The following is a 230,686-nucleotide window of genomic DNA, read 5'->3' as shown; positions in this document are numbered from 1 at the left end:
CCATGGCTGACCTCCGCGTCGGCCTGGCGAGGCAGTGCCGCCAGGGTGTGCCGGGCAGCGGTTACCAGGATCGCCCCCGGGTCGGGCAGCAGCGGGTCATCCTTGCTGATGACCGCGCGGTCCGCCGCTTGCCCCACAGGGGTCAGCCACAGTTGCAGCGACGACACGGCCAGGACATTCGCGTAAGCGCCGATGACGCGGGCCAGTTCGGAGCGGCTCAAGCCCTTGGCGATATCCATTTGCGGCAGGTCGCTGGCAATCCACGGCGAGAGGTACAGACGCAGTCGTTGATTGAGCTCCTTGGTCAAGGCCGTGGCGTTGACCCCGGGCGAGAGCACCAGTGTGGCGTCGATCCTGACCGTCTGGTGCGCCAGGTTCTGGATACGGATGCGGGCCATGGCGCTGCTGCGCCGTTCGAGGTGTTGCAGCAGCGCGAGTTGATCGGTCGCGCTGACCCGTGGGGTAAACGCATCGGGATGCAGCGCGTTGGCGTAACCCTTGACCAGGCCGAGGCTGACGCTTCCCGGCTGTCCAGCGGCCTCCAACTGGGTCGCGTAGTACAGCTCGGGACAGACTTCATGGGCCATGTCGACATAATTGCCGCGACTGCTGGCGCGGTCCTTGTGATTCAGGCGTGTGCTGACACGCCGGTAAAAACTGTTGCTCTGCTCGAAGCCGGCCTTGTCCTCGACGGCACGGCCACCGGAGGAAGCGAAAGGCTGGACGACACTGGCCAGCTGGCTGATCTTGTGTTGCGTCGAGGTGATGACGTTGGCGGCGATCCTCGGAATCTCGCCGGCGGCGAGCGCCGCCACGGAACTGCGGCGCAGCTTCAGCGCTTGGGTATTGACGTAGGTGAGGCGGATAGTGCGGCGTTCCGCGGGCGCCGCAATGGCCAGCCAGAAGTCCTCGGACGGCATGCCCGGCGCAGCCGCCCCGGCCTCGGCGGGAATCTCCAGCTTGATGATCCCCGAGCGGCTCAGGTTGCCGGTGCTGTCCTGCAACACCTCGAGCCGGCTCCAGCCGTTTGCCGTCCAGTAGTAACAGGTCACCGTTGCGTCGGCCGCTATCGCCCGTTGCTCATCGGTGAGGATGCCCAGCAACAGCGTCAGGCTGCCGGGCGCCGTGACATTGCCCAGCGCCAGGTACAACCCCCCTGCCCCCGCGACGCCCGGGTACAACGGCAAGCGGTCTGCGCTGCCCGGCGGCGCTTGCGGTGTCAGTTGGGCAAAACCAGCGGCCTGCTGTGGATACTGTGCATCGTAGGCCAGGCAGGGCATGAACGAACCATAGTGATAGAACCGTAACGGATAGCTGGCGCCTACCGCGCTCCGGGAAATATCGACGCTCGTACTCGCCGCGTAGCTGGCGAGGATGCCCCGTTGGGCGGGACTCAAAGGCAGGTTCGGCATCTCCAGGGGCGCGTCGGCAGCGGCCGGCGTTGCCGCCACCACGGGTTTGCCGAACAGCCGCTTGCCCAGATTGCCCACCGCGCTGGCTGCCAGCTTGAGTGTCTTGCCCACGCGAGTGGGCAATGAATCAGGCTTGACCTGGGCCTGGCGGATCAGTGCCTGGGCATTGAGCAGGCTGACGCTGGCAACCACCTTGGCATACAGGCTGTGGCCGAAGGCAAAGGCCGGCTCGGCAAGCTGCAGGCGGATATAGCCATCACGGGCCTGCCTGACCGCTGGCAGTGGCGCCAGCGTCAGTTCTGGGGCCGGCGTGAATGCACCGCCTGCCAGGCCAAAGCTGAACGAGCTGCTGGTGGCGTTGATCTGCGACGCGGGCGAAGCCGGCTGTCCGGCTGCCGGTCCGGGTTGCTGGAACAGCGCCGTACGCGGGCTGCCGTCGGCGGTGCCGGCGGGCGAACGGGCCGACAGCGGTGCCCAGCTGCCAGCGCAGAGCAGATCCCAGTCGACCTTGAACGAAACATTGCTGAACAGCGCGACCGCGTCGGCTGTGGTGCTGGCCAGGTAGTCGTTGAAGGCCGCGTAATAGTCGGCGAGATCAGCCGGCAGGTTGTCCCATTGCAGGGTCAGGGTCAATTCGCTCAGCGGCTTGGAAAACCACTCGTTGCTGCCCACATAGAGGCTCTGCCCCAGCGCCGGGACCGGTCCGAAGGGCTGTATCGTCCCCGTCGTCGGCAATAGCGCCGTGTCGCTCGCCATGACCAACTGGCTGGAGCCGTCCACCCGCACGCTGATCGAGACCCGCTCGAGCGCCGGGGGTTGGTTCAATGCCTGCGTGGCCCCCAGGACCACCTTGAGCATGGGCCAGGGGCTGGAGAGTCCATCCATGGCCGAGGTGAACGCGAGAATGGCCGGGTCGCCGGGTTTCAGCTCGAACTGCAAGGTCATCAGTCCGCCCAGCGCGGCGCTGACCGGCTGGCTCGGCAGGACCTCCATCCAGGCTTTCGCGGTACTGAGAAAGTAACGGGCCCCCGTCGCCAGTAAGACGGGAGTCGACGAGCCCGTCTGGTCGAAGCCCAGTTCGACCCGGATCGAGCGCGTACCGCCCTGCAACAGCAGCATCGGCGAAGCAAGGGCGAACCCCTGCTGTACCGCAATCCCTTCGGCATTGCCGAATGCATCCCAGCCGCACAAACCTTGTCCATCAGCGAGGAGCAGGTTGCCGACATCGGCAGGCGTACTCAGGTACAAGCCGGCTGCTGGCCCCTTGTCCGCATAGAAGAGCGCGTTGAGCTGAACCAGCGTGGCGTGGTTGAACTGTTCTGCCTGGTCGTTGACGAAGACGATATCGCTGCCATCGGCATAGCTACCGGCCTTGAACGGCGTGCCCGCCGGCAATTGGTAGAGCTCGGCCTTGGGCGACAGGCCCAGGCAGACATACACCTGGTCGACCTGGGCCGGTCGCAGGGTCTGCTGCAACACCTGTTCGTAATAGAAATCCAGATGCTTGCGACCCAGCCCGTTGATCTCGCTCTGCTGGACCTCCATCAAGCGACTGAACGCCATCAGCAGCGCGGTGTCCGGATAGCGCGTAGGCTTGCTCTCGCAGTCCAGGAAGGCCTGTTGGGCGTACTCCACCACCTGGGTAAAAACGCTGTAGACCTGCCCGTAGATCTGTTTCAATTTTTCGTATTTTTCCACCGGGCTCATGACGCCGAGCGCATAGCGGGCGGCGGAATCACCCTTGCTGGCCTGCCAGACCGGTTCGAAGCCGTTGAACTGGCGGATGTCGGGCGGCGCTATTTGGCCCTGATACTGGCTGCTCAAGGCTTGCTGCAGGGCCACCATGTTCCCTAGTTGCTCGGCCAGCGCGCCCTCGATCCGGGCTTTCAGGAACGCCCGCAGGACATGGGCTCCCGCCGCCTGGGTGATGAAATAAAACCATTGGTTCAGCAGCACGAACATGTTGCCGATCAGCATGCATAACTGGCTGGCCTGGGCGATCTCCCCGGGGTCAAGCTCGCCGGCATCCTTTGCCACCGTGCCAATCAATCCGGCCACGGGCACGAACATCGTCGGGGAAAACGTGGAGTAGTAGCTGCCAGGGTCAGCCTTGCTGATGGCCGCCATCAGGATCGCCGGATCCTTCAGGAAAAACTGGCGCCAGTCGCCGGCCACCTGGTTGTTCTTGTCGTAGTACACGACCAGGGCGGCAAAATCGGCGGCAAAGGCCAGCCGGTCGCGATGGCTGCGCTCATCCACCTTGCAACTGTCTGGATCGAGCGCCCCGGCAAGGGCCATCCTGGCATTGTGCCGATCGACTTCCATTTAGCCTGCAATCTCCAGGTTGGTGCCTTCGAGCTGGGAAAAAGGAAAGACATGGTTATGCCGGGCGTTGGTTTGCCTGACGACATAGGTAATCGCCACATTCACCACCGCCCCGCCGTCCTGGATCGACAGGTCGACACGCTCGACGTCGATGCGCGGTTCGCCATTGAGCAGGGTCAGGCTCACCGACTGGATGATTTCCTCCTGCAGCGAGGCGTCGATGCGCCGAAAGACATAGCTGGACAAGTTGCAACCGTAGTCGGGCATCAGCGTCCGACTGCCCACCGGGGTTTTCAACAACAGATCGATCGACTGATTGATATTGGCCACGCCGGAACTCAGTTGCAGTTCGAAGTTGGCATTGTCGAACACCGGCGGATACGACCAGCCGGTGCCAAGAAAGCTGCTGTCGGACATAGGGCTCAGCCTCCGATTATCACCGTGAAATCGCCCAGCATGATGCAACCGCCATGGGCCGTACTGTCGCCTACGCGGGCCGCCGGCATGCCGCCGATCAGCACCGTGGCCGAGCCCTTGATGATGCTGTCGGGCGGGCCGACACAGACGCAGGCATTACCCACCACGGCCGCGGGCAAGCCGCCGATCAGGACCGTCACGACGCCAGGCGGCATGATCGGCCCTCCGACATGAGGTATAGGCGGCAAGCCCGGTGTGAGCATCGGGCAGGCATGGAAATCGCTGATACGAGCAGCTGGTGGCATGGATCCTCCCTGATCAATTGATCATCACGATGGCGCCCTTGAGCGTCAGTTGCATGGCCCCTTCGAGTTGCGCCGTAGCGCCGCCGTTGGCGCTGAATTGCATGTCCGCGCTGTGCTTGATATTGAGTGCCTGGACCTGTACGTCACCGCCCGGGCTTTTTATCTCGACCCCGGTATTGCCCGTCAGGCTGAGTTTTCCGTCGGCTTGCAGTGAGATATCCCCCGGGCTCTTGATCACAATGCCCGAGGCGGACAGGACGACCGAGTTGCCGTTCTGGTCCTTGATTTCGATCTGCTGGTGCTGGTCGTCCAACAGGAGGCTGTTGTTGCCCGGGGTGATCAGCGACAGGACCTTGTTCTCGTCGTCGAACATCACGCGCAATTCACTTTTACTGACGATACCCTTCAGGCTATTTTTTTCATTCGGTGAAAACTGATTGAAAGGCTTGTTCTTCTGGCTGTACAGACTGCCGAGAATGACCGGGAAGCGCGGGTCCTGGTTGAGAAAACCGAGGATCACCTCGTCACCTACCTCCGGAAGAAAGAACGTGCCCTGCCCGCCAGTCGAATAGAAGTTGGCCATCCGCGCCCACAGGCCGGTGGCGTTGTCATTGAACAGCGCCACTTCCACCAGGATCCGGAACTCCCCGTCCGGATCGTCGAACAGCTTCAGCACCGTGCCATTGAACACCCCCTGGGTGCCGGGCAGCAGCCCGGCGGCGGATGGCGCCTGGATGTCGTGATGTTTCTGCGTGAACCAGTCCGCCGACATCCCGATGCTCACTTCGGTAAACCAACTGCCATCGCTGATCTCATGCGCTACGCCGGAGACGAAATGATCGCCATCGAAACGCGCGCCCAACCCCTCCAGCGTGAGGTACTTGCCCGGCAGCAGCTGGGCATTGCCCAGGCACCGAACCTGCCCGGTAATCTTTGACAGTTCGCTCTTGAGCATTTGCGCCTTGGCCCAGCACAACAGCTCTTCGTTGTTTTCGGTGGCCGAGGTCTGCAACTCGTAGCTGCTCAATCCGACGACCCCGGCCAGTGTCTTGCTGCTCAGATTGCCCGGCCCGCTCAAGGTGTTGTTGGTTGAAACCGTGACCAACTGCTGGTCCTGGAAACTCCAGGCCGAGGCCTTGACCTGCGCCACCTGGTTGATGGCATTGAGTTGTGCGTTGAACGCCAGGATGTCGAGGCCATAGGTGAGGGTCAACGCCACGGAAGTGTCGGCCAACGGATCGAAAACGCTGACCTGGTTATTGATCGTGCAAACCATCAGGCCATTGGCCTCGGCCCGTGACACGATGAAATCCCAATCGTTGGCGTAATACTGGATCAAGGTCGGCAAGGTGACGCTGGTCGCCGTCACGGCGGCGCTCAAGCCGGCATTCGCAATCAGCTGTCCGATGGCATCGCTGTCGGTGCTCGCGCTGAAATTGCTGCTCTTGCGGCCCACCGTCATCTTCACCGCCTTGTCCTTGCACTCGACCTCCAGCAGCGGCCCGCTGACATTGTCCACGCGCAGCGCCTGCTGGGTGACGATCCCCTGGAACAGCAGCGTGTTGATGCCGTCGTAGCCGGCTTCGATGCTCACCTCATTACCGGGCACGAAACTGGACGATGCGCTGATGGTAAAGCTCTCGGTGGCCGGATTACCGTCGAGAATCGACAGCGTCGCCGTGGCGATTCGATTGATGTCCTGCTCGATGCGCAAGGTATGAACCGGGTAGGCGCCCGGTATCTCGGTTCCATTGATCTTGACGGCGTAGCTGACCAGGCCGCCGGTGTGCGGGCTAGACATTGCCAGCCTCCTGCGCCACCAGCGGCGGTACGCTGAGCAGCGTACCGGGACTCAACCGGCGAAACTTGTCGAGTTTGTTGAAGCGGGCAATCTGCACGTAATAGGCCGGATCGCGATAAATGTCGTCAGCGATCTGCGGCAAGGTATCGCCTTCGACGATTTGCACCAGATGGCTCATGTCAGGGGATGATTTTTTCTCCTTTCTCGCCAGCGTCGCCAGGTCGATATAGGAAACGAACTCCAGGGACAGCTTGGCGCGCAATGGCGTGCCGTCGGGTTTGAACAAGGTGTAGGAGGTGCTGAAACCGGTCAATACACCACGGAACTCCAGGCCGCCGCCCCAGCGGATGACCACGTAGTTGGGCCGGTGGATCGCGCCGTTGTAGTCATAAATGATCTTCGACAAGCGGGCCATTTCGTCAGGCAAGTTGACGCGTGTGCTATCCACCACACCGGTGCAGTCAATCACCAGGTCGAAACTCAGTTTCTCACTGTTGGTCTTGCTGTAGGTCGGTGACGACGAACTGCTCCCCGACGCCGATTCCTGGTTGTATTGGACCTGGCGCCCACGTTGTACTTTGTCGGGGTTGAGCATGACTTCGTAAGTGCCATCCGCCACCGCCGCGGTGAAGGTCTCGTCACTGTACGCGACTATTTTCATATTGCTCATCTAGCCGGCACCCTGCTTAACGGTCAAAACGGCTTCGACTGGTTTTTTCTTTCAGGGCCCGAAGGCATTCCTGAACAATGCTTTTCTTGAGTAGGGTGATTTTTTCGCTATTGAGTAATTCACTCTCGCGCTCATCCCGCGAAACGATCGCTGTGCGAATCACCAGTTCACGTATTTCCACAGGCATGCTCAATCTCCAAAAAGCGCGGCAATACCGGCGTATTGATTGGTCCGGTTATCGTCGGTATCGAAGTACTGGTAGGCCAGTTCGATGGTCTCGATCAGAATGCTGTTTTCCTGGGATTTCAGCTCACTCATCGACCACTTCACCGGATAGGCCCTGGCAAAGCTCCAGCTCAGGCACGTCATGCCCTGCGCATCGAACAGATTCACCGTGATGTTCTTCGTCTGGATCGGTTTTGCCAGCCCCCCGCCGAGTGTCTCCTGGCACCATTCGATCAACGGCGAGTCCGCCGGTACGATCCCGCGTTTCAATATCAGGTTGGTATAACGGGTCTGCCCGGGCAAGCGATAGCTGAAACGGTTTTCACCGCCACTGGTGACTTCTTCAATGGCGGTTTCCTGGCTCAACCCGGAAACTTCCTGGAAGGCGGCGTCCGTCGAGCCGCCCGCGCCAGGAATCTTCACGCTGAAATAGAAACTGGTCAGCAGGTCGATGTTAGCTGCCATTGGTGATGATCAGTTGCTCATGGGCGATTTCAATGGTGTCCACCGCGACCTCATTGCCATCGGACTTCAAGTCGGTACCGGTGATCTTGGTCGGCCAGGCATTGTTCAACTGCCATTGCATGGTCACCGCTCCCGCCTCATCCAGCAACTTGATCAATACCGTGCGACGGGTCACGACATTCATCTTGATTTCGTCCATCCACTTCCAGAACGTATTGTCATTGACGAAGATGCCACGCTTCATGGTGACATTGCCGTACTTGGCAATGCCCGGCATCTTGATCGTTGAAAACAACGCACTGTTACTGTGCCGGTATTCGATCAACTGCACTTCCTTGTCCATGCCGGAAACTTCCTGAAAGGCAATCCCTTTCAGCTGGGTTCCGAAATCCACTTCGAATCGAAACTTGGGCAGTGGCCATGTCGAGCCTTGTTTGCTTCCGTCATCCGCCATAAAAGATCCCTTTCACGAGCACTAAAATCGATAATTGACCGAGACGATCAGGACGATCGTCATTTCCCATGACCCGCTGGCAATACATCAACCGGACTTGGCCTGTTCCTGCTGGAAGGTAATGACCAGGAATTCAGCCGGCTTGACCGTCGCCACCAGCACCGACACGCGCATGTAACCGTTGAGCAGGTCATCCGCCGTCATGGTTGTACCCAGGCCGACATTGACCTGAAAGGCATCGGCGGGCGTAGCGCCCTGCAAGCCGCCCTGGCTCCAGATGCTCATCAGGAAACTGCTGATCATGCTTTTGACGGCAGACCAGGTATTGGCGTTATTCGGTTCGAACACATATTGGCGCGCGGCCAATTTGACCGATTGTTCGAGGAAGGTCATGGTCCTGCGCACCGATACATAGCGCCAGTCCTGGCTGTTGCCGTCCAGCGTGCGGGCGCCCCAGATCAGGATGCCCTGGCCGTTGAAGAAGCGGATCGCATTCACCGACTTGCCGGAAACCGCGTCGATGTTGAGTTTTTCCTGTTGCGTATCCGAAAGGCGAATCGGCAGGCTGGCGGCCCCGACGATTCCGACGTTCGCCGGGGCGCCCCAGACGCCATTGGCGTTGTCGTTTACCGTGTAGACACCGGCGATGGCGCCACTGGGTGGCAGCACATTGGCGCTGGACAACACATGCGTGACGATCTGGCTGTAAAGCGGACTGGCAATCAGCAATGCCGCCTGCAACTGGGCGTTGCTCATCGGGTTGGCCGGAGGCGACTGGATCATGTTCAAGAGGGTCGCCGCATCCGGGTTCGGCGCCGCTGGAGGGTTCAGCAAGGGGGCCAGTTGAGTGGTATCGCCGCCAAACAGGTTGGTGAAATCAATATCCCCCGACTGCATGATGGTGGTGCCAATGAACGGGTAGTAGCTGGCGCCATACTCCAGGCCGGTGTTGCCGGTGTGGTCGCGAAAGGCCTGGATGTCCTGGGTATAGAGGAGCGGGTCCGGGTTGGCACCACCGATCACATCGAACACGCACAAGGTCGTGCCCATTTCCTTGGCCTGCAACAACATGCTCTGCATCAAGGTGCCATTGTCGGCGACCGACAGCAACGTCGCTTCCGGGCAGATATACAGGGTCGGCTCCTGCTCGTTCTTCAGCAGCGCCAGGCCATTTTGCAGCGCAGACAGCTGCACATTGGGGTTGATCAGCGGCGCCGCGGGGTCGGTCGCCGGCTTCTTGCTGGCCGGCCCATAGGGGCCGACAGCGACGATATAGGCATCACCGCCGCCATTCTGATAGAACAGGCGAATACTGTTATAGAGGTAATAGATAGTGTTCGGATCTGGCAGGATGGAGTAATACTTCGAATCGATGGTGAGATAATCACCCGAGGTCGGCAGGTCCTTTTGCGGGACCAGGTAATACTCGGGGCTGTACTGGCGGGCCGGATCGGCTGGCGGCGGCGGATTATCAAGCATGAAGAATGCCTGAAACTCCATGAACGAAGAAATTTTCTGCGGTTTGTTGTAGTAGGACTTGCCTTGGTAGTCGGCCCTGGGGGTATAACCAATAAAGGCAGGCACCGCAGTCGCTATCGGCACTACCGAATTGGAGAATCCGTTGACCTCATTGATGTACACACCTGGTGTTGAATAGGTAGAAGCCATCGTTCTTCCTTGAAGGGATTAGGGGTTGATTGATTTCATGACCGGGACCGCTACAAGTAAACGTACAAGGTACAAACAGCACCTGATGATCGCTCTGAAAGCCCCCACTGGGCCTGTCCAGGCGTCGGCAAGCCTTTTATGTAGCAATGCTCGACAAGCTGTTCTTCAGATGACAACGCCAGCCTGTCCACCAGGTCGAACACTATCTTCGGCACCTGCCGCAAGGGAAACCGCTGATCTGCGCAACTGAAACTCAACGCCTGCTCACCGCTGGGCAACTGAAAAGACTCAGGCCCCTCGAACCGTTGCCCATTCTCCGCGACAATGACCGGATTCTGCAGGATCACTTCACTGCGATTAACCAGGTAATACTGCCAAGCCAGTTCCCTGGCCTTGAAGTCAACCAGGTAATAGGCATCAACCCCCCTCGCCAGAAGATCGTCGAGGTCAAGCCTGATCACCGCGACTACGTCCCCCCGCCCGGCCCAGCGCTCACCGGGTGTCGGCGAAATCTCGATTTGCCCTGAAGGGTTTTTCTCACCCTCGCTTGAACTCAGCCATAACGCCCCGAGCCAATCCAGCGGCAGGTCCGTGATAAAGAAGAAGCGCCGCGGGTCGCAGCACAACAGGAAAGTGAGCTGGCCCGCCGGGGCCTGATCGCGCAAATAGGCGATGAAATCAGCGTTGACCCTGTCGCCCAGCAAACCGAACAGACCATTCTGTAAACGCGCGACAAGCTGGTATCGGTCGAGCAGTTGCGCGGTCGGGCCATCCGCGACCAGCTGAAACTCCGCCAGCTTCCCATCGGCAAAGTAATCATGCCGAAACTCGATCTGGAACAACGGCGCCCTCATGGATGTACCGTACCCGCAATCTCTCGCACCGTCGTCGACGAGCCCTTTATCTGCCCGGACTGCACGGCAACATGTCGCACCTTGTAAAGCATCGATGGGAGATAGCCGACCCCCAGGGCCGTCCATAAGTCATGAGCTTTGTGCGAGGGAGAGTTTTCGATCTCGAACTTCAATGCCGACAATCCTTCCGGCAAGGCCGGGCTATTGGTTCGATCCAGGGAAAGATGTTCCTGGAAAAACGCAACAACCAGAGTGAGTTGCTTCAAGGCTTCAATGTAGTTGTCGAAGCTGGCGGAGAGCAGTATGTCGAGATTGAAAAACAGCGCCGGATTGACCTGATTGACTTGATCAACCGCGCGAACCTGTCCGCCGTAAAACTGCTTATTACTCTCGTATTCGAGATTGACCAGGGTAACAACGACTTTATTGCGATTTTGTTCGAGAATCGCAGGATCCGAGGCGGACAGGTTATTCAGGATAACACAACCTTTATCCACGCCAAGTTGTACAGAAAGATACTCATCGAGCACCTGCCGAATATAAATCAACGCAACGTCAATCATAAACGTCTCCCAGCCTAGTTATCCTGACTTCGCTGAAGGCTTGCCCTGCCTAATATGAGACTTAAAAGATTTAAAAAACCTGCTTAAACCACTTAGTTCAAAAAAAGTACCATAGAAAATGGTTATTGCATAGGCCCGTCAAAAAAATTCATCCACAGATAAAACGATAGTTTGAAAGTCCCGCGACGAAAAAAATTTTCTCTTTTAATATCAATATGTAAGTCGCTCCAACCCGCCCAAGGAACGTTGCTCGCTTGCACTGATGCATCGGCCGTGCATGAAATATCGTCAGCCGATCACCCTCCTGCATGCCGACAGACTCCTCGGCGTCCGCTGATCAGCACCAGTGAACACACGTGACCTTTTTGCGTTCCTCGCAACAGTGATTTGTCACTTCGAGAATAGATAGCCCCCTAACGAAAGGCGCATGCTAGAGGGCTGGGGTCGGTTTGATATCATTCCGAATGATAGTTACCTTCGCTTCATTCGATTCGTGTGAGACCGGTCCCCACAGCATGATCCGCCCATCTCAATAGATTGGCGGACTCCCCCCATGGAACAGTCACTTAAACTTTTGCGCTTCCCTTTGGCTGCCTTGGCGGTCGTGGTGATGAGCGCCTGTGGTAAAGCGCCCGTGGCGGCGGGTGGTACGATGCCGGCGGCCAAGGTCAGTGTCGCCAAGGTCATCGAACAACCGGTCAATGAATGGGACGAGTTCACCGGTCGCCTCGAAGCCCCGGAAACCGTCGAGATCCGGCCACGCGTCTCCGGCCAGATCGATTCAGTCGCCTTCACCGAAGGCGCACTGGTGAAGAAAGGCGACCTGCTGTTCCAGATCGACCCGCGCCCTTACCAGGCTGAAGTCCATCGCCTCGAAGCCCAGCTGCAACAAGCCCGCGCCACCGCCAGCCGCAGTGCCAACGAAGCCGAACGCGGCAAGCGCCTGTTGAGCAGCAATGCGATTTCCGCCGAACTGGCCGACACCCGCAGCAGCTCCGCCCAGGAATCCAAGGCCGCGGTCGACGCCACCCAGGCGCAGTTGGACCTGGCCAAGCTGAACCTGAGCTTCACCCGCGTCACCGCGCCGATCAGCGGCCGGGTCAGCCGTGCCGAAATCACCGCCGGCAACATCGTCACCGCCGATGTCACGGCACTGACCAGCGTGGTGTCCACCGACAAGGTCTATGCCTACTTCGACGCCGACGAGCGGGTCTACCTCAAGTACAGCCAACTCGCGCGCCAGGGTAAACGCGGCCAGACCACCCCGGTCTACCTCGGCCTGTCCAACGAAACCGGCAACCCGCACCAGGGCGTGATGAACTTCGTCGACAACCAGGTCAACCCCAAGACCGGCACCATTCGCGGTCGCGCGATGTTCGACAACGCCGACGGCGCCTTCACCCCGGGCCTGTATGCACGCCTGAAGCTGGTCGGTAGCGGCACCTACGCCGCCGTGCTGATCAATGACGAAGCCGTGGGCACCGACCTCGGCAAGAAGTTCGTGCTGGTCATGGACGCCGACAAGAAGACCGTCTACCGCTCGGTCGAGCTGGGTCCGAAAATCGAAGGGTTGCGCATCGTGCGTAATGGCTTGAACAAGGACGACACCATCGTCGTCAAGGGCCTGCAACGCGTTCGCCCTGGTTCGCCAGTGGATCCGGAAGTGATCCCGATGGCCTCCAAGGAAACCCTCGCGGCCCTGGCCCTACAAAAACAAGCCCTGGAAGCCAGCAACCTGCCCCAGGTCACGCCCGCCAAGAGCGCGCCTGCACCGGCTGCCAAGCTGGCCGTAGCGACTCCACGCGGTTAAGGGATACACACGATGAATTTTTCCAAGTTCTTCATATCACGACCGATCTTCGCGGCGGTGCTTTCGCTGCTGATCCTGATCGCCGGCGCCATCTCGCTGTTCCAGTTGCCCATCAGCGAATACCCGGAAGTGGTACCGCCGACCGTGGTCGTGCGCGCCAACTTCCCCGGCGCCAACCCCAAGGTCATCGGTGAAACCGTGGCCGCACCGCTGGAGCAGGCGATCACCGGCGTCGAGAACATGCTCTACATGTCCTCGCAATCCACCGCCGACGGCAAGCTGACCCTGACTATCACCTTCGCCCTGGGTACCGACCTGGATAACGCGCAGGTCCAGGTACAGAACCGGGTGACCCGTACCCAGCCAAAACTGCCGGTGGAGGTAACCCGTATCGGCATCACCGTCGACAAGGCCTCGCCCGACCTGACCATGGTCGTGCACTTGACCTCGCCGGACAAACGCTACGACATGCTCTACCTGTCCAACTACGCCTTGCTCAATATCAAGGACGAGTTGGCGCGCCTCGGCGGCGTGGGTGACGTGCAGTTGTTCGGCATGGGCGACTACTCCCTGCGGGTCTGGCTCGACCCGAACAAGACCGCTTCGCGCAACCTGACCGCCACCGACGTGGTCAACGCCATTCGCGAGCAGAACCGCCAGGTCGCGGCCGGCCAATTGGGTGCCCCCCCCGCCCCCAACGCCACCAGCTTCCAGCTGTCGGTCAATGCCCAGGGGCGCCTGGTCTCCGAGGAAGAATTCGAGAACATCGTGATTCGTGCCGGCGACGACGGCGAGATCACCCGCCTGAAAGATATCGCCCGGGTCGAACTCGGCTCCAGCCAGTACGCCCTGCGCTCGTTGCTGGACAACCAGCCGGCGGTGGCGATCCCGATCTTCCAGCGTCCGGGCTCCAACGCCATCGAAATCTCCAACGAAGTCCGCGCCAAGATGACCGAGTTGAAGAAAGACTTCCCCGAGGGCATGGACTTCAGCATCGTCTATGACCCGACGATCTTCGTACGCGGCTCCATCGAAGCGGTGGTCCATACCCTGTTCGAAGCCCTGATCCTCGTGGTCCTGGTGGTGATCCTGTTCCTGCAGACCTGGCGTGCCTCGATCATCCCGCTGGTCGCCGTACCGGTGTCGCTGATCGGTACCTTCGCGGTCATGCACCTGTTCGGCTTCTCGCTCAACGCGCTGTCGCTGTTCGGCCTGGTACTGGCCATCGGTATCGTGGTGGACGATGCCATCGTGGTGGTGGAGAACGTCGAACGAAACATCGGCCTAGGCCTCAATCCGGTGGAAGCCACCAAGCGCGCCATGCGTGAAGTGACCGGTCCGATCATCGCCACGGCGCTGGTGCTCTGTGCAGTGTTTATCCCGGCGGCGTTCATCTCCGGGCTGACCGGGCAGTTCTACAAGCAGTTCGCCTTGACCATCGCCATCTCCACCGTGATCTCGGCATTCAACTCGCTGACCTTGTCGCCGGCACTGGCTGCCGTGCTGCTCAAAGGCCATGATGCACCGAAGGATGGTTTCTCCAAGCTCCTCGACAAACTGCTCGGTGGCTGGCTGTTCCGTCCGTTCAACCGCTTCTTCGACCGCGCCAGCCATGGTTATGTCGGCACCGTGACCCGCGTCATCCGGGCCAGCGGCATTGCCCTGGTGCTGTACGCCGGCCTGATGGTCCTGACCTGGTTCGGTTTCGCCAGCACCCCGACGGGTTTCGTTCCGGCCCAGGACAAGCAATACCTGGTGGCCTTCGCCCAATTGCCGGACGCGGCGAGCCTGGACCGTACCGAAGACGTGATCAAGCGTATGTCCGACCTGGCCCTGAAACAGCCTGGCGTGGAAAGCGCGGTGGCCTTCCCCGGCCTGTCGATCAACGGTTTCACCAACAGCCCGAACGCCGGTATCGTCTTCGTGACCCTGAAGCCTTTCGACCAGCGCAAGGATCCGAGCCAGTCCGCCGGTGCCATTGCCGGCGCCCTGAACGGCAAGTTCGCCGGGATCCAGGAAGCCTACATGGCGATCTTCCCGCCACCACCGGTACAGGGCCTGGGCACCATCGGCGGTTTCCGCCTGCAGATCGAAGACCGCGGCAACCTCGGTTACGACGAGCTGTACAAGGAAACCATGAACATCATCGGCAAGAGCCGTAGCGTGCCGGAACTGGCCGGGTTGTTCACCAGCTACACGGTCAACGTGCCGCAGGTCGATGCTGCCATCGACCGGGAAAAGGCCAAGACCCACGGCGTCGCCGTCAGCGACATCTTCGACACCCTGCAGATCTACCTGGGTTCGCTGTATGCCAACGACTTCAACCGCTTCGGTCGCACCTATCAGGTCAACGTCCAGGCCGAACAACAGTTCCGCCTCGAATCCGACCAGATCGGCCAGCTGAAAGTACGTAACAACAAAGGCGAGATGATCCCGCTGGCGACCTTCATCAAGGTCAGCGATACCTCGGGTCCGGACCGTGTCATGCACTACAACGGTTTTATCACCGCGGAAATCAACGGTGCCGCCGCACCGGGCTACAGCTCCGGCCAGGCCCAGGCGGCGATCGAGAAACTGCTCAAGGACGAACTGCCCAACGGCATGACCTACGAGTGGACCGACCTGACCTACCAGCAGATCCTCTCGGGCAATACCGCGCTGTTCGTCTTCCCGCTCTGCGTACTGCTGGCGTTCCTGGTACTGGCCGCCCAATACGAAAGCTGGAGCCTGCCGCTGGCGGTGATCCTGATCGTGCCGATGACCCTGCTGTCGGCGATTACCGGGGTGATTGCTTCCGGTAGCGACAACAACATCTTCACCCAGATCGGCCTGATCGTACTGGTGGGCCTGGCGTGTAAGAACGCGATCCTGATCGTCGAGTTCGCCAAGGATAAACAGGAAGAAGGCCTCGATCCGCTGAGCGCGGTACTGGAAGCCTGCCGCCTGCGTCTGCGGCCGATCCTGATGACCTCCTTCGCCTTCATCATGGGCGTGGTGCCCCTGGTGTTCTCCAGCGGTGCCGGTGCCGAGATGCGCCATGCCATGGGTGTGGCGGTGTTCTCCGGGATGCTCGGGGTGACCTTCTTCGGCCTGCTGCTGACGCCAGTGTTCTATGTATTGATTCGCCGCTTTGTCGAGCGCAGCGACGCGCGCAAAGCTGCCCGGGCCCTGAAGCTGGAGGCGCAACAATGAGCAACCTGAAGGCCTTTCTGCCGAGCTTGCTGGTACTGGCGCTGAGCGCCTGTGCCGTCGGTCCGGACTACAAGACCCCGGCCACCGAGAAGGCCAATATCACCGCCGCCACCGATGGCAGCGCCGGCCAGAAGAACTATGACCGCGCGCACTTCCAGGGGATCTGGTGGCAGCAGTTCGACGATCCGACCCTGAACCAGCTGGTGACCCGGTCACTGGCCGGCAACCGCGAATTGCGCGTGGCCTTCGCCCGCCTGAAAGCGTCGCGGGCGATCCGCGACGATGTCAGCGACGATGCCATGCCGACCATTACCAGTCGCGCCAGTGCCAACGTTGGCAAGGGCCAGGTACCGGGCACCACCGAGCAGCGGGTCAACAGCGAACGCTATGACCTGGGCCTGGACATGGCCTGGGAGGTCGACTTGTTCGGCCGTATCCGCCGCAACCTGGAAGCCGCCGATGCCGACCAGCAGGTCGCCGAAGCCGACCTTTACCAACTGCAAGTCACCATGATTGCCGAACTGGTGGATGCCTACGGCCAACTGCGCGGCGCGCAACTGCGGGAAAAAATCGCCCTGGCCAACCTGAAGAACCAGCAGGAGTCCAAGGGCATCACCGAAAGCCTGCGGGATGCCGGGGTCGGCGATCAGCTCGACGTGGTTCGCGCCGATGCCCGTCTCGCGGCGGTGGAAGCCACGGTGCCGCAATTGCAGGCCGAGCAGGCCCGCGAGCGTAACCGTATCGCCACCTTGCTCGGTGAGCGCCCGGACACCTTGTCGGTGGACCTCGGTCCGAAGGACCTGCCGGCGATCTCCAAGGCCCTGGCCATTGGCAACCCGGGCGACCTGCTGCAACGCCGGCCGGATATCGTCAGTGCCGAACGCAAGCTGGCCGCCGCTACCGCGCGGATCGGCGTGGCCAAGGCCGACCTGTTCCCTCGGATCAGCCTCAGCGGCTTCCTCGGCTTTACCGCCGGGCGCGGCTCGCAGATCGGCTCGTCCGCCGCCAATGCCTGGGCCCTGGGCCCGAGCATCACCTGGCCGGCGTTCAACCTCGGTAGCGTCAGGGCCCGCTTGCGCGGGGCCAACGCCGAGGCCGAAGGCGCCCTGGCCAGCTACGAACAGCAAGTGTTGCTGGCGCTGGAAGAATCGCAGAACGCCTTCAGCGATTACGGCAAGCGCCAGCAACGCTTGATCTCGCTGATTCGCCAGAGCGAATCGAGCCGCGCCGCCGCCGACCTGGCTGCGATTCGCTACCGCGAAGGCACCGCCGATTTTCTCGTCCTGCTCGACGCCCAGCGCGAACGCCTGGCCGCCGAAGACAGCCAGGCCCAGGCCGAGACCGACCTGTATCGCGGTATCGTGGCGATCTACAAGTCCTTGGGTGGCGGCTACGAGCCGCAGACGCTGGCCAGCAGCAACTGACTCAAGACCTCCCGGGGGTTGGATGCCCTCCGACCCTTTTTCAGCCCCGCACCGCCTTGGTCGCGGGGCTTTTTTTTCGTCCGTGAATCCCCCTGGAGATAGTGTTACGGGGTATTTCATCAGTTTCGAAATGCTCTAACGAACTGTCATTTCTGACAGTTACCGACGCGCCGGGCCCTGGGTACGGTAAGTGGGCGCCCAGATCGTGCGCGCTCCCCCATCGCAAGGAGAAGCGTTATGAAAATCCCCTCTCGTCTCGTTAGCTCACTCGGTGTTGTTATCGCCGGTCTCAACCTGGCCACGACGGCCCAGGCGGTCAGCCTCTGGGTCGATAACGTCAGCAATCCTGCTTTTCTCGAAAGCCGCATAAACGGGATCAATAACAATCATTTGTCGGTTGGCAGCGGCACTCTGACGAACTTTGTTGGCGCGGGCTTCTGGGATACATCATCTGGCGGGGCTACCGCCCTGCCCCCGCTGTTCACCTCTGCATCAGGAGTCCCGGGGGCCTGCGTCGGCGGTGCGGTCAGTAATGGTACGGCAACCACGGCCGTGATCGTCGGTTCCTGTGAGGACGCCAACAGTATTCCCCAGGGCGTCAAATGGCTCGCCAGCAGCCTTTCCTCGCCACCCCAGCAGCAGCAACCGCTACCGATTCTCGCCGGGCTGCGCCTGGTACCCGACGTACAAACCGAGGTGGCCGCGGTCAACCTCGCGGGTGTCCTGGTAGGCGTCAGCATCAGCCCTACCGGTGAGACCACACCGGTAGTCTGGACCGCCGCCGGGGCAGCAAACAGCCTGCTCCCGCCACTGCTCGGTTCGGTGACCAACTGCAGTCCGGCGGACATCAGTGACGCTGCCACCCCCTCGATCATCGGCAACTGCCCGGCGGGTGCTGGCGGCGCGGGGAAAAACCAGGCGGTGCTCTGGACCAATACCAGCTCCGGCTATAGCGTGTTACCGGTGCCCAGTGGCGCCAGTTACTGCGTTGCCAGTGAAATCAATGTGGGCGGGAAGATCCTCGGCACCTGCTATTACCTCGGCAGCGGGACTCCCGATAGCTATAAAACCGTGCAATGGGCGCCTGGCGGCGGCAGCGCGCCGACAGTGATGCTGACCATCAACGGCAGCACCTCACTACGTAACTCCGGGGTTGCGATGAACGCCTCGGGGCAGATCGCTGGTAATCGGTTGCAGGCCGGGGGCTTCACCACCCCATTCTTCTGGGACCCCGCAACCGGCACCAACGGGATCCCGATCGCCCCGTTGCCAGGCGGCTCAAGAGCCACCGCCAAGGCTATCTCCGACAACGCTGTCGTCGTCGGCTGCAGTGAAACCAATGGTGCCAGCGAAGCCTTCGCTTACCACAGCGTCGGCGCCACCCTTGCCGCAATATCCCCCCTGGCCGCCGGCGGCAACGATTGTGCCGATGCCATTTCTCCAAACGGTGCTTATACCGCCGGCACCAGTGAAGACGCCAGCGTAAGCGAACGGGACGATGGGGTGATCACCAACACCCCCTGAGGATGAACAGGTGCAGGGCTCAGGGCTCAGGGCTTCTATCGAAGCATATTGGCTTGATCCAGAGGGATACTAAAATGACTCCTATCGTTCTTTCCCCATCAGTCTGTTCCAGGCAGGCAATGGCGCCGCACAGCACGCGCCCCAAAAGGGCAATGGCGTTGGCGATGCTGATCGCGGCGGGGGCTATCTGCCCTCTGATCGCGACATCCAGCCATGCGGCCCCCCTCTGCGGGTTGCAGGCGCGCCGCGTTTGCAACACCAACGTCCCCAGCAGAACCCCCGGTTACAGTCCCGGCTTCAGTGCCGGTTACAACAATGGCTACGCCAATGGCTATGCCGCTGGTTACGTAGCCGGTCGCGATACCTATGTCGCGGACTACAACGCGGGCTACAACTATGGCTTCGTTGATGGTTATAGCAACGGTTACCTGGCCAATACTCCGCCTTATGGTCGGGTCCGCTACTAAAACCGAGGGAGCGGCAGCGGCATTTTTCTTCTGTCCCCCAGCCTGTCGGTCCCGAGCGCCTTTGGCCTCGGGGCTTTTTCAAGCGGCGACTTGGCCTTTTCAGGCAGTCTCGGGATATGCTCGCTTCCAGGGGCCGAACTGCTAGCCATTTGCCCCGACAGGACTGAAGGTCTCAAAGGGGTTGGGCAATGTCGCAGTCAGTCTTCCAGTTGTTCCTGACCCAGCGTCTCGCCGCGCTGGCCGGTGCCGACTCGCTGCGGGCGATCCGCGAGGGGTTGTTGTGGTTGCTGCCGTGCCTGATGGTGTCGACGGCGTTCCTGATCCTCTCTGCGTGTGCGCGCCTGGCCGGGTTGCCCGACGACTGGGTGAACTTCCTTGCCGGGCTGCACGAGAAGATCAGCGGTATCCTACCCCTGCTGGTGGCCGCGTCCATCGGCTATATGCTTGCCATCCGCTATCGCCTGCCCCAGGTCCCGGTGGCCTTCCTGTGCCTGGCCCATGTGGAAATCGCCATCTACCTGCTCAGCGACTTCCCCCGGGCCGCGGCGACTCTGGTGCTGTTTATCGCCATCGCCTCGCCGCTGATCAATGTGCCGATCATGGCCTGGCTGTACCGCCAGCCCTGGACCCGACTGGTGCGGGAAAACGTGGTGGGGTTGAATGTCCGCGACAGCATCAACGTGGTGCTTCCGGGCCTGCTCGCCAGCGCCCTGCTGGTCATCGTCCTGTCGCTGCTGCTGCAGATTCCCCTGGTAGCACAGATGCAGGTGCCCTTCGACCGCGGGGCGCTGGACCATCCCTACCGCTACGGCGCCCTGATCAGCGCCAGCAACTCAGTCCTGTGGTTCTTCGGCATCCATGGCCTGCACGCCATGCAGCCGGTGTTCAGCGTCCTCGACGAGGCGGTGAATATCAATCAGATCAACCTTGCCGCCGGGGAGCCGCACCGGTATACCCTCAACAGTGGCCTGCTGGGCTGCTTCGCCTTTATTGGCGGCTCCGGCGGCTCATTGTCGCTGATCGTCGCCGTGCTGCTGTTTACCCGTGATAGTTCCCTGCGCCTGCTGGCCCTGGCCGCGGTGCCGCTGTCGCTGTTCAACGTCAACGAGATCCTGCTGTTCGGCTTGCCGATCATTCTCAATCCACGCCTGTTCATCCCTTTTCTGCTCACCCCGATACTCAACACGTTGATCGCCGTGGCGGTGGTCCAGGCCGGTTGGGTGGAGCCGATGGTCACCGGCATGCCGCTGAACTCGCCGGTGTTGCTCAACGCCTACCTGAGCACCAATGGCGACTGGGCCGCGGTGCTCCTGCAACTGCTACTCCTCGGTATCGGCAGCCTGGTCTACGCCCCCTATGTGATTGGCCTGCATCGCCAGCAGGAAGGCGCCGACGGCATCTATATCAAGTCCTTCGACACCACCTTCCGCAGCCTCGAGGAAAAGGGCCGGCTGTTCGAACTCGACCCGGTGGCGACCGCGTACAAGAACGACGCCCGGCGCGCCCGGGAACTGGAGCGGATCCGCCAGATCAGCGAATATGAGTTTTACTTGGAGTTCCAGCCACAGATCTCCAAGAGCAGCGGCCTGTGCACCGGTTGCGAGGCGCTGATGCGCGCCCGTGACAAGGATGGCAACACCCAGTTGCCCTGGGAGTTCCTCAAGTGGCTGGGCCAGGCCAACCTGATGGCGGATGTCGACCTGTGGGTGGCCTCCCAGGCGCTGGAGCAACATCGGCGCTGGCGCACAGCCGGCTTCGAACTGCCGATGACCATCAACGTCACCGGCGCTACCCTGGGTGTACCGGAGTGTGGCGAGCGCTTGCTGGAGATCCTTGCCCAGGCCCGGGGAATGATTTCCGTCGAGCTGACCGAAGACGCCCTGGTCGGCGATGTCCAGGTGATCAACCGCCTGATCGAGCGCCTGCACGGTTTCGGCGCCAAGCTGTATATCGATGACTTCGGCACTGGTTATTCGGCGCTGAGCTACCTGCACCAGTTCAAGATCGACTGCATCAAGATCGATCGCAGCTTTGTTGTTGCCCACTGCCACCCCGAAGGCGCGCGGGTACTCAATGGCATGCTGCGGCTGTGCGAAACCCTGAACCTGGGGATCATTGTCGAGGGCGTGGAAACCCAGGAACAGTACGACGCCCTGCACTCGTCCACGGAACTGGTGATCCAGGGCTGGTACTTCAGCAAGGCGATCCCCGGCGAACGGATGCCGGCATTCGTCCGTCAACGCCAGGCATTGGCGCAGGACAGCGGTGGCTTGATGCTGCCAGGGTAACGCGCGGCCATAGAGCCCTTCGATGAGCTTGTCGGCCAGGGTGATTGGACAGCAGCGGGCAGCGGCGCTTAAGGTGAACGCCCGTCCTTTGTCCCAGCCCCAAGACCCTCGCCATGATCGTCCGCTCCAAGCCGAACCTGATCGCTATCCTGTTTTCCCTCAAAGGCTCGATTGCCAAGCGCATTGCCCTGCGCTGCCTGTTGGTGACCGTGCTGGCCTCGGTCATCGTACTGGTGGAAACCTGGCATCCGGAGTATTTCTCCAAGGTCAATGCCACGCCCTTCACCCTGCTCGGCTTGTCCCTGTCGATCTTCATGAGCTTTCGCAACAACGCCTGCTACGACCGCTGGTGGGAAGGCCGCAAGCAGCTGGGGCAGTTGATCATCGACGTGCGTTCGCTGATTCGCGAAAGCCAGGTCCTGGGCGATGGGCCACAGCGCGGGGCGCTGCTGCACGAGCTTTGCGGCTTTGCCCACGGCCTGGTCGCCCGCCTGCGCCTGGAAGATGAACGCCAGGCCATCAAGCCGTGGCAACAAGACACGCCCAGCGCCGGCCACCCGAATGTCACCGATCAGTTGCTGCAACGGATCGGCGCGCGTTGCATGGGTTTCGCGACACAAGGGCTGATCAGCGAGTACCGCTACAGCGTCTTCTCGGCACTGCTGCTCAGCCTCAGCCAGGTGCAAGCCAGTTGCGAGCGCATCAAGCACACGCCACTGCCCTTCCCCTACAATCTGCTGCTGCACCGGACCATCTACCTGTTCTGCATTCTCCTGCCCTTCGCCATGGCCGAACCGCTGGGGTGGCTGACGCCGGTGTTCACCGCCATCGTCAGCTACACCTTCCTCGGCCTGGACGAGATCGGCGACGATCTCGAGGATCCGTTCGGTTTCGATGAAAACGACCTGCCGTGCAATGCGCTCCTGCGTACCGTGGAACGGGAAGTCCTCGCCAGCCTCGGGCACGTCGACCTGCCGCCGGCCCCGGAACCGCTGGACTATGTGCTGACCTGATCCGCAGGTTTGACTCCTGAGCGCGGCTGACCGAAGCTGGTACATTCAGCAAACGCTCGCCAGCTCACGGACCCTGCATGACGAAGCTTCGCCGCTACCTGCTTATCAGCCTGCCGCTCCTGCTTGCCCTCGGCCTTATCTGGCACTGGCTGCCCGGCAAGCTCGCCACCCCCCAGGCCCCGCATATCAATTACGGCCAGGCGCTGAAGCAGGCGCATAACGGCCTGCCCGGCGCGGCGCGGGTGCTCTATCAGCAACTGGCGCGCAGCGACCTGACCGATGCCCGCCGGACCGCCTTGCACGCCGAGCTACCCAATTACCCCAGCCCGCAGGCCCTGAAGCTGGCCGACAAGGACTTGCAGAACCCCTCGCCGCTGGTCCGCGAAGCGGCGGTCCAGAGCATTGTCGGCCTGGTTCCCGGAGCCCAGCGCAGCCTGTTGCTCGGCCCGGTACTCGAAGACCGCGAGCAATCCGTGCGCTTCGCCGCCGCCAACGCCATGCTCGGTTTGTCACCGGACGACCAGGGCTTGTACTACGGCCCGCTGCAACAGGTGGTGGACGAATACGAACGGACCCTGGCCGCCCAGCCGGAAAGCGCCGAGGCACAATTCCAGCTGGCGCGGCTGTACCTGCATGAGGGCCAGTTGGATAAGGCGCAGGCGGCGCTGGAACATGTTTCGCGGCTGGAACCGGACAACCTCAAGGCGCTGGTGGCCCAGGTCGAATTGCTCGACAAGCGCAACCAGCCGGACCAGGCCCGGCAACTGCTGGCCAGGCAACTGCAGGTGCAGCCGCAATCGGCCTACCTGCAACATGCCCTGGGGATCTGGCTGTTACGCCACGGCCAGACCGAGCTCGCCGTGCTGGGGTTGGCCAAGGCGGTGGAGCTGCAACCGGAAAACGCCGAATACCGCTACAAGCTCGCCACTACCTTGCATGACTTGCAGCAGGTCGAGGCAGCCCAGCGGCAACTTGAGGAAATCGTCCAGCGCCAACCGTCGAATCGCAAGGCGCGGGTGCTGCTGATCAACTACTGGAAGGAAACCGGGCAGTTGCAGAACGTGCAGATCCTGCTCGCCCAGTTGGAACAACAGAACCCGGATGATCCGGCGTTGCAGCAAGGGCTGTAGGCGCCAGCTTGCTGGCGATACGGTCCTTGGGTATTGCCGTGATCTTGCCGATGCCAGCGCCGGCAAGCCGAGGCCCGCAGGGTTAGCAAGCGCGATCCGCCGAGCGCGTTCAGGCCAGCAGCTTGCGGATCTGGTCCTGCAGCACATCCAGGTCGAACGGCTTGGCCAGGATCGGCGCGCTGTGGGCGATGGGGCTGTGGGACTCGCGGATTTCCGCCGGGTAACCACTGATGAAGATCACCTTGAGGTCCGGACGCAACTTGACCGCGGGCTCCGCGATGTCGACCCCGGAAATGCCCCCGGGCAAACGGAAATCGGTGATCATCAGGTCCAGGTTGGGCTTGGTCGCCAGTATCCGGAACGCCTCTTCGCCGTTTTCCGCCTGCAACACCCGATACCCCTCGTGGGAGAGGTAGGTGGAAAGGACCATCAGGATCGAGGCATCGTCCTCGACCACCAATACGACGTCTTGTGCATCTTCACTCATGGGAAGCCTTCATTCTTAAAATTGCTGCCAATACGACCATCGGGTCAGCCAGAGGTTGCGTCTGATGTCGGCTTTTCCTACAGAGGCAGGCAAACGCAGAACAAAGCCCCTTCGCCCAGGGTACTCTCGACGGTGATGCGACCACCATGGGCCGCGACAATCTGCTCGGAAATAAACAAGCCCAGGCCCAGCCCGGCGGCGGCATGACTGCCGGAAACCCGCTCGAACTGCTGGAAGATCCGTGCCTGGTCATCTTCGCCGATACCGATGCCACGGTCACGCACTTCGATTCGCGCCTCGTCCGCGTGGCGGTAGACGCGCACCTCGATCGGACTCTTGGCGCCGTAGCGCAAGGCATTGGTCAGCAGGTTGGAGATGACTTGCTCGATGCGGAACTCATCCCACTCGCCTTCCAGCGAGGCCTCGCCCGAATAGCTGATCGTCGACTCGGCCGCGGCCACCTGCGGCGCGAAGCCCTCCAGCAGATTGGCTACCAGGCGCACCAGATCCAGGCGCGTGGTGCGGATCGACAGCTTGCCGGTACGGATGCGCGAGACATCGAGCATGTCTTCGATCAGGCGAATCAGGCTCTGGATCTGCCGCTCGTCGCGCGCGACCATGCTGCGCATCTTGTCCAGGCTGAAGGCAGCGGCATTCTCCCGCGCCAGGTGCATCTTGCGCAGCTGGGTTTCCAGGATCAGCCCGTTGAGCGGCGTGCGCACCTCATGGGAAACGATCGACATGAAGTCGTCGCGCATGCGCACCGCATGCTGCAGTTCTTCCTGGGTCGCCTGCAGTTTGTGCAGCAACAACTCCTGCTCGCGACGACTCTGTTCGAGCGCCTCGACTTGCAGCTTCATCGCCTTGCTCTGGCGATAGAGGTCGACGAAGACGCTGACCTTGCTCTTCACCGCGTGGGTGTCGAGGGGTTTGTGCAGAAAGTCCACCGCGCCGCTCTCATAGCCCTTGAAGGCGTAGTTGCGCTCACGGCCGGCGGCGCTGACAAAGACAATCGGAATATTCTTGGTCTTCTCGGTGCCACGCATCAACTCGGCCAGTTCGAAACCGTTCATGCCCGGCATCTGGACATCGAGAATGGCCATGGCGAATTCATGCTGAAGCAACAGCGACAGTGCTTCATCGGCCGACAGCGCCTTGTAGACAATGCGATCCTCGCGCTTGATCAGCGCTTCCAGCGCCAGCAGATTCTCCGGCAGATCGTCGACGATCAGCAGTTTGGCCTGGATAGTACTCAGCATGTCATTCGTTCCAGCTCGACCAGCAGGCGACCGATGCCCTGCAAAGAAAGAAGGTAGTCCGGCTGGTGCAACGCCAACGCGGCTTCGGGCATGGTCGCCACCCGGGCGTCGTTCGGATCTTGCACCACGGTCAGGCCGCCCTGGCGCTGGATCTGTAGCAGACCCGCGGCGCCGTCCTGATTGGCGCCGGTCAAGAGTATGCCCATCAGGCGTGAACCGTAAGCGTCCGCCGCCGACTCGAAGAGATAATCAATCGAAGGCCGGGAATAATGCACCCGCTCTTCGCGACTCAAGGAAAAGCTGCGGTCCTGTTCGATGGACAGGTGATACCCCGGGGCGGCGAAGTACAGGGTGCCCGGCACGAGGCTTTCCTTGTCGTCCGCCTCTTTCACCGGTAACGCCAGGCGCCGCCCGAACACCTCGGCCAACTGGCTGCGATGCCTTTCCGGCATGTGCAGGACGATCACGATCGGCAGGTTGAACCGCGCCGTCAGCGCGCCGAACACCGTCATCAGCGCTTCGACCCCACCTGCCGAGGCGCCCACGACTATCGCCTCGACCCGTTTGCCCTCGGTGACTTGCAGTAGCGGGTCGTTCATGATTTGCGATAGATCCGTTCTTGTTTGACCAACGCCTCGAACCGCTTGCCATAGGCGGAAAAATCCAGCGTCTCCTTACTGCCCAGGACCAGGAAGCCCCGATGGCACAACGACTCATGGAACAGGCTGAAGGCTCGATCCTGAAGATTTTTATTGAAATAAATCAATACGTTGCGACATGAAATTAATTGAGTTTCGGAGAATACACTATCCGTCGCCAAGCTGTGGTCGGCAAAGGTCACGTTATCTCGTAGGGTCTTGTCGAAAATCGCGTAGCCATAGGCCGAGTTGTAGTACTCGGTAAAGTCGCGCTTGCCACCGGACGCCCGGTAGTTGTCGGCATAGGTGCGCACGCTGTCCAGGGTAAAGATGCCCTGCTTGGCTTTATCCAGCGAATGCGGGTTGATATCGGTGGCGTAGATGATCGTGCGCTCGAGCAGACCTTCTTCGCGCAGCAGGATCGCCATGGAGTACACCTCCTCGCCCGTGCTGCACCCGGCGATCCAGATCTTGATCGACGGATAGGTCTTGAGCAGCGGCACCACCTCCTGGCGAATTGCCAGGAAATGACCGGGATCACGAAACATTTCGCTGACCGGAATGGTCAGGAACTGCAACAACTGCATGAATGCCGCCGGATCGTGCAGCACCCGCTCCTGCAGCGCCGAGATGGTCGCGCAATCGAGCTGGCGCAAGGCATGCTGGACCCGGCGCTTGACGGAAGCGCCGGAGTAATCGCGAAAATCGTAGCTGTACTTGAGGTAGATCGCCTCGATCAACAACCGCAACTCGATGTCGGTACTTCGATCCACTAGATCCGTTCCATCTTCGGTAGCCAGACACGGATCAACGAGAACAGTCGATCCAGGTCAATCGGTTTGGCCAGGTAGTCGTTGGAGCCGGCCTGCAGGCAGCGCTCCTGATCATCCTTCATCGCCTTGGCCGTGACCGCGATGATCGGCAGCTTGCGCCAGCGCGGGTCCTTGCGGATTTCGATAGTGGCTTCGTAGCCATCCATCTCCGGCATCATCACATCCATCAGCACCAGGTCGACGTCCTCCACCTGGTTGAGTCGCTCAATCGCCTCGCGGCCATTACGACCGATTTCGACAATCGCACCTTTCTGCTCCAGCGCACTGGTCAAGGCAAAGATATTGCGTACATCGTCGTCCACCAGCAGGATCTTGCGCCCTTCGAAGACCTTGTCGCGGCTGCGGGCGGTCTTGAGCATGCGCTGTCTTTCATGGGACAGCTGGGATTCGACTTTGTGCAGAAAAAGTGTCACTTCATCGAGCAGGCGTTCCGGCGAGCGCGCGCCCTTGATGATGATCGAGCGCGAATACCTGTGCAGCTCGGCCTCTTCGTCACGGGTCAGGTTGCGCCCGGTATAGACGATCACCGGCGGGAAGGCGCGGATATCCTCGCTGGCCATGCGCTTGAGCAGCTCGTTGCCAAGCATGTCCGGCAGCTTGAGGTCGATGATCATGCAGTCGAAGACATTCTCGCGCAGCAGGTCCAGGGCCTCCTGGGCCAGGCCGACGGCGGTGATCTCGATATCGTCGTCGCCGATAAGGCGGGCGATGCTGTCACGTTGCAGGTCGTCGTCCTCGACCAGCAGCACACGCTTGAGCTTCTGGGTCAGCTTGGCCTCCAGGCGCGTGAAGATCTCCTTGAGTTCGTCACGGCTGGTCGGCTTGAGCGCATAGCCCATCGCGCCCATGTGCATGGCGGCCTCGACGCGGTCCTCCACGGAAATCACATGCACCGGGATATGTCGGGTCGGCGCCTGTTCCTTGAGGCGCTGCAATACCGTCAGGCCGGAGTGATCCGGCAGGCGCATGTCCAGCAGGATCGCGTCGGGAATGAACTGGGCGGCGAGCTCGAAGCCCTCGTCCGCGCCATGGGCCACCAGGCACTGGTAACCCAGCTCATGGGCCAGGTCGTAGAGAATCTGGGCAAATTTCTGTTCATCTTCGATCACCAGGATACAACGGCTGGCGAACGGGCCTTTTTCACGGTCATCGGCAAACCGCAGGATCGGCGTCTCCACCACCGCCGGCGGCAGCTTGCGCGGCGGGTCCAGGGACTCCAGCGGCGCCGGAGGTGCCACCACCAGCGCCGGGCCCGTGCCATCGCGCCGTTCCACGTACTGCTCCGGCAACACCAGGGTGAACACACTGCCTTGACCGGGCTGGCTGGCCACGCTGATGGAGCCGCCGAGCAACGCCGCCAGGTCACGAGAAATCGACAGGCCCAGACCGGTACCGCCATAACGACGGTTGGTGGTGCCATCGGCCTGGCGGAATGCCTCGAAAATGCTCTCGTGCTGTTCGGCGGCGATACCGATGCCGGAGTCGCGGACGGCAAAGGCGATACCGACACCGGCTTGGCGCGACACGCTCAGGCTGACCCGCCCCGTCTCGGTGAACTTGATGGCATTGGACAGCAGGTTCTTCAGTACCTGTTCCAAGCGCTGGCGATCGGTGAACAGCGTCGTAGGCAGGTCGCCACGCAGCTCGACCTCAAACCCCAGCTGCTTGTCGCCGGCCAGGGGCTGGAACATATTGCGCAGCCCCTCCACCAGGCGCTCGATGCTGGTGTTTTCCGGGCGCACCTCCAACTTGCCGGCCTCGACCTTGGAAATATCGAGGATGTCGTTGATCAGGTTGAGCAGATCGTTGCCGGCGCTGTAGATCGATTCGGCGAACTTGACCTGTTCCGCGGTGAGATTGTCCTGGGGGTTCTCCGCCAGCAGCTTGGACAGGATCAGCGAACTGTTGAGCGGCGTGCGCAGCTCGTGGGACATGTTGGCGAGGAATTCGGACTTGTACTTGCTCGAGCGTTGCAACTCCTCGGCGCGCTCCTCAAGCTGGACCTGGGCCAGGTTCAACTGATTGTTCTTGAGGTCCAGCGCATCGCGCTGCTCGGCCAGGGCCTGGGCCTGCTCGGCCAACTGCTCGTTGGTCTGTTCGAGTTCGCTCTGCTGGCTTTCCAGGTGAACCTGCGACTCCTTGAGCACCTGGGACTGTTCTTCCAGCTCTTCGTTGGCGGTCTTGAGTTCTTCCTGCTGGACCTGCAGCTCTTCGTTGAGCTGCTGGGTCTCGGCCAGGACCTCCTGCAAGCGCTGGCGGTAACGCGCAGCCTCGATGGAAGTGCCGATATTGTCGGCGATCAGTTCCAGCAGTTCGATATCGCGGTCGTTCAAGGGGCGCAGGAAACCCAGTTCGATCACCCCATTGACCCGTTCATCGTTGGTGGTCGGTACCACCAGCACGCTGCGTGGTGAACCGTCGCCCAGGCCCGAACTGACCCTGAAGTAATCCACCGGCACCTCGTCTAGGCGGATCAGGCGGCCCTGGCCGGCGGCTTGGCCGACCAGACCTTCATCGTTGAAGATCGCTTGTTCCCGTTGCTCCTGCTCGCGGGAAAACCCATAGCTGGCGACACGGCTCAGGCCGCCATGCTCCTCGCGGACATACAGCGCCGCCACCGCACTGCCCATGTACTGGGCGCAGAACTGCAGGATATTGCGCCCGAGCAGGTTCAGGCTCAGTTGCCCCAACACCTGCTCGGCCAGTTCGGTCTGGCCGCTGCGCAGCCAGGCTTGCTGCTCCAAACGCTCCGCACTCTTCACCTGTGACGCGATGTTTTTTGCATAACTTCTTGAAAGTGATAACAAATCACGCCGACCAATAACGGCCAGCAAGACGCTCAGACCCAGCACGAAGATGAGATAGAGGACGATGCTCCAGATCGTCGTGCGGCTGACGATTTCATTGCGCGTGAGCCGCAGTTGCTGCTCCATGTCGATGGCGTTTTCAAACTCGCTACGGATCTCGTCAACCAGACGCTTGCCGCGCCCCGCCTGGATCGACTCCTGATAGTCGCCGCCGGAACGTCGCAGTTCGATCATCCCCCGGGCGTATTCACTCCAGGCGCCCTGCAAGGCCTCGATGCGCTTGAAGCGGTCGACCTGCTGCGGATTATCCGCGACCAGTTCCTGCAAGCTACGCAGTTCGGCAATGATCTTCGGCTTGGCGACTTCGTAGGGGTCGAGGAAATGCTCGTCACCGGTTATCAGGAAACCGCGCATGCCGGTTTCCAGATCCACCGAGAGCTTCATCGCCTCGTTGCTGTTATTGATCACTCGGTCGGTATGCTCGACCCACTGGATCACCGACAACAGGTAGCTAATCAGCGAGACGAAAAATACCGCACTGAGGACTCCGACCCCCAAGGGTAAGCTGATGTTGCGGCTCAATAACTTGCGAAAGCTTTGTTCATCCACCGAAGACGACGAATTCATTTCAGGGCCCGGATTAAAGTCATTGATTATCAAGGAGTCTGCCGTAAGCACGACTAAAAGACCGCTTTTTTCTCACAGCTTAGAATGCAATGCCCCAGACCGCACTCTCGTGACGAGATCAAAGACCTTAGCCTATCATCTTGTACAGTCGGATTTTTTTGTACAGGCGGGGGGAACTTGCCTGGCCCGATGGTTTACTGATGCAAGAGGCCGAGCATTTCAGCGGCTTTGATCCATTCCTCACTTTTCCGGGATACCCCCTTATGTCAGCAGCCCCCTCCACCATCCTTGTCGTTGAAGACGATGCCGTCGTGCGCATGCTGATCGTCGATGTCCTGGAGGAACTGGAATTCAATGTCCTCGAGGCCGACGGCAGCGAAAAGGCCCTGGATATCCTCAGGCAGGCCGACACCCGCATTGACCTGCTGATGACCGATGTCGGTCTGCCTGAAATGGATGGCCGCGAACTGGCCAAGGCGGCCTGCCTGATGCGCCCGGGACTGCCGGTACTGTTTGCCAGCGGCTACGCCGAAAGCATCGAACTGGCGCCTGGCATGCAGGTGATCGGCAAGCCTTTTTCCATCGACCAGCTTAGACTAAAGATTAAAAACATAATCTAACTATATGTTTAATATAGATAATTTATTCTAGAATTCACTTTAACTCGAAACTATCACAACGCACTCGCGGTGACCGGGCGCTCTCGCAGCGCATTGACGCACCCGCGCTCGCCGTGTTCTCCTAGCTGCCTTGTTTTGGGTGCCCTTCACAGGGTGAAACGGGAAACCGGTGCGTCAGCCTGCATGTCTTCATGCCTGATCAGTCCGGTGCTGCCCCCGCAACGGTAAGCGAGAGAAGCGTCAGAGCCACTGTGCCGACACCGGCATGGGAAGGCGACGCTTGAAGAGTCGGGCCCTGCCCGTCTCCCTCGCCAGCCCGGAGACCGGCCCAGAAATAATCGATGACAAACCTGCGGTGGGCAGGCGCTGTTGCAACCTCCGGGTGTCCGCCCGCCGAGGTTCTTCGCGCCTTTCCGTCTGCCGACATTTCAAAGGGAAGCGCCATGTCTACCACTACCGTCCGCCACTCGAGCGCCATCAGCACCCAGAGCCAGCGCCTCGTCGCCGCCATCAGTGCCGCCATACTCGGCGCGGCACTGGTCTATTTCGCCGGATTCTCGCCTATCGCCGCGGTGCACAACGCCGCGCACGATACCCGTCACAGCGCGGCCTTCCCGTGCCATTGAGAGACCAGCCATGATCAAGCGTATTGCGCGAACGGCGGGATTCACCGGCTTGCTGGCCGCCCTGTTGCTGACCTTGCTGCAAAGCTTCTGGGTCGCCCCGCTGATTCTCCAGGCGGAAACCTATGAAAAAGCCCCGGCAGCCGCGACTCAGGAACACACCCACGACGCCGGTGCCGGGCACCAGCACGACGAACAGGCCTGGGAGCCGGAAGACGGCTGGCAGCGCGTGCTGTCCACCACCGGCGGCAACCTGGTGGTGGCCGTCGGCTTCGCCCTGATGCTGGCCGGCCTGTATACCTTGCGCGCACCGAACCGTACCTCCCAGGGCCTGCTCTGGGGGCTGGCCGGTTACGCGACCTTCTGCCTGGCGCCAACCCTGGGCCTGCCGCCGGAACTGCCGGGGACCGCCGCCGCGGACTTGCTGCAACGGCAGATCTGGTGGGCCGGCACCGCGGCGTCCACGGCGGTTGCCATTGCCCTGGTGGTATTCGGCAAACATTGGGCGCTCAAGCTACTGGGCGTGGCCATTGTCGTGGTGCCCCATTTGATCGGCGCCCCGCAGCCGGAAATACACTCCAGCCTGGCGCCGCAGGCGCTGGAAGCGCAGTTCAAGATCGCTTCGCAACTGACCAATATGGCGTTCTGGCTGGCCCTGGGCCTGATCAGCGCCTGGCTGTTCCGGCGCAAGACCGACGATCGCTACCCGGCATGAGCACGGCGCCCACGCTCGCGATTGGGCTCGGTTGCCGGCACGGCTGCAGCGCCTCGACCTTGCAGGCGCTACTGGAGCAATCGTTGCTGGTTCATCGGATCGAGCTCAAGACAATCAATGGGTTGGCGAGCATTGATGGGAAAAAGGCTGAGCCGGGCCTGCTCGAACTGGCGCGGCGCCTGGGCCTGCCACTGACGTTCTTCAGCGCGGCCGAGCTGGCGCCTTACGAGACGCGACTCAGTCATCGCTCGAGCCGGGCCTTCGAACAGACCGGCTGCCATGGCGTCGCCGAAAGTGCCGCCCTGGCCCTGGCCGAACAGCTGGGGCAAGCCCCAGCGAGCCTGCTGATTTCACGCCAGACACACCCCCAGGCGACCTTTGCACTGGCCTGGGCCGGGGAAAACCCTCGATAATCGCCTTCTCCTGCATGAACGTTGTTCATGTGAAGCCTTGTGCAGCCCCTGTTCAGAGAGTGTCATGACCGTCTACTTCATCGGCGCCGGCCCCGGCGATCCGGAACTCATTACCGTCAAGGGCCAACGCCTGATCCGCGACTGCCCGGTGATCATCTATGCCGGCTCGCTGGTGCCCGAGGCCGTGCTTGCAGGCCACCGTGCGACACAGGTGGTCAACAGCGCCGAGCTGCACCTGGAACAGATCATCGACCTGATCCAGGCAGCTGACGCCCGGGGCCAGGACGTGGCGCGGGTGCATTCCGGTGATCCGTCGCTCTATGGCGCCATCGGCGAACAGATCCGCCACCTGCGCGAACTGGGCATCGCTTATGAAATCATCCCCGGCGTGACCGCGACCGCCGCCTGCGCGGCCCTGCTCGGTGCCGAGCTGACGCTGCCGGATATTTCCCAAAGCGTGATCCTCACCCGTTATGCCGACAAAACCGCGATGCCGCCCGGGGAAGAATTGGCCAGCCTGGCCCGGCACAAGGCGACCATGGCGATTCATCTGGGGGTCAATCACCTGGCCAGGATCATCACGGAACTGCTACCGCATTACGGCGCGGACTGCCCGATCGCGGTGATCCACCGCGCCACCTGGCCCGACCAGGACTGGGTACGGGGTACACTTGAAGATATTCTGCCCAAGGTCGAGGCCAAGGGCTTTCGCCGCACGGCCCTGATCCTGGTGGGACGCGTCCTGGCCGGCGAGCACTTCAGCGAGTCTTCGTTGTACCGCGCCGGCCACGCCCATCTGTATCGACCTTGACTCGCCTGGGGGGGGGATAACCCGATGTCCGAACCGTTGTTTTCCGGCGCCAAGCTGGCCCTGCTCTGCGGCGACGAACTGCTGACCTATCTGCGCGACATGAAGGACAGCATTCCCTATCCCGGGCATTGGGACTTTGCCGGTGGCGGCCGTGAAGGCGAGGAAACCCCGAGCGAATGCGCGCTCAGGGAGCTGGATGAGGAGTTTTCCCTGCGTATCGGCGCAGAACGGATCGAATGGGCCCGGCGCTACCCGAGCGTGACCCAGCCCAATACCCATTCATGGTTCCTGGTGGGACAACTGAGCCGCGCGGAAATCACGGCGATTCGGTTTGGCGACGAAGGCCAATACTGGCGGATGATGTCGATTGTCGAGTACCTGGAGCACCCGCTGGGCGTGCCTTATTTGCAGGAGCGCTTGCGTGACTATCTGGGGAGCCGGGCGCCTGGTTTGTGACTTTGCGGCGGTCTTAAGGGCCTCTTCGCGGGCAAGCCCTGCTCCTACCGCTTGGTACCGCTCACTGATTTCGTGTATGCCACGATACTGTAGGAGCAGGCCTTGCCCGCGAAGAGGCCGGAACAACCAGTATCAATTCCCCATAAAAAAACGGTGCTCACGGGCACCGTTTTTTATCGAACCGCACGCAACGAACGCCCTGCTACCGAACTCAGTAGTAGGCGTTTTCTTTCTGCGTATGGTCGGTCACATCACGTACCCCCTTGAGCTCGGGAATCCGCTCGAGCAAGGTGCGCTCGATGCCTTCCTTCAAGGTCACGTCGGCCTGGCCGCAGCCCTGGCAACCACCACCGAACTGGAGCACGGCGATACCGTCCTCGACCACTTCGATCAGGCTGACCTGGCCGCCGTGGCTGGCCAGCCCCGGATTGATCTCGGTTTGCAGGTAATAGTTGATACGCTCGTTGACCGGGCTGTCGGCGTTGACCATCGGCACCTTGGCGTTTGGTGCCTTGATGGTCAGCTGGCCGCCCATGCGGTCGGTGGCATAATCGACAACCGCATCATCGAGGAAGGCTTCGCTGAAGGAATCGATCCACGCGGTGAAGCTTTTCAGCCCCAGTGCGGTGTCTTCAGGTTTTTCCTCGCCTGGCTTGCAGTAGGCGATACAGGTTTCGGCGTACTGGGTACCCGGCTGGGTAATGAAAACGCGGATGCCGATCCCCGGGGTGTTCTGCTTCGACAGCAGATCAGCCAGATAATCGTGGGCGGCATCGGTAATGGTTATGGCGCTCATGGAATCTCCTCACAGACTTGCCGCCAGTTTACGCCAATCGGGCCGCCGGAACAAAGTCCTAGTGTTTTTGTCGGGAAAGCGGCGGCCGCCACGGGACCGAACCCGCCGGCAACGCCGAGAAAATCAGCGCGCCGGCCAGGCCGGGCGCCTTTGCCACGGCAGGCCGGGCGGGACCCGGTCGCCATTCCAGCAACGCCCTATCTCAAAGGTTCTCGTAGCGGTTCATATCCAGCACGCCAGCGTTGACCGGGTCGGTTTCCCGCAGGTACGTCGTCAGGTCATGGAAGTACTGCCAGAACTGCGGATGACTGCGCCGAATCCCCCAATGCTCGACGATTCGTTCGAACCCCGCGGCGTCCTTGGCCTGCTCCATGGCGTCGACAAACGCCGGCACCTGATCGGCCGGAATATTGAACATGAAGTTCGGATAGCTGCTGAGGATCCCCGGGTAAATGGTCAGGGTGTCCAACCCCGGCTGATAACGAGAAGCCTCGCCGAGCATGAACGCCACGTTGCTGTGGGCACGGTTGCGCAACAGGCTGTAGATCTCACGCTTGCCGCTACGGCTTTGAATGCGCAGCATCGTCGCTTCCGGCAACTGCTCGATGACCCTGAGTCCGGCCGCCGGACGCGAGACCAGCCGGCTCAGGGTCTGCTCGGCCTCCTGCAGCCCCGGGTCGACGTTCGGGCGTGAACAGTATGCGCCGTCACACCGGTTGATCGGGTCCGGATGCGCATTCAGTTCACCGTAGCGCAGCAGCAACTGCCTGGCGAAGTCGCGCTTGGGCTGCTTTTCATCGAGTTTCAGGGCGCTCGGCGTGCTGTCGTCGATGCGCTCGTAGTCCAGCCACATCTTAAACTTGCCGCCATCCTGGTACCAATCATCGAGATAGGCGTCGCGGGAGTCCGCCGGCATCAGGCGCAGGAAATTCTGCTCGGCGCCATTGCGGATCAGGTCGAAATACAGCCGCGTCTGCGCCTGGTGCGACACATTGCCGAACACGTCGAAGTTCACCACCAGTTGGTAATAGGTCCGCTCCAGCAGCGGGTAGTCGAACAGCCACATCGTCTGCGGCACCTCGCCGATCAGCCCCTTGCTGACCGTGGCGCTGTCGAAATGACGGAAAATGCTCAGCAACGCGTTGTCGTTGCCGGCCCACAAGCTCGACCAACTCGGCGCCGGGACCTTCGCATAGGCATCGGAGCGCAAGGCTTCGTATTCGTTGCGCCTGTCGCGATAATCCAGCCACAGGCTCAGCACGCTGCCCACATCGTCGTTCTGCCCCGGCATCGCCAGCAACGGCGTCGCCGCCCCACGATAACTCGGGTCGGTGATATACAGGTCATGCTCCGGCGCTTGGAAAAATGCCCAGAAATTGTCGCGAATCACGTCGGTGGCAATCTGCCCGCGGCAGACCGGCCCACGGATAAAGGTGTCGACGAAGTATTCGGCATTGTCGAGCATGAACTGATAACGCGCCGCCGCCGGAATCGCCTCGAAGGTCTCGAAGGGATTGGCCCGGCGCCGCGGGCCATAGCCCGGCGAGGCCGTGACCTGCCAGTTGCCGCTGTAGAACAGGGTCTTGATCCGCGCCATTTTCGCCGCGCTCAAGCCGTAGGTGATATGGGTCTTGTAGACGATGACGCCCTGTACCGGCATCAACCGGTAGTACATCCGGGTACCCGGGTCATCGTTCGGACGCCGGGTATTGATCAGGTCGATGGGCTGGCCGCTGGGCGTACGCGAACGAACCCACTGGAAAAAATGCCCCGACTCGCCGCCATCAAAGTAGATATGGGCCAGGAACCAGTGTTCGAACAACCAGCGCCCGACCAGGCTTTCACGCGCTCCAGGAGCATTGAGCAGTGCTTCCCAGGCGGCGATTTGCTCGGTTTCCCGGGCACTCGGCGGCACGCCCTGGTCATCGACCGGCGCGCCGGCCGCAAGCCAGCGTTGCAGGGTCTGGTACTGTGGGTCACTCAGGCCGGTCACCGCCAGCGGCATGCCCTCTTTCGGATGGGCGCCGGCATAGGCGGCGAACTCGCCCGGCAGCGGGCACATGTTCTCGCGCTGCAAGCCCAACACAATCTCTTCAGGCAATTTGGCATTGGCTTGCAGCGGCGTCCGATGCCCCAGCTCCAGCATGCGCGCCATCAGCGCGGCCTGACTGCCCTGGGCATCGAGCACCGAATAGAAGCCCTTGCCGCGCCAGGCCGCCGGCCCCTGGGCGTCGTAGAACAATCGGGTCGGCCTCACCACGTCGCTGCGCGCGCCATCGTAGACCAGGGCCTTCGAAGCCCCCCGGGCAGCGCCTTCGGCACTGCCCAGGTTGAGCTGGCACGCTGCGTCATAGCAGGCGTGGCAAGCGACGCACTTCTCGGTAAAGATGGGTTGAATATCGCGGGTATAGGAAATCGCCGGCGCCGGATCTTGCGCCTGGGTGACACTGCTGAGTAGTAACAATAGGAAAACGCTGATAAAGCGGTAAGGCATGAGCCTGATCCTGAAAATAAAAAAAACGCCGTGATTCTACAACGTCAGCGCCCCTTGAACGTGAGCGATATTCATGCAAAACCCGAAAGGCTATAAAAGCGCGCAGGTTTGCTATTATCGCTGCTCTTCTGTGTCCGTCTTTCCAGGTAGTCCCATGTCTGATCGCAGTGCTCGCCTATACGCTCTCCAACAAGCGCTCAAAGAACGCATCCTGATTCTTGACGGCGGCATGGGCACCATGATCCAGAGCTACAAGCTCGAGGAACAGGACTATCGCGGCAAACGTTTCGCCGACTGGCCCAGCGACGTCAAGGGTAACAACGACCTGCTGGTCATCACCCGTCCGGATGTGATCGGGGCGATCGAGAAGGCCTACCTGGACGCCGGCGCGGATATCCTCGAAACCAATACCTTCAACGCCACCCAGGTGTCCCAGGCCGACTACGGCATGGAAGCGCTGGTCTACGAACTGAACGTGGAAGGCGCCCGCCTGGCGCGCAAGGTGGCCGACGCGAAAACCCTGGAGACGCCGGACAAACCGCGTTTCGTCGCCGGCGTGCTGGGTCCGACCAGCCGCACCTGCTCGCTCTCGCCGGATGTGAACAACCCCGGCTACCGCAACGTGACCTTCGATGAACTGGTGGAGAACTACACCGAGGCCACCAAGGGCCTGATCGAAGGCGGCGCCGACCTGATCCTGATCGAAACCATCTTCGATACCCTGAACGCCAAGGCCGCGATCTTCGCCGTGCAAGGCGTTTATGAAGAACTCGGCTTCGAGCTGCCGATCATGATCTCCGGGACCATTACCGATGCCTCCGGCCGGACCCTGTCCGGCCAGACCACCGAGGCTTTCTGGAACTCCGTGGCCCACGCCAAGCCGATCTCGGTGGGGCTGAACTGCGCCCTGGGCGCCAGCGAGTTGCGACCGTACCTGGAAGAACTGTCGGACAAGGCCGGCACCCACGTTTCCGCGCACCCCAACGCCGGCTTGCCGAACGAATTCGGCGAGTACGACGAACTGCCGGAAGAAATGGCCAAGGTTGTCGAAGAGTTCGCCCAGAGCGGCTTCCTGAATATCGTCGGCGGTTGCTGCGGGACCACCCCTAGCCATATCGGCGCCATCGCCAAGGCGGTTGCCGGTTACGCGCCACGCCCCATTCCGGACATTCCGAAAGCCTGTCGCCTGTCGGGCCTGGAGCCCTTCACCATCGACCGGCAGTCGCTGTTTGTCAACGTCGGCGAGCGGACCAACATCACCGGCTCCGCCAAATTCGCCCGGTTGATCCGTGAAGACAACTACACCGAAGCCCTTGAAGTCGCCCTGCAGCAGGTGGAAGCCGGCGCCCAGGTGATCGACATCAACATGGACGAGGGCATGCTCGACTCGAAGAAGGCCATGGTCACCTTCCTCAACCTGATCGCCGGCGAGCCGGATATCTCCCGGGTACCGATCATGATCGACTCCTCCAAGTGGGAAGTGATCGAAGCCGGCCTCAAGTGCATCCAGGGCAAGGGCATCGTCAACTCCATCAGCATGAAGGAAGGTGTCGAGCAGTTCATTCATCACGCCAAGCTGTGCAAGCGCTACGGCGCCGCCGTGGTGGTGATGGCCTTCGACGAGGCCGGCCAGGCCGACACCGAAGCGCGCAAGAAGGAAATCTGCAAACGCTCCTATGACATCCTGGTCAACGAAGTCGGCTTCCCGCCGGAAGACATCATTTTCGACCCGAACATCTTCGCCGTTGCCACCGGTATCGAGGAGCACAACAACTACGCCGTCGACTTCATCAACGCCTGTGCCTATATCCGTGACGAATTGCCCTATGCGCTGACCAGCGGCGGCGTGTCCAACGTATCCTTCTCGTTCCGCGGCAACAACCCGGTGCGCGAGGCGATCCACTCGGTGTTCCTGCTGTATGCGATCCGCAACGGCCTGACCATGGGTATCGTCAACGCCGGACAACTGGAGATCTACGACCAGATCCCGGCGGAGCTGCGCGACGCGGTCGAGGACGTGATCCTCAACCGCACCCCGGAAGGCACCGACGCCCTCCTCGCCATCGCCGACAAGTACAAGGGCGACGGCAGCGTCAAGGAAGCCGAGACCGAGGAATGGCGCGGCTGGCCGGTCAACAAGCGCCTGGAACATGCCCTGGTCAAGGGCATCACTACCCACATCGTTGAAGACACCGAAGAATCGCGCCAGTCGTTCGCCCGCCCGATCGAAGTGATCGAAGGCCCGCTGATGTCCGGCATGAACATCGTCGGCGACCTGTTCGGCGCCGGGAAAATGTTCCTGCCCCAGGTGGTGAAATCCGCCAGGGTGATGAAACAGGCCGTGGCCCACCTGATCCCGTTCATAGAACTGGAAAAAGGCGACAAGCCGGAAGCCAAGGGCAAGATCCTCATGGCCACGGTCAAGGGCGACGTCCACGACATCGGCAAGAACATCGTCGGCGTGGTCCTGGGCTGCAACGGCTACGATATCGTCGATCTCGGCGTGATGGTTCCGGCGGAAAAGATCCTGCAGGTGGCCAAGGAGCAGAAGTGCGACATCATCGGCCTGTCCGGGCTGATCACCCCCTCGCTGGATGAAATGGTCCATGTCGCCCGGGAAATGCAGCGCCAGGACTTCCACCTGCCGCTGATGATCGGTGGCGCGACCACCTCCAAGGCGCACACCGCGGTGAAGATCGAACCGCGCTACAGCAACGATGCGGTAATTTATGTCACCGACGCCTCCCGCGCCGTCGGCGTGGCGACCCAGTTGCTGTCCAAGGAGCTCAAGGCCGGCTTTGTCGAGCGAACCCGTGCCGAGTATGTCGAAGTCCGCGAGCGCACGGCCAACCGCAGCGCCCGTACCGAACGCCTGAGCTACCCGGCGGCTGTCGCCAAGAAGCCGCAGTTCGACTGGAGCAGCTACCAGCCGGTCAAACCGACCTTCACCGGCAGCAAAGTGCTGGACAATATCGACCTGCGGGTCCTGGCCGAATACATCGACTGGACCCCGTTCTTTATCTCCTGGGACCTGGCCGGCAAGTTCCCGCGCATCCTCGAAGATGAAGTGGTCGGCGAAGCCGCGACCGCCCTCTATGCCGATGCCCGGGAAATGCTCGACAAGCTGATCGACGAGAAACTGATCAGCGCCCGCGCGGTGTTCGGCTTCTGGCCGGCCAACCAGGTGCGGGACGATGACCTCGAGGTCTACGGCGCCGACGGCCAGACGCTGGCCAGGCTGCATCACCTGCGCCAGCAGATCATCAAGACCGACGGCAAGCCGAACTTCTCCCTGGCTGACTTCGTCGCGCCGAAAGACAGCGGCGTCACCGATTATGTGGGGGGCTTTATCACCACCGCCGGGATCGGCGCCGAAGAAGTCGCCAAGGCCTACCAGGACAAGGGCGACGATTACAACTCGATCATGGTCAAGGCCCTCGCCGACCGCCTGGCCGAGGCTTGCGCCGAGTGGCTGCACCAACAGGTACGGAAAAACTACTGGGGCTACGCCAAGGACGAACAACTGGACAATGACGCGCTGATCAAGGAGCAGTACAGCGGTATTCGTCCGGCCCCCGGCTACCCGGCCTGTCCCGACCATACCGAGAAAGGCACCCTGTTCGCCCTGCTCGATCCGGCGGCCAGCGAAGGCAAGGCCGGGAAAAGCGGGGTGTTCCTCACCGAGCACTACGCGATGTTCCCGGCGGCGGCGGTCAGCGGCTGGTATTTCGCCCATCCGCAAGCGCAGTACTTCGCCGTCGGCAAGGTCGACAAGGACCAGGTCGAAAGCTACACCGCGCGCAAAGGCCAGGACCTGAGCGTCAGCGAGCGCTGGCTGGCACCGAACCTGGGCTACGACAACTAAGTCCGCGGGAATTGTCTATGCTCTCCACACACAACCTTGTGTGTGGAGGCCCCATGGACGATCCGACCGACAACAAGCCGCCGACCTTCTGGCAGATGCTGCACAGTGTGATGGCGGCCGCCTTTGGCGTGCAAAGCGGGAAAAACCGCGCCCGCGACTTCACCCACGGCAAACCGAGCCATTTCGTGATGATCGGCATCCTGTTCACCGCGATCTTCGGCCTGGCGCTTTACGGGGTCGTCAAGCTGGTGCTGCACTTCGCCGGAGTCTGAGCCCGTCTCAGGGCAGTACGGTCTTCAGGGAAAACGGATAGCGATAGCTGTCCGGCTTGCCCTTGGCGCTCAGGGCCTTGAAGTCGACGCGGTAATCCTCGCTGGCACTGTACTTCAGCAGTTTCGCGGCCTGGCTCTTGTCGATCAGCTCCAGCGCCTGGATCTGCCGCTCGCGACCACCGTAGCGAGTGAAGTCGATGCCGCCGGCATGATCATGCAGCAACACCATCGCCCAGCCGCCCAGGGCGAAATGCCCGGCCACCAGCACGCTCAAGCGCCCGTCGATACGCGCCCGGAGAATCTCCGGGGAGCTGTTGACGGCACTGAACAGGACGTCCTGTCCGGGGCGGCGCCCAGCCTTTTCGAAGGCGGCCATGGCCCCCAGGGCCATTTCATCGTTGGCGGCCCAGACCAGTGACGCCTGCGGATAACGCCGAATCATTTGCTCGGCCTGGTCAAAGGCACGCTCGCGGCTCCACTCGCCGTAGACCAGCTGTCGCAGGTGAACCTGCGGGGATTCCGCCAGGGCCCGACGCAGGCCTTGCTCGCGCAACTGCGAGGCCGGGGTCAGTTTCATCCCGGAAAAGGCCAACAGGTCGATGGGCTGGCCCGGCGCCTGCAACGAGCGTTGCCGGATCAGTTCCTTGAGCATCAGGTAACCGCCCTGTTCGTCGTTCTGTACCATGCTACCCAGCAGCTGCGGCATGTCACCGAGCCGCTCGCTCTGCTCAGCCGTCAGCCGGTTGTTGACAATAAACAGCTTCACCCCACGCCCCTCGGCCATCCGCAGGATTTGCGGGGCCACGGATTGTTCATTGACCAATAGCAGGTAATCGGGAGGATGCGCGGCTTGCAGGGTTTCGTAGGCCTGGGCGAGACTGGTTTGCGGGTTGCGCTCGCCATAGCGCACCTCCAGCTCCATACCAAGGTTGCGTGCGGCCGCCTGCATGAAGTGCGCATAACTGACCCAGAATGGCTCCGTGGAATAACCCGGATTGAGAAACACCACTGTCGTGGCCTGGGCCGTCGCCCAGAACGGCAGGCTCAGGATCAGCAGCACCTTGCAGAGAGTCTTCAGCATGTCAGCGCGCCCCGGAAAATAGCGGCGTATGATACAGACAAAATGCCTGCCCCCCCCTCTCGGCAAGTTGTCAAAACTGCTCGACAACTTTTTTCGCAATCAAGAACGACTTCGGACTCGAGCGAGCGCCCTCCCCTGGAATACAGGGGCGAGCAAGCTCGCCCCTGCCGTTACGGCAGATTGTGCATCAAAATTGCCTGCCTTACTTGTGGCTGACCCAGAATACAGCGGTGGCCACCACCAGGATGATCAGGAACAGGATCGCCCAGGCATCGACCGTACTGTCGCTTTTCCTTGCTTTGACTGGATTGCTCATCGCATCGCCTCTTGTCGGTTTTATCGGTGATTGCTGCAAACTCGCTGATAGTTAAGTAGAGATTTGCCCATACCACAAATAGGGTTATGGCTCGTCGACGCACGTTAGTCGTTTTGGTTCTGTGCATATACTCAAACATCACTTTTACGCATAACTGCAAACTGCTATCGTGCGCCGGCTCCGTCTGGAGTGCGCGGCCGTGCGCGCAGAATTGTTGAGATACGCCGGGGGCCTGGAGCACCCGGGGTATTTATGAAGCCTGAGAACAGGATCTATATGTACGTATACGACGAGTACGATCAGCGGATCATCGAGGACCGCGTCAAGCAGTTCCGTGATCAGACCCGACGCTATCTGGCCGGTGAGCTGAGCGAAGAAGAGTTCCGCCCGCTGCGCCTGCAAAATGGCCTGTATGTCCAGCGTTTCGCCCCGATGCTGCGGGTTGCCGTACCTTACGGCCAGCTGACTTCGCGCCAGGCGCGAATGCTGGCGCGGATCGCCCGCGACTATGACAAGGGCTACGCCCACGTCAGCACCCGGCAGAACATCCAGTTCAACTGGCCGGCGCTGGAAGACGTGCCGGAGATTCTCGCCGAGCTGGCCACCGTGCAGATGCACGCGATCCAGACCAGCGGCAACTGCCTGCGCAACGTCACCACCGACCAGTTCGCCGGCGTGGCCGCCGACGAGTTGGTCGATCCGCGCCCATGGTGCGAGATCGTCCGTCAGTGGACCACCTTCCACCCGGAATTCGCCTATCTGCCGCGTAAGTTCAAGATCGCGATCAATGGCTCGACCTCCGACCGCGCGGCCATCGAAGTCCACGACATCGGCCTGGAGCCGGTGCATAACGCCGCCGGCGAACTGGGCTTCCGGGTCCTGGTCGGTGGTGGCCTGGGCCGGACCCCGGTGGTCGGCGCCTTTATCAACGAGTTCCTGCCGTGGCAGGACCTGTTGAGCTACCTCGATGCCATCCTGCGGGTCTACAACCGCTATGGCCGTCGCGACAACAAGTACAAGGCGCGGATCAAGATTCTGGTCAAGGCCTTGACCCCGGAAGTCTTCGCCGACAAAGTCGACGCGGAAATGGTTCACCTGCGCGGTGGCCAGACCACCCTCACCGAGGCTGAAGTCCATCGCGTCGCCAAGCACTTCGTCGATCCGGACTACAAGACGCTGAGCAACCAGGTCGCCGAACTGGCCGAGCTGGACCAACAGCACCCAGGCTTCGCCCGCTGGCGCAGCCGTAACACCCTGGCCCACAAAAAGCCTGGCTACGTGGCCGTGACCTTGTCCCTCAAGCCCACCGGCGTAGCCCCGGGCGACGTGACCGACAAGCAGTTCGATGCCATCGCCGACCTGGCTGATCGCTACAGCTTCGGCCAGCTGCGCACATCCCACGAGCAGAACATCATTCTCGCCGACGTGGAACAGAGCCAGCTGTTCAGCCTTTGGGGCGAACTGCGCGAGAACGGCTTCGCCACGCCGAACATCGGCCTGCTGACCGATATCATCTGCTGCCCGGGTGGCGACTTCTGCTCCCTGGCCAACGCCAAGTCGATCCCGATCGCCGAATCGATCCAGCGCCGCTTCGACGATCTCGACTACCTGTTCGATATCGGCGAGCTGGACCTGAACATTTCCGGTTGCATGAACGCCTGCGGTCACCACCACGTCGGCCATATCGGCATTCTCGGGGTGGACAAGAAAGGCGAAGAGTTCTATCAGGTATCCCTCGGTGGCAGCGCCAGCCGTGACGCCAGCCTGGGCAAGATCCTCGGCCCGTCCTTCGCCCAGGACGCCATGCCCGATGTGATCGAGAAACTGATCGACGTCTACGTGGAAAAACGTACCGAAGACGAACGCTTCATCGACACTTACCAGCGTATCGGTATCGACCCCTTCAAGGAGCGCGTCTATGCAGCGAATCATTAAGAACAACGCCGTCATCGACGAAACCTGGCACTTGCTGCCCAAGGACGCGTCCTTCGACGGCATCTCCAACTGCGACGACCTGATCGTGCCGCTGGCCCTGTGGCGCGAGCACGCCCACGCCCTCAAGGCCCGCGATGGCGGCCTGGGCGTGTGGCTGGACGCCGATGAAGAAGCCGAGGAAATCGGCGATGACGTGCAGCACTTCCAAGTCATCGCCCTGAATTTCCCGGCCTTCACCGACGGTCGCAACTACTCCAATGCCCGCCTGCTGCGTGACCGTTACGGCTACAAGGGCGAATTGCGGGCAATCGGCGACGTGCTGCGCGACCAGTTGTTCTACTTGCACCGCTGCGGTTTCGACGCCTACGCCCTGCGTGCGGACAAAGACCCCTACGAAGCGCTGGAAAGCCTCAAGGACTTCTCGGTGACCTATCAGGCCGCCACCGACGAACCGCTGCCGCTGTTCCGTCGCCGCTGAATCCCGCCGGTCCGGGCGCATCGCGCGCCCGGGTCTCGGTTCAAAGCCCCAGCTCCGCCTCTGGAATTCTCTCCAGTATCTCTCGGGTCAAGGCCTCAAGCTCGTGCGCCTGCGCTTCCCGCCAATCCTTGAGCTGCTCCCCCATCTGCGCTTCCAGTTCGATATCGATGAATTCATGCCAATGCGGATCACGGTTGCTGGTACGCCGGGCGTCCAATGCCGATACGACAGCTTGATACTGCGCGTCGATGGACTTGAAGCGCGCAGGATAATTGTCCTTCAGATAACTGGCCCAGAACTCGCGGCTGGCCAGGGCCCGCGGGTACGCCGAGGCCTTCTCCCGGGCAATCACCCCGGCATAAGCCGTATCCAGGTGCGCCTGCGTCACCCGGGCCAACTCACTGAACGTCATGTGCCGGGGCTGTCCCGGTAACTGCAGGCGTTCGGTCAGGCCGATGCGATAGGCCAGCCTGACCTCCACCGGGTCGACTCGCGGCGCATTGAGCAGCTTCAGCCGCGCGCCGATCTCTTTCTGCGCCAGGGCCTCGACCTCATCGAGACGCCACAGCCCACGGGTCAGCTTCAGCAGGTTGAGCTCAGTGGTGGCCGCCGTGCCGGCCGCCATTGACTTGGCCTGGTTGACCAGAACCTTGACCTCCATGTCACTGAAGATCAGTTCCGCGCCATCGGAGCAGGTCTGCGGATGGGACGCCGAGACAAACAGCTCTTCGCGCAGGTCCTGGTATTGGCTGACGGCATCCAGTACTTCCCAGACCCGTGAGCTCAAATCCGAGCGAGCCTCGCGATACTCGGCGGTGACACTCAAGTCCCCCAGCAGCTTGAAAAAATCCTCGGAGCCTTGCTGGTGATACAACAGTTTCCATTGCTGCTCTTTCTGCGCTCGCTGTTCGCTGGGGATGGCCTCGATCCAGTGATCGCACTCCTGCAGCGACTCCGTTCGACGCGGCGCATGAAGCCGTCGCCGATTCAGTGTATCGATGCCGAAGTTGATCCCGGTTTCCCGCTCGTAGCGCTGCAGTCGCTGCATACCCTCGGCGGACAGCCCCGGGTTGTCGTGCAGGTGGGTGACTCGGTTGATGCTGGGCGGCCCGCTGTAGACCGACTCGGGAATCGTCGAGATCCGGTTGTTGCGCAGGTCCACCCGTTGCAGGTTACGCAACCCCGACACCCCCTCGGGCCAGCGGTCAATGTTGGTACGGCGCAGCAGCAGATGCTCAAGATCGTTCATCCGGCTGACATCCGGAGGCAGGAACAGCGGGTTATCCGATAAATTCAGGAACTTGAGCCGGGTCAGTCGGGCCAGCACCCCGGTGGCCTGGGTATTCATCACAATCTGGTTGCCCGGCAGGTGCAGATGCATCAGTTCGGACATCTGCTCAAGCTCTGCTGGCAGGCTGCTCAAATGGTTGAAACCCAGGGACAACCAGCGTAGCTGCTTGAAGTGGGCCAGGAACGAAACCTCGGTGCTGGCCACCGCCATGTCGTTCATGAACAGAAAGCCGACATGGCTGAAATCGGCGCGGATCGGCGGCAGGTCGCCGATCCGCATACCGAGCAGGTCCAGCTCGTAGAAGTACTTGCCACCCAACAGGTTGCGACTGGATTGTTTTCTCCAGCAGGCGAGGATCGCATCCACCACCCGCTGTTTGTTGTCGGGCGCGACCGGTGCCACCTGCAAGGTGCCGCGCAGCCTTCGCCAGGTCTGGCGTTGCGCCCAATGGTCCAGCGTCGCGGACAAGCTTTCATATTCTTCCCGCAGGCGTTCGAGTTCCACCAGGCAAGCCGGTTCGGATAGATTCAGCGAAGCGAGAAAACCACTCACCTCCCCGGGGGAAAAACCCGGATACAGTTGGCGCACTCGCCGGGTCAGTCGCTCGGTGTAGCCAATGTCCCGGGCGCCATCGCTCAGCGGGTAGCCCATCCGCCCCGAAGCCAGGCGCATGGGCGGTTTGAACCGGCGGTTTAGCGGTGCCAGGCCAAGGATCTCCTGGGCGACGTAGGGATCCTGGACAATCCGCTCGACGATCCGCTCCTTCAGCCAGGTACCGGGCGCCTTGGAGCGTGCCCCCAGGTCACGGTTGCCGAGCGACGGCAACACGTCAACCAGCGCATCAAAAATGTTATCCGCGCCGCCCAAGCGCGCCCCTGCGTGATTGAACGCGTTGTAGCGTCGCCCCTCCTTGAGCAGCACCCGCAGCGTGGTGGCGTCCGGAGCCCCCAGCGCCTCGATCGCCGGGCTGAGAAAGCGCTGCTTGCGCAGCTCGATGCGCAGCCCCGTGGATGGCCAGTCTGGCAACTGCCCAAGGGTATGCAGCGCCAGGCGATCGCCTTGCCCGCTGTCTTGCGCGGATAAATACCAGCTCTCACAAACGCGGTTGAGTTTCACCTGCTTGAGGTACCAGCGGATTTCTTCCGAGAAGCGTAGCGGTACCTGTTCACCCAAGAGTTCCAGTTCGGCGCTGCTGCCATGGGCGATCAACTCCTCGGCGACACTTCTCGGCAGGCCGGGGTACATCTTGAGAATACGCTTTACCCGGTCGTCATCAGTCTTCTCGCTGGCCGCATACAACGTGTCGAACAACCATTGTTTCCGCTCTTCAGCCGATTGCCGGAGTTGCCGCGTCAACCGCTGCACGCGCTCGCCATCATCGACCAGGCTCACGCCCAACAATGCGTTACGTTCGGACTCGCTCAACATGTTCAGCGACAACTTGAGCAGATCGGCGCTTCTGAGCTGTGACTCAATGAGCTGCAGCGATGAAAACTGCTCGGAGGTACGCTGGCCGTACTCCTCCATCACCTCCCCCAAGGCATTGAGCACCTGGATAACACGATTTTCCGGCCAGCCGGGCAGCGTCGTCAGCAGCCGCAAGCGTAGATCCCCCTGCTCCAGGGTGCGGGACGCGGGACCAGGCACCTCGTCGATGAAATGGCTGATGGCCTGGTCGATCCTGAACCGCTTGAGGGTATCGAGCAACAACGCGGGCGGTGGCTGATTGTCCACCAGGGCCTGGCGCAAGGCACTCTCCTGGGCGCCACCGAGCTGATGGATATGCTGGCGCATCCGCTCGCCGAACTCCGCCATGGGCTGACCCAGATGTCGGAACAATTGCTCCGCGGGCCACTGCGCCACCTGCTCGTAGACCGTTTTCCAACTGCCCAGGCCGTTGTGCCTGAGGGGCGGTGCGTGAAACACCGCGGGCGCCGGAGGATCAATCTGCCATCGCAGGCGGCGACTGTCGTAGCTCACGGCATAACGCTTTCCATCCAGCCGCAGATAGGTGTTGCCCTCGAACGGGTAGAGCCCGATTTCGTTGGCCTCCAGCTCATCCGGCAGGCGGATGTCACGCTCATAGGGGGTCAGATCGACCTTCCACAAGCGGCGCTGCCCCCGGGGACCTTCGACGGGGATCAGGGCATCGACCGAGGCCGGGGCTTTCAGGGCGCGGAACAGCACCTTGCCGCTGGCCATCGCCGCGGCCCCGGCCGCGAGCTCGGCGACGCTTTCAGCCACATCCATCAGATAGTCGAGGGCCTCGTGCTTGTCGCCGAGTTGCCAGGCCTGCAAACCGTCATAGACCTCACCGACCAATTGCACCACCGCCGCCGCCAGGATGACTTCGCCGACCACCGGCACGAACGACAAGGCCAGCGCCAGCAGCGTCAGCCCGGCTTCGCGGTAAGCGTCCAGACGCGCCTGGCGCACCCGCGCATCGACATCGGCAGTGGGCACCGCCAGTTGCCGTGCGTGCGCCTTGATCTGGAGATAGCGCTGCTGATGAAAACTCTCGAACAGGTTGCCGCTGATGGGCACTTCACTTAACGGAATATATTGGAAGAACGGCGGCACGGGCGGCCACTTTCGCTCCAGGGACAACAACCTGGCTTTCAAGGTGCGAAAAAACCGCGGTCGGTCTTCCTCGGGGACGAAACGACTGAAAAACTGCTGGTAGGACAGGTCCCGCAGTTTCAGGGTCAAGTCGTGCTCGAAGAAGGTATAGCTACTGTATCGAGCCAATGGCCGGCGTGGATCCGCGGGGATATAAGCAATGCAGGGCGAATCCGAGCCTTCCGCCAGATTTGCCCCGATGACCACCCAGCCGTACAACTCGATATCGAACATGCTCATCCGGCTGCAATGAACCACTTCTCCCGAGAGTTTCGGCCGGACCTTGCCCTTGACCAGCTCCACCAGCAAATCATAGGTCGGCAGGGTGATCTCCCCCTTCATATAGGCGATATCCGCGGCCACCGCCAGCGCGTGTTTGTCATAGTCGAAAAAGTGCTGCTTGACCGATGATTGATGACCGGGCAATTGACTGGAGGGATTGAAGACGCTGTCGATATGCGCCTGATACAAGGCGCCCAGATCCAGTGCTCGACAGAGCCCGGCAAAGGTTTCTGGAGCGAGTATCATGTTGAGGTCGGGGCTTCGGCCGGGGAACTGGACCATCGCCTTGCCCTTCAGCCCTCCCGTCTCGGCCTCGCTGACCTCGAAATTCTGCAGGGCGGCTTCCAGCAAGCTTTGTGCATGAACAAAGGTGTAGAGCTTGTCCTCGAAAATACTCGACAGGTACGTCGCATTGACTCTGACAAACCGGGCATGCCGCAGATCCAGCTCCTCATTGAGGTGTTTTTCCAGTGCCCGATCCAGCCGCGGCTTGCAGAACCCCTGAATGTCCTGCAACTGCGCCAGAATTCGCCGAACTGCATGTTTCGCCGTCTCCAGCGCCAATAGACGCTCACGCAGTAACAGACGCATCGGCGCAGGGGCCTTGTACAGCCAATCCGGAATTTTCTCCCTGACCGTACCAAAATGAATCCCTGCCTCGGCGGGCGCTGGACTTTCAATAATGCTTTTCAGTGCTTCCATGGCAATCAACCTGGACATCCATTAGAGGATCCAGCCTATTGATCACCGGGTAAGGGAGGGGCGTATTTATAGCTGGTGTGATGGCGTCCACCGGTGAACACCGACAGCCGCCATCGGACGGGAGATTTACCAGAAACGTTGCTGGGTCAAGCGGCTCCACCAATTGAGCAGCACACGATCCAGCGAGGCGCCGGCAGCCAGCCCGACACGCTCCTGCAGGCTTTTGCGCTCGGCATAATGCAAGTGGAACAGCTCGGCATGCTTGGCGCGTTCAGCCAGGTATTCATCACTGGTTTTCAGTTCGTCGACCAGCTGCTTGTCCAGCGCCGCGACCCCCAACCAGACTTCGCCGGTGGCCACTTCATCGATGGCCAGTTGCGGGCGATATTGCGAGACAAAGTTCTTGAACAGGTGATGGGTGATATCCAGATCCTGCTGAAACTTCTCACGACCTTTTTCGGTGTTCTCGCCAAACACGGTCAACGTACGCTTGTACTCGCCGGCGGTCAGTACTTCGAAATCGATATCGTGCTTCTTCAGCAACTTGTTGACGTTGGGCAACTGCGCCACCACGCCGATGGAACCGAGAAAGGCGAAAGGCGCGCTGATGATCTTGTCGCCGATGCAGGCCATCATGTAGCCGCCGCTGGCCGCCACCTTGTCGATGCAGATGGTCAGCGGTACACCGGCCTGACGGAGACGCGCCAGTTGCGAGGAGGCCAGGCCATAGCTGTGGACCATGCCGCCGCCACTTTCCAGGCGCAACACCACTTCATCCTTGGGCGTGGCCAGGCTGAGTAGCGCGGTAATCTCATGACGCAGGCTTTCAGTGGCCGAAGCCTTGATGTCGCCGTCGAAATCCAGCACGAATACCCGTGGTTTGCTCTCCGGCTGCTTCTTGTGTTTTTTCTCGCCCTTGGCCTGCTGCTTGCGCAGGGACTTGAGCTGGTCCTTGTCGAACACGCCCTGCTCCAGGCGCTCACGCAGGCCCTTGTAGAAATCGTTGAGCTTGCTGACCTGCAACTGCCCCGCCGACCGGCGCCGGCCTTTGCTGCGCAGCGCCGCCGCGGTCACCAGGACCACGACGATCGCAACGACCAGGGTTACGGTTTTAGCCAGAAAACTTGCGTACTCGGCGACAAACTCCACGGTGACTCCTTACAAAACCAGGCGGCCCCCGGCTGTGGGGACTCACTACCGATCAAGCATACCGTCGGGGCGACCTTGCGACCAGTTGTGGCACCGCCTGAATTGTTTCTCCAACAAACATTTCAAACGAGCGTATGTTTATTTATTGACAGGCTTCCGGCATCCCCATAACCTCGCCAGACCTTCAACGTACCGGGAGGACGCGGACGTGGGCAGCATCTATCTGATTCGACATGGCCAGGCCTCCTTCGGTGCGGACGACTACGACGTGCTCTCGCCGATCGGCATCCGCCAGGCCGAGGTCCTCGGCCAGCACCTGGCCGACCTGGGCCTGAGCTTCGACCGCTGCCTGGCCGGCGACCTGCGCCGCCAGCAGGATACCGCGCTCACCGCCCTTGGGCAGTGCGACGCCGCCGGCCTGTTGGTGCCGCGGCTGGAAACCGATGCGGCCTTCAACGAGTTCGATGCCGACGCGGTGATTCGCGCACTGCTGCCCGGCTTGCTGCCGGAGGAGCCCGAAGCCCTGCACATCCTGCGCAACGCCGCGCAAAACCGTGGCGAGTTCCAGCGCCTGTTCGCCCTGATCATCGAACGCTGGCTCAGTGGCCGCCATGACACCCCGGAGCTGGAAAGCTGGCTGGGTTTTGTCGCCCGGGTCGAAGGCGGGTTGCGGCGGATTCTCGAGCAGGCCGACAACCGCCAGAAAATCGCGGTATTCACTTCCGGAGGGACCATCACCGCCCTGCTCCACCTGATCACCCGAATTCCAGCCAGGGAAGCCTTCGAGCTGAACTGGCAAATCGTCAACACCTCGCTCAACCACCTGAAGTTTCGTGGACGCGAGGTCGCCCTGGCTTCCTTCAACAGTCAAACGCACCTGCAACTGCTGAAGGCCCCGGAGCTGATCACCTTCCGATAAGTTCCGGCCAACCCTGACCCTTGTGGGGTCGTCGCCGTATTTACCCATAAAAGGATCGAAGCATGACCTCTGTAGCCAACGTCGTAGAAGCAATGAAAGCCAAGTTCAACCCAGCCGCCGCTACCGGCCTGGACGTGATCTTCGGTTTCCGTATCGATGAAACCCAGCACTTCTCGCTGATCGTCAAGGATGGCGCCTGCGAACTGAAGGAAGGCGAGAACCCGGAAGCCAACGTGACCTTGGTGACCGACGGCGAGACCATGAAAGGCATCGTCAGCGGCGAAACCGACGGCATGCAGGCATTCATGGGCGGCAAGCTGCGCGTCGAAGGCGACATGATGCTGTCGATGAAGCTGAGCGAGCTGTTCCCGGGCTGATCCAGGCCCGCAAGATACAGCAGCAACAGCCACGCCTGATGTGGGTGCGGAGCTTGTCGGATCGCCGCACCGCCGCGAAGAGGCCCTTGAGGCCGCCAAGAGCTTCGCGGGCAAGCTCCGCTCCCACAAGGTTATCCGGCGCTTTTCAGCCTGAATGTTCTTGAGTGAACAGCGCCGCACACTTCCATTCCCCCACTCTTGCCAAGCAACGCTTTCCCTCTGCGCTGGCCTATCAGGCACGCTGATCATCCTGCAACACCCCGACCTATAACAGCGAGCCGCGCTTGTAGGCAGACAGGGCGAGCATTAGATTAGTCAATAATCTCTGGCCTCCAGAATAAGCAGAAGGGATAAGCATGACGCTTACTGACCAGTCCACCCGTATCCGCGCCGGCGAAGAGCTGGATGTCGGCTTGATCGATCCGTACCTCAAGGCACATATTCCGGGCTTGCACGGCCTGCCGGATATCAGCCAGTTCCCCGGTGGCGCCTCGAACCTGACCTATCTGATCCGCTACCCGGAGCAGGAATTTGTCCTGCGTCGCCCGCCGTTCGGGCACAAGGCCAAGTCCGCCCACGACATGGGTCGCGAGTTCCGCATCCTCAACCAGCTCAAGGACGGTTTCCCGTACTGCCCCAAGGCCTACGTGCACTGCACCGACGAGTCGGTGATCGGCGCCGAGTTCTATGTGATGCAGCGGGTCGAGGGCATTATCCTGCGTTCCGACCTGCCACCGGAGCTGGGCCTGGATGCCGCGCAGACCGAAACCCTGTGCAAGAGCTTCATCGACCGCCTGGTGGAACTGCATCAGGTCGACTACACCGCCTGCGGCCTGGCCGACCTCGGCAAGCCCGAAGGTTACGTCGAACGGCAAATCCGTGGCTGGAGCGAGCGTTACGAAAAAGCCCTGACCCCTGACGCGCCGAGCTGGGAAGCGGTCAGGACCTGGCTCAACGAGAAGATGCCCGCCGACCATCCGACCTCGAGCATCGTGCACAACGACTACCGCTTCGACAATGTGATCCTCGACCCCAAGAATCCGATGCAGATCATTGGCGTGCTCGACTGGGAACTGACCACCATCGGCAACCCGCTGATGGACCTGGGCAATACCCTGGCCTACTGGATCGAAGCCACTGATCCGGCCCCGGTGCAATTGATGCGCCGCCAGCCGAGCCACGCCCCCGGCATGCTGACCCGTCGCCAGTTCGTCGACTACTACGCCGAGCGCTCCGGCATCGCCATCGACAACTTTGACTTCTACTACACCTACGGCCTGTTCCGCCTGGCCGGCATCGTGCAGCAGATCTACTACCGCTTCTTCCACGGCCAGACCCAGGACAAACGCTTCGCGCAGTTCATTCAGATGAACAAGCTGCTGGAGCAGATGAGCCTGAAGGTCATCCAGTCGTCCAGCCTCTGACCGCGCCTACAACAAGGAAAATCACCATGTCCAAGACCCAGTTGTTCGACCTCGACGGCAAGATCGCCTTTGTTTCCGGCGCCAGCCGCGGTATCGGCGAAGCCATTGCCAAGCTGCTGGCCCAACAAGGCGCCCATGTGATCGTCTCGAGCCGCAAGCTCGAAGGCTGCCAGCATGTCGCCGATGCCATCATCGCCGAAGGCGGCAAAGCCACCGCCATCGCCTGCCATATCGGTGAAATGGAGCAGATCAGCCAGGTCTTCGCCGGTATCCGCGAGCAGTTCGGACGCCTGGACATCCTGGTCAACAACGCGGCCACCAACCCGCAGTTCTGCAACGTGCTGGATACCGACCTCGGCGCGTTCCAGAAAACCGTCGACGTGAACATCCGCGGCTACTTCTTCATGTCGGTGGAAGCCGGCAAGCTGATGCGTGAACACGGCGGCGGCAGCATCATCAACGTGGCCTCGATCAACGGTATCTCCCCGGGTATCTTCCAGGGCATCTACTCGGTGACCAAGGCCGCCGTGATCAACATGACCAAGGTCTTCGCCAAGGAGTGCGCGCAATTCGGTATCCGTTGCAACGCCCTGCTCCCGGGCCTGACCGACACCAAGTTCGCCTCGGCGCTGGTCGGCAACGAAGCGATCCTCAAGACCGCCCTGCAGCAAATCCCCCTCAAACGCGTCGCCACGCCGAGCGAAATGGCCGGGGCCGTGCTGTACCTGGCCAGCGACGCCTCCAGCTACACCACCGGCGTGGCGCTGAACGTGGACGGTGGTTTCCTTTCCTGACGCCGAAATAAATATTCCATCTGTTGAATTTAGTGAATTTAAATTCTATAAATAGCCCTTCCTGAAAATAACAATCAAAGGATGCGGTGATGGACGAGTTGGGAATAGGCTTGATCGGCACGGGCTTCATGGGCCGTGCCCACGCGCTGGCATTTCACAATGCCAGCGCGGTATTCGAACTGCCGCTGAAGCTGCGCCTGGTCGCGCTGGCGGATGCCGACACGCAGCGCGCCGAATCCTGTGCCAAGGCCTGGGGCTTCGAACGGGCCTACGGCGACTGGCAACAACTGATCGACGATCCCCGGGTCGGGGTGGTGGCCATCACCACGCCCAATCACCTGCATTTCCCCATGGCCATGGCCGCCCTTGCGGCGGGCAAGGCGGTCTACTGCGAAAAACCCCTGGCGGTCGACCTGGATCAGGCAACGCGGATGCGTGACGCGGCCCGCCAGGCCGGCGTGGTCACCCGCGTGGGTTACAACTACCAGCACAACCCGATGATCGACCTGGCCCGTGAGTTGATCCAGAGCGGCGAACTGGGGGAGATCATCGGTTTCCAAGGTGAGTTCAGCGAAGATTTCATGGCCGATCCGGCCTCGCCCTGGTCCTGGCGCTGCGAAGCACAGCATGCCGGCGGCGCCCTGGCCGACCTGGGCAGCCATCTACTGGCCATGGCCCGCTATCTGCTGGGCGATATCACCGCCGTGTGTGCCGACACCCGCACCGTCCATGCGCAGCGCCCGGCCACTGTCGGCAGCCTGGAGACCCGCGGGATTGCCGTCGACGACCAGGTCCACGCCCTGCTGCGCTTCGCCAGCGGCGCCCGGGGCACTTTCAGCAGCAGTTGGCTCAAGCACGGCTACAAAAACCATCTGAGCTTCGAGATCAGCGGCACCCGGGGCACCCTGGCCTTCGACCAGGAGCGCCTGAACGAACTGCAACTCTGCCGCGCCGGCCAGAACGGTTTCCAGCGCTTGCTGGCCGGGCCGCATCTACCGCGTTACGCGGCCTTCAGCCCCGCCGCCGGCCATCAGTTGGGTTACAACGAACTCAAGACCCTGGAAGTCCAGGCGCTGATCGAGGCACTGGCCGGTCGCAGCCAGACGGGTACCGACTTCGAAGAGGCCTGGCAGGTGGAACGCCTGGCGACGACGATTCGCCGAGCGGCCAAGGAACAGCGCTGGGTTGACGTCGGCGAGCTGTAAACCTGTGGGATGCTGAACCTGTGGGAGCGGAGCTTGCCCGCGAAGCTTTTAGCGGCCTCAAGGCTGCCTTCGCGGGCAAGCTCCGCTCCCACAAAAGCCCCACCTCACTAGCCCCACAAAAGCTCCACCTCACTAAAACCCCACCCAAAACTCCACGCCTGCAAAAACTCCAGCGCCACAAAAGCACCGCACCCGCAGACAATCTGCACTTTTCAAATTGAATGTTATTTGAGGCTGGCAGCGACCTTGTTGGCCACATCCACGGGCAGCCAGGCCTTCCAGACCTCAGGATGCTCCTTGAGGAAAGCCTCAGTCACCTTGCGTGGAGGCAGACGCTCCTCGCTCATTTTCGCCAGTGCCTGGTTCAATACATCAATCGGCAGGTCAACCTTGGAAAAAAATGCCAGCACCTGCGGGTATTGCGTCTTGAACGGCGTCGAGACGCCAATGCTCAGTTTCGAGGCCAGGGAACGGCTCGGCTTGGGGTCCGGATTTTCCGGGTCGGTCAGGGTCTTCCACGCTTCGGCGTCAAAGGCCGGCTCCTGCAACTGGACCAGCTTGAACTTGCCCAGCAGCGGCGTCGGCGACCAGTAATAGAACAGGATCGGTTTGCCCCGCCGGATCGACGAGGTGATCTCCGCATCCAGCGCCGCTCCGGAGCCGCTGCGAAAATTCACGTAACTGTCGCTCAGGCCGTAGGCCTTGAGCTTCTGCTGGTTGACGATTTCCGAGGTCCAGCCGATCGGACTGTTGAGAAAACGTCCTTTATCCGGGGACTCCGGGTCGCGGAAGACATCCTTGTAACGCGCCAGGTCCGCGACCCCATGCAGATCCGGCGCCAGGGGCTGGATGCCGCGCTCCGGATCGCCCTTGATCACGTACTCGGGCACCCACCAGCCCTCGGTGGCCCCCTTGACCGTATCGCCAATGGCCGCGACCTCACCCGCCGCTTCCGCCTTGACCCACACAGGGCTGCGGCCGGCCCACTCCTCGCCGATCACCTGGATATCATTCTTGGCCAGGGCCGTTTCCAGGGTCACGGTGGTACCGGGCAGCATATCGGTCGGCAGACCGTAACCTTTTTCGACGATATAGCGCAGGATGTCGGTGATCAGGCTACCGCTTTCCCAGTTCAGGTCGGCAAAGTGGATCGGCTGGGGAGCTGCCCGAACCGGAAGTGGCAAGACGTAGACACAGAGTAGCGCCAGGGCGCTGGCGAGCAGCGCGCGAAAATCTTTCATGGAATTACCTCAATCGCAGGTCGTCTATCGGCGAAAAATCCGAAAGCCCGGAAATATTCAGTCAGCTGAACTGTAGTAGAGGTTCCCGGATTGATGCACCCACGATTATTGAGTGCCTGGCGACTGAAGCTGCTGCAATTCGCGTCGGACCATGCTGACATACTCGGCAGGCCCCAGGGCATACAATTGCGCCGCGACCCAGTTGAGCCAGGCGCCCCGCAGTTCGGCCTTGCGCTCGAACAGCCGGAGGGCTTCGGCACTGGCCTGCAGCCTGTGCTGGCGATGGAACTCGGCCCGGCTCGAGTCCATTATTCGCTGGCCTTGAACGTCAGTTCGCCCTTGCGCCAGCGGGCAGCCTTCTTGGTCACGTCCTTGAGGGTCTTGCTCAAGGTGCCCTGCAATTGTTCGTGGGCGGCAAACACCATCACCACGGTATGCCCTTCCTTGAACACAATGCCATGGCCTTCCGGTACGGTGATATAGGCATAGTCACCCAGGCCATAGACCGTCAGTTTGATCTCGCGAAACTTGATGTCCAACTTGCCACCTTCGCGGCTGGGCAATACCGCGGCGCGGAAATGATCGCCGACTTTCAGCTCCAGGCGCTGCTTGTCATCGACCACCAGGGAGGTTTCGGTATCGATCTCGGCAATGTAGATGCCTTCGGCGGTTTGTTCGGTGATATAGACAAAACGCGATTGAAACTGCTTGACCAGCTTGGCCCGAAGATCACCCAGTACAAACAGTGCATGCATATCCAGATTACTGACTGCCAACGAAAAGTCCTCAAACTCGAAAAATGAAGCCGCCCGGCGAATGTCAGGCAACATAAAACGATCGGTCACTGCCGTCGGTTACCGGATAGAAAGCCCTGATGTTTGCCCGCGCGGCCTGGCGACGCTTACCGGTGCGCAGAAAGCCTAATGGATGCAAGGTCCCATGACTTCTGCGAAGTGTCATCAGCGCTTGAAGGAAAACACCGCATTGCACCGATCATGGGAAACCGGCAACTGAGTTTGCGAGGGAAGGCCTTCTTGAAAAAAAGTAATTTCCGACATGCAGATTGCAAAAAATGCCCTGGATGAAATCAGCCCCCGGGCACTGGAAGTGATTCTAGAACACGTCGGGGCATTCGGGCCAATCAAACTGCCCGTGGGCAGCATCTTACAAGACAAAAAGTACTCGAATGTGTCCAGTCTGTCGCAAATACCCTGCAGGAGCACCCGGGCGCAGCTACAGAACATGCCTCGGCGGTCGATAAACTGGCAAGCGTCATTCCCGGAGTATCGCCGATGATCAACTTGAATACTTCCTTGATCCCGTCCGCCTTCCTGCTGCCCTCAAGCGAAGACAGTGGCAGTTCCAACAGTCGTCTTGCATCTGACCCCTTGCTGGGCGCAGACAGTGGCTCGAATCTGCTGGGCGTCAGTTTGACGGGTAATGGCAAAGCGGCGAAAGAGCGGGTCAAGAAACTCCAGGCGCAGATCGAGCAACTACAGCAGAAACTGCGCAGGGCCAACGCCCAGCTCGCCGCAACCAAAAGTGCCCATCACCTCAATGCCTCGGCGCGCGAAGCCGCGGTCCAACCGGCCAAGGCCCAGGTCGCCGCCCTCGGCGCCGCGTTGAACGGCACCAGCACCGCGCTGTTCATGGCGGAAAAGCTGATGGCCGGGATGGTCGATACCTCGGCCTGAGTCAACCCACGGTCCGCGGTGTTTCAACGGACGCCTTCGCGGCAGTGCGGCGAAGGCGTCCTTGAGGACAGCATCAAGCCTTTTTGGGTGCGCCTTCCGGCTTATAACCCAGGCGCAACCCGCCCCAATGCCGGCCCTTGACCATGATCGGCACTGACAGATCATGCATCAGCTCACCCGTGTCGCGGGTGTAGGTCTGCAACAGCACTGCCTGCTGGTGACTGCCGCAGCGGATCCCCGTACGGTCATCGAACTTGCGCTTGGTCCGATTGTGCAGCGTGTCCTGCTGCGGATCGCCCGTCAGGGGCTGGCAGAACGCCTGGTTATGGGTCGGCACATAGCCCTGGGGCGTACAGGCAATAGCGAACACCAGGCCTTCGTGGCGGGCCAGCAAGGGCTCCTGGATCGCCGGCAGGACCTGATCGGTGTAACGGTCGAAACGCGTCTGGTATTTCGCCGGCGAGGTATTGGCGATCGGCAGGTAAGTACGATCGAACAGGTCGTCCAGACTGATGCGGCTCTGCTCGATATCCGCCTCGAACCGCGCGGCAATCTGTCCGGCACCTTCGCGGGCAAGGTCGTAGACCCGCTGGTGGTAATCATCCAGGCCGACCTCGGCCAAGCGCTGGCTGATGGTCTCGGCCTGCCCTTCCATCTGGATCGCCGCCTGGGTCAGGTGGCGGGTCTGCTGGTCGCTGACGGCCAGGTCGCCACGCATCTGTTCCACCGCCGTGAACAGACTCTCGAGTTGCTCGCGGTTGCTCTGCGCGCCACGGGCGATCTCGCCCACCTGCGCCTCGACACTGGCGGCCAGGCCGGCGATATTTTCCAGATGCCGGCCGGTATCCTCGACCTGCTCCACGCCGCCGTCCAGATCCTGGGCCAATTGGCGAATCTGTCCGACGACCTGGGTGGTGCGTTGCTGGATATCGGCCACCATGACCCCGACCTCATCGGTGGCCGTGGCGGTACGCCCGGCCAGCCCGCGTACTTCGTCGGCCACCACGGCAAAGCCGCGACCGTGCTCGCCGGCGCGCGCCGCCTCGATCGCGGCGTTGAGGGCCAGCAGGTTGGTCTGGCTGGCGATCGCCTGGATGACCAGGGTCACCCGCTGGATCTCCTCGCTGCGCAGGCTCAGGGCCTCGATCAGCTCGCGACTGGCATTGGCCTGCTGGCTGAGCCGGTGCATGCGACCGATGGACTCGGCCAACACCGCATGCCCTTCGGCGCTGCTGCTGCGTGCCTCACTGGCCGAGCCGAGGGCCTGCTGGCTCAATAGCGAGGTCGACTGCTCGGTGTGGATCACCCGTTCGGCACTGGCGACAATCTGCGCGGCGGCACTGAGCTGCGACTGCACCTTGCCGGCCAGTTGCTTGACTGAAAAGGCCACTCCGGCGGCGGACAGGGCGTTATGACTGGTGGTATGGGAGAGGTCGCGGGTCAATTGGCCCAGCGCATCGCCGCTGCTCAGCGCCGATAATGCCGGGGCCTGGCGCATGCGCAGACGTGGCAGCCAGACCAGCAACAGGGCCAGGGGCAGGCAAACGCCCAGGGGCCAGCCGGCAAAGGCCATGGCGGACAATAACAGCGCCAATCCGACGCTCTGTATCAACGGTGTAAGCCAGCGTCGCGCCGGTTTCGATTGCGCGTCCCCATGGGACACCGCCCCAGGCAGAATTCCTTCTCCAGACATGTACTTACCCACCGTGAGCTTCTAGTTGTTTTTTTGCATTAAACGCCACTATGGGGCCATTAGCCATGGTCCGTTAGTTGTAGGGCGTTCGCATCAACGATAGTCGCTGTGGGGCGGGTGTGGAGACGGTTTTACCGACAACGAGCGATGACGCGGCTTGACAGGGCCACCGCGTCATCCGGATCGCCGGCAGGCCGGCGCCCGCGAGGGACTGTGATCAGGCTTGGCGCTGATGCTTGTCGATCTGCTCGTGACGTTCCTGGGCTTCGATGCAGTACTTGGTGGTCGGGCTGATCAGCAGGCGCTTGAGGCCGATCGCCTCGCCGCTGTCGTCGCACCAGCCAAAGGAGTCGTCGTTGATGCGCAGCAGCGCCTGTTCCAGCTGCGGCAGCATGCGCTGGTCGCGATCGATGGCGTTCACCAGCCAGGTGCGTTCTTCTTCAACGGAAGCGGCGTCAGCCGGGTCAGCCGGAGTATCGAGACTCTCGATGGCAATACGGTTCTGCTCGATACGCTCGTGGGTTTCGACTTTCATCGCTTGCAACAGCTCGGTAAAGAAAGCCAGTTGCTCGGCGTTCATGTAGTCGTCCGCCGGCATGGCCAGCAACTTTTCCTTTGTCATTGATTTCTCTATAGAAAATACGTGCATTAAGGCGAATTAGGGAGCGTTCTGAACATCTGAGGGGATGCACAGAAAGGCGCCGTCCATTCCAAGCGCCACCCGGCACTCAATTTACGAGGGGCGGCAGTCTAAGGCCGAGTTATCGAGTCAGCAACTGAAATGACAGCAAAAACGTCCGATACGCCCACACAGGCGCTCTGGCGCCCGTCCCGTGGAGACGTATCGGAGTGTGTTTATAACAAGAAATTCGCCGCAAAGCGCCTGTTAAGGAGACAAATGGTCACGCAACGCGCGGCGGAGTACTTTACCCACGGTGGTCTTGGGCAGTTCCTCGGTACGAAACTCGACAATCCGCGGCACCTTGTAGCCTGTCAGGTACTCGCGGCAATGCGCCAGCAACTGCTCCTCGGTCAAGGCCGGATCCTTGCGCACGACGACGATCTTCACCCGCTCCCCGGTCACCTGATCGGCCACGCCGATGGCCGCCACTTCCGCGACAGCGGGGTGCAGGGCGACCACATCCTCGATTTCGTTGGGGTACACGTTGAAGCCCGAGACCAGGATCATGTCCTTCTTGCGATCCACCAGGCGAATGAAGCCCTGTTCATTCATCACCCCGATATCGCCGGTCGATAGCCACCCTGCCCGATCCAGCACCTGGGCGGTCTCCTCCGGCCGCTGCCAGTAGCCTTTCATCACCTGCGGGCCGCGGACCTGCAACTCGCCCTCCTCGCCAAGCTCGGCCAACTCGCCGTCTTCGCGCACGAAGCGCACCCAGGTCGAGGGCAAAGGTACGCCGATGGTCCCGCTGAAGTCGCCCTCACGCATCCGCGCGATGTCGATGGGGCTGATGCTGACTACCGGCGAACACTCGGTCAGCCCGTAGCCTTCGATGATCGGCACCCCGGTCACCTCTTTCCAGCGCCGGGCCACGGCGGTATGGGTGGCCATGCCACCGGCAATCGCCAGTTTCAGATCGGAAAAGTCCCGGGCGCGAAATGCCTGGTTTTCCAGCAGTCCGTTGAACAGGGTATTGACCCCGACAATACCGCTGAACTTCTCCTTGCGCAGGATCATCTGCACCCGCTTCACATCACGCGGGTTGGCGATCAGGATATTGCGCCCCCCCAGGCACATGAACATCAGGCAGTTCACCGTCAGCGACAACACGTGATACAGCGGCAACAGGGTGACATTGGTTTCCTGCTGGCCCTCATCCAGTTGATTGCCGACCCAGGCCTTGGCCTGCATCAGGTTGGCGAGGATATTGCGATGGCTGAGCATTGCGCCCTTGGCATCGCCCGTGGTGCCGCCGGTGTATTGCAGGAAGGCAATGTCATCGTGGGCCAGCTTGACCTTCCTGGCCTGCATCGTCGCGGCCTGTTTCATCAGCCGTGGAAAGCGGATCGCCCCCGGCAGATGGAAGCGCGGCACCTGTTTCTGCACATGCCGCAGCACGAAGTTCAAGGCCGCGCCCTTGAACGTCCCCACCAGGTCACCGATTGCCGCCACCACCACGTTTTTCAGCGCGCTGCCGGGCAACGCCTGCTCCAGGGTGTGGGCGAAGTTCTCGAAGATCACCACGGTCTCGGCACCGCTGTCCTTGAGCAGGTGGCGGAGTTCATGGGCGGTATACAGCGGGTTGACGTTGACTACCACCGCGCCGACCAGCAAGGTGCCGAACAGGCAGATCGGATATTGCAGGCAGTTGGGCATCATCAGCGCGACACGATCGCCCTTCTTCACCCCGCGGGACTGCAACCAGGCCGCGAAGGCAAAGGCGCGCCGCTCCCACTCGAGGTAGCCCATCTCAGTCCCGATGCTGACATAGGCCACGCGCTCGCGGTACTTCTCCATATGCTCGAGAAATACCTCGCGCAGCGACGGATAACGGTCGATCTCGCTTTCGATATCGGCGGGAACCCCCGGCAGGTAGGCACTCAACCAGATACGCTGGTCAACGCTGTGCAGGCTTGCGACGCTCATGGCTCTCTCCTTGTTGTAGTTTTATTTTTCGACAATGGCGGTCACACCCTGCCCGCCGGCGGCACATATGGAGATCAGTCCACGCCCCTGGCCGCGCTCGTCAATGGCCTTGGCCAAGGCAGCCAACAGCCGCCCGCCGGTGGCGGCAAATGGATGCCCGCAAGCCAGGGAGCCGCCATTGACATTGAGCTTGCCAGGGTCGATCGCGCCCAGGGCCGCGTCCAGGCCGAGGCGTTCACGACAATAATCGGGGTCCTCCCAGGCCTTCAGGGTGCAGAGCACCTGGGCGGCAAAGGCCTCGTGGATCTCATAGAAGTCGAAGTCCTGCAGTGTCAGGCCTTCGCGGGCGAGCATCCGCGGCACGGCATAGGCCGGCGCCATCAGCAGGCCCTCGGTGCCATCGACAAAATTCACCGCTGCGGTTTCGCCGGTACGCAGATACGCCAGCACCCGCTGATTGTTCGCCTGCGCCCACTCCTCGCTGGCCAGCAGGACCACCGAGGCGCCATCGGTCAGCGGCGTCGAATTACCGGCGGTCAGGGTGCCGTTACGTTTATCGTAAGCCGGCCCCAGGCCGGCGAGTTTCTCCAGACTGCTATCGGCGCGCAGGTTGTTATCGCGCGTCAGCCCGCGATAAGGGCTGATCAGGTCATCGAAGAAACCGCGTTGGTAAGCGGCCGCGAGATGTTGGTGACTGGCCAGCGCCAGTTGGTCCTGGGCCAGGCGACGGATCTGCCAGCGCTTGGCCATGTCCTCGCAATGCTCGCCCATCGACAGCCCGGTGCGCGGTTCGCCGTTGCGCGGCAGCAACGGTTTGAAGAACATCCCCGGACGGACCCCGAGCAGGCTGCGCAACTTGTCGCCCAGGCCCTTGGCCCGGTTGCTCCGCAGCAGGATCTGGCGCAAGGCTTCGTTGATCGCGATGGGCGCATCCGAGGTGGTGTCGGCGCCGCCGGCGATCCCGACCTCGATCTGCCCCAGGGCAATCTTGTTGGCCACCAGCAACGCCGCTTCCAGTCCCGTGCCGCAGGCTTGCTGCACATCGTAGGCCGGGGTCTGTGGCGACAGGGTGGTGGACAGCAGGGCCTCGCGGGCCAGGTTGAAATCCCGCGAGTGCTTGATCACTGCCCCGGCGGCGAATTCCCCCAGGCGCTTGCCTTCCAGGCCGTGGCGATCGATCAGCCCCTGCAGGGCGGCTACCAGCAGGTCCTGGTTGCTGTCCTCGGCGTAGACCGTGTTGGAGCGGGCAAACGGAATCCGATTGCCACCGAGGATGGCGACCCGGCGCACCGGTGCCGGGTTGAAACTGTAGGTACTCATGACCGATCTCCCCGGATAAAGAGTCCGCGCATATGCGGCTTGTCCCCTGCCCTGTCGCGCACTTCGAATTCATGCCGCATGCCGGTCGGCGGCAGATTCCACAGCGTGGCACCGCCGGGCAGGAAGATCGGCAGCTTGAACTCGCAGGTCAGCTCCGCGGCCGCCAGCGGGTACGGCGGTTGTTGCGCCGCCAGTGCCCGGCCCAGGGTCCACATGCCGTGGGCAATGGCCCGCGGAAAACCGAACAGGCGCGCGCCGAGCCACGAGCCATGGATCGGATTGTGATCGCCGGATATCCGGGCAAAACGCCGCCCCAGATCCGCCGGCAACTCCCAGCGCTGGGTGCGCACCAGGGCCGTTTCGTCGAACGCCAATACACCCTGCCAGGGTTCGCCGAGGGGCGCGGCCACCCCACGGCGCAGGTACAGGCTTTCGCTTTCCCAGACCTGGCCGCCGCCGCTCGTAGCCCGGCTGACAATCAACACCGCCTGGCCCTTGGGGTGCGCCACCCAGCGCTCGCAATGCACCTCCAGGCGCAAGGCCTGCCCGGCTTCCAGACGCTGGTACTGGCGAATGCGATTGGCCAGATGGACCATGCCGCTGGCCGGCCAGGGAAAGGCCGGACTGGTCAGCAGCAGCAAGTGCAATGGAAAGGCCAGGGTGTGGGGAAACGACAGCGGCACCCCGTGCTCCGGACGAAAACCGCAGGCCCGGGCGTAACGGACAATGTCCGCCTCCCGCAGCTCCACCGCCGGCCGCACCAGGCGCTCGTCGGGCAAGCGCGGCGGCCCCGCGAGCCTGGGCTTGCCCAAGCTGCGCAGACCGAGCCAGAGCAGGCGAGCGCCGGAAGGCGGCGGGTCGATCAGACGAATGCGCGGATCGGCTTTGATCATTCAGGCCCCCAGCAGGCTTTGCCCGCAGACGCGGACCACCTGTCCATTGATCCCGCCGGAAGCCGGATGCGCCAGCCAGGCAATGGTCTGTGCGACATCCTCGGGTTGCCCGCCCTGGCCGAGCGAACTCATCCGCCGCCCGGCTTCACGGATCAGCAACGGAATCTTCGCGGTCATCTGCGTTTCGATAAACCCCGGCGCCACGGCGTTGACCGTCACCTGCTGGCGTGCCGCCAACGCCGCCAGGCCCTGCACCAGGCCGATCACACCGGCCTTGGAAGTGGCATAGTTGCTTTGCCCCGGGTTGCCGGCGATCCCGGAAATCGACGAGACCCCGATAATCCGCCCGCCGGGGTTGATCGCCTGCCCCTCCAACAAGGCCGTGCTCAGGCGCAACGGCGCCTCCAGATTCACCGCCATGACCTTGTGCCAGGCGGCTTCGGTCATTTTCGCCAGGGTCTTGTCCTGGGTGATGCCGGCGTTGTGCACGACAATATCGAAGGCCCCCTGCTCGCCGGCAAATGCCAGCAGCTGCTCGGCCGCCTCCGGCGCGCTGATATCCAGGGCCAGCGCGGTGCCGCCGAGGGACGTCGCCACGCCCTGCAACTCGGCCTCCACTGCCGGAATATCCAGGCAGACCACCCGGGCCCCCTCGCCTGCCAGTGCCTGGGCGATGGCCAGGCCGATACCGCGACAAGCCCCGGTGACCAGGGCTCGCCGCCCGCTGAGCGGCTTGTCCCAGAGGATCTCCCTGGGCACGTCCACCGGTTCGGCGATCCGTACCACCTGGCCACAGACAAACGCCGAACGCCGGGACAGGAAGAACCGCAGGCTGCTGTCCATTTCCGCCTCGGCACCGGGTTCGACGTACAACAGTTGCGCGGTGATCGCCCGCCGCAGCTCCTTGCCGAGGGAGCGCACGAAGCCCTCCAGCGCCCGTTGCGCCACGGTCTGGGCCAGCGTCGTGCAGTGTTCTGGCGGCGTGCCGAGGACCAGCACCCGGCCATGGGCACTCAGGCGCCGGACATTGGCGTGGAAGAAGCGATACAACTCATCCAACTGCTGCACGTCAGCCAGGCCACTGGCATCGAACAGCAACCCGCGAACCTTGACCGTGGATGGCGCATCGATGCTCGCCGGGGCCGCCACCACGGTCTCGGTGGCGGCGAGGATCCGTTGCAGCTCGCCGGACAAGCGCCCCAGGGGCCCAGCCGCGAGCACCACCGGATTGAGCAGGTTGCCCGCCTGGCCCGGTCGATAGCGTTGCAGCGGCAGCGGTTGCGGCAGGCCCAGAGTACGGGCCAGCCAGTGGCCCCAGGAGGTATTGACGAATGAAAGGTAACCATCAGCCATGAATAGATTCCGATAAAAACCCGAGAAAAATCATCAGACAGGATTGCCCGCGGCGAGCCGACGCTTGTCCTGGCTCCTGTCGGCCTGGTCGATATGCGCCTGGCGCCGCTGCAACGCCTCCAGCAGACCAAAGTCCTGGGGAAAATCATCCACCTGGATCGCATGGTCGGCATATTCAACATAGCGCCCGAGCAGTTCGCCCTCCTCACCGCTGATCAGTTGCAAGTCCAGCGCCAAGGCCCGCCAAGGTCCGAATGCCTCGCGGGAGATCGGCAAGGGCTCGATCAGCCCCTGGCGCACGGCCGGTTTCAGGCGCGCTTCAATCCGCTCCACCTGGGGCAATAGCCGGAACGCCAGTTCACCATAGGCCAGCTTGTCGATATCCGGCTGCGGGATATAGGCGTCGGCCAACAGCCGGTCGCGGCTCTCGCCGGGGCTTTGCACCAGCTCGGCGACTTCGGCCAGCAGCCGGTCGGAGGGTTTGCGCAGAGTTATACCGAACGGAAACGCCAGGCCACGAATCACCCGGCTGGCCGCTTTCGAAGGATAATTGTCGAGGGTTTCGATCAGGGCTTCATGGGCCCGCCACAGGGCATCCTGAGCCGCCCAGTGCACCAGCGGCAGGTCCGCCCGCGGGCGACCGTCGTCATCGAAACGCTTGAGGACGCAAGACAGGATGTACAGCTGCGAGAGGATATCGCCGAGCCGTCCAGTGATGCTCTCCTTGCGCTTGAGGGCCGCGCCCAGCACCCCCATGGAAATATCCGAAGCCAGCGCCAGTACCACCGACAGGCGTTCGATCTGCCGATAATACGGGGCCAGGGCCGGGTCGCTGTGCGCCGGGGCCTTGAGCAGGCGACCCGCCGTCAAGCCGTGCACCGCGGCCCGCACGCTGTTGGCCAGGACAAAGCCGATATGGCCGAACATCGCCTGGTCGAAGGCGGCCAGCCCTTGAGGCCCCTGGGTGCGGGCCGCAACCATTTCACGCAAGACATAGGGATGACAGCGAATCAGCCCCTGGCCGTAGATGATCAGGCAGCGGGTCATGATGTTCGCGCCCTCCACCGTGATGGCTATCGGGCTTTGCTGGTAGGCCCGGGCCAGGAAATTGTTCGGCCCCATGCAGATGCCCTTGCCGGCGGCGATGTCCATGCCGTCGTTAACAATGGCCCGGGCCCGCTCGGTAACGTGGTACTTGGCGATGGCCGAGATCACCGAAGGTTTCTCGCCGGCATCCAGGGCGGCCACCGAGACCTTGCGCACCGCATCACAGGCATACAGATGACCGGCCATGCGCGCCAGCGGCGCCTGCACGCCTTCGAACTTGCCGATGGGCAGGCCGAACTGCTTGCGTATCGCGGCATAGGCCGTGGTGCCGCGCACGGCGACCTTGCCCAGGCCGACATTGGCCGAGGGCAGCGAAATCGCCCGGCCGGCGGCCAGGCATTCCATCAGCATGCGCCAGCCATTGCCGATCTGCTCACGACCACCGATCACCCACTCCAGGGGAATAAAGACCTGCTTGCCCTGGGTCGGGCCGTTCTGGAACACCGCATTGAGCGGCCAGTGCCGACGGCCGTGCTGTACCCCCGGATGGCATGTGGGGATCAGCGCGCAGGTGATCCCCAGGCTGCCCGGACGGCCCAGCAGGCCGTCGGGGTCTTCGGCGCGGAAGGCCAGGCCGAGCACCGTGGCGATCGGCCCCAGGGTGATATAGCGCTTGTCCCAGGTGACGCTGAAACCCAGCACTTCCTCGCCTTCGAAGGTGCCCTTGCAGACCACCCCGAGATCGGGAATCGCCCCGGCGTCGGAACCGGCATAGGGGCTGGTGAGGGCGAAACAGGGAATATCCTCGCCCCGCGCCAGGCGCGGCAGATAGTGCTGGCGCTGGGCCTCGGTACCGTAATGCAGGAGCAGCTCGGCCGGGCCCAGGGAGTTGGGCACCATGACCGAGATCGCCGCCGCCGAACAGCGGGTCGAGAGCTTCATCACCACCTGGGAATGGGCATAGTGGGAGAAACCCTTGCCGCCATATTGTCGGGGAATGATCATGCCGAGAAAGCCGGCATCCTTGGTGTATTGCCAGGCCTGGGGCGACAGGTCCTGCCAGACCTGGGTGGTTTCCCAATCGTTGGCCATGTCGCAGAGGGTTTCCACCTCATTGTCGAGAAAGGCCTGCTCTTCCGCGCTCAAGCCTGCCGGCGCGGCTGTCAGCAGGCGCTCCCAGCGCGGCTTGCCGCTGAACAGCTCGGCGTCCCACCAGACGGTCCCGGACTCGATTGCCGCGCGTTCGGTGTCGGACATGGCCGGCATGATCTGGCGGAACAGGACCAGGGCCTGGCGTGAGAGCAAGGCCCGGCGCAAGGGTTTGAGTGCCAGTACCACGCTAGGGACCAGCACCAGCACCGCGCTGATGGCAGTCCCCAGAGGCCCGACCGCGGCGCACAGATAACCGCCCGCCAACCAGGCCAGCACGCCCGCCAACCACAGGCCGGCGGACGCCTGCCGATATCCCAGGGCCAAGAACCCTGCCACTGCCAGCAACAACCAGAAAGTCATGCGCACACCTCTTTGAACATTCAGGAGACACCACGGCCCCAGCTACCGGATGACACTTCGCGCCAGCCATCGCCACGACGCCCGCTGCGTCTACCTTACAAAGAATTAAGTCGTTTTAAAATTATTTTTTAAATTAATATTTATCTGTCGACACAAACAAAAAAACCGATCGGATCGGTTCTTTTGGCGGATGCCTGGCAATCAAGGCGAAACACGCCCCTGTGGGCGCCGACTTGCTGGCGATGCGGCCGGCAAGCCTTGCATCGCCGGCAGGCCGGAGCCTACAGGGTCTGCGGCGCCCTGAAATATCTGGTGGCCACGAGGCCACCCGCCGCAACGACAGAGGTCTTTATCAGAACTTGTAGGTCGTCGACAGGCTGACCACGTCACCGGAGGCTTCCACCTTGCCGTTCAGTGTCGAGCCGCCCAGGCGATCCTGGTTATGGGTATTGATCGGGGAGTCTTTGACAAACTGGTGCGAATACGCACCGTCGAAGCTCAACCCCGGTATTTCCTTGACGGCATAACCAAAACCCAGGGAAGTGAACCAGCGATCGTTGTCCGGAATGCGCGGATCACGGGTCGAATCGCGGGTCGGGGTCTGGTCGAAAGCCACGCCGGCGCGCAGCGTCAGGCGATCCGTGAGTCGATAGTCACCGCCCACCGAGTACATCATCGAGTCCTTGTAGTTGTACGGAATGGCGATGAGGACATTGCCATCGGACTTCAGCGTCAGATCCGTGAACGACGACCACTGGGTCCAGGTCGCGCTGACCCCCAGGGTGAAACGGTCGTTGAACACATGCACCCAGTCGAGGCCGGCGGTGGCGGGAATATCGAGTTGGGTGGAAGCATCGGCCCCGTCCGGATTGAGTTTCAAACCCGGGTAGGCGAACTCGGTCAGGCTCTGACCATTGGGACCAAACGGCTGGGTGGTATACACCCTGCCGAGCGCATCGGCGTAGATATTGTATTTACCCTCCATCTTGTTCTTGATCTTGGCGTGATAATTCAAGCCCAGGGTATCTTGCTCGGTGGGCTTCCAGACGATCCCGGTAAACCAGCCGACGGAGGTGTTATCCACCTTGACCCGCATCAGGTTCGAGCCGATTCCCGATGGGATCGGCGAGCCAATGGCCGGGGACATCCCGGCGGCCCCCGTGAGGTTGAGGTTCTGACTGACAAAGCCGGTACTGTGTTGAACAATAATCCCGCCGCCTACCGAAAAGGCGTCGTTGACCTTGAACGACAGCGAGCCGGTCAGCCCGACGGTCTCGATCTTGGTATCCACGGCAAAGTCGCGGCCTTTCCAGTCGTCATCCCAGGTACTGCGCATACCCTGCGGGACAACCTGACTGAGACCGAAGGCGAGTCGATCATTGATCGGTATCACCAGGAAACCGGTCGGCAGCCAGGCCGTGAATCCGCCCTCGCCGCCATTTCCAGTGAGTGGCGTGGTGTCGCCGATAGTGCCATCGGGAAACACCGGTGTTTGTGAGGCCGGGTTACCCTGATAATCGGTCGCGGTGCCGCTGTACTTCAACTTGATACGCGCATAGTCAATCGTCATCTGGGCAACGTTCTGGTCAATGAAGGCCATGGCTGCCGGGTTGTTGTAAGCCGCACTAGGGTCATTCTTGAACAGCGAACCACCACCGAATGCCCGGCCCCAGCCCGGTGCACCGTAAGTCGGAGTAGAGAACCCCCCTGCTTGCGCAGGCGTCCCCGTGATCAAACCACCCAGCAATGCCAAGCCCAAGAGTGCCTGAACCTGCTGTTTTTTATTATTCATGCCCTACTCCTTATTATTATCTGGCGCGACCGACCTCATCGGTCTGATGGCCGCGGCAGGCACCTCTTGCGAGGCGCCCGCCTTTTAACGGGTGATCAGCCCTTCACGGAAAAAGCCGGTGTTACGGAACAATCGTCAGCGCAACTGGAGTGGTTGCCACGTTGAGCGTCAGCGAGCTCACGGTGCAACCACCGCTCAGTGCGCCACTGCCGGTCAGGGTGTGTGCGGTTGGGTCCCAGACCAGGCCGGTCAGGGTCGAAGGGCCGCAATTGGTCGAAGGAATCGAGGCAATGGTGTAGCCAACCCCACTGGCATCGGCGGTGGTCAGCGAGGTTGCGGTCAATACCCAGCCCGGCGACGGGATGTTCTTCAGCACTGGGACGCCACACAGGCCACCGCCGGTCAATGACGCACCGGTCACAGTGGCGACACCCGAAGTGACATTACCGCTGAAGGTAATACCGCAAGTCACAGGTGCACCAAACGAAGAGGGAGACTTCACCACGATAGTGCCAGAGGCAAGAGAGGCGTAAGTTCCGTCCGGGCTGAACTTGGCAGCGTTAGCCATGGATGCCGCGCCTAAGCAGACAGCAATGGCAGTGAACGATACAAGCGTTTTGATGCCTTTCATTGTTGTTATTCCTCACATGTTATGGCGATTCGTTTCGCCGGGGATAATGGCCGTTAACGGACAACACGGAGTATCACGACAGCAACAGCGACCGAGCTTCCCTTTCCAGCCAAACTTTGAAAATCCACTGGGTAACTTTTTAACGCCAGTTCAACAACGCGTTATTCAATTCAGGGCAGCACCCGAAAGTTCGCCGGCATCTGGATCGACACCGTCTTGATGGTGCAACCGCCGTCCAGCGCCACATCGGCCGCCTGGAGTTTTCCACTGCTGTTGTTCCAAGTGCCGTGCGCCGTGCTCGGCCCACAGTCGCCCCCGACGAACGGGGCATGCACCGTGACCTGGATACCGGACATCGAACCGCTCCCGTCATCCTTGGCCACCAGCTTCCAGGGCAGGTGCGTGGCCTCGACCTGGCCGCACTTCAAACCACCGTCGAAACCGACTTTCTCCACACTGGCGTAGCTGCCGTCGGCGCTGATCCGGCCGCTGACTTCAATGGTGCAGTCAGCGTTGATGATGCTCTTGGCAAAACTGATCGGGCCCTTGGCGCTGAACTCGCTATTGGCCGGTTCCATCCGCGCGGCGGCAAACGCCGGGGCCACGGCCGAAAATCCCAGCAGTACCGCAAGTACCCGAACAGTTAATAGAACTTTGTCCATGGTTGACGTCCCTTCTGCTACTTATTGTTGTTTTATCGGTCAACTTCATCTTTCATTCGGGGCACTTCCGCCAAACGCGGCGTGAGTTTTCCCGTCATGCCCACCATCAAGTGTCGGCATGTTCCTTGAACGTTCTATTCAATCGCTGTGGCGCGTACCGTAGCGTCTCAATAAGTCCACGCGCCTGGAAGGTTGCAAGTTGGCCAGGCGTACATTGCCCTCATAGTGCGCCACGACCCGGTGATCCATCAGTCGCCGCCAGAAAAACGGTATATAAGCCCAGACAATCATGCTCGCGTATCCATAAGGCAGTTGCGGCGACTCATCAAAGTGACGCAAGGCTTGATAACTGCGCGTCGGATAGGCGTGGTGATCGGAATGCCGCTGAAGTTGAAAGAGGAAGATATTGGTGACAATCCGGTTGCTGTTCCAGGAGTGCCGCGGCGAACAGCGTTCATAACGGCCATTGGGTAATTTCTGGCGCAACAGGCCGTAGTGCTCGACATAGTTCACCACTTCCAGCAACGAGAAACCGTAGATGCCCTGGATCAGCAGGAAGGGAACCACCGCGCTGCCCAGCCACAGGATCAAACCGCCCCACATCACCACGCTGAACATCCAGGCTCCAAGCACGGCATTTTTCCAGTGCAGGCTTGGCAGCCCCAGTTTGCCCAGCCGATCGCGCTCCAACTGCCAGGCCGAACGCAGGCTGTGGTATACCGAGCGCGGCAGGAAGCACCAGAAACTTTCACCCAGGCGCGAGCTGGCCGGGTCTTCCGCAGTGGCGACCCGCACATGGTGACCACGATTGTGCTCGACGAAGAAGTGCCCATAGAAGGTCGGCGCCAGGGACAACTTGGCCAGGAACTGCTCCAGCGGCCGGGTCTTGTGTCCCAGTTCATGGGCAATGTTGATGGCGATCCCGGTGGCAGCCCCGGTGGACATCGCCATGCCCAGGTAGGTGAAAGCACTGACACTGCCATGCACCTGGGCACGCTCGGTGACGTAGGCCAGCAGTGTCGCCAGTCCGCCGTGCAAGGACAGGGCTTCGCTGAGCCGTGACAGGCCACCGCCGCTCAGCCAGTCGATGCCGCCGGCCGCGAACCAGGCAGTGCTGATCATCGACAGCGTGACCAGGGCCACGCAACTGTAGATGATCCAGCGGTAGTAGGCTTGTTTCTCAAGATCCGGAACCACGGTTTCCGGCGGGTTGCTGCGGTCTTCGCCGAGCAGGCCGTCGATCATCGGGATCAACCCGAAGATCACCAGCACCCCGCTCCACCACAGGGACTGGATGCCGGTGGTCAGGGCAAACACGCCGGACAGCAGTGGCGTGGCCATCGGCAACGCACCGAGCCACCACAGATGCCGCTTGCCATCGGTCCAGACCCCAGGTGCCGCCAGGGAAACACTCATGGCAGACTCCGCGGCATCGAAACGACAGTTGGGCAGCGTGCCGCATGCTGGGCAGGCAGGGACAAAACAAATGCGTCAGAAAGCGTTATTTTCATTATTTTAATCGCTCAATTGCACTTTTAAAAAAAACATTCAAAACATTTTTTTAAATATTTAGCCTGATTCCGTTAGCTCGTCAACTATTTTCTTGCGGATTTTTCAACGTCGCTCACAGGACCGTCGGCCAGCCTGGGCACCGCCCGATCAGGAGGTCCCCTGCACCGCGGTTGCCGGGTTCGAGGCGAGAGATTGGCGGGGTTGGGTGCGCAAGGCGATATCCCGAACCAGCTCGACCACCGGCTCCACGGCGGTGACCGGCAACATGTGCCCGCCCCCCTCGACGATCTCCAGGCGCAGGCCTGGTAGCTTGCCGAGCATCGATTCACCATGCTTGCGCACACTCAGTACGCGATCCTGGCTGCCATAGATCAGGCCCACCGGCAGCGTCAATTGCGGGTAACGCCGGACCATGTCCGGCAAGTGCTGGTTGACCGTGGCAATCTCGCTGGAGGCGCAATAGAAGTTGTTGCTGCGCAGGCCCAGCAGCCCACCACCGCGCACGGCAAAATCATCGGGCGGCAATTCGGGAGCGAACACCGCCCTGATCAGGGCCTTGCGTCCGAGCAACCCGACGGGCGCGGCCAGGACCTGCGCGAACCAACGCCGCAACCACGCTGGCCTCACCCCCAGCGACAGAAACACCGGGGGCAGGAGGAGCTGGGGATGGGTCAATGGCGCCACCAGCACCAGGCCGCAAACCGATTGCGGATGATCCAGCGCCAGGGACAAGGCCAGGGCGCCACCGAGGGAATGCCCGAGTATCAAGGGCCGGCCGAGGCCCAACTTGCTGATGAACTCGGCGATCAGACAGGCCTGGGCAGGGATATCGACCCCCGCGCCCGGATGACGGGAGGAGTAGCCGGAGCCGGGACGGTCCAGGGTGATCACCCGGAACTGTTCACGCAACCGCGGCGACAAGGCATAGGTCAGGTTGCGCCCACAGCCGGACAGCCCGTGGATCATCAGCAGGGCCGGGCCGCTACCCTCGTCCACGTAATGAATCCACTCCCCGCCCACCTCGATAAATCGCCCCTCGGGTGGCACCGCGGCTTCGATATTGCGGTTGATCCGCGAACTGATGGCCCACAGCGCCGCATTCGCCGCCGCAAAAATGCCAATCCCGACGCCCCATCCCATTGCCCGCTCCTCGCGTCCCTGCCTCGACGCGCGGAGCCGGGATTGGCTGCCACCTCGAGAATCGCCTACACCTCATAAACCGGCCCATCGGTCGGATGAGGCGCCAGGGTTCGGCAGAACACTAGCGTAGGCGATATTTTCAGGTAAGTTATTTAAATTAATTTTTAAAACATTTAGTTTAATCATGCAATGCTGAGTATTGATCCAGCGCTACCGTTCGACCGCAGGCGCCGCCACCCTTGAGGTACAGAGCATGAATGCGTACTCGTCACCGCCGCCAGACAGTGAAGCCGTCGATATCGCGATCATCGGCGCGGGCTTTGCCGGACTGTGCATGGCGATCCGCCTGAAGCAGGCCGGCATCAGCGACTTTTTCGTCGCCGAACGGGCCGGGAGCCTGGGCGGCACCTGGCGCGACAACCACTATCCGGGCTGCGCCTGCGATGTGCAGTCACATGTCTATTCCTTCTCTTTCGCGCCCAATCCGCACTGGAGCCGACAATTTGCGCCGCAGGCGGAAATCCGCGCCTATCTGGAGCGTTGCGCGGCGGATTTCGGCATCGCCGCACATCTGCGTTTCGGCATGGCCCTGAGCCATGCGGCATTCGACGAAAGCCGCCAGCGCTGGGCGTTGAGCTTTGCCGACGGGCGCCAGGTGTCGGCCCGGGTGCTGATTTCCGGCATGGGCGGGCTCTCGCGCCCCGCCCTGCCGGATATTCCGGGGTTGGCCGACTTCCAGGGTAAAAGCTTCCACTCCCAGCACTGGGACCACGACTATGGGCTGGAAGGCAAACGGGTCGCGGTGATCGGCACCGGGGCCAGCGCGATCCAGTTCGTGCCGCAGATCGCCCCACGGGTCGCGCACCTGAGCCTGTTCCAACGCACACCGCCATGGATCCTGCCCAAGCCGGATCGCCAGCTGTCGCCAGCCGAACGCTGGCTGTTCAGGCACCTGCCCTTTACCCAGCGCCTGGCTCGCTCGGCCATTTACTGGGCCCTGGAAAGCCGAGTGATTGCCTTTGCCCGCTATCCGAAGTTGATGAAGCTGGTGCAGAAAATCGCCGTGCGTCATCTGCACCGACAAGTCGCCGCGCCGACGCTGCGCCAGACCCTGACGCCCGACTACACCATCGGCTGCAAACGCATCCTGATCTCCAACGATTACTATCCGGCACTGGCGCGCAGCCATGTGAAAGTGGTCAGCCAGGCGGTGACACGGATCGAGGCCGACGCCGTGGTCACCGCCGACGGTGTCCGCCACCCCGTCGACTGCCTGATCTTCGGCACCGGCTTCCAGGCCACCGAACCCTTGCCCCGAGGACTGATCAGCGGGCGCAACGGCCTCGACGTCCTCGATGCCTGGGCCGAAGGCGCCCACGCCTACCTGGGCAGTTGCCTGCCGGGCTATCCGAACTTCTTCATGATCATCGGCCCGAACACCGGGCTGGGACACAACTCGATGATCCTGATGATCGAGGCCCAGGTCGCCTACATCCTTCAGGCCCTGGAGCAGATGCGCAACCAACGGATCGAAACCCTGGAGGTCAAGCCCGAAGTGGAGCGCCGCTACAACGAGCGACTCCAATTGCAGTTGCAGCGCGCGATCTGGTCAACCGGTGGCTGCCGCAGCTGGTACCTGGACCCACGTACCGGCAAGAACACCACCCTCTGGCCCGGCTCGACCTGGCGTTTCCGCCAGGTTACCGGCCATTTCCAGCTCAGCGACTATCGGGTCTCGGCCCGGATATCCCCGCATCCGGAATCGGCCCCCGCTCAAACACAATCCCCACGAGGCCGCCCATGAACACATTCGCCGGCAAGGTAGCGGCCATTACCGGGGCCGGAGCCGGCATGGGCCGCGCCCTGGCCGTTGCCCTGGCCCGCGAAGGCTGCCATCTGGCCCTGGCGGACAAAAATCCCCAGGGCCTGGCGCAAACCCTGGAGCTGGCCAGGGCCGCCGCGCGGCTGCCACTGCGCATGACCACCCGGGTACTCGATGTCGCCGAACGCCAGGCCCTGTTCGACTGGGCGGCCACCACGGCCGCCGAACATGGCGCTGTCAACCTGGTGTTCAACAATGCCGGGGTGGCGCTGTCAAGCACCATCGAAGGCATGAGCCAGGAAGACCTTGACTGGATCGTCGGGATCAACTTCTGGGGTGTGGTTCATGGTACCCAGGCCTTCCTGCCGTATCTCAAACAGACTGGCAACGGCCACATCATCAACACTTCCAGTGTCTTCGGCCTGTTCGCCCAACCGGGGATGAGTGCCTACAACGCCACCAAGTTCGCCGTGCGCGGCTTTACCGAATCGTTGCGCCAGGAGCTGGACCTGCTGGACTTCGGCGTCTCGGCCACCTGTGTGCTCCCTGGCGGCATCAAGACCGATATCGCCCGCTCCAGCCGCATCCGCGACAACCTCGAGGGCTTGCTGATCGACAATGAGGAACAGGCCCGGGCGGATTTCGAAAAGTTCTTCATCACCGATGCCGACCAGGCGGCCCGGACGATCCTCCACGGCGTGCGGAAAAACCGCCGGCGGGTGCTGATCGGCCGCGACGCCCAGGCCCTGGACTGGTTGGTTCGCCTGCTGCCCAGCGCCTATCAGGCGCTGGTGGTGTTCGTCACCCGGCGGGTCTCGCCCCTGGGTAAACGCAAGACCCGGCCCGGCGCCCACGACGCCAAGGACCCGGGCGGTGTCAATTGAAAGGAGTAGCTGCCATGTTGCCCGTGCGCCGAGATGTCCGTGTCGACCTGCCCGCCGAACGTGCCAAGGACTGGCATGCCCAGGGGCCGTGGGTCACGCATTTCTTCAATGCCCTATCCTTGCTGTTTCCCTCGGGCGAGCTGTTTTTCATGGACAGCGTGCGCCATTACCGCAATCGGGTGCATGACCCCGAACTCAAGCGCCAGATCCAGGGTTTCCTCGGCCAGGAAGCCATGCACAGCCGCGAGCACCTGCGCTACAACGACATGCTGCAAGCCGCCGGCCTGCCGGCGCACAAGCTCGATCGACGCTTGCGGATGATTCTCGATTTCCAGAAGAAGTACTTCCCGCCGGCCTTCAACCTGGGCATCACCATTGCCCTGGAGCATTACACGGCGATGCTCGCCGACCTGATGCTGCGCGACCCGAGCCGCTTCGGCGACTCGGTCGAGGGTTATCGACAGATGTGGATGTGGCATGCACTGGAGGAGACCGAGCACAAGTCGGTGGCCTTCGATGTCTGGAATGCTGCGCTCAAGCCGGGACTGGGGCGTTACCTGATCCGTGTCGGCAGCATGCTGAGCACCACGCTGATGTTCTGGCTGGTGGTGTTCGACTTTCATCTGCGCCTGTTGATCGCCGACCGCAAGGCCGGTCATCAGTTACAAGGGTGCTGGAGCATGCTGAAGTACCTGTTCGGCCGCCATGGCGTGTTTCCGCGCATCGCCCTGCCCTGGCTGGACTACTTCAAACCGGGTTTCCATCCCTGGGACCATGACAACCGCGCGCACCTGCAACGCATTGATGCCCTGGTCGCAGCGATGGATAACCACCGTCCCTGACGGGAGAGCCCTGCCTGATCAGTCCGACGCCACCGGCTGGACCTGACTGGCGGTATCGATGCTCACCACCACCGACAGCCCCGGGCGCAGCCGATCGAGCTCCTCCTGCCCCGGGTCGACAATGATCCGTACCGGCACCCGCTGGGCGATCTTGACGAAGTTGCCGGTGGCGTTATCGGCCTGCAACAGACTGAACTCCGAACCGGTCGCTGGAGCAATGCGCTGCACCCGACCAGTGAAGCGGCGATGATTGAGGGCATCGACGGTAAAACTTGCCGCCTGGCCCACGCGCACTGCCGCCATCTGGGTTTCCTTCATATTGGCAATCACCCAGTGCCGCTCCGGCACCAGGGCCATCAACTGCGCGCCGGAGTTCACGTAGGCTCCCAGGCGGACCCCGATCTGACCCAACTGACCGTCCCTGGGCGCGGTGATCCGGGTATTCGACAGGTCGATCCGGGCCAACTCCACCGCCGCCTCGGCGTTACTCACCGCGGCCTCCAGCGAACCACGGTTGACCAGCACGGTTTGCAGGTCCTGACGGGAGATATCCAGCGCCGCCCGCGCCTGGGTCACCGCCGCGTCCGTCTGCGCATGGTCGGCACGGGTCACGTCGAGCTCACGCCGGGACACCGAGCCATCGGCGATCAGCGCTTCATTGCGCTTGAGGTCGGCACTGCTCTTGAGCACCTGGGCGCGACTGTTGTCGAGCGCCGCCTGACGTTGGGCAATGGTCGCCTCGGCACTGCGCCGCTGCTGCAGGTTGTTGGCCAGGGCGGCTTTCTGCACGTCCAATTGGGCCAGTGCCTGGTCCAGCCGCTGCTTATAAATGCGGTCATCGAGGCGCACCAGCAGGTCGCCGGCCTTGACGAACTGGAAGTCCTGCACCGGCACCTCGAATACATAGCCGCTGAGCTGCGGGCCGATCAGCGTCACCTGGCCACGAACCAGGGCATTCTCGGTACTTTCGATGGCACTGCCGAACGGCGGCAGTTGCCAGGCATACAGCACGATCAACACGCCGCTGATGGCGATCGCGGCAAAGCCCAGGGACGAGACGATCCGCACCCCCAGCGACCTCGGTTCGGTGGACGAGGCGCCGACTGGAGTGACCCCTTCGGGGGTAGCGGCAATGGCATTGGTCGTGGTCGCAGGTTCGCTCATCGTGACGGGGTACCGCTGGTAAGAGTGGAAGACGGGGTGTTGCGGGTAATCTTCTGGTTCATGCTGAGCAACCACAGGCTGCGGGTAAAGATCCACAGCATGGTCAATACCGCGATCACCGCGATCAACATGAACACATCGTTATAGGCCAGGATATTCGCCTCGCGGGTCGCCGACGCGGCCAGGGCCTGCATGCCCTGGGTGGTGCGCGCCGACGGATCGAAAATCACCCCGGCGTAGGCCGCGCTGCTGCCTTGTAGACGCGCGGCCACTTGCGGATCGATCAGCGTCAGGTGTTCGACGATGCTACTGGAGTGGAATTTCTCCCGCACCACCTGGAAGGTGCCCAGCAAGGCGGAGCCGATCAGCCCGCCGAGATTGTTGCAGATCCCGAACAATACCGAAAAACTCACCAGGTTACGCGGGTTGGTCATCACGTTACGGGTACCCAGGGCCATGGTCGGACCGAGGAAAAAGGTTCCGCCGAAGGCCAGCAGGAACTGGCTGGCATACATGTTGGCCGGGCGCGTCAGGTTGCTGGAGAAGCTATCCATGGACGAGCCGAGCGCCATCAGCGCCAGGGAAATGACCAGCGGCTTGAACAAGTGATCGGGATGGATCGTCAAGGCACTGGCCGCCAGCCCGGCGATGCTGCCCAGCAACATCACCGCGTAGAGACTGCGCATCTGCTCGCTGCCCATGTTCAAGGCCTGGAGAAAGCCCACCGCGCCGGTGGACTGCTCGGACAACACCATGCGAATCAGGATCACCGCCAATCCCAGGCGGATCATCGCCCCGCTGCCCAGCCAGCGGGTCATCAGCATCGGGTTGCTGCGGTTGTGCTCAATCGCCAGCCCGGCGAGGATCAACACGATCGAGGCCGCCGAGGCCAGGCCAATCCAGGGCGCCTCCAGCCACCAGTCGATCCGCCCCAGCGAGAGCACCGCACAGAGCAGTGCCACGCCGCTGGCGAGGATGGCGAAGGTCAGGAAGTCGAGTTTCTCAAAGGTCTTGAAACGGTCGCCCGGCGGCAGCTTGAGCAGGAACACACAACCCAGGGCCGCCAGCGCCAGCCCCAGTTCGAACAGATACAGGCCGCGCCACTCGGCGATCTGCAACAGGTCTTCGGAAAACAGCCGGGCCAGAGGCAACGCCAACTGCGAGGTGCCCAGGCCCAGCACCAGGGCCTTGAGCCGCCATTTCGCCGGGAAAGCCTGGATCATGTAATACAGCCCCAGGGAGCTCAGGGCCGCGCCGACCATGCCGTGGGCCGCGCGCACGGCAATTGCCGAACTCAGGTCATTGACGAACAGATGGCCGAAGGTCACCAGCGCATAGAGCACCAGGAACACCTCGGTGAAGGCTCGCAGGCCGAATTGCTGGCGAAATTTCACCAGCAACAGGTTCATCGAGACGTTGGTCATCACGTACGCCGCCGGCAGCCAGGCGATTTCCGCGGTGGTCGAGCCGAGGGCGCCTTGCAGGTACGGCAAATTGGCGATAACCAGCGAGTTGCCCAGGCCACCGGTCAGGGCCACCAGCAGCCCGACCATGGCATAGGCCCAGCGCCTGGGCGTGGAATGTAACGGCGTCGATGGCGATCCGGGCAGGCTGGGACGCTCATGGGGCTGCCAGTCGTGCGACGCGTAGTGGTTCATCGGGGCCCTGCTCCAAACAGCGGAAGGCGAGTCGCTATAAGCGCACGCACAGATTACCTGAATCGCCGCTGTCTATTGAGCAAAAACAACGGGATGTTCATCTGTTATTCATAGGCTTTTCACATTTGGACGTTTACCGTAGAATCCTGCCCGCGCTCCGGGCCAGGGAACTGATAAAAATCATGAAGATAACGCTGTTATGCAGCTTTGACATTTCATTTTTTTAGGCTTTAATCGCCGCATGTCTTTTATTACCCCTGTATCATCCCACGGTCATGCCTTTATGCTTGCCCGCATAAAAGGCATCGTTCATTGTGCCTGAGCGTTGAGTCCGGCATGCTATCGGCTGGCTTGAAGCATCGCCGCACCATTGAAACCATTCTGGAAAGAAGCCTTTGAAACCTTATCCAATTCAGCGCGTGTCGATCGTTATCCCGGTCTATAACGAAGAACAGAGCTTGCCTGAACTGTTGCGCCGTACCGAAGCGGCCTGTGCGCAGTTGACCCAGGATGTCGAAATCATCCTGGTCGACGACGGCAGCCGTGATCGCTCCGCCGACATTCTCCAGGAAGCCGCCGAGCGTGAAGGCAGCCCGGTCATCGCCGTGATCCTGAACCGCAACTACGGTCAGCACGCCGCGATCATGGCCGGCTTCGAGCAATCCACCGGCGATGTGGTCATCACCCTGGACGCCGACCTGCAGAACCCGCCGGAAGAGATTCCGCGCCTGGTCGAACAGGCCGCCCTGGGCTTCGACGTGGTCGGTACCGTGCGCAACAATCGCCAGGACTCGGCCCTACGCCGCTGGCCGTCGCGCCTGATCAACCTGGCCGTGCAACGTTCCACCGGCGTCGCCATGAGCGACTACGGCTGCATGTTGCGCGCCTATCGCCGGACCATCGTCGACGCGATGCTGGCCTGCCGCGAGCGCAGCACCTTCATCCCGATCCTGGCCAACAGCTTTGCCCGGCACACCACCGAAGTGCTGGTGCAGCACGCCGAGCGCGAACACGGCGACTCTAAATACAGCCCGATGCGCCTGATCAACCTGATGTTCGACCTGGTCACCTGCATGACCACCACGCCCCTGCGGCTGTTGAGCATCATCGGCTTCACCATGGCCGGGCTCGGCGCGCTGTTCGCCATCCTGCTGGTGGTGCTGCGCCTGATCTTCGGCGCGGCCTGGGCCGGTGACGGTTCGTTCGTACTGTTTGCTATCCTGTTCGTCTTCACCGGCGGCCAGTTCATCGGCATGGGGCTCCTGGGCGAATACCTGGGTCGCATGTACAGTGACGTGCGCGCACGTCCGCGCTTCTTCATCGAGAAAGTGCTGCGTAGCCAGCCGTCTCCTGCCAGCGCTGCTGGTGATACCCCTTCTACTACTACCGCCAATCAGGTCGCACCATGAATCCGAAAGTTGTCGTCTTCGCCTATCACGATATTGGTTGCACCGGCATCGAGTCCCTGCTCGCCGCAGGTTACGACATCGCCGCAGTGTTCACCCATGCCGACGACCCGAAGGAGAACGCCTTCTACGGTTCCGTAGCGCAACTCTGTGCTCGCAAGGGCATCACCGTGCACGCCCCTGAGGATGCCAACCATCCCCTGTGGATCGAGCGCATCGCCAAGCTGAGCCCGGACTACATCTTCTCGTTCTACTACCGCAACCTGTTGAGCGAAGAGCTGCTGGCCACCGCCAAGAACGGCGCGTTCAACCTGCACGGCTCCCTGCTGCCACGCTACCGCGGTCGCGCACCGGCCAACTGGGTGCTGGTCAACGGCGAAAGCGAAACCGGCGTGACCCTGCACCGCATGGTCAAGCGTGCCGATGCCGGTGGCATCCTGGCGCAGAACCGCGTCGCCATCGACCGCGCCGACACCGCCCTGACCCTGCACACCAAGCTGCGTGAAAGCGCCGCCAGCCTGCTGAGCGAAGCCCTGCCACAACTGGCTGCCGGCAAGCTGAGCGAAACCGCCCAGGACGAGTCCAAGGCCACTTACTTCGGTCGCCGTACCCCGGCTGACGGCAAGCTGGTCTGGAAAAAGCCTGCCGAAGAGCTGTTCAACCTGGTTCGCGCCGTGACCCAACCTTACCCGGGTGCTTTCTGCGCCGTGGGCGAGCACAAGCTGATCGTCTGGAGCGCCGACGTCGTCAAGGGCAACGAAGGTCAGGCGCCTGGCCGCGTGATCAGCGTCGACCCGCTGCGCATCGCTTGCGGTGAAGACTCCCTGGTGATCAACGCCGGCCAGCGCAACGACAACGGCCTGTTTCTCAGCGGCCCGCAACTGGCCAACGAACTGGGCCTGGTGGACGGTTCCTTCCTGCGCGGCGCCGAGTCGGGCCGCAAGCCACGTTGCACCCGCGTACTGATCCTGGGCGTCAACGGCTTCATCGGCAACCACCTGTCCGAGCGCCTGCTGCGTGACGACAAGTACGAAGTCTACGGCCTGGACATCGGCTCCGACGCCATCGAGCGCCTGCGCAGCCACCCGAACTTCCACTTCGTCGAAGGCGATATCAGCATCCACTCCGAGTGGATCGAATATCACATCAAGAAGTGCGACGTGGTCCTGCCGCTGGTGGCCATCGCCACCCCGATCGAATACACCCGCAACCCATTGCGCGTATTCGAACTGGACTTCGAAGAGAACCTGAAACTGGTTCGCTACTGCGTCAAGTACAACAAGCGCGTGATCTTCCCGTCGACTTCCGAAGTCTACGGCATGTGCCAGGACGAGAACTTCGACGAAGACACCTCGAACCTGATCGTTGGTCCGATCAACAAGCAGCGTTGGATCTACTCGGTCTCCAAGCAATTGCTCGACCGCGTGATCTGGGCCTACGGCGCCAAGGGCCTGAACTTCACCCTGTTCCGTCCGTTCAACTGGATGGGTCCACGCCTGGACCGCCTGGATTCGGCGCGTATCGGCAGCTCCCGCGCCATCACCCAGCTGATCCTGAACCTGGTGGAAGGTACTCCGATCCGTCTGTTCGACGGTGGCGAGCAGAAGCGTTGCTTCACCGACATCGCCGACGGCATCGAGGCCCTGGCCCGTATCGTCGACAACGAGAACGACTGCTGCAACGGCCAGGTCATCAACATCGGTAGCCCGGACAACGAAGCCAGCATCCGTCAGCTGGGCGAAGAACTGCTGCGTCAGTTCGAAGCTCACCCGCTGCGCAGCAACTTCCCTCCGTTCGCCGGTTTCCGCGACGTGGAAAGCAAGGCGTTCTACGGTACTGGCTACCAGGACGTGTCGCACCGCAAACCAAGCGTCGAAAACGCCAAGCGCCTGCTGAACTGGGAGCCGACCGTCGAGATGAGCGAAACCATCGGTAACACCCTGGACTTCTTCCTCAAGGAAGCCATGCTCGAAATCGCGGACAAGCGCTGATGCAGGCTGGACTTCGCATCGATGTGGACACCTATCGCGGCACCCGTGAAGGGGTACCGCGGTTGCTGGAACTGCTCGACGAGGCCCAGGTCAAGGCAACGTTCTTCTTCAGCGTTGGACCGGACAACATGGGGCGCCACTTGTGGCGCCTCATCAAACCCCAGTTCCTCCTGAAGATGTTGCGTTCCAAGGCTGCCAGCCTTTATGGCTGGGACATCTTGCTGGCCGGCACTGCCTGGCCAGGCAAGCCGATCGGTCGGGATCTGGGGCATCTGATGCGCCAGACCCTGGCTGCCGGCCATGAGGTCGGCCTGCACGCCTGGGATCACCACGGCTGGCAGGCCAACGCCGGGCGCTGGAGCGAAGCCGAACTGATCGAACAGATCCGTCGCGGCGTCGACTGCCTGAGCGATATCACCGGGCAAGCCGTCGAATGTTCGGCCACCGCCGGTTGGCGGGCGGACGAGCGCGTCGTGCAAGCCAAGGAACACTTCGGTTTTCGCTATAACAGCGATTGCCGCGGGCACGGTCTGTTTCTGCCACGGTTGGCGGATGGCAGCCTGGGCACCCCGCAAATTCCCGTGGACCTGCCTACCTTCGACGAAGTCGTGGGTGCGGATCTGGCCGCGAAAGATTTCAATGCGTTCATTCTCGACCGGTTCAGCCCGGCGCGCCTGAATGTCTACACCATTCATGCAGAAGTAGAAGGGATTCTGATGGCAAACGAGTTTCGCCAGCTCTTGGCCCAGGCCAAGGCGCGCGACATCGAGTTCCAACCGCTGGTCAATCTGCTGCCGGCCCAACTGGATCGCTTGCCCGCCGGGCGATTGGTCCGTGGCACCCTCGGCGGCCGTGAAGGCTGGCTCGGGGTACAGCAGGGATGACCAGGCGCTGGGCTTTGCCGTTGCTGTTTCTCGCTTTTCTGCTGTTCTACCTGCTGCCACTGGTCACCCATGGCATGTGGATTCCGGACGAAACCCGCTACGCCCAGATCGGCCAGGAAATGCTCCGGCACGGCCACTGGGCGTCGCCGCATTTCATGGAGCTGCGCTACTTCGAGAAACCCATCGCCGGGTACTGGATGATCGCCATCGGTCAGGCCATCTTCGGTGAGAATTTTTTCGGCGTGCGCTTCGCCTCGGCCCTGAGCACCGGGCTGAGCGTGCTGCTGGTCTATCTGATTGCCGGGCGCCTGTGGAACAACGAACGCAAGCAGTTTGCCTGCGCCGCGCTGTACATGAGTTTCGGCCTGATCGCCGGGCAAGCCGGGTATGCCAACCTCGATCCGCAGTTCACCTTCTGGGTCAACCTGAGCTTTGTCGCCCTGTGGTTCGCCATCGACGGCAGCACCCCGCGGGCGCGCCTGTGGGCGTGGGTGGCCCTGGGCCTGGCCTGCGGCATGGGTTTCATGACCAAGGGTTTCCTCGCCCTGATGCTGCCGGTACTGATCGCCCTGCCCTACATGATCTGGCAGAAGCGTTTTCGCGAACTGCTGGGTTATGGCCTGGTGGCCGTGGCCGTGGCGGCGCTGATCAGCCTGCCCTGGGTCCTGGCGGTTCACCTCCAGGAGCCGGACTACTGGCGTTTCTTCTTCTGGCACGAGCATATCCGTCGTTTTGCCGCCGAAGACGCGCAGCACACCCGGCCGTGGTGGTTCTACCTGCCGATGATCGTGGTTTCCAGCCTGCCGTGGGCGCTGCTGTTGCCGATAACGCTGAAGGACGCCTGGCGTACCAAGAGTCAGCGCATCACTGTGTTCCTGCTGCTCTGGCTGCTGCTGCCGCTGGCGTTCTTCAGCCTCAGTCGCGGCAAGCTGCCGACCTATATCATGCCGTGCCTGATGCCCCTGGCGTTGCTGATGGGCCATTCGCTGATGGAGCGCATCAAGCTTGCCCAAGGCCAGGTTCCTCGCCTCAACGGCTTGCTCAACCTGGTACTGGGCCTGGCGGGACTGGCGGCGCTGGTGTATTTCCAGATCAAGCAGCCGTTCTACGATAACGAGCCGTTGCACCTGACCCTACTCTGCGTGTTCATCGGCAGCTGGATCCTGGTCAATCTCCTGCCCCTGCTCAAGCCGCTGACCTTCTGGGCCACACCGGCGTTGGGCATGGGCATGCTGGTGCTGTTGCTGCCGGCGGCGATGCCGAATGTCATCGTCCACAACAAGATGCCCGACCAGTTCATCGCCCACCATGCCGAGGAACTGAGCCAGAGCCGTCACTTCCTGAGCAACGACCTGGGTGCCGCTTCCGCGCTGGCCTGGCGCATGAAGCGCAGCGACATCACCCTCTACAACACCCAGGGTGAATTGCAGTACGGCCTGGGCTATCCGGAAACCGCCGGTCGCGCCCAGGACCTGAGCCAGATCCAGGCCTGGATGGACAACGCCCGCCGCGAAGGCCAGGTCGGCGTGGTGATGCGGGTCAAGGATCAGGACGAACTGCACGAGATCGACCTGCTGCCCAAGGATCATGTCCGCTATGAAGAAGGCAACATGGTCATCCTGATTTTTTCGAAGACCGCGCCATGACCCTGATCTTGCTGCTCAGCGCCTGCCTGCTGACGTGCCTGGGCCAAGTCGCCCAGAAATTCGCTGTCGAAAGCTGGCGCGGCCCGTCCCTGGGCCTCCTGCATAAACTGCGCTCGCCCTGGCTGTGGCTGGCGCTGGCCAGCCTCGGTTTCGGCCTGCTGGTCTGGCTGCTGGTCCTGCAACGGCTGGAAGTCGGGATTGCCTATCCGATGCTCAGCCTGAACTTTGTCCTGATCACCCTGGTGGCGCACTACCTGTTCAAGGAGTCGATCGACACCCGCCACTGGTTGGGCGTGGCGTTGATCATCGCCGGTGTGGTCCTGTTGGGGCGTCACGTATGAGCCAGGCGCGCGGCTTTACCCTGGCCAGCGGCAGCGTCCTGCTGGTCAGCGGCGCCCAGTTGGGCATGCGCTGGAGCATGACCCGCCTGCCGGAACCGGCGCAATGGCTGGACGCCCTGATGACTCAGGACGTATCGTTACTCGCCTTGGGCGTCGTCGCCGGGTCGATCCTCGCCTACGCCCTGTCCATGCTTTGCTGGCTGGCCGCCTTGCGCGACCTGCCATTGGGCCGTGCCTACTCGTTGCTCAGCGTCAGTTACGCGCTGGTCTACCTGCTGGCCGCCGGCCTGCCGTTTTTCAATGAAAGCTTCAGTCTTTCGAAATCGCTGGGAGTGGCCCTGGTCATTCTCGGCGTGTTAACGATCAACTCTCCACGTATACCCCGTCCTAGGGACTCCGTATGAAAATCAGCGTAATTGGTAGCGGTTATGTCGGTCTGGTACAGGCGACTGTGCTGGCCGAAGTCGGTCATGATGTCGTCTGCATGGACGTCGACCAGAACAAGATCGACTTGCTGCGCAAAGGCCACATCCCCATCTTCGAACCAGGGCTGGAGACCATGGTCAAGAGCAACCTGGAAAGCGGCCGCCTGCACTTCACCAGCGACGAGAAGCTGGCGATCGAGCATGGCCAGGTGCTGTTTATCGCCGTCGGCACGCCATCGGACGAAGACGGTTCGGCTGACCTCAAGTACGTCCTTTCGGTGGGCGATGCCGTGGTTCGCCACCGCGTCGAGCCGCTGATCCTGGTGGAAAAATCCACCGTTCCGGTCGGTACCGGCGACACCCTGCGCGCACATATCCAGGCGGCCCTGGACAAAGTCGGCCGGACCCTGGAATTCGATATCGTCTCCAACCCGGAATTCCTCAAGGAAGGTTCGGCGGTGGAAGACTGCCGTCGTCCGGACCGCATCGTCATCGGTTGCGAGCGCGAGGAAGTGCGCGAAGTGATGCGCGACCTCTACGCCCCGTTCAACCGCAACCATGACCGCATCATGTTCATGGACCTGCGCAGCGCCGAGCTGACCAAGTACGCCGCCAACTGCATGCTGGCGACCAAGATCAGCTTTATCAACCAGATCGCCGAACTGGCCGAACACCTGGGCGCGGACATCGAAGCCGTGCGCATGGGCATCGGCGCCGACCAGCGTATCGGTTACCACTTCATCTACCCGGGCTGCGGCTACGGCGGCTCGTGCTTCCCCAAAGACATGCGCGCCCTGATCCACAGCGCCCAGGCCGCCAATTGCTCGAGCGACCTGCTGCAAGCGGTCGAAGCGATCAACGAGCGCCAGAAGCACAAGCTGTTCGACCGTCTGAACGCGTTCTACAAGGGCGATCTGAAAGGCAAGACCTTCGCTCTCTGGGGCCTGGCGTTCAAGCCGAACACCGACGATATGCGCGACGCGCCAAGCCGCGTGCTGATGGAAGCCCTGTGGGCGGCCGGCGCCCAGGTTCGCGCGTTCGACCCGGAAGCCATGCAGGAAACCCAGCGCATCTATCCGGATGAGCCGGGCCTGTCGCTGATGGGCACGCCGGAATCGGCACTGGTCGGCGCCGATGCGCTGATCATCTGCACCGAATGGCAACAGTTCAAGGCCCCGGACTTCGAACTGATCAAGCAGCGCCTGAAAGCGCCGGTGGTCTTTGACGGCCGGAACCTGTTCGACGCCAACCGCATGCAGCGCAAAGGTTTCACCTACTTTGCCATCGGTCGCGGCGCCTCGCTGGACCTGCCGGTGACCCGTCACGGCATGGCGTGACATCCTGATTGAGAATACCTGGGTCGGTCCAGTGCATCGGGCTTATCCCAGATAGACAAACGACGCGGTCATTTCCAAAAAATGACCGCGTTTTCGTTCCTAACGGGCTCGCCCGTTTTTTCAGGTTCACGGCCGTGACATTGACGTCCTCATCCCGCAATACCCTGAATCGCCAATCCCTCGGCCTCGGCCTGCTGGCCCTGCTGCTGTTTGTTGCCGGCGTCTACCAGCAAGCCGCCATCGGCTTTGACTCGCGCTTCGTGCTGTTTGCCGAGGAAATGCTGCGCCACGGTCCGAGTTTCTTCCCGACCACCTATGGCGAGCCGTACCCGGACTATTCGGCGTTTTCCACACTGCTGATCTGGCTGCTGTCGCTGCCGTTCGGCACGGTCAATGCCCTCGCCGCCTGGCTGCCAAGCGCCCTGGCCTCGGCCTGGATCGTAGTGCTGATGTACCGGCTGGTGGCCCCGCATTCGCCACGTTGGGCGCTGCTGAGCATCGCCTTGCTGTTGCTGACCAATAATTTCCTGATCGAAACCCGCGCGGTTTCCCTCGACCAGATGCTCGCTGCCGTGTCACTGGCGGTGTTCTACCTGGGTTATGCCGCCAGATACTATGGCGCGCCGAAACGCAGCGTGCTGCTCCTGGCGCTGCTGGTGCTCGGTTTTGCCATTCGCGGCCCCATGGGCCTGGTGATCCCCACCGGCATGCTGTGCAGCTTCTACCTGCTCAGCGGTCAATGGCGTCGGCTGTTCGTGTTCGGCTTCCAGGCCCTGTTCCTGCTGGCGGCCTGCATCGGCCTGCTGTTGTGGCTGGCTTCGCTGGATGGTGGCCCGGCCTTTCTCCAGGAAGTGATCCGCATGCAGTTCACCGGCCGCATGGACGGCTCGGCGGGTTCCAGCGGCACGCTGTATTACTTCAGCAGCGCTTTTGGCAACTACGCCCTGGCGTATCCGTTGGCGGTACTGGTGCTGGTCGCCATTCTGGCAACCGGTCGCCAGCATCGCGGACCGGCCTTGCAACTGACCCTCTATGCGGTCGCGGCAGGGCTGATCGTGATGCTTGGTTTGTCGGTGCCCCAGGCGAAAAAAGCCCGTTATATCCTGCCGATGGTGCCGATGGCGGCGATCGTCGCGGCCTATCCGTTCCAGGTTGAAAAAGGCCGTCTGTTTGCCTGGCTGCGTGGGTTGATGCAAGGTCTCTGGCTGATCCTGCCCGGCCTGCTGATTGCCGGAATGTTCATGTTGCATCGGCGCTTTCCTGAGGAACTGCCGGACCTGGGTGTCGCCCCCTATCTGGTCGGGGTCTTGCAGGTCCTCGCCGTGGTGCTGCTGTTCAACGGCCGCTGGCGCGCCCTCGGGCTGGCCGGTTGCGCGGTGCTGGCACTGTGGAGCAGTTATATCCTGATCGTCGAGCCGACCGAACGCGTGGCCTACGATACCCGCGCCTTTACCCAGGCCACCCAACAGTTGATGCGCAAGGACCCGGCGCCGCTGGTCATGCACGCGGTGGGCAAGGATGGGCGGGCGATCAAGTTCATGGTCAATGCCGAAGGCGATCTGCAGCCGATCTTCACCGAAACGCCCGAGCAGCTTCAGGGCGTGGCGCGACCGGCCTGGGTGATGATGGACAAAGGCACTTTCGATGCGCTGAAAGGCACCGCCGTCGGCGATCTGGTGCCCGTGCTCAGCCAGCGGTTCGACAAGAACGATTATGTGTTGCTGAAGCTGCCGTAGCGCAGCCTTGCGGCGAATAGAGAACTTGTGGCGAGCGGCTTGCCCGCTCGCCACATAGACTTCAGCCAGGCTTGAGATCAGTGTTCAAGCCCCGCCCATGACGCGGTCAGGCGATCACCACACTCGCCCCCTTCAGCACATCCAACCCTACCCCCACCAACGTCACCGAATCCGCCCCGAAGGTCAGCACCGTATCGTGCCCCACCACCCTGGCATGCTCCTGGATAGTGTGCCCCTGGGAATCGGCATAACCCATGAACACCAGTTTGTCGGACGCCTGGAAGCCGGTGATCTTGTCCTGGCCGAACGACCCGTTGAAGCCGTTGAACAGGAAGGTATTACCCCCGCCCTTCGCGTCCATCAGGTCATTGCCGGCCCCACCGATAAACAGGTTGCCGCCCTTGGCCGCACCGATCAGGTGATCGTCGCCGCCATTGCCCAGCAACCACTCTCCCGAAGACTTCGCGGTCAGGGTATCGGCACCATCACTACCCACCTGCGAGTTGACATAACTCCCCTCTGACAGACTCTGGTTCCCCACCACATGGGCCACGTCCTTGTTGAAGAACACCAGGCTCGACTCCTTGCTGACCAGCGTACCGATATTCTGGGCGATGCTGATCCCGCCGCTGGCATCGCGGATATACAAGGTGCCGTGGCCGTCATTGGCGATATCGAAGCTACTCAGGGATTTCTGCAGGTCGAAGGTGTTGTTGCCCTTGCCGCCCAGGATGATGTTGTAGCCACCGTCATCCCTGAAGGTGTCGTTACCACCGCGCCCTTCGATGTAGTCATTGCCCCGCCCGCCCTTGAGCAGGTCATTGGCGTCGCTGCCAATGATAAAGGTGCTGCCACTATGGGTCTCGGCGTTACGATTGAGATCCTGCACCCAGGTCTTGTCCCGCGCCGGGTCCGACAGGTTGGCGACGACAATGGTCGAATCCTTGCTGGTCAGGTCATAGAACTGCGACCCCAGCACCCGATTCAGGCCATCGCCATAGGCCGTCGGCAGGTGGGAAATCCAGGTGGCGACATTGCCGATGGAAAACGGCAGCACGTTCCAGGCATCGGACGCGTAATGATCGTTGAAACTGACGATATTGTTGGTCGCCGAAGCCTTGTTCGCATCATGTACACCCAAGGTCGCCAGGCTCAGGCTGGAGCCGTCGAGGGCGCGGAATACCGGGTCGTTTTCATAACCGATATTCAGCACCTGGGTGCCCGCACCGCTCTGGGTCGGCGAGGCGAAGGCGATGTAGTTGGCATTCTTGTAGAAGCCGCCCCAATGGTCCTTGCTCAGGTCGGCCACGCTGTTGACCGCCAGCCCGCCCAGGCTGTGGCCGCTGACCAGCACGTCCTTGCCGGACAGGCCGTTGGCGGCGGCAAAGCTCGCCACGCTGTTGAGCAGGCCCTCGAAGGCATTGGCGCTGTAGTTCTTCGCGTAGTCCTTGGGCCCGATGGCCGCCAGCAAGTCGTTGATCGCATCGCCGATGGAATCGCTGATCAGCGTTTCCCGTGGGCCGCTGGTGCCACGGAAGGACACACCGATCTCGGTCAGGTGCCCGCTGGCGTCGTACTTGCCAAGGATTTCCGCCTGCGCCGTGGTGTAACCGGCCTGTTCGCCATAGAAGGTGCCGCGGGCGTCGGTCTTGCCGCCGTAACCCAGTTGCGCGGCGCTGATGGGCGTCCAGCCGGCGGCCTTGACCGCCGCCAGCGCGGCTTTCTCCGAGTCCGGGTTCCACGGCACCCCGGGAATGACCCCCTGGGCATCCGTGCCGCCGATCAGGGCCTTGACCAGGGTCGCCGGCAGGCCCAGGCCGAAACCGTTCTGCTGGTAGCCCACGGCAAAGCCGTTGTCGAGGTTGTGGTAGGAGTACAAGGTGATCGCCAACGCATCGGAATACAGCGCTTTCGAAGCCTCGGTTCCTACGCTTTTATAGTCAAATACACCCATGGTATTGCCTCCTTGCTGGTTGGAATTATTGCCCTATGAAGGCCTCGTCGACCCTGGCCAAATCGGTTTCGCGCAAGGTGCCCGCGTAGTAATGCAACTTGGTCCAGGCCATCAAGTAGTCATAGCGCGCCTGGGCCAGGTCGCGGCGGGTGCTGTAGAGCTGCTGCTCGGCGTTCAGCGCATCGAGGTTGACCCGCTCGCCGCCGAGGATGCTCTGCTTGGTCGAGACCACCAGGGCTTCGGCCGAACTCAAGGCCTTCTGATAGGCGCGCAGCTTGCTCACCCCCGACAGGCAGGCGCTGAACTGACGGCGCAGCTCGATCAGGGTTTCGCGGGTCTTGCCGTCCAGCTCGTATTCGGCCTGCTCCAGATTGGCACTGGCCTGGCGTACCGACGCCGAGACCCCGCCACCGGCAAACAGCGGCACGTTCACCTCGAAACCGATGGTGTTGGTGTCGTAACGCTGGTTGTAGGTGTTGCCACTGTCGGATTCGCTCTTGCGCACGCTGGCATAGGCATTGAGCTTGGGCAGGTGCCCGGCGCGATTGCGTTCCACTTCATAACGGGCGACTTCGAGGGCCTGGCGCTGGGACGCCAGGATCGGGTTGTTCTCCAGGGCCATGGCGTGCCAGGTGTCGAAATTCGCCGGTTCCAGGGGAAACGACTGGAAAGCCTGGGCCAGCGGTGCCAGTTCGGTAACATCCACCGACGCCACGCCGATCAGCGCCCCCAGCTCGCGCAGGGCGGCATCCTGCTCGTTGCGGGCTTCGATTTCCTCGGCGGTGGCCAGCTCGAAACGCGACTCGGCTTCAAGAATATCGGTACGCGTACCCTCGCCCTGGCGGAACAGATGCTCGTTCTGCTGGAACTGCTCCTCATAGGCTTTCTTGCGCGCCTGGGCGATCTCGATCTGGTCCTGGGCAAACAATGCCTTGGTGTAGTAGGTCAGGACCCGCACCAGCAGTTCCTGGCTCTTGCCGCGAAAGGTTTCATCGGCGAACAACGCCTGCGCCACGCCCTTGCGGTAATTGGCGTAGGCCTCGTAGTCGATCAGCGGTTGTTGCAGCATCAGCGTGGAGCCGGAGCTGGTGTAGCGGCGGTCCTCGTGGGCATTGCCGCGCTCACTGAGGTAGGTGGCCCGCGAATCGTTGCGGCCCTGGTTGTAGTTGTAGGAAATTTTCGGCAACAGGCCGGCGCGGCCAATGGCGCGGTTTTCCTGGCCGGCATCGCGCTCCTTGAGCGCGCCGAGGAATACCGGGTCATTACGCAGCGCCTGCTCGTAGACCTGGAACGGCCCCATGGCCTGGCTGCCGGTGCTGACCAACAGCGACAGCGTTGCCACGATCATCGACAGTGTCTTCATTCGGTGCAGCATCCTATTGCTCGGTCAGCGCGGAACCCGCGCGGTCCAGCAGCGGTTTGAACAGATAGTTGAGCAGCGAGCGCTCGCCGGTACGCACGAACATCTCGGCGGGCATGCCCGGCTTGATCACCAGCCCGTGGAGCTTTTCCAGGGCCATGTCGCTCACCGAAGTACGCAGCACGTAATACGGCGCACCGGTCTTTTCATCGAGCAACTGGTCGGCGGAGATCAGGCTGACTTCGCCGGGCACCCGTGGGGTACGACTCTGATTGAAGGCGGTGAACAGGATGTCCACGGGCAGATGGCTGCCGACCTTGTCCACCAGATTGACCGGCAGATGCCCCTCGACTTCCAGGCGCTCGCCCTGGGGCACGATCTCCAGCAGGGTTTCCCCGGCGCGGATCACCGCGCCTTCGGTGTGCACGCCGAGGTTGACCGCGATGCCCTCGGCCGGCGCGATGATCTCGCTGTGCTGCAAATCGAAACCCGCCGAGCGCAACTGCTGCTCCAGGGTCAGGCTCTTGAGCTGGGCCTCGGCCAACTGGCCGCGGACTTCCTTCTGGTACTCCTCGGCGTGTTGCGAAAGTTTGAGCCGCGACTCGACAATGCCCTGCTCGACCCGCCCGCTTTCGCCGCTGTTCTGTGCCAGGTCCTGTTGCACCTGGGACAGCTGGCGCTGGTAGTCCAACAGGCGATTGCGTGGGATATAGCCGTTGTCCGCCAGCGGTTTGAGGTTGTCCAACTGGCTGCGCAGGGAGTCGGCGCGGGCCAGCATGTCGTTGCGTGCCCGGCGCATGCCGGCCAGTTGCGAGCCGGCGCCATCGATACTGGCGCGAATGCCAGCCTGCTCACGGAAAAAGGCTTCGCGACGGCTGCTGAACAGTTGTCGCTGGCCTTCGAGGACCAGCGCCAGGCGCGGGTCGGCATCCGTGCTCAACTCGGGCGGAAACACCACCCGGGGCAGATTGTCGCGCTCGCTCTGCCAGCGCGCCTGGCTGGCCCAGGCCATGCGGTACTGGGCCTGCAGCGATTGCACATCGGCCGACAGCTGGGTCTGGTCGAGGCGAAACAGCGGCTGGCCCTGATGCACCACTTGCCCTTCGCGCACCAGGATCCGGCTGACCACGCCGCCGCCGAGGGATTGCACAGCCTTGCGCTTGCCGGACACCACCACCGTGCCCTGCACGGCAATACCCTGGTCCAGCGGCGCCAGCGCCGCCCAGAGAAAGAAGCCGCCGGCGCCCACCAGCGCCAACAGCCAGCCCATGCGGGCAAAGAACCGGGCGTCGTGCTCGCGGTATTCAACAGGGGGACTGATCTGCATCGTGCTGTCCTTGCTCATGCGCCGCTGCTGCGCGTCGGCGCCGGATACTGTCGGTTCAGGCTGACGCCGGTCGGGGCGGCAGTCTCGCGGACCGGTTGTGCTAGGGGCTGGGCGCCGGCCGATAGCGCCTTGAGCACATCGGCACTGCTGCCGAAGGCTTGCAGGCGGCCTTCGTTGAGCACCAGCAACTTGTCCGCCTGGGTCAAGGAGCTGGAACGATGGGTCACCAGGACCACCGTGCTGCCCCCGGCCTTGAGCAGGGCAATCGCCTGGGTCAAGGCGGTTTCCCCGACCACATCGAGGTTGGAATTGGGTTCATCCAGCACCACCAGGCGCGGACTGCCATAGAGCGCACGGGCCAGCGCCACGCGCTGTTTCTGTCCGCCGGACAGGCCGCTGCCGTCTTCTCCCAGCAGCGTATCGTAGCCCTGGGGCAGGCGCAGGATCAGTTCATGTACCCCGGCCTGGCGCGCCGCCTCGACCACTTTCACTGAATCGACCTCGGCAAACCGCGCGATATTCTCGGCAATGGTGCCGCTGAACAACTCGATGTCCTGGGGCAAGTAACCGATATGCGGACCGAGGTCGTCGCGGTCCCAGCGATGCAGGTCGGCACCGTCCAGGCGCACGGTGCCGCCGAGGGTCGGCCAGACGCCCACCAGCACCCGGGCCAGGGTCGACTTGCCCGAACCCGAGGCGCCGAGCACCCCCAGCACTTCGCCGGGGGCCAGGCTGAAGCTCACCAAGTGCAAGGTCGCGCCACGCTTGCCCGGCGGTCCGGCGCTGACCTGTTCAAACGCCACCTGGCCCTGGGGCGCGGGCAGGCTCATCTGCCCTTCCTCCTCCGGAAACTCGCGCAACAGGCCGTCCAGGCGCTGATAGGCGAGCTTGGCCGTGCTCCACTGTTTCCACACCGCAATCAACTGGTCGATGGGACTGAGCACCCGTCCCATCAGGATGGAGCCGGCGATCATCATCCCGGCGGTCATCTCGCCCTTGATCACCAACAGCGCCCCCAGGCCCAACACCAGCGATTGCAGGCACAGGCGCGACATCTTGCTCAGGGAGGTAATCACCGCCCCGGTATCGCTGGCGCGGTTCTGCCGTGCCAGGAATCGCGAGTGCACCTGGAACCAGCGCTTGCGCAGCACGCCGAGCATGCCCATGGCCTGGATGGTCTCGGCGTTGTGCAGATGACTGGTGGCCAGTTGAGTCGAGCGTTGCGAATAACCGCTGGCTTCGCTCAAGGGCTTTTTGGTCATCGATTCGTTGAGGCAGGCCAGGGCAATCAGCAGCAAGGCCCCGACACTGGCGAAGCCCCCCAGCCAGGGGTTGAACAGGAAGATCACCAGCAGGTAGATGGGAAACCACGGCGCGTCGAAAAAGGCGAACAGCGCCGGCCCGGTGAGAAACTGGCGAATCTGCGTCAGGTCGCCGAGGGCCTGGCCGGCGTGACCTTCGCCGCGCAACAGGTTGCGCTCGAAGGCCGCCTGGTAGACCCGCAGGTTCAAGCGCCGCTCCAGCGCGCTGCCGATGCGGATCACGATGAAACTGCGGACCACTTCCAGCAGCCCGATAAAGGCAAAGAAACCCACGACCATGATGCTCAGCATCACCAGGGTGGTTTCGTTCTGCGAGGTCAGTACCCGGTCATAGACCTGGAGCATGTAAATCGACGGCACCAGCATCAGCAGGTTGATCAACGCAGTGAAGCAGCCGACGCTGAACAGAATATTTTTATAATCGCCGAGCACACGGATCAAAGGTGTCCCGGACATCATTTTCGGCGGGGTCATCTATCTTCCTTGAAATTTACGGACAGCCGAGTACATACCTTTATCCGATGGCGACGAGCCGCTCGGAAACATAGGTACTTTCAACATGAATCGTTCTTTCGCGATTCATAAAGACTGAACGACAAAGCAACTAATAAACACGGGGTAACAAGTTGCCGTTTAATCGATTTACCTCTGAATACTCATGATTTGTCGCGCACCAGTAGCAGAACGACGCCATTCCTCAGGCGCACTTCATAACGATCGGCCTTCTGCCGATTGAAGTGCACGATGCCGGTCCCTTCGACGCCATACAGCCACAGGCCATCGGGGGTCGGCTCCCAGTTGGCCGGGCGCTCGCCCAACCAGCCGGCGATGCACTCCAGGTCGCCACCCAGGCGCGGTGACTGCAATGCCAGGTCCAGCTCGCAGGCCTTGGGGTCTTCTCCTTCGGGGTACATCCACCACTGGCCGACAAGGGCCTCGGGGCTGGTCATGAGCAGGCTGCTCGCCATGGTGAGTTCTCCAAAAAACGCCAGAAACGCAGCCATCAGCCACGTCGAATAGGTACTGCGGACAAAAGTCTTGATCATGGGCATGGACTACCGGGCCAGAAGGCAGCGCTGCAGCGCTGCCCTTACCGCATCAACTCAAGCCACGATATCCGTGACCGCTGCCTGGCCCACGGTGGTCACCAGGAAATCGGCGACGCCGTGCCCGGAGAAGTCCACCGCCAGGGTACCCAGGTTGGTGCCCGAGGCATACGTCAGCACCGCATCGCCGGCATGCCCGGTGAATGCATTGACGAAGGTCAGGCCCGAACCATGGGTGATCCCGGACAAATCGATCTTGTCCTGGCCACTGGTGAAATCCATGATCCGGTCGGCCGCTTTCGGCGCCGAGTCGGAAACGGCGGCGAACACGAAGGTATCACTGCCCGAACCACCCCAGAGTTTATCGGCACCGCCAGCCCCGTAGAGGATGTCGTTGCCGGCGCCGCCACGCAGTTCGTTGGCCACGTCGTTGCCGATCAGCAGGTCATTGCCCGATCCGCCGATGGCGTTCTCGAGCGTGACGCCCTGGGCGATGGAGATATTGCCCACCATGCCGCCGACGTCGGAGAACGAAGCGTCATGCAGGTTGATCTTCTGGTTCTGGGTGAACCCGGAGAAATCCAGGGTGTCATTGCCGCCACCATCCCAGACCGAGAACACCAGCTTGTCCGAAGACGAAGTGGCGCTCAAATAGTCGCGACCAGCATTGGAGTTGAACCCATAGGTGGTATCACCGGAGCGGGTGCTGTAGTTGGCGCCATAGAGCTTCTGGATTGCCGCGATATCATCCATCAGCGGGCCCGAGGAATAAGCCTCGACCCCGCCTTTGCTGAAGTTCTGGCTGGTGTTGCTTTCGCTCCAGTAGCTCATGACGCTGTAGCCGCGGGTGTCCTGCCCATACGACGCGTCATTGTAGGTCGGGTTGCCTTCGCCGGCGTTGTAGTCGCCGGGATGAGCCAGGCCGAGGGTATGGCCGATCTCATGCGTCAGGGTCTGGCGACCGTAGTTGTTCAGGCCCGGCGTCTTGTTGACGTTGTAGCCGCTACCGGTCAGGTACCAGGACTGGCCGTCGAAGCCCGGCTCGGTACCCGGCAGGAAAGCGAATGCCGCCGCACCTTCCTGTCCGCCGCTATAGTTACCGAAGGTCATATGACCATCGCCTCCCTTCGCCGCCTCCGTGAAGGTCACATTGGCCACGTCCGCCCAGGATTGCATGGACAGCACGGCCTGCGACTTCTGCAACGCGCTGAACTGACTGAACCCGGTGACGCCCAGACCGCTGAAATTCGAGGTCTGGGAGGTCAGGAAGGTATAGGTCAGCTCGATCTTGCCGCTGCCGTTCAGATCGTGCCAGGCGGCACCGTCACGCAGCAATTGCGTGGCGGCCTGATCGACGGAGTAGGAGGGTTTGCCATTGACCGTGAGATCACCGCCACGGTCGTATTGATGGCTGAAGCTATCGATCTGGTTAAAGGCGGAACTTGTACCGCTGGCCGCCAGTGCCGCATCCGCAGAAACAATAGCCTTGGTTTTGACTTTTGACATAAACACACTTCCTTGTTTGCAAGTGAAACAGTTTTTGTCAGATAGCGACAATCCCTTGGCGAGATCATCCTATCACTCGCCCTTTTTGAAGGCAGCGAGAAACTGACACAATTTGAAATCAAACGTCCAGCGCTTTTTTTGATATCAAATCGCCTAAGTACGGAAAACACCTACAAACATTGGTCAAGGTCGTGAAAGTTTTTTCCGACAGTAACAGCTGACTCCTGCAAGCAGACTTCTGGAAAACTTCAAGTCACAAGAATGCATATGGGAAGTGCATCAATAAATGACCAGCCAGTCACTTTTATACTTATAAATTTCCCGTCCGACCGCAGGTTCTCAATGCATTCAGGACAACTTCGCCTTTTAACGCCGGCACCGCAGTTCCATCGGCCGCGCGCATATCCTCGCCGGCCAGCAAGGCATTGATGATCGCCTCCTCCACCGCTTCGGCCGCCGCCAGGAACAACGGCGAAATATGGTCGTTGTTGACCATCGCCAGCGGGCTGCTGAACGGCAGGTCCTTGCGCCCGTAGTCGGCAGGCGGCAGTTGTTCGTTGCCGGTGGCGAAAGCCAGGAAGATATCGCCGCTGGAGTCCTCGGTGCCGCCGCCGGTACGGGCGATACCGATGGCCGCCCGTTGCGCCAGGCGCTGGCATTGATGGGGCAACAGCGGAGCATCGGTGGCGAGGATCACCACGATCGAGCCCATGCCCGGGCTGCCACGGCGGGCAAAAGGCGAAGGGATGTCCAGCAACTGGCGACCGACCGGATAACCGTCCACCCGCAGCTCCTGGCGCTTGCCATGATTGGCCTGGACCAGCGCGCCGACGGTCCAACCGCCCTGCGCCGCCGCCAGGCGCCGCGACGAAGTGCCGATACCGCCCTTGAATTCGTGACAGATCATCCCGGTACCGCCGCCCACCGAGCCTTCGCTGACCGGCCCGGGCTTGGCGTCGGCCAGTGCTTCACGGACCTGTTCGGCAGCGACATGCTGGCCCCAGATATCGTTGAGCACTCCGTCGTAGGTTTCCATGACGACCGGCATGCACCAGTACACCGCCGGGTCCGCCAGGCTGTCGCGCTCGTCGGCGATCAGGGCGTCGCGTACCACACCCACGCTATGGGTATTGGTGATCGCCACCGGCGTGGTCAGCAGCCCGGCTTCGCGAATCCACTCCAGTCCCGTGGCATCGCCATTGCCGTTGAGCACATGGCAACCGGCGAAACAGGGTTGTTCGCGAGCCGCGCCGGCCCGTGGCTGGATCAGCGTCACCCCGGTGCGTACCTGCTTGCCGTCGACCTCGCTCTTCAGCGTACTGTGTCCGACCCGCACACCAGGCACATCGGTGATGGCATTAAGTGGCCCCGGTGTTCCCAGGCCCAGGGTGATTCCCCATTCACGTGCGCGCATAATCCCTCTCTGTCTGGGTGTTTGAAATGTGCCGCCACTCTAGGCCCTCGCTTCCCGCCCGCCAATTCCCCTATCGGGGTACTGTCGAGCCCGTGCACGGATCTTCTAGACTGGGACATGGCTGCCAGCATTCACTTAAGCACTGCATGATTGACCATGACTCCGGGAATCCCATGTCCAGCACCACCAACCACTGGATCGACCTGGCCCAGGACCGGGACACCGGCATCGAAACCCTGCGCGCGCGTTTCCAGGGTCATACCCATGCCTACGATGCCCACTGGCACGACAGCTACCTGGTGGGGGTTACCGAACAAGGCGTGCAGCAGTTCAATTGCCGGCGCACCCGCTACCAGAGCCTGGCGGGCAACGTGTTCCTGCTCGAACCCGGTGAGATCCATGACGGCGACGCGCCCACCGACGGCGGCTTCACCTACCGCACGATCTATCTCGACCCGCACTGGCTGGAACGCGAGCTGAGCGCACTGTTCGAGGAGGCCCCGGCGGGTAGCCAGTTGAGTTTTGCCACCACCCTGGCCACCGACCCGCGCCTGGCCCAGGCCACCAGCGCCGCGTTCCAGGCCATTCACACCCGGGAATTGCGGATTGTCCGGCAAAGCGCCCTCGACCGTCTGTTCGACAGCCTCACCGACCATCTGCACTGGCGTGCCCGCTACCGCGAGGACCCGCGCCTGCCGCGGGTCGCGCAGGTTGCCCGCGAGTACCTGCACGCCCATCTGCAACACGACCTGAGCCTGGATGAGGTCGCCGCCGTCTGCGGTGTCGACCGCTTCCGCCTGACCCGCGCCTTCAAGGCCGCCTATGGCCTGCCGCCGCATGCCTATCTGGTGCAGCTACGGGTGGCCAAGGCCCGGCAACTGCTGTCCCGGGGCGAAACCCCGGCGAACGTCGCCATGACCCTGGGTTTTGCCGACCAGAGCCACCTGGGCCGCTGGTTCGTGCGCGCCTACGGGCTGACGCCCGCCGCCTACCGCAAGCGTTGCTCAAATCTTCCAGACGCCTGAGGCGGCACACGGGAAGATCGCCGCATCGATCTTTCAGTGGAGCCCGCCAGCATGTTGTCCAGTCTTTCCAGCCTCCTGCCCTTTGTGCTCTTTGCCATCGTCGCCTCCGTCACCCCCGGGCCGAACAACATTCTGGTGCTGAGCAACAGTGCCCGCCACGGCCTCGCGGCGGCGCTGCCGATCATCCTCGGCGCCGGTGCCGGCGCGGCACTGATCGTCCTGCTGGTGGGCAGTGGTGTCGGTGAGTCGTTGACGCAGTTGCCCGAGGTCCGCACCGGCATGCAATGGCTCGGCATCGCCTGGCTGAGCTATCTGGCCTGGCGGATTTTCAGTGCCCCGGTCAACGCCATCGACCCCGAGGCGGCACCGGTAAAACGCCTCGGCCTGTTGGCGGCGGCCAGCCTGCAACTGATCAACCCCAAGGTCTGGATGATGGCCCTGGCGGTGGTCGGCGTATTCGCCGGCAACGGCACCGAGCGTCAGGCCCAGGTGCTGTCGCTGTCCCTGGTGTTCTTCCTCGTGTCGTTGCCGTGCATGAGCCTGTGGGCCGTGCTCGGGGTCGGCTCCGCGCGGCTGTTGCGCTCGCCCCTGGCGATGCAGCGGTTCAATCGCTGCATGGCGCTGTTATTGCTGGTTTCGACCTGGTTGAGCGTGCTGGTATAACGTGGGGGGTCGCCGCAGTGCAAAAGCCGGTCGCATTGGTGCGCTTTTGCCAGCACTCGGCTGCGTAACGTGGCCGGACGGTGCATGAAGACACCGACCTCCACAATAAACGACCTGCCGCGAGACCTGCGTATCATGAAAAGACTGTTCAACAGCTGTCTGTTCCTCTGCGGTACCGCCCTCCTGAGCACCAGCGTGCTCGCCTCCGAAGACGCTTCCTGCAAGACCGTGCGCATGGGCGTGGTCAACTGGACCGATGTGATCGCCACCAGTGGCATGGCTGACGTACTGCTCAACGGACTGGGCTATGAAAGCAAGCAGACCAGCGCCGTGCAGCAGATCATCTTTGCCGGGATCCGTGACAAGCGCCTGGATATCTTCCTCGGCTACTGGAAGCCGGCCATGGACAAGAACATCGCGCCGTTTGTCGCCGCCAACCAGGTCAAGGTCCTGGCCCAGCCCAGCCTGTCCGACGCCCAGGCCACCCTGGCCGTACCGCAATATGTGGCTGACGCGGGGCTGAAGACCTTCGCCGATATCGCCAAGTTCAAGGACAAGCTCGGCGGCAAGATCTATGGCATCGAGCCCGGCAGCGGCGCCAACACCACCATCAAGACCATGATCGACACCGACCACTTCGGCCTCAAGGGCTTCAACCTGGTGGAATCCGGGGAAGCCGGGATGCTCGCGGCGGTGCAACGGGCGGTCAACCGCAAGGAGTTCGTGGTCTTCGTCGGCTGGACCCCGCATCCGATGAACATCAACATGAAAATCACCTACCTGACCGGCAGCGAAGACGTCTACGGGCCTAACGAGGGCGCGGCCACCGTGTCCACCGTCACTGCCCCGGACTACGCCCAGCGCTGCCCGAACGTCAACAAGCTGCTGGAGAACCTGACCTTCAGCGCCGCCCAGGAAAGCCAGTTGATGGTACCGATCATGGAGCGCCAGACGCCCCAGGACGTGGCGAAGAAATGGCTGCGCGATCACCCGGAAGATCTGCAGAAGTGGCTGAGCGGCGTGACCAGTTTTGATGGCAAGGATGGCGTGGCGAGCGTGCAGGCCAGTTTGAAATAACGCCGATTGCAGGAGCGGAGCTGCGGTGTTTGTGTGGGAGCGGTGCTTGTTGGATCGCCACGCCGCCGCGAAGCTTTTGGCGCCCTAGGGGCCTCTTCGCGGGCAAGCCCTGCTCCTACAGTTCGGTGTCGGATACAGATCTTGTGCACGCCACGGACCGGTAGGAGCAGGGCTTGTCGGATCGCCGCAACGCCGCGAAGGGGCCCTCAAGATCGCCGCCACAGGTTCTCCTGACACCTCGTACAGAACTGAGACTGCGCATGACCGATTACCCGCTTTCCCCCCAACTCAGCGCCTTTGTCGCCAAGACCCTCGGTTTCAACTCCCCGGACAGCACGATCAATGGCCTGCGCATCGGCTACAGCGAGATGTGCCAGGCGTTCACTCCAGTGCGTCCGGCGAACGTCAGCATCCGCGAACAACTGATCGACCAGGTGCCCATTCGCCAATACCGTCCGACTTCAGCAGCCCCCGCCAACGGCTGGCCCAGCGTGCTCTACCTGCACGGTGGCGGCTGGGTTGTCGGCGACCTCGATTCCCACGACTTCATCACCGCTGAGCTGGCGTCCCGGCTCAACGTCGTGATCATCGCCGTCGACTATCGGCTCGCTCCGGAGCAACCCTTTCCAGCGGCCTTCGATGATTGCCTGACGGTATGGCGCGGCTTGCAAGCGGACGCCGCGACCTGGCAACTGGACCCGCGACGCATGGCGATTGCCGGCGACAGCGCCGGGGGCAATCTCGCCGCCGCCGTATGCCTGGCCCTACGCGATGCCGGCCAGGCGCAGCCACGGCTGCAAGCACTGATCTATCCGGGACTGGGTGGCGACGAACGACTGCCCTCGCGCACCGAATGCGCCGACGCCCCGCTGCTCAGCACCAGCGATGTACACTGCTATCACGCCTTGTACCTGCCGGGCACGGTCAAGCCTTCGGCCTATGCGATGCCGCTGTTGGCCACCGATCTGCGGGGCCTGGCCCCGGCGTTTATCGCCGTGGCGCAATTCGACCCCCTGCGCGATGACGGCGTGCAGTACTCCGAGCGCCTTGAGGCGGCCGGCGTCGCCGTGGACTTCCATCCCGGCCACGGCCTGGTGCATGGCTGCCTGCGGGCCCGCGGCCTGGCGCCGGAAGTCGACCTGCTCTACACAAAACTCCTGGCCGCATTACATCGCTCGCTGGACCTGTAATCGACCTGGCCGGCAAAAGTTACTTGACGGCCACCCTTGCCTTGAGTTCTTCTGAAACCGGTTTCAGTGTCAACGCACGAACCGCCTGCTGATAACTCCAAGAAAAGGTTTCAGGCCGTGAACAGTTTTTCCGCTGCCCAGCGCAGCCGCGTGACCATGCTCGATGTCGCCGAACGTGCCGGGGTTTCCAAGGCCAGTGTGTCGCGCTTTATAGGCGATGACCGGGCCCTGCTCTCCGAAGCCATCGCCTTGCGTATCGAGCAGGCGATCAGCGAACTGGGCTACCGCCCCAACCAGATGGCCCGCGGCCTGAAACGCGGCCGTACACGCCTGATCGGCATGCTGGTGGCGGATATCCGCAACCCTTATTCGATTGCCGTGATGCATGGCGTGGAAACCGCCTGTCGCGCCCACGGCTACAGCCTGGTGGTGTGCAACACCGACCGCGACGACCAGCAGGAACGCCTGCACCTGGCGGCGCTGCGCTCGTATAACATCGAAGGCCTGATCCTCAACACCCTCGGTCATCATCTCGAAGAACTGCAGGAACTGCAGCGGGAGATGCCGATGGTACTGGTCGATCGCAAGGTCGAGCAGTTGGACAGTGACCTGGTCGGCCTCGACAACGCCGCCGCCGTGCACAGCGCCATCGACCACCTGGAGCAACAGGGTTACCGCGACCTGATGCTGGTCAGTGAACCGCTGGACGGCACCAGCTCACGGCTGGAGCGGATCGAGCACTTCAACCGCGAGATCGCCAGGCGTGCCTCCCTGAGCGGTCGCATCGGCCATACCGGCTCCTCATTGCAGGGGCAGTTGGAAGATTTCCTCGCCGCCCCGGGCGCCGGTCCCAAAGCACTCTTCTGCGCCAACGGCATCGCCGCCCTGGCTGGCGTCCAGGCCCTTCGCGAACTGGGCTGCAAGCTGTTCGACGATATCGGCCTGATCGCCCTGGACGACCTGGAATGGTTCCCGCTGGTGGGCAGCGGCATCAGTGCCCTGGCCCAACCTACACAGCAGATCGGCGCCAGCGCCTTCGACTGCCTGTTCAAACGCCTGCGCGGCGACAAGGGCGCCGCGCGAGCCATCGACTTCCCCGCGCGACTGATGGTCCGCGGCTCAACCCGACGAGCGAAAACGGAACACCCCTCGTAGGGCGGCGAACCGGGACAACAGGCTCTGCCTGAGCCCTCCCACGACACGCACGCCCCTTGATACAGACTCGGTAAAAAATGAAACCGGTTTCAGAGGTAGCACAACAATGAAAGAACAGCTGTTTCCCGTCTCTATCAGCCTCTCCAGTTATGGCGCGACGCTGGTCCGTGAACGCGGCCAGGAAAGTTTTATCGAACTGCTGGCCGAGGCCGGTGCCCGCCGGATCGAGGTACGCGAAGAGCTGCTGACCCAGGAAGACCCACAACGCTTTGCCAGCCGCGCGGCGGCCGTGGGCCTGGAATGCGCCTACTCGTCGCCCCTGGAATTGTGGCCCGCCGGTCAGTCGCGTCCTGATTCGCAACTGGCGGCGACCCTGCGGCGCGCCGAAGCCTTTGCGGCCCGCTGGCTGAAGGTCTCCCTGGGCTATTTCAGCGAAAACAGCGACCTGTCGGCCCTGGCGGGGTTGTTATCGACATCACCTGTGCGCTTGCTGGTGGAGAACGACCAGACCACCCAGGGCGGCCGCATCGAACCCCTGCTGCGCTTTTTCGATCAGGTCGAGCAACAGCGCCTGCCGGTGAAAATGACCTTCGATATCGGCAACTGGCACTGGCAGGACCAATCCGCCAGCAGTGCCGCACGCTTGCTCGGCCGGCATGTCGACTACCTGCACTGCAAGGCCGTGGCCCGGCGCGCGGATGGCAAGCTTGTCGCCCGGCCACCAGGCGCCATCGACCTGGAGCGCTGGGAACGTTTGATGGAGCAGATGAGTCAAGGTTTGACCCGGGCCGTGGAGTACCCGCTGCTGGGCGACGACCTGTTGGCCGTCACCCGCGAACAGGTACAAACCCTGGCCCGCCTGGGCCGCTCCATGGAGGAAACGACCCATGTCTGAGATCGAGATCCTCTCATTCGGCGAAACCATGGCGATGTTCGTCGCCGAACAATGCGGCGACCTGGCCCGGGTCGGGCACTTCCACAAGCGCATTGCCGGGGCCGACAGCAACGTCGCCATCGGCTTGGCGCGCCTGGGATTCAAGGTCAACTGGCTGAGCCGGGTCGGCGCCGACTCCCTCGGCCGCTTCGTGGTCGACACCCTGCAGGGCGAAGGTCTGCACTGCGATTACGTCGACATCGACCCCAGCTATCCCACCGGCTTTCAACTCAAGTCCAGGGAAGACCTCGGCCAGGACCCGCGAGTGGAATATTTCCGCCGTGGCTCGGCCGCCAGTCGCCTGTCAGTCGCCGATATCCGCCCGCAGTTGCTCGAGGCCCGCCATCTGCACGCCACCGGCATTCCTCCGGCCCTGTCGGCCAGCGCCCGCGAGCTGTCATTCGAGCTGATGACCCGCATGGCGGCTGCCGGGCGTAGCGTGTCCTTCGATCCCAATCTGCGGCCGGGCCTGTGGACCAGCGAAAAGCAGATGATCAAGGACATCAATGCCCTCGCCGCCCTCGCCCATTGGATCCTGCCGGGGCTCGGCGAAGGCCGCTTGCTGAGCGGCTACCAGGAACCGCGCGACATCGCCGCCTTCTATCTCGACCAGGGCGCCGCCGTCGTGGCCATCAAGCTCGGGGCCGACGGTGCCTACTATCGGACCCAGCGCGACGAGGGTTTCGTCGCCGCGGTGCCGGTGCAAACCGTGGTCGACACGGTGGGCGCCGGTGACGCCTTTGCCGTCGGGGTGATCAGTGCGCTGCTGGAAAACCACAGCGTGGCCCAGGCCGTGACACGTGGCAACTGGATCGGCGCCCAGGCGGTGCAGAGCCGCGGCGACATGGAAGGCCTGCCGACCCGGGAACAGCTGACAGCGGCCGGCCGGCCCGTATCCGCCGGCTAAGCAAGACCGTGTTTTTTGAATGCCACCTGCTGCGACAAAAACAACAAGCTCAGGAGCCACACCATGCATACGTTGAAACTCGCCACCCGCCGCTGGTGGTACATCATGCCCATCGTCTTTATCACCTACAGCCTGGCATACCTCGATCGCGCCAACTACGGCTTCGCCGCCGCCTCGGGCATGGCCGCCGACCTCAACATCACTCCGGGCCTGTCGTCACTGCTCGGTGCGCTGTTCTTTCTCGGTTACTTCTTCTTCCAGGTGCCCGGTGCCCTTTACGCGCAAAAGCACAGTGTGAAGAAGCTGATCTTCGTCAGCCTGATTCTCTGGGGCGGCCTGGCCACTCTCACCGGCATTGTCTCCAATGCCTATATGCTGGTCGGCATCCGCTTCATGCTCGGCGTGGTCGAAGCCGCCGTGATGCCGGCGATGCTGGTGTACCTGTGCCATTGGTTCACCCGCGCCGAGCGCTCACGGGCCAATACCTTCCTGATCCTCGGCAACCCGGTGACGATGCTCTGGATGTCGGTGGTCTCGGGCTATCTTGTGCAGCACTTCAGCTGGCGCTGGATGTTTATCGTCGAGGGCCTGCCGGCAGTGATCTGGGCCTTTATCTGGTGGCGCCTGGCCGACGAGCGTCCGGCCCGGGCGAGCTGGCTCAGCGCGCGGGAAAAACACGATCTGGACAGCGCCCTGGCGGCCGAGCAGGTCGGCATCAAGGCGGTGAAAAACTATGCCCAGGCCTTCCGCGAACCCAAGGTGATCATCCTCGCCCTGCAGTTTTTCTGCTGGAGCATCGGCGTCTACGGTTTTGTGCTGTGGCTGCCGTCGATCCTGAAAAGCGGGTTGAAGATGGACATGGTCGAAGCCGGCTGGCTGTCGGCCTTGCCCTACCTGGCGGCGGTGATCGCGATGCTCGCGGTGTCCTGGGGCTCGGACAAGCTGCAACGACGCAAACGCTTTGTCTGGCCGCCGCTGCTGGTGGCGTCGGTGGCCTTCTATGCCTCCTACGCCCTGGGCGCGGAGCATTTCTGGTGGTCCTACAGCCTGCTGGTGATCGCCGGCGCCTGCATGTACGCGCCCTACGGGCCGTTCTTCGCCATCGTCCCGGAAATCCTCCCGGCCAACGTCGCCGGCGGCGCCATGGCACTGATCAACAGCATGGGTGCCCTGGGCTCCTTCGGCGGCTCGTACCTGGTGGGTTACCTGAACAGCGAAACCGGCTCGCCGGGAGCTTCCTACCTGTTGATGAGCGGCGCCTTGCTGCTGTCAGTGATCCTGACCGTGTTCCTCAATCCCGGCGCCAGCGATCGCGCAGCCCCCAAGGGCTTGCCAAGGCCGCGCGCGCTCTCCCATCCCTGAACCCTGTCGAGCGAATCCAATGAAAAAACCGGTTGTGTTGTACAAGAAGCTCTCGCCCCCGCTGATGGCCCGCCTGCATGAGCACACCCAGGTCACCCTGATCGACGACCTCGGTGACAACGGCCTGGCGCAACTGCGCGCCGCCCTGCCCGCGGCCCACGGCCTGCTCGGTGCCAGCCTGAAGCTGGACGCCGCGCTGCTCGACCTGGCGCCACGGCTGGAAGCCATCGCCAGCGTTTCGGTGGGGGTCGACAACTACGACATCGATTACCTGACCCGCCGGCGGATCCTGCTCAGCAACACCCCCGATGTGCTCACCGAAACCACCGCCGACACCGGCTTCGCCCTGATCCTGGCCAGTGCCCGACGGGTGGTGGAACTGGCGAACCTGGTGCGCAACGGACAGTGGATGCGGAATATCGGTCCACTGCATTTCGGCACGGATGTGCATGGCAAGAAGCTCGGCATCATCGGCATGGGCCGGATCGGTGAAGCCCTGGCCCAGCGCGGGCATTTCGGCTTCGGCATGCCGGTGCTCTATCACAGCCACTCACCCAAGCCCGAGGTGGAGCGGCGCTTCAATGCGCGCTACCTGGGACTGCACGAACTGTTGCGGGAAGCCGACTTTATCTGCCTGACCCTGCCCCTGACCCCTCAAACCGAGGGGCTGATCGGTGCCGGGGAATTGGCCCTGATGCGCCCGGAAAGCATCCTCATCAATATTTCCCGGGGCAAGGTGGTGGACGAGCAGGCGCTGATCCAGGCCTTGCAGAGTCGGCAGATCCGTGGCGCCGGCCTGGACGTATTCGAGCGCGAACCGCTGGCGGCGGACTCGCCCTTGCTGAGCTTGAACAATGTGGTGGCCACGCCGCATATCGGTTCGGCCACCCACGAGACCCGCGAAGCCATGGCCCGCTGCGCGGTGGACAACCTGCTGGCGGCGCTGGCCGGAGAACGACCGGCGAACCTGGTCAATCCGCAGGCCTACCAGCACTGACAGCGGTGCCGGTGCGAGCGGTGCCAGGACGCGGCAACGCTCGCGGCTCAGATCACGAAGCGCGCAACCATGGTATTGAGGTCCACCGCCAGGCGCGACAGTTCGTGGCTGGCGGCACTGGTCTGGTTGGCTCCGGCGGCAGACTGGGATGCCAGGTCGCGGATGTTCACCAGGTTGCGATCCACTTCACGGGAGACCTGCGCCTGCTCTTCCGAGGCGCTGGCGATCACCAGGTTGCGCTCGTTGATCAGGTTGATCGAGTGGGTGATCTGCTCCAGCGCCACACCGGCGGCACGCGCCGTTTCCAGGGTGCTCTGGGTCCGCTGGTTGCTCTGCTGCATCGATTGCACGGCCTGACCGGTGCCATTCTGGATACCGGCGACCATCTGCTCGATTTCCTTGGTCGACTGCTGGGTGCGATGGGCCAGCGCCCGCACTTCATCGGCCACCACCGCGAAACCGCGCCCGGCCTCGCCCGCCCGCGCGGCTTCGATGGCGGCGTTGAGGGCCAGCAGGTTGGTCTGTTCGGCAATCGCGCGGATCACGTCGAGCACCTGGCCGATGTCGCGCCCCTGGGTCGCCAAGCCTTCAATCAGTACCGAGGTGCTTTGCACGTCCTGGGTCATGGCCTGGATCGCCTCCACCGTCTGCACCACACGGTCGCGTCCTTCCCGTGCCGCCTGGTTCGACTGCTGCGAAGCTTCCGAGGTCGACACCGCATTGCGCGCCACTTCTTCGACCGCGCTGGTCATTTCGTTGACCGCCGTGGCCGCCTGCTCGATCTCGTTGTTCTGCTGCTGCAGCCCGCGGGACGACTCCTCGGTCACCGCGCTGAGCTCTTCAGCCGCCGACGCCAACTGCGTGGCCGAACCGGAGATCTGTTCGATGGTCTTGCGCAGGTTGCCTTGCATCTTCGATAACGCACCGAGCAAACGGGCCGGCTCATCCTTGCCCTCGCTGGCAATGGCCTTGGTCAGGTTGCCGCCAGCAATGGTTTCAGCCGCCTGGACCGCCAGGTTCAGCGGCATCACGATGCTGCGGGTCAACAACCAGGCCAGCAGCACGGTCGCCAACGCCGCGATCACCGAGACCAGGATAATGCCGAAACTGGCACTGCGGTATTCCTCGCCAGCCAGGGCCGACGTGGCTTTGGCCCCGGCCTTGTTGATATTCACCAACTGGTTGAGCTGCACTCCCATCAGGTCCGTGCCGGCCTTGATCTGGTTGTTGATCAGCCTACGCATCTCGTCGACCTTGTTCTGGCGCGACAACTCCAGCATCTGGTTCTGGTCCCGCATATAGGTATCCAGCGTCGCCTCGAACTCCTTGTACTTGGCCAGTTCTTCGCCGTCAGCCGGCAAGTCGGCATAACTCTTCTGATCCTTGCGAACCTTTTCCACCAACGCCGAGATCCGCGTTTCAGCTTCCTGCAAATCCGCCGGTTCGCGGTTGACCAACACGCGAAACGACAGAAGGCGCAAGCGCAGCACATCTTCGATCACATTGCCGAGGTATCCCACACTGGGCAGTTGATTCGTTTCCATGTCGATGGAAGCCTGACGAATCACCGTCATGCGGGTCTGGGCAAAGACTCCCAGCGCGATCACCAGTAATGCAATGAATGCAAAACCGAGAAAGGCGCGAGGAGCAATATTCATATTTCGTAGGGACATGGGCTGCTCTCTATGGACGTGAGGACTACTAGCTTCCATGCCGGAGACGTGCCGGATAGCAAAAGGCCGTACCGACAGTGCTGGCACCACTCTTCTTGTCGACGGTGGGCTTGCATCTGATTATCGGCAGGCGTTGTGATTTTATTCAGGGGGCCATGAAAAAATATTTCACTTTATGAGCGACCTGTGAACAGGTGCCTCAAGACTGACACATTGGATCCCTTACACAATTGAAGTTATGGCTATACGCCATCATTGCATCCATGTCCGCTCAATCAATAACAGGAGTAACTTGTGGGCGTACCAGCGGACTCCCACAAGTGGATCACACAGTTGTAGCGAATCATTCTCCGGTCTTGATCTTGCTCCACAGGCGCGTACGAATCCGGTCGATATTCAACGGCATCGCTTCCAGGGCAAACAGCTTGCCCATCATTTCCGGACTCGGGTAAACCTTGGTATCGGCCTTGAGCGCCGGGTCCACCAGGGCATCGGCCGCCGCGTTGCCGTTGGCGTACTTCACATAGTTGCTGATGCTGGCCATCACCTCCGGGCGCAGCAGATAGTTCATAAAGGCGTAACCGGCTTTCTCATCCGGGGCATCGGCCGGCATGGCCACCATATCGAACCAGATGGCGGCGCCTTCCTTGGGAATCGAGTAGCCGATGTTAATACCGTTGTTCGCTTCCTTGGCCCGACTCTCGGCTTGCAGGATATCGCCGGAGAAGCCGACTGCGACACAGATATCGCCGTTGGCCAGGTCACTGACGTACTTGGAGGAATGGAAATAAGCCACATAGGGACGCACTTTCATCAGCAAGGTTTCGGCTTTCTTATAGTCCGCCGGGCTCTTGCTGTGGTGTGGCAGGTGCAAGTAATTCAAGGCCGCCGGAAGCAACTCGGGGCCATTATCGAGTATCGCCACCCCGCACTTCTGCAGTTTCTGCATGTTCTCGGGCTTGAAGATCAAATCCCAGGAGTCCAGCGGCGCACTGTCGCCGAGGACCGCCTTGACCTTGTCGATGTTGTAGCCGATGCCGGTACTGCCCCATAGGTACGGGAAACCATGTTGATTGCCGGGGTCGTTGACCTCAAGCGCCTTGAGCAACGCCGGGTTGAGGTTCTTCCAGTTCGGCAACTGGCTCTTGTCGAGTTTTTTCAGCGCCCCACCCTCGATCTGCCGGGCCATGAAGTGGTTGGACGGAAACACCACATCGTAGCCGGACTTGCCGGTCATCAACTTGCCATCCAGGGTTTCGTTGCTGTCATAGACGTCATAGCTGAAACCGATCCCGGTATCCGCCTGGAAGCTCTTGGTGGTATCCGGGGCGATATACTCCGACCAGTTAAAGATCTTGACTGTCTCGGCCGCCTGGCCGAGGGACGCGACCAGCATCAAGGGAACAAGGGACATACGGATCATGAGTCGATTCCTGTGTGAGTTTTTGTTGGCAGGTTCGGGCGATCAGAGGATCAGAAAATCAGCACATAGGTCTTGCGCACGGTTTCCTCGATATCCCAGATCCCGGTGCTGTTGGCCGGCAACATCAGTGCATCGCCGGCTTCTATTTGTAAGGGCTCGCCGTGGTCCGGGGTAAAGGTGCAGCGCCCCTGGATGAAGTGACAGAACTCCTGGGCGACGATCTGCCGCCGCCAGCGACCGGGAGTGCATTCCCAGATCCCGGTTTCGACGCCGTCGTCGCGCTCGACGCAGGTGACCGAAGCCAGCGAAACCTGCTCGCCGAGGGGCACCGCCACCGGATTGGAAACCTCAAGGACGGCAGTGCCGGTGTGTTTGAATTGCGTAATGCTCATAGGCTTGATCCCGCGGATGGATGAGCCGGCGCCCAGGCGCCGGTTACTGCATGAAACCTTCCATGAAGCCGGCCACGCCACTGGCCAGCTTGCGCCGCCACGGCGCTGTGTTGGGGTTGGCCAGGGTCTGGTCCTCATGGACGAAACTGCGGATGATCGCGTTGTAGCCCAGCCAGCGGCAGGGCTCGGGCTCCCAGGCCTTCAGCACCTGGAGACCGCCCTCGCGGATCACCCAGGGTTGCCGGACCCGCTCGCTGTCCCGTTCAAGGATCAGGTCGGCCAGGGTTTGCCCGCCCAGGTGGCTGGCGCCCACGCCCTCGCCGCCGTAACCGCCGGCCAGGGCGATGCCGTTGGCCCGGTCGCAGAGCATGTGCGGATGGAAGCTTCGCGACATCCCCAGGTTGCCGCCCCAGGAATGGGTGATGCGGACCTTCTTCAGTTGCGGGAACAGTTCGCCGAACAGGTAGCGCCGCAATCCGATTTCGCTGGCGGTGAGATCGAAGTCATGCCGTAGCCGACCGGCAAAGCGATAGCCGCCGCGGGCGCCGAAGATCAAGCGGTTGTCCGCCGAACGCTGGCCATAGGTGACCTGGCGGCTGCTCTCGCTGAAGGCCTGGCCCTGGCTTAGACCAATCTGCTCCCAGGTTGCCTCGGACAAAGGTTCGGTGGCCACCAACAGGCTTTGCACCGGCAGTTGATAACGGCCCAGGGGCGGCAACGTCACCGAGTAGCCTTCCACGGCCGGGACCACCCAGCGACTGCGGATCTGTGCCCGGGCCGTGCGCAAGTGGCCAGGACGCCAATCGGTCACCGGACTGTTTTCGAAGATCGGCACGCCCAGGCGCTCGACGGCCCGGGCCAGGCCACGCACCAGCTTGGCCGGCTGGACGGTAGCGACATGGGCGGCTTGAATGCCGCCGTAGGGCCGGGCAACACGAATCTGCCGGGCCAGTTGCTCGGGGCTCAGCCAGCAGTAGTCGCTCTCGTTGAGGCCTTGTTTGTAGAGTTTGTCCAGATAGGCGCGCAGGCTGTGCTCCTGCTCGGGGTAACGCGCGGCGCAGTACAGCGCGCCACCTTTGCGGTAGTCGCAGTCGATGCCCTCGCGATCGGTAACCTGTTTCACCGCGTCGGGAATCGCATGCAACAAGTCAAACGAAGCTCGCCGCTGTTCGGGCGACAGCGCGGCCAATAGACGGTCTTCGCCCAGCAGATTGCCCATCACCCAACCGCCATTGCGCCCCGAGGCGCCGAAACCGGCGGTCTGCGCCTCGACAATCACCACATTCAATTGCGGGGCCTGGCGCTTGAGGTAATACGCGGTCCAGAGCCCGGTATAACCGGCGCCGACAATCGCCACATCAACATCCAGGTCCTGCTCCAGGGAGGCCCGGGACGTCAGCGACTCATCGAGCTGATCCATCCATAAACTGATATTGCGCCATGCCGGCATTCCAGACTCCACAACCTGTAACAGATGGTTGCGATCCTAGTACCAGCGCTCAGAGGCTGTCTTGCGCGCGTGCACGCAGAGAAATTTGCTTGGCATAAGCCTTGGGCGACAGGCCGGTGTGCTCGCGAAAGCACTTGTAGAAGGCCGACAGGGAATTGAACCCGGCGGCGAACGCCAGCTCATCGATACGTAGCGGTGGCACGGCCTTGTCCAGCGCGGCCAGCAGATGCTGCAAGCGCGCCTGGTTGACGTAGCGGTAGAAACTCTGGCCGAGCACCTGGTTGAGCAGATAGGAAATCTGATTGCGGCTGTAACCGCACTCCCTGGCCACCCGCTGCAAGTCCAGGTCGGGGTCCAGGTAGGCTTGCCGGCGCTGGAAATACTGTTGCAGGTCGGCCGCCATGAAGCTCAGTTGCCGCGGCGACAAGCCCAGGCGACTGGCCGCCGCGCGCAGGCCACCGGGCGTTTCGCGGGTGACCTGTTCACGGACCAGGGAAGCATACTCGTTGACGCGCCAGATCAGGCCGTCACGCACGGTGATCGCCTCGCTGGAACGAAACGACACCAGGCCCTGGCCACCCCGCAGGGTGGTCTGGTATTGGATAAACGCGGTGTTGCCATCCAGGCGGATGCGGTCGCTGTGCTCCAGGGCTTCGTCCGATTCACGCGGCATGCTCGAGCGCACGTATTCACGCAATTCCGCGAGCCCCAGGACGCGGTTCTGAAAGAAGTCGTGGTACTGGACCTCGGGGTGGTAAAGCGCCATCACCCCGTCGAGGTCGCGATGTTTCCAGCACAGGTGGTAACGCAGCACGGCTTCGCCGGTCGCCCGGGTCTGCTGCGGGCCGTCATCGTCGTCAGACATGGCGCACTCGAATCAAGGTATATAGACGCAGATCAAATTACACGAAAACAGTTGCCGAACGGCTTGAAAAACTCTCCTGCATCCATTGAACGGATGCTATTTTTAAGCCTTGCGCGGGTGGGACCATGAGGTCCCGCCGTTCCTACCGACGAGCAAAAGGAAGTGCTCAATGAAACAGGTGGGCAAGATGAGTGAAGTCTTCAGCAAGGTAACCTTTCCCAACGCTTGCCAACTGATGCGCTGGCATTTTCATCCCATGGGCTTCGAAGCCAGCATGGATGCGCCGGGCAGCATGGTCGCCCGGTTGTTCGACCGGGCCAGTGGCGAAACGCTGATCGTCATCGCCGGCATTCCTTGCGCCACGGTGATGAATGCCGCCGATGTCGAGCGGATCATCGAGGCGGTTGAAGATGAGCTCGAGGCCTTTGTGCCGCCCGTGAGCCTGCGGGCTGTCAACTGACTCGAAGGCTTGCCAGGCAGTCCTTGTGAGAGCGGAGCTTGCCCACGAAGCTTTTAGCGTGCTCACGGACGTCTTCGCGGGCAAGCTCCGCTCCCACAGGTTCAATATTCCATCTACCGCCGCACAACCTTCAGGGCTTGACCCGCAAATCAGCGAAAAACGCCTTGTCCGGCGCAATCCGATCCGAGGCCTTGGGCCCGTTCGCGGCCTGGCCATCCTGCCCGTCCAGATACCAGTAGCAGTGTTTCACCGCCCGGGTGATGCCAACGTACGCCAACCGCAGGATCTCGTCCTTTTGCGCATTGTCGTAGGCCTCGGCATCGCCATCGTCGCCCAGCCCGGCCAGGCGATAGACCTGGTTCTTGTAGGGCGAACGGGTCAGGTGCAGGCAATCACCGAGCAGGAACACCACATCGGCCTGCAGCCCCTTGGCACTGTGATAAGTCAGTTGCCTGAGCCGGCGCTGTCCGGCAGGCAAGCTAGAATCAACATTAACTACAGACGAAATATGCTCATTAATCAGTAACTTATCACTACTTTTTCGAAACAACATCAATACAGTTTCACCGTGCCGGTAATGTTCCTCCAGGCGCTTGGCCAAACCGGCATCGTCACGATCCAGCACCTTGACCGGCCACAGCTCCTTCGGCGCCCCGCTGGCCTTGGCCTTTTTCCCGGCAATCGCCGGTGCCGCGCGGACGATATGCTCGGCTGCATCGATAATGTGCTGGTGACTGCGGTAATTGTCGCTGAGCATGACCCGGGTCGTCGTCGGCGACGGGAACTGCTTGCTGAACTCCATGAAGTACTTGGGTGAGCTGCCGCGCCAACCATAAATCGATTGCCAGTCATCGCCCACGCATAACAGCGACGAATGCCGAGCCGCCCGGCCCACCTGCAGCGCCGGGCCGCGACGACGGATTTCCCGCAGGCTGGCCCGCAGCCAGGAGACGATCTGCGGTGAAACATCCTGGAACTCGTCGATCATCAGGTGCGACAACGGACGCAATAGCTCGTCGCTGAGCAGCGCCTGGTTTTCCGGGGTGTTTTCGCCAAACAGCGAGAACATGCGGTTATAGGTCATGATCGGTGGCGACTGGGCCAGCAGATGGCTCTCCAGGGCCTTCCAGAACAGGCTCAGGGCCTCGAAGAAGAAGCGGTCCGGATCGTCCTGGGCGAAACTCATCCGCGCCACGGCGGCGGGTACATCCAGGCCGAGGTTCTCGATAAAGCCGGCGGCCATCACAAAACAGTCGAGCAGCGGCGCCGATGCCAGCTCCCCCTTGACCTTGTAATCGAACCCGGGACCGGCCGTGACATCCCCGGCCAGGGATGCGAGAACACATTTTGCTGACTCGTAACTATCCAACCATATCAATGGTTTACGACAGAAAGCTTGAAATAGTGTGCGCTTTACCGCCCATTCCGCGCGCACTGTCAGCTTGGCCCCGGGACGACTGATCTGCGAACTCTCCCGGGGATCGAAGCCGAGCACCACCCAGGCCTCCAGCTCGGCGATGTAACCGTGGCAATGGAACGGCGAACCGTTGATCTCGATGACCTCGCGGTCCGGTTCAATTCCGCGGATCGGCCAGGCACCGGCACGAAACCATAGATCCTCCAGGGTATCGCACAGCTCCTCGTCGCGCTTGGACGCCAGCTCGGTGACCGCCATGCGCTTGCGCACATCCGGATGCTCCTGATCCAGCTCGCGCAGCTGCAAGGCCTGCTTGTAGAGCGGCACCAGCACTTCGCGAAAACGCGGATTATCCGTATGCAAACGCTGGTAGCAGGCATTCAACTGCTGGCGCTGGGCATCGTTGATCCGCAGGTCGAACGGGTTGCTGTCGGCACCGTCTTCAGCAAACAGGCTACGCTCGCTGAGGTTCTCGAACGCCTGCAACTGGCCGAAGCCCGGCAGGCTGCGGACCATGGGCAGTATCCGTGAGTGAAAGGTGCGTACCACGTCACGGGCATCCCGGGGGCTGAGCACGTGCCCCCAGAGGCCCATCACCTCTACCAGCTTGGCCATGAAGTCCTTGCGCGACTCTCGGGTGAAGGTCACCACGGTCATCGCGTCCAGCTCGAAGCCCAGGTAGTGGGTCAGCAGCAGGATACGCAGGACCAGCGAAGTCGACTTGCCGGCACCGGCACCGGCGATCACCGCCGTCGAGGGTGTGTCGCTGAAGATCATCTTCCATTGCGCCGCACTGGGTTGCGCGTGCGCGGGCAGGAGCCGGGCGACATCGGCCTTGATCCGCTTCTTCAGTTCCGCCGTCAGCGGCAGGCGCCAATCGTCGAACAGGTTATCGTCGACCCCGGGCGCACGATGCTCCTGCGGCCGCGAATCGCGGATCAGCAGGACCTGGCGTCCCTCCTCCAGGCCGTCGCGCCGTCCTTCCTCATAGCCGTACTCGACGCCCGCGCCGTGACCACTACGAAAACCGTCGGCCTGGCCCTGCAACCAGGACGCCACATGCTGGGCGCGCAGGCGACTCAGCCCGCCGCCCAGCAACTTGGCCAGCAAGCGCTTGAACAGGGGCAATTGAGCCAGGGAGGAAAGTTCGGCAGGCGGTTCGGGTGTCGGTAATGGCACGCTGACTCCAGGTAGGCGACGATCTGGGCGAAGGGCCTATGGTCGCTCCATTACGCCCCAAGTTCTAGTCAATTGCTTGTCGATCAGCCATTTAGGCGACGAATTGAAAGTCCGGAGAGAACTATACACATCGATAAAAACGATTAATTTAAGGCATTTTTTACGCTTTTTATCGATATCACTTTGATGGATGATCGCTGCCATCAACCACCGGTTACCGTCCTTCCCCGGCTTCTGCCGGCCCACGACGAACCTGAACAGGAGAAGACTCATGCTGCAACTTCGACCCTTCAAGACCCTGGGCGGCGCTCATCATGGCTGGCTGGATGCGCACCACCACTTTTCGTTCGCCGAATACCATGACCCACAACGCATGAACTGGGGCAACCTGCGGGTCTGGAACGACGATGTGATCGCTCCCGGCAGCGGTTTTCCAAAGCACCCGCACCGGGACATGGAAATCATCACCTATGTCCGTGAAGGCGCCATCAGCCACGAGGACAACCTCGGCAACAAGGGGCGCACCGAGGCCGGTGATGTCCAGGTCATGAGTGCCGGGACCGGGATCGCCCATAGCGAGTACAACCTGGAGTCGACACCGACCAAAATCTTCCAGATCTGGGTCATTCCCAACGAGGCCGGCTCCGCCCCGTCCTGGGGTGCCAAGCCGTTTCCCAAGGGCGAGCGTGGCGAAGGTTTCGTCACCCTGGCCAGCGGCAAGGCCGGCGACGACCAGAGCCTGCGGATTCGCGCCGATGCACGCCTGGTGGCGGCCAACCTGAAGGCCGGGGAAAGTGCCGAGTATCGCCTGGACAGTGGTCGACGCGCCTACCTGGTGCCGGCCACGGGGGTGATCGAGGTCAATGGCCTGCGTGCCGAGGCGCGTGACGGGATTGCGGTGGCTGATGAGCAGGTGCTGCGGGTGACCGCCGTGCAGGACAGCGAAATCATTCTGGTGGACCTGGCTTGACTCACTGATCGCCCCACTAAAAAGGGTGAACAACCATTGTGGCGAGCGGGCTTGCCCGCGCTGGGGTGCGAAGCACCCCTGAAACCAGCGAACTCGGTCTATCAGATAGACCGATATCTCCGGTTTCACGACTGCTTCGCAGTCGGGCGCGGGCAAGCCCGCTCGCCACGGCGTCGTGCTCCACGGGATCAGTTCGGGGAGATTGCCCCATCCACCAGCACCTGCGCTTCTTCCACCAGGCGCTTGAGGTGATCGTCACCGATAAAGCTCTCGGCATAGATCTTGTAAATGTCCTCGGTGCCCGAAGGCCGGGCGGCGAACCAGCCGTTCTCGGTCATCACCTTCAACCCGCCGATGGCCTGGTCGTTACCCGGCGCATGACTGAGGATGCGCTGGATCGATTCGCCAGCCAGTTGCGTGGAGGTCACCTGCTCCGGTGCCAGCTTGCTCAGCAGGGCCTTCTGCGCCGGCGTGGCCTTGGCATCGACGCGCACGGAGAACGGCTCACCCAGTTCATCGGTAAGGCCACGATAGATCTGGCTCGGATCGCGACCGCTGCGCGAGGTCATTTCCGCCGCCAGCAGGGCCGGGATCAAACCGTCCTTGTCGGTGGTCCAGACACTGCCGTCCTTGCGCAAGAACGAAGCTCCGGCGCTCTCCTCGCCACCAAAGCCAAGGGAACCGTCGAACAGGCCGTCGGCAAACCACTTGAAGCCCACCGGCACTTCGTACAGGCGCCGGCCCAGGCGAGCCGCGACCCGATCGATCAGGCCGCTGCTGACCACGGTCTTGCCGACCGCTGCGTCGGCGCGCCACTGCGGACGGTTCTGGAACAGGTAGTCGATGGACACCGCCAGGTAGCTGTTCGGCGCCAACAGGCCGCCGGAGGGGGTGACGATGCCGTGACGGTCATGGTCCGGGTCACAGGCAAAGGCCACGTCGAAGCGCTCCTTCAAGCCGATCAGGCCCTGCATCGCATGACTGGAGGACGGATCCATGCGGATCTTGCCGTCCCAGTCCACGCACATGAAGCGGAAGGTCGGGTCGACTTCGGTGTTGACCACTTCCAGGTTCAGTCGATAGTGCTCGGCAATTGCCGTCCAGTAACGCACCCCGGCCCCGCCCAACGGATCCACGCCCAGGCGCAGGTCGGCGGAACGGATGGCATCCAGGTCGATGACATTGATCAGGTCGGCCACATAGCTGTTGAGATAATCGTGACGATGGGTGGTGCTGGCCTTTAGCGCCTGCTCATAGCTGACGCGCTTCACGCCGGCCAGGCGATTGCCCAGCAGTTCGTTGGCCTTGGCCTCGATCCACTTGGTGACATGGGTATCGGCCGGGCCGCCGTTGGGCGGATTGTATTTGAAGCCGCCACTTTCCGGCGGATTGTGGGACGGGGTGATGACCACGCCGTCCGCCAGGCCCGAGGTGCGACCGCGGTTATAACAGATGATCGCATGGGACACGGCGGGCGTCGGCGTGTACTCGTCGCCGGCGGCGATCATGGTCTCTACGCCATTGGCGGCGAATACTTCCAGCGCACTGGCGCCGGCCGGCGTGGACAGGGCGTGGGTGTCGATGCCGACAAACAGCGGACCGTCGATCCCCTGCGCCTGGCGATACAGGCAGATGGCCTGGCTGATGGCCAGGACATGCCACTCGTTGAAACTCAGCTCGAACGAATTGCCACGATGTCCGGAAGTGCCGAAGGCCACACGCTGGGTGGAGATCGCCGCATCGGGCTGGCCGGTGTAATAGGCCGATACCAGTCGCGGGATATCAACCAGCAACTGTGCCGGTGCCGGCTTGCCCGCAAAAGGACTGAGTGTCATGCAAAACCTCTGGAGATGGATGGTACGGAGGAAGACGCGCAGTTTACTGGCAGTTCGACACTGACGTTAAGGGTTCTATCCGTTGGCGCGAAGATTTTCCACGGGACACGCGCTCCCCCGGCCGGGAAAGCGCATGTCTCAGTCGGCGTAGATGAAGCGGCGCGTCAGCGCGCCCGGACTTTCATTTCGCCAAGCGCGGCGACCTGATGAGTCTTCAGGTCATAACGCAACTCTGCAATAAGGTCGGAAATGGCCCGACTGCTATCAAGCGTCGACGCCTGGATGCCGGTGACCACCAGGTCGACCCGTTCGGACTTCCGATCGAAGACTCTCACCGTCAACGACTCGTCGGCGCCCAGGCTGCACTGGCAGCGCGTGGGCAGGAAGCTGCTCTCGATGATATTGCGCAATTCCAACGTGGATAATACTTGCATGGCGACTCTCTCCTTTATGTGAGACGGCCAGGTCTTGGGCAGAACAGCCAGGGTTAGCCATTCACATCTGCGTTTCAGGCGGGCGCCCGGTCCAGCCATGGAGGACGACACCGACTTTTAGATTAGGCCCTTTCACACGGCTCGTTAAGGTTATTCGTCCGACAATCCGACACAACCACCTAGCACGGCACGGGCGGAAACAAGATGAATTATTGTTTGTTGGAAAAATCAACGCGTTAGCGCGCTAATAGGCCCGCGCGTCAATGCAAAATGCATTAAATGCCTTCTAGGACCATGCCGTTTGCCGGTATCGTGGCAGACGCCCCTGGCCTGGACAGGTATCCAACGCCAGTGTCATTCGGCGCCGTGCCGCCACCGCATCCATCAAACGAGGGAGTCCCCCTCATGACAGGGCAACGAGAGCTCATGAATTCGACGACTATCGCCGCAACCTTCCTGCTGGCGCTAACCACCACCACTGGCGCGATCGCCGCCGACAAAGCCGATCTGGCGCCGTTCCCCAAGGCCGAGGACGGTTTCACCCGCTCGGTCATTCGGGTACCGAAGATGACCAAGGACTCCGATCACCGGGTCGAGATCATCGCCGGCAAGGTCATGCCCGTCGATTGCAATCAGAAACGCCTGAGCGGCAACCTCGACGAGAAAAACCTCGAGGGTTGGAGCTACTCCTATTACCGCCTGGAGAAAACCATCGGGCCGGTGTCGACGCTGATGGCCTGCCCGCCCGGCAGCAAGACGAAAAAAGATTTCGTCCCGGTGGTCGGCGACGGCTACATGTTGCGCTACAACAGCAAGCTGCCGCTGGTGATCTACGCCCCCGATGACCTCGAGATCCGCTACCGGATCTGGACGCCATCCAAGCTGGTCAAGCCAGCCAGCCGCGAGTAAGCGCTCGCGGCTCACGCGGCCCCGCCCAGGGCCGCGCGCTCGGCGACATGACGCAGGCTGTCGAAGTTGATGTTGGCCCCCGAGTTGATCGCTACCAGGGTCTGGCCGCGCAGCCCATGGGCCGCTACATATTGCTTGATGCCCGCCACCGCCAGTGCGCCGGAAGGTTCGGTGATGGAGCGGGTATCGTCATAGATGTCCTTGATCGCGCTGCAGAGCTGGTCATTGCTGACGGTGATGACCTCATCGACATGCGCCCGGCAGACCGCAAAGCCGTACGCACCGATCTGCGCCACGGCCACACCATCGGCAAAGGTCCCGACCTTGGGCAACACCACCCGCTCGCCGGCCCTTAGCGCCGCCTGCAGGCAACTGGAATGTTCCGACTCCACGCCGATGATGCGCACCTCCGGTCGCAGGTATTTGACGTAGGCGGCGATACCGGCGATCAGCCCGCCACCACCGACCGGCACAAAGATCGCATCCAGCGGCCCGGGATGCTGGTTGAGCAACTCCATGGCCACGGTCCCCTGCCCCGCGATCACATCCGGATCATCGAAGGGCGAGACAAAGGGACAAGCGCGCTCTTCGGCCAGTTGCAGGGCATGGGCCAGGGCAAACGGAAAACTCTCCCCATGCAGCACCGCCGTGGCCTCACGACTGCGCACGCCGCGCACTTTCAGTTCCGGTGTACTGGTGGGCATGACAATGGTTGCCTGGATCCCCAGGGTCCGGGCCGCCAGGGCCACGCCCTGGGCGTGATTACCCGCCGACGCGGTCACCACGCCGCGGCGGCGCTGCGCCTCACTGAGCCGGACCAGTTTGTTGTAGGCCCCGCGGATCTTGAACGAGAACGTCGGTTGCAGGTCTTCGCGCTTGAGCAGGATCTGATTGCCCAGGGCCAGGGACAGCGCCGGAGCCCCTTGCAGCGGCGTACAGATCGCCAGGTCGTAGACCGGCGCGGCAAGGATCTTTCGCACATAGTCCGCGAGCAGGTGGCTATCGGTGGCAGGTTCCGGGCGGGGTCTGGCGGTGCGGATCATGGCGGTCTCCGGGTATTCGGTTGGCCTCGGAGACAGAAACAAAAAACCCGCCTCGGAGGCGGGTTTGGGTAACAGATACAGGTCAGCCCGCCGGATAAGGAATGGCGGTAATAATGCTTGGCTGAGAAAAGCGCTGGACGGAAGTCATGTATTGACGTTATCCGGGCTCCGCGACCAAGTCAATGCCTGGAAGCAGCGACTACCAGGCCTGGCCACGGCGCTTGAGCTCCAGGCGCCGGACGAACTCCTCGAGCACCAGGGCGTAGAGGTCATCCTGCAGATAGGCGTCCTCGATACCGGCGTCCATGTTCGGGTTGTCGTTGACCTCGATCACCACCACCTTGTCACCGGACTGCTTGAGGTCGACACCGTAGAGCCCATCACCGATCAGGTTGGCGGTCTTGACCGCCAGCTCCACCACCGCCCGCGGTGCCTCGTGAACCGCCAGGGTGCGGCATTCGCCGTTGATGTCCTGGCCCTTGGCCTTGTGGTTGTAGATCTGCCAGTGCCCCTTGGACATGAAGTACTGGCAGGCGAAGATCGGCTTGCGATTGAGCACGCCGATGCGCCAATCGTATTCGGTGTAGAAAAACTCCTGGGCCAGCAGCAGGACCGAGTGTTCGAACAACTCGGCAGTGGCCTCCAGCAGTGCCTGCTGGCTTTCAACCTTGATCACGCCACGGGAGAAACAACCGTCGGGGATTTTCAGCACCAGGGGGAAACCCAGTCGGTCGCCGACCCGTTCGAAGTCCTCCGGTCGTTCCTTGTAGAGAATCTCCGTGGCGGGCATGCCCAGTTGATGACTCTTGAGCAGGTCGGTCAGGTAGACCTTGTTGGTGCAGCGCAGGATCGAGGCCGGATCATCCATCACCACCAGGCCTTCGCTTTCGGCTTTCTTGGCGAAACGGTAGGTGTGATTGTCGACGCTGGTGGTCTCGCGGATCAGCAAGGCGTCATATTCGGCGATGCGCGAATAGTCCTTTTTCTCGATCAGCTCGACATCGATGCCCAGGCCCTTGCCGACCCGGATAAAGTTCTCCAGGGCCAGGGCATTGGAAGGCGGCAGCGCCTCCTGCGGATCGTGCAGGACTGCCAGGTCATAACGGGCCAGGCGCCGTGAGCGGGGCACGCGCCAGATCTTGCGACTGAAACTGTCGAGGGCCTGGGCGAAGTGATCTTCCTGATCTTCGCGCAACTTGTGCAGGGTTCCCGACTTGACCCCGTCGATATGCCAGGCATTGGTCTTTTTAAACTCGACCAACAATATCGGACAGGGAAAAACTTCAAATAACTGGCGCGCCAGATCTTGTAACGGCTCGATCACCGTACTGCCAAAATACAAGGTCAGGGTAAAGCCTTCGGTGCCTTGGTAAAGTTGATGTCCCAGGGCTTTATCGAGGGTTTTGTCGAGATCGTCCAGGGCCAGGCCGTAAAGTGCCTTGCGGGTCAATTCGCTGATCGTGCGCACCGACGGAATGACCTTGTGCCCACGCGCCTCGGCCAGCAGCGAGCAGTAGTAGCCGTGGCCCAGGTACTTGTAGCTGCGACACAGGTTGATCACCTGCACTCGCTTGCCAGGCTCATTGCCCCGGGTTTGTTCAAGGTACTCCTGGGCCGTGACGATGTCTTCGCTGGGGAAATAAGAGGCCCAGTCTTCCTTGCGTTCGACGATAATAACCAGCTGACTGCCAAGACTAGCTGAACTGGACAAAATGTTTGTCGTGGTTATTGCTGTCAGTGCAGTTTGCTCGGATACTTCGCGCCAATGACCTTGTACCGCTGACATAGAAACCGACCCCATGAAAAACAAGACACTTCCTATTAAGCACGAAGTTTTTTGAAAGTCCCGTTTCGTTACACAACTTTTACGGTGGTTATATGGATCTTGTCTTTCGCGTTGCCACGACCGATGATTTGCCCGCCTTGCTGGAACTGGAAGAACACTGTTTCACCACCGACCGGCTGACCGCGCGCAGCTTCCAGTGGATGGTCAGCCGGGCCCACGCGCAACTGATGGTCGCCCAGCAAGCCGACGGCCGACTGGCCGGTTATGCCCTGGTACTGTTTCATCGCGGCACGTCCCTGGCACGCCTGTATTCGATCGCCATCGCCCCCCAGTCGCGCGGCACGGGCCTGGGCAAGGCATTGCTGCAACGTAGCGAGACCTGTGCCCTGGAGCATGACTGCGCCTACCTGCGCCTGGAAGTGCGCAGCGATAACGCCGTCGCCATCGCCCTCTACGAGCGTAACGGTTATCGCCACTTCGGGCGGATCAGCGATTACTACGAAGACCACGCCGACGCCCTGCGCCTGGAAAAACGCATTCTCGAGCACCGCGACAGCCGCGACCTGCACGTACCCTACTACGCCCAGACCACCGACTTCACCTGTGGACCCGCCTGCCTGCTGATGGCCATGGGCGCGCTGCAACCCGGACGCCGCTCCTCGCGCCAGGAGGAGGTGCAGATCTGGCGCGAGGCGACCACGGTGTTCATGACCTCCGGGCATGGCGGTTGCAGCCCCCAGGGCCTCGCACTGGCCGCCTGGCGCCGGGGCTTCGCGGTGCGCCTGCAAGTGAGCATGAGCGGTCCCTTGCTGCTCAACGGCGTGCGCAACGAGCATAAAAAAGACGTCATGCGCCTGGTCCATGAAGGTTTCGAAAGCGAGTTGGCCGCCACCGATGTCGAGCAGGTGCTGGGGGGCCCGCTGGACCTGCCACGCCTGCTGGCCGCGGCCGGCCAGCCATTGGTGCTGATCAGCAGCTATCGCCTGACCCGCTCCAAGGCGCCGCATTGGGTGATCGTCACCGACTGCGATGAAGAATTCGTCTACCTGCACGACCCGGATGTGGACCACAGCCAGCATCGCCAGCCCCTGGACTGCCAGCACCTGCCGGTCAGTCATGCCGAGTTCGACAAGATGAGTGCTTTCGGCAGCAGCAAGCTGCGCGCGGCGGTGATTGTCTATCGGCGTGAGCGGCAATAATGTGGGAGCGGTGCTTGCCCGCGAAGCTTTTAGCGATCTCATGGGCCTCTTCGCAGGCAAGCTCCGCTCCCACAGAGACCGTGCTCGCCTTACTTGAACGGCATGGCTCAGCGTTGCGTATTTGGATCGCTGCGGGTGCCCGGCTTGATCGGCACCGCCATCGGTGCTGATTGATCACGCGGGTAACCATTCTGGATCGCGCCGTTTTCGATGGTCGAGGGCCGTGGCTTGGGTAGCGTATTCGGACCGCGCACAGGCGGCGCACTGGACTCGGAGCCCTGGCGGCTGTTGGGATTGGCCCGGCGAATCGGGCTGTTATAGGGGTTGTCGCTGTTGGGCAGGTTTTGCGCCAGCAACTGCGTTGCCAGCAGCGTGTTGCCCTGGGGGGCACCTTCGGCAGGAAGGGCAACGATCAGAAGCCCGACAACCAGCAAGGCGGCAGGAGCGCAGACAATTCTGTTCATGACGCCTCTCTTCACGGATGAGTTGGATATGGGATTTGGACAACGCTTCATCCCATAATATACCCGCAACCTCCTCGAACTCTGCGACGCAGCAGCCCGGCGTGCCGCCTTGCCAATGGCTCAGCCCCACCAGTACGCCAAGCAACGCCCGGCGCGGCAGTTGCAATTTGGTCACGCGCTGCGCCGGGCCGTCGCGCACAGACACACGCCAACAGCCATGTAACTGTCGTCATCCATATGCGACAATAGGCCCAATGTCTGGAATGAATCCCGCCTTTATTGCACAGCAGCTCGGACACACCGTCGGATGCTGCTCTTTACGTACGCGCGCTGGCTGAACTCTAGCGGTGACCGGAGCGAGATGGATAAGCTCCTAAATGCCCAGGGAATGGCCCAAGCACCCAATCAGCAGCGCGTAACCCCTTGATAGGTAAAGTAATTGATCTCCACCGCAAATATCACCATGCAGTTCGGCGCCAAGCCGCTCTTCGAGAACGTCTCGGTCAAATTCGGCGCTGGTAACCGCTACGGCCTGATCGGCGCCAACGGCTGCGGCAAGTCGACCTTCATGAAAATCCTCGGCGGCGACCTCGACCCGTCCGGCGGCCAGGTCATGCTGGAACCGAACGTGCGCCTGGGTAAACTGCGCCAGGACCAGTTCGCCTACGAAGAATTCAGCGTGCTCGACACCGTGATCATGGGTCACGAAGAGCTGTGGAAAGTCAAGGCCGAGCGCGATCGCATCTACTCGCTGCCGGAAATGACCGAAGAAGACGGCATGGCCGTGGCCGAGCTGGAAACCGATTTCGCCGAGATGGACGGCTACACCGCCGAATCCCGCGCCGGCGAATTGCTGCTGGGCCTGGGTATCGGCATCGAGCAGCACAATGGCCCGATGAGCGAAGTCTCCCCGGGCTGGAAACTGCGGGTGTTGCTGGCCCAGGCATTGTTTTCCGACCCGGAAGTGTTGCTGCTCGACGAGCCAACCAACCACCTGGACATCAACACCATCCGCTGGCTGGAAAACATCCTGACCCAGCGCTCCAGCCTGATGATCATCATCTCCCACGACCGTCACTTCCTGAACAGCGTCTGCACCCACATGGCGGACCTGGACTACGGCGAGCTGCGCCTGTTCCCGGGCAACTACGACGAGTACATGACCGTGGCGACCCAGTCCCGCGAGCAGTTGCTGTCGGACAACGCCAAGAAGAAAGCGCAGATCTCCGAACTGCAATCCTTCGTCAGCCGCTTCTCGGCCAACGCCTCGAAAGCCAAGCAGGCCACCTCCCGCGCCAAGCAGATCGACAAGATCCAGCTGGCCGAAGTCAAGCCGTCGAGCCGCGTCAGCCCGTTCATCCGCTTCGACCAGACCAAGAAGCTGCATCGCCAGGCGGTGATCGTCGAGCGGATGGCCAAGGGCTTTGACGGCAAGACCCTGTTCAAGGACTTCAGCTTCACCGTTGAAGCCGGCGAACGCGTGGCGATCATCGGCCCGAACGGGATCGGCAAGACCACCCTGCTGCGCACCCTGGTCAATGAACTGACGCCGGACGCCGGTACCGTCAAGTGGACCGAAGCGGCCGAACTGGGCTACTACGCCCAGGACCACGCCTCGGACTTCGAAGACGAATCCAACCTGTTCGACTGGATGGGCCGCTGGACCAAGGAAGGTGAACAAGTGGTTCGCGGCACCCTGGGCCGCATGCTGTTCTCCAACGACGAGATCCTCAAGTCGGTCAAGGTGATTTCCGGTGGTGAGCAAGGCCGCATGCTGTTCGGCAAGCTGATCCTGCAAAAGCCCAACGTGCTGATCATGGACGAACCGACCAACCACCTGGACATGGAATCCATCGAAGCACTGAACCTGGCGCTGGAGAACTACCCGGGCACGCTGATCTTCGTCAGCCACGACCGTGAGTTCGTATCGTCCCTGGCCACCCGCATCATCGAGCTGAGCCCAAGTGGCGTGATCGACTTCAGCGGCACCTATGACGACTACCTGCGCAGCCAGGGCGTGGTGTTCTAAATACCGTGGCCGGATTGCCGGCGATGCTGGCGGTACAGTCGATATAAGACTGACCGACCTCATCGCTGGCAAGCCAGCGCCTACAAGGGCTGGGCACACCGCTCTTTTTGCGCTGGAACACAGACCTGTTGGAGTCGGCTTGCCGGCGATGACGTCGGTGAATTCCACATCGCCATCGCTGACCAACAGATCCCTGTGCCACCCACAAGAAACTAGTTAGCCTGCTTCCTTTTATCCGCCACTCCCGCCATCATGCAGGTCTCTAACCGCCCGCCCGCGAACGAGCCTTCATGTCCGCCCAACAACCGCCCAGACCGCCCAGCAACCTGACGATCACCCTGCAGATCGTTTCCATCGTCTTCTATAGCTTTATCGCCTTCCTCTGCATCGGCCTGCCGATTGCGGTGTTGCCCGGTTACGTGCACGGACAACTGGGGTTCAGTGCGGTAATCGCCGGCCTGACCATCGGCTCGCAATACCTGGCGACCCTGCTCAGCCGGCCCATGGCCGGGCGCATGGCCGACGGTATCGGCACCAAACGCTCGATCATCTATGGCCTGTCCGGGATCGTCTTAAGCGGCGCCCTGACTTGGTTATCGACACAGCTGCAACAGCTGCCGTTGCTGAGCCTGGGAATCCTGATCGGCGCGCGCCTGCTGCTGGGGATAGCCCAGGGCCTGATCGGCGTGGGCACCATCAGTTGGGGCATCGGCCAGGTCGGTGCCGACCAGACCGCCCGGGTCATCTCCTGGAACGGCATCGCCTCCTACGGCGCCATCGCCATTGGCGCGCCGCTGGGGGTGTTGATGGTCGAGGATTACGGCTTCTCCAGCCTCGGCATCGCCTTGTCGACCCTGGCCCTGGGTGCCCTGCTGCTGATCCGCAACAAACCCTCGGTCCCGGTGATTCGCGGTGAGCGCCTACCCTTTTGGGCCGTGTTCGGGCGCATCGCACCCTATGGTGCCAGCCTGACGCTGGCGTCCATCGGCTACGGCACCCTGACCACCTTTGTCACGCTCTTCTATCTCAGCCGCGGCTGGACCGGGGCCGCCTATTGCCTGACGGTGTTCGGCACCTGCTTTATTCTCGCCCGGCTGTTCTTTATCGGCTGCATCAACCGTTTCGGCGGTTTCAAATCCGCCATCGCCTGCATGAGTATCGAGACCCTCGGCCTGGTGCTGCTCTGGCTGGCACCTTCCACCGGCGTCGCCCTGGCCGGCGCGGGCCTGGCGGGGTTTGGCCTGTCGCTGGTGTATCCGGCGCTGGGGGTGGAAGCGATCAAACAGGTGCCGAGCAGCAGTCGCGGTGCGGGCTTGAGCGCCTATGCGGTGTTTTTCGACCTGGCACTGGCCATCGCCGGTCCGGTGATGGGCGCGGTGGCCTCGAACCTCGGCTATTCGTGGATTTTCTTCAGCGCGGCGCTGCTGTCAGTCAGCGGCCTGTCCGTCACGGTGCTCCTGGCCCGTCGCGCGGCGGCCGCCTGACTCACTGATCGGCGGTCTGCATCCCGCCATGGCTCGGCGTACTGAGGGTCTTGGTGAAGAAACGTCCGGCTTCGTGAATCAGGTCGCGATGAATATCCTCGCGATTGACTCCTTCGGCATCGGTACACAGTCCCGGCGTGGCCTGGAGCTGCTCTGGGCTGCACGGCGCCATGAAGACGAAATGCCCGGCCCCGGCGATCAGCTTGAATTGCGGCGCCACCGGCAGCTTGCGCGCCAGGGCGGCGGCATTCTTATCCGGAAACACCAGCTTGTCGGCACCACCGCTGTACATCAGTACCGGCACGTGGACATCCGCCAGCGTATGACGGCCGAACATCAGGCTCAGCGGCGCCATCAGCAACAATGCATGGACCCGTGGATCGGCCACCGGTTGCAAGTCATCGCGGTCGACAATCAATTCGCCCTTGGTGTTGCAAGCGTCCTTGTCATCCGGACGCTGCTGGCAATAACGGCGCAAGCGCTCCAGGTTCGGTTGGGCTCCGGCCAGGATCAGCGCGGTTTCGCCGCCTGCCGAATAGCCGATCACGCCGACATTCTCGGCTTCGATAAAAGGTGACAGCGTCGAGTCGCCGAGAGCGGCCGTGATGGCTTCGGAAATCTGCATGGGCCGACCATAGAGGTTGCTCAGCGTCCCCAGGCGGCTTTGATCCTTGTAGTTGTCGCCGGGGTGCAACACGGCGACCACGATAAAGCCCTTGCGCGCCAGGGAGGTGGCCAGGTCATGCAAGGCCAGGGGTGTGCCGATGTTGCCATGGGACAACATCAACAGCGGATAGCGGCCAATGGCGACCTTGGCGTCTTCACCGGCCTGGATCGTATAGTTGCCGATCCGGCTCGAGTGCTCACGATCACTGGAAGGATAGAAGGCAATCGCCGACATCGGCTTGAGGTCCAGCGGATCGAGGAACGTCAAACGATGATAGCCGACGCTCCAATGCGCAGGCGGCGCTGCCTGCACTGTCAGGAGGCTGCTGGACAAGCAGATCAGTAACATTGCACAAAGACGCATCATGGGGATGCCCACCTTTGCCGCGTAATTAGCACACCAATTCTCTTCAATTCCTTGAAACTAAAGCTCTGCAGCAGGGCTTTGACTGATTTTCGAGGTTTTTCCGAGCACCTATGGTTGATCGATGATGCATAACCCGAGCCAAACCTGAACCGCCAGACGCAAAAAACTCCGTACGCTGACCATTCAGAATGATCAGAGTACAGAGTTTAATGACTGTTCCCGAAAGAAGCTCGCGTGTTTACTAAAGCTTTACGCGGTGGCGAACAGTTCTTCGCTGATGCGTGCCTGTGCGCTGCTCATGGCCTTGGCGCGGACCTCTTCGCCATAGCCCAGGCCGTGGGCGCGGACGAACTCGATGTCGGTGATGCCGAGGAAACCGAACAGTACGTTCAGGTAATCCTCGTGGGCGACGCCGGTCGGCATGCCGACATGCAGGCCGCCGGAGGTGGAAACAATCACCAGTTTCTTGCCGCCGGCCAGGCCTTCAGGACCGGCTTCGGTGTAGCGGAAGGTCTTGCCTGCGACGGTGACACGGTCGATCCAGGCCTTGAGCTGGGTCGGAATGCTGAAGTTGTACATCGGTGCGGCGATCACGATGGCATCGGCGGCGAGGAACTCTTCGATGGTCGAGGCGCTGAGTTCGGCTTCGTGGCGCTGGGCCGCGTCACGCAGTTCGGCGGCGGTACCGCCGGCCACCAGGGTCAGGCTGGAGAAGTGGCTGATGGCATCGGCGGCGAGGTCACGGTAGGTCACCACGGCGGAAGGCTCGGCGAGTTTCCAGGCGTCGACGACTTGGCGGCTCAGCTGACGAGAGGCGGAGTTGTCGCCCAGGATGCTGGAATCAATGTGCAAGAGTTTCATGCGGGATCTCCAAGTGAGGATCGCCACTGGGCGATCAAGTTGAGATAATCCTACAGGTGAAACCAATAACCGATTAGCCGGTTAAAATATGATAGTTCGTCCCACTCATGGAACGATCAACACACTGCCCATGCCAGGCCTCAAGGAGTCGAGGCGGCTCCATGACTTCATTGTCGCATTGCCGGGTGCTGGCCCAGCCGATCTCAGCGCGCCAACTGCCCGGCAGCGACGCATTCGGGCATGAATTCAAAGACGATATTCCTGTCCGGCTTGACCAGCTTGTGGTCCTTGCCCTCGTAATCCAGTTGCGAAAGGATATCGCGGATCAGATTGAGGCGCGCCAGGCGCTTGTTATCCGCCCGGACAATGCGCCACGGTGAGAGAGAGCCATGCGTTTGCAAGAGCATTTCGTCTCGTGCAATGGAATATGCCTTCCAATGTTTAATGGCGACAGCATCGATCGGACTGATCTTCCATTGCTTGAGCGGATCACGTTTACGCTGCTCCAGCCGATTCCGCTGCTCGCCCTTGCTGATATCCAGGTAATACTTCAGTAATTTGGCACCCGAGTTGATGAGTATCTCTTCAAACTTGGGCACCGACTGAATGAATTCGGCATATTCCTGCTCGGAACAAAACCCCATCACCCGCTCGACACCGGCACGGTTGTACCAGCTTCGATTGAACAGGACAAATTCCCCGGCCACCGGCAGGTGGGCAACGAAACGCTGGAAGTACCAGCCGGTTCGCTCGCGATCAGAGGGTTTGTCGAGTGCTACGATGCGCGTTTCCCGCGGGCTCAGATGCTCGACGATACGCTTGATGCTGCCATCCTTGCCCGCGGCGTCCCGCCCTTCCAGCAGCACGATGATCCTGTCGCCACAGCCAATGAAGTGTCTTTGCAGCTTGACCAGCTCAATCTGCAAATCACGCAACTGCGATTCGTAGTTACCGTGCGAAATCGCAGCCCCGGTTTGCTCCCTGCCGCACACAATGTCAATCGAGGGAACACTACTATTGTCTACATTGGACAAGCCGAGCTCATCCTCGCCGCGGCTATTCTTGTTCTTTTTAGTCATAACTATAGTCCCTCACCCAGCACAGTCACTCGAACCTTCAGCGCGGAACTCTGGCTGGCGTACGCTGACGGGATATAGCCCAACCTCACTAAATGTAGACTTTCCAAGCATTTACAATCCATTAGTAACGCTATCATTAGTGCCCGTCGTTTTTATTTGACCTCTGTCAACTCCACCACCTCGGACAAGGCTAACTTTACAAGCAACAGCATCAGCGATACCCGCTTGGATCATTTCCGTGATCGCCCATAGCCAAGCTATAAGGACTCCCATGAAATGACAACGCGCATCCAAGAAACCAGTCGTTTTGAAGCCATCGACAAACACGGACGGCATTACACCATCATCGAGTCCACCCAGCAGACGGCAGCAGGAGCCGGAGTGACAGCTGGAGAAACTGGATCAGTATTTTTCCGGGCGCTTAATTTCGGTCCCGTCAGCCAAATCAGCGACTCCGAGTTTCAGATTTTCCTCAGCGGAGTAAAAGTGAAGCGTGTCTGATCAAAAGTGAGGATTGCCAGCGTGGGGTCGCGTCGAGACAGTCCTACAGGCACAGCCAATAGCCGATCAGCCGGCTTGAATGTGATAGCTTGTCCTGCTCCTGGAACAATCGAGTCACGCCCCATGCAAGACCTCAACGACCTCTATTATTTCGCCAAGGTGGTCGAAGCCGGCGGCTTCGCGGCGGCCGGACGCCTGCTGGGGATTCCCAAGTCACGCCTGTCGCGGCGGATCGCCGAGCTGGAAGAGCGCCTTGGCGCGCGCCTGCTGCAACGCACCACCCGCCAGTTGAAGCTGACCGCCGTCGGCGAGCGTTATCTGCGCCATTGCCAGGCAATGCTGCTGGAGGCCGAAATGGCCGACGAGGCAGTGGCCAGCATGTCCAGCGAGCCCCGCGGGCGCTTGCGCGTCTCCTCTCCGGTGGGACTGGCCCAGGAGTTCATGCCCTGGGTGATCTCCAGCTTCCTCAGTGCACACCCGCTGGTCCAGCTGGAAGTCCTGATGGTCAATCGCCGGGTCGACCTGGTGACCGAGGGCATCGATGTCGCCCTGCGGGTCCGCGAACAGGGCGACGAAGATCCATTGCTGGTGACCCGCCGCCTGCGCCAGGCACAGACCTTCATCCTGGCGACGCCGGCCTTTCTCGAGCAACACCCCATCAGCCGCCTGGAGGACCTCAGGAGCGCACCGATTTTGGGCGCCCTGGAAGCCGATCGCCTGGTGCACCTGAGCCTGCTCAACGCCGCCGGGGAAAAACGCGAACTGGCCCTCGAGGCCCGGCTCGGAGTCGACGATTTTGTCGTACGCAAGGCTTGCGCCCTCGCCGGCCTGGGCTTCACTGTCCTGCCGATGCTGTATTGTGAGGAAGAACTGGCCAATGGCACCTTCGTGCGGATACTTCCCGAATGGTCCTTGCCCGGCGGCTGGCTACAGGCCGTCTACCCCCATCGGCGCGGCGTGTTGCCGGCGGTACGGGCCTGGATCGACCACCTGGCCGAGGCTTTCAAAGGTTGCGGAGATAGAGCACTGTGAAAAGATCAAGCCTGAGCCGGGAAGATGTCGCGCGTTTCTGCCTGACCCTGCCCGGCGCGCGGGAAGACTACAAATGGGGCGGCGTGCGGGTGTTTTCCGTTGCCGGGAACAAGATGTTCGCCGTGCAGGGGCTACGCGGCGACTCCCTGGCCTTCAAGGTCGACCAGGAGCTGTTCCTCGGCCATGTCGACCGTCCGGGGATCGGACCCGCACCGTATCTGGCCAGGGCCCACTGGATCATCATGGACAGCCCCTACCCGCTGGGGTGTGAAGAACTGCAAGGGCTGATCCAGCGCTCGCACCAACTGGTGGTGGCGAAACTGCCCAAGCGTGTCCAGGTCGGCCTGCTGTTATAAAAAGGACAGGTGCGCCAGACCGGCGCCGAGGAACAGGTGGTCGATCCAGAAAACCTGGTGCAGCAACACGATCAGCCAGAACACCAGCTGATACGAGACTTTACGGGTCTTGTGCCGAAACACCTGCTGGGCGATCAGCGCCCCCGGCCAGCCGCCCAGCAGCTCGATGGCGTGCAGGACCTTTTCCGGTGTACGCCAGGTTGCATCGCGGGCTTTGCGCTTGTCGCGCCAATAGAGGACGAACGCCAGCGGGCTGACGAGCCCGTACGCCCACAGCGCAAACGCCGAGCCACCGTCGAGCCACATCTGCAACGCGCCGGATCCGGGCAATACGCAGAGCACCAGGAGTAGCGCCAGTTTGAGTTTGAGGTGCTGGACCCGACCAGCGCCCCGGCGAGTACCTTCCTGGCCAGATGGTGTGCTCATCCGTGGCTCGCCCAGTCAACCCAGCCGAATTGCCAGGTGGCCAGGATCACCAGGCCGAAGACGATCCGGTACCAGGCGAATGCCACGTAGGTGTGGCTGGCGATGAATTTAAGCAGGCCACGCACGGCGATCATCGCAAAGACAAAGGAGGTCACGAAGCCGAGGGCGATCACCGGCAAATCGGCGATCTGGAACTGCTGGCGGAAACCATAGCCGGAGTACACCGCGGCGGCGACCATGGTCGGCATCGCCAGGAAGAACGAAAACTCGGTGGCGGTCTTGCGTGACAGCCCGAACAGCAAGCCGCCGATAATGGTCGCACCGGAACGCGAGGTGCCGGGAATCATCGCCAGGCACTGGGCGAAACCCACCTTGAGGGCGTCTTTCCAGGTGATCTCATCCACCGTCTCCGCATGTACCACGTGCTGGCGGCGCTCGGCCCAGAGGATGACCAGGCCGCCCACCACCAGAGCGGCGGCGACGGTGATCGGGTTGAACAGGTAGGTAGCGATGATCTCCTTGAACAACACCCCCAGCACCACCGCCGGCAGGAATGCCACCAGCAGGTTGAGGGTAAAGCGCTGGGCATTGCGCTGCGTCGGCAGGTCGCGGACCACCGAAAACACTTTGTGGCGAAACTCCCACAGCACCGCCAGGATCGCCCCGAGCTGGATGATGATATTGAAGGCAATCGCCCTCTCCCCGCCGAAGTCCAGCAGGTCCGCGACGATAATCTGGTGCCCGGTGCTGGAGATCGGCAGGAACTCCGTCAAGCCCTCGACAATACCCAGAATCACTGCTTGTGCGGCGGTCCAAAGATCCATTATTCCCCCATGCCGCCACGCAACCCGCGTGACACTTGAAAAATTCGACATTCGATCATCCGTCCGTGGGCGACCGGTGCCCAGCGTGCCGTACCGCTTGTCGTCAAAACGTAAAAAATGCCTGAAAAATCAAACATCAACTCAGGTTTAGCGATTTCGCGCCGAGATCCTATCAGACACGCCTGTTTGTCGCTGCCTGGAAAGTAGCCATAAGCCTACTGGGCAGGCGCGACAAAACCTGTTTGGATGCAGATCGGCGATGATCAAAACAAGAAGAAACCAGGAGCGGTGTCCTCATGAATAGTTTGCGGAATGTGTCGATTAGTCGGCGACTATGGCTCATCCTCGTCGTCGCCATGGCAATGCTGCTGACCCTGGGCCTGTTGATGCTCCAGCAGATCCATGACGACCTGTACCAGGGCAAGGCGCAAAAGACCCAGCACGTGGTCCAGGTCGCCAGTGGCGTCCTCAACTACTACCATGACCTGGAAACCGCCGGCAGCCTCAGTCGCGAGGCCGCGCAGAAGCAGGCGATGAACGCGATACGCGGCCTGCGCTACAACCAGACCGACTATTTCTGGATCAACGACCAGCGCCCGGTGATGATCATGCACCCGGCCAATCCCAAGCTCGAAGGCCAGGACCTGTCGGCAGTCAAGGACCCGGACGGCTACGCGCTGTTCAACGAGATGGTCAGCCTGACCAAGGCCAAGGGCGCGGGTCTGATCAACTACCGCTGGCCGAAACCCGGGGCCAGCGCGCCGGTGCAGAAAACCTCCTATGTACAGCTCTTCGAACCCTGGGGCTGGATCATCGGCTCCGGCGTGTACGTCGACGACCTGCAGGACGAGTTCTATGGCCAGGTATGGCGCGCCTCGCTGATCGGCCTGGGGATTGCGCTGATCATGGCACTGCTGGTGATGATGATTGCCCGCAGCATTGTGCGCCCCTTGCAGGAAACCGTGAACGCCATGGCCAATATCGCCAGCGGTGAAAGCGACCTGACCCGCAGCCTCGATACCCACGGGCAAGACGAAGTGACGCAACTGGCCCGCCATTTCAACGGTTTTACCAGCAAGCTGCGCGGCGTGGTCGGCCAGCTCCAGGACTCGGCAACCGCGCTCGGTCAGTCTTCCAGCGACCTGGGCAGCAACGCCACCCAGGCCCAGGCCCGCAGCCAGCAGCAATCGCAACAGATGGAAATGGTCGCGACGGCCATCAACGAAGTCACCTATGGCGTGCAGGATGTAGCCAAGAATGCCGAGCAGGCCGCCAGCGAAATGCGTGATGCCGAAGCGCAGGCCCGGCAGGGCCAGTTGAACATCGACAACAGCCTGCAACAGATCGACTCGCTCTGCGCCACCATCAACCAGGCAGTCGAAGTGATCCGGACCCTGGCGGCCGAAAGCACGCAGATCGGCAGCGTTCTTGAAGTGATTCGCTCGATTGCCGAACAGACCAACCTGCTGGCCCTGAACGCCGCCATCGAGGCGGCCCGGGCCGGTGAACAGGGCCGCGGCTTTGCCGTGGTGGCCGATGAGGTGCGCCTGCTGGCCCAGCGTACACAGAAGTCCACGGCGGAGATCCAGTCAATGATCGAACGCCTGCAAGGCCATTCCGAAGCCGCCGTGAAGGTCATCGGCGACAGCAGCCGGGCCTCGCAACTGACCATCGAGCAGGCGGGCCTGGCCGGCGAGAGCCTGAACGCCATCGGCCAGGCCCTGCGCAACCTCAACGGGCTCAACGCCTCGATTGCCAGCGCCACCCTTGAACAGTCCCATGTGGTGGAAGAAATCAACCAGAACGTCACCGACGCGGCGGGCCTGTCCCACAGCACGGCCCTGGCGGCCGAGCAATCGAGTGTCGACAGCGAAAAACTCAAGGCCCTGAGCCAGCAGCTCAATACCTTGCTCAAGCAGTTCAAGGTCTGACGGCAGGAGGGTACAATCGCCGTCCTTTTTTTCGCGCCCAAGGAATCCCCATGCCCACGCCCATGAAGGTCGTCGTCCTGGCGGGGCCTGAGTCCAGTGGTAAAAGCTGGTTGTCCGCCGAGCTGCAAGCGCACTTCGGCGGCTTGGTGGTGGGCGAATACGTGCGTTATTTCATCGAGTGCAACCCGCGCGACACCTGCCTGGCGGATATCCCGGCCATCGCCCGCGGGCAGTTGGAGTGGGAGGACGCGGCCCGCACGCAGACGCCGGCGCTGCTGATTCTCGATACCCACTTGCTGAGCAACCTGCTCTGGAGCCGGACCCTGTTCGGGGAATGCCCGGAGTGGATCGAACAGGCCCTGCGGGCCCGCCACTATGACCTGCACCTGCTACTGCGCCCCGAAGGCGTGGGTTGGACCGATGACGGCCAGCGCTGCCAGCCGCAGCTTAGCGAACGCCAGGCGTTTTTCGCCGCCAGCCTGGACTGGCTGACGCGGCATCGACAAACCTTGAGCGTGATTGACGGCGATTGGCGGGCGCGTCGTGAGCAGGCCTTCACGGCCGTCACCCGACTACTTGAAGATAAAACACCATCCTTGTAGAGCCGGCTTGCCGGCGATGGCGACCGTGAGAGCGATGCAAGACCCAAGGGCCCAATCACCGACCAGCCAGCACCTACGGGAACCATCGTATTCTCAAGGTCAAACCCGGCCGTTTTCCAGCCAGTGTCCATTCCTGAAACAGCCGATACACGGGCAAAGCCTCAAAATCAATGGTTCAACTCCCGCAACGCCCCAGGTGTTAAGCCGCTGATACACCAACCCTGAAAGGCCCGTATTACCGCGTTGCGCAGAAATCTCCCCGCCTAGTCCCCTCGCTACTGTCTCATTCCTGAAACAGCTTCCGCGCGTTTCATCCGTAATCAAAAACAACTCATTGTTATCAAAGGAAAAACAAAAAGCGGCACAGCTTCTGCTCTCTCCTTGTCAACGCCAGGCCAGGGCCTGCGTACTGAAGAAGGAATCCCGCCATGGGGACACTCACAATCGGCTTTACCCGCACCTTGCTGATCAGTTGCGCGATCAGTTCGATGCTCAGCCTCACGGTCCAGGCCGGCGGCAACGGGGTGATCGTGCTGAGCCGTCCCCTGCAGCCAGAGTCCTGGGGCCGTGCACCGGCGCAACCCGACCCCAATCCGACCACGGTCAACGCCAACCAGGCCGCCCGTATCACCTCGATTACCGGCAAGGAGCTGAGTGACGGCGACATTGCCGGCGTCAGCACCGGTGGCTCCATCAGCAACTTGATCGACAGGCATACCGCCGACATGCCGGGCCTGAACAACCCCAATGGCCTGCCGGGAATGGCAGCCGGACACGGCGGCGGCAGTGGCGCCAGCATCGCCAATACGGTCAACCGCGGACTCTCGGCCGGCATGAACGCCCTCGGCGCCATCGGCAAGGGGCAATGACATGCGCCATTCACTGTTTCTTCTCGCCCTGTTCAGCAGCGCCAGCGTACTGGCCGACTCCGCCAGCCCGGTGATCGACAGCGCCATCATCAGCAACAGCGGCCAGCAATACAACGGCAACGTGATGGTCAACCAGGCCGCTGGCGACCAGCAGCAACAGCTCAACAGCCGCGCCATCGCGGTTGGCACCAGCGCCAGCGCCAGCACCTCGCTGAGCCAGAAAATCACCACCGGTGCCAGCACCGCGATCGACGCCAAGGCGGCCATCCAGGGCAACGCTTTCAGTAACGGCAACGGCATGGTTGGGGTCAACCAATCCGCCGGCGCCAACAACCAGATGATCAACGTCGTGCGCATCAGCATCAGTGCTGTGCCACAAAGCATCGACGACAGCGTCCTGTCGCAACAGAACGTGGCGCTGTCAACGAACTCAGGCTCTTCCACACCACCAGGCAGCCGCCAGGTCGTTACCAGCGACCAGGCCTTCACCGGCAGCCGAGGAGTGATTCAGGTGAGCCAGAGCGCGGGGGTGGGCAACCGTATGGCTAACACCCTCAGTATCCGGGTCGCTGATTGACCCGTGCAGTGCCAATTAGAAAGTACCAACACTTAACTCAACTAATAAAGCACGGAGATACACACCATGAAACCCACAATGGCTCTCAAACCACTGGTCTTCGCACTGGCCGCCATCATGGCAATGGCCGCTCAGGCAGGCGGAGATGAAGGACACGGTCGTCGTCATCATGACCATGACCACGGCCCTAGCCTCGCCACCCTGCTGCAAATCACCGCCGGCGCCACCGCCTCGGTGAACGACAAGCAGGACAGCCACGGCAACGTCGTAAACAACCAAGGCACCAAGAACAACGGCAGCATCAACAGCTCGCTGAACGGTGCCAGCGGTAACATCGGCGCCAACACCGCAGCCGGTGACGGCAACCAGCAACTCAACGAAGCCGCGCTGGCCACCGCCGACGAAAGCTTTATCTTCGGCAGCGCCACTTCCAGCACCAGCTTGACTCAGTCCAACTATGGCAACACGGTCTACAACCAATCCACCCAGAACAACGGCTCTATGAACGACTCCGGCAACAATGGCTCCGGCAACATGGGTGTCAACGTGGCCGCCGGCGACTTCAACCAACAGAAAAACGACCTGGCCATCGCGGTATCCGGCGGTCGTGTCGCTTCGGCAAGCGGTGCGGCTACCCAGACCTCCACCGGCCTGAAAGTCGACAACAGTGCGGTGCAAGCCTACAAAGTCACCACCCTCAAATCCACTATCGATATTGACGGCAGCTACAAAGGCACCTTCTCAGGTACCGAAAGCAGCGGCAAAGGTGGTTATGGCAATGACAGCTGGGGTGGCGGTGACAAAGGAAAAGGAAAAGAAACCATCAAGGGTACCGAGATGGGCACCATCGAACTGGACGGTGTGATCACCTATCAAGTCATGACACCTAATGGCTGGAAAATGCCAGTGGTCAACAACGCCAGCATCAACAACTCGCTCAACAATGCCTCCGGCAACGTGGGTGCCAACGTGGCGGCCGGTGCCGGCAACCAACAAGGCAACACCCTGTCCATTGCTGCCGGCTGCCGCGCCTGCATGTAGTGGCAACAGTACTGAGAGCCCCGGAAACGGGGCTCTTTTTTCAGCTCTGAGAGGCGTATGACCATGCGTACTATCGCCCTTGCCCTTGCGCTTTTTCTCTCTATCCCTATTCAGGCCGCCACCATGGCCGTGCCCGGCTTGCCCGGCGCCGTGGTGTTCTACAAACAGGTCCAAAGCATCCGCGAACGGCGCTTTTCCGATCTGGTCGAGCAGAAAACCGACTTCAGTTGTGGTGCCGCCGCACTCGCCACCTTGTTGCGCCAGGCCTACTGGCTGGACGTCAACGAAGAACAGATCATCAAAGGCATGCTCACCACCTCCGACCAGGAGCTGGTCAAGAAACAGGGTTTCTCCATGCTGGACATGAAGCACTACGTCGAAAGCATCGGCATGCGCGCACGAGGCTACAAGATTCCCGTTGACAGCCTGTCCAGCGTAACCATTCCGGTCGTGGTGATGATGGACATCCGCGGCTACAAGCATTTCGTGGTGCTGCAGCGCGCCGACAAGGACTGGGTCTATATCGGCGACCCGGTGCTGGGCCACAAGCGCTACACCAATGCCGACTTCAAGAAAGGTTGGAACGGCATCATTTTCGCCATCATCGGTCCCGGCTACGACAAGAGCAACGCCTTGCTTGACCCGCCGGCACCGCTCACAGCCAAGAACAAGCTGGACACCTTCCACCCGGTCAAGGACGCGGAACTGATGGATTTCGGCTTTATCCAGAGCGACTTCTTCTAAGGTGCAAGAAAAATAAAGGGGCAGGACGCTCCGGGAGTAGCACATGAAAAACTCACATTTGCTGATGATCAGTTGCCTGGCACTCACCTGCCTGCCGGCACACGCAACCCTACCCTTCAAGCCTATCGAACTGAAAGATCAGGAACTCTCCGAGCTGCGTGGGCGCTATGTGATGCCGGGACGCATCATCAGCTTCGGAATTGTCATGCAAAGCACCTGGACAAACGCCCAGGGCGACATCATCGGCGCGGCCACTTCCCTGCAAATCCAGCAATCGACGGTCAAGCCGCAGTTCTACGTCACCACCTACAGCACCCAGGGCAACGGCTCGGCAGCGCTCCAGGGCAGCGGCACAGTCATCGGCGGTGCCGGCCTGAACGCCTCGGCGGGTGTGACCCAGGTGGTACGTGCCGCCGGCGACGGCAACAGCGCCAGCAACAACGTGCTGATCAATGTCAGCGAAGCGAACCAGGCGCCGGGCGGTCTCCAGCCAACGGGGCAAGTGCTCACCAGCGGCGGCAGCATCACCGGCTTCGGCGCCGCGGGCAGCGTCACCGTCTCCGCCTCTTCCAGCGGCTTGAAAATGCAGATACTGGCCAACAACAATCAGGGCAACCTGCAGCAGCAGATCGCCCAGGGCGGGGTGCTGCAGTCCACCACCCTGCTGGGTGGCAACAACCTGGTCAGCAGCATGACCCAACTCAATGTGGTGTTGCAGAACAACTTGCCTACCGTCGGGGCGCTAGATTGCCACCTGACTCAACTCAAGGGACTACGCAGCATGGGATTCTGAACTACGCTCATTTTCGACCATCAGTTGTTAGAAAAGGACGGCTTATTTCATGTCTCTATCGCTCTCGCTACGCACAGCGGTTTGTGTTGGTGCGCTCTTCCCGGCGGCGATGCTGCAAGCAGCGCCTGATGCCGAAGTAGAGGCCCTGAAACAGGAACTCCAGGAGCTGAAACAACGCTACGTACAACAACAACAAGCGTTGTCGGTGCTGGAGCAACGAGTTCGTCAGGTCGAAGAGCAGCCGGCGCCGCCGCCGCCCAAGCGTCTGGTCAAATCCCCAGCGGATCTGAAAAAGGGACAGACGGTGGCGGCCGCCAGCGCGAACGCCCCAGGGTCTGCGGCCAGCGGCTCTGGCGCCTCTTACGGCCAAGCGCTCAAGGATGATGCGGCGCCGGCCCAGAGCGTGTCCGACCTGTACAACGAGGCCAGCGGCTTCTTCGGCAATGGCAAGTTCAGCGTGGAAACCGGGATCACCTATACGCGTTATGACACTCGCCAGTTGTTTCTCAACGGTTTCCTGGCCCTGGACTCGATCCTGCTCGGCACGGTCAACCTGGACCGGATCAAGGCCGACACCTGGACAATGGACCTGACGGCCCGCTACAACCTCGACAACCGTTGGCAATTCGATATCAACGCACCGATTGTCTACCGCGAGTCCACCTATCAATCCGGCGGCGGCAACAACGGCGCGGCGGCAGTCACGGCCGAGCAGACGGTTACCAAGGACCCGGCCTTGGGCGACGTCAACTTCGGCGTGGCCTACAAGTTCCTTGACGAATCGGAAAGTTGGCCGGACGCGGTCTTCAGCCTGCGGGTCAAGGCACCGACCGGCAAGGATCCCTATGGCATCAAATTCGTCAAGGCCCCGGCCACCGAAGGCAACCTGACCTATCCGACCGACTTGCCCACCGGCAACGGGGTGTGGTCCATTACACCGGGCATCTCGCTGGTCAAGACATTTGACCCGGCCGTACTGTTCGGCACCCTGGCCTACACCCACAACTTCGAGAAGTCGTTCAGCGATATCAGTGCGCAAGAGGGTGAGGTTGTTCCCGGTAAAGTTCAGCTCGGTGACAGCTTCCAGATCGGCGCCGGCGTGGCCTTCGCCTTGAACGAGAAGATGAGCATGTCCTTCTCGGTCTCGGACCTGGTGCAACGCAAGAGCCGGCTCCAGCAGAGCGGCCAGGCTTGGCAGAACGTGGTCGGCAGCGACGCCAACTCCGGTTTCTTCAACATCGGCATGACCATCGCCGCCTCGCCCAACCTCACCGTGGTCCCCATGCTGTCCCTGGGCATGACTCCCGATGCACCGAACTTCTCTTTCAGTGTGAAGTTCCCCTACTACTTCTGACCTCGCTCCATGGAAAAGGCCCGCAACGTGCAAACGTTGCGGGCCTTTTCGTTTCGCTCACCGCGCCCTAGCGGATCTGGTGCTTGTGCAGCAAACGGTAAAAGGTCGGACGGGAAACCCCCAGCACCCGTGCCGCCACGCTCATATTGTCGCTGTGCCGATTGAGCACATCGCACAGTGCCTGGTGTTCGGCACGGTTCACATAGTCCTCCAGCGTGCCCATGGGCGCGCTGTCGCAAGGCAGGCTATGCAAGCCGAGGTCCTGTGCCTCGATCTGTCGCCCTTCCGCCAGCACCAACCCGCGCCTGACCCGATTGGCCAGTTCGCGGACATTGCCCGGCCAGGCATGATTGCCCAGGGCGACCAGCGCTTCCTCACTGAAGCTGCGCGGCCGGCGCCCGGTTTCCTGGCTGTAGAAATGGGAAAAGTGGTTGGCCAGCATCGCCACGTCGCCATGCCGCTCGCGCAGCGGCGCCGTCATCACTTGCAGGACGTTGAGCCGGTAATAGAGGTCCTCACGGAAACGCCCGCTGCCAATCGCGGCTTCCAGATCGACATGGGTCGCGGCCAGCACCCGTACATCCACCGCAATGGGCTGGCTGCCGCCGACCCTCTCGATGTGTTTTTCCTGCAGGAAGCGCAACAGATTGGCCTGCAACTCCAGCGGCAAGTCGCCGATTTCATCGAGGAACAAGGTCCCGCCATTGGCCGCTTCGATCCGCCCGACCTTGCGCTGGTGCGCCCCGGTAAAGGCGCCCTTTTCATGACCGAACAACTCGGACTGGATCAGGTGTTCAGGAATCGCCCCGCAATTGATCGCCACGAATGGCTTGGCGTGGCGCTGGGACTGCCGGTGCAGGGTACGCGCCACCAACTCCTTGCCGGTGCCGCTTTCCCCGCGAATCAATACCGGCGACTCGGTGGGCGCCAGTTTGCCCAGGAGTTTGCGCAGCTCGCGGATCGGTCGGCTATCGCCGAGCAACTCGTGCTCGGGCTGGTCGACATGGATCGAACCCTGGCCACGCAGGCGTGCCATGCCGAAGGCGCGACCCAATGTCACCTGTACGCGGGAGACATCGAAGGGCAAAGTATGAAAGTCGAAGAACCACTCGCAGACGAAGTCACCGACGTTCTGCAAACGCAGCACTTCCTGGCTGAGAACCGCGATCCACTCGGTGCCGCTGCGACTGATCAGCTCCTTGACCGCTTCGGGGCGCTCGAGATGAAAAGGCTGCAGGCGCAACAAGCCGACGTCGCAGGAGCGGTCGCCGGCGGCGTCCAGGTTGCAGCTGTCGACATCCCAGCCAACAGTACGCAAACCGGGGAGCAAGCGATGACAATCGTCGCAAGGATCAACCACCAGCAGGCGTCTGAGCGGAACCGCTTCTTGCATGACTGATCCTTGACGCCAGAATTTTAAATATTTATTAAAAACAAGCCGTTGGCAAATCTGCTTGTAACACTAGCAAGAATTTGACGCTAACTTGTACCGTTTGGTTATAAAACCGGCGATAAACCAGCGTTATATCCAGAAGCCCCGTAGCAGAGCCTTTGCGCTCTTGCTGCGAACTCATCGGAGTTGGCCTTGTCGAATCCAGGCTTGCACTGAGTATATGAAAAAAAGTGAAAAAAACTTTATGACTTGTGTGACCTGATGCCAGTGATGGGACATCAGTACAAGTAACCGACCGATACGGTGAGCCCAAGCCGACGGTCCAACGAACTGTTTGGGCATACTTGAGAGAAAACCCCATGAACGCCCCGCTCCGTATGAACGAAGCACTGCTGATGGCCGGCCAGGCCCTTAAACCCTTCCAGTGTGTTGCCTGGGTTGCGCAAGACAAGGGTGAGCTGAGCCTGACGGTGATCGACCGGACCAACAACAGCATCGGTCGCCGGCAGATTCCGTGCAGCGCCTACTCCGACTCCGAGCAGTTGGTCAGCCTGCTGCAACAGGCCCGCGCGGAGTTGAGCCAGAAAGGCTACGACCTGCAGCCGTGGACATTGTCGGCCTGATAGCAGCGCTGAACCTTGTAGGAGCAGAGCTTGCTCGCGAAGGCGGCTTCATAGGCGCCTTCGCTTTATGCTGAATGGCCGCTTGCAGCGGTTCGCGAGCAAGCTCTGTTCCTACAGTTGACTGCGTTCTCCTGCGCCATCTCGCAGTGCTTGTCAGAGTGTCGAAAGCTCTTCGATATGCCGATACTGCGCACCCAACTCCGCCGCCAACTGGACAGCACGCCCCAGGCGAATCGGGCCTTTCTCCAGGTCCACCAGCAACGCCTGGCAGTTGAAGACAGGCAATTGCGACCAGGCTTTCAAGCGTCCATCCGTCAACACCAGCACCCGTTGCTGTTCAGCCGCAAAACGCTTCTGCCGTTTGGCCAACCAATCCGCCGCTTCCGCCAGCGCCGCCCGCAACGGCGTGCCCCCCCCGGCGCCCAAACCTTCCAGCCAACCGCGCAAGTCATTCGCGGCCTTCAACCCCTGGAGCTGCCACCTGGGCCGATCACCGCTGGCGGTCATCAGCGCCAGACGCGCCCGTTGCCGGTAAGCATCGTCAAACAACTGAGCGAGCAGGCCCTTGGCCTCACTCAACGCCTGGTGCCGGCGGGTCGACGCCGACGCATCGACAATCACCAGCCACAATTCATGAGGCGAACGGCTGCGCGGGCGAAAACGCAGGTCCTTGCGCGAACGCGGGCGCCCGCCCAGCAAAGTCTCCAGCCAACTGATCGCACCACTCTCGCCGGCCCGACTGATGCCTTGACGCCCTGCGGACAAGTGACCTGAGCGAGGCCTGGCATCCGCCCCCGGCTTCGGTCGGGGGCGGATGCCTAGGACTTTTTTGGCCAGCTCGGAATTTCCCGGCGCGCCCCGACCGGCAAGGCCTGGGCCGGTAGCTCACCCCATTGGCCCTGGCCCGGGCTCTGGCCCGGATCACTCGCCGGTTGGGGCGCCGCCCCCGGATTCGAAGCCGGTGCCGAGGTCGGCGGCCTCAGCTCGCGACGACGATGCCGCAGGGCGAACTCGGCCACCGCCTCGATATCCTCGGCAGCGATCTGCCCGGCACCGCGCCAGGCCGCATGGGCCCGGGCGGCACGTAACCAGACCAGGTCGGCGCGCATGCCGTCGACAGCCGCCGCAAAGCAGCGCTGGGTAATCGCCTCCAGGGCCTGGTCATCCAGGGCAATCTCCGGCAGGCGTGCCCGAGCCTGGCGGCAGCGCTCGCGCAAGGCCTCCTGGGCCGGCGCCCACTGCTCGCAAAAACCTTGCGGGTCGCTGTCGAAGTCCAGGCGGCGACGGATAATCTGCCCTCGCTCGCTCGGCTGCGGTTGCCCGCTGAGGGCCACGTTCAGGCCGAAACGATCGAGCAACTGCGGACGCAACTCGCCCTCCTCCGGATTCATGGTGCCGATCAGCACAAATCGCGCCGAGTGCCGGTGGGAAATGCCATCGCGCTCGACCCGATTGACGCCGCTGGCGGCGACGTCCAGCAGCAGGTCGACCAGGTGGTCGGCCAGCAGGTTGACCTCGTCGACATAGAGCACCCCGCCGTCGGCCTTCGCCAGCACACCGGGGGAAAACTGCGCCCGACCTTCGCCGAGGGCCGCGTCCAGGTCGAGGGTGCCCACCAGCCGCTCTTCCGTCGCCCCCAGCGGCAAGGTCACGAACAACCCACTGGCCAGCAGGTCGGCCAGGCCACGGGCCAGAGTCGACTTGGCCATGCCTCGCGGGCCCTCGATCAGCACGCCGCCGATCTTCGGATCAATCGCCGTCAGACACAGCGCCAGCTTCAGGTCTTCGGCGCCGACCACGGCCGCCAGCGGGAAATGCGGGGTATCGCTCATGACTTGCACACCTCAGGAATCTTCTTCTATATCCAGCAGCAGGTTTTCCAGCGCCTCGCGGTAGTCGCCGGGCTCGCTCCACAAGCCGCGCTGCTGGGCCTCCAGCAGCCGCTCGGTCATGTCGCGCAATGCCGCCGGATTGTGCTCGCGGACAAAGTCGCGGGTGTCCGGGTCCAGCAGGTAGGCATCGGCCAACAAGGCGTACTGGTGATCGTCGATCAGGCCGGTGGTGGCGTCGAACGCGAACAGATTGTCGACGGTCGCCGCCAGTTCGAATGCGCCTTTGTAACCATGGCGCTTGACCCCGTCGATCCACTTCGGGTTCGCCGCCCGCGAGCGGATCACCCGGTTCAACTCGTCCTTGAGCGTGCGGATCTTCGGCAGGTCCGGCTGGCTGTGATCGCCGTGATAGCTGGCGGCCGGTTCGCCGCGCAGGGTTTCCACCGCCGCCAGCATGCCGCCCTGGAACTGGTAGTAGTCATTGGAGTCGAGCAGGTCGTGCTCGCGGTTGTCCTGGTTTTGCAGAACCGCCTGGACCTGGCCCAGCCGTTGCGCAAACTGCCCGCGCGCCGCCGTGCCCTGATCCTGGCCGCCATAGGCGTAACCGCCCCAGTTAAGGTAGACCTCGGCAAGATCCTCGCGGCTCTGCCACAAACGCCCGTCGATGGCGTTCTGTACCCCGGCGCCATAGGCCCCTGGCTTGGCGCCGAAAATGCGCCAGCCGGCCTGACGGGCCGCCTGCTCCTCATCCAGGCCTTCGGCCTGCAACTGTTCGCGTTCCGCGCGGACCCTGGCCGCCAGTGGGTTCAGGTCCGCCGGCTCGTCCAGCGCGGCCACGGCCTGCACGGCGGCGTCGAACAAGCGGATCAGGTTGGCGAAGGCATCGCGGAAAAATCCGGAGACGCGCAAGGTCACGTCGACCCGTGGACGGTCCAGCAGGCTCAAGGGCAGGATCTCGAAATCGTCGACTCGCTGGCTGCCGGTGGCCCACACCGGCCGCACGCCCATCAACGCCATGGCCTGGGCGATATCGTCGCCACCGGTGCGCATGGTCGCCGTGCCCCAGACCGACAGACCGAGCTGGCGCAAATGATCGCCATGGTCCTGCAAATGCCGTTCGAGAATCAGGTTGGCCGACTGAAAACCGATGCGCCAGGCCGTGGTGGTCGGCAGGTTGCGCACATCCACGGAAAAGAAGTTGCGCCCGGTGGGCAACACATCCAGGCGCCCGCGACTCGGTGCACCGCTGGGGCCGGCGGGCACAAAACGTCCCGCCAGGGCGTCTAGCAGGCCGCTCATTTCCGCCGGTCCGCAAGCGTCCAGGCGCGGTGCGACCACCGTCAGCAGCCCGTCGATGATCAGCCGCGCGTCGCTCCACAACGCCGTCTCCGGCCAGTCGATCGGACCTTGCAGCGCGCGCTCGATCAGTTGCCCGGCGTACAGTTCCAGGCGCTCGCGGCTGTCGCCGGCGGTGCGCCAGGCTTCAGTACTGACGGTTTGCAACGACTCAGGTCGAGGCCCGCCCCAGGGTTCAGCCAGGGTACAGTCCAGCGGATCGAAGCCCAGTTCAAAGGCCTTGGCCAGGGCCCGCAACAGGCTGGACTGGGCGCCACGCCCGTCACCCCGGGGAATCCGCAGCAACGCCAGCAGCGTATCGATGCGCAGGCGCCCGGACGGCGACTCGCCAAACACATGCAAGCCGTCGCGGATCTGCGACTCTTTCAAATCGCAGAGGTAGGTGTCCAGGCGTGGCAGCCAGGTCGCCGCGTCGGCATCGCTGTCCAGGCTTGCGTCCAGTTGCAGTTCACGATCGATCCGCGTCTCGCGCACCAGCCTGAGAATGTCGCGCTGCAATTCGCGGGCACGCCGCGGGTCGAGCAATTGCGCTTCGTAATATTCGTCGGCCAGCAACTCCAGGTCGCGCAGCGGGCCATAGGTCTCGGCCCGGGTCAGCGGCGGCATCAGGTGATCGATGATCACCGCCTGGGTCCGCCGCTTGGCCTGGGCGCCCTCGCCCGGGTCGTTGACGATAAACGGATAGATGTTCGGCAGCGGGCCCAGCAACGCGTCCGGCCAGCACTGCCGCGACAGTCCGACGCCCTTGCCCGGCAGCCACTCCAGGTTGCCGTGCTTGCCGACATGGATCAGCGCATGACCGCCATAGCTGTGCCGCAGCCAGAAATAGAACGCCAGGTAGCCATGGGGCGGGACCAGGTCCGGGTCATGGTAGACCGCGCTGGCATCGACCTGATAACCCCGCGCCGGCTGGATGCCGACGAAGGTCAGGCCGAAACGCAGGCCGGCGACCATCATCCGCCCGCCACGGAACATCGGGTCCTGCTCCGGCCGGCCCCAGCGAGCCGATACCGCCTGGCGATTGCTCTCGGGCAGGCGCTCGAACATCGCCTGGTAGTCGGCCAACGCCATGCTCTGGTGACAAGGACGCAGGTCCAGATTGTCGAGATCATTGCTGACACCACCGAGCAAGGCCTGGATCAGCGCCGTGCCGCTTTCGGGTAGCTCCTCGCTCAGCGGATACCCCTGGTCCTTGAGCGCGCGCAGGATATTCAGCGCCGCCGCCGGCGTATCCAGGCCCACGCCATTGCCGATCCGACCGTCGCGGGTCGGGTAGTTGGCGAGAATCAGGGCCACGCGCTTTTCAGCGTTGGGCAGCCGTGCCAGATCAACCCAGCAGCGGGCCAGTTCGGCGACGAAATCCATGCGCTCGGGCTGGGCCCGGTAGCAGACCACATCGCTCTGGCTGCGCTCGCTGCGCCAGGCCAGGTCCTTGAAGCTGATAGGCCGGCTGATGATCCGTCCGTCCAGTTCCGGCAAGGCGATATGCATCGCCAGGTCGCGGGGCCCGAGCCCCTGTTCGCTGGCCTGCCAGGCGGGCTCGTTGTCCTGGGCACAGATGGCCTGGATCACCGCGATATCGCGGCGAAACGGCCGCAGATGCGGCGCCTCGGGACTGGACTGGGCAAATCCGGTGGTGTTGAGGATGATCGCGGCCGCCACCTCGTCCAACAGCTCCTCGACCACGCTCAGGCAACCGGGCTCCTTGAGACTGGCCACGGCAATCGGCAAAGGGTTGAGCCCGGCCGCCAGCAAGCGTTGGCAGAACACATCGACGAAGGCGGTATTGGCCGCCTGCAAATGCGAGCGATAGAACAACAAGGCCGCGACCGGCTGACCGACCTGCCAGTCGGCGCGCCAGTCAGCCAGCCCGGCACTGCCGTGGCGGGGATGATAGATCGCCGTGCGCGGCAACGGCTTCGGCTCGGCCCAGGCATAGTCGCGCCCCAACCAGCGACTGGCGAGGTAACGGTACAGGTCCAGGGCATTGCCCAATCCACCCTGGCGCAGGAAATGCCAGAGTCGCTCAGCCTCCGCCGCGGGCACATTGCTCAAATCGCTCAGTTCCGGGTCCGGACGATCGTCTCCCGGCACCAGGACCAGGGTGACCCCACGCTCCGCCAGCTGCACCAGCCGTTCGATACCGTAACGCCAATAAGCGATCCCGCCGTGCAGCGACAGCAAGATGACCCGGGCATGTTGCAGCACCTGGTCGACATAGAGGTCGACCGAGGCGTGGTTCTGTACCTGCATGGGGTTGGCCAGGCGCAGGCTCGGGTAATCCTCGGGCAGTTGCCCGGCCGCCTCGGCCAGCAGCGCGAGACTGGAGTCGCCGCTGCAAAGGATCACCAGCTCGGCGGGGGTTTGTCCCAGGTCGGCGATATTGTCATCCGAGACGAAACCGCCGGGCTGGGTCCTGAGCAGATGCATGGGTCAGGCGGCCAGCGCGGCGCGCAGGGTCGCTTCGAGCAGTGCGGCGTCCAGTTCCTGGCCGATCAGCACCAGGCGGGTGACACGCGGTTCGTCCGCCGTCCAGGCGCGATCGAAGTGCTTGTCAAAACGCGTGCCCACGCCCTGGAGCAGCAGGCGCATCGGCTTGTTCGGGACCGCGGCGAAGCCCTTGACCCGCAGGATGCCATGCTTGACCACCAGTTGCGTCAGGGCGTCCAGCAGCAGGCTTTCATCGGCTTGCGGCAGTTCGAGGGAGATCGAGTCGAAAGCATCATGATCGTGATCGTCATGATCATCGCCGTCATGGTGGTGATCGTGGTGGCTGTGGCGAGCGTCGATGTGCTCCTCGGAACCAGCGCCCAGGCCCAGCAGCACGTCCAGCGGCAGGCGACCACTGCTGGCTTCGATGACCTTCACCGCCGGCGGCAGCTCTTCGGCCACTTCCAGGCGCACCCGGGCCAGGTCTTCGGGGCTGATCAGGTCGGCCTTGTTGAGAATCACCAGGTCGGCGCTCGACAACTGGTCGGCGAACAGCTCGTGCAGCGGCGATTCATGATCCAGGTTCGGGTCGAGCTTGCGCTGGGCATCCACTTGATCCGGGAACGCCGCGAAAGTGCCGGCGGCCACGGCCGGGCTGTCGACCACGGTGATCACTGCGTCGACGGTACAGGCACCGCGGATTTCCGGCCACTGGAAGGCTTGCACCAGGGGCTTGGGCAGCGCCAGGCCGGAGGTTTCGATAAGGATATGATCAAGGTCGCCACGGCGCGCCACCAGCTCGCGCATCACCGGGAAGAATTCTTCCTGGACCGTGCAGCAGAGGCAGCCGTTGGCCAGTTCATAGACGCGGCCATTGGCCTCTTCTTCAGTGCAGCCGATCGAGCACTGCTTGAGGATCTCGCCGTCGATGCCCAGTTCGCCGAACTCGTTGACGATCACCGCGATACGGCGCCCCTGGGCGTTGTCCAGCATATGCCGCAACAGGGTGGTCTTGCCCGAGCCGAGAAAGCCGGTGACGATGGTGACGGGAAGCTTGGCCAGTGTTTTCATCGGATGCCCTTTGGCAAAGTGGCGGGCATGCGGGACGAGAACCACGGCCCTGGGGCGCGGATGCGTTCGCCACCGGATCACCCCGCCCGGTTGTAGTGAGAAACGGTCACGAGGCAGGTCTCCTGGCTTACGGTCGGGCCGTCGCGGCGCCTTCTCGGGAGCACGCGGCGGGCCTGGCCTTGCGCCTTCCCGCCCGAGGGGCAGTGGCAGTGCAGGGCTATCGAACCGTTTACAGTTGCGGGGGCAGCCGCGGCATACCGCGTTCCCTTCTTAGCTTCGGCCGGACGCCGAAGAACCTCGAAGCTGCAAGGCTACGCAGTGCGTCGGGGCAGGTCAATCACGGGCGCCGCTGTGGTTTAATTGCGCGCCTTTTTCCCGCCCTGCCCGTTTCAAGGAATCGTGCCCATGAACGCCACCGCCATCACTCAGGTCCTGGTTATCGGTTATGTCTGGCCGGAACCGCGCTCGTCGGCAGCCGGCGGCCACATGATGCAGATCCTCCAGAGCTTTCTCGACGTCGGCTGGCGCATCACCTTCGCCAGCCCCGCCGCCGTCGGCGAACACAAGGCCGACCTGGCGAGCCTGGGCATCGAGGAATGTCGCATCGAGCTCAACAGCAGCAGTTTCGACAGCTTTGTCGCCGGACTGCAACCGGATGTGGTGCTGTTCGACCGGTTCATGATGGAGGAGCAGTTCGGCTGGCGCGTGGAAAAACACTGCCCAGAGGCCCTGCGGGTGCTGGAGACCTCGGACCTGCAAAGCTTGCGCGATGCCCGCCAGCACCAGCTCAAGGCCCGCCTGAGAGACGATCAGGACCTGAATGACTTCAGCGGTCTGTTCGCCCCCGACCAGCGGCAGGTCTTCGAACAGATGAGCGCAACCGATCAGGCCCAACGGGAAATCGCCGCGATTTACCGTTCGGACCTGAGCCTGATGATTTCCGATGTCGAGTCGCAATTGCTGGTCGAACAGTTCAAGGTCCCGGCGGCGCTACTGCACTGGTGCCCGTTGATGATCGAGCCACCCGTGGCGGCCTGCCGCGATTTCGACGCGCGCGCGCATTTTCTCAGCATCGGCAACTTCCGCCACGCGCCGAACTGGGATGCCGTGCTCTGGATGAAGACCACGCTCTGGCCGCTGATCCGCCAGCAACTGCCCAAGGCCCAGTTGCATATCTATGGCGCCTATACCCCGCCCAAGGCCAGCGCACTGCACAATCCCGCCCAGGGGTTTCATGTCATGAACTGGGCCGAGGATGCCTTGGAAGTCATGGCGGCGGCGCGCATTTGCCTGGCGCCGCTACGTTTCGGCGCCGGGATCAAGGGCAAGCTCGTCGATGCCATGCTCTGCGGCACGCCAAATGTCACTACGCCCATTGGTGCCGAAGCCATGCACGGTGAGCTGCCCTGGGCCGGGGCCATCGAAACCAGCGCCAGCGCCCTGGCCCAATCGGCCGTGTGCCTCTACCAGGACCGCACGCTGTGGTGCCAGGCCCAGGCCAACGGCCTGGCGCTGCTTGCCGCCCGTTATGCGCGGCAAGTCCACGGCCCCGCGCTGATTGCCCGGATCCAGGCCTGCCGCGACGACCTCGCGGCTCAGCGCCGGGACAATTTCACCGGGGCGATGCTGCGTCACCATCACCACAAGAGCACCCAGTACATGTCCCAGTGGATCGAGGCGAAAAACCGCGTCGCCTGAGTCTCAGGAGGCGCCGAGGACCTGGCGGATCTCGATCAGTTGCGCCGGCTCGCCGGCCACCACGACATGCGCCGACAACGGTGGCAGTTGCCGGCCTTCCGGCGTGCGGCTGGGCCTGACGGAGAAGTTGACGGTGATCAGGGTGCCGTCGGCAAAGGTCGAGCGTTGCAGCATGCGGTCCGCGGAGAGGATCTGGAAGTCATCCATGGCCTGGCTGAACAGACGCTCGTGCAGGGGCCGGAACACCTTGTCATAGGCACTGATCAGCGGCAGGTCGCGGGCAATCACCTGATCGTTGAGGTGATACAGCGGCGGCACCATGTACAGCAATTGCAACAGGGCCGTGACTTCACGCTCACTGGAGAACTTCAGCGAAGCGTATTCCCAGTGGTGGCTACTGACCAGGCTGTCATGCAGCGCTATCTGGTACAACGGCAGGCGAAATTCGGCCGAGGTCGCGAAGCGCGCCACCTCCGGCTTGAGCGGGACGGCCTTGAAATACAGGTTGGGAGTTTCCGGCGGCCAGTAACCGCCCAGGTAATAACGCGAGCGCTTGTTCTTGCGCATATCCGCGTCCATCCAGGCAAACGGCTGGGTGGCGATGCCATGGCTGAAAGCGATGAGCGGCGCATAGAAGGACTGCCCGCCCTCGCTGCCCGTGACCAGGTCCAGGGCCTGGACCGGATAGGCCAGACGGCGGCGACGCGCCTCGGCATCCTGCGCCTGGCTGGTTTCCCGCCCCGGCGTGTAATCACTGAACTCGGGGCCGGCGGCATCGACATCGAGAAAATAGCTGTTCAACCGCCCCGCCCGCGCCACGGCACTGATCCGCCTTCGGGCATAGGGTTCGACGCTGCGCGGATTGACGTAGACCCCACGGCCATTGAAGCCCTGGACTTTCTTGCCCCGCTCGTCGGTGTAGCCAGCAGCGGCCAGCTCATCGCCCATCTTCGCGGTCGCCCAGCTGGCTTGCAGATTCGACGGATGCGCACTGCCATAGCTGTCATAGACCGATACCAGGTAGCCGGCGGCCTTGGCGGCGTCCACCGCCTCGGGGTGCCAGAACGCGTCGCGCCAGTCATCGGCACCCAGCCAGGCTCGCGCCAGGCCGGCGTCTTGCAAGGCGCTGACGGTGTCGAGGGACAAACCACCGCCCCAGCGCTCGGCCGGTGCCAGCAGATCGCCAAAGGCTTCGCGCAGCTGCCGCCGCACCGCTTGCGCCCAGGCCACCTCACCCTGCGGATCATGATTGCCGGGCAATGGCGCCCGGGCCTCGCGCACGATCACGGCGGGCAAGCCGGAATTGATCGCGCGGATCACCTGGGTCCGGGCAAACAGGGGAACCTGCCCAAAGGCCCCATCGGCTTCGCCCAGCGCCAACAGGAAAGCCTCGCGGGCCTTGAGTTCGAAGGCCCCCCAGAGCCTGGACGCCAGGTGGTCGCTATCATCCCGGTGGCGAGCAAAAAACCGCAGGAACTCCGGCCAGTGCAGGACATCGCCCGCTTTCAGCGGGCCGGCATCCCACAGATAGATATGCGGCGCGCCGCCCAGGTGGGCGACCTGCGGTTGGGCGCCGATTTTCTCGCGCAACGAGACGAACTGATCGTGCTCGCGCAGCCATTGCCGGTACAGCCGGGCACCGATCAACGGCTCCCGCGGGCCGACGACGAGGCGCACCCGGTAAGGTGCGTCGGGGGCCAGGCGATTGAAGGCATGGCTGAGGGTCGGCAAGGGGCGACCGTTCTGCTCCTTGATGCCAAAGCTGGTGTTGAACGGTGTCTCGACGATCCAGGTCAGCGAATAGTCCTTGCGCAGCTCGGTCCAGAACGGCATCGACAACACGCCGTTGAGCCGCGCCGACGGATAACGCCGCAGCAGCCAGTCCAGCCATTTCGAATCGTCACTGGGGATATAAGCGCCTTCGCCGAACGGAATCACATGGGCTTCGATCGCCCCGTCCTCGATGGGCCTGGGCCAGTCCAGACGCCCCGGTTGCCCGGCATGCACCGTCACCACCAGGGCCTCGCGGTCGAGCCGCGCTTCAACCCTGAAGTCCTGGTCTTCCTGCCGGACCCACCAGCGGTTGCCCGTGCGCTCGATGACCTGCGCATCCTCGTGGAACGCCGGGGCGCTGAGCAGGGACTGGTGCCGAGGTTCGTCGTTGTGATGCAGGGACACGGCCAGGGTCGCCGGATCGATGGCAAAGGCGCCTGAACCATGAGGCAGGTAGACCAGCGCAGTCCCTTCGACCGTCAGCGACAGGCTCCAGCCGAGCAGGGTCAGCCAGACCTGCAAGCAGCGACGATGATTCACCCACCCGGGCGGCCTGGCGTTCATGTTGTCCTCGTCGATTCAGGTGTGTAAACCGACGAACCTTAACTGACAGGGAGAAACCTCTCTGTAGTCCCTGTCTCCTCAAATCGAGTGAAAACACTCAAAGTCCGCCCCCACACCACAATCAGGACTTCAGTGGCCTGCGTAACAGGTAACAGTCCATGATCCAGCCCTTGCGCTTGCGCGCCGCTTCGCGCACACGGCGAATCCGCTCGCCGACCTCGTGCAACTTGCCGGCCACCAGCAACTCGTCTTCGGTGCCCAGGTAAGCGCCCCAATAGATCTCCAGGTCCTGGTCGGCAAACTGGCCGAACGCGCAGCGGGCATCGAGCATGACCACCACATTGTCCAGGTCGCTCGCCCGCAGGCGGCGCCCCGTGGTAATCAGCAACGGCTCGCCGATGCGATTCAAGGGAATCCGATGCTGCGCGGCCAGCACCTGGATACTGCTGATGCCCGGGATCACTTCGACGGCGAACGCCGGACCGCCAAGCGCACGGACCCGCTCAAGAATCCTCAGGGTACTGTCATAGAGCCCCGGATCGCCCCAGACCAGGAACGCACCGCACTCGTCCTCAGCCAGCTCTTCGTTGATCAGCCGCGCGAACAGGGCGGCCCGTTGCCGGTGCCAGTGTTCGACCCCCGCCTCGTAGGACGCCGCCGAGTCCTCGCGCACCGGATCGCTGACCTGCACCTGGCGGCAACCGGGCTGTTGAATATAACGCTCGCAGATGGCCTTGCGCAGATTCAGCAGATCGTCCTTGGCCTCGCCCTTGTCCAGCAGGAACAGCACCGAGGCGCGGTTGAGCGCGTTGATCGCCTGCACGGTGATCTGCTCCGGATGGCCGGGGCCCATGCCGATCAGCAGGAGGGTTTTCATGGCTGGCGCTCCAGGTGTCTGGCGCCTGGCACGGGTCCGTCTTGGAGACTCTGCAACTGGCGCGATGGCGAGGATGAGGGCATTATCGACAAGCGACCACAACAAAAAACGACAAAAGTAGCCAGGCATGACCCGAGCAGCCCGCGTCACCGACCCTTCCTACGAGTTGATGGACGACCACAACGGCCTGTCGATCATCTATCGCCAGCATGGTTTTCCCTGCCCCCTGGTCCGTTGGCATTTCCACAAGGAATACGAGCTGCACCTGATCGTCGCCAGTTCCGGCAAGGTATTCATTGGCGACTATATCGGCAACTTCTACCCGCAGACCCTGTTCCTGACCGGCCCCAACCTACCCCACAACTGGATCAGCCAGGTGGCCGAGGACGAAGTGGTGCCCAAGCGCGACATGCTGGTGAACTTCACCGACGAACTGTTCGAAAGCGGTCATCTGGTGTTCGCCGAGCTGAAGACCCTGACACCGCTGCTGGAACGCGCCCAGTACGGCATCGAGTTCCGTTGCCAGCATACCGTGCGCCAGGCCACGATCCTGATGCAGCGTATCGCCGACTCCCGGGGGGTCACCCGGCTCGGTCACTTCCTGATCCTGCTGGAACTGCTGGGCAACTGTGACGACTACCAACTGCTCTCTGGCGTTACCACACCACAACTGGCCGACGAGCACAATATCGACCGTACCAACCGGGCGGTCGACTACATCTTTGCCCACTATGCCCGGGAGCTGCCACTGGAAGAAGTGGCCGAATACCTGGGCATGAAGCCCACCTACTTTTCCCGGGTTTTCAAGCAGGCCACCGGCCGTTGTTTCGTCGAGTTCGTCAATCGCCTGCGCATCAGCAAGTCCTGCGAACTGCTCGCGGACGGTGACAAGCCGGTGACCGATGTCTGTTTCGAGTCAGGCTTCAACAATATCTCCAACTTCAATCGCCGCTTCCAGCAACTCAAGGGCATGACCCCTTCGCATTACCGGCGCTTGGCGGTGCAGCGCCTGACGGAGCAGAACCACGGCTGAAGCCGTGGTCGGCAGGTTACACCAGGGCGGCAAAGCCACGCTGCAAATCTTCGATCAACGAAGCCACTGCCTCCAGACCGATATGCAGCCGGATCACCGGGTGCAACGTCGGCCCGGCAAACTGCCGGTCGCTCACATCCGCCACCGTCACCAGGCTTTCATAACCGCCCCACGAAGCCCCCAGCCCGAACAACTGCAACGCCCCGATAAAGCGCTCCAGCTGCCCTGGATCGGCCTCGGCGAACTCGAACGACAACAGCCCGTTGCTGCCAGTGAAATCCCGCACCCACAACGCGTGGTCCGGATGACTGGACAAGGCCGGATGAAACACCCGCCGCACTTGTGGCTGTGCCTGCAACCAACGGGCGACTTCCAGCCCCTGACGCTGATGCACCTCCAGCCGCGCCGCCAGGGTCCGCGCACCGCGCAGCACCAGATAGGCATCGTCCGGGCTCACCGTGTTGCCAAAGCTGTCGCTCATCCGCGCCAAAGCCGGCCAGGCGGCCTCGGTGCTACAGACACTGCCCATCACCACATCGCTGTGACCGCACAGGTACTTGGTCAGGGCCATGATCGAGATATCCGCCCCCAGGACCAACGGCCGGTACTGGTAGCCCGACCCCCAAGTGTTATCGACCGCCAGCAGGATACCCCGCGGCTTGCACAGGGCGGCAATCGCCGGCAGGTCGTTCAGCTCGTAGAGCAAGGAGCTCGGCGACTCGCAGTAGACCATCCGGGTATTGGCCTGCAAACGCGATTCAATATCCCGCCCGTCCGCCGGGAAATAGCCGACCTCGATGCCAAAGGGCGCGAGGAACTCCTTGGCCAGGCGCCGCACCGGGAAGTAGACACCATCGGTAATCAGCACATGATCGCCCGGACGCAGATAGGCCAGGAAGGTCTGCGCCACCGCCGCCAGCCCGGTACCGAACAGCCGCGTGCGATGGCCGCCTTCCAGTTCCGTCACCAGGTCTTCGAGGGCAAAGGCCGTCGGATTGCCCCGGGCGCCATAGCTCAGGACCCGTTCGCTGTCGCGGCGACGACGGGCGTCACGCATATCCGCCAGGCTGTCGAACAGCACCGTGCTCAAGCGGGTGACCGGTACGTTCACCGGACGCGGGCCACTGCCCTTGACGGTACGCGCGGCATGAACCAGCCGGGTCCGCACATCCTCTGGCGCCTCGGCGGGCGCCAGTGGTTTCAGGCTGGCGATCTCCGCCGACGTCATCTGCCCCAGCAGGCCGGTTTCCCAGGCCAGGTACTGGCGGGCCGCGGCCTTGTTGCCGGAATGGCGGTCGTGGGTGAAAAACAGGAAGTCGATGCAACGCTCGTCCGGCAACGCCGACGAGTCATTGCTCAGCGTCAGCCCGGCCGCGGTCCAAACCGACAGGTCCGCGCGGAAAAACCGCAGCCTCGCGCGCTGGGCCTCGGGCAACTCCAGGGCCGCCAGCTGCGCCACGGCGATATCGTCCGCCAGTAAAACCAGAGGTCGTTCTTCATTGGCCACTTCAGCGGCCAGCAACGAGCGGATCGACCAGCGCGAACCGGCCAGATGGGCTTTGCGGAAGGCCATGCTCGGACGCAGATCGATCAGCACCACCGCGCCGTCCGCCAGCTCGCGGGACAAATCCCGCGCCTCAAGCACGGGCAACTCGGGCAACGCCAAGGCTGCCGTCACCGGCAAGCGCAAACCGCTGTACAGTCCGTCTTCCAGTACCCGGGCATCGTGCCCCAACTGGCGCAGCCAGCTGGCAACGACCGGGGCACGCACGCCATCGTCGTCGAACAGCACCAGCCGCGCCTGGCGCACACCGATATACAGGTCGGTGGCCTGGATCAACTGGCCGCCTGGCGTATGTTGCGCGCTCGGCAGGCTGCCGAGGCCAAACTCTTCGGCGCTGCGCACATCGCAGAGAAACAGACTGCCCTCGCCCGCTTGCGCCCAGGCCGTGACCTGCGCCGCCGTGACCGTCGGCACCTCGGCACGCCGGGCCAGCACGCGGGCAGCCTCGCGCTGCTGCTCGATTCCGGCCGGCGGCGCCGCATCGCTATAGCGCCGGGTACTGCCATGCTCCAGCTGCAAGTCCGCCAGGAACCAACCCTGGGTACCGTTTTCCAGAGCATAGACCGGGTTCCTCACCCCGAGGTTGATCAGCGTCTGGGCCCCGATGATGCTGCGGGTGCGTCCGGCGCAGTTGATCACGATCGGCGTCGATGGATCCGCCACCAGATCGTGCAGGCGATAACCCAGCTCGCCGTTCGGACAGCAGACCGAGCCCGGAATGGTCATCTTGCGGTATTCATCGAACGGTCGACCGTCCAGCAACACCAGGGGTTTGCCCCGGGCCTGCCAGTCGGCCAGTTCGGTCGCGCTGATATGTGGAGTATGGCAGGCTTCTTCGACCAACTCGCCAAAGGCCTTGGACGGCACATGCACCCCGGCGAACAACTGCAGGCCCGCGGCCTGCCAACCGTCGGCGCCGCCCTGCAGGCTATGCACCTGCTCATAACCCAATGCTTGCAAGCGTTGCGCGGCACGAGCGGCCAGTTCGCCGCCATCCTGGTCGTAGATCACCAGCCGCACCCGCGGTTCGGGGGCCAAGCGGCGGACTTCCAATTCCAGGCGGCTATAGGGCAAGTGCACCCCGTGAAACAGATGCGCCTCGCCGTACTGGCCATGCTCGCGCACATCGAACAGGGCAATTTCCCGCCCGTCGAACAGCCACTGCTGCAACTGTGCCGGTGTAATGGTTTTGCTCACAGAAACCCCGCTTTCCAGTGAAGAGGTCATTCCAGCACCAGCGAGCGCTCGTCCGCGGCCAGTTCACGGCCCCTGGCGTAGGCGCGCTGCACCGCCGGACGTGCCTTGATGCGTTCGCGCCAGCCGTTGATCGCCGGGTAGTCGCCGAGGTCGAAGCCCTGCCGGGCGGGCTGGATCCAGGGGAAGATCGCCATGTCGGCAATACTGTATTGACCCGCGACAAAGTCCTGCAGGGCCAGGCGTCGCTCCAGTACTTCATAGAGCCGGGTGGCTTCGCCTTGCAGCAGGTCGAGGGCAAAGGGAATCGGCTCCGGGGCCTTTTCCCGGAACAGTTGCCACTGGCTCAGGTACGGTGTGATATGCCCCACCTGCCAGAATAGCCACTCCTGTACCCGCCGCCGCTCGCGACTGCCGACCGGCGGCAGGAACTGCCCGCTCTTGTCGGCCAGGTAGTTGAGAATCGCGCCGGACTCGAACAGGCTCAGCGGCTCGCCATTATCGACCGGCTGGTGGTCGACAATCGCCGGAATCCGGCCGTTGGCGCTGATCTGCTGGAACGCCGCCTCACGCTGCCGGCCCTGGCGAATGTTCACCGGCAGCAGGCGATACTCCAAACCCAGTTCCTCGATCAGGATCCCGACTTTCAAGCCATTGGCCGTCGGCCAGTAGTGGAGGTCGATCATGCGGCGTAGGCCTTGATCGAAGGCGCCATCTGCGAAGCGTTGTAGTTGAGGATGCTGCCGTCGTCCTGCACGCCATAGCGGCCGTTGAGCGATTCCAGCGGGCGCCCGTATAGATGGAAATGCAGGGTCGCCTGCTCGCCATCGACGCGGATGCTGTGCAGGTCTTCCCCCAGGAACGCGATGGAGGTGCCGGGCTGCACCACCACTTCACGCTCAAGCTTGAGCTCGGCACGCCGCGGGTCGCTGCCGTCGTCAGCGCGGGCATAGACGCGGTTCAGCTCCTGGCCTTCGACGGCGCTGATCACCGCCCAGGTTTCATGGTTGTGGGCGATGGTGTTCTTGCCCGGCAGCAGCGAGTTGAGATACAGGGTCGGGGTTTCGCCATCATCGTTCAGGCGATAGCGGAAGGCGGTATTGCCCTCACCCGCCAGCGGTGCCGGAAAAGCTTCGAAATTGAACAGGTCACGGCGCTCGGCGAGGGCTTCCAACAGAGCGACAATCTCTTGCAAAGCGGCGCGGTCGACGCCGCGCTGGTGGATGGCGCGGATCTTCAGCAGGAAAGATTCGATCACGTTGGCGCGTTCGGTGGTGCTCATGGACAGGCTCCTTATCAGGTGGATCAGGGTCAGACGGACAGGCTGTAGCGGCTGATATTGCTCAGCAGATACGGGTCGGGGTGCAGGTGGCGACGGCCGACATCGCCCAGGGCATGCCGGAGGAATTCGCGGGTGCGTTCGTTTTGCGGCTGCTGGAACACCTGGTGGGCGCTGCCGGATTCGACGATCAGGCCGTTTTCGGTGAAATACACCAGGTCGCTGATTTCCTCGGCAAAGCGCATTTCATGGGTCACCAGCACGCAGGTCATGCCCTCTTCGGTCAGCTCGCGAATCACCGTCAGCACTTCGCCGACGGTTTCCGGGTCGAGGGCCGAGGTCACTTCATCGAACAGGATCAGTTCCGGACGCATCGCCAGCGCACGGGCAATCGCCACCCGCTGTTGCTGACCGCCGGACAGTTGCCCGGGAAATGCATCGGCCTTGTGCTCCATCCGCACCTTGGCGAGCAACTGCCGGGCCTCCTGCTCGGCATCCACGTGGCTGCGCCCGAGCACCTTGCACGGGGCGATCAGCAGGTTGTCCAGCACCGACAGGTGCGGGAACAGGTTGTATTGCTGGAAGACGAAACCGACCCGCTTGCGCAACTCGATCAGCTCAGCCTCGCGCTGCAGTCGGTGTACCTCGGTGGCACCGACGCGAATCGTGCCGCGCTGGGGTTTGAGCAGCCCGGTGATGCAGCGCAGGATCGTCGATTTGCCCGAGCCCGAGGGCCCGATGATGGACACCGCCTGGCCGCGCTGCACATCGAGGTCAATGCCCTTGAGCACCGCGTTGGCAGCGAACGACAAGTGCAGGTCGCGCAGGCTGACGAGGGGTTCAGTAGAAGGCATAGCGGCGCTCCAGGCGTTGGGTCAGACGGGAAATCGGATAGCAGTAGACAAAGAACAAGGCCAGCACGCTGAAATAGATCAGCACGGTGAAAGCACTGCGGTTGACGGTGTTGCTGGCGATCTGCGCGGTGTCGATCAGGTCATGCACGCCCACCAGCGACGCCAGCGCCGTGCCCATGGTGATCACCGCGTAGAGGTTCATCCAAGGTGGCAGCATGCGTTTGAAGCACTGCGGCAGGATGATCTCGCGAAACAACTGGCCACGACTGAAGGCCAGGGAGCGCGCGGCCTCCCATTGGGTACCGGGGATCGAGCCGATGGCTCCGCGAAAAATCTCCGCGACGTTGGCGCTGGCCGGCAATGCCAGGCCGACGGTGACTTTCAGCCAGTCGGGAAACGGCAGGTAGTAGCTGCCGACATGGATCTCGAACGGGAACACGTAGGTGCTGAAGTAGATCAGCACCAGCCAGGGCGCGTTGCGAAACAGCTGCACCCACAACCGTGCCGGCAGGCGCAGGATCCGCAGCGGCGACACCCCCAGCGCCCCGACCAGCAAGCCCAGCAACGAGCCGATGGCAATCGCCAGCAGGCTGATCAGGATGTTCTGCGCAAAGCCCACCGCCAGTGCCGGCGACCATTGCCACAAGGCTTCAATGACCATAGCCGGGCATCCTCAACCGCGCTTCCAACGCCCGGCCCACACAGTTGACGATGAAACTCAAAACCCCAAAAAAGCTCAGCATCAGGATCATCAATTCGAGCACATTGTCGCTCTGGGTCCAGATCATGATCGAGGCGTAGGTGATATCACCGACGGCAATGGCCGAGGCCACGGCGGTCATCTTCACCAGGTCGATCAGGTTGTTCACCAGCGATGGCAGGGCGAAGCGCAGGGCCAGCGGCAGTTGCACGTTCCACAGCAACTGGCGGCGGCTGAAGGCCAGGGAACTGGCCGCTTCCAGGGTCACCGCCGGAACCGCCTCGATCCCGGCGCGCAGGGCCTCGGCATGAAAGGCGCCCTTGTGCAGGGAAATCACGATCACCACCCAGGCAAACGGCGTCAGCGGGTTGGCCGCGCCCACCGCCTGGGTCAGCAGCATGTTCAGCACCAGGAAGGCGCAGTAGAGCTGGACCAGGGTCGGCGTATTGCGCGTGACCTCGACGAACACCCGCGCCGGGCGTGAGAGCGCCTTGCGTTCGCTGGTCAGCATCGCCGCCAGGGCGATCCCCGCCAGCAGGCTGCCGATGATGCTCAGCAGGCACAGCAGCAGCGTGGTCCAGGCCCCGTCGATCAGGCTGCCGCGCTGGTAGGCATCCAGCAGGAAGCGGTAGTTGAGCCCCAGGTGGGCGGCCCATTGCACAAGGCTTTCCATCACGCCGGCCCCTCGCCCAGGCGCGCGCAGGCAGCGGCGATCCGGCGGCCGGCCGCACGGACGCTGTCGGTGGCCGTGGCAATCGACAGACGGAACCACGGCGACAGGCCATAGGCACTGCCCGCCACTCCGGCGACCCCCTCCTCCAGCAGATAATCCACCAGCTCGTTGTCGCTGCCGATGACCTTGCCGTCCGGGCGCAGGCGACCGATCAGACCGGCACAACGGACGAAGACGAAAAAGCCACCCTCGGGTTGCAGCACCTCGAACCCGTCGACTTCGCTCAAGGCGGCCACCAGCAGGTCACGGCGCTCCCGATAGGCCGCCACTTGCGGTTTGAGAAAATCCAATCCACCTTCATAGGCCGCCAAAGCCGCCGCCTGACTCACCGACGAAGCACCGGAGGCCGATTGCGACTGGACCACGCTCATGGCGCCGGTCAGCGCCTGGGGACCGGCGCCGAAGCCGATGCGCCAGCCGGTCATGGCGTAGGTCTTGGACACACCGCCCACCAGCAGGCAGCGCTCCTGCAAATCCGGCGCGATATTGAGCAGATTCAGCGGCGCCTGGCCGTCGAAGCGGATGTGCTCGTACAACTCATCAAGCAACACCAGCACCTGGGGATGGCGGCGCAACACCTCGGCCAGCGCCCGCAGCTCATCGGCGCTGTACACCGCTCCGCTGGGGTTGCCCGGACTGTTGAGGATCAGCCAGCGGGTACGCTCGCCGATCTGGCCGTTCAGTTGCGCCGGGGTCAGCTTGCAGCCCTGCTCCAGGGTCGACTGGATAAACACCGGCTCGCCGCCATTGATCCGCACACTGTCCGGGAAAGACGGCCAGTACGGCACCGGCACCAGCACTTCGTCGCCCTCATCGAGGGTCGCGGCAAAGGCATTGAAGATGATCTGTTTCGCGCCATTGGCGATGACGATCTGTGGCAAGGCATAGTCGAGGCGATTCTCCCGCTGGAGTTTGCGCCGTACCGCCTCGCGCAACGCCGCTACGCCCGGTGTCGCGGTGTATTTGGTCGCGCCGGCGGCAATGGCCGCACAGGCCGCTTCCTTGATATGCGCCGGGGTGTCGAAATCCGGCTCGCCGGTGGTCAGGTCAAGCACGTCGCGGCCACCGTCGCGCAACGCCGTGGCCCGGGACTTGGCCGCCGCGTTGGCCGACAATGAAACCTTCTGTACCCGTTTGGACAGTCGAACAGTCATGGCAGTACCTTGCCTGGATTGAGCAACCCGCGGGGATCGAGGGCCTGTTTGATTCGCCGCATCAGGTCCAGCTCCAGCGGGCTCTTGACCTCGGCCAGTAACGCGCGCTTGCGTTGGCCGATGCCGTGTTCGGCGCTGATGGAACCGCCGTGGGCGTGGGTGTTGCGATGCACCAGGGCGCTGAGCGCCGCATAGTGGGCCATATGCGCTTCGACCGACTGGCCGAGGGGCGCGGCGACGTTGTAGTGCAGGTTGCCGTCGCCCAGGTGGCCGAAGGTCAGGTTGCGCACGCCGGGAAAATGCTCCTGCAGCAAGGCGTCGGTCTCGCGGACAAAGTCGGCGATCCGCGAGATCGGCAGCGAGATATCGTGCTTCATATTGCGCCCTTCACGGGCCTGGGCTTCGCTCATGTTTTCCCGTAGTTGCCACAGCGTGGCACTCTGGGCCAGGCTTTCGGCAATCAGCGCGTCGGCCACCAGGTTCAGCTCAAAGGCCTCTCCCAGCACCCGTTCGAAGGACTCCCGGGCATGTTCGGCGCTATGGTTGTCGGACAGTTCCAACAGCGCGAACCAGGCTTGGGTTGCCTGGGCGAACGGTTGCGGATCATCGGGAAACTGTTGGCGCAACAACGCCAGGCAGGCGGCGGACATCAGCTCGAAGGCGGTCAGGTCGGCACCGAAACCGGCACGGGCGTGGGACAGGAAGGTCACCGCCTGTTCCAGGGAATCGAACGCCAGCAAGGCAGTACTCTGGGCCTTGGGCAGTGGAAAGAGTTTCAAGGTAGCGGCAGTGATAATGCCCAGGGTGCCTTCACTGCCGATAAACAGGTCGCGCAGGTCATAGCCGGTATTGTCCTTGCGTAAACCGCGCAGGCCATTCCAGATATCGCCGTCGGCGGTCACCACCTCCAGGCCCAGGGTCAGCTCGCGGGTGTTGCCATAGCGCAACACGCCGCTGCCGCCGGCATTGGTCCCCAGGTTGCCGCCCAGGGTGCAACTGCCCTGCGCCCCCAGGCTCAGGGGAAACAGGCGCCCGGCACCACGGGCTGCGTCCCGCAGGTTCTGCAGGATGCACCCGGCCTCGACAGTGACGGTGTCGTTGTCGGTATCGATCTGCCGGATGCGGTTCATGCGGTCGAGCAGCACCAGCACGCTGGTGCCGCTAGCGTCCGGGGTGGCAGCGCCCATCAGGCCGGTATTGCCGCCCTGCACCACCAGCGGCGCGCCGTAATGGCCGCAGATCCGCACCACGGCAGCAACTTCCTCGGTACTGGCCGGGTGCACCACGGCAACAACCTGCCCATGGTAGACCCGGTGCTTGTCACTGAGGACCGCGCTCCCGGCAGTGGAGTCCTGGACATGGGCGGCGCCCAGCAGTTGTTGCAACTGCGCGAACAACCCACTCATGGAAGCTGCGCCAGTGGAGCTGCATTCTTGAACTGCTCATGCAACTGCAGCAGTGCCTGGGACGGCGGCATGCCCGTGCGCCGGCCCAGTTCGATCAGCCAGCCGCTGCGGTGCCAGTCACGGACAATCGCATCGAGACGGGCCTGCACATCCTTTTCGCCCTTGCGTACCCAGATCACCGAACGGGACGGGATCAGGTCGCCGGGCAAGGGAATCTCGTAACCGGCCCATTCGGCCTCGTCGAGCAGGCTGTGCATGGTCGGGCTGACATGGACCGCGGCCACGCAACCATTACCGCGCAGGGACAGCAGGGACTCGGACTGGCTGCGGAAGGCCTTGATCTGCGCACCGTAGATTTCCTGCAGTGGCTTGGTGAAGTTGCTGCCCTGGGAAACGCAGACCGGCTTGCCCTTGAGGTCCTCCCAGCGGGTGATGCCGGCGCCCTTGCGGATCAGCGCGGCACCGCCGACTTCTTCGTAGGGCGTGGGCACGTAGTCAAGGATCTCGGCACGCTCTTCGGTGAACTGCATATTGGCGATCAGCGCATCGACCTTGCCCTGCTGCAGGAACTGCACGCGGTTGGGCGCCAGCACCGAGACGCTCTCCAGTTCCACACCGAGGCGCTGGGCCAGGCCCTTGGCCAGCTCGACGTTGTAGCCCTGGTGGGCGCCGGTGGCCGGGTCAATGGTGCCGAACGGCGGACCGCTGAGGATCACGCCGACACTGATCTTGTGCCGGGCCTGGATCTTGTCGAGGGTGGCATCGGCCTGGGCCAGGGTGGCGAAAAGCGCCAGGGCGATGGGCAAGTACTTGAACATTGCGGGTTTTCCTTGAGAAGTCGGGCGACCGGGAGCTTGCCCGCGAAGGGGCCCTCAAAACCGCCAAATACATTGCAGGTACGATCAACCCTTGAACTGGTTATGCAGCTCCACCAGCGTCGGCGACTTCGGCGAGATCTGGTTGCGGCTCTCGGCCTCGATCAGCCAACCGCTGCGGTGCAGGCCCTGGACCACCGTGTCAAGGCGCTTCTGGGTATCGACCTCGCCCTGGCGGGTCCAGATCACCGACGGCGCCGGATTCAACTCCGGGGTAATGGCCCGATAGTCCTGCCACTCCGGATTGCCCGCCAGCAGCGGATTGATCAGCGTCGCATCGTGGACCGCCGCCACGCAGTTGTTGCCGCGCAGCGCCAGCAGGGACTCCGACGAGCTCTTGAAGGCTTTCAATTGGGCGCCCAGCTCGCTCAGCGGCTTGACGTAGCTGCTGCCCTGGGACGTGCACACCGGCTGCCCCTTGAGGTCTTCCCAACGGCTGATCGTGCTGCTCTTCAACACCGCCGCGGTACCGCCGACCTTGTAGAACGGCGTCGGCACATGACCCAGTTGGCCGTCGCGCTCCGGCGTCCATTCCATATTGGCGATCAGCAGGTCGACCTTGCCCTGCTGCAGGAACTGCACGCGATTGGCCGGCAGTACCGGCACCAGCTCGACGGCGACGTTCAGGTCCTTGCCCAGGGCATTGGCCAGATCCACATTGAGGCCCTTGGGCGCCTGGCTCGACGGATCGATGGAACCGAACGGCCCGCCGGACAACAGCACGCCAACCACCAGTTTGTGGCGCTGCTCGATCTTGTCCAGGGTGGCATCGGCCTGGGCCGCAGCCACCATCCCCAGCGCCAGCACGGCGCCGAAAAAAGCAGGAAGCAGGCGTTGGCCCGGTGTGCACTTGAACGACATGACTATCCCCTCGATGGCAATCGGCGTGTCCCGACCTTGTTGCCCTGCATGCTAGGGAGCCGCGCGAGCGAACGGAAATTCAAATATCTAATATTGTTATAACTTTCTGGTTATTAGCTTTTGACAAAAACGGCATAACCCCTGTTTATTGGAACTTTCAGCACTAAAGATATTTTAGACTCGCCAAATACATTAGCTTCTGTAATCTATTGACGAACGCCCTTGATATGAATTCGAGTCGCCATGCCCTCTCCGACCCTGGACCTGGAACTGCTGCGCACCTTCGTCGCGGTGGTCGACCACCACAGTTTTGCCGAAGCCGGCCAGCACCTGGCACGCACGCAGTCATCCGTGACCCAACAGATGCAACGCCTGGAACATCAGGTGGGCGTCGGCCTGTTCCAGAAACAGGGTCGCCAGAAACAGCTCACCGAGCCGGGGCGACAATTGCTGCGCCATGCCCGGCAACTGCTGTCGCTGAATGACGAGGCGCTCAGTTCGTTGCAGGAAAGCCATATGAGCGGCGTGCTGCGGATCGGTTCACCCCACGATATCGCCGACACTATCCTGCCGCCGATCCTCAGCCACATTGCCCGTTCGGCGCCGCGCCTGCGCCTGGAAATCGATGTCGGCCGCAGCCCGTACCTGATGGAGGACCTGCACCGGGGCAAGATCGACATGGTCATCTCCACCCGCGAAGACTCGCGCCTGCAAGGCTTTGCCCTGCGGACCTCGCCGGTGTGGTGGATCTGCTCGGCGCAGTACATCCACGTGCCCAGCGAGCCACTGCCGCTGATCCTGGTGGAAGAACCGAGCATCTACCGGCGTTATGCCATGGAGGCGTTGGAGCGTGAAGGGATTGCCTGGCGCCAGGCCTACCTGGCCTCGAACCTGATCGGCATCAAGGCGGCGATTCGTGCCGGGCTCGGGGTAACACCGCGGAGCATGGAACTACTGGGGCCGGACATGCGGGTGCTGGGGGAAAACGACGGTTTGCCGCGCTTGCCGGATGTGACTTACCATCTGTGGATCCGCCCCAATACGGTGAATCCGCTGGTACGCCGGGCCTATGACCTGATTCGTAGCAGCCAGGGCTTATAGGCCCGGGGAGTAGCGTTAACGACCCCGCCGTACCGATTCGAACGCCTGCCACCAATGACTCATCCCGCCTGGCTCGCCCAGTCCCGCACTGCCTGGGCAAACAGTCGAAGCGCCATGGGCGGATGTCGATTGGCTGGATAATAGAGGCAAAGCCCGGGGTAGTAAGGGCTCCATTCCGGCAGTAGCCGAATCAAGCGCCCAGCCGCTACGTGCTCGGCCACCTGCGCCTCGGGCACCCAGGCCACCCCGACGCCTGCCAGGGCCGCTTCGACCATCAAACTGAGGTTGTCCATGGTCATCGGGCCATCCACGTCGAGGCTCGCGCTCTTGCCCAGGTATTCCAGATCCCAGCGCAAGAGCGCGCCACTGGCAAAGCGAAAGCGGATACAACGGTGTTGCTTGAGGTCATGAGGAGCCTTGGGCGCTTCGTTCCGCTCAAGGTATCCAGGCGAGGCGACGGCGGAAAATCGGATATCCGGGCCGAACCGCACGGCGATCATATCCCGTGGCACATCGTCATACAGGCGGATACCGGCGTCAAAACCGTCGGCAACAATATCCACCAGGCGACTGTCGGCCACACACTCGATATGAATCTGCGGGTTGCTCGCGAGAAAACCTGGAATAACGTGATGGATAAGTGGCTTGAAGGACGATTCCGAAGCACTCAGACGAATCGAACCCGACGGCGTATTCCGCGCCGAAGTGACCTCATTCACCGCGCTTTCCAGATCCCCCAGCAAGGGGCGGACCCTCTGGAACAACTGGTCTCCCGCATCGGTCAGGGCGACGGAGCGCGTAGTGCGGTTGAACAGGCGAAGTTCCAGGCGCGCCTCCAGGCCACGCATGGAATGGCTCAGCGCCGACGGTGAAACCCCCAGGACACGGGCCGCGCCGCTGAAACTGCGTTGTTCGGCAATGGCCACGAACGCCGTCAACTCAGGCAATCCTGCACGAATCATTCATGAAACTCTCTCAATAACCTATGAAACGCTAGCCCAATTGTTGAGATTCATACAGCAATTTAAGCTGCTTTCCTTCATCCCATCGTTATGAAGGAGATAGAACATGCGCAAACGTCAATTAGGTAGCAGCGGCCTGGAAGTCTCGGCCATGGGCCTGGGCTGCATGAGCTTGAGCTTCGGTTATGGACCGGCGCAGGACCCGGCGGCGGCTATCCGGCTTATCCGTGCCGCGTTCGACAAGGGCATCAACTTCTTCGACAGCGCGGAAGCCTATGGTCCCTATGCCAATGAGAGCCTGCTGGGGGAAGCTCTGGCGCCCATTCGCGACCAGGTGGTGATCGCCACCAAGTTCGGCTTCAAGCACGGCCTGGTCGCGGAGGGCCTGGACAGCCGCCCGGAGACGATTCGCGCGGTAACGGAGGCCGCGCTCAAGCGCCTGCGCACTGACCATATCGATCTGCTCTATCAACACCGGGTCGACCCGAACGTGCCGATTGAAGAGGTGGCCGGAGCCGTCCGACAGTTGATCGAAGCCGGCAAGGTCAGGCACTTCGGCCTGTCCGAAGCCGGCGTCCAGACGATTCGACTGGCCCATGCGGTGCAGCCGCTCACCGCAGTACAGAGCGAGTATTCGTTGTGGTGGCGTGAGCCGGAAGCGCAGATCCTGCCGACCCTAGAGGAACTCGGCATCGGCTTCGTACCTTTCAGTCCGTTGGGCAAGGGTTTTCTCACCGGTACCATCGACGAACGAACCACCTTCGCCGCCGATGACTTTCGCAACCTGGTCCCGCGTTTCTCTGAGGAAAACCGCAAGGCCAACGCGCATCTGGTCGAAGTACTCGGCCAGATCGCCGCAGGCAAAAGTGCCACCCGCGCGCAAATCGCTATCGCCTGGCTGCTGGCCCGCAAACCCTGGATCGTACCGATACCGGGCACCACCAAGCTGCATCGCCTGGAGGAAAACATCGGCGCCGCCGGGATTATCCTCACGACCGCGGACCTCGGCGCCATCGAATCGGCCCTGGCGCAAGTTACCGTCGTCGGCGATCGTTATCCCGCGAACTTGCAGCAACGCGTCGATCGCTGACTTCGCGCCCAAGTGAAAATTTACTTGACTTGAGAGTCATTAACTCAGCACTTAGGCTTCTGATGAGCAGTAGCGCCTTGAGCTCGGCGTCGCCCTCCTCCCGAAGTTTGCGTATAAATCATCGTTAAAGCAGGCAAAGGGCACAGGCTTGATCTATTCATACAACTAACTGATCGATCAATTAGAGAGCCCATGAAAGAGCAATCCCAGCGGCAGGCGACTTCTCGCACCTGGCAGGTTCTTGCGCCTGCGAGTGTGTTTTGTGCCGTCATGCTCGCGGGCTGTGCCGTAGGGCCGGACTTTGTTCGGCCTGGCGTCGCCAAGGATGCCGGCTATGCGCGGGATACACTGACAACGCCCACCGCCTCGGCCGATGTGGCGGCAGGAGGCGCGGCACAAAAACTGGTCGAGGGCATGGATATCCCCGGCCAATGGTGGACGCTGTTCCGTTCGCCGGCCCTCAACGCGCTGGTGGAAGAGGCGCTGAAGGCCAATTCGGATGTAGCCGCCGCGCAAGCGGCCCTCCACCAGGCCAATGAACTGGCGTACGCCGAGCAGTCTTCGTTGTTTCCCTCCCTGAGTGCCAATGCGTCCAGGACACGACAGCTGCCGTCGACCGCCAACACTTTTGGTCTGCCCGCGAAGATTCTCACCGTCAATTCGGCATCGCTGAGCGTCTCTTACGATGCCGACGTGTTCGGCGGCGGCCGTCGCCAGATTGAAGCGTCCACGGCCCAGGCCGAGTATGAGCGCTACCAACTGGAGGCAACCTACCTGACGCTGACCTCGAATGTCGTCAACACGGCCATCACCCTGGCGTCCCTGCGCGATCAGGTAAGCGCCACCCAGGAACTCATCCGCTTGCAGAGCGATCAGCTTGAGCTCCTGCAGTCGCGACGGCGGCTGGGGGCGATCGCCAATACCGACGTGCTCGCGCAGCAGGCGGCACTTGCGCAAACCCGCGCGACCTTGCCGCCCCTGCAGAAGCAGCTCGCACAAACCCGCAACCAACTGATGGCCTATCTCGGCCGTTTTCCCAATCAGGATCAGGGCGAGCGTTTCGACCTGGCCTCGCTCCATCTGCCAGAGCAGCTACCGCTCAGCCTACCCTCGAGCATCGTCGAGCAGCGACCGGATGTGCGCTCCGCCGAGGCGCAACTGCATCAGGCCAGCGCCAATATCGGCGTGGCCATTGCCAATCAACTGCCGCAATTCAGCATCAGCGGAACACTGGGCTCCAGTGCGCTGAGCGGTACCCGGCTGTTTTCGTCGGGGACCGGGTTCTGGAGTCTCGCCGGCTCGGTCAGCCAGACGATCTTCGACGCCGGCACCCTTAAACATCGCAAGCAGGCCGCCGTAGCCGCCTATGATGAATCGGCCGCACGCTATCGCGGCACCGTGATCAGCGCCTTCCAGGATGTCGCCAACGCACTCAGGGCACTGCAAGCCGACGCTGACACACTCAACCAGCAAGTGCAGGCCGAACAGGCTGCCCACGAAAGCCTGGCACTGACCCAGGCGCAGTTCCAACTGGGTGCCGTGGCCTATCTGAATCTGTTGACCGCGCAACAGACCTATCAGAACGCGGTACTCACCCGCGTCAGGGCGCAAAGTGCCCGCTACAGCGACACCACCGCTCTCTTCCAGGCACTGGGCGGTGGCTGGTGGAACCGAACCGATGTGGCCCCTGCCTCCGTAGGAAGCCCCGACCGTTATTGAAACAGTGAGAAAAACCATGGCCGACGCCAAGATCGCCGCTTCCCCATCGACCCCGCCAAACGAGCCCGGCGGTGCCCGTAAACGACGGTTGCTCAAGCCTATGCTCGTCATGATCGGGGTGGTGCTGGTGATCGTCGCGATCATCGCCGGCGTGAAATTCAGCCAGATATCGAAGCTGATCGCCCAATCAAAAGTCCCGCTGCCACCGGCCGTGGTCACAATCATCCGGGCCGAGTTCGCCGATTGGCAGCCTAGCGTTTCCGCCGTGGGCTCGATGAAGGCGGTACGGGGCGTCGATGTCACCACCGAGGTCGGCGGCATCGTTCGCACCATCGGCTTCAAACCGGGCCAGCAAGTGGCGACCGCCGACCTGCTGGTCCAGTTGAACGCGGACTCGGATATCGCCTTGCTTCACTCGCTCGAAGCCACCGCCAACCTGGCCGCCACGGTGCTCAAGCGCGACAAGGCGCAACTGGCGGTGAACGCGGTGTCCCAGGCCCAGGTCGATGCGGACGACGCCGACCTGAAAGCGAAAATGGCGGCGGCAGAGCAGCAACGGGCGTTGCTGGCGAAGAAAACCATCCACGCGCCCTTTGCCGGAAAGATCGGGATCACCAGTGTCAACCCCGGTCAATTCCTCAACCCCGGCGACAAGATCGCGACCCTGCAAACCTTCAACCCCATCTACATCGACTTCAACGTACCGCAAGCGCAGCTGGTGGCGATTTCCCTCGGCCAGGCGGTCGCGGTCACGGCTGGCGGCCTGCCCGGGCAGACCTTCGCCGGCAAGGTCACGGCCATCGACACCAGGTTCGATCCGACCACACGCAACATTGTCGTTGAAGCCACCGTCGAGAATCCGAAACAAAGCCTGGTGCCTGGCATGTTCGCCCAGGCCGTCGTGGAGTCCGGCGCCAAGCAGCGCTACCTCACCGTGCCACAAACCGCCGTCACCTATAACCCTTATGGAACAACGGTCTTTATCGCCATACAGAAGAGCGACCAGGGCAACGAGGTGCTTACCGCGCAGCAAACGTTCATCAAAGCCGGGCCAACCCGCGGTGATCAGGTGGCCATCCTGTCCGGCGTGAAGGAAGGTGACCAGGTGATCACCAGTGGCCAGATGAAACTCAAGAACGGTTCACCGGTGAAAATCGACAGCCAGGGTGCGCCGTTGAACGACGCCTCCCCGACGCCACAAGAACAATAGGTCCGCGCGCCCATGAAACTCACCGATATCTTCATCAAGCGACCGGTCTGGGCCGTTGTCGTCTCGATGTTTATCCTGATACTGGGCCTGCGATCGATCTTCGGGCTACCGGTCAACCAGTGGCCGCACACCGAAAACACGGTGGTCACCATCACCACCAGCTACTACGGTGCGGACTCAGCCACAGTCGCCGGCTTTACCACGCAACCGCTCGAAGCGGCCATTGCCCAGGCGCAGGGCATCGACTACCTGTCCTCCTCGAGCATTACCGGGCTCTCGACCATTACCGCGACCCTGCGGCTCAACTACGACTCCAGCAAGGCACTGACAGAAATCAACACCCAGATCAACTCGGTCAAGAACCAGCTTCCGCCCCAGGTGCAGGAGCCGGTGCTCTCGGTGGCGGTTGGGCAGACCACGGACGCCATGTACCTGGGCTTCTACAGCGATGTGCTGCCGACGAACAACATCACCGACTACCTGTTGCGGGTCGTCAAGCCCAAGCTCGACTCGATCGAAGGTGTACAGACCGCCGAGATCCTCGGTGGGCGCCAATTCGCCATGCGCGCCTGGCTGGACCCGGGCAAGCTGGCCGCCCACAGCGTTTCGGCGCAGGACGTCGCCACTGCCTTGGCAAACAACAACTACCTGTCGGCCCTGGGCTCAACCAAAGGACAGATGGTCACGGTCGACCTGACCGCCGGCACCGACCTGCACAGCGTGGAGGAATTCAAACAGCTGGTCGTCAAGCAGAACGGCGATGCACTGGTACATCTGGCAGATGTGGCCACCGTCACCCTCGGCGCGGAAAGCTACGACACCAGCGTCGCCTTCTCCGGCAAGCGCTCGGTGTTCATCGGCATCAAAGTGGCGCCCAATGCAAACATCCTGACAGTCGCCGCCAGCGTCAGGAAGGCCTTCCCCGACCTGCAATCGCAACTGCCGAGCGGTGTCAGAGGCGAGATCGTCTATGACTCCACGGAGTTCATCAATACCTCGATCTACGAGGTGGTGAAGACCCTGGCCGAGGCCATGATCATCGTCTCGATCGTCATCTATCTGTTCCTCGGCTCATTTCGCGCGGTGATCGTGCCACTGGTGGCGATACCGCTGTCACTGATCGGGACCTTCTTCATCATGTTCCTGCTGGGTTACTCGATCAATCTGCTGACCCTGCTGGCACTGGTACTGGCGATCGGCCTGGTGGTCGATGACGCGATTATCGTGGTCGAGAACGTCGACCGCCATATCAAGGAAGAAGGCAAAGGTGTACTGGAGGCCGCCATGACCGCCGCCAGGGAGCTAGGCGGTCCGATCGTCGCCATGACCGTGGTGTTGATCGCCGCGTACGTCCCCATCGGACTGCGCACCGGCCTGACCGGTGCATTGTTCAAGGAGTTCTGTTTCTCGTTGGCCGGTGCCGTGACCGTGTCCGCCGTGGTGGCACTGAGCCTCTCGCCGATGATGACCTCACGGCTGTTCAAATCAGGGCAGGAAGAGGGTCGATTTGCGCGCCTGCTGGATCGCTATTTCGACCGCTTACGCAAACGATATCACCGGATACTGGGCGCCGGGCTGGACAGCTGGCCGGTGCTGGTCACCTTTGGTTTTATCCTGTTCCTGTTGGTGGCCGCCAGCGGCATGACCGCCAAGAGCGAACTGTCGCCGACCGAAGACCAGGGGCTGGTGTTCATGCAGGTCAAGGGGGCGCCGACAGCCTCCCCGCAGCAGATGGAACGGCTGGCTGACCAGGCCTTCCAGATCGCCAAAACCGAACCCGAGTACGCGCAGATGTTCCAACTGACCGGGGTGCCTTCGCTCAACTCCGGGCTTGGTGGCGTGCTGCTCAAGCCCTGGGGCGAGCGCAGTCGTTCGCAGGCAGAATTGATACTGGATCTGCAACAGAAGTGGAACCAGGTAGCCGGCGCCAAGATGGCGGCCTTTCCACTGCCGTCGCTGCCGGGCGCCCAAGGCTTGCCGGTACAGTTTGTCATTACCACCACGGAGTCGGTCGAAAACTTGAATGAAGTGGCCCAGGCGGTCATGGCCGAGGCTCAGAAGCAGCAGCTGTTCTGGTTCTCCGACCTGGACCTGAAGATCGACAAGCCGCAGGCCAAGTTGATCGTCGATCGTGACAAGATCGCGACCCTGGGGATGACCCAGGCCGACGTCGGCGCGGCCCTCTCGGCGGCGCTGGGTGGCAATTACGTGAACTACTTCTCCACCGCCGGGCGCTCGTACAAAGTCATTCCCCAGGTCCTGCAGGTCGACCGTCTGAACCCCGAGCAGATTCTCGATTACTACATTCGCACGCCCTCCGGGGCAATGATCCAGGCGCGCACAGTGGCGCATATCGAGACGTCGACCGAGGCTGAGTCGATCAACCACTTCCAGCAGCTCAACTCGGCTACCCTCTCGGGCGTGAGTGGCTTGTCCCAGGGTGAGCTGCTGACGAAACTTGACAGCATCCTCAACCAGGTCGCCCCTTCGGGGTACACCTCCGATGCATCCGGTGAGTCGCGTCAGTTCATCCAGGAGTCGGGCGGCTTTGTCGGCCTGCTGCTGTTTTCCATCCTGATCGTCTATCTGGCGCTGGCCTTCCAGTTCGAGAGCTACCGCGACCCCGTGGTGATCCTGTTTTCGGTGCCACCGGCGCTCTTCGGCGCACTGGCGTTCATCACCATGGGCTTTGCCTCGATCAACGTGTACACGCAAGTGGGCCTGGTGACGTTGCTCGGGTTGATCACCAAACACGGGATTCTGATCGTGCAGTTTGCCAACGAACTGCAACGCGCCGGCCGCAGCAAGCGCGAGGCCATCGAAGAAGCCGCGGCGGTACGCCTGCGACCGATCCTGATGACCACCGCGGCCATGGTGTTGGGCGTGGTGCCGTTGGTCTGGGCCTCAGGTGCCGGCGCGGCCGGGCGTCACGACATGGGCCTGGTGATCTTCGCCGGCCTCTCGATCGGGACTTTGCTGACGCTGTTCATGGTACCGGCCATGTACCTGTTCATTGGCACCACTCACCATCAGGAGGCGCCAGAGCGAACGCTTTCTACACCTGCAACATGACGATCAGGAGGCGCTGCGGCATGGGTCTTTGACGGGCTGAGCGCTTCATCACCCGAGTCACTCCAGTCTTGCCCGAAGGAATTCGATGAAACGCTGGGTCTTGGCCGGCAGCAAGCGGGTCTCGGTCACGGCATAAACCGTCACCGGCTTGCCCTGCCATTCGGGCATGACACGACGCAGTTGGCCATTACGCAGTTCATCGGCAATGATTTTCTCGTTCATCAGCACGATGCCCTGGTCGAGCACAGCCAGCCGCCGCAGCATCCCGACGCTGTTGACCATAAAGCGCCCTCCTACCCCTACCGAGAAGGTTTGTACGCCATCAGTCAGCGTCCAGGCCCCGGCCTTCTGAATATTCAGGCACTGATGCCGTTCGAGATCATCCGGTGTGCCGGGCACGCCCGACACTTCAAGATAACGCGGCGAGGCGTACAAATAGGACACCAGGGTGGCCAAAGGTCGTGCGATCAGCTGCGAGTCTTGTGATTCGCCAATCCGAATGGCGACGTCGAAGGGCTCGCTCACCAGGTCGACACGCCGGGAGGTCAGGTCCAGATCGAAGGTGATCCCCGGATAGAGGCCGGCAAACTCGGTGATCAAGGGCGCCAGGTAAGTGACCGCGAAATCCACGGGGAATGAGACCCGCAATACCCCGCTGGGTTGCGCAAGCATCTCGCCAAGCTGCTCATGGGCCAGCCGGGCCTCATCGACAATTCGCTTGCAGCGCTCGAAGTAGATCTGCCCGGCCTCGGTCACCTCGACCTTGCGCGTGGTCCGATGCAGGAGCCGCAAACCGATCGCCTTCTCCAGTGCACTGATGCGCCGTGACAGGGTGGAGTTCGGCATGCCCAGCACCTCGGCCGCCCCGCGAAATCCTTTGGCTTTGACGACCTCGACAAACAACGCCATATCGTTCAGAAGTTCCACGCCAACTGCTCCATATTTGGATCAATCAAATCCAAAAGACCATATTTATCCCATAAACAATAAAGCTGATGATGCGTCTCCAGCAACACACACTTTCGAGGATCGGATCATGAGCTCACTCTTCAGCCCCATACACGTCGCCAACGCCACCTTTTCAAACCGCCTGGTCATGGCGCCCATGACACGCAGCCGCGCGGAGTTCGATGGTACCCCAGGGGAACTGGCGGCCGAATATTATGCCCAGCGCGCCAGCGTCGGCCTGATTGTTACCGAGGGTACACAGCCGTCCGACGATGGTCAGGGCTACCTCACCACACCGGGCATCTATAGCGATGCCCATGTGGCCGGTTGGAAGAAAATCACCGCGGCGGTACACGCCCACGGTGGGCATATTTTTATCCAGCTGATGCATGCCGGTCGCATGTCCCACCCCGATAACACGCCCCATCATCGCCAGGGCGTGGCACCGTCCGCCATCGCACCCAATACGCCCATGTTCACCGTCAAAGGCATGCAGGACATCCCGGTACCACGGGCGTTGAGCACCGAGGAAGTGCGTCAGACCGTCGCTGATTTGCGCTTCGCCGCGCGCCGGGCCGTTGAAGCCGGGGCCGACGGCGTTGAAATCCATGGCGCCAACGCCTACCTGGTCCAGCAGTTCCTGGCCCCCAGCGCCAACACCCGAACCGATGAATACGGTGGCTCTATCGAGAACCGCGCACGCTTTGCGATTGATGTCACGACCGCCATCGCCGAAGAAATCGGTGCCGAAAAAACCGCCATCCGCCTCTCGCCGGGTATCACGATGTGGGGCATTGATGAGGGCGAAGAAGGTCCGCACCTCTATCGCTACCTGGTGGCCGAACTGAACAAGCTGGGCCTTGCTTACCTCCACGTCCTGCACCAGGGCAACGACTCGCTGCTGGCGGACATCCGCAAGACCTGGAGCAACACCCTGATTGTGAATCGCCCGGGCCGCCCACGGGAGCAGATTGGCGCCGACCTGGCTGCCGGGCTTGCGGACATGGAGGCCTACGGCCAGATGGTTCTGGCCAACCCGGACTTTGTCGAGCGCTTGAAGGCTGATGCGCCGCTGAACAAGGCGGACAACACCACCTTCTTCGGCGGTACCCAGAAGGGATACACCGACTACCTGGCCTTGAGCGTTTGAAGGCAACGAAAGGAAACAGCCAGGGCATCCTGTTGCCCTGGCTTGCCCCGTCAGACCGGAGACTGCGAGTGCGCCACCGACTTTTTCAGCATCACCGGTATCGACAAGGCAATCAGCGCGGCAATCAGACAGAGCAGCCCGGCGATGAAAAACGCCGGCGTGTAGGTGGCCAGCAAGGTCCGTGTCAGCCCGGCGCCGTAGGCGGCAAAGGCCGCGCCCAGTTGATGGCCGGCAAACACCCAACCGAAGACGATATTGGCCCGCTCGCCGCCGAACTTCTGCGCCACCAGCTTGACCGTGGGCGGTACGGTGGCGATCCAGTCCAGGCCATAAAGCACGGCGAAAAACGACAGGCCGAACACAGTGAAGTCGGTAAACGGCAGGAGCATCAGCGAGATGCCGCGCAAACCGTAATACCAGAACAGCAGCCAGCGGTTATCAAAACGATCCGACAGCCAGCCCGAGCCCACGGTGCCGAAAAAGTCGAAGATGCCCATCATCGCCAGGATACCGGCCGCACTGGTGGCGACCAGGCCGAAGTCGCCGCACATGCTGATGAAGTGGGTCTGGATCAGCCCGTTGGTGCTGGCACCGCAGACGAAGAACGTCAGGAACAACACCCAGAACGTCCAACTGCCCGATACGTCGCGCAGCACCTTCAGCGGGCTGATCAGCATTTGCAACAGACTGCCGCGCTGGGCGGGTGCCGGCAATACCTCCTTCTCCCCGTACAGCGGCAAGTGCAGGTCCACCGGACGATCGCGCAGCAAGGCCAGTACTGCCAGCACGACCACCGCCATGGCGCAGCAAATAAAGCTCAGCGCCAAGCGCCAGCCATAGTGCTCCGTCAAGGACGCCATCAGTGGCATGAACAGCAGTTGGCCGGTGGCGGAGCTGGCCGACAGCAACCCGACCACCAGGCCGCGACGATGGGAAAACCAGCGGGTCGCCACCGTGGCTCCGAGCACCATGGCGGTGAGTCCCGTGCCGACGCCGACCACCACGCCCCATAACAGCACCAGTTGCCAGAAGCGGTTCATGAACATCGACCCGATCATGCCGCCCAGCACGATCACCAGCGCCACCAGCACCACCCGGCGCAGGCCGAAGTAGTTCATGAAAGCTGCCGCGAACGGCCCCATCAGCCCGTACAGCATGAAACGAATCGCCAGGGCCCCGGATATCTGCGCGCTGCTCCAGCCAAACTCGTGCTCCAGGGGCACGATAAATACCCCCGGCGCCCCCATGGCGCCGGCCATCACCAGCATGGTCAGGAAGGTGACGGCGGCCACCACCCAGCCATAGTGAACCTGGCGCCGCGCCAGGCGATTTGCGACCAATGTAGACAGCATGGAGTGTTCCTTAGGCTTGCGGGACGTGCCGCATCTCGTCGGGGGAAGGACAGAATAGATTAGTTACAATCTTTATTTAATAGATGTTTTACATAATCTATTTTGAGCTGACAAGGCCCTCGCCTCAATAACAGGGAGGATCGGCATCCTGTTTTTCTGATCTTATGCGAGGCGAGCACGCCCCGACCCTGTAGGAAACAGAGCCGGCTCGATGTCCTGCACAAAGTCACGGGTCACAACAATTGGACTTTATGAGCACGCAGCTGACTTGCTCTCTCGACCATGCTCACTATCGTCTTGAAGAGCTCGTCGTTGCTCACCATGCTCGTCACTCCCTCACCCACGGGATAGCGGCTCGAATTGGCGAAGGAATCTCAACAGAGGATCACCGCAGTACCTATGACATCGCGGACCTCTACGGTGAAGGGTTCGATCCGCGACTCACCGCTGGCGACCTGGCGGTTCACCATAATGAGGGGCTACCGCCCCCAGATATCCGTGCTGAACAGCAACGAATTGAGCGCGCGGATGCACTGGTCCTTGTCTACCCGGTTTACTGGTGGTCGATGCCAGCCCTGCTTAAAGGCTGGATTGATCGTGTGTTCTCGAATGGATGGGCATTCGAATTCCGCCCAGACGCGCCATTGATAAAGAAACTGGGTCATCTGCCCATTCATTTATTGGGGGTGGGCGGGGCAGATCCGGGGACCTACAGCCGGCATGGTTATGCGGCTGCGATGAGAACCCACATTGACCATGGCATCTTCAACTACTGCGGCGCCAAGGTAATAACGTCGGAACTCATGCTTGAGTCTGAAACAGCCAAGCTGCTGGAGAGCCATCTTTATGAGGGCTCGCAAACACTGGGTGAATCCATGCACTATGGAGTTTCAGTGACTGACTCATGCCTGGGATGGGGCGATACCGAAGCCCTTTTGACCCGAGCGGCAACGGCGTTGGCCAGAGCCAAACCGTTGATGAAAGTCGGCTGACCCTGTTTCAGAACGCTCTGGAAAACAGACGCTCAACACTCAAGAACGAACCACCGAGCCCGAAACAGGCAGTTGATCCAGCAGCTTGAGCCCGGTGGTTTTCACGAACGTCTCATAGTCCATCGGCTTTTCGATGCGGGTTTCCGCGTTCGGCAGTACATAGGCCCAGGCGCGCCTGGACGATACGTCGTAGACCAGCTTGAACAAGCGGGTGGGCACCCAGACCTGATCCTCGCCAATGGTGCCATGGCCCTCGTCAAAGATCGGACCGGTGAAAACGAACACATTGCCCTCGGCCCGCATCGCGAACTTCCGGACATCTGCCTCGACCTTGCTCCAGATCTTGCGGTTATTGGTGGGGTCTTGCGGAACCATGTTCGACAGCGCGAAGGACTGCGCCATGGCATTCGGATTCGGCGCATCGGCCGCCGGTGCCTGATGGCCACGATCCACGGCCGGGTGTTGGGCCCGGTAGTCGCTCAGTTCTGCCCGCGCGCCCTTGGGAATGCGCGGGTCCGGGTAGAACTGGTTGGTACGCTCCTCGCCCTTGGCGTCCTTGAGCTGGGCCGCGCTCAGGCGCTCGACCACCACCAACGGCGTCTTGCTGGTTTGCGAGTACAGTACTGCAAAGCTGTCGGAGCACAGGGCCATGGGCTTCATGGTGGCCGGCACACTGGCCATGCTGATCGGCCTGGCCCCGGGGAACAGGTCGGCACAGCCGTCGAACGAGGCCTGCTGCTGTTGGCTCGAATAGAGCTCGATTGCCGCGTTCTGGCTGATGGAGCCCGAGCGATGCCCTTGCTTCTCGTGCTGGCCGGGCGGATCGATAAGGTCCAGCAGGTTGCGCGCTTGGGCGCCGCCGGTCGAGAGCAACACAAGGGCGGACAGCCCCACTGCGATATGGCGTAGGTTCATGCTTGGATTCTTCGGATTGGAATGCGGAAATACAGATGACAAAGCCCTCTGGACGAGGGCTTGGAGGGGCGTTTTACGCGTTATGAGCGGAAATTGCCAGTGATGGAACCAAACGCCCGGACCAGCCAACGGCCAGGGCGCGGCAGCGCCAGGCGGAATCAGACCTGACGGTTATTTGATTGCTTTGACATCCAGGCCTATCGCCGGTAGAAGGCGTTCATCTTGGGCTGCGACACTCAGTCCCCCCTACTCCCGTCTTGAGGTGTATCAATGGACGTCAAAGGCACTCCCCGAGCGAATGTCTTTCGGACGCTTTGGTGGCGTCTGAAAGAACATCCCTTGTCCAAGCTCGGGCCCGGGCTGATCACCGGCGTGGCCGACGACGACCCCAGCGGCATCGCCACCTACTCGCAGGCAGGCGCTCAATTCGGCCTGAACATGCTCTGGACGATGCCACTGACCTTTCCGTTGATGGCCGCCGTGCAATTGATGTGCGCAAACCTGGGCAGGGTGACCGGCAAGGGACTGGCCGCCAACATCAAGACGGCCTTTCCCCCGCTCGTGCTCCAGGGCGTGGTCCTGCTACTGCTTGTCGCCAATACACTGAACATTGCCGCCGACGTCGCCGCCATGGGCGAAGTGGCGGAGCTGGTCAGCGGCGTCAACCGGCACCTCATGACCGCCATCTTCGTGTTCGGGACCCTGGCACTGCAGATGTTTATCCCATACCACCGCTACGTCATGTTCCTGAAGTGGCTGACGCTTTCGCTGCTGGCTTACGCCGCCGTACTGTTTACGGTGCATATTCCGTGGCAGCAGGTTGCCTTGCACACGGTCTGGCCCCAATTCACCCCGGATGCCAGCGCCGCGGCAGTCGTCGTGGCGCTTTTCGGCACGACCATCAGCCCTTATCTGTTTTTCTGGCAGACCTCCGAAGAGGTCGAGGACATGCAGAAAAAACCCCACGGAGCACCGCTCAATCAGGACTCGCGTACCGCCCGCAAGGAACTGCAACGCATTCGCTGGGACACCTGGAGCGGCATGCTCTACTCCAATATCACGGCCTACTTCATCATTCTCGCCACGGCCGTAACCCTCAATGTGGCGGGGCTGACCGACATCAATACCGCGGCGCAAGCCGCCAGCGCATTACGGCCACTGGCTGGCGACTTCGCCTACCTGCTGTTTGCCCTTGGCATACTCGGCGTCGGCATGATCGGCGTGCCCGTGCTGGCGGGCTCCGGCGCCTACGCCCTGTCCGAAGCGATGGGCTGGAACGAAGGCCTCGAACGCAAAGTGCGCGACGCCCGAGGCTTTTACAGCATCATCGCCATCAGCGTGCTCGCCGCGCTCGCCATCCAGTACTCGCCCATCAGTCCCATGAAAGCTCTGTTCTGGAGCGCCGTAATCAACGGGGTCGTGGCCGTGCCACTGATGGTCGTGATCATCCTCCTGGTGTCGAAGAAATCGGTGATGGGAGCGTTCACGGTGAGCAGGCCGTTGATTGTCCTGGGCTGGATTGCGACGGCGGTGATGGCGACGGCGGCGCTGGCGATGTTTGTGCCGGGGTAAATCAGACTGTTGAAAGGCCGCCTGGTCACTACTCAAGCGTGGCCAGGATCCCACCGCTGCAATGACCGTCAGCCCGTGACCTGGGCGCGACGGTCTTGCGCACGACACCATCCGTATTCAGCTCAAGCCGGGGTATCGGATAGATGATTGGAAATGACCGTGCGATTTCTGCCGCTGGTTTTGGCGATGTACAGTGCCCTGTCAGCGATATCGATCAAAGTCTCAGGGGTGTCCGTTCTTGAGCCTGATAAGGCACCGATGCCCACGCTGATGGTGACGACTTTGGCCGGGGATTCGCTGTGCTGGATCGAACAGCTTTCCAATTCAGTGCGAATTCTCTCGGCGATGATAAAGGCACCAACATAGTCGGTGTTCAAAAGTACGATGGCAAACTTCTCGCCGCCGTACCTGGCGGCCAGGTCACCTTCCCGAGTGATATTTCTGCTGATGATAGCACTCACTGTTTTCAAACACTCATCGCCCTGCACATGGCCATATTGGTCATTGTATTTCTTGAACAGATCGACATCGATCATGATCAGGGCTATATCATCGGGTCTTCGTCTTACCTTATTGATTTCCGTGTTGATAAACAGGTCGAACTTGCGACGATTGGGCAGCCCGGTCAGTCCATCCTCAAGCGCCTGCTGCCCGAGCGCCTTGTTGGCCTCGATATAGTTTGCTTCAGAACGCTGCAATTCCTTTTGCAGTTGCAGCTGCTGGTTCATCAGTCGTATCAGTCGATAGCCAAGAAAACTGAGAATCAACAGCAACACCGATGATATGAGAAAGCTGGCAAAGGATTCGCTGCGCCAGTCCGCCAGTATTTCATTTCTATCAAAGGCCGCAATCACTACAAGCGGGTAACCATTGACCCGTTGAAAACTGATGACCCGCTCGGCATTGTCAATAAATGACCTAATGGTGGCGGTACCCGAGCTGACCCCGGGCGTCAACAGGGCAAATACCTCGCCCGTGGAAATATCAGTACCGATATCAATCTCGCGAAAGGGTTTGCGCACGACGATATGCCCCGTTGAGGAGGTCAGATTGATAATGCCATTGCCCCCCATGTCGATCCCCTCATAGAGGTTGAGAAAATACTTGAGATAGATCGTCGCCAGGGTCACCCCGGCAAAACTGCCGTCAGGGTGGTTGAGTCGCCGCGAGATGGTGATAACCCATTCATTGGTTGAACGACTGCGGATTGCCGGGCCGATATAGGGTGCTGAACTGACATGCTCGCGATGGTAGATAAAATAATCGCGATCCGAGTTATTGACCCCGTAGGGGATGGCGCCGTTGGAATTGAATAACCAGCGCCCCTGCTCATCATAAATAAAGAAACCATGTACTTGCGGCAGGCTTTTTTGTTGGTTTTTCAGTATGCCGCCCAAGCGTTCCAGGGTCTGCGCCCCGGTGCCTTCAACTTCCACTTGCCCCTGGATACCCAAGATCACGGTGTCGGCTTGAGTCAGTGTTGCCGCGATGTTGGATGACAAGGTCTTGGACAGGTTTGACATCTCGACTTCTTTGTCATGCAGGTGATACTCCAGCGAGTTGAACACCCCCCAGAGGCTGATTGCGATCAATGAGATACACACCACCGCCACAAAAAGCACCACATGGCCGACCTTGAGTTTGGCATCGGCCCACTCGCCTTTGAGAAACGAGGTCGCTTTTGTGATCATGAAACCCTTCCATGTGGTTGAAATGATGACTTGCAGTTTATGCTATTTTCACGCCTTCCCCACCTTTGCGAGCCTGAGAAACACTTGATAGTGCTGGACATCCTCGACTTGCACATGGTTGTATCATGCAACCATGCGCAGCGGAGATTTCCAAATGACCACCGCCCCATCCCTGGTTGAAGAGATTCGCCATGCATCGCGTACCATGGTCCGCGAACTGGGTTTCCTGCGGGCCACCTTGGCCGGCACGGCCTACTCCGCCTCCGCGGTGCACGCGCTGCTCGAGATCGAGGCGGCAGGGACCCTGACAGCAGCCCAACTGGTGCAGATACTGGGTCTGGAAAAGTCTAGCGTCAGTCGGATGATGAGCAAGCTCATCGACGCCGGAGAATTGCAGGAAGTGGCCGGCGACGCGGATGCTCGCGTCAAGCCATTGCTCCTGACCGGGCAAGGCCAACAGACCGTTGCACATATCCATCGCTATGGCCGGGCACAGGTGAAGTCCGCGCTGGAGCACCTGAACCCGTCGGAACAGCAGTCAGTCGCCCAGGGCCTAGCGGCCTATGCCCGTGCGCTCGGCACATTGCGCCCGGGTAGCGTCGAGGCCCCGCGCAGTCCAATCAAGATCAGTTCGGGCTACAGGCCGGGCCTGGTCGGACGCGTGACCGAAATGCACGCCACTTTCTATGCCCGGCACTCCGGTTTCGGGCAGTTCTTCGAAAGCCAGGTCGCCATGGGGCTTGCCGATTTTGTCGGGCGCCTGGAGCAACCTTGCAACCGCGCGTGGGTGGCGACTCAGAGCGAGCGCATCGTCGGTTCGCTGGTCATCGACGGGCAGGGTCTTGGGAACAACGAGGCCCACTTGCGCTGGTTCATCCTCGACGATGGCTGCCGAGGGAGTGGCGTCGGCCGCCAATTGCTCAGCGAAGCACTGTCCTTCTGCGATCAGTTCGGCTTTGCCGCCACCCGGCTTTGGACGTTCAAAGGACTGGATACCGCGCGGCGGCTCTACGAAGCTCACGGATTCGAGCTGACGAAAGAGGAAGAAGGCAGCCAATGGGGAAGCACGGTCACCGAACAGCAGTTCACTCGTATAAGCCTACCCACCGGGGTTGCCAGTGGGCTGGGACATGGCAACCCCCAATCGGCCTAGAACCGCGCTTGGTCAAGATCGGCGATCAGCATCGGCCCTGTCGGATGCCAACCCAGGCGTGCCTGGGTCTGGGCGCTGGAAGCGGGCATATCGAGGCCGACGAACATCTCCAGCCAACCAAAATGCGCCACGGCTTCCTGCGCCGTGATCGAAACCACCGGCACATTCAGCCCCCGGCCCATCGCCTCGGCTATTTCGCGGCTGCCGACCCCTTCTTCGCCGACCGCATGATAACGCGCGCCCGCTTCGCCTTTCTCCAGGGCCTGGCGGTATAGGCGCGCGACATCGAAGAGGTGGCCCGCGGATGGGGATGGTTGGTGTTGCACACCTCCTCGGTCGCCAGAAGGTCGGGGGCGAGGCTGCCCATGGCGGTCCCGGAGGTAATGACCAACGGGCGCTTGGAGCCGGCAAGTACGGAGCCGAGTGCCTCGATGGCACGCTTGTCCTTCTCGCAATTGGCGACAAATCTCGAAAAGTCATGATCGAAGGCGGTATGGATAACGCCGTCCGCTGTCGCGGCCCCGGCCTTGAGCAATTCGGGGACAATGGCCGAACCGATGAAACCGGTCGCCCCGGTGAGAAATATTCGCATAGCAGTGTCTCCCTGATGGTTTCCCACTCACCACGCAATCGGAGCACGAGCACCTTTACATGCTGGCGCTGGGACGGCCACCGGAAGTCCGCTACACGCCGCTGGTGGGTATCAATCCCAGGCTTCAGCGCGTGCTTGATTCGCTTCATGCCAGCCCGGCACTTATCAAGAGTGTCACCTGGGAGGTGATTGCCTGGAACCGGGCCGCCGCCATCGTGCTGACCGACTACAGCACGCTGCCGGTCGGACAACGCAATATCCTGCGGTTCCTGTTCGGTAATCCGGCGGTCCGCGCCAAACAGCACGATTGGGAGAGCGTGGCGCGGTTTGTGGTCGGCGCCTTCAGAGCGGATGTGGCGCGTGCCGGGTTGGCCTCCGAAGTCAGCGAACTGGTGAACGAACTGTGCACCGTCAGCCCGGAATTCGAAGCGTTATGGCGGCACCATGAAGTGCACGGTCATGCGGATGGAGAAAACGTAAAACGCTTGCTGCATCCTGAACTGGGGCAGATCGAGTTGGAGTATTCGGCGTTTTCCATCGATGGTCGACCGAGCGCAAGGCAGTGCCAGGCAGCAATCGACCCCGACGGCCTGATCAGCGGATCACGCAATCACCTTCGCATACACCGGCCTGTCGACATTTCCACCGGTCAGGATGACCGCCACCCGCTTCCCGGCCATGGCCTCACGCTCCTGCATCAGCGCCGCCAGTGCCGCCGCCCCTGCCCCTTCGGCCAGGTTGTGGGTGTCGCTGTAATACACACGCATGGCCTCGCTGACCTGCTCGTCCGAGACCGCCACGATCCGCGCCGCGCCGGCCGCATAAACCGCGAAGGCTTCAGGGATCGGCCTGCGCACGGCCATACCGTCGGCCAGGGTATTCGCCGAGGCGGTTTCGAGTATCTTCCCGGCTTCGAAGGATAACTTCGCGGCGGCAGCCGCGCTCGATACCACGCCAACCACCCGGGTCTTCAGGCCCAGCGCATCGCGGGCGGCGATCACCGCGCAAACCCCCGAGCCACAGCCGATGGGTACGTAGACGGTGTCCAGGTCCGGCACCGCCTTGAACAACTCCAGCGCGTAAGTGGCAACCCCCTTGATCAACTCGGCATGGTACGGCGGCACCAGGTAGAGGCCTTGTGCTTCGGCCAGGCGCGCGGCCTCCTCGCGGGCCTCGTCGAAATCCCCGCCGAACTCGACGACCTCGCCACCAAAGCCACGCATGGCGTTGTTCTTCTCCACGGAATTGCCGCGCGGCACCACAATCAACGCTCTCAAGCCCAAGGCCCGGGTGGCCAGGGCGATGCTCTGTCCGTGGTTACCACGGGTGGCGGTGACAACGCCTTGCGTGTCCGGCTGGGTGCGCTTGAGCCAGTGCATGAAGGTAATGCCGCCGCGCACCTTGAAAGCACCGGTGGGAGTGTGGTTTTCGTGCTTGACCCAAACCGTGCAGCCCAACCGCTCGGCCAGCAGGGGCCAGGCATATTGGGCAGTGGCGGGCATCACCTGGTATACCTGGCGGGCAGCGTTTTCTATATCGTCGCGGGTCAGTCCGTGCATGGCGATTCTCTCTGGGGTTTTGCCCAGTCTAGGCAGGACCGCAGGCCATCGGCTTTCAGAAAACTGACCTGACCTTCAGGGTTGTCCTTCAGTAAGATGCTGCTTATGAATCGTCGAAACGGCTTGCCGCCAGCCCACCTACACGAACCGGTCCGTCGGGCCGAGGCCGGACCGTGGGCGATCGAGCTGTTGCCCGGCGCCGGCTACGCAACCCGATACATGACAACCCAGGCCGTCATTGGCTTTGCCTTCGACAGCCAGCGAGGCCGGCACGCGATCGGCAGCGACCGGGTGCGGCCCTTCACTGCCACGCCCAACGGCCTGGCGTTCCTGCCCCCCGGGTGCGATGTGTTTTCTGAATCCCCCGAGGGCGGCGAGTACCTGCGGTTGATCCGCACCGACGGTACACCGCTGAAGGGAGAGCATGCGTTCAACAATCGCATCGATCGGCAGGCGATTGCCCTCGCGCAACGCATGCGCGGCGCGCTGTTACAGGCCTCGGTGGAGGACGACTGGGAGACCTGGGCACTGGCCTTGGCCCAACGGGTGGCGGGAAACGAGGTGCTGGCGGAGGTGCCCCGCGGCTCGATCACCCCCCAGCGACTGCGCCTGCTCGACGAGTTGATTGACGCCGGGCTCGACGGCCCGCTGAGTGTGCAGGCGATGGCGCAGACACTGGGTTTGTCCGAAGGCTACTTCATGCGTGCGTTCAAGGATGCAACGGGCAAGAGCCCGCACAGCTACCTGATCGATCGACGCCTCGCCCGGGCCCGCGGCCTGTTGCTTGGCTCGGCGCAGCGTTTGGCGGACATCGCCCTGGCCTGCGGCTTTGCCTCCCAGGCGCACATGGCCACGGCTTTCAGACAACGCCTGGGGGTCAGTCCACGGGATATGCGCGGCTGATCTGGGCCGGCCAGCCGCGCATGCCCTACTCAAAAGATCAGGCGATAGCCCTGTGCTCCCCCATGGAAAGGGATTGCTGGAGCTGCCAGGTGCACTCCCCCCCTGGCAAGACAAGTCATGATGCCACTTGTTGTTCCTCCTCTCGAATCTGGGTGCTCATCCCATCACAACAAGAAGACCAATCCGCCAACCATTTCGGCATAGCCGCCGGCTCTTCGGTCAACCCCATTGCCTGGACGAACTCACTCGGCGCCACCGGCCCCCGGGCCGAGCGAAACAGGCCGCGCATCACCACGGAGCCCACCACCCGGCCTTTACTCACGAAACGGTGCTCCATAAAACTCCACTTGTGATCCCAGCCGAGGATCCTGGTGTGAATTTCGAAAGATTCGAACAACCTTAACTCCCGCCGGAACTTGCCCCAGGTATCCCCCACGATCGGCACCGCCCGGTGACGCAAGGCCGCGCGATAGGCACCACTGCGCAGCACGAAATCCATGCGCCCTACATCAGCCATATTGAAATACCGGCCATTGGTGACGTGACGGTTCAGATCGAGATCCGACGGCCAGACACGCATGCGTATGACGGTGGTGGCCAAGCCGTCGACGGGCTGGCGCCAAGGGCGACGAAACAACATGAGCACAAGCCTGAACCACAGATTCATAAATACACCGATTGGAAGAAGACAGCGGCGTACTTTACGGGGGCCAATTGGGTTACAGTAGGTGCATAAATGACTTATTTCATGCGAAAAGCGCAATTGGCCTCTCATGCACATCACCTTGCTACTGGTTGATCAATGCTCCGCCGCGAGCACCACCCTGGCCCTTGAAGTGCTGAGTGCCGCCAACCTGTTCGCCGACACCGCCAGCCAGCCGTTCGAATTGACCCGTGCCTCACTGAAGGGTGCTGATGTAGCGGCGTGGGGCAGTCAGATGCTGCGGGTGGACCAGTCCATCGAGGCCATTACGCGGACTGATCTTGTGCTGATCCCGGGCTTTCTCTTCACCCTGAAAGACGCCCTGCCGACCTTCGCCGCCCATGGGCCCTGGTTACGGCAACAACATGCGCAAGGGGCGGTCGTGGTCAGCATGTGTACGGCCACCTTCATGCTCGCCGAAACCGGCCTGCTGGACGGTGTTCGGGCCACCACTCATTGGGCCTTTGCCGATCTCTTTCGTCGACGTTACGCCAAGGTGCATCTGGATGAGGCGCAGATGCTGTGCGAAGACAAGCGCTTGATCACCAGCGGCGGCGCGAGTGCCGCCATGGATCTTCTGCTGTTTCTGGTCCGCCGTTTCGCCTCGGTGGACTTGGCCCGCAAATGTGCCAAGTATCTGCTGGTCGACACCATGCGCACCCAGCAGTCGGTCTATACCACGTGGTCACCGCCCAAGCATCATGGCGATGAAGAAATACTGCAGGTTCAGCACTGGCTGGAGGAGCACTTCCAGCAGCCGCTGCTGATTGATGACGTCGCTCAACAATTCGCCTTTGGTATCCGCAATTTCAAAAGGCGTTTCAAGGAAGCCACCGGGTACCCGCCCCTGCTCTATCTGCAGACGCTTCGTCTGGAGCGCGCCAAGCAACTGCTCGAATCAACCCGGATGAGCGTGGGCAGCATTACCAATGCAGTCGGTTACGAAGACAGCAATTCCTTCCGCCGCCTCTTTCAACAACGCGTCGGCCTGCTGCCCGCCGCTTACCGGAAGAAATTTCAGCCCACTACGAACTGACTGACGGCGCCGCACAAAACCAACGCGGCACATCCTAGATATCCGGTTCGCCGAGGCTTTCAGCCAGTGCAGTCATCACCTTGCACTCTACCTCCGCCTGGAGCTCAGCCTCACTCGCCTGGGCCCATTGCGCAAACGCCTCACACGACAGCGGAATCGAGAACAAATAGCCTTGCCCGACCTCATAACCCTGGGTCATGAGGATGTCGCGCTGGGCGACGTGCTCAATGCCTTCGGCCACCACGTGCAGGCCAAGCCCCTTGCCGATTCCAATGACGGACTCGCTCAGGGCGCGGCAGGAAGCGTCGCGCTCCAGGTCGTCGACGAAGCTCTTGTCCAGTTTCAACTCGCTGATCGGCAGGCGTCGCAAATACCCCAGGCTGGAGTAACCGGTGCCAAAGTCATCAATCGCCAGGCGCACCCCCAAGGCGTGCAAATCGCGGATGGTTTGCTCGGTGCCTGCGCTATTGGACAACAAGACGCCCTCGGTCACCTCCACGCACAGGTCGCCGGGCTGCAAGCCACAATATTGCAATTGCCGGGCGATCAGCTCGGCCAGATTGCGATTGTGGAAGTTGATCGGCGACAGGTTGATCGATAAGGAAGGGATCGGTAAACCTTGTCGACGCCAGCTCGCCAGTTGCTCGCAAGCCTGCTGTAGCACCCATTGGCTCAATGCATTGATCAGCCCACAGTCCTCGGCCAGGGGAATGAATCGGCAGGGCGGAATATGGCCTAGCGTCGGATGCACCCAGCGCGCCAGTGCTTCGGCACCGACCAGACGTCCGCTGCGCAATTCGATCTGCGGCTGATACACCAGATGCAGGCCGCCGCCGGCCAGGGCCTGGCGCAGGTCGGTCTCCAGCATCAAGCGCTCCTGGGCAACCTTGTTCATCTCTTCGAGAAAGAAACTGAAGCTGCCGCGTTCGACGCGCTTGGCCTGGTACATGGCGATATCGGCACAATGCAGCAGGCTTTCCATGTCCTGCCCGTCCCGCGGGAACATGCTGATGCCGATGCTGGCCGACAACACCACGCTGGTCCCGGCAACGGTGGCCGGGACACTCAGGATTATCATCAATCGTTCAAGAAAGAACGTGACTTGGGTGGCACTCATCCGTGGCAGCACCAGCACGAACTCATCCCCGGACAACCGCCCGACAATGTCCGATTCCCGTAGCACGCTGCGCAAACGTTGCGCCATGGCTTGCAGCAGCAAGTCCCCCGAGGCGTGCCCCAAGGCATCGTTGATCTGCTTGAAACGGTCCAGATCGACAAACAGTACCGCCAGCTCGCCCTGCTCTTCAGCCACCTCACGCAGGCTCCGCTCGGCCTGGGCCAACAGGAAAGTGCGATTGGGCAGGCCGGTCAAGGCATCATAGAAGGCCATCTGGAGAATCGCCTGCCGGGCCTCTTCCCGCTCCAGCGCCAACAGGCACAGATGGATTCCCGCGCTCACCAGATGCATATGAAGAGGATCAGGTCCACGACACTCCCTGAAGTACAGCGCAAATGTCGCCGCGACCCGTCCCGCGGCGTTGCGCACCGGAACCGACCAGCACGCCTGGAAACCCGACTGCAACGCCAGGTCCTTGTAATCGGCCCAGAGCGGATCGTGGAGAATATCCGTCACCAGCACCGGCTCGCCCCTGTAGGCCGCCGTGCCGCAGGAGCCATTGGCGGGGCCGGCTGGCAGGCCCTCGATCGCCCGGGAATAATCCGCCGGCAAACCCGGGCTGGCCAAGGGGTGGAGCACGCCTTCCTTGTCCACGCCAAGGATTGAGACGGCGACCTCGGGGGCGATGCGTTCAATCTCCTGGCACAACAAGGTCAACACACTCTCCAGCGAGGCCTCTTTCAACAGCGCGCCAATGATCTTGTCCTGCAACACCTCATGCAGCTTGGTCCGGGTGATATCGGTCAACACAATCACGATGTTTTCGACCTTGCCCTGCGCATCGAGCACCGGCGTCGAGGAAACATGCAGCCACAGCCGTTGGCCATTACGCTTGCTGATCAGCGCGCTGGTTTCATTGGATTGACCGCCAAGGAGCTTTTCCAGCACCTGCTGCGCATTCGCCTTGGCCCGAGTACCCGCGGCAAAGAATATAAGCGGTGACTGGCCGAGCACCTCTTCACGGGAGTAACCCAGCAATCGAACGAAACCGTCATTGAGATAAATGAGCTGCCCGTCGGCGTCGACGATACAGGTAGCCGAGCGGGTGGCATTGACCGACATCGACAGCAAGCGGTGCTCGATGTCCTTCAAGCGTACCTGGGTGATGTCCTTGAGAAAGGCGGCGTAGAGAATGCGCCCCGGCAAGGTGATCTTCGAGATGGACATGGAGCCCCAGCGCTCTTCACCATCCTTGCGCACAATGCGCAAATCCCGGCTGCTGCCGACAATCCTGTTGACCCCGGTCTCCCGGTTGGCGCTGATAAAACCGTCATGTTGGGCATAGACCGCCTGGGGCACCAGCGTATTGACGTTGCGGCCAAGCACCTCGTTGCGCGGACACCCCCAAAGCTTCTCGGCGGCTCCGTTGAAGAACAGCACACAGTTGCGGTCATCAATGACCACCACGGCATCAATAGCCTGCTCCAGTGTCTGCACGAAAAAGGGCTCCGCCTCTTCGCCACTGATCAACCCGACGCTAGAGTCCATTTCTTCTTACCACTGTATGCCTGCAATCACCGCCCTACGGCCCTTGGGAGCGCGTGAGGTACCAGAAACGCGACCCTGCCTAAAACCGAGTATGTGGCTTTCTCATCCCAAGCACCTCGTGTCAGGTCATTCGATAAAAACCAGTTAAACAGGCACAAGCCGTTCCTGGAATACCAGTTTAACGGCTTCGTGTGTTTACGCTGTAAAAACGCCCAAGCTTTTTTTTGCAAGGATAATCATTCGTACCACCTGGCCGGTGGCCTTCCTGGATTGATTGCGGGCGGTCGTGCGCGGATATCCCTCGGGCGATGCGCACTCCGGCGGTCCGTGCTCAATCCACAATGAACAACTTCGCCCCGTTCGTAGTGGATGAGCGATGCCCCTCGTTATTGGTGCCGACCTGATAGCTCATCCCGGCAGACAGGGTAAACCGGCGACCATCTTCCAGCTCAGTGTCCAACTCGCCCTCCAGGCACAGCAGGATATGCCCTCGCCAGCACCAGTGGTCGGCCAAGTATCCGGGGCTGTACTCGACCATTCGCACGCGAGTGGAACCAAACTGGCAGGTCCGCCAGTAGGCAGTCCCGGTCTGCCCCGGATGGGCGACAGGCTCTATGGTCGACCAGTCAGTCGTACCGAAGGGAATAGCCGTGAGATCCATGGAGTCGTTCCTTGCCGAAAAGAGCCACGGAACGTATCAAGCCGCCAGGGAGTTGAATAGATACAGATGCACACAATCGGCAGCCGTCACAGCGTCAAGAACAACGCCGACGTCCAAACCCTCGACTGATCCCGTTGCCGTGCACAGATGAACAACGGATGCTCACGCCCCGCCGCCAACCGCAACGCCGCCAGTTCGATCTTCCCCTGCACTTCACGCGGCAACGGCAGGTCGGTTGTCCGTTCCAGGGACAGCCTCAACTCCGCCCCCGGCAGTTCTTCGATCACCTGCCCTTGCGCCAACAACTGCTCACCGGACAAGGTCATCAGCACCGTCGGCGCATGCACATAAGGTTGCGGCTCGGATGGGTCGCCGACCTTGATGTAGTTGTCGATACGGCTTTGAATCCGCAAGGTCGCTCCAGCCAGTTGCGACAGGTCGATTTCAATGCTGTCGGTATCGCCATTGGTATCGGTGCGAAACGCCAGTGTCGTCGCATCCTTGCGCCACACGGTCTGCTCGGGGTGGTCGAGGCCCAAGGCGCGGAAGCCCTTGATCACTGCGCCCGTAACGCTGATCTCACCGCTCCAGTAGGCACCGCGATAACGGTCCTTGATCCGTGCGCCACCCAGGCGCAGGCGAATGCCGTGGACGGAAAAACCCAGTTCCTCATGCAGGTTGCGCGACCAGACCCGCCGCTCGCCGTCAAACAGTTCGACCTGCTCCCAACCCGCCTCCCCGAGCAAGCGATAATCCAAGGTCGCATCGGCCCGTGCGGTGAACACCTCGCCCATGAAATGCGCGCCCTGGCGCAAGCTGGCGAACGCACGCTCGCCGGTGGTGGCAAAGGTGCGACGGGCACGCAATGCCTTGCCGACACTGGCACGGTCAAAACGCTCGGCGAGCACGCCGGTCAGCCCGCCGCGTGATCCGAATACCGCCGTGGCCGGCACACCGCCGCCGCAACGCCCCTGATGCTCATCGCTGTTGGCCGCGGCCCCGACCCGATAGCCACGTTGCAGGGCCTCGGCATAGACCCAATGGAACTGCCCCCACGCCGACCCCACTTCAATCAGGCGCTCCAACTCCGGATGATGCCAATCCAGGTTGCAACGGCGCCCCCCCACATGGGGCATCATCAAGTGGCCTTCGGGATCCTTGGCATAGGCGGCGTACAACTCATCCACCGGCCAGGCGCCGGGCTTGATGGTCCCGGCGGTGAATTCGTTCCATTCGAAGGAGCGCACCAGGCGGCCCTGGTTGTCGAAAGGAAACTCCGGCTTGTGATCGTGCAGGAACACCACATTGCGATCACCACCGGCGCAGGAGTTGCCGCACCACTCGGTACCGGGGTAGCAGACAAATCGCCCCGGCTCGTTGAGCTCGTGTATCAGCTTGACCGCCTGGTCCCAGCGTTGCTCGGTGATATTGAAATCGTTGGCGGTATAACCGAGTACATCGAGCCCGGCAACATCACGGCCATAACTGAGGTTGTACAAGGTGTCGTTGGTGCCCACGGTGTCGTCGGAGTGCACATGCAAGTCCGCGTAGAGCGGGCGCAATGCGCTACCGCCCGGATCGACCGTGACAAAAGCCCGCGCCCCGCGCACAAACGGCGCCTGCACCTCGGCCGCCAGGCACCACTCGCCCACCGCGCCGAACTGCAAGGCCTCCAGCCGGGCAATCGCCCAACCTTCGGCGGCCAGGCGGAACGGCTGCCGCCGCTGTTCGCCTTCCGGACCGGTCAGGGTCAGCAGGCCCTCGAGTGGCAACTGCCGGCAGGTATTGCCCCAGGCATCGTCGACCCGCAGCAGCACGTCGAACGCCTCACCGGCGCTGACCAGCCGCGGCACGATCAGTTGCACGTTTTGCGCCGGCCCCGGGACGATATCCAGCAACGCATCACCGGGGACCTCGGCAAACTTCGAGCTGCCCAGCGGATCGATGAACAGGCGGAAGCGAAAGTCCTTCTCGACAAAGCTCTGCACCCGCGTGCCCGCGCCGCCCTGGCGTCGATCGCCGAGGCGGATGACGATGCGGTCGCCAGGATTGAGATAGCCGTCGACGATGTCGATGATCACGGCTTTCTGGAATGGCCGCTCATGGCCCTTCTGGTCGAAGCGCACTTTCAGGTGCTGCACCGTGGCCTGGCTCTGTCCCGGCACCAGTTCACCGGCCTGATACTCGGCACTGACGTAGTTGGGGCCCGCCGGATTCGAGGTCTGGAACAAGGCCCAGTCGGAGTAGAACTTGAACGCCAGTTTCAACCAGGCACCGTCCGCCAGCCCGCTGCCGCCGACCTCGTAGACCAGGGTGATCTCGTCCCATTGACCGGCCACCAGGGTCTGCCGATCGCAGCTGATAGCCCCCAGGAACGGACGTTGCTTGTTGCGTTCATACAGGCCTTGCGGGGCAATGTAGTGCCCGGCTTCGCGGGGATCGAACGGCTTACTCACATGACACCTCATACTGGTTCACTGCAGATTTGAAGGGGCACCGGCGACTTACTGCTCGCGCCATTGCTGGTAGTGACGCTCAAGGCGCCGGAACACAAAACTCTCCATCAACCAGGCGATCAATCCGATCAGGACGATGCCCAACAACACCTGGCTGCTGTTGCCGATCTGGCCCCCGGTGGAGACCATCCAGCCGATGCCCCGGGAGGCGCCGATCATTTCCGCCGCCACCAGTGCCCGCCAGCCCTGGCTGAAGCCGATACGCAGGGCCGCCGTGACAAATGGCAGCGAAGCCGGCAGGTAGACATGCGCCAGCAATTGCCAGGGACCGGCCCCCAGTGTGCGGGCCGCCCGGACCTCACCGCCGCGAATGCCCTGCACGCCCTCCTGGATCGTCACCGCCATGGGGAACACCGCGGCAATGAAGATCACCAGCACGATGGACACATAACCCAGGCCGAAGATGATCATGATCAGCGGCGCCCAGGCGATCGGCGGGATGGCCATGAACAGGCTGTTGAGCGGCGCGATAAAGTCGCGGAAACGCGCGGACAATCCCCCCGCCGCCCCCAGCAGTACGGCGACTATGACCGCCGCGCAGAACCCGCCGAGCTCCTCCAGGACGCTGGCTTGCAGGTGCTGCCAGAGCGAGCCGTCGCCGAGCCAGCGCAACGCCTCGCGGGCGACATTCCAGGGTTGCGGCAGGATGTAGGAGGGAAAACGACTGGCCAGGGCCACCCAGATCAACAGCAGGAACGGCAGCGAGGCCCATCCCCAATTCGGTTTTGGCAAGGACATGGGCAGACTCAGCGCGAAGCTTTTTCCAGGTAGGAGGTGTCGACGAGTTGCTCGGTGTTGAGCGGGCTGTCGATAAAGCCCAGGTCATGGGAGTAGTTCATCAGGCGCTGGATAAACTGGATGTCCGTGGCCTCCAGGTCCGCCGACCAGCCCAGCCGCGTACGGGCCTGGGCGACGATGGTTGCCGGGGCGATGGTCTGGCCGTCGGGCCCTTGCAACGCCTCGAGCTTGAAGGCCTCGGCGATGATCCGGTTCGATTCGTCGGGATGCTCGTTGAGAAAGGCGATCGCCTTGCGATGTGCACGCAGCAGTTTCACCACGTCGTCCGGGCGCTCCTGCAGAGTTTTCGGCAGTGCGATCACCACGTACCAGGGGTACTGCGGCAACGCCTGGTTGACGTCGAACAGGACCCGGCTCGAACCGCGCAGCAAGGATTGGCTGACAAAGGGTTCCCAGGAAAACGCCGCATCGACGATACCGCGCTCCAGGGCGGCGTTCATATTGCCCGGGGGCATGTCGATGATGTCGAGGTCACGGTCGGGATTGAGCCCGGCCTTTTCCTTGAGCACATAACCGCGCAGCAATACGTCCATGCCACTGCCCTTCTTCACCCCGGCGAGCTTCTTGCCCTTGAGATCGGCCAAGGCGTTGAGCGGACTTTTGCTGTCGACGATCACCGCCGCCTGGCCATAATTGACCTTGGCCAGGATCCGGCTCTGCAATCCTCGGGAAAACCACTGGTACACCGGTGGTGTGCCGACATAGGCCACGTCCAGCTCGCCGGCGGCCAGCGCCTGCTGGATCACCGGACCATCACCCAGCGCCCGGAGATCCACACTCAGGCCTTCTTCACGGTAGTAGCCTTGCTTGTCCGCGATCAGCGCCGGGGCATTGGCCATGGCGAAGACATACCCCACCCGCAACGGCTTGGTTTCCGCGGCGGCGCCCGCTGAACTGCCGAGCGCGGCGGCAACCGATAATGAAAGGACAAGCAGCGTACGTTTGATCATTGGATCGACTCGGTTTCAAGGGACAGGGAGGACGAGGAAACGCGGGCCTCGGACAGCGCCATGACCTGGGAAATACGCTCCATCAGTTCATTGCGGTAATCGAGGAACGCCGCTAAGCGGCGGGTTTTCAGATTGGAGCGCGGGCGTGGCAACTGGATCTTCAATTCGCTGTGAATACCGCCCGGGGCGATATTGAGGACAATCACCCGGTCCGCCAGGAACACTGCTTCGTCGATATCGTGGGTGATGAACAATACGGTCTGGCCCAGTTCGGCCCAGATACGCAGGGTTTCTTCGTTCATCTGGTTACGGCTGATGGCGTCGAGCGCGGCGAACGGCTCGTCCATCAGCAACACCTGCGGCTCCAGCGCCAGGGTGCGGGCCAGCGAGACACGCTGCTGCATCCCGCCGGAAAGCTGATGCGGCAAGCGTTGCGCGGCCTGTTCCAGGCCAACCAGGCGCAAGTACCGCATGGCCTGTTCACGCTGCTGCGACTCGTTGCCATCAGCGGCCATGCGCAGGCCGAAACGCACGTTCTCCAGGGCGCTCAGCCAGGGAAACAACTGCGGCGCCTGGAACACATAACCCAACTCCGAACGCTCCGGACTCACCGTGGTCTGGTTCAGGCGGACCTGTCCCGCCTGCGGTTGGACGAAGCCCGACAACAGGTTCAGCAAAGTGGTCTTGCCGCAGCCGGACGGTCCGAGGATCGCGACAAATTCGCCGGCCGCGGCGTTCAGGCTGAACGCGGAAAACACCCGGTGCCCATTGGGATAGCTGAAGCTGATGCGCTCGACGCTCAACGCATCGGCCGGCGGAGACGTACGAAGGAAGGTTTCTGGCATGGCAAGTGTCGTCAGGTCGTCTACAATGGGAATGCCTGACATAATACGTATTAATACAAGTCATCCCAATAACCGATTTTTATAACCTTAGAAGTGAAGGCCCCCCGTGAACGCCGCACTTCTTCGGTCACGGAACCGCTCAGTGTCCACGTCCATTCTTCGCCACAGCAGCACCTCGCTCTACGAACAGATCGCCCACCAATTGCTGGAGGAAATTCAGCGCGGCGCCTATGAGCCCAGCGGCAAGCTGCCCTCCGAGGCCGAGCTGGGCCAGCGCTTTGCGGTCAGCCGCGTGACCATTCGCCTGGCCGTGGGCAAGCTCAGCGCTGATGGAGTGGTGGAACGCAAACAAGGCAAGGGCACCTTTGTCGCGGCCAAGCAGGTCCGCCATGGTCTCGATGCCCTGCGCAGCTTTCATGAGGCGCTGTTGTTGCAAGGTCTCAAACCGAGCATGCGCGTCCTCGATTATCAGTTACAGCCGGTTCCCGAGGCGCTGCGCGCGCTATTTGCCGAGGCCGAACACTGCCTGCTGCTGGAGCGCCTGCACTTTGTCGATGATGAGCCCATCGCCCTGGGCCGCAGCCATCTGCCAGCCGAACTGGCGGACGTGGTCTGGAGCGCGGTCGAGAGCCGTCCGATCTATTCCATTCTGGAGTCGATCACCGGCTCCCCGGTCACCCGCGCCGACATGGCGATTCGCGCCCAGGAAGCCGACAAACAGCTGGCCAACACCCTGAATGTCAAACGTGGCACGGCACTGCTGGTGATGGAGCGCACCTCGTATTTTGCCGATGGTCGTTGCTGTGACCGGACCACGTTCTTTATCCGCCCGGAGCGTTATGCGTTTGTCCTCAGCGGCGTCTTCAAGTCCAGCCCCAGCCCTTGAAACCGGAACGCTTGCGAGCTTGTTCGTTCATGGCGAACCTTCGCTACGCCTGGCGGTGTAGGAGACATGAAGGATGATGTCATTGAGCGACTCAAGCATGGCCATCTGCACAGCAGGGTTGGGGACCGTCAGCGCGGCTTTGATCTCCTCCCAGGTTTTGTTGATGGTCGAGCTCGCGTCCTTGGCCTTCAATTCCTTCAGCGACACGGTTTTGCAGATTTCCAGCTCCCGCCTATTGTTTTGCAGGTACTCATGCTGCATCTGCAGCGGGCTCACTTTCAGTTATTCCCCGGCCCCCAGGCCACGGTAGCTGGCATTCCACGCCCCGGGGCGGATATAGGTCCGAGTGAAATCGCCGATTTCGTACTGCCAGCAGGCTTCTGCCGCCTGGCACAGTGACTGGGCGGTGTTGTAAGCGCTGTAGTAGAAGCCGGCGAGTTTGCTGTTGAGCCAGTCATAATTATTTTTGGATTTTCCTCGCAGAGTGCCTGGCCAGATAGAGAGATAAGCAATGACAATGCCATTCAAGATGGCAACTGGCACACTATCAGCGGGGGCGGTTCTGTATCTGGCAACGCCACGGAAGCGCGTATATATTTTAAATATATGACACCCTTGGTGCCCGGACCGCACGCCCTTGAGGTCAAACAGAAGGCTGATGGCCTCGAGTCCGACTGGAGTGAGCCGCATCGGTTCACGGTCAAGGAGCTGCTGCGAACACCTGAGATTGATGCGCCAACACCGGGCAGTTTCAACCCTCGCAAACCCACGATCAGAGGCAAAGGCGAAACCCGGGGACAGATACTTCTGCGCCATGAGGATGCCCCTGAAAACCTGATTGACACCCTCGATGGCGTGGCGTCCTGGCGCTGGACCGCCAAGGACCCGTGGGACGTTGGCCAGTACACCATCCAAGCACAGCAGACCGACGACGATGAGAGCTCTTCATGGAGCGAGCCGCGCACGTTCGAAGTGATCGATGCCCGATACGGCATCGGCGACGCCGGCCCGGTGCTCGCCCAGCCAGTGGTGAGCAACCACGAGAGCGTGCTGTTACGGGTTCAGGTTCTGTCCGGTATCACCGGGGAAGCAGTCGAAGGGGTGAAGGTGGAGTGGCGCATTGCCGGCGAACAGGCCGCCATGACGACGAGCGTTACCGGCCCGGATGGCTGGGCCCACTATCTCTATACGCCAGACACAGCGGGAGAACACAGCGTCCTGGCAGATTTGACCGGCGAGAATCAGGGCGTCGAGATTACGCAGCGGTTTGAGGTAAGCGCATTGCCGGACGATGCCTGGGCAAGACGTAGGCCTGTATTTCGATACCTTTGTCCAGGTATTCGGTGGCAACCCGGCGTATCCCTGCATAGGTGCGATGCATACCCTGAGCGTCCGGCCCAAGGCGCGCAGCTTGTTGCTTGGCAAGGACGTGACACTGGAATTGAGCGACGAAGCGACCGATCTCGGAGTAACCGTGAGCCCTGCCCCGGATATCCCCCAACCGTTAGGGTTGGACGGCGTGAGCTGGTCGCTGGATTGCGTCAACAGCAGTAAAAGCGGTCGCTTTGCAGCACGGTTGAAGGTCCGGGAGTGGGACTTCAGATCCCTGGAATTGCCAATGTCCCTGGGGCATAACAAGGTCCGGATAACTGAAACATTCGGCCCCGCACAGACGAGAAGTCCGGCTTTCGATTGGACCTATGGCATTCGAGCGACTTCCACATTCACCGGGCAGGCCGCGGCGGGTGTTCCGATGACGGTCAGCATTTCCGGGCAGCTACCCGCGCAACGCACGACTGATCAGACGGGTTGGATATATGTTTATTATTCAGAGGGTGAATCTGCCAGTTTGACCATTCGCAACCTGTATGACGGAAGCCAGGCCTGAGCATCGCTATGCGTCTTGAAGCATTCAACGCCCGGGCCTGGTGCCAGGCCTGGCGAGCGACATCGGTTGACCGACGGTTCTAATACCTAAAAAGAATTAATAAATAAATAATCAGTATTTATTGTTATTAAAATGTTCGACGTACTCTCAGCTGATCCCGTCCAGTCATCGCGACAATGGAGAGTCCTTATGAAGCCGACTGATAGCGTTATCGACCTCAGCCAGTACCGCAAACGCAAGCAGGCGCAAAAACTGGCCCGGGTGCTGTGGGAAGTGTATGCACGCAATGCCGGCCAGCAGATCTTCCAATGGCCGCAACTGACCCGCACCAGCGAGACCCGCCAGGCGTGAATGCACCGGACCCGACACGGTTTCTGGCGAGCGCCGACGAACCGGGGCTGGACCTGAACAACCTGCAAACACTTGAAGAAGATCCGATCGGCGAGCGGGTCGCGCAGAATCTGCAACGCCTGCGTGGCAAGCAGCACCTGTCCCTCGATGCCCTCGCCCGCCAGTGCGGGGTGAGCCGGGCGATGCTGGCGCAGATCGAGTCCGGGCGCAGCGTGCCGTCGATCAGGGTGCTGTGCAAAATCGCCAAGGGCCTGAAGGTTTCGGTCGCAGCCTTTCTCGAACACCGCGCCTTTGCCGGCGTTGCCGTCTTGCCGGCGAGCAAGAGCAAACGCCTGGTCAGTGCCAATGGGGCGTTTGTCAGCCGCGCCCTGTTCCCTTTCGACGTGGCCCGCCAATCGGAGTTCTACGAACTGCGCCTGAGCCCGTTGGGCGAGGATCTCTCCGAGGGCCATGGCCCGGGCGTCCAGGAGAACCTGGTGGTGTCCCAGGGTGTACTGGAGATCAGCGTCAACGACGAACGCTACCTGCTTTCCACTGGCGACTCGATCCTGTTCTACGCAGACCAGCCGCACCGCTATCGCAACCCCGCCGACAGCGAAGCGGTGGCCTACCTGGTGGTGACCCACCCCGAACGCCTGGACTGAACAACCGACAGCCACGAAAAAGCCCGGCGAGGATCACTCCAGCCGGGCGTTTTTACTGACTCGCTCGATCAGCAGGTGCAGCACATCATCGGCATGCCGTTGCAGCTCATCATCATCGGCATGCTGCAGTCGTTCATCAGTTTCATCATCAGGTTGCAGCAGCTTTTCATCATGTCCATGTTCATGCCCGCCATCGGCATGATCTTGCACAGCATGCCGTCGGCCTGCATCGAGCATTCCATCACACAGCGCATCGATGGCATCGGCATGCCCATCATCGGCATTGGCATCAGGCTGGTCATCATCGGCATGGCCAGGGCCGCACGGGACATGCACATCATGCTCATGTTGGCGCAATGCATCATCATCGGCATGCCGCAGTCCATCATCATCTGCATCATTTCAGCGCTGTTCTTGAACATCGCCATGTCCATGCCCGCAGCCGGCATCATCTTGCACTGCATGCCGTCGTCCGTCATTTCGCAGGTCATGGTTGCCATCATCATCGGCATCCCCATGGCCGGCATCATCGGCATGGTGTTCATCGGCACTTGCATCTGCATGGCGTTCATCATGGTGAAACTCCCTGAATAGTTCGATAGTTGGACGAAGCTGATGGGGAGAATTCTAAGGAAAGCCGGGCGGACGACAAGATGACGATCCAGCAGCCGGAAAGGATGCCGAGACGAATTTTATGCTGCCATTTGAATGCATCCATCTGCTTTAGCAGCGATATCAACTTCATAATAGATATAAACGAAACAACAACAGCGCTTCAGACATCATGGATATTCGTTACAGTACTATTTAAATAACCTAAAGAAATATTCATTCTAAACGGCGCATCTTTCTCTTCGGTTCCTCCATCGGTTATTCCACAAGCTTATTTAAAGACATTTCATGCCCACACATTTGTGACTGACCGCACGGTGCCTGACGCCGGTAACCGCCCAGCAACGAACTCACCGATCAGGGCTCAGGCTGTCGCCAGCCGCCACCACAGCGCAACGCACAACCCTCGTTGCGCCGGTTCGTCGCAGTACGCCAGGCGGATACGCGCCCCGGTACGCTCGGCAATGGCCTTGACGATGGACAGTCCCAGCCCCGAACCGACTTCCTGGCTGCCCAGGCTCCGATAGAACGGATCGAAGACTCGCTCGCGCTCCTCGACGGCGATGCCGGGGCCACTGTCCTTGACCTGCAACAGCACCCCACCCTGCTCCCGGGTGACCGACAGGTCGACCCGGCCGCCAACCGGGGTATAACGAATGGCGTTGTCCACCAGGTTCCTGACCAGCGCCAGCAGGTCGATCTCGTCAAGTGCCAGGTACAGGTCTTCGCTGCCCTCGACACCGATGTCGATCTGCTTGAGTTCGGCCAGCGGCAACAGATCCTCCAGCACCCGGCGATAGACCGCATGCACCGATACCGCCGCGCCGGACGGCGTCGCGTTCGCTTGAGCGGTGGCCAGCGCCAACAGCTGCTCGATCAGGCTCTTGCCGCGTTCGATGCCTCGGCGCAAGGTAAACAGGCGTTCCCGGGCCAGGTTCGACATGTCGGCGGCAGCCAGTCGCTCGGCTTGCAGGGACAGAGCGGTCAGCGGTGAGCGCAATTCATGGGCGGCGTCGGCGACAAAGCGCCGTTGGCTGTCCATCGACTGAGCGACCCGACCCAGCAGGCGATTGATCGCCAGCACAAAGGGCCGGACTTCCGCGGGAAGATGCTGCTCGTCGATGGCGTGCAGCTCCTGCTCGCCGCGCTGGTCGATCTCGCCCGCCAGCACCACGATGGGCCGGAACAGCTTGCGCAACAGGTCGGCCACCACCAGCAGCAATACCGGAAACAGGATCAGAAACGGTAACAGGCCACGCCAGGCACTCTCCCGAGCGTCCTTGTCGCGGATCCCGGTTTCCTGGGCCACGGCGATGCGCCGAGCGTTGCCCAGGGTCCTGACCAGCACCCGGAACGGTTCGCCGGCGACTGTCAGCGTCGACAGACCATCGGCCAGGGTCGCCGGTAACGGCAGCGGTCCGCCGGACTCGACATCGGCCGGGGCGTGACTGCCGTCGTCGAGGTACTGCACGACCACCCGGGACTCTTCATCGTCACCGACGATCGCACGCTCCGGCAGCGGATAGGCCAAAGTCATTTGCTGGCGTTCGAACAACACGGCCACCTGATACAGGGTGTTGTCCTGCATTTCGAGGGCTTCGTCGAAGGCCGAGACAAAGGCGAACACCCCGGCCAGCAACGCCACGACCAGGATCGCCAGCGACAACGCAACCGACAGCCTGAGCTGGACCGACTCACTCAGGCGTTTTTTGAAACCATCCATCCCATGCCCCTGACGTTCTTGATCACCTGACTGCCCAACTTGCGCCGCAAGCCATGGATCAGAAACTCCACCGCGTTGCTTTCCACTTCGTTGCCCCAACCATAGATCCGGTCTTCAAGGTCGCTGCGCGAGAGAATCGCTCCGGGACGGATCAACAGCGCCTGCAACAGGGCGAACTCGCGACTGGAAAGCTGGACCTCGGGGGTTTCCTCGGTACGCGCCTGTTTAGAGACCAGGTCGAGGGAGACCACGCCGTTACTCAGCAGCGGCAACGCCGTGCCACCCTTGCGCCGCAACACGGCGCGCATGCGGGCGAGCAACTCGGCCATGGCGAAGGGCTTGAGCAGGTAGTCGTCGGCACCGCCATCGAGGCCATGCAGGCGGTCGTCGAGGCTGTCGCGGGCGGTGATGATCAACAGCGGCACACCATTGTCGCGGGCGCGAATAGCGTCCAGGACTTCGAGCCCGTCCTTGCCCGGCAGGCCGAGGTCGAGCAGCACCAGGTCATAATGCTGGGCCTCCAGCGCGGCAAGGGCGGTCGTGCCGTTGTTGACCCAGTCGACGGCGTAGCTCGCGTCCGTCAATGCGCCCTGGATCGCCTCGCCGATCATCGGATCGTCTTCGACCAGTAATATCCGCATGTCCCTCTCCGCTGAAAAAAACCGGCCCGGCACACATGCGCGGCCGAGCCTGCGTGATGTTTGCCGGACCTGCATTGAAGCACCTGTTCAGCCCTGCATGAAGCGATTTATCCGGCGTGCGGGAGCCGTGCCGGATGCTTTGAAATCATTTTCCGCCTTGCAGGCTGCCGAAGGTTTTCAGCAACTGATCCATCGTCGCCTTGCAGTCGGCTTGTTTCGGGCTGCCGCTGCGCAACGCCTCCAGGGCGTTATCGATAGCCTTGTCAAGCAGGTGCCAGTCGCTGGCGGCACGTGGCTTGAGGCCGGCTTCGGCGGAATCCCAGGCCAGTTCCAGATCCTTGATACGGGTCTTGGCCGCGCCCAGCTCAGTCTTGTCGACCAGGGCGGCGACATCCACGGCAATACCTTGGAAGGCTGACAGGTCGCCGAGTTTCGAGACATTCGCCGGGCTTGCTCCGGCCGACGCGCTGGCCGTGCCCGCTGCCGCGGCAGCCTTGGCCGCGTCGCTGGGTTTGGAACAGCCGGCGGCCAGGCCGAGCACGGCAACGATGGACAGGACAGCAGCTTTGCGAATAACGGCTTGAACCTTGAGCATGGGCATTCCCTGGATAGGTTTGAATGGGTTATTGAGTGGCGAGCTTGCGGTTGCCGACGCCGAACTGCGCGACGAGTACCAGGATCAGGATGACCGCGAGGAAAATCGCGCTGGTCCAGGCGGCGCCCATGCCCAGGCCACCATAGGTCTTGGCCTGGGTCAGCAAGTCGCCAAGGGAAGCACCGAATGGACGGCTCAGGATGTAGGCGATCCAGAAGCTCAGGACAGCGTTGCCGCCCAGACGCCAGGCAATCAGGGTCAAGGCGATCAGCCCGGCGAAAATCATCGAGCCGAGGCTGAAGCCAAGGCCCAGCGCCTCGGTGGCCAGGTCCCCTGCCGCCGTGCCCAGGGCAAAGGTGCAGAGCACCGTGGTCCAGTAGAACCACTCCCGGCGCGGCGTGACGATCTCCTGGATGGAGAGGTTGCGTTCGCGGGCATACCAGAGGGCGAAATTGACCGCCAGCAACACCGAGAATATCGCCGTGCTGACAAACAGGCTGATACCCAACTTGTCAGTCAGCAGATCGGTGATCTGTGTCCCGACTATGCTGACCAAGACCACGGTAAGCCAGTAGATCCAGGGGCTGTAGGCGCGAGTACGCAGTTGGCCGAACAGCGCGATGGCCAACAGCACGGCCATGCCGATGCTGGTCAGGCCCTGCCCCAACCCGGCGTCGACGGCAAGGAAATCGGCGGCGGTTTCGCCCACGGTGGTGGACATGATCTTGATCACCCAGAAGGACAGCGTCACCTCCGGGACCTTGTTCAGCCAGTTGGCTGGGGTCAGCGTTTTCATCTGCGGGCCTCTCCTTAACGGCGCCATAATCGGCGCTGGGAGGAGACTACCCGGGGAAACTTAGCTGGGACTGAGGAACGGCGGAGTGCCCTCTTAATGTATCCTTAACAATGAAGAGAATTTGACCACCCAGCCGACACGATGAAAGACAAAAGCGTCAAAAATAAGTGATTTAATCGAGCTTTCGTCAAATCATGATTTCTATTTGACACATATTGAAATGATTTTCGGGCGATGCTATAAGTCAGGCATACCCCATTTGGATCAATATAGCAGAGCACATCCAGCCAACCGGAGCCCGCTTGTCATGCCTAAACTCCGCACAATCAAACATACGTTTGACTTGGTTAGAGAAGTTGAAAACAACATTCCTGGGGCCAGCACAAAAACCTATGTAGATGTCTTAGCCTGGGTATTCTACAAACTGGAAATAACCCGATTTGCCTACGTCTACGTTGACTCGCATTTAATTGATAACGGCGATATCTCCATCCACAGCAGCTACCCCACCGAGTGGGTCGAGACCTATCGCCGGCAGGCGCTCTACAAGTCCGACCCAGTCATGGCGAATGTCGCCATCAGCTCGCGGCCGTTCTTCTGGACGACCGTGAACGACCCCACTCACGGTCCCAACAAAGTCTTCGAACAATCCGCCCGTTATGGTATTGAGCAAGGCTTCAGCATTCCCATTCATGATCCCGGCAGTGCTTTTGGCTCGCTGCATTTGCCTTGTGTCGAAGGCGATCCGGATTTTGATCGCATCGTCCAGTCGAACATGTTCCTGATCAAGGCCATCGGTGCCATTGCTCATCAATATCGACCGATCGAGGTCAGCCAGGAAGAACTGCTGTCGCTGAGTCCCCGGGAAATTGAGTTCCTCCACTGGCTGGCTCTTGGCAAGAACTATCAGGAAATCGGCCTGATCATGAATATCACCGAAAGGACGGTGAAATTCTACGCCAAGAAAATTACCGAGAAGATGGGCTGCACCAACGTCAAGCAGGCCATGGTCAAGGCCATTCGACACAATATCTTTTAACTCCTCCGCCCCAAGTCAACCCCACTCACATCCTCACAGGTTTGTCACTTGTGAGGCTGACGGGTGCGCGGTCTTCAAGCAAATATTACTTTCGAGGCCAAGTTATACAAGGCCATACTCGCAAATAGCCCGATGACCAATGAAACAAATCTATTGACTCGATTACCCGATATTATCGATGGCAGATTGCGCCCAAAGACCGCCCCCAGTCCCACCCAGACAATACCCACCGGAAGAATCACCAGGGAAAAAACAGCCATGAATGAAAGATAACTTTCCATGTGCATAAAGGTTCCGGTCGGCGCCACGAACGAAGCAAAAAACAGCCCCTTCGGATTAGTCAGGGTCGCCATGAACAACGCCGAAACCGAGATAGCAGAAGGCTTTCCAGCGTTATCCAGCTGCACCGAAAACCACAGCTTCAGCGAGATGTAGAAGAGGAAAATCACCGCCAGGATCTTCGTCGCCACCACCACCCAGCCGTAATTTGCCGTCAGCGCATCGATGGATATACCCCAGGCGGTAATCTGGATCAGGTAGGCCGTCCATTCAGCAAGAATCAACTTCAACGAATAACCGCCCAGCCCGCGACTGACCCCCGACTGCAGCAGCAGCGAATTGGTCGGCCCCGGCACCAGCAATACCGTGAGCATTGCAATTGCAATGTAATACATGATCCGCCCCCAAAAATTCCAGAATAGATTTATTTTCCAGTCGATTCACTTTCCACATTGGAAAATCCGTTTTCTTATTAATCGCGAAAACACCCTTGCTTTTGTTGCAACTTGATGACTCGGCGTGTACTTTCTTCGAATCAAAGATCTGATACGCGACCGTTCTCACAGCTCTTGGCATCGCCGTTTTTTTATTTTCCCACACACCGCAGTTATCGTACAACCTTCTTGATAGCGATAAAAATGTGCAACCGCGCAAGTCTCACGACGACAATTAAACAGCACTTTACCCTCTTCAGCCACCTGCACTTAAGTACAGTTGCCGCGTTTATACAGGATCACTATAAATAAGCACCTCCTCCCTATCCGCGACGTATTTATGATCGGTTATGTCCCTCACTCGTACATTTTCTCCGAGCACTCGTACACCTTCTCCGACGTGCATATCGCTATCGCCAGCTACGCCGAACTACCCACCCACGCATTAGAGCAAATACTCAGTATCCGTAAGGCCGCTTTTATCGACCGAAGAAAATGGGATATTGAAAGCTACACCGGCAGCGACTATGAATTCGATGAATATGACAATGATGATGCCATCTATATTTACTCCCACAAAGGCCCCCTGGTGACCGGCTGCGTCAGACTTCGCCCCTCCTATAAACCGACCTTGATTTGCGGTGCCCTGAGCTTCATGCTCAGTGATGGCTTGTCCCGGCCCAACCCGATGGACTGCTGGGAGGCGACCCGCTTTGCGCTATTGAGCACCGACACCTCAAGCAGCGATTTCAGCAAAACCAAAGTTGATTTTCGCACCGCCGCGCTTTTCCTGGCCATGTTGCAATTTGCCAGCACTCAAGAGGTCAGTACTTATGAAGTTATTGTAGACGCCATGATGGAAAAGGTTCTAAGACGCTCCGGCTGGAGCCTTCAACGACGAAATGTCGCACACGGCAGCAAAGGCGAAAAAGTCATTTATGGCACGCTGGAATGCACGCCAAAGATCTACGATAATATGCTCAATATTAACTATATGCAGTGCCTGGCTGGCGATTCGCTGCCGCTGGTTGCATTGCCGACTATCGACTACGGCGTGACTCACCCAGCCACCTCGACCCTGCAGATGACCCAAATCAACTAATACGTTTCAATAATTCTCATGGACCGTGGGCGGCGCGTGCCGTAGTGCCCAGAATAAAAAAATGGAGAGCGGATGAACTTACAAAGACTTTTCCCGTCCGTTGGCAAAGTGATTGCCAACACCGGCAACCGTAATTTTCCGCGCGTGCTGCATGATCTGATCGTTGCACAACTGCCCGTCGATGCCACACATATCACCGAACTGCGGCTCGATACCACGAATGCCGCACAGTCGATCACCTCGAGTATCGGCGGCGTAGGTATCAGCCCGATCTGCACCGACACCCTGATGAATGCCCCGTCCGTCAAGCAGACCGCCGAGCAGGCTGACGATGGCGTCTGGCCGGCGGCGCAAACCGAAATGGCGTGCTGCCAGCGAGCATCCTCGCCGCATGCTTGTCCCAACCACCTGCATCTGATCTGCCGAACCCAAAGTCGCTGCTACGCACTGTCCGTCTATCGATCCAATCCATCCCAGGGATTTTCCGCGCAGGAATGCGTTTTCCTCCAGGAGTTTTCCTGTCTGTTGCTGCCGATGATCGGCGAACATATCGAGGCCCTGATGCCGACGCCGGTTCGCCAGGAAGCCTTTTCGGTCAGCCAGGAGCTGGAGAACGGTGGCATGGATGCGTTGCGCCAGCGCTTTATCGAACGCCTGGAAATGTCCGGGTTGAATCTGTCCTCGCGGGAAACCGAAGTCTGCGTTGGCCTGCTTGCCGGGCGCACGGCACCGGAACTGGCCGAGCAGTTGGCACTACGGGTCAATACCGTGGAAAGCTATCTCAAGCGCGCGTCGATCAAAATGGGCATCGGCGGTCGACGCTCGCTGATCCGCTGGATGCATTCGGCCGACTCCAGGGTCGGCCTGGAGAACGCCGTCGTCCTGCAGAATGCCCTGTGACACCTCGATTTCGCTTCTGAATAACACCTCGATAGCAGCCTGTCCTGCTATCGAGGTGTACGGAACATCTTCCTGAAGCCCTCAAGCCCATCGTCGACATAAGTAAAGATCACCGGCACCACCAACAAACTCAGCACCGTCGAAGCCAGCAGGCCACCGATCACCACCACCGCCATCGGCTGGCGAAAGCTCGACTCCCCACCCCATCCCAATGCCGTCGGCAGCATGCCCGCGCCCATCGCAATGGTGGTCATCAAAATCGGCTGGGCACGCTTGTGACAGGCATCGATCAACGCCTCATAGCGGCTCAGCCCCTGATCCCGACGAGCCATGATCGCGTACTCCACCAACAGGATCGAATTCTTGGTCACGATCCCCATCAGCATCAGCAAACCGATGACCGAGGCCAGGGAAAAACTCATCCCGCCGATCAACAGGGCCAACAGCGCGCCACCCAGCGACAAGGGCAAGGCCGAGAGAATGGTCAGTGGTTGCATGAAGTCGTGGAACAGCAACACCAGCACCGCATAGATACAGAACACACCGACGGCCATGGCCAGGCTGAAGTTGCCGAACAACTCACTCATCAACTGCAACTCACCCTGCTCCACCAGCTTCACTTGCGCCGGCAAGTGCTGCATCGCCGGCAACTGCCTGGCCTGCTCCATCACTTCGCCGAGATTGCGTCCATTGAGTTCGATGGACAGGGTGATATTGCGCAGGCGGTCGAGCCGATCGATCTGCGCCGGCCCGCTGCCCATGCTGATCTGCCCCAGGGACGCCAGTGCGACCTGGCCGTCACGGCCCTTGACCCGTAACTGGGCGATGGTCTCCAGGTCGCCGCGCACCTGCGGTTGCATGCGCACCCGCACATCTACCTGACGCTGGGACAGATTGATCTTGCCCAGGGACGACGAAAAATCGCCGTAGGTGGCCATGCGCAAGGTGTCGGCAATGTCCTGGCTACTGATCCCCTGTTCGGCCGCGCGGGCAAAATCCGGGCGCATCTGGATTTCCGGGCGCTGCACCGCCGTGCTCGAAGTCACGTTGCCGATCCCCTTGAGTTGCCGCAGCTGAGGCTCGAGGGCCATGGCGGTACGCTCGAGCAAATCGCCGTCATCGCTGGCGAGGACGATTTGCAGACGCTCGCCGCTGCTATCACCGCCGACGTTCACCCGAACCCCGGGCAAGCCGCGCAGGGCTTCGCGCATCTTCGCCTCGACCGCGGATTGCTTGAGTTCGCGCTGGTTACGCGGCAACAGGTCGACCGTCAGGACCGCCTTGCGATTGCCACCACCGGCAATATCGCCACTGCCCACCGCGGCAAAAACGTGAGCCACTTCGGGGATGGCGCGCAGGCGTGCATCGGCCCGCAGGGTGATCGCTGCCGTCTGCGCCAGGCTGCTACCCGGCGGCAGCTCCAGGCTAATGGTGCTGCGGGCATTGTCCTGGGCCGGCAGGAAACTGGTGGGCAGCAACGGAATCAGCGCCAGGGAGCCGAGCAACAGCACGCCGACCAGAACCATGGTGGTCTTGCGCCGGGTCAGGCTGGTGTGGATCCAGCCCAGATAATGGCTCATCAAGCGGCTGTCGTGCTCGACATGCGGCCTGGCCTTGAGCAGATACGCCGCCATCATCGGCGTCAACAAGCGCGCCACCAACAGGGAAAAGAACAGTGCCGCACTGGCGGTGACGCCAAATTGCCGGAACAGCTTGCCGGAAATCCCGCCCATGAAGGCCGTGGGCAGAAACACCGCGACCAGGGTCACGGTGGTTGCCAGCACCGCCAGGCCGATTTCGTCGGAAGCTTCGATCGCCGCCTGGCGCGGGCTCTTGCCCATGCGTAGGTGTCGCGCGATGTTCTCGACCTCGACGATGGCATCATCGACGAGAATGCCGATCACCAGGGCCAGGGCCAACAGGGAAATGCTGTTGAGGGTAAAACCGGCGAAATACATCACGCCGAAGGTCGGGATGATCGACAACGGCAGCGCCGTGGCCACGACAATGGTGGCCCGCCAGTCACGCAGGAACCACCAGACCACCAACACCGCAAGCAACATGCCCTCGTACAGCAGCGCCATCGAGCCGCGATAGTTATCCAGCACCGGCTCGACGGTATTGCTCGCCTCTTCGACGCGGATATCCGCGTGCTGTCCGGCAAACCGGCGCATCGCCTGGCGCACCTCGGCGGTCACGCCGACATCGGAAAAACCCAGGGAGCGGATCACCTGGAAGCCGATCGCCGGCCTACCGTCGCGATAAGCCCGGGTGCTGCGCTCGGCATGGGTATCACGCACCGTGGCCAGTTGCTGCAAGGCAAGCATGCGCCCGTCACCGATAGGGATGCGGATCGCCCCGAGCGCCGCCGGATCGTCGATGGCGCCGAGGATACGCAAGGCCTGCTGGCCGCTGCCGAGGTCACCCTGGCCGCCGGAGTTGTCTTTCTGCATCGCCCGTAAGCGACTGGCCACGTCATTTACGCTCAAGCCCAGGCCGGCCATCATCGCCGGGTCGAGATCGACCTGGACTTCGCGGTCCACGCCTCCAACCCGGACGATCTTGGCCACCCCGCGCACCGCCAGGAGCTGCTTGCTCAGTTCATTGTCGACAAACCATGACAAGGCCTGTTCATCCATCCGCGGGGCGGCGATGACATAGGTCAGCAACGCCGAAGTATTGCTGGTCAGGCGCGACACCGAAGGCGTATCGAGGTTCGCCGGCAACTCTGGCGTGGCGCTGTCCACCGCATTGCGCACTTCGTTGAGGGCCTCGTTGCCGTCCTTGTCGATGGCAAAGGTCACATTGATGCTCACGCTGCCGTCGGCAATCAGCGTGGTGACATGTTGCAGCAGGCGTAGCGACGTCAGCTTGTCCTCGATCTTGCGCGCCACTTCGGTTTCCAGTTGCTCGGGCGCCGCCCCTTCCAGCGACGCACTGATGACCACGGTGGGCAGATCGGTGTCCGGGAAGTCCTGGATGCCGAGGCGCTCCAGGCCGAACACACCGAACAGCGTCAGTAGCACGAACAGCATGACCGCCGGGACCGGATAACGAATCGATAGCGCGGAAATATTCATCGCGCCTGCGCCTCGGCCCGAACCAGGGTCACACTGGCCCCGTCACTGAGAAAGGCCCCGCCACTGCGGACGACCTGGGTCTGTTGCGCCAGGCCGGCGACGATTTCCACGGCCTGCCCACGCCGGCGCCCGACGTCCACGCCCTGTTGGCTGACGTGCATGTCCTGGCCCAGTACAAACACATAGGAGCGCCCGTCGCGCAGGACCACGGCAGTGTCCGGGACAGTCAGCGCCGCGCGGGCCGGCAGTTCGATGCGGCCGCTGGCGTACATCCCGGCCCGCGCCATGGAACCCGCGGGCAACGACACATAGACCAGCGCCCGGCTGGTCTTGCTGTCGAGTACCGGCGAAACCAGCCGCACGCGTCCTTCGACCTGCGTGCCCCCCGGCAGCGTGACACGGGCGGGCTGGCCGGCACGCACCCCCGGGAGTTGCTGGGCGTCCAGTTCGGCCAGCCATTCGATGCGTCCCTCGCGGATCATCCGGAACAGTTCGGCGCCGGCCGCCACCACATCGCCGAGCAACGCCTTGCGAGCCGAGATGAGCCCATCGTCCACCGCGACGATGCGGGTCTGCACGAGCTTGATCCGGGTCGTGCGCAGGTCGGCGTTGGCTGCGGCCAGGTTGGCCTCGGCGGTCTGCACCTTGACCCGATATTCTTCCAGCTGCTGCTCCGACAGGGCCCCGCTCTGCCCGACCAACGCCGCACGCCGCGCATTGGAGCGGGCCTCCTGCAACTGGGCAAGGGCCTGGGCGACCGCGGCTTTCTGTTTGTTCTCCTCGGCCAGTACGCTGTCATCGGCCAAGGTCGCGAGGACCTGGCCCTTTTTCACCCGGTCGCCGATATCGGCGTCCAGGCTGGCGATGCGCAGACTGCCGGTTTCGGCACTGATCACCGCTTCCTGCCAGGGCGCGAGCGCACCGCTGGCCAGCAGCTCTTGCGGCCAGTCCTCGTGGCGCGGCTGAATCACCTCGACACTGAGACTGGTGGCCGGCACGGCCACGGCAGCCGGTGCCGATGCGGCGCGGCCAAACAGCAGCCAGCCCGAGAGTGCCAGCGCGGCAACCGCCAGCAGCCCATAGCCCAGGCCCGGCTTCATACCCCGCCTCGCGTCGCTGCGACTGCGGCGAGTCCGTCACGAGTGTCCTGCCAACCGCCGCCCAGGGCCTTGTACAAGGCAATCCAGTAGCGCACCTGATTCTGCTGCAAGGTGATCAGCTCGATCTGCGCCGACAGTGCCGAACGCCGGGCCAGTTCACGATCCAGCAGGCTGGCGTTGCCGGCGTGCCAGTTGCGATCGATGGCCTGGAAATACTCCTGGTAACCGTCAGTGGCGCGCTGCGCATCGACTTCCGAGTGCCGCGCGGCATCCAGCCGCACCAGCGATTGCTCGACCTCCATCACCGCCGTGCGCAGAGTCTGCCGGTAGGTCGCCAGGGCCGCGTCATAAGCGGCTCGGGCCGAGTCCAGCGCAGCCCGGCGCTTGCCGCCATCAAACAGCGGCACGCTGAGTTGCGGGCCAAGGCTCCAGCTCCGGCTATAGGCCCCGCTGGTGTTACCCACGGCAAAGGAGCCGACCAGGCCCAGGCTCGGCAGGCGATCGGCCTGGGCGGCGCCGATCCGGGCATTTGCCGCAGCCAACTCGCGCTCACTGGACGCCAGGTCCGGACGCTGGCGCAACAGGTTGGCGGGAATTTCCCGCACCTCCAGCAGCGCCGGCTCCGGTAACCGCGCCGGCGTCAGGCCAAGCACTGCGCGCAGTTGTTGCTCATCGCTGCCGGTCAGGGCCACCAGGCTCTTGAGCAACACATCACACTCGCTTTGCTGATTGGTCAGGGTCGCACGACTGGCGGCGGCGCTGGCATCGGTCAGCGCGGCATCGGCGGCGGAAGTGAAACCGGCCCGGAACGACAGGCGGGTCAGGCGTGCGGTCTGGTCCTGGGATTGCGCCTGGTCGCTGTAGGCGTTCACCAGCATCTGGCAGCCACGGTATTGCACGAAGTCATCGCCGACCTCGGCGGCCAGGGATACCCGTGCGTCATGCCAGTCATCGACTCGCGCTTCGAGCAGATTGCGCGAGGCTTCGTCGTTGCGCCGCAGCTTGCCGAACAGATCCAGTTCCCAAGCCGCGTCGAGGGTCGCCCCGGAGGTGCTGCCGCGCTGCTTCACCCCGCTCTGACGCAGGCCGGCACGCGCCTTGGTCAGCCCGCCATTGAGCTGCGGCCGGGTGTCGGCGATGCTGCCATCCAGGGTCGCCCGGGCCTGGGCGATACGCGCCAGCGCCTGGTCCAGGGAGGGACTGTCCGCCTCGGCCAGGCGCAACAGGGTCGCCAGCGCCGGATCGTTGAACTGCTGCCACCAATCGTTCAGCCCCACCACCGAGGCGCCATGGGGCAGCGGCGCATACCACTGGCCGGCCACCGGCACCGCCGGCAAATGATAGTCCGGGCCCAGCGTGCAACCGCCCAGCAGCGTCGCGAACAACATCGACAGCAAGCAGTGGGTGGCAGGTTTGGCGATAGGCATAACGCTCTCGAAGACCCCTGGATACAGGCGCCCTGGGAAATGGGAAAACAGGCGATGGCGACGTGTGAGACGGCGGCGGTAACGGAAATCCGTCCCGCGCCACAAAGTCCTTTTGTGGCACGTATTTAACCCCAGGGGTGACGGCCTGTCTGGCGTGGAAAACGGGGACATTCCGGGCGCGATAAAGTGGCGATCGCCGCAGGGCTCTTACAGAATCGGGCTCAGCTCGAAATGAGCCGCCAATGAATTCGCACCTGTGCCAATGAGTGATCGACTATGGAAGAGCTAAGCAATCTGAAGAAATTGGAGTCGAACGCGCGCACCTATGCCGCGACGTTCCAACGCCTGTTTGTCAGCGGCAAGGGCATGTGGGTCAAGGACGCAGGTGGTCAGGAGTACCTCGACTGCCTGTCGAATGCCGGCACCCTGGCGCTGGGCCATAACCCGGTAGTGGTGCGCGACGCGGTGATCGAATTCCTCAACAGCGATCATCTGCAGCAGGCGCTGGACCTGGCCACACCGGCCAAGCACGCGTTCGTCCAGGAGCTGTTCGCGACGCTGCCGCCTGGCTTGCGCGACAATAGCAAGATCCTGTTCTGCGGCCCCAGCGGCTCGGACGCGATCGAAGCGGCGATCAAGCTGGCCCGCCACTACACCCGACGTTCGACGCTGATGGCCTTCCATGGCGGCTACCACGGCATGACCGCCGGGGCGCTGTCGGCCATGGGCAATCTCAATCCCAAGGCCGGTCTGGTGACCCAGGGCACCCACTTCCTGCCGTTCCCCTACCGCTTCCGCTGCCCGTTCGGCACCGACGGCGAGCACACCGACCGCCTCTCCATCGATTACATCCGCACCGTGCTCTGCGACCCGGAAAGCGGTGTGCCGAAACCGGCGGCGGTGGTGGTCGAGGTGGTCCAGGGCGAAGGCGGCTGCATCGCGGCCTCGGCCGAATGGTTGCGCGCCCTGCGCGAGATCACCCGGGAGCAGGAAATCCTGCTGATCGTCGACGAAGTACAAACCGGACTGGGACGCACCGGCAGCCTGTTCGCCATCGAACACGCCGGGATCACCCCGGATATCCTGGTGCTGTCCAAGGCCATCGGTGGCGGCTACCCGATGTCGGTGATCATCTACGCCGAGCACCTGGACACCTGGGGCCCGGGCATGCACGCCGGGACATTCCGCGGCAACCAGGTGGCGATGGTCGCCGGTACCACGACCATGCGCTACATCAAGCAACACGACCTGGCCGCCCAGGCCGCCCGGCGCGGTGAGCAGTTGCAAAGTGGCTTGGAAGATATCGCCCGGCACTTCCCGTTTATCGGCGATGTCCGTGGCCGCGGCCTGATGCTCGGGGTGGAGATCGTCAAGCCGGGCAGCGCTTCGCGCCCGGGGTTGGGGGATGGCGCGCGGGCGCGGGCGATCAAGCTCGAGTGTTTCGACAACGGCATGATGATCGAGACCGGCGGACGCCACAGCGCGGTGTTGCGCTTCCTGCCGCCGCTGACCATCACCGAGGCGGAAGTCGGCATGGTCCTCGATCGCTTCGAACAGGCCCTCAAGCGCAGCAGCGCGGCACGGGTTTCCAGCGTCAGCGCGGTGGGCTGAGCCCAGCCCTTGCCCGCGAAGCTTTTAGCGACCTCTCAGCCGCCTTCGCGGGCAAGCACCGCTCCCACATGACCGCAGTCACCTTGGCACCTCAAAAAAGCCCCGTCACCACCCAGGCGACGGGTCCTTTCCGCTCTTAATCCCGCGCCAGCGCTTCGATCGGATCAAGCCGGGCGGCATTGCGCGCCGGGACGAAACCAAACACGATACCGATCAACGTCGAGCAGATGAACGCGGTGACAATCGAGCTCACCGAGAACACCATCTGCCACTCCTTGACCAGCAGTGAAAACACATAGCCGATAGCGAACGACAGGCTGATACCGATCACCCCGCCGATCAAGCAGACCATCACCGCTTCCACCAGGAACTGCTGGCGAATATCCGACTGACGTGCCCCCACGGCCATGCGAATGCCGATCTCGCGGGTCCGTTCGGTCACCGACACCAGCATGATATTCATCACCCCGATCCCGCCTACCGCCAACGAGATCACCGCGATCAACGACAACAGCAAGGCCAGCGACTGGCTGGTCTTCTGTACCGTCTGCATCACGCTGTCGAGGTTGTAGGTGAAGAAGTCCTTGGTCCCGTGGCGCTTCTCCATCAGCTTGCTGACGTTGTCCTCGACCACCTTGCTCGGCTGGCCATCCTTGATCCGCACGGTGATGCTGTCCAGGAAACTCTGGCCCAGCACCCGACCCGCCGCGGTTTCGTAAGGCATCCAGATATTCAGGTTCTTGCTGGTGTTGAAAATGTTCTTCTTGTCCTCGGTCACGCCGATCACCGTACATGGCAGGTTATCCACCAGGATCACCTGGCCCAGTGGGTCCACTGTCGGGCCGAACAGGCGAGTGCGGGTGTTGTAGTCGATCACCACCACCTGCGCCTGGCGCCTGGCATCGTCCTTGGTGAACGACACCCCGGAGCCGATCTTGGTGCCGCGCACCTGGAAGTAACTCGGGCTGACCCCGCTGACCGTCGCCGTCACATCGAGGTTGCGGTAGCGCACCAACAGGTTGCGGCCGATGTTCGGCGAGGCACTGTCGATGTAGTACAAACCACTCAAGGCCGCGACATCGGAGAGTGCCAGGGTCTCGATGGAGCCGGCTTTGTTGTCGCCGAAGTCGCTGCCGGGAAAGATCTCGATGGTGTTGCTGCCGATGGCCTGGATGTCCTTGAGCACATAGCGCTTGGCGCCTTCGCCGATGGCCACGATCGACACCACCGAAGTGATGCCGATAATGATCCCGAGCATGGTCAGCAAGGTCCGCATGCGGTGCGAGATCAGCGCCACCCAGGCCATCACGAAGGCCTCCTGGAACAGCGCCAGGCCGGCCATCAACCGGTTGCCCTGCTTGGGCTTGGCCGGCAGGCGCTCGCTGGCTTTTTCATTGACCACCGGGCGATTGGCGTTGACCCGGTCGGCGATGATCTCGCCGTCGCGCATCTCGATGATCCGCTCGGCATGGGCCGCGACCTTGTCATCGTGGGTCACCAGGATCACCGTGTGCCCGGCGCTGTTGAGCTCCAGCAGGATCTTCATCACCTCCTTGCCGCTGACGCTGTCAAGGGCGCCGGTGGGTTCGTCGGCGAGGATGATTTCACCCCCGTTCATCAAGGCCCGGGCGATACTGACCCGCTGTTGCTGACCGCCCGACAACTGGCTCGGCCGATGCTCCAGGTGCCCTGCCAGGCCCAGGCGCACCAGCAGTTCCTGGGCGCGGCTGTAGCGCTTGGTCTCGCCGGTGCCGGCATAGACCGCCGGCATTTCGACGTTGTGGGTCGCTCCCAGGTGCGGCAACAGGTGATAGCGCTGGAAAATGAAACCGAAGTGATCGCGGCGTAACTCCGCCAGTTCATCGTCACTCAGGCTGCTGGTTTCACGCCCGTCGACCTTGTAGCTGCCGCTGTTGGCGTGATCCAGGCAGCCCAGCACGTTCATCAGGGTCGACTTGCCGGAGCCCGAGGCGCCGGTAATCGCCACCAGCTCGCCGGCATTGATCGTCAGGTTGATGTCATTGAGCGCGATGAAATCCTTCTCACCGGCGACGAAACGACGGGTAATGCCCTTGAGTTCCAGCAGGGGTCGGCTCATGGTCAGGCTCCCGCTACCGCGGGTGTCGCCGACGGCTCGCCGATCACCACCTTGTCACCCTCGGCCAGGCCGCTCTTGATCTCGACCCGGACATTGTTGTTGATGCCGGTCTGCACGTTGCGGATCTGCGCCATTCCCTGTTCGTCCACCACCCGCACCGGGAATGTGCCGTCTTGGTTCTTGTCGCCCAGCGCCGCGACCGGCACCGTCAGCACGGTCTTGGCCTGGTCACGGACAATATGCACCTGGGCGGTCATGGAAATGCGCAGGCGATGATCCGGGTTCGGCACATCGAACAACGCGTTGTAGAAGACTGCGGTGTTCTGCTTGCTGGCGCCGGTAGCCTGGGCATCGAGGAAGTTCTGTGGCGCCGGCTCGGTGCCGCGCAGTTTGGCGTAATACCGTTTGTCGGCGTCACCGAGGATGGTGAAATACACCTCCTGGCCCGGGACGATATGAATCACGTCGGCCTCGGAGACCTGGGCCTTGATGGTCATGGTGTCCAGGTCGGCGAGCTTGAGGATCACTGGCGTCAGCTGGCTGGCGATCACGGTCTGGCCTTCCTGGGTCACAATGCCCACCACATCACCGTTGATCGGCGCGACGATGCGGGTATAGCCCAGATTGATCCGCGCGGTCTCGACCTGGATCCGTGCGTCCCTGACCTGCGCTTCCAGCGACAGCAGGTTGGCGCCCTTGACCTCGAAGTTCGATTGCGCGGTCTCGAAGTCCTGCTTGGAAATCGCGTCATCCAGGCGCAGCAGCTTGTAGCGCTCGTAGGTGGCCTTGGCATCCTTGAGTTGCGAGGCGGCCGCCTGTTTCTGCGCAATCAGGTTCTCTTCATTGACCTGCGTCTGGCGCAGGGCGTTCTGCAACACCACCGGATCGATTTCCGCCAGCCACTGGCCCTGGGTGACCTTGTCACCGAGCTTGACCTTCAGCGACTTGAGCTGGCCCGAGACCTGCGCGCCGACATCGACCTGCTTGATACCTTGCAGTACCCCGCTGGCCAGTACGGAGTTCTCGATATCCGCGCGTTCGACCTTGGCGGTCAGGTACTCCGGCGGTTTTGCCGGGGCTTGCACGCTGTAGAAAATAATGGCTGCCAGAACCAGCAGCACTACCACGATTACCACTTTGCGAAACTTCAACTTTTTCATAGAAAGCCACGAATGTGTTGAGGGTTGACCCGACGGACCCACCGCCGGGCTTGAAGAAACTGAGTTATTGATGGGATCGCCACCAACTCGCCAGATGCTGCACATGGGGCGCCTTGAGAATGGTGAAATGGTTGCCCGGCCCACGCCAGACGGTGAGATCCGGTGCACAACGGCGCCAGCCGGCGACCATCGACTGCTGCTCACGCTGGTTGCCCGCCGCGTCCAGCACCGGGTCGTCGGCCAGCACCAGGCGCACCGGCCCGGTGTAGATCGCCGACGGTTGATAACGGGTACGCAAGGCCGTACCGAAGGCCCGTGCCGGCCCACGCATCGAGTCCGTCGCCGAGCGCTGCGGCAACAACCCGGCCCGCACCATCCCGGCATGCAGCAGGCGCATCTGGCCGGCATCGTCCTGCGCCTCGAAGGCGGCCCGATCGACCTCCATCGACTTGCCCGCGGCCAGTTGCATGGTCTCGATCAGGCGTTCCAACACGCCCATCGCCGTATAAGGTTTACCGACCACGCCATTACCTCCCGGCGACTCGCTGTCGATCAAGGTCAGCGAAGCCACCTCGCGACCCCGAGCCGTCAGGCGCTGGGCCATTTCAAAGACCACCCAGCCACCGAAGGAGTGCCCGAGCAGATGCACCGGCCCGTTCGGCTGCACGCTGTCGATTGCCTGCAGATAGGCCTCGGCGGCGGTCTCCACCAGGCTGTACGGCACCGTGCGACCATCCAGCCCGCGCGGTTGCAGGCCATGGATCGGCCAGTGCGGACCGAACGCATCGGTCAGGCCGATAAAGCCCGTGACACTGTCGCCAGCCCCCGGCACGCAGAACAGCGGCGTGTGATCGCCGCGTCCGCCCTGGATCGTCAGCAACGGCTGGTGGACGCTGCGGCTCGGCAGCGGACGACCGGCCAGGCCGGCCAATGCCGTGTTGATCGCCTGCCCCAAGCCCTGGATATGCGGTGCCTGCATCAGGCTCTGGTGATCACCCGGCACTTTGATGCTGTGCAACTGGCTCAGCGGCAGCACTTCATCCCAACCCAGGTAGCCACTGTGGGCCGGTGCGTCATGGGCCCGCTCGCTGGCGGTGAACAGATGCACCGGCACGCTGTTGGCGTACACCGTGTAATGGGCCTGGGCATGCCCATGGGCCACCTCGCGATCCAGGTACCGCCAAACATCGCCGGCGCCAAGGACATCGAACTCCGCTGGCAACACGCCCTGTTCACGGCTGCGTTGTAGCAGGTCCTCGAAATCGAAGGACGGCAGTTCTGCTCGCAGCCCTTCCAGCAGCGCCAGGGTATCCGCGCCCTCGGCATGGCCAGTCCAGAACCGTTCGCAGTGTTCCAGCAGATGCAGTTTGTGCGCGCTGTCCGGACTCCAACGGGCCCGGCCCTGATCCACCAGGCGCGGCAGATAGGTGTCGATCAGGCCGACGAACTCGACTTCCTCGTCCAGGCCCACCAGCTGGATGGCGATCTCATAGGCCAGCACCCCGCCGAACGACCAACCGGCCAGGCGATAAGGCCCTTGCGGCTGGACCGTGCGCATCAGCCCCAGCAGGCGCGTCGCCAGGCATTCCATGGTCTGCAACTGCGGCTGCCCGAGGGCCACGCCTGGCAGGCCATAGATCGGGATATCACTGTCGATATGCTGGCCCAGGGTCGGGAAATACAAGTCCAGGCCGGTGAACTCGTGAACCAGGAACAACGGCCGTTGGCTACCGGTGGTGCGTACCGGCACCAGTGGGCCATCCGAACGTACTTCGGCCGTGCGGCTCTCCAGCAACTCGGCCAGCGCCGCGACACTGGCATGCTGGAACAACTCGGCCAGCGACAGCGTCAATCCGGCCGTGGACAGCTGGCTGACCAAACGCACCGCCAGCAGCGAATGACCGCCCAGGGCGAAGAAGTTGTCGTGACGCCCCACCCGTTCCAGGTCGAGCACCTCGGCCCAGACTTGCGCCAGGCGACTTTCCAGATCGCCGTGCGGCGCCTCGAAAGCGCGGCGGGCGAACTGCTCCGCCTCCGGTGCCGGCAATGCCCGTACGTCAACCTTGCCGTTGAGCGTCAGGGGCAAGGCGTCCAGGCGGATGCACAGACCCGGAACCATGTATTCCGGCAAGTCGGCGGCCAGTTGCGCACGCAGGGCTTCGGGTTCCGCGACTTCACCGTCAGGCTGCACGGTGTAATAAGCCACCAGGTACTTGTCGCCCGGGCTGTCTTCACGCGCCAGCACCACGGCGTTGCGCACCCCGGCGCAGTGATGCAGGCAGGTTTCGATTTCCCCCAGTTCCACGCGGAAACCACGGATCTTCACCTGGCCGTCGTTACGTGCCAGATATTCGAGGTTGCCGTCCGGCAGCCAGCGCGCCAGGTCACCGCTGCGATAGAGGCGGCCACCCGGATGCTCGGCGAACGGGTCGTCGCTGAAACGTTCGGCGGTCAGGTCCGGTCGGTTCAGGTAACCCAGCGCCACACCGGCACCGCCGATATACATCTCGCCGACCACGCCCACCGGCACCGGCTCGCGCCGGGCATTGAGCACATAGATGCGTACGTTGGCGTTGGGCTGGCCGATCGGCAGGCTGAGTGTATCCGGCAAAACTTCGGACACCGTATAAGCGCTGGCACAGGTAGTGGCCTCGGTTGGACCGTAACCGTTGATCAAACGTACCTGCGGCGAGCATTCGCGCACACGCCGGAACGACGCCGGATCGGCACGTTCGCCACCACACATCACCAGGCGCAAGCGCGCCAACGCCTTGGGAATCAGGCCCGCATAGAGGTTGAACAACGCGGTGGCCATGATCAGCACCGTCACCTCGCAACGCTCCAACTGTTCGGCGAAGAGCAGCGGTTCCAGCAGGGTCCGGTGATCGACAATCACCGACTCTGCGCCATTGAGCAATGCGCCCCAGACTTCCTGGCTGCTGGCATCGAACGCCGGATTGGAGGCGAAGGCGATTCGATCCTGTGCAGAGAAGACGTAGTAACCGTTGTCGATGACCAGGCGCGCGATACCGTTATGAGTAACCATCACACCCTTGGGCTGGCCGGTGGAGCCGGAGGTATAGATGATGCACGCCGGCGTCTGCTCCATCGCACTGTCGTCCGGCACCACGGGTGCCTGATTCAGCGCCGATGCAGCCAGCACCAGGGTGTCCAGGTTCACCCTCGGCATACCTTCGGCTACCGCCTGGTCGCTATGGGTCAGCAACACCACCGCCGCGCTGTCCTCGAGCATGAAACGCAAACGCTCCTCGGGGGCCAACCGATCCAGGGACAGATAAGCGGCACCGCATTTGAGGGTCGCCAACAGGCTCACCAGCAGATCCACCGAGCGCTCCAGCAGGATCGCCACCCGGGTGCCCGGCATCACGCCCTGCTCGCGCAGGTAGTGAGCCAGCGCGTTGGCGCGGGCATTGAGTTCGCCGTAGGTCACCGTCAGCTCGCCTTGCCGCGCCGCCACCGCCTGCGGTCGCGCCGCCGCCTGGGCCTCGAACAACCGATGGAGCAGTTGACCATGCGGATAGTCCCGCGCGGTCCGGTTGAAGTCGAGCAACAACTGTCGACGCTCCGCCAGAGGCAGGATCGACAGATCGTGCAAGGGCATTTCCGGCGTGCGCTCCAATGCTTCGACCAGGCTGTCCAGCGCCGCATGCATATAGCCACAAATGCGTTGCGCACCAATGTCGGCCAGGACCTGCGCGGTCAGCACAAAGGCTTCGCCGAGGTCGTCGATACTCAGGGACAACGGGTAGTTGGTCCACTCGTCGCCCCCCAGGCTCTCGATCCCGTTCCAGGCCGCCAGGGCTTCGTTATCGAGTTGCCCGCCACTGTGCCGGTAGTTGAGCAAGGCGCTGAACAACGGTGCCGGAGCGGCAACGCCGCTGCAACGTTGGGCCAGGGCCAGGGAAGCGTGTTCGTGACCGAGCAAGGCGCTCAGGCGCGCATGGGTCGCCCGGACGCCGGCCCGGGCCCCCTGCGCGCCGACCTCGATGCGCAGCGGCAAGGTGTTGATAAACATCCCCAGCGCCCGATCCGCGCCCTCGCCGCCTTGCATCCGCCCCATCAGCACGGTGCCGAACACCACGCTCTGGCGACCGCTGAGGCCACCGACCACCTGGGCCCAGGCCAGGTGATGCAGGCTGGCGGCGCTGACACCGAGCTGACGGGCGCATTGGCGCAAGCGCAGGCTCAGGGCTTCGTCGACCACCAGGTGGGCCTGGTCGATGGCGCTGCCGTCACCCTGCACATCGTCCAGGCCGAACGGCAGGGTCGATTCGTCGATATCGCCAAGCATTTCGCGGAAGAAGGCTTCGTGGGATGCCTGGCTGACACCCAGGCGCGCCTGGGCCACATAGTTGCGATACGGTACCGCCGCGCCCAGTTGCGCCTGCTGCCCCAGCAGATAGGCCTGCATCTCGTGCCGCACCACGTCCAGCGCGGTGTGGTCGAGCGCCATGTGATGGAACAGGAGCAAGGCGACCCAGCGCTGCTGAGCGGCATCATAGGCGCAGGCCAGGCGCAGCAACGGCGCCTGGCGCACATCGAGCCGGTAGCGCAGCGGATCGAAATGCCCACGCAACTGGCTGTCGATATCACCGTCCGCAGTAGCGAAGGTCAATTCCTCCAGCACCATCGGTGCCCGACGCAGTACCACTTGCAGCGGCTCGTCCAGGCCCTCCCACAATACGGCGGTGCGCAGGATGTCGTGGCGGTCGATCACACCTTCGAAAGCGTCGACAAAAGCCAACAGCCGCGCGCGGTCTTCCAGGTAGAACAACGCCTGCTGCACATAGGGATCGCCCTGCTCCGTCGCCAGGTGGTGATAGAGAATCCCCTCCTGCAATGGCGCCAGCGGGTAGATGTCCTGGATATTCGCCGCACCGCCCGGCACCGTCGCCACCACCCGGTCGATCTGTGCCTGGGTCAGGCTGATCAATGGCAGCAGGTCCGGGGTGATGTGTTCGCAATGTTCGGGGATCAGGTTGGCCGGCACCACGATTTCCGTGCTGCCACCCACCGCCGCCGCCAGCGCCGACAAGCTCGGCTGGCCGAACAGCACCCGTACATCGGCGCT

At 62.0% G+C, this 230,686-nt stretch carries 191 protein-coding genes, 3 pseudogenes and 2 riboswitches (2 of these 196 running past the window's edge); of the genes and pseudogenes, 85 read left to right on the top strand and 109 right to left on the bottom strand.

Translation table 11 applies throughout. The features are described 5' to 3' along the window. A protein-coding gene (locus M5B96_RS20425) for a hypothetical protein (RefSeq protein ID WP_248798716.1) crosses the window boundary here: on the bottom strand, positions 1-4 show its start. Its footprint begins 2,525 nt before the window's first position; the window shows 4 of its 2,529 coding nt (coding positions 1-4); it begins with the start codon at positions 2-4; its stop codon lies beyond the left edge, outside the window. Further along, positions 1-3,737, bottom strand: the 5' portion of a protein-coding gene (locus tag M5B96_RS20420) for a baseplate J/gp47 family protein (protein WP_248798714.1). Its footprint begins 4 nt before the window's first position; the window shows 3,737 of its 3,741 coding nt (coding positions 1-3,737); it begins with the start codon at positions 3,735-3,737; its stop codon lies beyond the left edge, outside the window. The genes M5B96_RS20425 and M5B96_RS20420 overlap by 8 nt, the downstream gene beginning before the upstream one ends. Then, on the bottom strand, positions 3,738-4,154 hold the full coding sequence (locus M5B96_RS20415) for a GPW/gp25 family protein (protein ID WP_248798712.1): 417 nt from the start codon (positions 4,152-4,154) through the stop codon (positions 3,738-3,740). Positions 4,155-4,159: 5 nt separating this feature from the next. Further along, positions 4,160-4,459 (bottom strand): PAAR domain-containing protein, encoded by a 300-nt coding sequence (locus tag M5B96_RS20410; protein WP_248798710.1) that lies wholly within the window; start codon positions 4,457-4,459, stop codon positions 4,160-4,162. Positions 4,460-4,472: 13 nt separating this feature from the next. Then, complete coding sequence (gene vgrG, locus M5B96_RS20405; protein ID WP_248798708.1) at positions 4,473-6,260, bottom strand: type VI secretion system tip protein VgrG; 1,788 nt, start codon at positions 6,258-6,260, stop codon at positions 4,473-4,475. After that, on the bottom strand, positions 6,253-6,930 hold the full coding sequence (locus tag M5B96_RS20400) for a hypothetical protein (protein WP_248798706.1): 678 nt from the start codon (positions 6,928-6,930) through the stop codon (positions 6,253-6,255). Before M5B96_RS20400 ends, vgrG begins: the two co-directional genes overlap by 8 nt. Positions 6,931-6,946: 16 nt before the next feature. Beyond that, a complete protein-coding gene (locus tag M5B96_RS20395) occupies positions 6,947-7,117 on the bottom strand; it encodes a DUF5908 family protein (RefSeq protein ID WP_248798705.1) in 171 nt (56 codons plus the stop codon). 2 nt (positions 7,118-7,119) lie between these two features. Beyond that, positions 7,120-7,620: a phage tail protein gene (locus M5B96_RS20390; protein ID WP_248798704.1), complete on the bottom strand. Its 501-nt coding sequence runs from the start codon at positions 7,618-7,620 to the stop codon at positions 7,120-7,122. Further along, the gene (locus M5B96_RS20385) at positions 7,610-8,074 is read right to left on the bottom strand and encodes a phage tail protein (RefSeq protein WP_248798702.1); all 465 of its coding nucleotides are present in this window, start codon (positions 8,072-8,074) and stop codon (positions 7,610-7,612) included. Before M5B96_RS20385 ends, M5B96_RS20390 begins: the two co-directional genes overlap by 11 nt. A gap of 87 nt (positions 8,075-8,161) precedes the next feature. Beyond that, complete coding sequence (locus M5B96_RS20380) at positions 8,162-9,742, bottom strand: phage tail sheath family protein (protein WP_248798701.1); 1,581 nt, start codon at positions 9,740-9,742, stop codon at positions 8,162-8,164. Positions 9,743-9,792: 50 nt separating this feature from the next. Further along, positions 9,793-10,584: a hypothetical protein gene (locus M5B96_RS20375; RefSeq protein ID WP_248798692.1), complete on the bottom strand. Its 792-nt coding sequence runs from the start codon at positions 10,582-10,584 to the stop codon at positions 9,793-9,795. 8 nt (positions 10,585-10,592) lie between these two features. Beyond that, on the bottom strand, positions 10,593-11,159 hold the full coding sequence (locus M5B96_RS20370) for a Pvc16 family protein (RefSeq protein WP_248798690.1): 567 nt from the start codon (positions 11,157-11,159) through the stop codon (positions 10,593-10,595). Between the two features lie 553 nt (positions 11,160-11,712). Between M5B96_RS20370 and mexE the strand changes: the two genes are divergently transcribed. The 8 genes from mexE (at position 11,713) to M5B96_RS20330 (ending at position 24,007) form a co-directional block, all read left to right on the top strand. Further along, positions 11,713-12,969, top strand: a complete 1,257-nt coding sequence (gene mexE / locus M5B96_RS20365; RefSeq protein WP_248798683.1) for a multidrug efflux RND transporter periplasmic adaptor subunit MexE — start codon at positions 11,713-11,715, stop codon at positions 12,967-12,969. 12 nt (positions 12,970-12,981) lie between these two features. Next, positions 12,982-16,161: an efflux RND transporter permease subunit gene (locus M5B96_RS20360; RefSeq protein WP_248798681.1), complete on the top strand. Its 3,180-nt coding sequence runs from the start codon at positions 12,982-12,984 to the stop codon at positions 16,159-16,161. Beyond that, on the top strand, positions 16,158-17,585 hold the full coding sequence (locus M5B96_RS20355) for an efflux transporter outer membrane subunit (protein ID WP_248798679.1): 1,428 nt from the start codon (positions 16,158-16,160) through the stop codon (positions 17,583-17,585). The genes M5B96_RS20360 and M5B96_RS20355 overlap by 4 nt, the downstream gene beginning before the upstream one ends. A gap of 237 nt (positions 17,586-17,822) precedes the next feature. Beyond that, positions 17,823-19,109, top strand: coding sequence for an HAF family protein (locus M5B96_RS20350; protein WP_248798678.1), 1,287 nt, complete (start codon positions 17,823-17,825; stop codon positions 19,107-19,109). A 152-nt stretch (positions 19,110-19,261) separates the two neighbouring features. Then, positions 19,262-19,576 carry a hypothetical protein gene (locus M5B96_RS20345; RefSeq protein ID WP_248798676.1) on the top strand — a complete coding sequence of 105 codons (315 nt, stop codon included), beginning with the start codon at positions 19,262-19,264 and terminating at the stop codon, positions 19,574-19,576. A gap of 188 nt (positions 19,577-19,764) precedes the next feature. Beyond that, positions 19,765-21,864 carry an EAL domain-containing protein gene (locus M5B96_RS20340; protein ID WP_248798674.1) on the top strand — a complete coding sequence of 700 codons (2,100 nt, stop codon included), beginning with the start codon at positions 19,765-19,767 and terminating at the stop codon, positions 21,862-21,864. 113 nt (positions 21,865-21,977) lie between these two features. Next, entirely contained in the window at positions 21,978-22,877 is a 900-nt protein-coding gene (locus M5B96_RS20335) for a bestrophin family protein (RefSeq protein ID WP_248798672.1), read from the top strand. Positions 22,878-22,954: 77 nt separating this feature from the next. Beyond that, positions 22,955-24,007: a tetratricopeptide repeat protein gene (locus tag M5B96_RS20330; RefSeq protein WP_248798671.1), complete on the top strand. Its 1,053-nt coding sequence runs from the start codon at positions 22,955-22,957 to the stop codon at positions 24,005-24,007. A gap of 109 nt (positions 24,008-24,116) precedes the next feature. Here M5B96_RS20330 and M5B96_RS20325 read toward each other — a convergent pair whose 3' ends face one another. The 5 genes from M5B96_RS20325 to M5B96_RS20305 all read right to left on the bottom strand — a co-directional run bounded on the left by M5B96_RS20325 (position 24,117) and on the right by M5B96_RS20305 (position 30,658). After that, complete coding sequence (locus M5B96_RS20325; protein WP_248798669.1) at positions 24,117-24,494, bottom strand: response regulator; 378 nt, start codon at positions 24,492-24,494, stop codon at positions 24,117-24,119. 77 nt (positions 24,495-24,571) lie between these two features. Next, positions 24,572-25,753, bottom strand: a complete 1,182-nt coding sequence (locus M5B96_RS20320) for a hybrid sensor histidine kinase/response regulator (protein WP_248798668.1) — start codon at positions 25,751-25,753, stop codon at positions 24,572-24,574. Further along, positions 25,747-26,352: a chemotaxis protein CheB gene (locus M5B96_RS20315; protein WP_248798666.1), complete on the bottom strand. Its 606-nt coding sequence runs from the start codon at positions 26,350-26,352 to the stop codon at positions 25,747-25,749. Before M5B96_RS20315 ends, M5B96_RS20320 begins: the two co-directional genes overlap by 7 nt. After that, a complete protein-coding gene (locus M5B96_RS20310) occupies positions 26,349-27,164 on the bottom strand; it encodes a CheR family methyltransferase (protein WP_248798664.1) in 816 nt (271 codons plus the stop codon). Before M5B96_RS20310 ends, M5B96_RS20315 begins: the two co-directional genes overlap by 4 nt. Further along, positions 27,164-30,658, bottom strand: coding sequence for a response regulator (locus M5B96_RS20305; RefSeq protein WP_248798662.1), 3,495 nt, complete (start codon positions 30,656-30,658; stop codon positions 27,164-27,166). The genes M5B96_RS20310 and M5B96_RS20305 overlap by 1 nt, the downstream gene beginning before the upstream one ends. Positions 30,659-30,921: 263 nt before the next feature. Here M5B96_RS20305 and M5B96_RS20300 point away from each other — a divergent pair, with 263 nt between their 5' ends. From M5B96_RS20300 to M5B96_RS20275, 6 genes are all read left to right on the top strand, one after another. Beyond that, positions 30,922-31,278, top strand: coding sequence for a response regulator (locus M5B96_RS20300; RefSeq protein ID WP_248798741.1), 357 nt, complete (start codon positions 30,922-30,924; stop codon positions 31,276-31,278). Between the two features lie 120 nt (positions 31,279-31,398). After that, positions 31,399-31,625: riboswitch (cobalamin riboswitch) on the top strand. 96 nt (positions 31,626-31,721) lie between these two features. Further along, positions 31,722-31,904: a CbtB domain-containing protein gene (locus M5B96_RS20295; protein WP_248798660.1), complete on the top strand. Its 183-nt coding sequence runs from the start codon at positions 31,722-31,724 to the stop codon at positions 31,902-31,904. A 10-nt stretch (positions 31,905-31,914) separates the two neighbouring features. After that, the gene (locus M5B96_RS20290) at positions 31,915-32,616 is read left to right on the top strand and encodes a CbtA family protein (protein WP_248798659.1); all 702 of its coding nucleotides are present in this window, start codon (positions 31,915-31,917) and stop codon (positions 32,614-32,616) included. Further along, positions 32,613-33,029: a cobalamin biosynthesis protein gene (locus M5B96_RS20285; protein ID WP_248798657.1), complete on the top strand. Its 417-nt coding sequence runs from the start codon at positions 32,613-32,615 to the stop codon at positions 33,027-33,029. Before M5B96_RS20290 ends, M5B96_RS20285 begins: the two co-directional genes overlap by 4 nt. A gap of 64 nt (positions 33,030-33,093) precedes the next feature. Then, the gene (gene cobM, locus M5B96_RS20280) at positions 33,094-33,840 is read left to right on the top strand and encodes a precorrin-4 C(11)-methyltransferase (RefSeq protein WP_248798655.1); all 747 of its coding nucleotides are present in this window, start codon (positions 33,094-33,096) and stop codon (positions 33,838-33,840) included. Between the two features lie 24 nt (positions 33,841-33,864). Continuing rightward, a complete protein-coding gene (locus M5B96_RS20275; RefSeq protein ID WP_248798653.1) occupies positions 33,865-34,296 on the top strand; it encodes an NUDIX hydrolase in 432 nt (143 codons plus the stop codon). A gap of 211 nt (positions 34,297-34,507) precedes the next feature. Here M5B96_RS20275 and nfuA read toward each other — a convergent pair whose 3' ends face one another. Together nfuA and M5B96_RS20265 are read right to left on the bottom strand one after the other, a co-directional pair. Continuing rightward, entirely contained in the window at positions 34,508-35,092 is a 585-nt protein-coding gene (gene nfuA, locus M5B96_RS20270; RefSeq protein ID WP_177056981.1) for a Fe-S biogenesis protein NfuA, read from the bottom strand. A 202-nt stretch (positions 35,093-35,294) separates the two neighbouring features. Beyond that, positions 35,295-37,586 (bottom strand): fatty acid cis/trans isomerase, encoded by a 2,292-nt coding sequence (locus M5B96_RS20265; protein WP_248798651.1) that lies wholly within the window; start codon positions 37,584-37,586, stop codon positions 35,295-35,297. A 154-nt stretch (positions 37,587-37,740) separates the two neighbouring features. Between M5B96_RS20265 and metH the strand changes: the two genes are divergently transcribed. Together metH and M5B96_RS20255 are read left to right on the top strand one after the other, a co-directional pair. Beyond that, positions 37,741-41,451, top strand: coding sequence for a methionine synthase (gene metH, locus M5B96_RS20260; RefSeq protein WP_248798649.1), 3,711 nt, complete (start codon positions 37,741-37,743; stop codon positions 41,449-41,451). Between the two features lie 53 nt (positions 41,452-41,504). Further along, a complete protein-coding gene (locus M5B96_RS20255) occupies positions 41,505-41,723 on the top strand; it encodes a DUF2970 domain-containing protein (RefSeq protein WP_248798648.1) in 219 nt (72 codons plus the stop codon). A gap of 7 nt (positions 41,724-41,730) precedes the next feature. Here the strand turns inward: M5B96_RS20255 and M5B96_RS20250 are convergent, their stop codons facing one another. Further along, positions 41,731-42,804, bottom strand: coding sequence for an ABC transporter substrate-binding protein (locus M5B96_RS20250; protein ID WP_248798647.1), 1,074 nt, complete (start codon positions 42,802-42,804; stop codon positions 41,731-41,733). Between the two features lie 592 nt (positions 42,805-43,396). On the opposite strand from M5B96_RS20250, the gene M5B96_RS20245 reads away from it, so the two are divergent. Both M5B96_RS20245 and M5B96_RS20240 read left to right on the top strand, forming a co-directional pair. After that, positions 43,397-45,055, top strand: a complete 1,659-nt coding sequence (locus M5B96_RS20245; RefSeq protein ID WP_248798645.1) for a nitrite/sulfite reductase — start codon at positions 43,397-43,399, stop codon at positions 45,053-45,055. Next, positions 45,039-45,533: a DUF934 domain-containing protein gene (locus tag M5B96_RS20240; RefSeq protein WP_100943648.1), complete on the top strand. Its 495-nt coding sequence runs from the start codon at positions 45,039-45,041 to the stop codon at positions 45,531-45,533. The genes M5B96_RS20245 and M5B96_RS20240 overlap by 17 nt, the downstream gene beginning before the upstream one ends. A gap of 40 nt (positions 45,534-45,573) precedes the next feature. On the opposite strand, the gene M5B96_RS20235 is transcribed toward M5B96_RS20240, so the two are convergent. After that, entirely contained in the window at positions 45,574-50,427 is a 4,854-nt protein-coding gene (locus M5B96_RS20235; RefSeq protein ID WP_248798643.1) for an NEL-type E3 ubiquitin ligase domain-containing protein, read from the bottom strand. A 126-nt stretch (positions 50,428-50,553) separates the two neighbouring features. Further along, a complete protein-coding gene (gene sohB / locus M5B96_RS20230) occupies positions 50,554-51,576 on the bottom strand; it encodes a protease SohB (protein WP_248798641.1) in 1,023 nt (340 codons plus the stop codon). A 208-nt stretch (positions 51,577-51,784) separates the two neighbouring features. Between sohB and M5B96_RS20225 the strand changes: the two genes are divergently transcribed. From M5B96_RS20225 to M5B96_RS20205, 5 genes are all read left to right on the top strand, one after another. Then, complete coding sequence (locus tag M5B96_RS20225) at positions 51,785-52,495, top strand: histidine phosphatase family protein (RefSeq protein WP_248798640.1); 711 nt, start codon at positions 51,785-51,787, stop codon at positions 52,493-52,495. 62 nt (positions 52,496-52,557) lie between these two features. Next, positions 52,558-52,872, top strand: a complete 315-nt coding sequence (locus M5B96_RS20220) for an SCP2 sterol-binding domain-containing protein (RefSeq protein ID WP_248798638.1) — start codon at positions 52,558-52,560, stop codon at positions 52,870-52,872. 356 nt (positions 52,873-53,228) lie between these two features. Then, positions 53,229-54,296 carry a phosphotransferase family protein gene (locus tag M5B96_RS20215; protein WP_248798636.1) on the top strand — a complete coding sequence of 356 codons (1,068 nt, stop codon included), beginning with the start codon at positions 53,229-53,231 and terminating at the stop codon, positions 54,294-54,296. 26 nt (positions 54,297-54,322) lie between these two features. Further along, positions 54,323-55,090 carry an SDR family oxidoreductase gene (locus M5B96_RS20210; protein WP_248798634.1) on the top strand — a complete coding sequence of 256 codons (768 nt, stop codon included), beginning with the start codon at positions 54,323-54,325 and terminating at the stop codon, positions 55,088-55,090. Between the two features lie 89 nt (positions 55,091-55,179). Then, positions 55,180-56,295 carry a Gfo/Idh/MocA family protein gene (locus M5B96_RS20205; protein WP_248798632.1) on the top strand — a complete coding sequence of 372 codons (1,116 nt, stop codon included), beginning with the start codon at positions 55,180-55,182 and terminating at the stop codon, positions 56,293-56,295. A 224-nt stretch (positions 56,296-56,519) separates the two neighbouring features. Here the strand turns inward: M5B96_RS20205 and M5B96_RS20200 are convergent, their stop codons facing one another. The 3 genes from M5B96_RS20200 to M5B96_RS20190 form a co-directional block, all read right to left on the bottom strand. Further along, entirely contained in the window at positions 56,520-57,536 is a 1,017-nt protein-coding gene (locus M5B96_RS20200) for an ABC transporter substrate-binding protein (protein ID WP_248798630.1), read from the bottom strand. Between the two features lie 105 nt (positions 57,537-57,641). Continuing rightward, positions 57,642-57,845, bottom strand: coding sequence for a hypothetical protein (locus M5B96_RS20195; RefSeq protein ID WP_248798628.1), 204 nt, complete (start codon positions 57,843-57,845; stop codon positions 57,642-57,644). After that, positions 57,845-58,312 (bottom strand): hypothetical protein, encoded by a 468-nt coding sequence (locus M5B96_RS20190; protein WP_248798626.1) that lies wholly within the window; start codon positions 58,310-58,312, stop codon positions 57,845-57,847. The genes M5B96_RS20195 and M5B96_RS20190 overlap by 1 nt, the downstream gene beginning before the upstream one ends. A gap of 516 nt (positions 58,313-58,828) precedes the next feature. Here M5B96_RS20190 and M5B96_RS20185 point away from each other — a divergent pair. Then, on the top strand, positions 58,829-59,230 hold the full coding sequence (locus M5B96_RS20185; protein ID WP_248798624.1) for a hypothetical protein: 402 nt from the start codon (positions 58,829-58,831) through the stop codon (positions 59,228-59,230). 73 nt (positions 59,231-59,303) lie between these two features. Here the strand turns inward: M5B96_RS20185 and M5B96_RS20180 are convergent, their stop codons facing one another. The 12 genes from M5B96_RS20180 to M5B96_RS20125 form a co-directional block, all read right to left on the bottom strand. Beyond that, a complete protein-coding gene (locus M5B96_RS20180; protein ID WP_412548629.1) occupies positions 59,304-60,728 on the bottom strand; it encodes a methyl-accepting chemotaxis protein in 1,425 nt (474 codons plus the stop codon). A 412-nt stretch (positions 60,729-61,140) separates the two neighbouring features. Continuing rightward, positions 61,141-61,545 (bottom strand): TraR/DksA family transcriptional regulator, encoded by a 405-nt coding sequence (locus M5B96_RS20175; protein WP_100943636.1) that lies wholly within the window; start codon positions 61,543-61,545, stop codon positions 61,141-61,143. Positions 61,546-61,809: 264 nt separating this feature from the next. After that, on the bottom strand, positions 61,810-63,531 hold the full coding sequence (locus M5B96_RS20170; protein WP_248798622.1) for an AMP-binding protein: 1,722 nt from the start codon (positions 63,529-63,531) through the stop codon (positions 61,810-61,812). A 21-nt stretch (positions 63,532-63,552) separates the two neighbouring features. Beyond that, on the bottom strand, positions 63,553-64,851 hold the full coding sequence (locus M5B96_RS20165) for an acetyl-CoA C-acetyltransferase (protein WP_248798620.1): 1,299 nt from the start codon (positions 64,849-64,851) through the stop codon (positions 63,553-63,555). After that, positions 64,848-65,744, bottom strand: coding sequence for a MaoC family dehydratase (locus M5B96_RS20160; protein ID WP_248798619.1), 897 nt, complete (start codon positions 65,742-65,744; stop codon positions 64,848-64,850). The genes M5B96_RS20165 and M5B96_RS20160 overlap by 4 nt, the downstream gene beginning before the upstream one ends. Continuing rightward, a complete protein-coding gene (locus tag M5B96_RS20155; protein ID WP_248798617.1) occupies positions 65,745-67,097 on the bottom strand; it encodes a 3-oxoacyl-ACP reductase in 1,353 nt (450 codons plus the stop codon). Positions 67,098-67,130: 33 nt separating this feature from the next. Then, a complete protein-coding gene (locus M5B96_RS20150) occupies positions 67,131-69,656 on the bottom strand; it encodes an acyl-CoA dehydrogenase (RefSeq protein ID WP_248798615.1) in 2,526 nt (841 codons plus the stop codon). 352 nt (positions 69,657-70,008) lie between these two features. Continuing rightward, positions 70,009-71,448: an outer membrane protein transport protein gene (locus tag M5B96_RS20145; protein WP_248798613.1), complete on the bottom strand. Its 1,440-nt coding sequence runs from the start codon at positions 71,446-71,448 to the stop codon at positions 70,009-70,011. 121 nt (positions 71,449-71,569) lie between these two features. Beyond that, positions 71,570-72,079, bottom strand: a complete 510-nt coding sequence (gene praB / locus M5B96_RS20140; protein WP_248798611.1) for an alkane oxidation protein activator PraB — start codon at positions 72,077-72,079, stop codon at positions 71,570-71,572. 170 nt (positions 72,080-72,249) lie between these two features. Further along, positions 72,250-72,741 (bottom strand): alkane oxidation protein activator PraA, encoded by a 492-nt coding sequence (praA, locus tag M5B96_RS20135; protein WP_248798609.1) that lies wholly within the window; start codon positions 72,739-72,741, stop codon positions 72,250-72,252. Positions 72,742-72,879: 138 nt separating this feature from the next. After that, positions 72,880-74,157 carry an alkane 1-monooxygenase gene (locus M5B96_RS20130; protein ID WP_248798605.1) on the bottom strand — a complete coding sequence of 426 codons (1,278 nt, stop codon included), beginning with the start codon at positions 74,155-74,157 and terminating at the stop codon, positions 72,880-72,882. Positions 74,158-74,400: 243 nt separating this feature from the next. Beyond that, positions 74,401-75,393: an alpha/beta fold hydrolase gene (locus M5B96_RS20125; protein WP_248798603.1), complete on the bottom strand. Its 993-nt coding sequence runs from the start codon at positions 75,391-75,393 to the stop codon at positions 74,401-74,403. A gap of 253 nt (positions 75,394-75,646) precedes the next feature. Between M5B96_RS20125 and M5B96_RS20120 the strand changes: the two genes are divergently transcribed. From M5B96_RS20120 to M5B96_RS20110, 3 genes are read left to right on the top strand one after another with little or no spacing between them, the layout of a single operon-like run. Continuing rightward, complete coding sequence (locus M5B96_RS20120; protein ID WP_248798602.1) at positions 75,647-77,197, top strand: flavin-containing monooxygenase; 1,551 nt, start codon at positions 75,647-75,649, stop codon at positions 77,195-77,197. Beyond that, positions 77,194-78,099 (top strand): SDR family NAD(P)-dependent oxidoreductase, encoded by a 906-nt coding sequence (locus tag M5B96_RS20115; protein WP_248798599.1) that lies wholly within the window; start codon positions 77,194-77,196, stop codon positions 78,097-78,099. The genes M5B96_RS20120 and M5B96_RS20115 overlap by 4 nt, the downstream gene beginning before the upstream one ends. A gap of 14 nt (positions 78,100-78,113) precedes the next feature. Next, positions 78,114-78,941, top strand: coding sequence for a metal-dependent hydrolase (locus M5B96_RS20110; protein ID WP_248798598.1), 828 nt, complete (start codon positions 78,114-78,116; stop codon positions 78,939-78,941). Between the two features lie 18 nt (positions 78,942-78,959). Here M5B96_RS20110 and M5B96_RS20105 read toward each other — a convergent pair whose 3' ends face one another. Both M5B96_RS20105 and M5B96_RS20100 read right to left on the bottom strand, forming a co-directional pair. Further along, the gene (locus tag M5B96_RS20105) at positions 78,960-80,105 is read right to left on the bottom strand and encodes an HlyD family secretion protein (RefSeq protein ID WP_248798596.1); all 1,146 of its coding nucleotides are present in this window, start codon (positions 80,103-80,105) and stop codon (positions 78,960-78,962) included. Then, positions 80,102-81,763 (bottom strand): MFS transporter, encoded by a 1,662-nt coding sequence (locus M5B96_RS20100; RefSeq protein ID WP_248798594.1) that lies wholly within the window; start codon positions 81,761-81,763, stop codon positions 80,102-80,104. The genes M5B96_RS20105 and M5B96_RS20100 overlap by 4 nt, the downstream gene beginning before the upstream one ends. 395 nt (positions 81,764-82,158) lie before the next feature. On the opposite strand from M5B96_RS20100, the gene arnC reads away from it, so the two are divergent. The 8 genes from arnC (at position 82,159) to M5B96_RS20060 (ending at position 91,529) form a co-directional block, all read left to right on the top strand. Further along, complete coding sequence (gene arnC / locus M5B96_RS20095; RefSeq protein WP_248798593.1) at positions 82,159-83,172, top strand: undecaprenyl-phosphate 4-deoxy-4-formamido-L-arabinose transferase; 1,014 nt, start codon at positions 82,159-82,161, stop codon at positions 83,170-83,172. Beyond that, positions 83,169-85,160: a bifunctional UDP-4-amino-4-deoxy-L-arabinose formyltransferase/UDP-glucuronic acid oxidase ArnA gene (arnA, locus tag M5B96_RS20090; RefSeq protein ID WP_248798591.1), complete on the top strand. Its 1,992-nt coding sequence runs from the start codon at positions 83,169-83,171 to the stop codon at positions 85,158-85,160. Before arnC ends, arnA begins: the two co-directional genes overlap by 4 nt. Then, a complete protein-coding gene (gene arnD / locus M5B96_RS20085; protein ID WP_248798589.1) occupies positions 85,160-86,044 on the top strand; it encodes a 4-deoxy-4-formamido-L-arabinose-phosphoundecaprenol deformylase in 885 nt (294 codons plus the stop codon). The genes arnA and arnD overlap by 1 nt, the downstream gene beginning before the upstream one ends. Continuing rightward, complete coding sequence (arnT, locus tag M5B96_RS20080; RefSeq protein ID WP_248798587.1) at positions 86,041-87,690, top strand: lipid IV(A) 4-amino-4-deoxy-L-arabinosyltransferase; 1,650 nt, start codon at positions 86,041-86,043, stop codon at positions 87,688-87,690. Before arnD ends, arnT begins: the two co-directional genes overlap by 4 nt. After that, positions 87,687-88,031 (top strand): 4-amino-4-deoxy-L-arabinose-phosphoundecaprenol flippase subunit ArnE, encoded by a 345-nt coding sequence (arnE, locus tag M5B96_RS20075; RefSeq protein ID WP_248798580.1) that lies wholly within the window; start codon positions 87,687-87,689, stop codon positions 88,029-88,031. Before arnT ends, arnE begins: the two co-directional genes overlap by 4 nt. Continuing rightward, complete coding sequence (gene arnF / locus M5B96_RS20070; RefSeq protein WP_248798578.1) at positions 88,028-88,435, top strand: 4-amino-4-deoxy-L-arabinose-phosphoundecaprenol flippase subunit ArnF; 408 nt, start codon at positions 88,028-88,030, stop codon at positions 88,433-88,435. Before arnE ends, arnF begins: the two co-directional genes overlap by 4 nt. After that, on the top strand, positions 88,432-89,793 hold the full coding sequence (locus M5B96_RS20065) for a UDP-glucose dehydrogenase family protein (RefSeq protein WP_248798576.1): 1,362 nt from the start codon (positions 88,432-88,434) through the stop codon (positions 89,791-89,793). Before arnF ends, M5B96_RS20065 begins: the two co-directional genes overlap by 4 nt. Positions 89,794-89,933: 140 nt before the next feature. After that, entirely contained in the window at positions 89,934-91,529 is a 1,596-nt protein-coding gene (locus tag M5B96_RS20060; RefSeq protein ID WP_248798740.1) for an ArnT family glycosyltransferase, read from the top strand. 106 nt (positions 91,530-91,635) lie between these two features. On the opposite strand, the gene M5B96_RS20055 is transcribed toward M5B96_RS20060, so the two are convergent. The 7 genes from M5B96_RS20055 to M5B96_RS20025 form a co-directional block, all read right to left on the bottom strand. Further along, positions 91,636-93,483 carry a polyurethanase gene (locus M5B96_RS20055; protein ID WP_248798574.1) on the bottom strand — a complete coding sequence of 616 codons (1,848 nt, stop codon included), beginning with the start codon at positions 93,481-93,483 and terminating at the stop codon, positions 91,636-91,638. A gap of 25 nt (positions 93,484-93,508) precedes the next feature. Beyond that, on the bottom strand, positions 93,509-94,846 hold the full coding sequence (locus M5B96_RS20050) for a TolC family outer membrane protein (protein ID WP_248798565.1): 1,338 nt from the start codon (positions 94,844-94,846) through the stop codon (positions 93,509-93,511). 13 nt (positions 94,847-94,859) lie between these two features. Beyond that, complete coding sequence (locus M5B96_RS20045) at positions 94,860-96,188, bottom strand: HlyD family type I secretion periplasmic adaptor subunit (RefSeq protein WP_248798563.1); 1,329 nt, start codon at positions 96,186-96,188, stop codon at positions 94,860-94,862. After that, complete coding sequence (locus tag M5B96_RS20040) at positions 96,185-97,966, bottom strand: type I secretion system permease/ATPase (protein ID WP_318654855.1); 1,782 nt, start codon at positions 97,964-97,966, stop codon at positions 96,185-96,187. Before M5B96_RS20040 ends, M5B96_RS20045 begins: the two co-directional genes overlap by 4 nt. A 182-nt stretch (positions 97,967-98,148) precedes the next feature. Beyond that, positions 98,149-98,538: an AprI/Inh family metalloprotease inhibitor gene (locus tag M5B96_RS20035; protein WP_248798562.1), complete on the bottom strand. Its 390-nt coding sequence runs from the start codon at positions 98,536-98,538 to the stop codon at positions 98,149-98,151. Positions 98,539-98,595: 57 nt separating this feature from the next. Beyond that, a complete protein-coding gene (locus M5B96_RS20030; RefSeq protein ID WP_248798561.1) occupies positions 98,596-100,044 on the bottom strand; it encodes a serralysin family metalloprotease in 1,449 nt (482 codons plus the stop codon). 310 nt (positions 100,045-100,354) lie between these two features. Further along, positions 100,355-101,458, bottom strand: a complete 1,104-nt coding sequence (locus M5B96_RS20025) for a P1 family peptidase (RefSeq protein ID WP_248798560.1) — start codon at positions 101,456-101,458, stop codon at positions 100,355-100,357. A gap of 173 nt (positions 101,459-101,631) precedes the next feature. Here M5B96_RS20025 and M5B96_RS20020 point away from each other — a divergent pair, with 173 nt between their 5' ends. From M5B96_RS20020 to M5B96_RS19980, 9 genes are all read left to right on the top strand, one after another. After that, complete coding sequence (locus M5B96_RS20020) at positions 101,632-102,483, top strand: AraC family transcriptional regulator (protein ID WP_248798559.1); 852 nt, start codon at positions 101,632-101,634, stop codon at positions 102,481-102,483. A gap of 51 nt (positions 102,484-102,534) precedes the next feature. Continuing rightward, the gene (locus M5B96_RS20015) at positions 102,535-103,146 is read left to right on the top strand and encodes a LysE family translocator (RefSeq protein ID WP_248798558.1); all 612 of its coding nucleotides are present in this window, start codon (positions 102,535-102,537) and stop codon (positions 103,144-103,146) included. Between the two features lie 135 nt (positions 103,147-103,281). Beyond that, positions 103,282-104,223 carry a choline ABC transporter substrate-binding protein gene (locus M5B96_RS20010; RefSeq protein ID WP_248798557.1) on the top strand — a complete coding sequence of 314 codons (942 nt, stop codon included), beginning with the start codon at positions 103,282-103,284 and terminating at the stop codon, positions 104,221-104,223. A gap of 260 nt (positions 104,224-104,483) precedes the next feature. Next, positions 104,484-105,413, top strand: coding sequence for an alpha/beta hydrolase (locus tag M5B96_RS20005; RefSeq protein WP_248798555.1), 930 nt, complete (start codon positions 104,484-104,486; stop codon positions 105,411-105,413). A 117-nt stretch (positions 105,414-105,530) separates the two neighbouring features. Continuing rightward, positions 105,531-106,568 (top strand): LacI family DNA-binding transcriptional regulator, encoded by a 1,038-nt coding sequence (locus M5B96_RS20000; protein ID WP_318654854.1) that lies wholly within the window; start codon positions 105,531-105,533, stop codon positions 106,566-106,568. Positions 106,569-106,674: 106 nt separating this feature from the next. Continuing rightward, positions 106,675-107,463, top strand: a complete 789-nt coding sequence (locus M5B96_RS19995; RefSeq protein ID WP_248798553.1) for a sugar phosphate isomerase/epimerase family protein — start codon at positions 106,675-106,677, stop codon at positions 107,461-107,463. Continuing rightward, the gene (locus M5B96_RS19990) at positions 107,456-108,409 is read left to right on the top strand and encodes a sugar kinase (RefSeq protein WP_248798551.1); all 954 of its coding nucleotides are present in this window, start codon (positions 107,456-107,458) and stop codon (positions 108,407-108,409) included. Before M5B96_RS19995 ends, M5B96_RS19990 begins: the two co-directional genes overlap by 8 nt. A 63-nt stretch (positions 108,410-108,472) precedes the next feature. Continuing rightward, positions 108,473-109,771 (top strand): MFS transporter, encoded by a 1,299-nt coding sequence (locus M5B96_RS19985; protein WP_248798549.1) that lies wholly within the window; start codon positions 108,473-108,475, stop codon positions 109,769-109,771. Between the two features lie 19 nt (positions 109,772-109,790). Beyond that, positions 109,791-110,768 carry an NAD(P)-dependent oxidoreductase gene (locus tag M5B96_RS19980; protein WP_248798547.1) on the top strand — a complete coding sequence of 326 codons (978 nt, stop codon included), beginning with the start codon at positions 109,791-109,793 and terminating at the stop codon, positions 110,766-110,768. Between the two features lie 47 nt (positions 110,769-110,815). Here M5B96_RS19980 and M5B96_RS32770 read toward each other — a convergent pair whose 3' ends face one another. The 6 genes and pseudogenes from M5B96_RS32770 to M5B96_RS19955 all read right to left on the bottom strand — a co-directional run bounded on the left by M5B96_RS32770 (position 110,816) and on the right by M5B96_RS19955 (position 116,571). Beyond that, positions 110,816-111,679: a methyl-accepting chemotaxis protein gene (locus M5B96_RS32770; protein ID WP_371917161.1), complete on the bottom strand. Its 864-nt coding sequence runs from the start codon at positions 111,677-111,679 to the stop codon at positions 110,816-110,818. Further along, positions 111,674-112,426 (bottom strand): annotated as a pseudogene (locus tag M5B96_RS32765) (MCP four helix bundle domain-containing protein); the annotation flags it as partial. The pseudogene M5B96_RS32765 and the gene M5B96_RS32770, both read right to left, overlap by 6 nt. Before the next feature lie 358 nt (positions 112,427-112,784). After that, positions 112,785-113,864 (bottom strand): polyamine ABC transporter substrate-binding protein, encoded by a 1,080-nt coding sequence (locus M5B96_RS19970; protein WP_248798544.1) that lies wholly within the window; start codon positions 113,862-113,864, stop codon positions 112,785-112,787. 50 nt (positions 113,865-113,914) lie between these two features. Continuing rightward, positions 113,915-114,256 (bottom strand): cupin domain-containing protein, encoded by a 342-nt coding sequence (locus M5B96_RS19965; RefSeq protein WP_248798542.1) that lies wholly within the window; start codon positions 114,254-114,256, stop codon positions 113,915-113,917. 43 nt (positions 114,257-114,299) lie between these two features. Further along, positions 114,300-115,706, bottom strand: coding sequence for an NAD(P)/FAD-dependent oxidoreductase (locus tag M5B96_RS19960; RefSeq protein WP_248798540.1), 1,407 nt, complete (start codon positions 115,704-115,706; stop codon positions 114,300-114,302). Between the two features lie 49 nt (positions 115,707-115,755). After that, a complete protein-coding gene (locus M5B96_RS19955) occupies positions 115,756-116,571 on the bottom strand; it encodes an AraC family transcriptional regulator (protein ID WP_248798539.1) in 816 nt (271 codons plus the stop codon). Between the two features lie 169 nt (positions 116,572-116,740). Between M5B96_RS19955 and M5B96_RS19950 the strand changes: the two genes are divergently transcribed. Further along, positions 116,741-117,031: a DUF1652 domain-containing protein gene (locus tag M5B96_RS19950; RefSeq protein ID WP_248798538.1), complete on the top strand. Its 291-nt coding sequence runs from the start codon at positions 116,741-116,743 to the stop codon at positions 117,029-117,031. 130 nt (positions 117,032-117,161) lie between these two features. On the opposite strand, the gene M5B96_RS19945 is transcribed toward M5B96_RS19950, so the two are convergent. Continuing rightward, positions 117,162-119,627: a UvrD-helicase domain-containing protein gene (locus tag M5B96_RS19945; RefSeq protein WP_248798537.1), complete on the bottom strand. Its 2,466-nt coding sequence runs from the start codon at positions 119,625-119,627 to the stop codon at positions 117,162-117,164. A gap of 271 nt (positions 119,628-119,898) precedes the next feature. On the opposite strand from M5B96_RS19945, the gene M5B96_RS19940 reads away from it, so the two are divergent. Further along, positions 119,899-120,597 (top strand): pirin family protein, encoded by a 699-nt coding sequence (locus M5B96_RS19940; RefSeq protein ID WP_248798535.1) that lies wholly within the window; start codon positions 119,899-119,901, stop codon positions 120,595-120,597. 188 nt (positions 120,598-120,785) lie between these two features. On the opposite strand, the gene pgm is transcribed toward M5B96_RS19940, so the two are convergent. Both pgm and M5B96_RS19930 read right to left on the bottom strand, forming a co-directional pair. Further along, a complete protein-coding gene (gene pgm, locus M5B96_RS19935) occupies positions 120,786-122,432 on the bottom strand; it encodes a phosphoglucomutase (alpha-D-glucose-1,6-bisphosphate-dependent) (protein ID WP_248798533.1) in 1,647 nt (548 codons plus the stop codon). A gap of 164 nt (positions 122,433-122,596) precedes the next feature. Further along, positions 122,597-122,866 carry a DUF1652 domain-containing protein gene (locus M5B96_RS19930; protein ID WP_248798531.1) on the bottom strand — a complete coding sequence of 90 codons (270 nt, stop codon included), beginning with the start codon at positions 122,864-122,866 and terminating at the stop codon, positions 122,597-122,599. A gap of 426 nt (positions 122,867-123,292) precedes the next feature. On the opposite strand from M5B96_RS19930, the gene eco reads away from it, so the two are divergent. Further along, positions 123,293-123,775: a serine protease inhibitor ecotin gene (gene eco / locus M5B96_RS19925; protein WP_248798529.1), complete on the top strand. Its 483-nt coding sequence runs from the start codon at positions 123,293-123,295 to the stop codon at positions 123,773-123,775. 11 nt (positions 123,776-123,786) lie between these two features. On the opposite strand, the gene ilvA is transcribed toward eco, so the two are convergent. Beyond that, positions 123,787-124,818 carry a threonine ammonia-lyase, biosynthetic gene (ilvA, locus tag M5B96_RS19920; protein WP_248798527.1) on the bottom strand — a complete coding sequence of 344 codons (1,032 nt, stop codon included), beginning with the start codon at positions 124,816-124,818 and terminating at the stop codon, positions 123,787-123,789. 199 nt (positions 124,819-125,017) lie between these two features. Next, positions 125,018-126,604, bottom strand: a complete 1,587-nt coding sequence (locus tag M5B96_RS19915) for a RimK family protein (protein ID WP_248798525.1) — start codon at positions 126,602-126,604, stop codon at positions 125,018-125,020. A gap of 92 nt (positions 126,605-126,696) precedes the next feature. On the opposite strand from M5B96_RS19915, the gene rimI reads away from it, so the two are divergent. Continuing rightward, positions 126,697-127,803, top strand: coding sequence for a ribosomal protein S18-alanine N-acetyltransferase (gene rimI / locus M5B96_RS19910; RefSeq protein ID WP_248798523.1), 1,107 nt, complete (start codon positions 126,697-126,699; stop codon positions 127,801-127,803). A gap of 107 nt (positions 127,804-127,910) precedes the next feature. On the opposite strand, the gene M5B96_RS19905 is transcribed toward rimI, so the two are convergent. Beyond that, a complete protein-coding gene (locus M5B96_RS19905) occupies positions 127,911-128,267 on the bottom strand; it encodes a hypothetical protein (RefSeq protein ID WP_248798522.1) in 357 nt (118 codons plus the stop codon). A gap of 206 nt (positions 128,268-128,473) precedes the next feature. On the opposite strand from M5B96_RS19905, the pseudogene M5B96_RS19900 reads away from it, so the two are divergent. The 3 genes and pseudogenes from M5B96_RS19900 to M5B96_RS19890 all read left to right on the top strand — a co-directional run. Beyond that, a pseudogene (locus M5B96_RS19900) lies at positions 128,474-128,694 on the top strand (site-specific integrase); the annotation flags it as partial. A gap of 12 nt (positions 128,695-128,706) precedes the next feature. Next, positions 128,707-130,296, top strand: a complete 1,590-nt coding sequence (locus tag M5B96_RS19895; protein WP_248798520.1) for an ABC-F family ATPase — start codon at positions 128,707-128,709, stop codon at positions 130,294-130,296. Positions 130,297-130,586: 290 nt separating this feature from the next. Then, positions 130,587-131,780 carry an MFS transporter gene (locus tag M5B96_RS19890; protein WP_248798518.1) on the top strand — a complete coding sequence of 398 codons (1,194 nt, stop codon included), beginning with the start codon at positions 130,587-130,589 and terminating at the stop codon, positions 131,778-131,780. A 1-nt stretch (position 131,781) separates the two neighbouring features. Here M5B96_RS19890 and M5B96_RS19885 read toward each other — a convergent pair whose 3' ends face one another. The 3 genes from M5B96_RS19885 to ppk2 form a co-directional block, all read right to left on the bottom strand. Continuing rightward, positions 131,782-132,813: an alpha/beta hydrolase family protein gene (locus tag M5B96_RS19885; RefSeq protein ID WP_248798516.1), complete on the bottom strand. Its 1,032-nt coding sequence runs from the start codon at positions 132,811-132,813 to the stop codon at positions 131,782-131,784. Between the two features lie 249 nt (positions 132,814-133,062). Continuing rightward, positions 133,063-133,674: an FMN-dependent NADH-azoreductase gene (locus tag M5B96_RS19880; RefSeq protein WP_248798515.1), complete on the bottom strand. Its 612-nt coding sequence runs from the start codon at positions 133,672-133,674 to the stop codon at positions 133,063-133,065. Positions 133,675-133,877: 203 nt separating this feature from the next. Beyond that, positions 133,878-134,753 carry a polyphosphate kinase 2 gene (gene ppk2, locus M5B96_RS19875; protein ID WP_248798514.1) on the bottom strand — a complete coding sequence of 292 codons (876 nt, stop codon included), beginning with the start codon at positions 134,751-134,753 and terminating at the stop codon, positions 133,878-133,880. A gap of 276 nt (positions 134,754-135,029) precedes the next feature. Here ppk2 and M5B96_RS19870 point away from each other — a divergent pair, with 276 nt between their 5' ends. The 3 genes from M5B96_RS19870 (at position 135,030) to M5B96_RS19860 (ending at position 136,642) form a co-directional block, all read left to right on the top strand. Then, complete coding sequence (locus tag M5B96_RS19870; RefSeq protein ID WP_248798512.1) at positions 135,030-135,254, top strand: hypothetical protein; 225 nt, start codon at positions 135,030-135,032, stop codon at positions 135,252-135,254. 123 nt (positions 135,255-135,377) lie between these two features. Next, positions 135,378-136,286: a LysR substrate-binding domain-containing protein gene (locus M5B96_RS19865; protein WP_248798510.1), complete on the top strand. Its 909-nt coding sequence runs from the start codon at positions 135,378-135,380 to the stop codon at positions 136,284-136,286. After that, positions 136,283-136,642, top strand: a complete 360-nt coding sequence (locus M5B96_RS19860; protein WP_248798508.1) for an MmcQ/YjbR family DNA-binding protein — start codon at positions 136,283-136,285, stop codon at positions 136,640-136,642. The genes M5B96_RS19865 and M5B96_RS19860 overlap by 4 nt, the downstream gene beginning before the upstream one ends. On the opposite strand, the gene M5B96_RS19855 is transcribed toward M5B96_RS19860, so the two are convergent. Both M5B96_RS19855 and M5B96_RS19850 read right to left on the bottom strand, forming a co-directional pair. Further along, positions 136,637-137,068, bottom strand: a complete 432-nt coding sequence (locus M5B96_RS19855; protein ID WP_248798506.1) for a DUF1294 domain-containing protein — start codon at positions 137,066-137,068, stop codon at positions 136,637-136,639. The two genes, M5B96_RS19860 and M5B96_RS19855, sit on opposite strands and share 6 nt — an antisense overlap. Further along, on the bottom strand, positions 137,065-137,892 hold the full coding sequence (locus M5B96_RS19850) for an undecaprenyl-diphosphate phosphatase (RefSeq protein ID WP_248798504.1): 828 nt from the start codon (positions 137,890-137,892) through the stop codon (positions 137,065-137,067). Before M5B96_RS19850 ends, M5B96_RS19855 begins: the two co-directional genes overlap by 4 nt. Positions 137,893-138,188: 296 nt before the next feature. On the opposite strand from M5B96_RS19850, the gene M5B96_RS19845 reads away from it, so the two are divergent. The 8 genes from M5B96_RS19845 (at position 138,189) to M5B96_RS19810 (ending at position 145,803) form a co-directional block, all read left to right on the top strand. Then, positions 138,189-139,823 (top strand): methyl-accepting chemotaxis protein, encoded by a 1,635-nt coding sequence (locus M5B96_RS19845; protein ID WP_248798502.1) that lies wholly within the window; start codon positions 138,189-138,191, stop codon positions 139,821-139,823. Positions 139,824-139,885: 62 nt separating this feature from the next. Beyond that, entirely contained in the window at positions 139,886-140,425 is a 540-nt protein-coding gene (locus M5B96_RS19840; protein ID WP_248798734.1) for an AAA family ATPase, read from the top strand. A gap of 428 nt (positions 140,426-140,853) precedes the next feature. Beyond that, positions 140,854-141,294: a hypothetical protein gene (locus M5B96_RS19835; protein WP_248798500.1), complete on the top strand. Its 441-nt coding sequence runs from the start codon at positions 140,854-140,856 to the stop codon at positions 141,292-141,294. Between the two features lies 1 nt (position 141,295). Then, on the top strand, positions 141,296-141,871 hold the full coding sequence (locus M5B96_RS19830) for an adhesin (RefSeq protein ID WP_248798498.1): 576 nt from the start codon (positions 141,296-141,298) through the stop codon (positions 141,869-141,871). A 66-nt stretch (positions 141,872-141,937) separates the two neighbouring features. Continuing rightward, entirely contained in the window at positions 141,938-142,912 is a 975-nt protein-coding gene (locus tag M5B96_RS19825) for a heme utilization protein (RefSeq protein ID WP_248798497.1), read from the top strand. Between the two features lie 63 nt (positions 142,913-142,975). Further along, positions 142,976-143,656, top strand: coding sequence for a C39 family peptidase (locus tag M5B96_RS19820; protein ID WP_248798495.1), 681 nt, complete (start codon positions 142,976-142,978; stop codon positions 143,654-143,656). 43 nt (positions 143,657-143,699) lie between these two features. Then, positions 143,700-144,449: a hypothetical protein gene (locus M5B96_RS19815; RefSeq protein ID WP_248798493.1), complete on the top strand. Its 750-nt coding sequence runs from the start codon at positions 143,700-143,702 to the stop codon at positions 144,447-144,449. A gap of 49 nt (positions 144,450-144,498) precedes the next feature. Continuing rightward, entirely contained in the window at positions 144,499-145,803 is a 1,305-nt protein-coding gene (locus M5B96_RS19810; RefSeq protein WP_248798491.1) for a hypothetical protein, read from the top strand. 67 nt (positions 145,804-145,870) lie between these two features. Here M5B96_RS19810 and M5B96_RS19805 read toward each other — a convergent pair whose 3' ends face one another. Further along, positions 145,871-147,196, bottom strand: coding sequence for a sigma-54 dependent transcriptional regulator (locus M5B96_RS19805; protein WP_248798490.1), 1,326 nt, complete (start codon positions 147,194-147,196; stop codon positions 145,871-145,873). A 359-nt stretch (positions 147,197-147,555) separates the two neighbouring features. Between M5B96_RS19805 and M5B96_RS19800 the strand changes: the two genes are divergently transcribed. Then, positions 147,556-147,819, top strand: a complete 264-nt coding sequence (locus tag M5B96_RS19800) for a hypothetical protein (protein WP_248798489.1) — start codon at positions 147,556-147,558, stop codon at positions 147,817-147,819. A 153-nt stretch (positions 147,820-147,972) separates the two neighbouring features. On the opposite strand, the gene M5B96_RS19795 is transcribed toward M5B96_RS19800, so the two are convergent. The 4 genes from M5B96_RS19795 to cobW are packed head-to-tail and all read right to left on the bottom strand — an operon-like array spanning position 147,973 to position 154,508. Next, positions 147,973-148,584: a vWA domain-containing protein gene (locus M5B96_RS19795; protein WP_248798488.1), complete on the bottom strand. Its 612-nt coding sequence runs from the start codon at positions 148,582-148,584 to the stop codon at positions 147,973-147,975. A gap of 53 nt (positions 148,585-148,637) precedes the next feature. Next, on the bottom strand, positions 148,638-149,651 hold the full coding sequence (locus M5B96_RS19790; protein ID WP_248798486.1) for an ATP-binding protein: 1,014 nt from the start codon (positions 149,649-149,651) through the stop codon (positions 148,638-148,640). 12 nt (positions 149,652-149,663) lie between these two features. Next, positions 149,664-153,437, bottom strand: a complete 3,774-nt coding sequence (gene cobN / locus M5B96_RS19785) for a cobaltochelatase subunit CobN (RefSeq protein WP_248798485.1) — start codon at positions 153,435-153,437, stop codon at positions 149,664-149,666. 3 nt (positions 153,438-153,440) lie between these two features. Continuing rightward, positions 153,441-154,508, bottom strand: a complete 1,068-nt coding sequence (cobW, locus tag M5B96_RS19780) for a cobalamin biosynthesis protein CobW (RefSeq protein WP_318654853.1) — start codon at positions 154,506-154,508, stop codon at positions 153,441-153,443. A 94-nt stretch (positions 154,509-154,602) separates the two neighbouring features. After that, positions 154,603-154,823, bottom strand: a riboswitch (cobalamin riboswitch). 90 nt (positions 154,824-154,913) lie between these two features. Between cobW and M5B96_RS19775 the strand changes: the two genes are divergently transcribed. Then, the gene (locus tag M5B96_RS19775) at positions 154,914-156,206 is read left to right on the top strand and encodes a glycosyltransferase (protein WP_248798481.1); all 1,293 of its coding nucleotides are present in this window, start codon (positions 154,914-154,916) and stop codon (positions 156,204-156,206) included. A gap of 3 nt (positions 156,207-156,209) precedes the next feature. Here M5B96_RS19775 and M5B96_RS19770 read toward each other — a convergent pair whose 3' ends face one another. Both M5B96_RS19770 and cobF read right to left on the bottom strand, forming a co-directional pair. Next, positions 156,210-158,543, bottom strand: coding sequence for a glycoside hydrolase (locus tag M5B96_RS19770; protein ID WP_248798479.1), 2,334 nt, complete (start codon positions 158,541-158,543; stop codon positions 156,210-156,212). A 121-nt stretch (positions 158,544-158,664) separates the two neighbouring features. Next, entirely contained in the window at positions 158,665-159,420 is a 756-nt protein-coding gene (gene cobF / locus M5B96_RS19765; RefSeq protein ID WP_248798477.1) for a precorrin-6A synthase (deacetylating), read from the bottom strand. 127 nt (positions 159,421-159,547) lie between these two features. Between cobF and M5B96_RS19760 the strand changes: the two genes are divergently transcribed. Then, entirely contained in the window at positions 159,548-160,453 is a 906-nt protein-coding gene (locus M5B96_RS19760; protein WP_248798475.1) for an AraC family transcriptional regulator, read from the top strand. A gap of 16 nt (positions 160,454-160,469) precedes the next feature. Here M5B96_RS19760 and metC read toward each other — a convergent pair whose 3' ends face one another. From metC to M5B96_RS19710, 10 genes are all read right to left on the bottom strand, one after another. Next, positions 160,470-163,214 (bottom strand): cystathionine beta-lyase, encoded by a 2,745-nt coding sequence (metC, locus tag M5B96_RS19755; RefSeq protein WP_248798732.1) that lies wholly within the window; start codon positions 163,212-163,214, stop codon positions 160,470-160,472. A gap of 26 nt (positions 163,215-163,240) precedes the next feature. Beyond that, positions 163,241-163,897 (bottom strand): glutathione binding-like protein, encoded by a 657-nt coding sequence (locus M5B96_RS19750; protein ID WP_248798473.1) that lies wholly within the window; start codon positions 163,895-163,897, stop codon positions 163,241-163,243. Continuing rightward, positions 163,894-164,493, bottom strand: coding sequence for a cysteine dioxygenase family protein (locus tag M5B96_RS19745; RefSeq protein WP_248798471.1), 600 nt, complete (start codon positions 164,491-164,493; stop codon positions 163,894-163,896). Before M5B96_RS19745 ends, M5B96_RS19750 begins: the two co-directional genes overlap by 4 nt. Before the next feature lie 29 nt (positions 164,494-164,522). Further along, positions 164,523-165,344: an amino acid ABC transporter ATP-binding protein gene (locus M5B96_RS19740; protein ID WP_248798469.1), complete on the bottom strand. Its 822-nt coding sequence runs from the start codon at positions 165,342-165,344 to the stop codon at positions 164,523-164,525. Further along, entirely contained in the window at positions 165,331-166,005 is a 675-nt protein-coding gene (locus M5B96_RS19735) for an amino acid ABC transporter permease (protein ID WP_248798468.1), read from the bottom strand. The genes M5B96_RS19740 and M5B96_RS19735 overlap by 14 nt, the downstream gene beginning before the upstream one ends. After that, positions 165,995-166,717 carry an amino acid ABC transporter permease gene (locus tag M5B96_RS19730; RefSeq protein WP_248798467.1) on the bottom strand — a complete coding sequence of 241 codons (723 nt, stop codon included), beginning with the start codon at positions 166,715-166,717 and terminating at the stop codon, positions 165,995-165,997. The genes M5B96_RS19735 and M5B96_RS19730 overlap by 11 nt, the downstream gene beginning before the upstream one ends. Further along, positions 166,717-167,931: an aminotransferase class I/II-fold pyridoxal phosphate-dependent enzyme gene (locus M5B96_RS19725; protein ID WP_248798466.1), complete on the bottom strand. Its 1,215-nt coding sequence runs from the start codon at positions 167,929-167,931 to the stop codon at positions 166,717-166,719. The genes M5B96_RS19730 and M5B96_RS19725 overlap by 1 nt, the downstream gene beginning before the upstream one ends. Beyond that, a complete protein-coding gene (locus M5B96_RS19720; protein ID WP_248798461.1) occupies positions 167,928-169,337 on the bottom strand; it encodes an FAD-binding oxidoreductase in 1,410 nt (469 codons plus the stop codon). Before M5B96_RS19720 ends, M5B96_RS19725 begins: the two co-directional genes overlap by 4 nt. After that, positions 169,334-170,155: a transporter substrate-binding domain-containing protein gene (locus M5B96_RS19715; protein WP_248798460.1), complete on the bottom strand. Its 822-nt coding sequence runs from the start codon at positions 170,153-170,155 to the stop codon at positions 169,334-169,336. Before M5B96_RS19715 ends, M5B96_RS19720 begins: the two co-directional genes overlap by 4 nt. A gap of 84 nt (positions 170,156-170,239) precedes the next feature. Further along, a complete protein-coding gene (locus M5B96_RS19710; protein WP_248798459.1) occupies positions 170,240-171,073 on the bottom strand; it encodes a transporter substrate-binding domain-containing protein in 834 nt (277 codons plus the stop codon). A 243-nt stretch (positions 171,074-171,316) separates the two neighbouring features. Here M5B96_RS19710 and M5B96_RS19705 point away from each other — a divergent pair, with 243 nt between their 5' ends. Further along, complete coding sequence (locus M5B96_RS19705) at positions 171,317-172,174, top strand: LysR substrate-binding domain-containing protein (RefSeq protein ID WP_248798458.1); 858 nt, start codon at positions 171,317-171,319, stop codon at positions 172,172-172,174. 59 nt (positions 172,175-172,233) lie between these two features. Here the strand turns inward: M5B96_RS19705 and M5B96_RS19700 are convergent, their stop codons facing one another. Further along, positions 172,234-173,136 (bottom strand): LysR family transcriptional regulator, encoded by a 903-nt coding sequence (locus tag M5B96_RS19700; RefSeq protein WP_248798457.1) that lies wholly within the window; start codon positions 173,134-173,136, stop codon positions 172,234-172,236. Positions 173,137-173,242: 106 nt separating this feature from the next. On the opposite strand from M5B96_RS19700, the gene M5B96_RS19695 reads away from it, so the two are divergent. The 4 genes from M5B96_RS19695 to M5B96_RS19680 all read left to right on the top strand — a co-directional run bounded on the left by M5B96_RS19695 (position 173,243) and on the right by M5B96_RS19680 (position 180,227). Next, positions 173,243-174,226 carry an aldo/keto reductase gene (locus M5B96_RS19695; RefSeq protein WP_248798455.1) on the top strand — a complete coding sequence of 328 codons (984 nt, stop codon included), beginning with the start codon at positions 173,243-173,245 and terminating at the stop codon, positions 174,224-174,226. A gap of 192 nt (positions 174,227-174,418) precedes the next feature. After that, positions 174,419-175,945: an efflux transporter outer membrane subunit gene (locus tag M5B96_RS19690; RefSeq protein WP_248798453.1), complete on the top strand. Its 1,527-nt coding sequence runs from the start codon at positions 174,419-174,421 to the stop codon at positions 175,943-175,945. A 100-nt stretch (positions 175,946-176,045) separates the two neighbouring features. Continuing rightward, a complete protein-coding gene (locus tag M5B96_RS19685; protein WP_248798730.1) occupies positions 176,046-177,155 on the top strand; it encodes an efflux RND transporter periplasmic adaptor subunit in 1,110 nt (369 codons plus the stop codon). Positions 177,156-177,167: 12 nt separating this feature from the next. After that, positions 177,168-180,227, top strand: a complete 3,060-nt coding sequence (locus M5B96_RS19680; protein ID WP_248798445.1) for an efflux RND transporter permease subunit — start codon at positions 177,168-177,170, stop codon at positions 180,225-180,227. A 57-nt stretch (positions 180,228-180,284) separates the two neighbouring features. Here the strand turns inward: M5B96_RS19680 and M5B96_RS19675 are convergent, their stop codons facing one another. Beyond that, a complete protein-coding gene (locus M5B96_RS19675) occupies positions 180,285-181,154 on the bottom strand; it encodes a LysR family transcriptional regulator (RefSeq protein WP_248798443.1) in 870 nt (289 codons plus the stop codon). 109 nt (positions 181,155-181,263) lie between these two features. On the opposite strand from M5B96_RS19675, the gene M5B96_RS19670 reads away from it, so the two are divergent. After that, the gene (locus M5B96_RS19670; RefSeq protein WP_248798442.1) at positions 181,264-182,325 is read left to right on the top strand and encodes an alkene reductase; all 1,062 of its coding nucleotides are present in this window, start codon (positions 181,264-181,266) and stop codon (positions 182,323-182,325) included. Positions 182,326-182,375: 50 nt separating this feature from the next. Here M5B96_RS19670 and M5B96_RS19665 read toward each other — a convergent pair whose 3' ends face one another. Beyond that, the gene (locus M5B96_RS19665) at positions 182,376-183,677 is read right to left on the bottom strand and encodes an MFS transporter (protein ID WP_248798440.1); all 1,302 of its coding nucleotides are present in this window, start codon (positions 183,675-183,677) and stop codon (positions 182,376-182,378) included. Between the two features lie 251 nt (positions 183,678-183,928). Between M5B96_RS19665 and M5B96_RS19660 the strand changes: the two genes are divergently transcribed. Further along, entirely contained in the window at positions 183,929-184,669 is a 741-nt protein-coding gene (locus tag M5B96_RS19660; RefSeq protein WP_248798439.1) for an NAD(P)H-dependent oxidoreductase, read from the top strand. Between the two features lie 39 nt (positions 184,670-184,708). Here the strand turns inward: M5B96_RS19660 and M5B96_RS19655 are convergent, their stop codons facing one another. Beyond that, on the bottom strand, positions 184,709-185,584 hold the full coding sequence (locus tag M5B96_RS19655) for a DNA/RNA non-specific endonuclease (RefSeq protein WP_248798438.1): 876 nt from the start codon (positions 185,582-185,584) through the stop codon (positions 184,709-184,711). Between the two features lie 270 nt (positions 185,585-185,854). Between M5B96_RS19655 and M5B96_RS19650 the strand changes: the two genes are divergently transcribed. Then, entirely contained in the window at positions 185,855-187,156 is a 1,302-nt protein-coding gene (locus tag M5B96_RS19650) for an NRAMP family divalent metal transporter (protein WP_248798437.1), read from the top strand. A gap of 122 nt (positions 187,157-187,278) precedes the next feature. Here M5B96_RS19650 and M5B96_RS19645 read toward each other — a convergent pair whose 3' ends face one another. Beyond that, complete coding sequence (locus M5B96_RS19645; RefSeq protein WP_248798436.1) at positions 187,279-188,847, bottom strand: sensor domain-containing diguanylate cyclase; 1,569 nt, start codon at positions 188,845-188,847, stop codon at positions 187,279-187,281. Between the two features lie 154 nt (positions 188,848-189,001). Between M5B96_RS19645 and M5B96_RS19640 the strand changes: the two genes are divergently transcribed. Further along, positions 189,002-190,000, top strand: coding sequence for a helix-turn-helix domain-containing GNAT family N-acetyltransferase (locus M5B96_RS19640; RefSeq protein WP_248798435.1), 999 nt, complete (start codon positions 189,002-189,004; stop codon positions 189,998-190,000). On the opposite strand, the gene M5B96_RS19635 is transcribed toward M5B96_RS19640, so the two are convergent. Next, positions 189,997-190,182: a hypothetical protein gene (locus tag M5B96_RS19635; protein ID WP_248798432.1), complete on the bottom strand. Its 186-nt coding sequence runs from the start codon at positions 190,180-190,182 to the stop codon at positions 189,997-189,999. The two genes, M5B96_RS19640 and M5B96_RS19635, sit on opposite strands and share 4 nt — an antisense overlap. Before the next feature lie 8 nt (positions 190,183-190,190). After that, positions 190,191-190,592, bottom strand: coding sequence for a hypothetical protein (locus M5B96_RS19630; protein WP_248798430.1), 402 nt, complete (start codon positions 190,590-190,592; stop codon positions 190,191-190,193). Between the two features lie 59 nt (positions 190,593-190,651). Here M5B96_RS19630 and M5B96_RS19625 point away from each other — a divergent pair. Then, positions 190,652-191,137, top strand: a pseudogene (locus M5B96_RS19625) (transcriptional regulator); the annotation flags it as partial. Between the two features lie 57 nt (positions 191,138-191,194). Here the strand turns inward: M5B96_RS19625 and M5B96_RS19620 are convergent. Continuing rightward, positions 191,195-192,151: a threonine dehydratase gene (locus M5B96_RS19620; RefSeq protein WP_248798428.1), complete on the bottom strand. Its 957-nt coding sequence runs from the start codon at positions 192,149-192,151 to the stop codon at positions 191,195-191,197. 96 nt (positions 192,152-192,247) lie between these two features. Between M5B96_RS19620 and M5B96_RS19615 the strand changes: the two genes are divergently transcribed. Beyond that, entirely contained in the window at positions 192,248-193,054 is an 807-nt protein-coding gene (locus M5B96_RS19615) for a helix-turn-helix transcriptional regulator (RefSeq protein WP_248798426.1), read from the top strand. A 115-nt stretch (positions 193,055-193,169) separates the two neighbouring features. On the opposite strand, the gene M5B96_RS19610 is transcribed toward M5B96_RS19615, so the two are convergent. Continuing rightward, on the bottom strand, positions 193,170-193,721 hold the full coding sequence (locus tag M5B96_RS19610) for an acyl-CoA thioesterase (RefSeq protein WP_248798424.1): 552 nt from the start codon (positions 193,719-193,721) through the stop codon (positions 193,170-193,172). Between the two features lie 106 nt (positions 193,722-193,827). Here M5B96_RS19610 and M5B96_RS19605 point away from each other — a divergent pair, with 106 nt between their 5' ends. Beyond that, positions 193,828-194,793, top strand: coding sequence for a GlxA family transcriptional regulator (locus M5B96_RS19605; RefSeq protein WP_248798422.1), 966 nt, complete (start codon positions 193,828-193,830; stop codon positions 194,791-194,793). A 34-nt stretch (positions 194,794-194,827) separates the two neighbouring features. Here the strand turns inward: M5B96_RS19605 and M5B96_RS19600 are convergent, their stop codons facing one another. The 6 genes from M5B96_RS19600 to M5B96_RS19575 form a co-directional block, all read right to left on the bottom strand. Then, entirely contained in the window at positions 194,828-197,458 is a 2,631-nt protein-coding gene (locus tag M5B96_RS19600) for an EAL domain-containing protein (RefSeq protein WP_248798420.1), read from the bottom strand. A 331-nt stretch (positions 197,459-197,789) separates the two neighbouring features. Beyond that, positions 197,790-198,119 (bottom strand): DHCW motif cupin fold protein, encoded by a 330-nt coding sequence (locus M5B96_RS19595; RefSeq protein ID WP_248798418.1) that lies wholly within the window; start codon positions 198,117-198,119, stop codon positions 197,790-197,792. An 86-nt stretch (positions 198,120-198,205) separates the two neighbouring features. Continuing rightward, on the bottom strand, positions 198,206-200,575 hold the full coding sequence (locus M5B96_RS19590) for a hypothetical protein (protein ID WP_248798416.1): 2,370 nt from the start codon (positions 200,573-200,575) through the stop codon (positions 198,206-198,208). A gap of 48 nt (positions 200,576-200,623) precedes the next feature. Then, a complete protein-coding gene (locus M5B96_RS19585) occupies positions 200,624-201,373 on the bottom strand; it encodes an ABC transporter permease (protein WP_248798414.1) in 750 nt (249 codons plus the stop codon). An 8-nt stretch (positions 201,374-201,381) separates the two neighbouring features. After that, positions 201,382-202,383 (bottom strand): ABC transporter substrate-binding protein, encoded by a 1,002-nt coding sequence (locus M5B96_RS19580; RefSeq protein WP_248798412.1) that lies wholly within the window; start codon positions 202,381-202,383, stop codon positions 201,382-201,384. Then, positions 202,380-203,228, bottom strand: coding sequence for an ABC transporter ATP-binding protein (locus tag M5B96_RS19575; protein ID WP_248798410.1), 849 nt, complete (start codon positions 203,226-203,228; stop codon positions 202,380-202,382). The genes M5B96_RS19580 and M5B96_RS19575 overlap by 4 nt, the downstream gene beginning before the upstream one ends. A 142-nt stretch (positions 203,229-203,370) precedes the next feature. Between M5B96_RS19575 and M5B96_RS19570 the strand changes: the two genes are divergently transcribed. Beyond that, entirely contained in the window at positions 203,371-204,114 is a 744-nt protein-coding gene (locus M5B96_RS19570; RefSeq protein WP_248798408.1) for a GntR family transcriptional regulator, read from the top strand. Positions 204,115-204,141: 27 nt separating this feature from the next. Here the strand turns inward: M5B96_RS19570 and M5B96_RS19565 are convergent, their stop codons facing one another. Both M5B96_RS19565 and M5B96_RS19560 read right to left on the bottom strand, forming a co-directional pair. After that, positions 204,142-204,390 carry a hypothetical protein gene (locus M5B96_RS19565; protein ID WP_248798406.1) on the bottom strand — a complete coding sequence of 83 codons (249 nt, stop codon included), beginning with the start codon at positions 204,388-204,390 and terminating at the stop codon, positions 204,142-204,144. 6 nt (positions 204,391-204,396) lie between these two features. Further along, positions 204,397-204,642, bottom strand: coding sequence for a hypothetical protein (locus M5B96_RS19560; RefSeq protein ID WP_248798405.1), 246 nt, complete (start codon positions 204,640-204,642; stop codon positions 204,397-204,399). A 90-nt stretch (positions 204,643-204,732) separates the two neighbouring features. On the opposite strand from M5B96_RS19560, the gene M5B96_RS19555 reads away from it, so the two are divergent. The 3 genes from M5B96_RS19555 (at position 204,733) to M5B96_RS19545 (ending at position 206,997) form a co-directional block, all read left to right on the top strand. Further along, positions 204,733-205,668 (top strand): Ig-like domain-containing protein, encoded by a 936-nt coding sequence (locus tag M5B96_RS19555; protein WP_248798403.1) that lies wholly within the window; start codon positions 204,733-204,735, stop codon positions 205,666-205,668. Between the two features lie 523 nt (positions 205,669-206,191). After that, positions 206,192-206,353: a hypothetical protein gene (locus M5B96_RS19550; protein WP_248798401.1), complete on the top strand. Its 162-nt coding sequence runs from the start codon at positions 206,192-206,194 to the stop codon at positions 206,351-206,353. After that, positions 206,350-206,997 carry a helix-turn-helix domain-containing protein gene (locus tag M5B96_RS19545; RefSeq protein WP_412548628.1) on the top strand — a complete coding sequence of 216 codons (648 nt, stop codon included), beginning with the start codon at positions 206,350-206,352 and terminating at the stop codon, positions 206,995-206,997. Before M5B96_RS19550 ends, M5B96_RS19545 begins: the two co-directional genes overlap by 4 nt. A gap of 68 nt (positions 206,998-207,065) precedes the next feature. Here the strand turns inward: M5B96_RS19545 and M5B96_RS19540 are convergent, their stop codons facing one another. The 5 genes from M5B96_RS19540 to M5B96_RS19520 form a co-directional block, all read right to left on the bottom strand. Then, entirely contained in the window at positions 207,066-207,572 is a 507-nt protein-coding gene (locus M5B96_RS19540) for a hypothetical protein (protein WP_248798400.1), read from the bottom strand. A 401-nt stretch (positions 207,573-207,973) separates the two neighbouring features. Continuing rightward, a complete protein-coding gene (locus M5B96_RS19535; RefSeq protein WP_248798398.1) occupies positions 207,974-209,332 on the bottom strand; it encodes an ATP-binding protein in 1,359 nt (452 codons plus the stop codon). Continuing rightward, positions 209,308-209,973, bottom strand: coding sequence for a response regulator (locus M5B96_RS19530; protein ID WP_248798395.1), 666 nt, complete (start codon positions 209,971-209,973; stop codon positions 209,308-209,310). Before M5B96_RS19530 ends, M5B96_RS19535 begins: the two co-directional genes overlap by 25 nt. A 145-nt stretch (positions 209,974-210,118) precedes the next feature. Then, a complete protein-coding gene (locus M5B96_RS19525; protein WP_248798393.1) occupies positions 210,119-210,568 on the bottom strand; it encodes a hypothetical protein in 450 nt (149 codons plus the stop codon). A gap of 28 nt (positions 210,569-210,596) precedes the next feature. Further along, positions 210,597-211,364, bottom strand: a complete 768-nt coding sequence (locus M5B96_RS19520; RefSeq protein ID WP_248798391.1) for a hypothetical protein — start codon at positions 211,362-211,364, stop codon at positions 210,597-210,599. 307 nt (positions 211,365-211,671) lie between these two features. Here M5B96_RS19520 and M5B96_RS19515 point away from each other — a divergent pair, with 307 nt between their 5' ends. Next, the gene (locus M5B96_RS19515; protein WP_248798389.1) at positions 211,672-212,403 is read left to right on the top strand and encodes a helix-turn-helix transcriptional regulator; all 732 of its coding nucleotides are present in this window, start codon (positions 211,672-211,674) and stop codon (positions 212,401-212,403) included. A gap of 74 nt (positions 212,404-212,477) precedes the next feature. Here M5B96_RS19515 and M5B96_RS19510 read toward each other — a convergent pair whose 3' ends face one another. Then, complete coding sequence (locus tag M5B96_RS19510; protein ID WP_248798387.1) at positions 212,478-213,077, bottom strand: LysE family translocator; 600 nt, start codon at positions 213,075-213,077, stop codon at positions 212,478-212,480. Positions 213,078-213,456: 379 nt separating this feature from the next. Between M5B96_RS19510 and M5B96_RS19505 the strand changes: the two genes are divergently transcribed. Both M5B96_RS19505 and M5B96_RS19500 read left to right on the top strand, forming a co-directional pair. Next, entirely contained in the window at positions 213,457-214,218 is a 762-nt protein-coding gene (locus M5B96_RS19505; protein ID WP_248798385.1) for an acyl-homoserine-lactone synthase, read from the top strand. A 72-nt stretch (positions 214,219-214,290) separates the two neighbouring features. Next, the gene (locus M5B96_RS19500; protein ID WP_248798383.1) at positions 214,291-215,118 is read left to right on the top strand and encodes a helix-turn-helix transcriptional regulator; all 828 of its coding nucleotides are present in this window, start codon (positions 214,291-214,293) and stop codon (positions 215,116-215,118) included. A 47-nt stretch (positions 215,119-215,165) separates the two neighbouring features. Here M5B96_RS19500 and M5B96_RS19495 read toward each other — a convergent pair whose 3' ends face one another. The 3 genes from M5B96_RS19495 to M5B96_RS19485 are packed head-to-tail and all read right to left on the bottom strand — an operon-like array spanning position 215,166 to position 220,725. Further along, positions 215,166-218,198 carry an efflux RND transporter permease subunit gene (locus M5B96_RS19495; RefSeq protein ID WP_248798382.1) on the bottom strand — a complete coding sequence of 1,011 codons (3,033 nt, stop codon included), beginning with the start codon at positions 218,196-218,198 and terminating at the stop codon, positions 215,166-215,168. Continuing rightward, complete coding sequence (locus tag M5B96_RS19490) at positions 218,195-219,298, bottom strand: efflux RND transporter periplasmic adaptor subunit (RefSeq protein ID WP_248798381.1); 1,104 nt, start codon at positions 219,296-219,298, stop codon at positions 218,195-218,197. The genes M5B96_RS19495 and M5B96_RS19490 overlap by 4 nt, the downstream gene beginning before the upstream one ends. Then, positions 219,295-220,725 (bottom strand): efflux transporter outer membrane subunit, encoded by a 1,431-nt coding sequence (locus M5B96_RS19485; RefSeq protein ID WP_248798380.1) that lies wholly within the window; start codon positions 220,723-220,725, stop codon positions 219,295-219,297. The genes M5B96_RS19490 and M5B96_RS19485 overlap by 4 nt, the downstream gene beginning before the upstream one ends. Positions 220,726-221,001: 276 nt before the next feature. On the opposite strand from M5B96_RS19485, the gene M5B96_RS19480 reads away from it, so the two are divergent. Next, on the top strand, positions 221,002-222,336 hold the full coding sequence (locus M5B96_RS19480) for a diaminobutyrate--2-oxoglutarate transaminase family protein (protein ID WP_248798379.1): 1,335 nt from the start codon (positions 221,002-221,004) through the stop codon (positions 222,334-222,336). A 136-nt stretch (positions 222,337-222,472) separates the two neighbouring features. On the opposite strand, the gene M5B96_RS19475 is transcribed toward M5B96_RS19480, so the two are convergent. The 3 genes from M5B96_RS19475 to M5B96_RS19465 form a co-directional block, all read right to left on the bottom strand. Further along, entirely contained in the window at positions 222,473-224,434 is a 1,962-nt protein-coding gene (locus tag M5B96_RS19475; protein WP_248798378.1) for a MacB family efflux pump subunit, read from the bottom strand. A 2-nt stretch (positions 224,435-224,436) separates the two neighbouring features. Further along, the gene (gene macA / locus M5B96_RS19470) at positions 224,437-225,594 is read right to left on the bottom strand and encodes a macrolide transporter subunit MacA (protein ID WP_248798376.1); all 1,158 of its coding nucleotides are present in this window, start codon (positions 225,592-225,594) and stop codon (positions 224,437-224,439) included. 64 nt (positions 225,595-225,658) lie between these two features. Next, positions 225,659-230,686, bottom strand: a 5,028-nt coding sequence (locus M5B96_RS19465; RefSeq protein WP_248798374.1) for a non-ribosomal peptide synthetase, incomplete at its 5' end; no start/stop codon positions are given.

The sequence above is a fragment of the Pseudomonas sp. MWU13-2105 genome (genome assembly GCF_023242315.1).
Lineage (GTDB): Bacteria > Pseudomonadota > Gammaproteobacteria > Pseudomonadales > Pseudomonadaceae > Aquipseudomonas.
Note: the sequence above shows the minus strand (reverse complement) of the source record. Positions and strands in the feature narration are given on the sequence as shown.

Excerpts from the sequence above, each read along its gene's own strand:
- arnF (WP_248798578.1), top strand. The coding sequence starts at position 88,028 with ATGAGCCAGGCGCGCGGCTTTACCCTGGCCAGCGGCAGCGTCCTGCTG.
- M5B96_RS19685 (WP_248798730.1), top strand. The coding sequence starts at position 176,046 with ATGCTCGTCATGATCGGGGTGGTGCTGGTGATCGTCGCGATCATCGCC.
- M5B96_RS19580 (WP_248798412.1), bottom strand. The coding sequence starts at position 202,383 with ATGATCAAACGTACGCTGCTTGTCCTTTCATTATCGGTTGCCGCCGCG.
- M5B96_RS19485 (WP_248798380.1), bottom strand. The coding sequence starts at position 220,725 with ATGCCTATCGCCAAACCTGCCACCCACTGCTTGCTGTCGATGTTGTTC.
- M5B96_RS19645 (WP_248798436.1), bottom strand. The coding sequence starts at position 188,847 with ATGATCACAAAAGCGACCTCGTTTCTCAAAGGCGAGTGGGCCGATGCC.
- M5B96_RS20040 (WP_318654855.1), bottom strand. The coding sequence starts at position 97,966 with ATGACCCCGCCGAAAATGATGTCCGGGACACCTTTGATCCGTGTGCTC.
- M5B96_RS19475 (WP_248798378.1), bottom strand. The coding sequence starts at position 224,434 with ATGAGCCGACCCCTGCTGGAACTCAAGGGCATTACCCGTCGTTTCGTC.
- M5B96_RS20355 (WP_248798679.1), top strand. The coding sequence starts at position 16,158 with ATGAGCAACCTGAAGGCCTTTCTGCCGAGCTTGCTGGTACTGGCGCTG.
- M5B96_RS20020 (WP_248798559.1), top strand. The coding sequence starts at position 101,632 with ATGTCCAGCACCACCAACCACTGGATCGACCTGGCCCAGGACCGGGAC.
- M5B96_RS19665 (WP_248798440.1), bottom strand. The coding sequence starts at position 183,677 with ATGCTGTCTACATTGGTCGCAAATCGCCTGGCGCGGCGCCAGGTTCAC.
- M5B96_RS19995 (WP_248798553.1), top strand. The coding sequence starts at position 106,675 with ATGAAAGAACAGCTGTTTCCCGTCTCTATCAGCCTCTCCAGTTATGGC.
- M5B96_RS20110 (WP_248798598.1), top strand. The coding sequence starts at position 78,114 with ATGTTGCCCGTGCGCCGAGATGTCCGTGTCGACCTGCCCGCCGAACGT.
- M5B96_RS19745 (WP_248798471.1), bottom strand. The coding sequence starts at position 164,493 with ATGAGCACCACCGAACGCGCCAACGTGATCGAATCTTTCCTGCTGAAG.
- M5B96_RS19760 (WP_248798475.1), top strand. The coding sequence starts at position 159,548 with ATGACCCGAGCAGCCCGCGTCACCGACCCTTCCTACGAGTTGATGGAC.
- M5B96_RS19905 (WP_248798522.1), bottom strand. The coding sequence starts at position 128,267 with ATGAACAGAATTGTCTGCGCTCCTGCCGCCTTGCTGGTTGTCGGGCTT.
- M5B96_RS19940 (WP_248798535.1), top strand. The coding sequence starts at position 119,899 with ATGCTGCAACTTCGACCCTTCAAGACCCTGGGCGGCGCTCATCATGGC.
- M5B96_RS20215 (WP_248798636.1), top strand. The coding sequence starts at position 53,229 with ATGACGCTTACTGACCAGTCCACCCGTATCCGCGCCGGCGAAGAGCTG.
- arnT (WP_248798587.1), top strand. The coding sequence starts at position 86,041 with ATGACCAGGCGCTGGGCTTTGCCGTTGCTGTTTCTCGCTTTTCTGCTG.
- rimI (WP_248798523.1), top strand. The coding sequence starts at position 126,697 with ATGGATCTTGTCTTTCGCGTTGCCACGACCGATGATTTGCCCGCCTTG.
- nfuA (WP_177056981.1), bottom strand. The coding sequence starts at position 35,092 with ATGAGCGCCATAACCATTACCGATGCCGCCCACGATTATCTGGCTGAT.
- M5B96_RS20100 (WP_248798594.1), bottom strand. The coding sequence starts at position 81,763 with ATGAACCACTACGCGTCGCACGACTGGCAGCCCCATGAGCGTCCCAGC.
- M5B96_RS20035 (WP_248798562.1), bottom strand. The coding sequence starts at position 98,538 with ATGATCAAGACTTTTGTCCGCAGTACCTATTCGACGTGGCTGATGGCT.
- eco (WP_248798529.1), top strand. The coding sequence starts at position 123,293 with ATGAATTCGACGACTATCGCCGCAACCTTCCTGCTGGCGCTAACCACC.
- M5B96_RS20120 (WP_248798602.1), top strand. The coding sequence starts at position 75,647 with ATGAATGCGTACTCGTCACCGCCGCCAGACAGTGAAGCCGTCGATATC.
- vgrG (WP_248798708.1), bottom strand. The coding sequence starts at position 6,260 with ATGTCTAGCCCGCACACCGGCGGCCTGGTCAGCTACGCCGTCAAGATC.
- M5B96_RS20195 (WP_248798628.1), bottom strand. The coding sequence starts at position 57,845 with ATGGACTCGAGCCGGGCCGAGTTCCATCGCCAGCACAGGCTGCAGGCC.
- M5B96_RS19620 (WP_248798428.1), bottom strand. The coding sequence starts at position 192,151 with ATGCACGGACTGACCCGCGACGATATAGAAAACGCTGCCCGCCAGGTA.
- M5B96_RS19720 (WP_248798461.1), bottom strand. The coding sequence starts at position 169,337 with ATGAGTGGGTTGTTCGCGCAGTTGCAACAACTGCTGGGCGCCGCCCAT.
- M5B96_RS20220 (WP_248798638.1), top strand. The coding sequence starts at position 52,558 with ATGACCTCTGTAGCCAACGTCGTAGAAGCAATGAAAGCCAAGTTCAAC.
- M5B96_RS20180 (WP_412548629.1), bottom strand. The coding sequence starts at position 60,728 with ATGCGCCAGGCCCCGGCATTATCGGCGCTGAGCAGCGGCGATGCGCTG.
- M5B96_RS20115 (WP_248798599.1), top strand. The coding sequence starts at position 77,194 with ATGAACACATTCGCCGGCAAGGTAGCGGCCATTACCGGGGCCGGAGCC.
- M5B96_RS20030 (WP_248798561.1), bottom strand. The coding sequence starts at position 100,044 with ATGTCAAAAGTCAAAACCAAGGCTATTGTTTCTGCGGATGCGGCACTG.
- M5B96_RS20145 (WP_248798613.1), bottom strand. The coding sequence starts at position 71,448 with ATGAATAATAAAAAACAGCAGGTTCAGGCACTCTTGGGCTTGGCATTG.
- M5B96_RS19960 (WP_248798540.1), bottom strand. The coding sequence starts at position 115,706 with ATGCCGGCATGGCGCAATATCAGTTTATGGATGGATCAGCTCGATGAG.
- M5B96_RS19850 (WP_248798504.1), bottom strand. The coding sequence starts at position 137,892 with ATGGATCTTTGGACCGCCGCACAAGCAGTGATTCTGGGTATTGTCGAG.
- M5B96_RS20285 (WP_248798657.1), top strand. The coding sequence starts at position 32,613 with ATGAGCACGGCGCCCACGCTCGCGATTGGGCTCGGTTGCCGGCACGGC.
- M5B96_RS20410 (WP_248798710.1), bottom strand. The coding sequence starts at position 4,459 with ATGCCACCAGCTGCTCGTATCAGCGATTTCCATGCCTGCCCGATGCTC.
- cobN (WP_248798485.1), bottom strand. The coding sequence starts at position 153,437 with ATGCATCTGCTCAGGACCCAGCCCGGCGGTTTCGTCTCGGATGACAAT.
- M5B96_RS19735 (WP_248798468.1), bottom strand. The coding sequence starts at position 166,005 with ATGGTCATTGAAGCCTTGTGGCAATGGTCGCCGGCACTGGCGGTGGGC.
- M5B96_RS19640 (WP_248798435.1), top strand. The coding sequence starts at position 189,002 with ATGACCACCGCCCCATCCCTGGTTGAAGAGATTCGCCATGCATCGCGT.
- M5B96_RS19915 (WP_248798525.1), bottom strand. The coding sequence starts at position 126,604 with ATGTCAGCGGTACAAGGTCATTGGCGCGAAGTATCCGAGCAAACTGCA.
- M5B96_RS20200 (WP_248798630.1), bottom strand. The coding sequence starts at position 57,536 with ATGAAAGATTTTCGCGCGCTGCTCGCCAGCGCCCTGGCGCTACTCTGT.
- arnA (WP_248798591.1), top strand. The coding sequence starts at position 83,169 with ATGAATCCGAAAGTTGTCGTCTTCGCCTATCACGATATTGGTTGCACC.
- M5B96_RS20150 (WP_248798615.1), bottom strand. The coding sequence starts at position 69,656 with ATGACTTTCTGGTTGTTGCTGGCAGTGGCAGGGTTCTTGGCCCTGGGA.
- M5B96_RS20160 (WP_248798619.1), bottom strand. The coding sequence starts at position 65,744 with ATGATCAAAGCCGATCCGCGCATTCGTCTGATCGACCCGCCGCCTTCC.
- cobF (WP_248798477.1), bottom strand. The coding sequence starts at position 159,420 with ATGAAAACCCTCCTGCTGATCGGCATGGGCCCCGGCCATCCGGAGCAG.
- M5B96_RS19730 (WP_248798467.1), bottom strand. The coding sequence starts at position 166,717 with ATGGAAAGCCTTGTGCAATGGGCCGCCCACCTGGGGCTCAACTACCGC.
- M5B96_RS20255 (WP_248798648.1), top strand. The coding sequence starts at position 41,505 with ATGGACGATCCGACCGACAACAAGCCGCCGACCTTCTGGCAGATGCTG.
- M5B96_RS19820 (WP_248798495.1), top strand. The coding sequence starts at position 142,976 with ATGCGTACTATCGCCCTTGCCCTTGCGCTTTTTCTCTCTATCCCTATT.
- M5B96_RS19635 (WP_248798432.1), bottom strand. The coding sequence starts at position 190,182 with ATGGGCCGGGGGCTGAATGTGCCGGTGGTTTCGATCACGGCGCAGGAA.
- cobM (WP_248798655.1), top strand. The coding sequence starts at position 33,094 with ATGACCGTCTACTTCATCGGCGCCGGCCCCGGCGATCCGGAACTCATT.
- M5B96_RS19800 (WP_248798489.1), top strand. The coding sequence starts at position 147,556 with ATGAACGCCCCGCTCCGTATGAACGAAGCACTGCTGATGGCCGGCCAG.
- M5B96_RS19950 (WP_248798538.1), top strand. The coding sequence starts at position 116,741 with ATGAAACAGGTGGGCAAGATGAGTGAAGTCTTCAGCAAGGTAACCTTT.
- metH (WP_248798649.1), top strand. The coding sequence starts at position 37,741 with ATGTCTGATCGCAGTGCTCGCCTATACGCTCTCCAACAAGCGCTCAAA.
- M5B96_RS19815 (WP_248798493.1), top strand. The coding sequence starts at position 143,700 with ATGAAAAACTCACATTTGCTGATGATCAGTTGCCTGGCACTCACCTGC.
- M5B96_RS19970 (WP_248798544.1), bottom strand. The coding sequence starts at position 113,864 with ATGATCCGTATGTCCCTTGTTCCCTTGATGCTGGTCGCGTCCCTCGGC.
- M5B96_RS20025 (WP_248798560.1), bottom strand. The coding sequence starts at position 101,458 with ATGCGCGCACGTGAATGGGGAATCACCCTGGGCCTGGGAACACCGGGG.
- M5B96_RS19550 (WP_248798401.1), top strand. The coding sequence starts at position 206,192 with ATGAAGCCGACTGATAGCGTTATCGACCTCAGCCAGTACCGCAAACGC.
- M5B96_RS20415 (WP_248798712.1), bottom strand. The coding sequence starts at position 4,154 with ATGTCCGACAGCAGCTTTCTTGGCACCGGCTGGTCGTATCCGCCGGTG.
- M5B96_RS19630 (WP_248798430.1), bottom strand. The coding sequence starts at position 190,592 with ATGCGAATATTTCTCACCGGGGCGACCGGTTTCATCGGTTCGGCCATT.
- M5B96_RS19490 (WP_248798381.1), bottom strand. The coding sequence starts at position 219,298 with ATGAAGCCGGGCCTGGGCTATGGGCTGCTGGCGGTTGCCGCGCTGGCA.
- arnD (WP_248798589.1), top strand. The coding sequence starts at position 85,160 with ATGCAGGCTGGACTTCGCATCGATGTGGACACCTATCGCGGCACCCGT.
- praB (WP_248798611.1), bottom strand. The coding sequence starts at position 72,079 with ATGAAAGGCATCAAAACGCTTGTATCGTTCACTGCCATTGCTGTCTGC.
- M5B96_RS19955 (WP_248798539.1), bottom strand. The coding sequence starts at position 116,571 with ATGTCTGACGACGATGACGGCCCGCAGCAGACCCGGGCGACCGGCGAA.
- M5B96_RS19540 (WP_248798400.1), bottom strand. The coding sequence starts at position 207,572 with ATGATGAACGCCATGCAGATGCAAGTGCCGATGAACACCATGCCGATG.
- M5B96_RS19600 (WP_248798420.1), bottom strand. The coding sequence starts at position 197,458 with ATGGACTCTAGCGTCGGGTTGATCAGTGGCGAAGAGGCGGAGCCCTTT.
- M5B96_RS19650 (WP_248798437.1), top strand. The coding sequence starts at position 185,855 with ATGGACGTCAAAGGCACTCCCCGAGCGAATGTCTTTCGGACGCTTTGG.
- M5B96_RS19690 (WP_248798453.1), top strand. The coding sequence starts at position 174,419 with ATGAAAGAGCAATCCCAGCGGCAGGCGACTTCTCGCACCTGGCAGGTT.
- M5B96_RS19930 (WP_248798531.1), bottom strand. The coding sequence starts at position 122,866 with ATGCAAGTATTATCCACGTTGGAATTGCGCAATATCATCGAGAGCAGC.
- M5B96_RS19610 (WP_248798424.1), bottom strand. The coding sequence starts at position 193,721 with ATGAATCTGTGGTTCAGGCTTGTGCTCATGTTGTTTCGTCGCCCTTGG.
- M5B96_RS19965 (WP_248798542.1), bottom strand. The coding sequence starts at position 114,256 with ATGAGCATTACGCAATTCAAACACACCGGCACTGCCGTCCTTGAGGTT.
- M5B96_RS19480 (WP_248798379.1), top strand. The coding sequence starts at position 221,002 with ATGGAAGAGCTAAGCAATCTGAAGAAATTGGAGTCGAACGCGCGCACC.
- M5B96_RS20210 (WP_248798634.1), top strand. The coding sequence starts at position 54,323 with ATGTCCAAGACCCAGTTGTTCGACCTCGACGGCAAGATCGCCTTTGTT.
- M5B96_RS19985 (WP_248798549.1), top strand. The coding sequence starts at position 108,473 with ATGCATACGTTGAAACTCGCCACCCGCCGCTGGTGGTACATCATGCCC.
- M5B96_RS19845 (WP_248798502.1), top strand. The coding sequence starts at position 138,189 with ATGAATAGTTTGCGGAATGTGTCGATTAGTCGGCGACTATGGCTCATC.
- M5B96_RS19660 (WP_248798439.1), top strand. The coding sequence starts at position 183,929 with ATGAGCACGCAGCTGACTTGCTCTCTCGACCATGCTCACTATCGTCTT.
- M5B96_RS19705 (WP_248798458.1), top strand. The coding sequence starts at position 171,317 with ATGCCCTCTCCGACCCTGGACCTGGAACTGCTGCGCACCTTCGTCGCG.
- M5B96_RS20050 (WP_248798565.1), bottom strand. The coding sequence starts at position 94,846 with ATGAAGACACTGTCGATGATCGTGGCAACGCTGTCGCTGTTGGTCAGC.
- M5B96_RS19700 (WP_248798457.1), bottom strand. The coding sequence starts at position 173,136 with ATGATTCGTGCAGGATTGCCTGAGTTGACGGCGTTCGTGGCCATTGCC.
- M5B96_RS20300 (WP_248798741.1), top strand. The coding sequence starts at position 30,922 with ATGTCAGCAGCCCCCTCCACCATCCTTGTCGTTGAAGACGATGCCGTC.
- M5B96_RS19770 (WP_248798479.1), bottom strand. The coding sequence starts at position 158,543 with ATGAACGCCAGGCCGCCCGGGTGGGTGAATCATCGTCGCTGCTTGCAG.
- M5B96_RS20330 (WP_248798671.1), top strand. The coding sequence starts at position 22,955 with ATGACGAAGCTTCGCCGCTACCTGCTTATCAGCCTGCCGCTCCTGCTT.
- M5B96_RS32770 (WP_371917161.1), bottom strand. The coding sequence starts at position 111,679 with ATGCAAGGCAACCTGCGCAAGACCATCGAACAGATCTCCGGTTCGGCC.
- M5B96_RS20315 (WP_248798666.1), bottom strand. The coding sequence starts at position 26,352 with ATGAACGACCCGCTACTGCAAGTCACCGAGGGCAAACGGGTCGAGGCG.
- M5B96_RS19515 (WP_248798389.1), top strand. The coding sequence starts at position 211,672 with ATGCCTAAACTCCGCACAATCAAACATACGTTTGACTTGGTTAGAGAA.
- ilvA (WP_248798527.1), bottom strand. The coding sequence starts at position 124,818 with ATGATCCGCACCGCCAGACCCCGCCCGGAACCTGCCACCGATAGCCAC.
- M5B96_RS20240 (WP_100943648.1), top strand. The coding sequence starts at position 45,039 with ATGCAGCGAATCATTAAGAACAACGCCGTCATCGACGAAACCTGGCAC.
- M5B96_RS20395 (WP_248798705.1), bottom strand. The coding sequence starts at position 7,117 with ATGCCTGTGGAAATACGTGAACTGGTGATTCGCACAGCGATCGTTTCG.
- M5B96_RS20265 (WP_248798651.1), bottom strand. The coding sequence starts at position 37,586 with ATGCCTTACCGCTTTATCAGCGTTTTCCTATTGTTACTACTCAGCAGT.
- M5B96_RS19575 (WP_248798410.1), bottom strand. The coding sequence starts at position 203,228 with ATGCCAGAAACCTTCCTTCGTACGTCTCCGCCGGCCGATGCGTTGAGC.
- M5B96_RS20385 (WP_248798702.1), bottom strand. The coding sequence starts at position 8,074 with ATGGCGGATGACGGAAGCAAACAAGGCTCGACATGGCCACTGCCCAAG.
- M5B96_RS19585 (WP_248798414.1), bottom strand. The coding sequence starts at position 201,373 with ATGTCCTTGCCAAAACCGAATTGGGGATGGGCCTCGCTGCCGTTCCTG.
- M5B96_RS20390 (WP_248798704.1), bottom strand. The coding sequence starts at position 7,620 with ATGGCAGCTAACATCGACCTGCTGACCAGTTTCTATTTCAGCGTGAAG.
- M5B96_RS20125 (WP_248798603.1), bottom strand. The coding sequence starts at position 75,393 with ATGGGATGGGGCGTCGGGATTGGCATTTTTGCGGCGGCGAATGCGGCG.
- M5B96_RS19855 (WP_248798506.1), bottom strand. The coding sequence starts at position 137,068 with ATGAGCACACCATCTGGCCAGGAAGGTACTCGCCGGGGCGCTGGTCGG.
- M5B96_RS19520 (WP_248798391.1), bottom strand. The coding sequence starts at position 211,364 with ATGAAAACGCTGACCCCAGCCAACTGGCTGAACAAGGTCCCGGAGGTG.
- M5B96_RS20130 (WP_248798605.1), bottom strand. The coding sequence starts at position 74,157 with ATGAGTGTTTCCCTGGCGGCACCTGGGGTCTGGACCGATGGCAAGCGG.
- M5B96_RS20015 (WP_248798558.1), top strand. The coding sequence starts at position 102,535 with ATGTTGTCCAGTCTTTCCAGCCTCCTGCCCTTTGTGCTCTTTGCCATC.
- M5B96_RS20185 (WP_248798624.1), top strand. The coding sequence starts at position 58,829 with ATGATCAACTTGAATACTTCCTTGATCCCGTCCGCCTTCCTGCTGCCC.
- M5B96_RS19535 (WP_248798398.1), bottom strand. The coding sequence starts at position 209,332 with ATGGATGGTTTCAAAAAACGCCTGAGTGAGTCGGTCCAGCTCAGGCTG.
- M5B96_RS20045 (WP_248798563.1), bottom strand. The coding sequence starts at position 96,188 with ATGAGCAAGGACAGCACGATGCAGATCAGTCCCCCTGTTGAATACCGC.
- M5B96_RS20370 (WP_248798690.1), bottom strand. The coding sequence starts at position 11,159 with ATGATTGACGTTGCGTTGATTTATATTCGGCAGGTGCTCGATGAGTAT.
- M5B96_RS19710 (WP_248798459.1), bottom strand. The coding sequence starts at position 171,073 with ATGTCGTTCAAGTGCACACCGGGCCAACGCCTGCTTCCTGCTTTTTTC.
- M5B96_RS20360 (WP_248798681.1), top strand. The coding sequence starts at position 12,982 with ATGAATTTTTCCAAGTTCTTCATATCACGACCGATCTTCGCGGCGGTG.
- M5B96_RS20335 (WP_248798672.1), top strand. The coding sequence starts at position 21,978 with ATGATCGTCCGCTCCAAGCCGAACCTGATCGCTATCCTGTTTTCCCTC.
- M5B96_RS20235 (WP_248798643.1), bottom strand. The coding sequence starts at position 50,427 with ATGGAAGCACTGAAAAGCATTATTGAAAGTCCAGCGCCCGCCGAGGCA.
- M5B96_RS20205 (WP_248798632.1), top strand. The coding sequence starts at position 55,180 with ATGGACGAGTTGGGAATAGGCTTGATCGGCACGGGCTTCATGGGCCGT.
- M5B96_RS19775 (WP_248798481.1), top strand. The coding sequence starts at position 154,914 with ATGAACGCCACCGCCATCACTCAGGTCCTGGTTATCGGTTATGTCTGG.
- M5B96_RS20275 (WP_248798653.1), top strand. The coding sequence starts at position 33,865 with ATGTCCGAACCGTTGTTTTCCGGCGCCAAGCTGGCCCTGCTCTGCGGC.
- M5B96_RS19990 (WP_248798551.1), top strand. The coding sequence starts at position 107,456 with ATGTCTGAGATCGAGATCCTCTCATTCGGCGAAACCATGGCGATGTTC.
- M5B96_RS19885 (WP_248798516.1), bottom strand. The coding sequence starts at position 132,813 with ATGATGCGTCTTTGTGCAATGTTACTGATCTGCTTGTCCAGCAGCCTC.
- M5B96_RS20245 (WP_248798645.1), top strand. The coding sequence starts at position 43,397 with ATGTACGTATACGACGAGTACGATCAGCGGATCATCGAGGACCGCGTC.
- M5B96_RS20340 (WP_248798674.1), top strand. The coding sequence starts at position 19,765 with ATGTCGCAGTCAGTCTTCCAGTTGTTCCTGACCCAGCGTCTCGCCGCG.
- cobW (WP_318654853.1), bottom strand. The coding sequence starts at position 154,508 with ATGAAAACACTGGCCAAGCTTCCCGTCACCATCGTCACCGGCTTTCTC.
- M5B96_RS20380 (WP_248798701.1), bottom strand. The coding sequence starts at position 9,742 with ATGGCTTCTACCTATTCAACACCAGGTGTGTACATCAATGAGGTCAAC.
- M5B96_RS19890 (WP_248798518.1), top strand. The coding sequence starts at position 130,587 with ATGTCCGCCCAACAACCGCCCAGACCGCCCAGCAACCTGACGATCACC.
- M5B96_RS19740 (WP_248798469.1), bottom strand. The coding sequence starts at position 165,344 with ATGCCTTCTACTGAACCCCTCGTCAGCCTGCGCGACCTGCACTTGTCG.
- M5B96_RS19805 (WP_248798490.1), bottom strand. The coding sequence starts at position 147,196 with ATGCAAGAAGCGGTTCCGCTCAGACGCCTGCTGGTGGTTGATCCTTGC.
- M5B96_RS19615 (WP_248798426.1), top strand. The coding sequence starts at position 192,248 with ATGCTGCTTATGAATCGTCGAAACGGCTTGCCGCCAGCCCACCTACAC.
- M5B96_RS19530 (WP_248798395.1), bottom strand. The coding sequence starts at position 209,973 with ATGCGGATATTACTGGTCGAAGACGATCCGATGATCGGCGAGGCGATC.
- M5B96_RS20155 (WP_248798617.1), bottom strand. The coding sequence starts at position 67,097 with ATGGCTGATGGTTACCTTTCATTCGTCAATACCTCCTGGGGCCACTGG.
- M5B96_RS19680 (WP_248798445.1), top strand. The coding sequence starts at position 177,168 with ATGAAACTCACCGATATCTTCATCAAGCGACCGGTCTGGGCCGTTGTC.
- M5B96_RS20250 (WP_248798647.1), bottom strand. The coding sequence starts at position 42,804 with ATGCTGAAGACTCTCTGCAAGGTGCTGCTGATCCTGAGCCTGCCGTTC.
- M5B96_RS19835 (WP_248798500.1), top strand. The coding sequence starts at position 140,854 with ATGGGGACACTCACAATCGGCTTTACCCGCACCTTGCTGATCAGTTGC.
- arnE (WP_248798580.1), top strand. The coding sequence starts at position 87,687 with ATGACCCTGATCTTGCTGCTCAGCGCCTGCCTGCTGACGTGCCTGGGC.
- M5B96_RS19670 (WP_248798442.1), top strand. The coding sequence starts at position 181,264 with ATGAGCTCACTCTTCAGCCCCATACACGTCGCCAACGCCACCTTTTCA.
- M5B96_RS19695 (WP_248798455.1), top strand. The coding sequence starts at position 173,243 with ATGCGCAAACGTCAATTAGGTAGCAGCGGCCTGGAAGTCTCGGCCATG.
- M5B96_RS20170 (WP_248798622.1), bottom strand. The coding sequence starts at position 63,531 with ATGAGCGTCGCAAGCCTGCACAGCGTTGACCAGCGTATCTGGTTGAGT.
- M5B96_RS20055 (WP_248798574.1), bottom strand. The coding sequence starts at position 93,483 with ATGGGTGTATTTGACTATAAAAGCGTAGGAACCGAGGCTTCGAAAGCG.
- M5B96_RS19870 (WP_248798512.1), top strand. The coding sequence starts at position 135,030 with ATGACAACGCGCATCCAAGAAACCAGTCGTTTTGAAGCCATCGACAAA.
- M5B96_RS19500 (WP_248798383.1), top strand. The coding sequence starts at position 214,291 with ATGAACTTACAAAGACTTTTCCCGTCCGTTGGCAAAGTGATTGCCAAC.
- macA (WP_248798376.1), bottom strand. The coding sequence starts at position 225,594 with ATGAAAAAGTTGAAGTTTCGCAAAGTGGTAATCGTGGTAGTGCTGCTG.
- M5B96_RS19750 (WP_248798473.1), bottom strand. The coding sequence starts at position 163,897 with ATGATCGACCTCCACTACTGGCCGACGGCCAATGGCTTGAAAGTCGGG.
- M5B96_RS19595 (WP_248798418.1), bottom strand. The coding sequence starts at position 198,119 with ATGGATCTCACGGCTATTCCCTTCGGTACGACTGACTGGTCGACCATA.
- M5B96_RS19715 (WP_248798460.1), bottom strand. The coding sequence starts at position 170,155 with ATGTTCAAGTACTTGCCCATCGCCCTGGCGCTTTTCGCCACCCTGGCC.
- praA (WP_248798609.1), bottom strand. The coding sequence starts at position 72,741 with ATGGACAAAGTTCTATTAACTGTTCGGGTACTTGCGGTACTGCTGGGA.
- M5B96_RS19840 (WP_248798734.1), top strand. The coding sequence starts at position 139,886 with ATGAAGGTCGTCGTCCTGGCGGGGCCTGAGTCCAGTGGTAAAAGCTGG.
- M5B96_RS20305 (WP_248798662.1), bottom strand. The coding sequence starts at position 30,658 with ATGAATTCGTCGTCTTCGGTGGATGAACAAAGCTTTCGCAAGTTATTG.
- M5B96_RS20005 (WP_248798555.1), top strand. The coding sequence starts at position 104,484 with ATGACCGATTACCCGCTTTCCCCCCAACTCAGCGCCTTTGTCGCCAAG.
- M5B96_RS19980 (WP_248798547.1), top strand. The coding sequence starts at position 109,791 with ATGAAAAAACCGGTTGTGTTGTACAAGAAGCTCTCGCCCCCGCTGATG.
- M5B96_RS20295 (WP_248798660.1), top strand. The coding sequence starts at position 31,722 with ATGTCTACCACTACCGTCCGCCACTCGAGCGCCATCAGCACCCAGAGC.
- M5B96_RS19865 (WP_248798510.1), top strand. The coding sequence starts at position 135,378 with ATGCAAGACCTCAACGACCTCTATTATTTCGCCAAGGTGGTCGAAGCC.
- M5B96_RS20400 (WP_248798706.1), bottom strand. The coding sequence starts at position 6,930 with ATGAGCAATATGAAAATAGTCGCGTACAGTGACGAGACCTTCACCGCG.
- M5B96_RS19830 (WP_248798498.1), top strand. The coding sequence starts at position 141,296 with ATGCGCCATTCACTGTTTCTTCTCGCCCTGTTCAGCAGCGCCAGCGTA.
- M5B96_RS19510 (WP_248798387.1), bottom strand. The coding sequence starts at position 213,077 with ATGTATTACATTGCAATTGCAATGCTCACGGTATTGCTGGTGCCGGGG.
- ppk2 (WP_248798514.1), bottom strand. The coding sequence starts at position 134,753 with ATGACTAAAAAGAACAAGAATAGCCGCGGCGAGGATGAGCTCGGCTTG.
- M5B96_RS19725 (WP_248798466.1), bottom strand. The coding sequence starts at position 167,931 with ATGACTGTTCGACTGTCCAAACGGGTACAGAAGGTTTCATTGTCGGCC.
- M5B96_RS20010 (WP_248798557.1), top strand. The coding sequence starts at position 103,282 with ATGAAAAGACTGTTCAACAGCTGTCTGTTCCTCTGCGGTACCGCCCTC.
- M5B96_RS19655 (WP_248798438.1), bottom strand. The coding sequence starts at position 185,584 with ATGAACCTACGCCATATCGCAGTGGGGCTGTCCGCCCTTGTGTTGCTC.
- M5B96_RS19790 (WP_248798486.1), bottom strand. The coding sequence starts at position 149,651 with ATGAGCGATACCCCGCATTTCCCGCTGGCGGCCGTGGTCGGCGCCGAA.
- M5B96_RS19505 (WP_248798385.1), top strand. The coding sequence starts at position 213,457 with ATGATCGGTTATGTCCCTCACTCGTACATTTTCTCCGAGCACTCGTAC.
- M5B96_RS19880 (WP_248798515.1), bottom strand. The coding sequence starts at position 133,674 with ATGAAACTCTTGCACATTGATTCCAGCATCCTGGGCGACAACTCCGCC.
- M5B96_RS20165 (WP_248798620.1), bottom strand. The coding sequence starts at position 64,851 with ATGAGTACCTACAGTTTCAACCCGGCACCGGTGCGCCGGGTCGCCATC.
- M5B96_RS20345 (WP_248798676.1), top strand. The coding sequence starts at position 19,262 with ATGGCGTTGGCGATGCTGATCGCGGCGGGGGCTATCTGCCCTCTGATC.
- M5B96_RS20325 (WP_248798669.1), bottom strand. The coding sequence starts at position 24,494 with ATGAGTGAAGATGCACAAGACGTCGTATTGGTGGTCGAGGACGATGCC.
- M5B96_RS20320 (WP_248798668.1), bottom strand. The coding sequence starts at position 25,753 with ATGCTGAGTACTATCCAGGCCAAACTGCTGATCGTCGACGATCTGCCG.
- mexE (WP_248798683.1), top strand. The coding sequence starts at position 11,713 with ATGGAACAGTCACTTAAACTTTTGCGCTTCCCTTTGGCTGCCTTGGCG.
- M5B96_RS19525 (WP_248798393.1), bottom strand. The coding sequence starts at position 210,568 with ATGCTCAAGGTTCAAGCCGTTATTCGCAAAGCTGCTGTCCTGTCCATC.
- pgm (WP_248798533.1), bottom strand. The coding sequence starts at position 122,432 with ATGACACTCAGTCCTTTTGCGGGCAAGCCGGCACCGGCACAGTTGCTG.
- M5B96_RS19495 (WP_248798382.1), bottom strand. The coding sequence starts at position 218,198 with ATGAATATTTCCGCGCTATCGATTCGTTATCCGGTCCCGGCGGTCATG.
- M5B96_RS20105 (WP_248798596.1), bottom strand. The coding sequence starts at position 80,105 with ATGAGCGAACCTGCGACCACGACCAATGCCATTGCCGCTACCCCCGAA.
- M5B96_RS20350 (WP_248798678.1), top strand. The coding sequence starts at position 17,823 with ATGAAAATCCCCTCTCGTCTCGTTAGCTCACTCGGTGTTGTTATCGCC.
- M5B96_RS19605 (WP_248798422.1), top strand. The coding sequence starts at position 193,828 with ATGCACATCACCTTGCTACTGGTTGATCAATGCTCCGCCGCGAGCACC.
- M5B96_RS19810 (WP_248798491.1), top strand. The coding sequence starts at position 144,499 with ATGTCTCTATCGCTCTCGCTACGCACAGCGGTTTGTGTTGGTGCGCTC.
- M5B96_RS20175 (WP_100943636.1), bottom strand. The coding sequence starts at position 61,545 with ATGACAAAGGAAAAGTTGCTGGCCATGCCGGCGGACGACTACATGAAC.
- M5B96_RS20065 (WP_248798576.1), top strand. The coding sequence starts at position 88,432 with ATGAAAATCAGCGTAATTGGTAGCGGTTATGTCGGTCTGGTACAGGCG.
- M5B96_RS20290 (WP_248798659.1), top strand. The coding sequence starts at position 31,915 with ATGATCAAGCGTATTGCGCGAACGGCGGGATTCACCGGCTTGCTGGCC.
- M5B96_RS19825 (WP_248798497.1), top strand. The coding sequence starts at position 141,938 with ATGAAACCCACAATGGCTCTCAAACCACTGGTCTTCGCACTGGCCGCC.